This is a genomic window from Marichromatium gracile (assembly GCF_004343155.1).
Taxonomy (GTDB): Bacteria; Pseudomonadota; Gammaproteobacteria; order Chromatiales; family Chromatiaceae; genus Marichromatium; species Marichromatium gracile.
Genome location: NZ_SMDC01000001.1, coordinates 396,762 through 621,929, shown reverse-complemented (window position 1 = coordinate 621,929; position 225,168 = coordinate 396,762). Strand labels below are relative to the sequence as shown.

General features: G+C 69.6%; 213 protein-coding genes and 1 tRNA gene (2 of these 214 running past the window's edge). 113 read left to right on the top strand and 101 right to left on the bottom strand.

Features of this window, described 5'->3' with window-relative positions; translation table 11 throughout:
- From EDC29_RS17595 to EDC29_RS02830, 11 genes are all read left to right on the top strand, one after another.
- Positions 1-592: the 3' portion of a methyl-accepting chemotaxis protein gene (locus tag EDC29_RS17595; RefSeq protein ID WP_274606715.1), read on the top strand. Its footprint begins 539 nt before the window's first position; 592 of the gene's 1,131 nt are visible here — the last part of the coding sequence; its start codon lies beyond the left edge, outside the window; it ends in the stop codon at positions 590-592.
- Between the two features lie 263 nt (positions 593-855).
- Positions 856-3,408 carry a methyl-accepting chemotaxis protein gene (locus tag EDC29_RS02875; RefSeq protein ID WP_123143122.1) on the top strand — a complete coding sequence of 851 codons (2,553 nt, stop codon included), beginning with the start codon at positions 856-858 and terminating at the stop codon, positions 3,406-3,408.
- A gap of 215 nt (positions 3,409-3,623) precedes the next feature.
- On the top strand, positions 3,624-4,109 hold the full coding sequence (locus EDC29_RS02870; protein WP_123143121.1) for a Na+/H+ antiporter subunit E: 486 nt from the start codon (positions 3,624-3,626) through the stop codon (positions 4,107-4,109).
- Entirely contained in the window at positions 4,106-4,369 is a 264-nt protein-coding gene (locus tag EDC29_RS02865; RefSeq protein WP_123141336.1) for an MrpF/PhaF family protein, read from the top strand. Before EDC29_RS02870 ends, EDC29_RS02865 begins: the two co-directional genes overlap by 4 nt.
- The gene (locus EDC29_RS02860; RefSeq protein ID WP_123141337.1) at positions 4,366-4,662 is read left to right on the top strand and encodes a monovalent cation/H(+) antiporter subunit G; all 297 of its coding nucleotides are present in this window, start codon (positions 4,366-4,368) and stop codon (positions 4,660-4,662) included. The genes EDC29_RS02865 and EDC29_RS02860 overlap by 4 nt, the downstream gene beginning before the upstream one ends.
- Positions 4,659-4,922 (top strand): Na(+)/H(+) antiporter subunit B, encoded by a 264-nt coding sequence (locus EDC29_RS02855; protein ID WP_123141338.1) that lies wholly within the window; start codon positions 4,659-4,661, stop codon positions 4,920-4,922. The genes EDC29_RS02860 and EDC29_RS02855 overlap by 4 nt, the downstream gene beginning before the upstream one ends.
- Positions 4,919-5,584 (top strand): MnhB domain-containing protein, encoded by a 666-nt coding sequence (locus EDC29_RS02850; protein WP_123141339.1) that lies wholly within the window; start codon positions 4,919-4,921, stop codon positions 5,582-5,584. The genes EDC29_RS02855 and EDC29_RS02850 overlap by 4 nt, the downstream gene beginning before the upstream one ends.
- The gene (locus EDC29_RS02845) at positions 5,581-5,874 is read left to right on the top strand and encodes a cation:proton antiporter subunit C (RefSeq protein ID WP_123141340.1); all 294 of its coding nucleotides are present in this window, start codon (positions 5,581-5,583) and stop codon (positions 5,872-5,874) included. The genes EDC29_RS02850 and EDC29_RS02845 overlap by 4 nt, the downstream gene beginning before the upstream one ends.
- On the top strand, positions 5,864-7,309 hold the full coding sequence (locus tag EDC29_RS02840) for a complex I subunit 5 family protein (protein WP_123143119.1): 1,446 nt from the start codon (positions 5,864-5,866) through the stop codon (positions 7,307-7,309). The genes EDC29_RS02845 and EDC29_RS02840 overlap by 11 nt, the downstream gene beginning before the upstream one ends.
- Complete coding sequence (locus EDC29_RS02835; protein WP_132228457.1) at positions 7,306-8,811, top strand: complex I subunit 5 family protein; 1,506 nt, start codon at positions 7,306-7,308, stop codon at positions 8,809-8,811. Before EDC29_RS02840 ends, EDC29_RS02835 begins: the two co-directional genes overlap by 4 nt.
- Positions 8,808-11,114: a proton-conducting transporter transmembrane domain-containing protein gene (locus EDC29_RS02830; RefSeq protein WP_132228455.1), complete on the top strand. Its 2,307-nt coding sequence runs from the start codon at positions 8,808-8,810 to the stop codon at positions 11,112-11,114. The genes EDC29_RS02835 and EDC29_RS02830 overlap by 4 nt, the downstream gene beginning before the upstream one ends.
- 19 nt (positions 11,115-11,133) lie before the next feature.
- On the opposite strand, the gene EDC29_RS02825 is transcribed toward EDC29_RS02830, so the two are convergent.
- From EDC29_RS02825 to EDC29_RS02760, 15 genes are all read right to left on the bottom strand, one after another.
- Entirely contained in the window at positions 11,134-12,111 is a 978-nt protein-coding gene (locus EDC29_RS02825) for a LysR family transcriptional regulator (RefSeq protein ID WP_123141344.1), read from the bottom strand.
- Positions 12,112-12,175: 64 nt separating this feature from the next.
- Positions 12,176-12,343, bottom strand: a complete 168-nt coding sequence (locus EDC29_RS17250; RefSeq protein ID WP_165913417.1) for a hypothetical protein — start codon at positions 12,341-12,343, stop codon at positions 12,176-12,178.
- Positions 12,340-12,612: a 4a-hydroxytetrahydrobiopterin dehydratase gene (locus EDC29_RS02820; RefSeq protein ID WP_062272966.1), complete on the bottom strand. Its 273-nt coding sequence runs from the start codon at positions 12,610-12,612 to the stop codon at positions 12,340-12,342. Before EDC29_RS02820 ends, EDC29_RS17250 begins: the two co-directional genes overlap by 4 nt.
- Positions 12,609-13,076: a ferritin-like domain-containing protein gene (locus EDC29_RS02815; RefSeq protein WP_132228453.1), complete on the bottom strand. Its 468-nt coding sequence runs from the start codon at positions 13,074-13,076 to the stop codon at positions 12,609-12,611. The genes EDC29_RS02820 and EDC29_RS02815 overlap by 4 nt, the downstream gene beginning before the upstream one ends.
- A gap of 59 nt (positions 13,077-13,135) precedes the next feature.
- Positions 13,136-13,444, bottom strand: coding sequence for an alpha-carboxysome major shell protein CsoS1 (gene csoS1 / locus EDC29_RS02810; protein ID WP_005222824.1), 309 nt, complete (start codon positions 13,442-13,444; stop codon positions 13,136-13,138).
- A 35-nt stretch (positions 13,445-13,479) separates the two neighbouring features.
- Positions 13,480-13,794: an alpha-carboxysome major shell protein CsoS1 gene (csoS1, locus tag EDC29_RS02805; protein ID WP_123141586.1), complete on the bottom strand. Its 315-nt coding sequence runs from the start codon at positions 13,792-13,794 to the stop codon at positions 13,480-13,482.
- A 19-nt stretch (positions 13,795-13,813) separates the two neighbouring features.
- Positions 13,814-14,095: a carboxysome peptide B gene (locus tag EDC29_RS02800; protein WP_123141585.1), complete on the bottom strand. Its 282-nt coding sequence runs from the start codon at positions 14,093-14,095 to the stop codon at positions 13,814-13,816.
- Between the two features lie 2 nt (positions 14,096-14,097).
- The gene (csoS4, locus tag EDC29_RS02795) at positions 14,098-14,343 is read right to left on the bottom strand and encodes an alpha-carboxysome shell vertex protein CsoS4 (protein WP_062272959.1); all 246 of its coding nucleotides are present in this window, start codon (positions 14,341-14,343) and stop codon (positions 14,098-14,100) included.
- Positions 14,340-15,863: a carboxysome shell carbonic anhydrase gene (locus EDC29_RS02790; RefSeq protein WP_132228451.1), complete on the bottom strand. Its 1,524-nt coding sequence runs from the start codon at positions 15,861-15,863 to the stop codon at positions 14,340-14,342. Before EDC29_RS02790 ends, csoS4 begins: the two co-directional genes overlap by 4 nt.
- 10 nt (positions 15,864-15,873) lie before the next feature.
- On the bottom strand, positions 15,874-18,006 hold the full coding sequence (locus tag EDC29_RS02785; RefSeq protein WP_132228449.1) for an alpha-carboxysome scaffolding protein CsoS2: 2,133 nt from the start codon (positions 18,004-18,006) through the stop codon (positions 15,874-15,876).
- Positions 18,007-18,058: 52 nt separating this feature from the next.
- Positions 18,059-18,400: a ribulose bisphosphate carboxylase small subunit gene (locus tag EDC29_RS02780; RefSeq protein ID WP_005222837.1), complete on the bottom strand. Its 342-nt coding sequence runs from the start codon at positions 18,398-18,400 to the stop codon at positions 18,059-18,061.
- Positions 18,401-18,442: 42 nt separating this feature from the next.
- A complete protein-coding gene (locus EDC29_RS02775; RefSeq protein ID WP_123141582.1) occupies positions 18,443-19,858 on the bottom strand; it encodes a form I ribulose bisphosphate carboxylase large subunit in 1,416 nt (471 codons plus the stop codon).
- Between the two features lie 237 nt (positions 19,859-20,095).
- Positions 20,096-20,416, bottom strand: coding sequence for a RuBisCO small subunit-like domain-containing protein (locus EDC29_RS02770; RefSeq protein WP_165913416.1), 321 nt, complete (start codon positions 20,414-20,416; stop codon positions 20,096-20,098).
- 130 nt (positions 20,417-20,546) lie between these two features.
- Entirely contained in the window at positions 20,547-22,214 is a 1,668-nt protein-coding gene (locus tag EDC29_RS02765; RefSeq protein ID WP_132228447.1) for a SulP family inorganic anion transporter, read from the bottom strand.
- Between the two features lie 208 nt (positions 22,215-22,422).
- The gene (locus EDC29_RS02760) at positions 22,423-24,429 is read right to left on the bottom strand and encodes a sodium-translocating pyrophosphatase (RefSeq protein WP_123141579.1); all 2,007 of its coding nucleotides are present in this window, start codon (positions 24,427-24,429) and stop codon (positions 22,423-22,425) included.
- Between the two features lie 253 nt (positions 24,430-24,682).
- On the opposite strand from EDC29_RS02760, the gene pdxA reads away from it, so the two are divergent.
- On the top strand, positions 24,683-25,681 hold the full coding sequence (pdxA, locus tag EDC29_RS02755) for a 4-hydroxythreonine-4-phosphate dehydrogenase PdxA (protein ID WP_165913415.1): 999 nt from the start codon (positions 24,683-24,685) through the stop codon (positions 25,679-25,681).
- A gap of 178 nt (positions 25,682-25,859) precedes the next feature.
- Here pdxA and EDC29_RS02750 read toward each other — a convergent pair whose 3' ends face one another.
- Entirely contained in the window at positions 25,860-26,810 is a 951-nt protein-coding gene (locus EDC29_RS02750) for a Gfo/Idh/MocA family protein (protein WP_132228445.1), read from the bottom strand.
- Between the two features lie 66 nt (positions 26,811-26,876).
- Complete coding sequence (locus EDC29_RS17245) at positions 26,877-27,050, bottom strand: hypothetical protein (RefSeq protein WP_165913414.1); 174 nt, start codon at positions 27,048-27,050, stop codon at positions 26,877-26,879.
- A 157-nt stretch (positions 27,051-27,207) separates the two neighbouring features.
- On the opposite strand from EDC29_RS17245, the gene apaG reads away from it, so the two are divergent.
- Positions 27,208-27,582: a Co2+/Mg2+ efflux protein ApaG gene (gene apaG / locus EDC29_RS02745; RefSeq protein WP_123143261.1), complete on the top strand. Its 375-nt coding sequence runs from the start codon at positions 27,208-27,210 to the stop codon at positions 27,580-27,582.
- A 6-nt stretch (positions 27,583-27,588) separates the two neighbouring features.
- Positions 27,589-28,431: a symmetrical bis(5'-nucleosyl)-tetraphosphatase gene (locus EDC29_RS02740; RefSeq protein ID WP_123141576.1), complete on the top strand. Its 843-nt coding sequence runs from the start codon at positions 27,589-27,591 to the stop codon at positions 28,429-28,431.
- Here EDC29_RS02740 and EDC29_RS02735 read toward each other — a convergent pair.
- Positions 28,428-28,943, bottom strand: a complete 516-nt coding sequence (locus tag EDC29_RS02735; RefSeq protein WP_123143263.1) for a dihydrofolate reductase — start codon at positions 28,941-28,943, stop codon at positions 28,428-28,430. The two genes, EDC29_RS02740 and EDC29_RS02735, sit on opposite strands and share 4 nt — an antisense overlap.
- A gap of 91 nt (positions 28,944-29,034) precedes the next feature.
- Here EDC29_RS02735 and EDC29_RS02730 point away from each other — a divergent pair, with 91 nt between their 5' ends.
- From EDC29_RS02730 to EDC29_RS02685, 9 genes are all read left to right on the top strand, one after another.
- Positions 29,035-29,907, top strand: a complete 873-nt coding sequence (locus EDC29_RS02730; RefSeq protein WP_132228443.1) for a CPBP family intramembrane glutamic endopeptidase — start codon at positions 29,035-29,037, stop codon at positions 29,905-29,907.
- A 368-nt stretch (positions 29,908-30,275) separates the two neighbouring features.
- Positions 30,276-30,710, top strand: a complete 435-nt coding sequence (locus tag EDC29_RS02725; protein ID WP_123141573.1) for a Tat pathway signal sequence domain protein — start codon at positions 30,276-30,278, stop codon at positions 30,708-30,710.
- A gap of 212 nt (positions 30,711-30,922) precedes the next feature.
- The gene (locus EDC29_RS02715; RefSeq protein WP_123141589.1) at positions 30,923-31,663 is read left to right on the top strand and encodes a MotA/TolQ/ExbB proton channel family protein; all 741 of its coding nucleotides are present in this window, start codon (positions 30,923-30,925) and stop codon (positions 31,661-31,663) included.
- Positions 31,653-32,051 (top strand): ExbD/TolR family protein, encoded by a 399-nt coding sequence (locus tag EDC29_RS02710; RefSeq protein WP_123141572.1) that lies wholly within the window; start codon positions 31,653-31,655, stop codon positions 32,049-32,051. Before EDC29_RS02715 ends, EDC29_RS02710 begins: the two co-directional genes overlap by 11 nt.
- A complete protein-coding gene (locus tag EDC29_RS02705; protein WP_123141571.1) occupies positions 32,048-32,461 on the top strand; it encodes an ExbD/TolR family protein in 414 nt (137 codons plus the stop codon). Before EDC29_RS02710 ends, EDC29_RS02705 begins: the two co-directional genes overlap by 4 nt.
- Positions 32,461-33,216, top strand: coding sequence for an energy transducer TonB (locus tag EDC29_RS02700; protein ID WP_123141570.1), 756 nt, complete (start codon positions 32,461-32,463; stop codon positions 33,214-33,216). Before EDC29_RS02705 ends, EDC29_RS02700 begins: the two co-directional genes overlap by 1 nt.
- A gap of 183 nt (positions 33,217-33,399) precedes the next feature.
- Positions 33,400-33,717: a c-type cytochrome gene (locus tag EDC29_RS02695; RefSeq protein ID WP_123141569.1), complete on the top strand. Its 318-nt coding sequence runs from the start codon at positions 33,400-33,402 to the stop codon at positions 33,715-33,717.
- Between the two features lie 66 nt (positions 33,718-33,783).
- Entirely contained in the window at positions 33,784-34,302 is a 519-nt protein-coding gene (locus EDC29_RS02690) for a flavodoxin (protein ID WP_005222865.1), read from the top strand.
- A gap of 117 nt (positions 34,303-34,419) precedes the next feature.
- Entirely contained in the window at positions 34,420-36,564 is a 2,145-nt protein-coding gene (locus EDC29_RS02685) for a heavy metal translocating P-type ATPase (protein WP_132228441.1), read from the top strand.
- An 18-nt stretch (positions 36,565-36,582) separates the two neighbouring features.
- On the opposite strand, the gene EDC29_RS02680 is transcribed toward EDC29_RS02685, so the two are convergent.
- The 4 genes from EDC29_RS02680 to EDC29_RS02670 all read right to left on the bottom strand — a co-directional run bounded on the left by EDC29_RS02680 (position 36,583) and on the right by EDC29_RS02670 (position 40,128).
- Positions 36,583-37,341 carry a hypothetical protein gene (locus EDC29_RS02680; RefSeq protein WP_132228439.1) on the bottom strand — a complete coding sequence of 253 codons (759 nt, stop codon included), beginning with the start codon at positions 37,339-37,341 and terminating at the stop codon, positions 36,583-36,585.
- Positions 37,338-37,472: a hypothetical protein gene (locus EDC29_RS17590; RefSeq protein ID WP_255419403.1), complete on the bottom strand. Its 135-nt coding sequence runs from the start codon at positions 37,470-37,472 to the stop codon at positions 37,338-37,340. The genes EDC29_RS02680 and EDC29_RS17590 overlap by 4 nt, the downstream gene beginning before the upstream one ends.
- A gap of 260 nt (positions 37,473-37,732) precedes the next feature.
- On the bottom strand, positions 37,733-39,673 hold the full coding sequence (locus EDC29_RS02675; RefSeq protein WP_123143270.1) for a TonB-dependent receptor plug domain-containing protein: 1,941 nt from the start codon (positions 39,671-39,673) through the stop codon (positions 37,733-37,735).
- Complete coding sequence (locus tag EDC29_RS02670; protein WP_132228437.1) at positions 39,670-40,128, bottom strand: hypothetical protein; 459 nt, start codon at positions 40,126-40,128, stop codon at positions 39,670-39,672. Before EDC29_RS02670 ends, EDC29_RS02675 begins: the two co-directional genes overlap by 4 nt.
- Positions 40,129-40,843: 715 nt before the next feature.
- Here EDC29_RS02670 and EDC29_RS02665 point away from each other — a divergent pair.
- The 6 genes from EDC29_RS02665 (at position 40,844) to EDC29_RS02635 (ending at position 47,567) form a co-directional block, all read left to right on the top strand.
- On the top strand, positions 40,844-42,109 hold the full coding sequence (locus EDC29_RS02665) for a DUF2325 domain-containing protein (RefSeq protein ID WP_132228435.1): 1,266 nt from the start codon (positions 40,844-40,846) through the stop codon (positions 42,107-42,109).
- A 58-nt stretch (positions 42,110-42,167) separates the two neighbouring features.
- Entirely contained in the window at positions 42,168-42,833 is a 666-nt protein-coding gene (locus tag EDC29_RS02660) for an HD-GYP domain-containing protein (RefSeq protein WP_223806160.1), read from the top strand.
- A gap of 516 nt (positions 42,834-43,349) precedes the next feature.
- Positions 43,350-45,176, top strand: coding sequence for an asparagine synthase (glutamine-hydrolyzing) (gene asnB / locus EDC29_RS02650; protein WP_132228433.1), 1,827 nt, complete (start codon positions 43,350-43,352; stop codon positions 45,174-45,176).
- A gap of 143 nt (positions 45,177-45,319) precedes the next feature.
- On the top strand, positions 45,320-46,432 hold the full coding sequence (locus EDC29_RS02645; protein ID WP_132228431.1) for a glycosyltransferase: 1,113 nt from the start codon (positions 45,320-45,322) through the stop codon (positions 46,430-46,432).
- A 119-nt stretch (positions 46,433-46,551) separates the two neighbouring features.
- A complete protein-coding gene (locus EDC29_RS02640) occupies positions 46,552-46,881 on the top strand; it encodes a hypothetical protein (RefSeq protein WP_132228429.1) in 330 nt (109 codons plus the stop codon).
- Positions 46,882-47,135: 254 nt separating this feature from the next.
- Complete coding sequence (locus tag EDC29_RS02635; RefSeq protein ID WP_165913413.1) at positions 47,136-47,567, top strand: type II toxin-antitoxin system HicB family antitoxin; 432 nt, start codon at positions 47,136-47,138, stop codon at positions 47,565-47,567.
- 109 nt (positions 47,568-47,676) lie between these two features.
- Here the strand turns inward: EDC29_RS02635 and EDC29_RS02630 are convergent.
- The 3 genes from EDC29_RS02630 to EDC29_RS02620 form a co-directional block, all read right to left on the bottom strand.
- A protein-coding gene (locus EDC29_RS02630) for an IS5 family transposase (protein ID WP_132228425.1) occupies positions 47,677-48,533 on the bottom strand; the annotation gives its coding sequence in 2 pieces (ribosomal slippage) (positions 47,677-48,179 and positions 48,179-48,533; 858 coding nt in all).
- Positions 48,534-48,771: 238 nt separating this feature from the next.
- Positions 48,772-50,022 (bottom strand): type II toxin-antitoxin system HipA family toxin, encoded by a 1,251-nt coding sequence (locus EDC29_RS02625; protein ID WP_132228423.1) that lies wholly within the window; start codon positions 50,020-50,022, stop codon positions 48,772-48,774.
- The gene (locus EDC29_RS02620) at positions 50,019-50,321 is read right to left on the bottom strand and encodes a helix-turn-helix domain-containing protein (protein WP_005221553.1); all 303 of its coding nucleotides are present in this window, start codon (positions 50,319-50,321) and stop codon (positions 50,019-50,021) included. The genes EDC29_RS02625 and EDC29_RS02620 overlap by 4 nt, the downstream gene beginning before the upstream one ends.
- A gap of 423 nt (positions 50,322-50,744) precedes the next feature.
- Between EDC29_RS02620 and EDC29_RS02615 the strand changes: the two genes are divergently transcribed.
- Entirely contained in the window at positions 50,745-51,953 is a 1,209-nt protein-coding gene (locus tag EDC29_RS02615) for a transposase (RefSeq protein ID WP_132228421.1), read from the top strand.
- Positions 51,954-52,079: 126 nt separating this feature from the next.
- Here EDC29_RS02615 and EDC29_RS02610 read toward each other — a convergent pair whose 3' ends face one another.
- Positions 52,080-53,015: an META domain-containing protein gene (locus EDC29_RS02610; RefSeq protein WP_165913412.1), complete on the bottom strand. Its 936-nt coding sequence runs from the start codon at positions 53,013-53,015 to the stop codon at positions 52,080-52,082.
- 4 nt (positions 53,016-53,019) lie between these two features.
- Positions 53,020-53,670 carry a hypothetical protein gene (locus EDC29_RS02605; protein ID WP_132228417.1) on the bottom strand — a complete coding sequence of 217 codons (651 nt, stop codon included), beginning with the start codon at positions 53,668-53,670 and terminating at the stop codon, positions 53,020-53,022.
- A 168-nt stretch (positions 53,671-53,838) separates the two neighbouring features.
- On the opposite strand from EDC29_RS02605, the gene EDC29_RS02600 reads away from it, so the two are divergent.
- A complete protein-coding gene (locus EDC29_RS02600) occupies positions 53,839-54,396 on the top strand; it encodes a glycosyl-4,4'-diaponeurosporenoate acyltransferase CrtO family protein (protein ID WP_190288065.1) in 558 nt (185 codons plus the stop codon).
- Here the strand turns inward: EDC29_RS02600 and EDC29_RS02595 are convergent.
- A complete protein-coding gene (locus EDC29_RS02595) occupies positions 54,289-55,398 on the bottom strand; it encodes a glycosyltransferase family 2 protein (RefSeq protein ID WP_132228415.1) in 1,110 nt (369 codons plus the stop codon). The two genes, EDC29_RS02600 and EDC29_RS02595, sit on opposite strands and share 108 nt — an antisense overlap.
- Before the next feature lie 253 nt (positions 55,399-55,651).
- On the opposite strand from EDC29_RS02595, the gene gad reads away from it, so the two are divergent.
- A complete protein-coding gene (gene gad / locus EDC29_RS02590; protein WP_123141217.1) occupies positions 55,652-57,040 on the top strand; it encodes a glutamate decarboxylase in 1,389 nt (462 codons plus the stop codon).
- Between the two features lie 38 nt (positions 57,041-57,078).
- Here the strand turns inward: gad and EDC29_RS02585 are convergent, their stop codons facing one another.
- A complete protein-coding gene (locus tag EDC29_RS02585) occupies positions 57,079-58,167 on the bottom strand; it encodes a linear amide C-N hydrolase (RefSeq protein WP_123141216.1) in 1,089 nt (362 codons plus the stop codon).
- Between the two features lie 166 nt (positions 58,168-58,333).
- Here EDC29_RS02585 and EDC29_RS02580 point away from each other — a divergent pair, with 166 nt between their 5' ends.
- Complete coding sequence (locus EDC29_RS02580; RefSeq protein WP_132228413.1) at positions 58,334-58,732, top strand: hypothetical protein; 399 nt, start codon at positions 58,334-58,336, stop codon at positions 58,730-58,732.
- On the opposite strand, the gene EDC29_RS02575 is transcribed toward EDC29_RS02580, so the two are convergent.
- A complete protein-coding gene (locus tag EDC29_RS02575) occupies positions 58,729-59,862 on the bottom strand; it encodes a glycosyltransferase (protein ID WP_132228411.1) in 1,134 nt (377 codons plus the stop codon). The genes EDC29_RS02580 and EDC29_RS02575 overlap by 4 nt on opposite strands.
- Before the next feature lie 187 nt (positions 59,863-60,049).
- Here EDC29_RS02575 and waaF point away from each other — a divergent pair, with 187 nt between their 5' ends.
- The 4 genes from waaF (at position 60,050) to EDC29_RS02555 (ending at position 64,833) form a co-directional block, all read left to right on the top strand.
- Positions 60,050-61,111, top strand: a complete 1,062-nt coding sequence (gene waaF, locus EDC29_RS02570) for a lipopolysaccharide heptosyltransferase II (RefSeq protein WP_132228409.1) — start codon at positions 60,050-60,052, stop codon at positions 61,109-61,111.
- Positions 61,112-61,130: 19 nt separating this feature from the next.
- Positions 61,131-62,258 carry a glycosyltransferase gene (locus EDC29_RS02565; RefSeq protein ID WP_132228509.1) on the top strand — a complete coding sequence of 376 codons (1,128 nt, stop codon included), beginning with the start codon at positions 61,131-61,133 and terminating at the stop codon, positions 62,256-62,258.
- Between the two features lie 444 nt (positions 62,259-62,702).
- A complete protein-coding gene (locus tag EDC29_RS02560) occupies positions 62,703-63,779 on the top strand; it encodes a glycosyltransferase (RefSeq protein ID WP_132228407.1) in 1,077 nt (358 codons plus the stop codon).
- A 187-nt stretch (positions 63,780-63,966) separates the two neighbouring features.
- A complete protein-coding gene (locus EDC29_RS02555) occupies positions 63,967-64,833 on the top strand; it encodes an HDOD domain-containing protein (protein WP_123143132.1) in 867 nt (288 codons plus the stop codon).
- Between the two features lie 7 nt (positions 64,834-64,840).
- Here EDC29_RS02555 and hemW read toward each other — a convergent pair whose 3' ends face one another.
- From hemW to rpmE, 7 genes are all read right to left on the bottom strand, one after another.
- Positions 64,841-66,028: a radical SAM family heme chaperone HemW gene (gene hemW, locus EDC29_RS02550; RefSeq protein ID WP_132228405.1), complete on the bottom strand. Its 1,188-nt coding sequence runs from the start codon at positions 66,026-66,028 to the stop codon at positions 64,841-64,843.
- Complete coding sequence (locus EDC29_RS02545) at positions 66,025-67,104, bottom strand: TRAP transporter substrate-binding protein (RefSeq protein ID WP_132228403.1); 1,080 nt, start codon at positions 67,102-67,104, stop codon at positions 66,025-66,027. The genes hemW and EDC29_RS02545 overlap by 4 nt, the downstream gene beginning before the upstream one ends.
- Before the next feature lie 65 nt (positions 67,105-67,169).
- The gene (locus EDC29_RS02540; RefSeq protein WP_123141207.1) at positions 67,170-68,378 is read right to left on the bottom strand and encodes a 30S ribosomal protein S1; all 1,209 of its coding nucleotides are present in this window, start codon (positions 68,376-68,378) and stop codon (positions 67,170-67,172) included.
- Positions 68,379-68,483: 105 nt separating this feature from the next.
- Entirely contained in the window at positions 68,484-69,779 is a 1,296-nt protein-coding gene (locus EDC29_RS02535) for a citrate synthase (RefSeq protein WP_062274247.1), read from the bottom strand.
- A 178-nt stretch (positions 69,780-69,957) separates the two neighbouring features.
- Positions 69,958-70,893 carry a malate dehydrogenase gene (gene mdh, locus EDC29_RS02530; protein ID WP_123141206.1) on the bottom strand — a complete coding sequence of 312 codons (936 nt, stop codon included), beginning with the start codon at positions 70,891-70,893 and terminating at the stop codon, positions 69,958-69,960.
- A gap of 95 nt (positions 70,894-70,988) precedes the next feature.
- Positions 70,989-72,263, bottom strand: coding sequence for a malic enzyme-like NAD(P)-binding protein (locus EDC29_RS02525; protein ID WP_123141205.1), 1,275 nt, complete (start codon positions 72,261-72,263; stop codon positions 70,989-70,991).
- A 313-nt stretch (positions 72,264-72,576) separates the two neighbouring features.
- Positions 72,577-72,780, bottom strand: a complete 204-nt coding sequence (gene rpmE, locus EDC29_RS02520) for a 50S ribosomal protein L31 (RefSeq protein WP_005222923.1) — start codon at positions 72,778-72,780, stop codon at positions 72,577-72,579.
- A gap of 192 nt (positions 72,781-72,972) precedes the next feature.
- On the opposite strand from rpmE, the gene EDC29_RS02515 reads away from it, so the two are divergent.
- From EDC29_RS02515 to gspD, 4 genes are read left to right on the top strand one after another with little or no spacing between them, the layout of a single operon-like run.
- Positions 72,973-74,064: a PilN domain-containing protein gene (locus tag EDC29_RS02515; protein ID WP_148040547.1), complete on the top strand. Its 1,092-nt coding sequence runs from the start codon at positions 72,973-72,975 to the stop codon at positions 74,062-74,064.
- Positions 74,061-74,669 (top strand): type II secretion system protein GspM, encoded by a 609-nt coding sequence (gene gspM, locus EDC29_RS02510; protein ID WP_132228401.1) that lies wholly within the window; start codon positions 74,061-74,063, stop codon positions 74,667-74,669. The genes EDC29_RS02515 and gspM overlap by 4 nt, the downstream gene beginning before the upstream one ends.
- A complete protein-coding gene (locus EDC29_RS02505) occupies positions 74,666-75,214 on the top strand; it encodes a type II secretion system protein N (protein ID WP_132228399.1) in 549 nt (182 codons plus the stop codon). Before gspM ends, EDC29_RS02505 begins: the two co-directional genes overlap by 4 nt.
- Before the next feature lie 31 nt (positions 75,215-75,245).
- On the top strand, positions 75,246-77,372 hold the full coding sequence (gene gspD / locus EDC29_RS02500; protein ID WP_132228396.1) for a type II secretion system secretin GspD: 2,127 nt from the start codon (positions 75,246-75,248) through the stop codon (positions 77,370-77,372).
- 193 nt (positions 77,373-77,565) lie between these two features.
- On the opposite strand, the gene EDC29_RS02495 is transcribed toward gspD, so the two are convergent.
- The 4 genes from EDC29_RS02495 to EDC29_RS02480 form a co-directional block, all read right to left on the bottom strand.
- Positions 77,566-78,192 carry a LysE family translocator gene (locus tag EDC29_RS02495; RefSeq protein WP_190287965.1) on the bottom strand — a complete coding sequence of 209 codons (627 nt, stop codon included), beginning with the start codon at positions 78,190-78,192 and terminating at the stop codon, positions 77,566-77,568.
- Between the two features lie 244 nt (positions 78,193-78,436).
- Entirely contained in the window at positions 78,437-79,015 is a 579-nt protein-coding gene (gene rsmD, locus EDC29_RS02490) for a 16S rRNA (guanine(966)-N(2))-methyltransferase RsmD (RefSeq protein WP_132228394.1), read from the bottom strand.
- The gene (locus tag EDC29_RS02485) at positions 79,002-80,348 is read right to left on the bottom strand and encodes a M16 family metallopeptidase (protein WP_123141199.1); all 1,347 of its coding nucleotides are present in this window, start codon (positions 80,346-80,348) and stop codon (positions 79,002-79,004) included. Before EDC29_RS02485 ends, rsmD begins: the two co-directional genes overlap by 14 nt.
- Positions 80,338-81,714: a M16 family metallopeptidase gene (locus EDC29_RS02480; protein ID WP_123141198.1), complete on the bottom strand. Its 1,377-nt coding sequence runs from the start codon at positions 81,712-81,714 to the stop codon at positions 80,338-80,340. The genes EDC29_RS02485 and EDC29_RS02480 overlap by 11 nt, the downstream gene beginning before the upstream one ends.
- Positions 81,715-81,909: 195 nt before the next feature.
- Between EDC29_RS02480 and EDC29_RS17240 the strand changes: the two genes are divergently transcribed.
- The 4 genes from EDC29_RS17240 (at position 81,910) to ftsX (ending at position 85,190) form a co-directional block, all read left to right on the top strand.
- Complete coding sequence (locus tag EDC29_RS17240; protein WP_165913411.1) at positions 81,910-82,155, top strand: hypothetical protein; 246 nt, start codon at positions 81,910-81,912, stop codon at positions 82,153-82,155.
- Positions 82,156-82,240: 85 nt separating this feature from the next.
- Positions 82,241-83,482: a signal recognition particle-docking protein FtsY gene (gene ftsY / locus EDC29_RS02470; RefSeq protein WP_200189282.1), complete on the top strand. Its 1,242-nt coding sequence runs from the start codon at positions 82,241-82,243 to the stop codon at positions 83,480-83,482.
- 80 nt (positions 83,483-83,562) lie between these two features.
- On the top strand, positions 83,563-84,231 hold the full coding sequence (gene ftsE / locus EDC29_RS02465) for a cell division ATP-binding protein FtsE (protein ID WP_005222939.1): 669 nt from the start codon (positions 83,563-83,565) through the stop codon (positions 84,229-84,231).
- Between the two features lie 2 nt (positions 84,232-84,233).
- Positions 84,234-85,190 (top strand): permease-like cell division protein FtsX, encoded by a 957-nt coding sequence (ftsX, locus tag EDC29_RS02460; RefSeq protein ID WP_123141224.1) that lies wholly within the window; start codon positions 84,234-84,236, stop codon positions 85,188-85,190.
- Here the strand turns inward: ftsX and EDC29_RS02455 are convergent.
- From EDC29_RS02455 to EDC29_RS02440, 4 genes are all read right to left on the bottom strand, one after another.
- Positions 85,187-85,981: an endonuclease/exonuclease/phosphatase family protein gene (locus EDC29_RS02455; RefSeq protein WP_132228392.1), complete on the bottom strand. Its 795-nt coding sequence runs from the start codon at positions 85,979-85,981 to the stop codon at positions 85,187-85,189. The two genes, ftsX and EDC29_RS02455, sit on opposite strands and share 4 nt — an antisense overlap.
- A gap of 129 nt (positions 85,982-86,110) precedes the next feature.
- The gene (locus EDC29_RS02450) at positions 86,111-86,743 is read right to left on the bottom strand and encodes a c-type cytochrome (protein ID WP_123141196.1); all 633 of its coding nucleotides are present in this window, start codon (positions 86,741-86,743) and stop codon (positions 86,111-86,113) included.
- Between the two features lie 217 nt (positions 86,744-86,960).
- Positions 86,961-87,416, bottom strand: a complete 456-nt coding sequence (locus EDC29_RS02445) for a copper chaperone PCu(A)C (protein WP_132228390.1) — start codon at positions 87,414-87,416, stop codon at positions 86,961-86,963.
- Positions 87,416-88,066: an SCO family protein gene (locus tag EDC29_RS02440; protein ID WP_123141194.1), complete on the bottom strand. Its 651-nt coding sequence runs from the start codon at positions 88,064-88,066 to the stop codon at positions 87,416-87,418. The genes EDC29_RS02445 and EDC29_RS02440 overlap by 1 nt, the downstream gene beginning before the upstream one ends.
- A gap of 478 nt (positions 88,067-88,544) precedes the next feature.
- Between EDC29_RS02440 and EDC29_RS02430 the strand changes: the two genes are divergently transcribed.
- Positions 88,545-89,324, top strand: a complete 780-nt coding sequence (locus tag EDC29_RS02430; RefSeq protein ID WP_132228388.1) for a M90 family metallopeptidase — start codon at positions 88,545-88,547, stop codon at positions 89,322-89,324.
- 28 nt (positions 89,325-89,352) lie between these two features.
- On the opposite strand, the gene EDC29_RS02425 is transcribed toward EDC29_RS02430, so the two are convergent.
- From EDC29_RS02425 to pabB, 6 genes are all read right to left on the bottom strand, one after another.
- Positions 89,353-90,000 carry a carbonic anhydrase gene (locus EDC29_RS02425; protein ID WP_062274195.1) on the bottom strand — a complete coding sequence of 216 codons (648 nt, stop codon included), beginning with the start codon at positions 89,998-90,000 and terminating at the stop codon, positions 89,353-89,355.
- Between the two features lie 85 nt (positions 90,001-90,085).
- Positions 90,086-90,745, bottom strand: coding sequence for a hypothetical protein (locus EDC29_RS02420; RefSeq protein WP_132228386.1), 660 nt, complete (start codon positions 90,743-90,745; stop codon positions 90,086-90,088).
- Positions 90,746-90,778: 33 nt separating this feature from the next.
- Positions 90,779-91,600 (bottom strand): shikimate dehydrogenase, encoded by an 822-nt coding sequence (gene aroE / locus EDC29_RS02415; protein ID WP_123143443.1) that lies wholly within the window; start codon positions 91,598-91,600, stop codon positions 90,779-90,781.
- 161 nt (positions 91,601-91,761) lie between these two features.
- A complete protein-coding gene (gene hemB / locus EDC29_RS02410) occupies positions 91,762-92,775 on the bottom strand; it encodes a porphobilinogen synthase (RefSeq protein WP_123141223.1) in 1,014 nt (337 codons plus the stop codon).
- A 117-nt stretch (positions 92,776-92,892) separates the two neighbouring features.
- Positions 92,893-93,816 (bottom strand): oxygen-dependent coproporphyrinogen oxidase, encoded by a 924-nt coding sequence (hemF, locus tag EDC29_RS02405; RefSeq protein ID WP_132228384.1) that lies wholly within the window; start codon positions 93,814-93,816, stop codon positions 92,893-92,895.
- Positions 93,817-93,940: 124 nt separating this feature from the next.
- The gene (gene pabB, locus EDC29_RS02400) at positions 93,941-95,323 is read right to left on the bottom strand and encodes an aminodeoxychorismate synthase component I (RefSeq protein WP_132228382.1); all 1,383 of its coding nucleotides are present in this window, start codon (positions 95,321-95,323) and stop codon (positions 93,941-93,943) included.
- 123 nt (positions 95,324-95,446) lie between these two features.
- On the opposite strand from pabB, the gene EDC29_RS02395 reads away from it, so the two are divergent.
- A complete protein-coding gene (locus EDC29_RS02395; protein WP_123141189.1) occupies positions 95,447-95,812 on the top strand; it encodes a 4a-hydroxytetrahydrobiopterin dehydratase in 366 nt (121 codons plus the stop codon).
- Between the two features lie 124 nt (positions 95,813-95,936).
- Here the strand turns inward: EDC29_RS02395 and rpmG are convergent, their stop codons facing one another.
- The 4 genes from rpmG to EDC29_RS02375 form a co-directional block, all read right to left on the bottom strand.
- Entirely contained in the window at positions 95,937-96,104 is a 168-nt protein-coding gene (gene rpmG, locus EDC29_RS02390) for a 50S ribosomal protein L33 (protein ID WP_005222974.1), read from the bottom strand.
- A 14-nt stretch (positions 96,105-96,118) separates the two neighbouring features.
- Positions 96,119-96,355, bottom strand: a complete 237-nt coding sequence (gene rpmB / locus EDC29_RS02385) for a 50S ribosomal protein L28 (protein ID WP_005222976.1) — start codon at positions 96,353-96,355, stop codon at positions 96,119-96,121.
- Positions 96,356-96,441: 86 nt separating this feature from the next.
- A complete protein-coding gene (locus EDC29_RS02380) occupies positions 96,442-98,250 on the bottom strand; it encodes a cation:proton antiporter (RefSeq protein ID WP_132228379.1) in 1,809 nt (602 codons plus the stop codon).
- A 66-nt stretch (positions 98,251-98,316) separates the two neighbouring features.
- Positions 98,317-99,069 carry a LytR/AlgR family response regulator transcription factor gene (locus EDC29_RS02375; RefSeq protein ID WP_062274170.1) on the bottom strand — a complete coding sequence of 251 codons (753 nt, stop codon included), beginning with the start codon at positions 99,067-99,069 and terminating at the stop codon, positions 98,317-98,319.
- A 332-nt stretch (positions 99,070-99,401) separates the two neighbouring features.
- Here EDC29_RS02375 and argH point away from each other — a divergent pair, with 332 nt between their 5' ends.
- A complete protein-coding gene (gene argH, locus EDC29_RS02370; protein WP_123141186.1) occupies positions 99,402-100,796 on the top strand; it encodes an argininosuccinate lyase in 1,395 nt (464 codons plus the stop codon).
- A gap of 52 nt (positions 100,797-100,848) precedes the next feature.
- Here argH and argE read toward each other — a convergent pair whose 3' ends face one another.
- The 7 genes from argE to EDC29_RS02335 form a co-directional block, all read right to left on the bottom strand.
- Positions 100,849-102,003 carry an acetylornithine deacetylase gene (gene argE / locus EDC29_RS02365; protein WP_123143385.1) on the bottom strand — a complete coding sequence of 385 codons (1,155 nt, stop codon included), beginning with the start codon at positions 102,001-102,003 and terminating at the stop codon, positions 100,849-100,851.
- Positions 102,004-102,090: 87 nt separating this feature from the next.
- Positions 102,091-102,561 carry a chemotaxis protein CheW gene (locus tag EDC29_RS02360; protein WP_062274163.1) on the bottom strand — a complete coding sequence of 157 codons (471 nt, stop codon included), beginning with the start codon at positions 102,559-102,561 and terminating at the stop codon, positions 102,091-102,093.
- Positions 102,558-108,359, bottom strand: a complete 5,802-nt coding sequence (locus EDC29_RS02355) for an Hpt domain-containing protein (protein ID WP_132228377.1) — start codon at positions 108,357-108,359, stop codon at positions 102,558-102,560. Before EDC29_RS02355 ends, EDC29_RS02360 begins: the two co-directional genes overlap by 4 nt.
- 87 nt (positions 108,360-108,446) lie before the next feature.
- Entirely contained in the window at positions 108,447-110,459 is a 2,013-nt protein-coding gene (locus EDC29_RS02350; protein WP_132228375.1) for a methyl-accepting chemotaxis protein, read from the bottom strand.
- 82 nt (positions 110,460-110,541) lie between these two features.
- Positions 110,542-111,120 (bottom strand): chemotaxis protein CheW, encoded by a 579-nt coding sequence (locus tag EDC29_RS02345; RefSeq protein ID WP_123141763.1) that lies wholly within the window; start codon positions 111,118-111,120, stop codon positions 110,542-110,544.
- A 4-nt stretch (positions 111,121-111,124) separates the two neighbouring features.
- On the bottom strand, positions 111,125-111,553 hold the full coding sequence (locus EDC29_RS02340) for a response regulator (RefSeq protein ID WP_223806174.1): 429 nt from the start codon (positions 111,551-111,553) through the stop codon (positions 111,125-111,127).
- Positions 111,554-111,561: 8 nt separating this feature from the next.
- Complete coding sequence (locus tag EDC29_RS02335; RefSeq protein ID WP_062276543.1) at positions 111,562-111,987, bottom strand: response regulator; 426 nt, start codon at positions 111,985-111,987, stop codon at positions 111,562-111,564.
- Between the two features lie 499 nt (positions 111,988-112,486).
- On the opposite strand from EDC29_RS02335, the gene gshB reads away from it, so the two are divergent.
- The 9 genes from gshB (at position 112,487) to EDC29_RS02285 (ending at position 120,649) form a co-directional block, all read left to right on the top strand.
- Entirely contained in the window at positions 112,487-113,443 is a 957-nt protein-coding gene (gene gshB / locus EDC29_RS02325; RefSeq protein ID WP_132228373.1) for a glutathione synthase, read from the top strand.
- Positions 113,444-113,504: 61 nt separating this feature from the next.
- Positions 113,505-114,587 (top strand): FAD:protein FMN transferase, encoded by a 1,083-nt coding sequence (locus EDC29_RS02320; RefSeq protein ID WP_123143431.1) that lies wholly within the window; start codon positions 113,505-113,507, stop codon positions 114,585-114,587.
- The gene (locus EDC29_RS02315; protein ID WP_132228371.1) at positions 114,584-115,540 is read left to right on the top strand and encodes an energy transducer TonB; all 957 of its coding nucleotides are present in this window, start codon (positions 114,584-114,586) and stop codon (positions 115,538-115,540) included. The genes EDC29_RS02320 and EDC29_RS02315 overlap by 4 nt, the downstream gene beginning before the upstream one ends.
- Positions 115,541-115,688: 148 nt before the next feature.
- On the top strand, positions 115,689-116,252 hold the full coding sequence (locus EDC29_RS02310) for a YqgE/AlgH family protein (RefSeq protein ID WP_123141767.1): 564 nt from the start codon (positions 115,689-115,691) through the stop codon (positions 116,250-116,252).
- Positions 116,253-116,281: 29 nt separating this feature from the next.
- A complete protein-coding gene (gene ruvX, locus EDC29_RS02305; protein WP_005222999.1) occupies positions 116,282-116,728 on the top strand; it encodes a Holliday junction resolvase RuvX in 447 nt (148 codons plus the stop codon).
- Positions 116,685-117,239, top strand: coding sequence for a bifunctional pyr operon transcriptional regulator/uracil phosphoribosyltransferase PyrR (gene pyrR, locus EDC29_RS02300; protein WP_123141769.1), 555 nt, complete (start codon positions 116,685-116,687; stop codon positions 117,237-117,239). Before ruvX ends, pyrR begins: the two co-directional genes overlap by 44 nt.
- A complete protein-coding gene (locus tag EDC29_RS02295) occupies positions 117,236-118,237 on the top strand; it encodes an aspartate carbamoyltransferase catalytic subunit (protein ID WP_005223002.1) in 1,002 nt (333 codons plus the stop codon). The genes pyrR and EDC29_RS02295 overlap by 4 nt, the downstream gene beginning before the upstream one ends.
- Entirely contained in the window at positions 118,227-119,525 is a 1,299-nt protein-coding gene (locus EDC29_RS02290; protein WP_123141770.1) for a dihydroorotase, read from the top strand. The genes EDC29_RS02295 and EDC29_RS02290 overlap by 11 nt, the downstream gene beginning before the upstream one ends.
- Before the next feature lie 86 nt (positions 119,526-119,611).
- Positions 119,612-120,649, top strand: a complete 1,038-nt coding sequence (locus EDC29_RS02285) for a type IV pilus twitching motility protein PilT (RefSeq protein WP_123141771.1) — start codon at positions 119,612-119,614, stop codon at positions 120,647-120,649.
- A gap of 225 nt (positions 120,650-120,874) precedes the next feature.
- Here EDC29_RS02285 and EDC29_RS02280 read toward each other — a convergent pair whose 3' ends face one another.
- From EDC29_RS02280 to EDC29_RS02270, 3 genes are all read right to left on the bottom strand, one after another.
- Complete coding sequence (locus tag EDC29_RS02280) at positions 120,875-122,395, bottom strand: RsmB/NOP family class I SAM-dependent RNA methyltransferase (RefSeq protein ID WP_132228369.1); 1,521 nt, start codon at positions 122,393-122,395, stop codon at positions 120,875-120,877.
- A 185-nt stretch (positions 122,396-122,580) separates the two neighbouring features.
- Complete coding sequence (locus EDC29_RS02275) at positions 122,581-124,089, bottom strand: RimK family protein (RefSeq protein ID WP_132228367.1); 1,509 nt, start codon at positions 124,087-124,089, stop codon at positions 122,581-122,583.
- Positions 124,082-125,236 carry a GNAT family N-acetyltransferase/peptidase C39 family protein gene (locus tag EDC29_RS02270; protein ID WP_243695629.1) on the bottom strand — a complete coding sequence of 385 codons (1,155 nt, stop codon included), beginning with the start codon at positions 125,234-125,236 and terminating at the stop codon, positions 124,082-124,084. Before EDC29_RS02270 ends, EDC29_RS02275 begins: the two co-directional genes overlap by 8 nt.
- 434 nt (positions 125,237-125,670) lie before the next feature.
- Here EDC29_RS02270 and EDC29_RS02265 point away from each other — a divergent pair, with 434 nt between their 5' ends.
- Complete coding sequence (locus EDC29_RS02265; protein ID WP_223806166.1) at positions 125,671-126,486, top strand: ABC transporter permease; 816 nt, start codon at positions 125,671-125,673, stop codon at positions 126,484-126,486.
- 10 nt (positions 126,487-126,496) lie between these two features.
- Positions 126,497-127,291, top strand: coding sequence for an ABC transporter ATP-binding protein (locus tag EDC29_RS02260; RefSeq protein ID WP_062271624.1), 795 nt, complete (start codon positions 126,497-126,499; stop codon positions 127,289-127,291).
- Here the strand turns inward: EDC29_RS02260 and EDC29_RS02255 are convergent.
- Positions 127,281-128,936, bottom strand: a complete 1,656-nt coding sequence (locus tag EDC29_RS02255; RefSeq protein ID WP_165913410.1) for a methyl-accepting chemotaxis protein — start codon at positions 128,934-128,936, stop codon at positions 127,281-127,283. The two genes, EDC29_RS02260 and EDC29_RS02255, sit on opposite strands and share 11 nt — an antisense overlap.
- A 266-nt stretch (positions 128,937-129,202) precedes the next feature.
- Between EDC29_RS02255 and EDC29_RS02250 the strand changes: the two genes are divergently transcribed.
- From EDC29_RS02250 to EDC29_RS02240, 3 genes are all read left to right on the top strand, one after another.
- Positions 129,203-130,345 carry an alpha-hydroxy acid oxidase gene (locus tag EDC29_RS02250; protein WP_132228365.1) on the top strand — a complete coding sequence of 381 codons (1,143 nt, stop codon included), beginning with the start codon at positions 129,203-129,205 and terminating at the stop codon, positions 130,343-130,345.
- 109 nt (positions 130,346-130,454) lie between these two features.
- Positions 130,455-133,817 (top strand): hybrid sensor histidine kinase/response regulator, encoded by a 3,363-nt coding sequence (locus EDC29_RS02245; protein WP_132228363.1) that lies wholly within the window; start codon positions 130,455-130,457, stop codon positions 133,815-133,817.
- A 79-nt stretch (positions 133,818-133,896) separates the two neighbouring features.
- Positions 133,897-135,099, top strand: coding sequence for a hybrid sensor histidine kinase/response regulator (locus EDC29_RS02240; protein ID WP_123143326.1), 1,203 nt, complete (start codon positions 133,897-133,899; stop codon positions 135,097-135,099).
- On the opposite strand, the gene EDC29_RS02235 is transcribed toward EDC29_RS02240, so the two are convergent.
- From EDC29_RS02235 to hslV, 7 genes are all read right to left on the bottom strand, one after another.
- A complete protein-coding gene (locus EDC29_RS02235; RefSeq protein WP_123139322.1) occupies positions 135,096-135,848 on the bottom strand; it encodes a class I SAM-dependent methyltransferase in 753 nt (250 codons plus the stop codon). The genes EDC29_RS02240 and EDC29_RS02235 overlap by 4 nt on opposite strands.
- Before the next feature lie 114 nt (positions 135,849-135,962).
- Complete coding sequence (ubiB, locus tag EDC29_RS02230) at positions 135,963-137,612, bottom strand: ubiquinone biosynthesis regulatory protein kinase UbiB (RefSeq protein ID WP_123138953.1); 1,650 nt, start codon at positions 137,610-137,612, stop codon at positions 135,963-135,965.
- Positions 137,609-138,250, bottom strand: coding sequence for a ubiquinone biosynthesis accessory factor UbiJ (locus EDC29_RS02225; RefSeq protein ID WP_132228361.1), 642 nt, complete (start codon positions 138,248-138,250; stop codon positions 137,609-137,611). Before EDC29_RS02225 ends, ubiB begins: the two co-directional genes overlap by 4 nt.
- Positions 138,247-138,996 (bottom strand): bifunctional demethylmenaquinone methyltransferase/2-methoxy-6-polyprenyl-1,4-benzoquinol methylase UbiE, encoded by a 750-nt coding sequence (gene ubiE / locus EDC29_RS02220; protein WP_123138955.1) that lies wholly within the window; start codon positions 138,994-138,996, stop codon positions 138,247-138,249. The genes EDC29_RS02225 and ubiE overlap by 4 nt, the downstream gene beginning before the upstream one ends.
- A 128-nt stretch (positions 138,997-139,124) precedes the next feature.
- Positions 139,125-139,487, bottom strand: a complete 363-nt coding sequence (locus tag EDC29_RS02215; RefSeq protein WP_123143400.1) for a gamma-butyrobetaine hydroxylase family protein — start codon at positions 139,485-139,487, stop codon at positions 139,125-139,127.
- A 46-nt stretch (positions 139,488-139,533) separates the two neighbouring features.
- Positions 139,534-140,868 carry an ATP-dependent protease ATPase subunit HslU gene (gene hslU, locus EDC29_RS02210; RefSeq protein ID WP_123143399.1) on the bottom strand — a complete coding sequence of 445 codons (1,335 nt, stop codon included), beginning with the start codon at positions 140,866-140,868 and terminating at the stop codon, positions 139,534-139,536.
- A gap of 144 nt (positions 140,869-141,012) precedes the next feature.
- Entirely contained in the window at positions 141,013-141,558 is a 546-nt protein-coding gene (gene hslV / locus EDC29_RS02205) for an ATP-dependent protease subunit HslV (RefSeq protein WP_062271602.1), read from the bottom strand.
- A 343-nt stretch (positions 141,559-141,901) separates the two neighbouring features.
- On the opposite strand from hslV, the gene EDC29_RS02200 reads away from it, so the two are divergent.
- The 8 genes from EDC29_RS02200 (at position 141,902) to EDC29_RS02165 (ending at position 152,191) form a co-directional block, all read left to right on the top strand.
- Entirely contained in the window at positions 141,902-143,128 is a 1,227-nt protein-coding gene (locus EDC29_RS02200; protein ID WP_132228359.1) for a quaternary amine ABC transporter ATP-binding protein, read from the top strand.
- Positions 143,125-143,970, top strand: a complete 846-nt coding sequence (locus tag EDC29_RS02195; RefSeq protein WP_123138959.1) for an ABC transporter permease — start codon at positions 143,125-143,127, stop codon at positions 143,968-143,970. Before EDC29_RS02200 ends, EDC29_RS02195 begins: the two co-directional genes overlap by 4 nt.
- A gap of 89 nt (positions 143,971-144,059) precedes the next feature.
- Positions 144,060-144,905 (top strand): glycine betaine ABC transporter substrate-binding protein, encoded by an 846-nt coding sequence (locus EDC29_RS02190; protein WP_123138960.1) that lies wholly within the window; start codon positions 144,060-144,062, stop codon positions 144,903-144,905.
- Positions 144,902-146,365, top strand: a complete 1,464-nt coding sequence (locus EDC29_RS02185) for a hypothetical protein (RefSeq protein ID WP_123138961.1) — start codon at positions 144,902-144,904, stop codon at positions 146,363-146,365. Before EDC29_RS02190 ends, EDC29_RS02185 begins: the two co-directional genes overlap by 4 nt.
- A gap of 151 nt (positions 146,366-146,516) precedes the next feature.
- A complete protein-coding gene (locus EDC29_RS02180) occupies positions 146,517-147,374 on the top strand; it encodes a glycine betaine ABC transporter substrate-binding protein (RefSeq protein ID WP_123138962.1) in 858 nt (285 codons plus the stop codon).
- A 129-nt stretch (positions 147,375-147,503) separates the two neighbouring features.
- Complete coding sequence (locus EDC29_RS02175; RefSeq protein WP_132228357.1) at positions 147,504-148,619, top strand: glycosyltransferase; 1,116 nt, start codon at positions 147,504-147,506, stop codon at positions 148,617-148,619.
- A 39-nt stretch (positions 148,620-148,658) separates the two neighbouring features.
- A complete protein-coding gene (locus EDC29_RS02170; RefSeq protein WP_123138964.1) occupies positions 148,659-150,104 on the top strand; it encodes a TrkH family potassium uptake protein in 1,446 nt (481 codons plus the stop codon).
- A 110-nt stretch (positions 150,105-150,214) separates the two neighbouring features.
- Positions 150,215-152,191 (top strand): BCCT family transporter, encoded by a 1,977-nt coding sequence (locus tag EDC29_RS02165; protein ID WP_123138965.1) that lies wholly within the window; start codon positions 150,215-150,217, stop codon positions 152,189-152,191.
- Positions 152,192-152,226: 35 nt separating this feature from the next.
- Here EDC29_RS02165 and EDC29_RS02160 read toward each other — a convergent pair whose 3' ends face one another.
- Positions 152,227-153,126 carry a LysR family transcriptional regulator gene (locus tag EDC29_RS02160; RefSeq protein WP_132228355.1) on the bottom strand — a complete coding sequence of 300 codons (900 nt, stop codon included), beginning with the start codon at positions 153,124-153,126 and terminating at the stop codon, positions 152,227-152,229.
- 112 nt (positions 153,127-153,238) lie between these two features.
- Between EDC29_RS02160 and EDC29_RS02155 the strand changes: the two genes are divergently transcribed.
- Both EDC29_RS02155 and EDC29_RS02150 read left to right on the top strand, forming a co-directional pair.
- A complete protein-coding gene (locus EDC29_RS02155) occupies positions 153,239-153,853 on the top strand; it encodes an FMN-dependent NADH-azoreductase (protein WP_132228353.1) in 615 nt (204 codons plus the stop codon).
- A gap of 1 nt (position 153,854) precedes the next feature.
- Positions 153,855-154,703 carry a pirin family protein gene (locus EDC29_RS02150; RefSeq protein WP_132228351.1) on the top strand — a complete coding sequence of 283 codons (849 nt, stop codon included), beginning with the start codon at positions 153,855-153,857 and terminating at the stop codon, positions 154,701-154,703.
- A 6-nt stretch (positions 154,704-154,709) separates the two neighbouring features.
- Here EDC29_RS02150 and EDC29_RS02145 read toward each other — a convergent pair whose 3' ends face one another.
- Positions 154,710-155,150: a winged helix-turn-helix domain-containing protein gene (locus EDC29_RS02145; protein ID WP_132228349.1), complete on the bottom strand. Its 441-nt coding sequence runs from the start codon at positions 155,148-155,150 to the stop codon at positions 154,710-154,712.
- 261 nt (positions 155,151-155,411) lie between these two features.
- On the opposite strand from EDC29_RS02145, the gene EDC29_RS02140 reads away from it, so the two are divergent.
- The 4 genes from EDC29_RS02140 (at position 155,412) to EDC29_RS02125 (ending at position 161,136) form a co-directional block, all read left to right on the top strand.
- Positions 155,412-156,605, top strand: coding sequence for an NAD(P)/FAD-dependent oxidoreductase (locus tag EDC29_RS02140; protein ID WP_242465901.1), 1,194 nt, complete (start codon positions 155,412-155,414; stop codon positions 156,603-156,605).
- Between the two features lie 19 nt (positions 156,606-156,624).
- The gene (locus EDC29_RS02135) at positions 156,625-157,038 is read left to right on the top strand and encodes a helical membrane plugin domain-containing protein (RefSeq protein WP_123138971.1); all 414 of its coding nucleotides are present in this window, start codon (positions 156,625-156,627) and stop codon (positions 157,036-157,038) included.
- Between the two features lie 93 nt (positions 157,039-157,131).
- The gene (locus EDC29_RS02130) at positions 157,132-160,539 is read left to right on the top strand and encodes an MFS transporter (protein WP_132228347.1); all 3,408 of its coding nucleotides are present in this window, start codon (positions 157,132-157,134) and stop codon (positions 160,537-160,539) included.
- A 111-nt stretch (positions 160,540-160,650) separates the two neighbouring features.
- On the top strand, positions 160,651-161,136 hold the full coding sequence (locus EDC29_RS02125; protein ID WP_132228345.1) for an Hsp20/alpha crystallin family protein: 486 nt from the start codon (positions 160,651-160,653) through the stop codon (positions 161,134-161,136).
- A 93-nt stretch (positions 161,137-161,229) separates the two neighbouring features.
- On the opposite strand, the gene EDC29_RS02120 is transcribed toward EDC29_RS02125, so the two are convergent.
- Positions 161,230-162,804, bottom strand: a complete 1,575-nt coding sequence (locus tag EDC29_RS02120; RefSeq protein WP_123138974.1) for a carbon-nitrogen hydrolase family protein — start codon at positions 162,802-162,804, stop codon at positions 161,230-161,232.
- Between the two features lie 201 nt (positions 162,805-163,005).
- Between EDC29_RS02120 and EDC29_RS02115 the strand changes: the two genes are divergently transcribed.
- Both EDC29_RS02115 and EDC29_RS02110 read left to right on the top strand, forming a co-directional pair.
- Positions 163,006-163,572 carry a metallophosphoesterase family protein gene (locus tag EDC29_RS02115; protein WP_062271568.1) on the top strand — a complete coding sequence of 189 codons (567 nt, stop codon included), beginning with the start codon at positions 163,006-163,008 and terminating at the stop codon, positions 163,570-163,572.
- Positions 163,573-163,583: 11 nt separating this feature from the next.
- The gene (locus EDC29_RS02110) at positions 163,584-164,483 is read left to right on the top strand and encodes a PP-loop family protein (protein ID WP_123138975.1); all 900 of its coding nucleotides are present in this window, start codon (positions 163,584-163,586) and stop codon (positions 164,481-164,483) included.
- Here the strand turns inward: EDC29_RS02110 and radC are convergent.
- On the bottom strand, positions 164,367-165,041 hold the full coding sequence (gene radC, locus EDC29_RS02105) for a RadC family protein (RefSeq protein WP_123138976.1): 675 nt from the start codon (positions 165,039-165,041) through the stop codon (positions 164,367-164,369). The genes EDC29_RS02110 and radC overlap by 117 nt on opposite strands.
- Positions 165,042-165,146: 105 nt before the next feature.
- On the opposite strand from radC, the gene coaBC reads away from it, so the two are divergent.
- From coaBC to argB, 3 genes are all read left to right on the top strand, one after another.
- Positions 165,147-166,358: a bifunctional phosphopantothenoylcysteine decarboxylase/phosphopantothenate--cysteine ligase CoaBC gene (coaBC, locus tag EDC29_RS02100; RefSeq protein WP_123138977.1), complete on the top strand. Its 1,212-nt coding sequence runs from the start codon at positions 165,147-165,149 to the stop codon at positions 166,356-166,358.
- Positions 166,342-166,800 (top strand): dUTP diphosphatase, encoded by a 459-nt coding sequence (gene dut / locus EDC29_RS02095; RefSeq protein WP_123138978.1) that lies wholly within the window; start codon positions 166,342-166,344, stop codon positions 166,798-166,800. The genes coaBC and dut overlap by 17 nt, the downstream gene beginning before the upstream one ends.
- A 192-nt stretch (positions 166,801-166,992) precedes the next feature.
- Complete coding sequence (argB, locus tag EDC29_RS02090) at positions 166,993-167,889, top strand: acetylglutamate kinase (protein ID WP_123138979.1); 897 nt, start codon at positions 166,993-166,995, stop codon at positions 167,887-167,889.
- Positions 167,890-167,892: 3 nt separating this feature from the next.
- On the opposite strand, the gene EDC29_RS02085 is transcribed toward argB, so the two are convergent.
- A complete protein-coding gene (locus EDC29_RS02085) occupies positions 167,893-168,831 on the bottom strand; it encodes a DUF4124 domain-containing protein (protein ID WP_132228343.1) in 939 nt (312 codons plus the stop codon).
- Positions 168,832-168,953: 122 nt separating this feature from the next.
- Positions 168,954-169,595, bottom strand: a complete 642-nt coding sequence (pyrE, locus tag EDC29_RS02080; protein WP_062271641.1) for an orotate phosphoribosyltransferase — start codon at positions 169,593-169,595, stop codon at positions 168,954-168,956.
- Between the two features lie 145 nt (positions 169,596-169,740).
- On the opposite strand from pyrE, the gene EDC29_RS02075 reads away from it, so the two are divergent.
- On the top strand, positions 169,741-170,439 hold the full coding sequence (locus EDC29_RS02075; protein WP_123138981.1) for a sulfite exporter TauE/SafE family protein: 699 nt from the start codon (positions 169,741-169,743) through the stop codon (positions 170,437-170,439).
- 16 nt (positions 170,440-170,455) lie between these two features.
- On the opposite strand, the gene EDC29_RS02070 is transcribed toward EDC29_RS02075, so the two are convergent.
- From EDC29_RS02070 to EDC29_RS02035, 8 genes are all read right to left on the bottom strand, one after another.
- A complete protein-coding gene (locus tag EDC29_RS02070) occupies positions 170,456-170,914 on the bottom strand; it encodes a DUF4426 domain-containing protein (RefSeq protein WP_165913409.1) in 459 nt (152 codons plus the stop codon).
- Between the two features lie 44 nt (positions 170,915-170,958).
- Positions 170,959-171,249 (bottom strand): DUF167 domain-containing protein, encoded by a 291-nt coding sequence (locus EDC29_RS02065; protein WP_123138983.1) that lies wholly within the window; start codon positions 171,247-171,249, stop codon positions 170,959-170,961.
- 7 nt (positions 171,250-171,256) lie between these two features.
- The gene (locus EDC29_RS02060) at positions 171,257-171,832 is read right to left on the bottom strand and encodes a YggT family protein (RefSeq protein ID WP_123138984.1); all 576 of its coding nucleotides are present in this window, start codon (positions 171,830-171,832) and stop codon (positions 171,257-171,259) included.
- Positions 171,829-172,659 carry a pyrroline-5-carboxylate reductase gene (gene proC / locus EDC29_RS02055; protein ID WP_132228341.1) on the bottom strand — a complete coding sequence of 277 codons (831 nt, stop codon included), beginning with the start codon at positions 172,657-172,659 and terminating at the stop codon, positions 171,829-171,831. The genes EDC29_RS02060 and proC overlap by 4 nt, the downstream gene beginning before the upstream one ends.
- A 61-nt stretch (positions 172,660-172,720) precedes the next feature.
- Positions 172,721-173,416, bottom strand: a complete 696-nt coding sequence (locus EDC29_RS02050; protein ID WP_123138986.1) for a YggS family pyridoxal phosphate-dependent enzyme — start codon at positions 173,414-173,416, stop codon at positions 172,721-172,723.
- 24 nt (positions 173,417-173,440) lie between these two features.
- Positions 173,441-174,058 carry an RdgB/HAM1 family non-canonical purine NTP pyrophosphatase gene (gene rdgB, locus EDC29_RS02045; protein ID WP_123139324.1) on the bottom strand — a complete coding sequence of 206 codons (618 nt, stop codon included), beginning with the start codon at positions 174,056-174,058 and terminating at the stop codon, positions 173,441-173,443.
- A 35-nt stretch (positions 174,059-174,093) separates the two neighbouring features.
- Positions 174,094-174,810, bottom strand: coding sequence for a ribonuclease PH (rph, locus tag EDC29_RS02040; RefSeq protein ID WP_062271544.1), 717 nt, complete (start codon positions 174,808-174,810; stop codon positions 174,094-174,096).
- Between the two features lie 56 nt (positions 174,811-174,866).
- Positions 174,867-175,805 (bottom strand): serine/threonine-protein kinase, encoded by a 939-nt coding sequence (locus EDC29_RS02035; RefSeq protein WP_123138987.1) that lies wholly within the window; start codon positions 175,803-175,805, stop codon positions 174,867-174,869.
- Between the two features lie 230 nt (positions 175,806-176,035).
- Between EDC29_RS02035 and EDC29_RS02030 the strand changes: the two genes are divergently transcribed.
- The 4 genes from EDC29_RS02030 to EDC29_RS02015 all read left to right on the top strand — a co-directional run bounded on the left by EDC29_RS02030 (position 176,036) and on the right by EDC29_RS02015 (position 180,585).
- Complete coding sequence (locus EDC29_RS02030) at positions 176,036-176,902, top strand: YicC/YloC family endoribonuclease (protein ID WP_123138988.1); 867 nt, start codon at positions 176,036-176,038, stop codon at positions 176,900-176,902.
- A gap of 227 nt (positions 176,903-177,129) precedes the next feature.
- On the top strand, positions 177,130-177,735 hold the full coding sequence (gene gmk, locus EDC29_RS02025) for a guanylate kinase (protein WP_123142975.1): 606 nt from the start codon (positions 177,130-177,132) through the stop codon (positions 177,733-177,735).
- A gap of 257 nt (positions 177,736-177,992) precedes the next feature.
- Positions 177,993-178,280, top strand: a complete 288-nt coding sequence (rpoZ, locus tag EDC29_RS02020; protein WP_123138990.1) for a DNA-directed RNA polymerase subunit omega — start codon at positions 177,993-177,995, stop codon at positions 178,278-178,280.
- 121 nt (positions 178,281-178,401) lie between these two features.
- The gene (locus EDC29_RS02015) at positions 178,402-180,585 is read left to right on the top strand and encodes a RelA/SpoT family protein (RefSeq protein ID WP_369957537.1); all 2,184 of its coding nucleotides are present in this window, start codon (positions 178,402-178,404) and stop codon (positions 180,583-180,585) included.
- A 7-nt stretch (positions 180,586-180,592) separates the two neighbouring features.
- Here the strand turns inward: EDC29_RS02015 and nifA are convergent, their stop codons facing one another.
- A complete protein-coding gene (gene nifA, locus EDC29_RS02010) occupies positions 180,593-182,179 on the bottom strand; it encodes a nif-specific transcriptional activator NifA (protein WP_132228339.1) in 1,587 nt (528 codons plus the stop codon).
- Between the two features lie 17 nt (positions 182,180-182,196).
- Positions 182,197-183,843: a nitrogen fixation negative regulator NifL gene (gene nifL / locus EDC29_RS02005; protein WP_132228337.1), complete on the bottom strand. Its 1,647-nt coding sequence runs from the start codon at positions 183,841-183,843 to the stop codon at positions 182,197-182,199.
- Positions 183,844-184,119: 276 nt separating this feature from the next.
- On the opposite strand from nifL, the gene rsxA reads away from it, so the two are divergent.
- From rsxA to phoU, 9 genes are all read left to right on the top strand, one after another.
- Positions 184,120-184,695, top strand: a complete 576-nt coding sequence (rsxA, locus tag EDC29_RS02000) for an electron transport complex subunit RsxA (protein ID WP_005223102.1) — start codon at positions 184,120-184,122, stop codon at positions 184,693-184,695.
- 29 nt (positions 184,696-184,724) lie between these two features.
- Positions 184,725-185,258 carry an electron transport complex subunit RsxB gene (gene rsxB, locus EDC29_RS01995; protein ID WP_123138993.1) on the top strand — a complete coding sequence of 178 codons (534 nt, stop codon included), beginning with the start codon at positions 184,725-184,727 and terminating at the stop codon, positions 185,256-185,258.
- Positions 185,255-186,763 (top strand): electron transport complex subunit RsxC, encoded by a 1,509-nt coding sequence (rsxC, locus tag EDC29_RS01990; protein WP_132228335.1) that lies wholly within the window; start codon positions 185,255-185,257, stop codon positions 186,761-186,763. Before rsxB ends, rsxC begins: the two co-directional genes overlap by 4 nt.
- Before the next feature lie 4 nt (positions 186,764-186,767).
- Positions 186,768-187,856 carry an RnfABCDGE type electron transport complex subunit D gene (locus EDC29_RS01985; protein ID WP_132228333.1) on the top strand — a complete coding sequence of 363 codons (1,089 nt, stop codon included), beginning with the start codon at positions 186,768-186,770 and terminating at the stop codon, positions 187,854-187,856.
- Positions 187,853-188,500 (top strand): electron transport complex subunit RsxG, encoded by a 648-nt coding sequence (rsxG, locus tag EDC29_RS01980; protein WP_123138996.1) that lies wholly within the window; start codon positions 187,853-187,855, stop codon positions 188,498-188,500. Before EDC29_RS01985 ends, rsxG begins: the two co-directional genes overlap by 4 nt.
- A gap of 5 nt (positions 188,501-188,505) precedes the next feature.
- Positions 188,506-189,192, top strand: a complete 687-nt coding sequence (locus tag EDC29_RS01975; protein WP_123138997.1) for an electron transport complex subunit E — start codon at positions 188,506-188,508, stop codon at positions 189,190-189,192.
- A 13-nt stretch (positions 189,193-189,205) separates the two neighbouring features.
- A complete protein-coding gene (locus EDC29_RS01970) occupies positions 189,206-189,487 on the top strand; it encodes an RnfH family protein (protein WP_123138998.1) in 282 nt (93 codons plus the stop codon).
- A 114-nt stretch (positions 189,488-189,601) separates the two neighbouring features.
- The gene (locus EDC29_RS01965; protein ID WP_132228331.1) at positions 189,602-191,437 is read left to right on the top strand and encodes a mechanosensitive ion channel family protein; all 1,836 of its coding nucleotides are present in this window, start codon (positions 189,602-189,604) and stop codon (positions 191,435-191,437) included.
- Between the two features lie 111 nt (positions 191,438-191,548).
- Positions 191,549-192,214 (top strand): phosphate signaling complex protein PhoU, encoded by a 666-nt coding sequence (phoU, locus tag EDC29_RS01960; RefSeq protein ID WP_123139000.1) that lies wholly within the window; start codon positions 191,549-191,551, stop codon positions 192,212-192,214.
- Positions 192,215-192,232: 18 nt separating this feature from the next.
- Here the strand turns inward: phoU and EDC29_RS01955 are convergent, their stop codons facing one another.
- Positions 192,233-192,823, bottom strand: coding sequence for an SPOR domain-containing protein (locus EDC29_RS01955; protein WP_123139001.1), 591 nt, complete (start codon positions 192,821-192,823; stop codon positions 192,233-192,235).
- Between the two features lies 1 nt (position 192,824).
- A complete protein-coding gene (argS, locus tag EDC29_RS01950; RefSeq protein ID WP_132228329.1) occupies positions 192,825-194,591 on the bottom strand; it encodes an arginine--tRNA ligase in 1,767 nt (588 codons plus the stop codon).
- Positions 194,592-194,938: 347 nt separating this feature from the next.
- On the opposite strand from argS, the gene EDC29_RS01945 reads away from it, so the two are divergent.
- Both EDC29_RS01945 and EDC29_RS01940 read left to right on the top strand, forming a co-directional pair.
- Entirely contained in the window at positions 194,939-196,009 is a 1,071-nt protein-coding gene (locus tag EDC29_RS01945) for a 3-deoxy-7-phosphoheptulonate synthase (protein ID WP_123139003.1), read from the top strand.
- A gap of 99 nt (positions 196,010-196,108) precedes the next feature.
- Positions 196,109-196,546 carry a DUF4124 domain-containing protein gene (locus EDC29_RS01940; protein WP_132228327.1) on the top strand — a complete coding sequence of 146 codons (438 nt, stop codon included), beginning with the start codon at positions 196,109-196,111 and terminating at the stop codon, positions 196,544-196,546.
- A 643-nt stretch (positions 196,547-197,189) separates the two neighbouring features.
- Here the strand turns inward: EDC29_RS01940 and mtgA are convergent.
- Positions 197,190-198,014: a monofunctional biosynthetic peptidoglycan transglycosylase gene (gene mtgA, locus EDC29_RS01935; RefSeq protein WP_123139005.1), complete on the bottom strand. Its 825-nt coding sequence runs from the start codon at positions 198,012-198,014 to the stop codon at positions 197,190-197,192.
- A gap of 28 nt (positions 198,015-198,042) precedes the next feature.
- Positions 198,043-200,052 (bottom strand): excinuclease ABC subunit UvrB, encoded by a 2,010-nt coding sequence (gene uvrB, locus EDC29_RS01930; RefSeq protein WP_123139006.1) that lies wholly within the window; start codon positions 200,050-200,052, stop codon positions 198,043-198,045.
- 151 nt (positions 200,053-200,203) lie between these two features.
- Here uvrB and EDC29_RS01925 point away from each other — a divergent pair, with 151 nt between their 5' ends.
- Both EDC29_RS01925 and EDC29_RS01920 read left to right on the top strand, forming a co-directional pair.
- Positions 200,204-201,391 carry a pyridoxal phosphate-dependent aminotransferase gene (locus EDC29_RS01925; RefSeq protein ID WP_132228325.1) on the top strand — a complete coding sequence of 396 codons (1,188 nt, stop codon included), beginning with the start codon at positions 200,204-200,206 and terminating at the stop codon, positions 201,389-201,391.
- Positions 201,392-201,531: 140 nt separating this feature from the next.
- Positions 201,532-201,607, top strand: a tRNA-Asn gene (locus EDC29_RS01920).
- 68 nt (positions 201,608-201,675) lie between these two features.
- Here EDC29_RS01920 and EDC29_RS01915 read toward each other — a convergent pair.
- The 4 genes from EDC29_RS01915 to EDC29_RS01900 form a co-directional block, all read right to left on the bottom strand.
- On the bottom strand, positions 201,676-202,677 hold the full coding sequence (locus EDC29_RS01915) for a ligand-gated ion channel (RefSeq protein ID WP_082805864.1): 1,002 nt from the start codon (positions 202,675-202,677) through the stop codon (positions 201,676-201,678).
- Between the two features lie 256 nt (positions 202,678-202,933).
- Positions 202,934-203,665, bottom strand: coding sequence for a 16S rRNA (uracil(1498)-N(3))-methyltransferase (locus tag EDC29_RS01910; RefSeq protein ID WP_123139008.1), 732 nt, complete (start codon positions 203,663-203,665; stop codon positions 202,934-202,936).
- Between the two features lie 3 nt (positions 203,666-203,668).
- Entirely contained in the window at positions 203,669-204,073 is a 405-nt protein-coding gene (locus EDC29_RS01905) for a DUF423 domain-containing protein (protein ID WP_420870431.1), read from the bottom strand.
- 25 nt (positions 204,074-204,098) lie between these two features.
- Complete coding sequence (locus EDC29_RS01900; protein ID WP_123143094.1) at positions 204,099-205,973, bottom strand: DEAD/DEAH box helicase; 1,875 nt, start codon at positions 205,971-205,973, stop codon at positions 204,099-204,101.
- A 232-nt stretch (positions 205,974-206,205) separates the two neighbouring features.
- On the opposite strand from EDC29_RS01900, the gene EDC29_RS01895 reads away from it, so the two are divergent.
- On the top strand, positions 206,206-207,564 hold the full coding sequence (locus tag EDC29_RS01895; protein WP_132228323.1) for an ABC1 kinase family protein: 1,359 nt from the start codon (positions 206,206-206,208) through the stop codon (positions 207,562-207,564).
- A gap of 13 nt (positions 207,565-207,577) precedes the next feature.
- Here EDC29_RS01895 and EDC29_RS01890 read toward each other — a convergent pair whose 3' ends face one another.
- From EDC29_RS01890 to EDC29_RS01880, 3 genes are read right to left on the bottom strand one after another with little or no spacing between them, the layout of a single operon-like run.
- A complete protein-coding gene (locus EDC29_RS01890; RefSeq protein WP_123139011.1) occupies positions 207,578-207,985 on the bottom strand; it encodes a response regulator in 408 nt (135 codons plus the stop codon).
- Between the two features lie 32 nt (positions 207,986-208,017).
- The gene (locus EDC29_RS01885; protein ID WP_132228321.1) at positions 208,018-209,433 is read right to left on the bottom strand and encodes an NAD(P)H-binding protein; all 1,416 of its coding nucleotides are present in this window, start codon (positions 209,431-209,433) and stop codon (positions 208,018-208,020) included.
- Between the two features lie 18 nt (positions 209,434-209,451).
- A complete protein-coding gene (locus EDC29_RS01880) occupies positions 209,452-210,693 on the bottom strand; it encodes a cytochrome-c peroxidase (protein ID WP_132228319.1) in 1,242 nt (413 codons plus the stop codon).
- Positions 210,694-210,776: 83 nt separating this feature from the next.
- Between EDC29_RS01880 and EDC29_RS01875 the strand changes: the two genes are divergently transcribed.
- The 13 genes from EDC29_RS01875 to EDC29_RS01815 all read left to right on the top strand — a co-directional run bounded on the left by EDC29_RS01875 (position 210,777) and on the right by EDC29_RS01815 (position 224,332).
- Positions 210,777-211,082, top strand: a complete 306-nt coding sequence (locus tag EDC29_RS01875; protein ID WP_132228317.1) for a PepSY domain-containing protein — start codon at positions 210,777-210,779, stop codon at positions 211,080-211,082.
- On the top strand, positions 211,079-211,741 hold the full coding sequence (locus EDC29_RS01870) for a response regulator transcription factor (RefSeq protein WP_123139015.1): 663 nt from the start codon (positions 211,079-211,081) through the stop codon (positions 211,739-211,741). The genes EDC29_RS01875 and EDC29_RS01870 overlap by 4 nt, the downstream gene beginning before the upstream one ends.
- Positions 211,738-213,096, top strand: a complete 1,359-nt coding sequence (locus EDC29_RS01865; RefSeq protein ID WP_132228315.1) for an ATP-binding protein — start codon at positions 211,738-211,740, stop codon at positions 213,094-213,096. The genes EDC29_RS01870 and EDC29_RS01865 overlap by 4 nt, the downstream gene beginning before the upstream one ends.
- Positions 213,097-213,124: 28 nt before the next feature.
- The gene (locus EDC29_RS01860) at positions 213,125-214,351 is read left to right on the top strand and encodes a TolC family protein (RefSeq protein WP_132228313.1); all 1,227 of its coding nucleotides are present in this window, start codon (positions 213,125-213,127) and stop codon (positions 214,349-214,351) included.
- Positions 214,348-215,433, top strand: coding sequence for an efflux RND transporter periplasmic adaptor subunit (locus EDC29_RS01855; protein ID WP_123139018.1), 1,086 nt, complete (start codon positions 214,348-214,350; stop codon positions 215,431-215,433). The genes EDC29_RS01860 and EDC29_RS01855 overlap by 4 nt, the downstream gene beginning before the upstream one ends.
- Positions 215,433-218,534 (top strand): efflux RND transporter permease subunit, encoded by a 3,102-nt coding sequence (locus EDC29_RS01850; protein WP_132228311.1) that lies wholly within the window; start codon positions 215,433-215,435, stop codon positions 218,532-218,534. Before EDC29_RS01855 ends, EDC29_RS01850 begins: the two co-directional genes overlap by 1 nt.
- Positions 218,531-218,833, top strand: a complete 303-nt coding sequence (locus EDC29_RS01845; RefSeq protein WP_005223158.1) for a DUF3240 family protein — start codon at positions 218,531-218,533, stop codon at positions 218,831-218,833. Before EDC29_RS01850 ends, EDC29_RS01845 begins: the two co-directional genes overlap by 4 nt.
- 80 nt (positions 218,834-218,913) lie before the next feature.
- Positions 218,914-219,300, top strand: a complete 387-nt coding sequence (locus EDC29_RS01840) for a hypothetical protein (protein ID WP_123139020.1) — start codon at positions 218,914-218,916, stop codon at positions 219,298-219,300.
- A 99-nt stretch (positions 219,301-219,399) separates the two neighbouring features.
- Positions 219,400-221,100, top strand: coding sequence for a cation:proton antiporter domain-containing protein (locus tag EDC29_RS01835; protein WP_123139021.1), 1,701 nt, complete (start codon positions 219,400-219,402; stop codon positions 221,098-221,100).
- 88 nt (positions 221,101-221,188) lie between these two features.
- The gene (locus tag EDC29_RS01830; RefSeq protein WP_123139022.1) at positions 221,189-221,854 is read left to right on the top strand and encodes a protein-L-isoaspartate O-methyltransferase family protein; all 666 of its coding nucleotides are present in this window, start codon (positions 221,189-221,191) and stop codon (positions 221,852-221,854) included.
- 157 nt (positions 221,855-222,011) lie between these two features.
- Positions 222,012-222,593: an isochorismatase family protein gene (locus tag EDC29_RS01825; RefSeq protein WP_123139023.1), complete on the top strand. Its 582-nt coding sequence runs from the start codon at positions 222,012-222,014 to the stop codon at positions 222,591-222,593.
- Positions 222,594-223,538: 945 nt separating this feature from the next.
- Positions 223,539-223,706, top strand: coding sequence for a MerR family transcriptional regulator (locus EDC29_RS17235; protein ID WP_165913408.1), 168 nt, complete (start codon positions 223,539-223,541; stop codon positions 223,704-223,706).
- Between the two features lie 71 nt (positions 223,707-223,777).
- Positions 223,778-224,332 (top strand): MerR family transcriptional regulator, encoded by a 555-nt coding sequence (locus EDC29_RS01815; RefSeq protein ID WP_123143273.1) that lies wholly within the window; start codon positions 223,778-223,780, stop codon positions 224,330-224,332.
- Between the two features lie 285 nt (positions 224,333-224,617).
- Here EDC29_RS01815 and waaA read toward each other — a convergent pair whose 3' ends face one another.
- On the bottom strand, positions 224,618-225,168 hold the end of the coding sequence (gene waaA, locus EDC29_RS01810; RefSeq protein WP_132228309.1) for a lipid IV(A) 3-deoxy-D-manno-octulosonic acid transferase. 763 nt of this gene lie beyond the right edge of the window; only the last 551 of its 1,314 coding nucleotides appear in the window; the start codon falls outside the window, past its right edge; it ends in the stop codon at positions 224,618-224,620.

Here is a 225,168-nt window from a genome sequence, read left to right as displayed (position 1 = left end):
CGACAAGACCCGCGCGGCGATCACCGAGACCCATGACGACATCCAGGAGATGATCGAGGCGGTCGGCAGCGTCGAGCGGATCTCCACCACCCTGGTCGACGGCGTGCGCGAGGTCGATGGCAAGGTCGGCGGCTTCAAGCACCGTCTCGATCGCCTGCACGGCGAGGTCGACACCGCCTTCGGTGACGTTCGTCGGGTCTCCGACAGCGTCTTCATGAGCCTCGCCAAGCTCGATCACGTGCTTTGGAAGGTCAACACCTATGCCTCGGTCGCCGCGCGTGCCCCGGCCTTCGACTTCGTCGACCATCACCACTGCCGTCTCGGCCAATGGTACGAGCACGGCGACGGCGAGGCCTTCTTTTCCGCCGCCGCACACTACCGCGATCTCGAGCCGCCGCACGCGCGCGTACACCAGGCCACCGGCCAGATCTTCGAGCTGCTCGCCCAGACGCCGCTCGACTATGCCGCGCTACGCGCCGCGCTCGAGGAGATGGAGGACGACAGCCGTCAGGTGTTTCTCATCCTCGACAGCATTCGCGCCGACATCGAACACCAAACGCCCACGGCCACCATCGATCGGAGCGCCGCCTGAGCCGGTCGACATGAACTGGCTCACAGCAGGCCGCGCCCGACCCTCGGCGTCCGCGCATGCTCCATTGGATCTGCGGGCGATCACCCCAACTACCCGAACAGCAAGCCGTTACCGGTCACCATCCAGGCGAGCACACTCAAGACTGTGCTCGTCGACCATCAATAACTGCCGCGAACGGTCCGCACACCCAAGCCAGGCGTGGCGACCCTTGCGTATGTCCCGCGCCGATCCATCCGGTATAGGCAAAGCACAGGGGGACAGGCATGACGTTGCTCAACAGGCACTCGATCGGTTTCAGGATCGCACTGTGGTCGGGCTCGATCCTGGTGATACTCGGGTTCGGGATCACCCTCTATGCACTCTCGCAGATGAACTCGATGGCCGAGGCGCAGCGTGAGGCCGCGCTCGAGAGCGCGCGCACGCTGATCGTCAATGCCACCCAGGAACAGGCCGCGACCATCGAGGCCGACACCGAAGAGCCGCTGGGCGTCGCCCGCACCCTCGCCCAGGCGCTCGGGGTGGCCGCACGCAAGGACGCCGCAGAGATGACCGCCGCCGACTGGAAACGGCTGAGCGAACGCTATCGCGAGATCGAGGCGACCACCGCGATCGCGCGCGCCACCATCGCCGACTATGTCGCCGCCGCGCGGCGTGGCGAACTCACCCGCGCCGAGGCCCAGCAACAGGCCATCGCCGCGATCCGCCGGATGCACTCCGACGAGGGCGACTACATCTGGATCCAGGACCGTTCCAGCCCCTATCCGCGGATGGTGATGGACCCCAATGCACCCGCACTCGACGGTCGCGTGCTCGACGACCCGAGCTACGACACCGCCATGGATGTCGGCAAGAACCTGTTCGTCGCCATCGACGAGCAGGTCGCCGACGACGGCGAGGGCCACATCCATTACGACTGGACCCCGCCGGGCGAGGACACCGCCCGGCCCAAGCTCGCCTTCGCGCGCCTGGTGCCCGAGTGGGGCTGGGTGGTCGTCTCCTCGCTGTGGCTCGACGAGATGGCCTTCTTCTCGCGCAGCGACGTCAACCAGATGCTGCGCGCGGTGCTCCTCGAGCACCCCGACTTCCTCGGCGTCTACACCGCCTGGGAGCCCGACGCCTTCGACGGCGCCGACGCCCGCTATGCCGACACCCCCAAGCATGACGCCAGCGGTCGCTTCATCCCCTATTGGAGCATCGATGCCTCCGGTAGCGCACAGGTCGAGGCCCAGGTCGACTACGAGACCCCGGGCAAGGGTGATTTCTACCTGATCCCCCGCCAGACCCGTCAGGAGCAGGTCATCGACCCCTATCTCTACCCGGTGCAGGGCGAGGAGCGGCTGATCACCTCGATGGTAGTCCCGGTCCTGCAAGGCGGGGTGTTTCGCGGCATCGTCGGTGTCGACCTCGAACTCAGCCACTTCCAGCGCCTCGCCGAGGAGACCGCCGCGGGTCTCTACGACGGCCGCGCCAAGGTCGCGCTGGTGGCCAACGACGGCACCATCATCGGTTCGAGCCGTCGCCCCGACATGGTCGGCAAGCCGCTCGCCGATCTCACCGACGATGCCACGCGTATCGTCACCACCCTGCAGCGTGGCGAGCCGCTGCTGATCGAGAACGCCGACGAGGTGTTCGCCTTCACCCCGATCCAGCTCGGCGTCAACGACCGCCCCTGGGGCATCGGCGTCTCGGTACCGCTCGAGGCGATCACCGAGACGGCCGATCGCGCCGCCGCTGCCGCGCAACGCTCGGCGATGGTGATGGTCACGGTCTCGGTGGCGAGCATCATCGTCGGCATCGTGCTGATGCTGCTGGTCACCCGCGCCATCGTGCGCCGCATCCAGGGGCTCACCGGGATGATGCGCGACGTCGCCGAGGGCGAGGGCGACCTCACCCGCACCATCGAGATCCACGGCAAGGACGAGCTGGCCGAGTTGGCCGCCGCCTTCAACCTGTTCCAGAGCAAGCTGCGCGACCTCATCGCCGAGGTCGCCGGCGGCAATCAGCAACTGGCCGCCGCCGCCGAGGAGCTCTCCGCCACCAGCCAGCAGACCGACGACCAGGTCCGACGTCAACAGGCCGAGCTCGAACAGGTCGCCACGGCGATGAACGAGATGACCGCCACCGTCGCCGAGGTCGCGCGCAACGCCACCGAGGCGGCCGCCGCGACCCTGCAGACCGACCAGGACGCCAGTGCCGGGAGTCAGGTGGTGGCCAGCTCAATCGCCTCAATCGAGGTGCTCTCGCAGCGCGTCGAGGGCGCCACCGAGGTCATCGCCCGACTCTCCGAGGACTCGGCCGAGATCGGCAAGGTGCTCGACGTCATCCGCGCCATCGCCGACCAGACCAACCTGCTCGCGCTCAACGCCGCGATCGAGGCGGCGCGCGCCGGCGAGCAGGGGCGCGGCTTCGCGGTGGTCGCCGACGAGGTCCGTACCCTGGCCAGCCGCACCCAGGCCTCGACCACCGAGATCCAGCAGATGATCGAGCGCCTGCAGTCGGGCACCAGCCAGGCGGTGGCGGCGATGGAGGAGAGCCGGACCCAGGCCCAGGAGAGCGTCGCCATGGCCGGCGAGGCCGGCAGCTCGCTCGAGCAGATCACCCGCTCGGTGAGCACCATCAAGGACATGAACAGCCAGATCGCCAGCGCCGCCGAGGAACAGGCCGCCGTCTCCCAGGAGGTCGACCGCAATCTCATCAACACCACCCAGGCGATCGAGGGGGTGAGCGCCGGCGCCACCCAGATCAAGCACGCCGCCGGAGAACTGGCCGAGCTCGCCGCCGGTCAGCAGGAACGCGTCGGTCGCTTCAAGGTCTGACCGCCAAGATACCGTCTTGCCCGTCAATCGCCGATCATGCACACCAGCCTCCCCGACTGGAGGCTGGAAGCTGATCGCTGGAAGCTGGTTCGAACCGCCAAGGCGCCCCGGGACGGAACTCGGGGCGCGCCCCACTGGTCAGTGAAGAGGATCACCGGCGCGGAGCGCCGAACATATCCAGGCCCAGAACCCAACGCACAAGGATGCCAGCCATCGTGCATCGCCACTGGACCACCGTCCTCGCCCGAGGCGCACTGTTCTCACTGCTCTGGCTGATCCTCGCCGGCACCGACCCTTGGTCCTGGCTGATCGGTCTGCCGAGCGTGGCGCTCGCCACCCATGCCAGCCTTGCGCTCTCGCCCCCGCGCCGACGACGACCGCGGGTGCTGGCGCTACTGGCCTTCATCCCCTACTTCGTCGCCCAGTCGTTGCGCGGCGGATTCGATGTCGCACTGCGGGTGCTGGCGCCGCGACCACGCATCGCCCCAGGCTTCATCGACTACCACTCCCGGCTCACCGATCCCGCCGCACGGGTGCTCTTCCTCGACACCGTGAGCCTGCTGCCCGGCACCCTGGGGGCCGACATGCACGGTCAACGGCTGCGGGTACACGCCATCGACACCGGAGTCGACGTCCGCCCCGAGCTCATCGCGCTGGAGCAACGGGTCGCGGCGCTGTTCGCGCGCGAGGGTCACGGATGAGGACGCTCGCGCTGCTCGCCGCCCTGGCCCTGCTCGCCAGCATGTCGCTCGGCCTGATCCAGGTGCTGCGCGGCCCCGGCGCCGCCGACCGGATGATGGGCGTGCAACTGCTCGGCACCAGCGGGATCGGCGTACTCCTGCTGCTCGCCGTCGCCATCGAGCAGCCAGCGCTGATCGACGTCGCGCTGATCTTCGCGCTGCTCGCCGCGGTGGCCGCCGCCGCGCTCACCCGCCGCCGGCTCCAGGAGCCACCCGAATGACCGCCGCGTTCCTCTTCTCCGCGATCACCCTGCCGCTCGGCTGTCTGTTCTTCGCCGCCGGCAGCATCGGGCTGCTGCGCCTGCCCGACCTGTTCACCCGGCTGCACGCCCTGACCAAGGCCGACAACCTCGGTCTCGGCCTGCTGATCTGCGGCCTGCTGCCCTGGGTCGAGTCGCCCTGGCAGGGGCTCAAGCTGGTGCTGATCTGGCTGCTGGTGCTGCTCGCCGGCGCCACCGGCGCCCATCTGGTCGCCAAGCGCGCGCTGCGCGGCGACGGCGAGGACCTGCAATGACCCTATTGCTGTTCGACCTGGTGCTGATCGCCACCCTGCTGACCCTGGCCGTGGCCGCCCTGACCAGCGTCGAGCCGCGCCGCGCGGTGATGCTGTTCATCGCCTTCGGGCTGTGGCTGGCGCTGGTCTGGGCGCGGCTCGGCGCGCCCGACGTGGCGCTCGCCGAGGCGGCGATCGGCGCCGGACTCGGCGGCGCGCTGATGCTCGCCGCGGCGCGGCGCGCGGCACGCCGTCGGCAACGGACCGGGGGGGAGGGATGAACGGCCCGGCACGCCTGCTCGTCGCCCTGCTCGCCGCCGCACTCGGCGGGCTGCTGCTATGGGTGCTGGCCACCGCGCTCGCCGCGCGGCCCGAGCCCGCACTCGCCGAGGCGGCGTTCGCCGCGCTGCCGCTCACCGGGGTCGGCAACCCGGTCACCGCGGTGTTGCTCGACTACCGCGCCTACGACACCCTGCTCGAGCTGGCGGTGCTGCTCGCCGCGCTGCTCGGGATCTGGTCGCTCGGCCCGCCGGCCCCGGCCTATCAGCGCGCCGGCTCGGCGCTGCGGGCGATGGTCGCCTGGGTGGTGCCGCTGCTGATCCTCACCGGCGGCTATCTGCTCTGGGCCGGCGGCCAGGTGCCGGGCGGCGCCTTCCAGGGCGGTGCCCTGCTCGGCGCCGCCGGGGTGGTGCTGCGTCTCGCCGGCGACCCTCGCGCCGGGCTGCCCGGCGAGTCGCTCCAGCGGCTGCTCGCGGTGCTCGGCGTCGGCGCCTTCCTGCTGGTCGGGTTGACGGTGCTCGCGTTCGGGCGCGACCTGCTCGATTATCCGACGGACTGGTCGAAGTGGCTGATCCTCGCCATCGAGGGCGCCGCCACCCTGGCCATCGGCGCCACCCTGGCCGCGGCCTATGTCGGCGGTCGGCCACCGGGGGAGGGGCGATGAGCACGCAACTGCTCTACGGCGGCGCCGGCGTCGCGCTCTGCGTGCTCGGGCTCTGGGCCTTCCTGGTCCATAGGCCGCTGCTGCGCAAGCTGATCGCGATCAACATCATGGGCAGCGGCGTCTTCCACCTGCTGATCGCGCTCGCCGAGCGCGACGGCGCGCCCCCCGATCCGGTGCCGCACGCGCTGGTGCTCACCGGGATCGTGGTGGCGGTGAGCGCCACCGCGCTGGCCCTGGTCTTCGGCCGACGACTCGATGAGCAGGGGGGCGTGCCCGAGGATGAACGCTAGCCTGCCGCTCGCGGTCTGCCTGCCGCTGCTCGGCGCGCTGGCCACCACGCTCGCGCCCGCTCGTGCCCGCGCGCTCGGACTGATCGCGGCGCTGGCGAGCAGCGGGGTCGTGCTCTGGCTGGTGGTCGGGGTGTGGGAGCAGGGGCCGCTGCGCGCCAGCCTCGGCGGCTGGTCGGCGCCGCTCGGCATCGCCCTCGCCGCCGACGGCGCGGTCGCCGCGCTGCTGGCGATGACCGCGATGGTCGCGCTGGCCATCAGCATCCATGCCGGAGGGTATTTCCGCGACCCCGAGCGGTTGCGCCAGTTCTGGCCGCTGTGGCTGCTGTTGTGGGCCGCGCTCAACGCCCTGTTCCTCGCCGCCGATCTGTTCAACATCTATGTCGGGCTGGAACTCCTCGGGCTCTCCGGCGCGGCGCTCGCCGCGCTCGGCGGCGGTCGCGCGGCGCTGACCGCGAGCCTGCGCTATCTGCTCGTCGGCCTGCTCGGCTCGATGACCTATCTGCTCGGGGTGGCGCTGATCTATGCCGCCCACGGTCAGCTCGACCTCGCGCTGCTCGGCACCCGGCTCGGCCCCGGGCTGGTGGATGCCACCGCGCTGGCGCTGCTGAGCCTGGGGCTGGCGCTCAAGGCCGCACTCTTCCCGCTGCACTTCTGGCTACCGCCGACTCACGCCAACGCCCCGGCGCCGGTCAGCGCCGCGCTCTCGGCGCTGGTCGGCAAGGTCGCCGCCTGGCTGCTGCTGATGCTCTGGCTCGGCCCCTTCGCCGCGGTGACCCAACCCGCCGCGGCCACCCTGCTCGGTCTGCTCGGCGCCTGCGGCGTGATCTGGGGGTCGTGGCGGGCGCTGCGCGCCGAGCGGCTGAAGCTGCTCGCGGCCCACTCCACGGTCGCCCAGATCGGTTATCTGTTCCTCTTCGTCCCCCTGATCCAGGGGCTCGACCCAGGCCCCGAGCGCACCGCCCTGCTCGGCGCCCTGCTGCTGATGGCGCTCACCCACGGGTTCGCCAAGGCCGCCTTCTTCCTCGCCGCCGGTCAGGTCCAGCAGCTCGCCGGGCATGATCGCATCGATGCCCTCGGCGGCACCGCGCAGCGACTGCCGGCGACCACCTTCACCCTCGGACTGGCCGGGGTGGCACTGATCGGGCTGCCGCCGAGCGGCAGCTTCATCGGCAAGTGGCTGCTCCTGGAGGCGGCCATCGATCAGGGCCAGTGGTGGTGGATCCTGCCGGTGCTCGCCGGCACCCTGCTTGCCGCGGCCTATGTGTTCCGGGTGCTGGCGCGCGCCTTCAACCAGGAACCCACGCCGCTGCACTTCGTCACCCAGGTGCGCGCGGAGCTGCCGGGACTGGTGCTGGCGTTGCTCGCGGTGGCCGGCTTGGGGTTGGCCGCCGGAGGTCTGTGGGGGCTGCTCGAGCCGGTGGAGATCGACCGATGAGCAGCGCGCTCGACACCCTGCTGCCGCTACTGATCGTCTGCTCCTCGCTGGTGCCCGGGGCGGCGATCTTCCTGGTGCGCGAGGACAGCCATCTGCTGCGCACCAGTCTCAACATGGCCGGCGCCCTGACCAAGCTGGCGCTGGTCGGAGTGATGATCTGGGGGGTCTATCACGAGCACGACTACGAGAGCCGTATCAGCCTCGCCCCCGGACTCGATCTGGTGTTCGCCGCCGATGCGCTCTCGGTGCTCTTCGTCACCCTCTCCTCGGTGCTCTGGCTGGTGACCACCATCTATGCCATCGGCTATCTCGAGCGCACCCCCAACCGCAGCCGCTTCTTCGGCTTCTTCAGTCTCTGCGTCTCGGCCACCGTCGGCATCGCCCTGGCGGGCAACCTGCTCACCTTCGTCATCTGCTACGAGATCCTCACCCTCGCGACCTATCCGCTGGTGGCCCATCGCGGCACCCCGGAGGCGACCCGCGGGGCGCGCATCTATCTCTACTACACCGTCGGCGGCGGCGCCCTGCTGCTGCTCGGCGCGGTCTGGCTGCAGACCCTCGCCGGGCCGCTCGACTTCGTCCAGGGCGGCATCCTCGGCGATCTGCCGGCGACGCTGCACGGTCAGTTCCAGGTGATCTTCGTGCTGCTGCTCGCCGGGCTCGGGGTCAAGGCCGCGCTGGTGCCGCTGCACGGCTGGCTGCCGCAGTCGATGGTGGCCCCGGCGCCGGTGAGCGCGCTGCTGCACGCGGTGGCGGTGGTCAAGGCCGGCGCCTTCGGTATCGTCCGCGTGGTCTATGACGTCTACGGCGTGGGGCTGGCCGACGCGCTCGGGCTGCTCGCGCTGCTCGGCGCGCTGGCCTCCGTCACCATCCTCTACGGTTCGCTGCGCGCCCTGGTCCAGGACGGACTCAAGAGCCGGTTGGCCTATTCCACCGTCAGCCAGGTCTCCTACATCGCGCTCGGCACTTCGATCTTCGGTCCGATCGCCACCGTCGGCGGGCTGGTCCATCTGGTCCACCAGGGGATCATGAAGATCACCCTGTTCTTCTGCGCCGGCAACTATGCCGAGACCCTCGGCATCCACCGGGTCAGCCAGATGGACGGGGTCGGACGGCGCATGCCCTGGACGACGCTGGCCTTCAGCGCCGGCGCGCTGGGCATGATCGGCATCCCGCCGCTGGCCGGCTTCGTCAGCAAGTGGTATCTCGGGCTCGGCGCGATCGACGGCGGTGCCGACTGGGTGCTGGCGGTGCTCGCCGCCAGCGGCCTGCTCAACGCCGCCTACTTCCTGCCGATCCTCTATCGCGCCTGGTTCCGCCCCCCACCCGAACACTGGCCAGAGGAGCGGATCGCGCGGCGCCGTCTCGAGACCCGCGCGGCGCTGCTGTGGCCGCCGCTGATCACCGCGACCCTCTGTCTGCTCGCCGGTCTGTTCGCCGCCGCACCCTTCAGCCCGCTGGAGTGGGCCGAGCTGATCGCGCGCCGGGAGTATGATCGATGAGCGCCTGGCTGCTGCTCGCCGCCTGGATCTGGCCGCTGCTGCTGGCCCCCTTCGCATCCAGCACGCGCCATGGCCGCTGGCTCGCCGCGCTCGGCCCCCTGCCGGCGCTCGGCGCAACGCTCGTGGTGCCGCTCGGCACCCGTATCGAGCTGCCCTGGCTGCTGCTCGGCACCCAGCTCGGACTCGATCCACTGGGACGCACCTATCTGCTGTTCACCGCGCTGCTGTGGCTGGTCGCCGGGATCCATGCCGGCAGCGCCGGTCTCGGTCCCGCTGCCGGGCGCTTCCGCGCACTCTTTCTGCTCGCCATGGCCGGCAACCTGTGGCTGATCGTCGGCCAGGATCTGGCGAGCTTCTATGCCGGCTTCGCGATCATGGGGCTGGCCGCCTACGGACTGGTGATCCACGAGGGCAACGCGCGCGCGCTGCGTGCCGGGCGGGTCTATCTGGCGATGGCGTTGCTCGGCGAGGTCACCCTGTTCGCGGCCCTGGCGCTGATCGCCAGCGAGAGCGGGACACTCGCCCCGGCGCCGCAACAGCTCGCCACGCTCGGACCTGCGGCCATCGGGCTGCTGCTCGCCGGGCTCGCGGTCAAGGCCGGGCTGATGCCGCTGCACCTGTGGCTGCCGCTCGCCCACCCGGCGGCGCCGGCGGCGGCCAGCGCGGTGTTGAGCGCGACCATGATCAAGGTCGCGCTACTCGGCTGGCTGCGCTATCTCCCGGTAGGCGTGATCGCCCTGCCCGGCTGGGGCGAGCTGCTGACCGGCATCGGGCTGCTGACCCTGGCGCTGGCCTTGCCGATCGGACTGATGCAGACCGAGGCGAAGACGGTGCTGGCCTACTCGAGCATCGCCAAGATGGGGCTGCTGGCGGCGCTGCTCGGAGCGATGCTCGCCGAGCCGACGCTGGCCGAGGTCGGGGTGGGCGCACTGGCGCTCTATGTCGTCCACCATGCCCTGGTCAAGGGCGGCCTCTTCCTCGGGGTGGGGCTGCGCAAGGCGGGCGCGCCGGCGCAGCCACTGATCCTCGCCGGCATGGCGCTGCTGGCGCTGGCGATGGCCGGCGCGCCGCTGACCAGCGGGGCCGCGGCCAAGGCGGCGGTGGCGCCGTTGCTCGAGCACGCGCGCTGGCCGTGGATCCTCACCCTGGTGAGCGCCTCGGTGGTGGTGACCACCCTGCTGATGGCGCGGCTGCTGTGGTTGGTGGCCGGGATCGAGGCGCGCCCCCACCCCGCTCAGGGCTGGGCGCTGGCGAGCTGGGGCGGGCTGGTCGCGCTGGTGGTGCTGTTCCCGCTGCTCGTACCGGCGCCCCCCGAACTCAAGGACGCCCTCCTGGTCGGCGCCGGGGTGGGGCTGGCGTTACTGGTCTGGCGCTGGCCCGGCCCCTTGCGCCGTCTCGCCGGGCAGGTCCCGCCCGGCGACCTGCTGGCGCTGCTCGCCCCCCCGTGGCATGCCGTCAGCCACGCCTGGCAGCGACTGGCGAGGGTCTGGCTGGCACTGACCCGCCCTCTCGTCGCGCGCATCGGGGAGGGACTCACCCTCGGTCCGGCGGTCGCCGACGGCGAGCACGCACTGCGCCGCTGGCCGGTCGCCGGGGCGCTGTGGCTGACCCTGCTGCTGCTGTTGATCGGCGCACTGTGGCGCGCGCCGGTCGAGATCGCGGCCAGGCCCATGGAGTCCGACCCCCTGATCGAATCCATCTCGGAGATCGAATCCATCTCGGAGATCGAATCCATCTCGGAGATCGAATCCATCTCGGAGATCGAATCCATCTCGGAGATCGAATCCATCTCGGAGATCGAATCCACCTCGGAGATCGAATCCACCTCGGAGATCGAATCCACCTCGGAGATCGAATCCACCTCGGAGATCGAGGCCTCCTCGGAGATCGAGGCCATGCCGGAGGTCGAGAGCACGCCGGATGACCCCTCGCCGCAGATCGAGTCCATACAGGAGGCGGAGGCCACGGCGCGGGTCGAGCCGGGATCGACGCCGGGAGCGAGCGCCTGCGACCCGGCGCGCCCCTTCCTGCTCGCCGCCCCCGACGACGCCGAGGACCTGTTACGACTGCCCCGCTGTGACAGCGAGGGCAGCACACTCGACGCGCCCGAGCTGAGCAACGCCCTGGTGCGCCGGGTGCAGCGCTGGCTGGTCGCGCTGGGATTCGATCCGGGGCCGGTCGACGGGCTGATCGGGCCACGTACCCGCGCGGCGATCCGCGCCTTCGAGCGTGACCGGGGAGACCCCGCGCGCGGGGCGATCGACTTCGAGCTGCTCGAACGACTGACCGCCCCGGCGCGCTGAGCACCCGGACGAGGGAGCGCTAGGCGGCGGCGTCCCAGCGGCTCAATCGCGCACGGGTCTTGTCGAGTTGGCGGATGAGCTGCTCGCTCTCGGCGTCGAGGAACTCGATGAAGGCGCTGGTCACCACCGACAGCTCCTTGCCCTTGGCATGGGCGACATGCCACTGGCGCTGCAGCGGAAAACCCTCGACATCGAGCAGCGCGAGCTGCGAGCGCGCACCTTCCTGGGTCAGGGTGTGGAGCGACAAAATCGACAGTCCGAGCTTGCCGTAGATGGCATGCTTGATCGCCTCGTTGCTGCCGAGCTCCATGCGCACGTGCGGACGCAACCCGGCGCGCTCGAAGGTCTGCAGCACCACGTCGCGGATGCCCGAGCCGGGCTCGCGCATGATCAGGTGCTCCTCGGCGATCCGCGCCAGCGGGATGGCGCGCTCGCGCGCCAGCGGGTGGTCGCGATGGGCGACAACATAGAGCGGATTGGGCGCGAACACCCGCGAGCACAGGTCGATCTCGCGATCCGGGGTCTGGCCGAGGATATAGAGATCGTCCTTGTTGGCGAGCAAGCGCTCGAACACCCGATCGCGATTGGTGACCTTGAGCGAGACGTCGACCCCGGCGTGCTGCTGGCAGAAGCGTCCGAGCACCTCGGGGGCGAAATACTTGGCGGTGCTGATCACGCACAGACGCAGATAGCCGCGCTTGAGCCCCTTGAGATCGGCGACCTTCATCTCGAAGCGGTCGAGGGTGCCGAACATCTCCTTGACCGCCACCTCCAGCTCGCGACCGGCCTCGGTGAGATGGACCTGGCGGCCGATCTGCTCGAACAGCGGCAACCCGATGGCATCGCTCAACCGCTTGATCTGGGTGGAGACCGTCGGCTGGGTGAGATAGAGCTCGTCGGCGGCCTTGGTGAAGCTCTTGAGCCGGGCGATGGCCTCGAACACCTGCAACTGACGCAGGCTGACATGACGGACGAGGTTGAGCATGGGATCGAACATGGGGCACCCCGGTGGCTGCGCTGACGGATGGATGCCGGGCCGCGCATCCTGGCGACGGCTCGGATCAGTCCGGCCAGACCCGGCGTCGCGGCAGCCGCGGCGCGGGCGCGGGCGACCCGGCGCGCGGCGCGCCCGGGCGCTTGCGGCGCGGCTTGCGCGGTGGCGGGGTCGCGCTCGGCGGCTCGGGGAGCGGCGGCTGGTCGCCCTCGGTCGACGGTGTCTCGGCACTCATGACGACGCCCCCTGGCTGCGCGCGAACAGCGCATCGACCTCGCCGGCGAGCGCGCGGCGCGCCGGGTCGACGCACTCGGCGCCGTCCTCGGCATGGATGGTGATGCTGACATGGGTGCGACCGAAGCTGATGTCGGGATAATACCCGAGTCGCTCGCTGACCCCGGCCATGTCCTCGAGGAAGTCGCGGGTGTGGTCGTAGTCGGCGAAGCTCAGTCGCCGTTCGAGCCGCGCCGGACGGTTGCGTTCACGCCAATCGCTCTGGTTCATGCGTCAATCCCTCCAAGCCGGGGCGCCGCCGGGGCGGCGCGCAGGTCGTCGATCCACTCGGCGAGCGCACGGGCGTGCGCCCGCTCCTCCTCGTACAGGGCCGCAAACAGCTCGGCGCTGACCGTATCGCCGACACGGGCGCTGTGTTCGGCCGCCTCGCGATAGAGCGCCAGCGCCTCGGCCTCGAGCGCGCGATCGGCCTCGAGCAGCGCCTGCAGCGATGTCCCCGCCCGCACCGGGCGCAACCGCGAGGCCCCGGGCATGGCGCCGAGATCGAGCAGCCGTGCGGTCAACCGCTCGGCGTGATCGAGCTCCTCGCGCGCCTCGACGCGCAGACGCGCGGCACCGGCCTCCAGCCCCCAGGCCGCGGCCAGCCCGGCGTGGGTGAGATACTGCTGCACCGCCCCGTACTCATGACTCAGCGCCCGACCGAGATAGCCGAGCACACGCGGATCCAGCCTCATCGTCTCGCTCCTCCCGGTGATCGCGCCCACGGCGCTCGCCGTGGCGCGACCGCCCGTGCTCAGCGGCCACCCTCGGCGGGACGCTCCGGCAGCACCGGCTCGACCTCGCGGTGCGGGCGGGCGATGATGTGCGCCGCCACCAGCCCGTCGCCGACCCGCTCGCAGGCGTCGGCCCCGGCGCGCACCGCGGCGTTGACCGCCCCGGTCTCGCCGCGCACCAGCACGGTGACATAGCCGCCGCCGACGAACTCGCGACCGATCAGCCGCACCTCGGCGGCCTTGGTCATGGCGTCGGCCGCCTCGATCGCGGGCACCAGCCCGCGCGTCTCGATCATCCCCAGGGCAATACCGAAGGTTTCACTGGCCATGGTTGTCGACTCCTCGTTACTGGTTACTCAAAGGCTCAAGCGCTCTGCTGCGAATCGGGCTTCCCGGTCGGCAGCACTGGCTCGACCTCGCGGTGCGGGCGGGCGATGATGTGCGCCGCCACCAGCCCGTCGCCGACCCGCTCGCAGGCGTCGGCCCCGGCGCGCACCGCGGCGTTGACCGCCCCGGTCTCGCCGCGCACCAGCACGGTGACATAGCCGCCGCCGACGAACTCGCGACCGATCAGCCGCACCTCGGCGGCCTTGGTCATGGCGTCGGCCGCCTCGATCGCGGGCACCAGCCCGCGCGTCTCGATCATCCCCAGGGCGATTCCGTAGTGCTCTTCGGCCATGGTCTCAGACTCCTCTGTCTCAACATGAACGCTGCGAACGAGGATCGGGACGCGCAGCGTCCCTCTCCCAGTGATCGATGATCCCGCCGATGCTCAGATCGGTGAGGATCGACTTGCCCACGGCGAGGCGCGCCGCCGACCCGGAGATGGTGAACACCCAGTTGCCGGGTCGCGCACCCAGGGTGTCGACGGCCACCGCGCGGGCGCCGCGCGCGCCGCGCAGCACCCGCAGCGACACCGATTCCAGCCCGGGGATGCGCCGGCTGCAGACCAGCGAGCGCTCCACCTGCATGATCTCCATGTTCAGCCCTCCTCCCAGTAGTCGATGATGCCGACGATGGTCAGATCGCTCGGATAGTCCTTGTGACCGGCCGCCTCGCGCGCCGCCGAGCTGCCGACACAGATCACCCAGTCGCCCGGGGTACAGCCGACCGCATCGACCGCCACCAGCTGGCTCTTGCCGTCGCGCACCACCTGGAGGTGACGGTGTTCGAGCCCGGGGATGCGGTTGGTGGCGACCAGCGGGCGCTCGACCTGACAGATCTTCATAGTCCCTCCCACTCGCTCAAGGAGCCGCCGACGCTCTCGATGCGGCCACCGTGATCGCTGTCGCGCACCGTCGACCAGGTGTGCAGCAACCCCTGCGCGACCAGCTCGGGGTAGCGTCGCGTGATCGCCTCGACGACCCGCGCGCAGCGCTCCGCCGCGCGCGCGCGCGCCCCGGGCACCCGCCCCGGATAGTCGAAGCGCACCACCACCGGGATCGGCAGCCCGCGCTCGAGGTTGAGCCGACGGAAGATGTCGATGCCGATGTCGAGATCGGCCGCGCCCTCCTCCAGGGTGCGCATGAAGGCGAAGAAGGTGAGGTTGCGCAGCTGCACCTCGGAGAGATCACCGCCGACGCCGATGAAACGCTCCTGGTGCCCGGCGTCGGGATACTGGCCGCCGTGCTCGGCGCGGACGTAGTCGAGCTGCTCCAGGTTGTGCTCGATCAACCGCGCGACCAGACGCTGCATGCCCTCGGCCGGCGGACTGGCGCCACCGGCGGCGGCCACCGCGGCGCGGATGTGATCGCGCACGGCCTGCGCCCCCAGCCCCGGGGTCTCGGCATGCAGCGGCCCGCTGTCGAGATGGCGCTCGAGCGCCGGCTCGCCGGCGGCATCGGGCAGATGGACGCGGATGCGGTCGGTGTCGGTGTCGATGCCGATCAGCAGGATGTCGATCGAGGCGCCGCAGCAATAGCTGTTCTCGATCGCCTCGCGAAAGGCGCGCAACTGCGCCAACCCCGCGGCGGCGGCGCGCGCATCGTCGCTGCCGTGCGCGGCACACCCTTGGTGCGCCGGGTCGCGACTGCTGTAGTGATAGGCGACCACCTTGAGATAGCGAGTGGGCGCCTCGGCGGTGTTGGGCACACCCTCGCGATGACGGCGCAGCTCGGTCTCGGTCCAGCGGCGCACCGCCTCCTCGACGTCGAACAGCGCCCCGGCATGGGCCTTGCGCCGCACCACCCCCATCGGCAGGCGCAACACGTAGCCGATGACGTGCGCCAGCCGACCGTCCGAACAGGGGGTCAGACTCATCGCGTGGAAGCCGCACTCGAGCAGGAAGCGCTCGAACTCGACGGCGCGCGCACCCATCCCCAGCGGATCGTTGAGGAAGTAGTCGTCGCTGAGCGCACGCACCGTGGCGAAGCTGGCATGAGCGAAGAGCGCGCGCATGTCGAGCCCGCCGATCCAGGCGCGCTCGAGCACCGAGACCGGCAGCTCGAAGCCCAGCCGGCTGCGTGCCTCGTGCTGAGCGCGGCGCACGAACCCGGCGTCCTGGGGCAATGCCGCGATCTGACGCAACGCCGGCTCGATGGCCGCGAAGGCCTGGCGCACCCGACGCTCGTAGTCACCGAGGCGGCGCTTGTCGCCGCCCTGGGAGGGCAGCGCCGGCCCCGCCGCGACCGAGACGGCGCTCACCGGGGTGGCGCTCGTCAGCGGCTGGCGCGGCGGCGCGGCGCGCCACAGCGGGGCGCGGCGCCGCGCGGTGCGGCTGGGCCGGGGGCTGGTGCGAATGGCCGCCATGGTCGCCACCTCAGCCCCGCGCCCCGCCGGAGACGGTCACCAGGGCACCGCGATCGCTGCCGCCACTGGCGCCGGTGACCTGCAGCGGCGGCGCCTCCTCGGGCTGGCGCTGACCACGCAGCGCCCGGGCACCGGCGAAGGGCCCCATCGGTCCGCCACGCCGGGTCGGGTTGCGCGCGCTCGCCGAGCTGCCCTCGGTGCCGGTGACGCGCTCGCCTCGCCCCCAGTCATCGCCGGTGATACGGGTACCACCATCGCGCCCCTCGCCGGTGACGCGGGCGCGCACCGCTGCTTCGGGTGTCGCCACCGGAGCGGGGATCAACCCCGGGGCCGGCTGTTCGGCGCCGCTCGGGCGGCGCGCACGGAACTCCTCGGTGCCGGTCACCACCCCGCTGCTCAGACCGAAGGGACCGGTGATCCGCGCCGAGCCACCCGCGCTGGCGCCGGTCACCCGGGGCGTGGCGCGCGGGGTGGCCTCGGGGCGCGAGAACACCACCCCCTGCCAGTGACCGCCGCCGAGCGGCTGCGGGAAGTCCTCGCCGAACTCGACCGGCGTGCCGTCCTCGGTCGGCGCGCGCGCCGCCGGATCACAGACCGCCGCCAGGGCCGATTCACCGACATAGGGGGTCCCGGTGATCGACTGACAGCGCCCGCGCCGCTGACCGGTACTCGGTCCGGCGATGCCGGGCTGGATGCCGGTGAGATCGGCGCCGCCGGGACGCGACTCGGGACGCCGCGCGGCCTGTGCCGCCAACGCCTCGGGCTCGCAGTGCTGCTGATAATGCAGGGGACCGAGATAATCGCTGCCGGTGACCGTCTCGCAGCGCCCGGCGGCATCGCCGGTGACGCGCGCGGCGCTGCCGACCTGGGTGCCGCTGAGGCGCTGACCGCTCCAGGTCGGGGTGACGCCGATCTTGACGCCACCCTCGGGCGCGGGCACCTGCTCACAGTGCTGGCGGAAGTGTCCGCTGCCGAGATATTCGTCGCCGGTGATCCGTCGGCAGGCACCGGCCTCGTCACCCGTGGTGCGCGCGCCGCGTCCCAGCGAGGTCCCGGTGATCGGGCGCTGGGCGAGCGTGGTGTCATGTGCGACCTTGGGCGGCGCGCCCTCGGGGCCGGGCTCGGTATAGGGGGTACCGGTGAGGCTGCGCCCGGCGCCGCGCTCGTCGCCGGTGACCCGCTCGCCGCGGCCCACCCGTGCGCCGGTGACCCGCTGTCCCGCCGGGGTGCTGACGACCGGCAGGGGGGACGGCGGTTCGGGGCGCTGGCCGCAGAACTCCTGGAACAGCTCGGCGCCGAAGTACTCGGTCCCGGTGACGGTACGACAGACCCCGGCCTCGTCGCCCGTGGTGCGCGCGGCACGCCCGAGCCGGGTACCGCTGACCGGCAGGCCGCGCGCCGTCTCGCTGGTCTCGCCGCGACCGCTCGCGCCCTCGGCGCGCGCGCTACCCTGACGCCGGGTGCGACCGGTCGGGCGCGGACAGGACTCGCCGCCCTTGCCGTGCTCGCAGCGCTGCTCGCGCACCCGCCGGGCGATCTCGCGTGAGCTGGCACCGGCACGCCGCATCAGGGTGGTGGCGGCGGCATCGCGCGAGCGCCCGCCGATCGCCTCCAGCCCCGCCTTGCCGCGACCCGACACCGCCGCGCGCCTGGCCATCGCCAGCACGCGCCCGGCCGGATGCGTCCCTTCCCGGGCCGTGCTCGCGGCACGCGCTCGTGCCCGACGCGGCGGACTGCCGGGACGCGCGACGCGACGCGGCGACGGGGACTCAGCTCGCGTGCGCCCCGCCCCCGCCGTCGACGCACCCTCAGTGGATGCCGACTCCGGGCGCTGGGCGCGCCGTCGCGTCTGGGCCGCGGCGCGGGGCTCGGTCCGCGCCGCGGAGCGCGAGCGTGACGCCGGCAGCGCGCGCCCCCCCGACTCGGCGATGCGCTGACGCCGTGCCATCGCCTCGCGCCGACCGGCCGCCGGCGCGACGCGCTCGCCGTTGCGCGGCAGTGGCGCGCTGACCGGTGGCGCGGCGGGCGCCGGCGCCGGCGCACCTCCCGAGGCGGCACGCTTGCCACCGCTGGCCTGGGCACGACGACGCGCGATCGCCGCGGCACGCCCGTTCAAGCTGTTCTCGCGTGTTGGCTCTGCCATGTCACTCCTCGCTCGCGGATGGTCGCCTCGCCGCCGGCGCGGCTGCCTCGGTTCAGGATGCGCGATGCACCAGGAAGGCGTGTCCCTTGGTCTGGGCGAAGGTGTCGTAGCCGACCAGACGGACATGGTGGTCGGGATAGCTGCGCCGACAGGCCTCGATCTCAGTGAGCAGCTGCTCGGGGTCCTGGACGCCGAAGAAGGGCAGCTTCCACATCGGCCAGTAGTACTCGAAGGCGCGGCTGGGGTGCTCGTGCTCGATCGAGGCGTTCCAGCCGTTGTCGAGGATGAAGAGGATCTGTTCGACGATCTCCTCGCGGCTGAGCGGCGGCAGGTAGGAGAAGGTCTCGTGACGGCCGACGGTGGCGTGATCGCCGATGATCAGATGGTCGCTCATGGTGTGATGCACTCCGCGTTGTCTGTTTGGCTAACGCACGGTTCAGGCCGCGTCGAGCTTGTCGACGGTGTCGAACTCGAACTTGATCTCCTTCCAGGTCTCCATCGCCGCGGCCAGCTCGGGGCTGTGACGGGCCGCATCGGTGAGGATCTCGCGGGCATGCTGCTCGACCTCGACGCCCTCGTTGCGCGCCTTGATGCAGGCCTCGGTGGCCACCCGGTTGGCCGCCGCGCCGGCGGCGTTGCCCCAGGGGTGACCCTGGGTGCCGCCACCGAACTGGAGCACGGCGTCGTCACCGAAGATCGCCACCAGCGCCGGGATGTGCCAGACGTGGATACCGCCCGAGGCCACCGCCAGCAGCCCCGGCATGCCGCCCCAGTCCTGGTCGAAGAACAGCCCGCGCGAGCGATCCTCGGGGACGAAGGACTCGCGGATGGCGTCGACGAAGCCGAGCGTCGAGCGCCGGTCGCCCTCGAGCTTGCCGACCACGGTGCCGGTGTGCAGATGATCGCCACCGGAGAGGCGCAGACACTTGGCGAGCACGCGGAAGTGGATGCCGTGCTTGGGATGACGGTCGATCACCGCGTGCATGGCGCGATGGATGTGCAGCAGCATGCCGTTGTCGCGACACCAGTTGGCGAGGCTGGTGTTGGCGGTGAAACCGCCGGTGAGGAAGTCGTGCATGATGATCGGCGCGCCCAGCTCCTTGGCGAACTCGGCGCGCTTGAACATCTCCTCGCAGGTCGGCGCGGTGACGTTGAGATAGTGGCCCTTGCGCTCGCCGGTCTCCTCCTGGGCCTTGCGCACCGCCTCCATGACGAACTCGAAGCGGTTCTGCCAGCGCATGAAGGGTTGGGAGTTGACGTTCTCGTCGTCCTTGGTGAAGTCGAGCCCGCCGCGCAGCATCTCGTAGACGGCGCGGCCGTAGTTCTTCGCCGAGAGCCCGAGCTTGGGCTTGACGGTGGCGCCGAGGAAGGGACGACCGTACTTGTCCATGCGGTCGCGCTCGACCTGGATGCCATTGGGCGGTCCGCCGCAGGTCTTGACGTAGTGCAGCGGGAAGCGGATGTCCTCGAGACGCAGGTGACGCACCGCCTTGAAGCCGAAGACGTTGCCGACCAGCGAGGTGAGCACGTTGACGATCGAGCCCTCCTCGAACAGATCGATGGGGTAGGCGACGAAGGCATAGAAGCTCTCCTTGTCGCCGGGCACGTCCTCGATGCGATAGGCGCGGCCCTTGTAATAGTCGAGATCGGTGAGGAGATCGGACCACACCGTGGTCCAGGTGCCGGTCGAGGACTCGGCGGCGACCGCGGCGGCCGCCTCCTCGCGCGGGACATTGGCCTGTGGCGTCACCTTGAAACAGGCCAGCAGGTCGGAGTCGAGCGGGACATAGTCCGGGGTCCAATAGGTGAGCGCGTAATCCTTGACGCCCGCGTCGTAGGTCTTGGTGCTCATGATTTACTCCATTCAATGAATTCGGCCGCGTTCGGGCGCAACGATAGATAGATCGATCATTCATTACCAATCGATATAGAAAATGCTATCGATAGACCATCGTCGATGAACTCATCGACGATGACGCCCATTGAATGAATGCGATGAGGAATGAAGCGGAATGCGCGAGAATGACCCCGATGGTCGTTCACGCGGGGCCGGTGCGCGGCCCCGGGAGGATCCGATGAACGGCAGGAATCAGGCGGGGATGAGGGGACGCGGACGATGGACCACCAGGGCGAGGGCGCTGTGCCAGCGCAGGTCGTCGATGCGCAGCCGGACCTGATCACCGGGATGACGGGCGCGACAGGCGTCGATGGCGCCGAGCAACCCTTCGAGATCACCGTCGTAGCCGCGCGGCTCGCCCCAGCACGACCAGCAGGGGCGGCGCGGATCGGGGTCGGCGGCATGCTCGATACGAACCACGCAGGATGGGTTCAGACAGGCGCCGAGACCGGCGAGCATGCGAGCCTCGGCGGGGGGCTGGTCGGCAGCGCGCGATGCGGCGGGGTGTGACATGGCTGGACCTCGCTGGGGGTGGCGGGCACGGCCCGGGGCGGGCCGTCTGCTCTCCAAGATGGTATCCAACCAAAAGACTCGGAAATTCGAATCGACGTCACCGACCATCGATCGGGGTCGATGAGCGCGCTCAGGCCGCGGCGCGGCTCTCGAGCAGGCGCTCGGCGAGCGCCAGCGCACCGGCCCGGTCGGCCACCAGGTGCTTGGCGGGCAGGCGCGCGAGCAGTCCGAGCTGCTCGAGCCGCGCGCTCACCTCGCCCCGCGCCCCGGCGAGGATCACTGTGCGTCCCTGCTCGAGGTCCTCGAGCACCAGCCGCTCCAGCGCCAGCGACGAGGACACCCCGAGCAGCGGCACCTCGGTGACGTCGAGGATCAGCACGTCGTGGTCCTCGAGCACCGCGTGCTGGCGCGAGATCGCCTTGGCCAGACCGAAGATCAACGGGCCGCCGAGGGTGAACAGCAGCACCCGTCCACCGCCGCGCTCGAGCAGCGCCTGCTCGTCGTCGCTGAGACGAATCGTCGCGGCGGGGTCGTCGGGGTGCTGGATCGCCCGCACCTCGCGGCTCTGCAGCCGACTGAGCCGGTCGATGGTGAGCAGGTTGGCGACGAACATGCCCAGCGCCACCGCGGTCACCAGATCGACGAACACGGTCAACCCGATCACCGCGTACATGATCGCGGCGGCCTTGAACGAGACCCGGTGGGCGCGGCGCAGGAAGGACCAGTCGACGATATCGAGCCCGACCTTCATCGCGATCCCGGCGAGCACCGCGAGCGGGATCTGCGCGGTCAGCCCACCGGCCCAGAGCACCACCACCAGCAGGATCAGCGCGCGGGCGATCCCCGAGAGCGCGCTGCGCGCCCCGGTCTGGATGTTGACCACGGTGCCCATGGTGGCGCCGGCGCCGGGGATGCCGCCGCACAGCCCGGAGGCGAGGTTGCCGAGCCCCTGCCCGACCAGCTCCTTGTCGGCGCTGCACGGCTTGCGGGTCATGCTCTCGGCGATCACCGAGGTGAGCAGGGCGTCGATGCTGCCGAGCGCGGCGAGCACCAGGGCATCGGTGAGCATGCGCCGCCACTGCTCGGCGCTGAACACCGGCAGCTGCAGCTCCGGCAACCCGCTGGGGATCTCGCCGATGCGGCGGATCTCGCCGTCACCGAGCAGCCACAGCGAGACCAGGGTGCCGAGCACCAGGGCCAGCAGCTGCGGCGGCAGCACCCGGCGCCAGCGTCTGGGGAAGAACAGGATCAGCGCCAGGGTAGCGAGCGCGAGCAGGGTCTCGGCCGGCTCGATCCCGGCGATCAGCGCCGGCAGCTCGCCGAGGGTGCCGAGCACCCCGCCGCCCGGGGCCGCCTGACCGAGGAAGGGACCGATCTGCAGCACGATGAGGATCAACCCGATCCCGGTCATGAACCCGGAGACCACGGTATAGGGCATCAGGGTGACGTACTTGCCCAGCCGCAGCAGGCCGAAGAGGATCTGGAACACCCCGGCGAGCATCACCACGGTGAAGGCCATCGCCATGCCCTGCTCGGGGTCGAGCGCGATCAGACTGGCGATGACCGCGGTCATCACCACCGTCATCGGACCGGTGGGCTCGGAGATCAGGGTGGGGGTGGCGCCGAACAGGGCGGCGAAGAGTCCGACCAGCACCGCGCCATAGAGCCCGGCGGCGGGCCCGGCACCGGTGGCGACACCGAAGGCGAGCGCCATCGGCAGGGCGATGACCGCAGCGGTCACCCCGCCGAAGAGGTCGCCGCGCAGGTTGTCGAGACGGATCTCGTTGAACAGTCGCATGCCTCACCCCGGCTGATTGCGTCGCCGCTATGAGAAACGCCGGGGATCATCTATGCAAAGTGATAATCCCGATACGACCCATCTAAAAATATCGATACTCAACCATCGTCCAAAACGCCAACGCCCCCGACGGAGCGGGGGCGTTGGTACGCGCATCGCGGCATCCCTGCCGCCCGCGGGACCAGAGGGCCCCGCAGAGATCAGCCAATCAACCGAGCAGCGGCGCGATGGTCAGGCTGACGATCGCCATCACGTTGATGAGGATGTTCATCGACGGACCCGAGGTGTCCTTGAAGGGGTCGCCGACGGTGTCACCGACCACGGTGGCCGCGTGCACGGTCGAACCCTTGCCGCCGAGGTTCCCCTTCTCGACATACTTCTTGGCGTTGTCCCAGGCACCACCGGAGTTGGCCATGGTCAGCGCCAGCAGCACGCCGCTGAGCAGGGCGCCGCCGAGCATGCCGCCGAGCGCCTCGGGACCGATGCCGAAACCGACCAGCGCGGGCGCGGCCACGGCGATCACCCCGGGGAGGATCATCTTCTTCAGCGCCGCGGTGGTGGCGATGTCGACACAGCGCGCGGTATCGGGCTGGGCCTCGCCCTGGAGCAGGCCGGGGATCTCGCGGAACTGGCGACGGATCTCGTTGATCATCTCGAAGGCCGCGTCACCGACGGCGGTCATGGTGATCGAGGCGATCAGGAAGGGCACCGCACCGCCGATCAGCATGCCCATCAGCACGGTGGGATCACCGAGGCTGAGCTCGAAGTCGGGCAGGTGATGGTGCAGCGTGGCGATATAGGCGGCGATGATGGTCAGCGCCGCGAGTGCCGCAGCACCGATGGCGAAGCCCTTGCCGATGGCCGCGGTGGTGTTGCCGAGCTCGTCGAGCGAGTCGGTGATGCCACGGGTCTCGGCGCCCAGGCCGCCCATCTCGGCGATGCCGCCGGCGTTGTCGGCGACCGGACCATAGGCGTCGATCGCCATGGTGATACCGACGGTGGCGAGCATGCCCACGGCGGCGATGCCGACGCCGTAGAGACCGGCGAGGTGGCTGGAGACGAAGATGATCAGCGCAATGGTCAGCACCGGGATGACCACCGACTGCATGCCCACGGCCAGCCCCGAGATCATCACCGTGGCGGTACCGGTCTCACCGGACTCGGCGATGCGACGCACCGGCGTGGACGAGGTGTAGTACTCGGTGACCAGACCGATCACCATGCCACCGGCGGCACCGGCGAGCACCGACCACCAGATGCCGTTGGAGACATCCATCATCATCACCAGCAGGAAGGAGGCGGCCATGAACAGCAGGCTCGAGGCGGTGGTGCCGATGCGCAGCGCGGTGGCCGGCTGCTTCGCCGAGACCTGCTTGACCAGGAAGATACCGGCGATCGAGCACAGCAGACCGACCGAGGCCAGCGCCAGCGGCAGGAACATCAGCGAGGACTGATCGCCCAGCACGTCGAGCGAGGCCGCGGTCAGGGTCGCGGCGATGGCGATGGTGGCGATCTGCGCGCCACAGTAGGACTCGAAGATGTCCGAGCCCATGCCGGCGACGTCGCCGACGTTGTCGCCGACGTTATCGGCGATCACGCCGGGGTTGCGCGGATCGTCCTCGGGGATGCCGGCCTCGACCTTGCCGACCAGATCGGCGCCGACGTCGGCGCTCTTGGTGAAGATGCCGCCACCGACACGATAGAAGAGCGCCACCGAGGAGGCACCGACACCGAAGCCGTGGATGGCGTGCGAGCTCTCCGGATCACCACCGAAGAGCAGATAGAGGAAGCCCAGACCGAGCAGACCGAGCGAGGCGACCAGCAGCCCCATCACGGAACCACCGAAGAAGGCGACGGTCAATGCAGAGGCTGCGCCATCCTTGTGGGCCGCGGCGGTGGTACGCACGTTCGACTTGGTGGCCGAGAACATGCCGAGATACCCGGCTGCGGCCGAGGCGCCGGCTCCGATCACGAAGGCCAGCGCGGTCTTCCAGCCAAGGAAGAAATAGAGCAGCACCAATACCACGGCACAGAAGACGGCGAGCATGACCAGCTCGCGACGCATGAAGACCATGGCGCCGAGATGGATCTCATCGGCGATCTTCTTGATCTTGTCTTCGCCCTCGGGATACTGCAGGACCAGCTTGTAGATGGAGTAGGCAACCCATAGGCCACCCGCCCCGAACAATAAAGGAATCAACGCATTAGCTGACATCTGAACTCCTCAGTCCATCGGTCGTTGGGGGGTGTAAAACCGCGCCGGTTATAGCAGATAATGCACCGAAAAGCGATTGAACCGTCATCCCTCCGTCATTACCCGGTCGTCGTCCGACAGCCCGTTCAGGGCGCATCAGCACTCACCACATCATGCCGATCACGCAAGCATCGGCGTTACACTGCTTCGCAGGCAGCGCCGCCAGGCGATGGGCGGCCATTCCATCCTCAGCCAGAGAGGCCCCGAAGACAGCATGCAAGCACCGCGACGACTGGCGATCACCCCCGGCGAACCGGCAGGGATCGGCCCCGACCTGGTGGCCCGGCTCGCCCAGGTCCCACAATCCGCCGAGCTGGTGGCGATCGCCGACCCGCACCTGTTGCGCGCCCGCGCCCGCGCCATCGGGCTCGAACTCGAGACCCTGCCCTTTGAGCCCGACCAACCGCCGACGCCGACCCCGGCGGGCGCCATCCGGGTGATGCCGGTGACGCTGCGCGCCCCGGTCACCCCCGGCCAGCTCGACCCGACCAACGCCGACTATGTCCTCGAGACCCTCGCCTGGGCCTGCGACGGCTGTCGCGACGGCGGCTTCGACGCCCTGGTCACCGGCCCGGTGCACAAGGGGGTGATCAACGACGCCGGCCTCCCCTTCACCGGGCACACCGAGTTCCTCGCCGAGCGCTGCCGCGCCCACCCGGTGATGATGCTCGCCACCGACGAGCTGCGGGTGGCGCTGGTCACCACCCATCTGCCGCTCGCCGCGGTCCCGGCGGCGATCACCCGCGAGCGCGTCGAGCTGACCCTGGAACTGCTCGGGCGCGACCTGCGCGAGCGTTTCGGCATCGCCCGACCCCGCATCCTGGTGTGCGGACTCAACCCGCACGCCGGCGAGGGCGGCTATCTGGGACGCGAGGAGATCGAGGTGATCGAGCCGGCGCTGGCGCGACTGCGCGACTCGGGGATGGAGCTGATCGGCCCGCTGCCGGCCGACACCGCCTTCGTCCCCGAGCGCATCGCCGCGAGCGACGCGGTGGTGGCGATGTATCACGACCAGGGGCTGCCGGTGCTCAAGCACCTCGGCTTCGGACGCGCGGTCAATGTCACCCTGGGGTTGCCGATCATCCGCACCTCGGTCGATCACGGTACCGCGCTCGATCTCGCCGGTACCGATCGTGCCGATCTCGGCAGTCTCGAACAGGCGCTGGCGCTGGCGCAGCGGATGGCCGAGCAGGTGCACGCCAACCCCGGCTGAGGCCCGTCACGGAACCACGCCGCGGCGCATGACTCGAAACCAACGCAGAGCGGCCCCGGTGGCGTCCGCCACCGGGGCCGCGTGCCCATCGACCGTCGCGCCCGGGCTTACAGCCTTCCTTAGCGGAGGCTGGTCGCGCTGCCGCTGGAGGTCGACCCGAACCGCCGGGAGGCGCGGCTCAGGCGCCGATGCGGGCGCGCACCTCGAGCGCGACCTCGAGCGCCTTGAGTCCGGTGCGCCCGTCGACCAGCGGCGCGCCACCGCCACGCACCGTCTCGACGAAGGCGGCGATCTCGCAGTCGAGCGGCTTGACCGCCTCGACCTGCACCCGCTCGCGCTCGATGCGCGGACGCGGCTCGCCCTCGACCTGGTGCGGCGCGGCGATGTCGATGGTCTGGGCGATGAAGTCGAGGGCGAGATAGCGACGCGGCTGGAACACCCGGATGCGGCGCGTGGTGCGCTCCGAGACGCGGCTGGCGACGACGTTGGCCACCGCGCCGTTGGTGAACTCGAGCCGGGCGTTGGCGATGTCGACGTGCTCGGTGAGCACCGAGGTGCCGACCGCCGAGATGTGGCTGATCTCGGCGCCGATCAGCGAGAGGATGATGTCGATGTCGTGGATCATCAGATCGGAGACCACGTCGACATCGGTGGCGCGCTCGACGAACCCGCCCATGCGCTGCGCCTCGATATAGCGCGGCGCCTCGATACGCTGGGCGAGCGCCATCACCCCGGCGTTGAAACGCTCGACATGACCGATCTGCAGGGTCGCGCCGTTCTCCTCGGCCAGGCGCACCAGCTCGCGGCCCTCCTCGGCGGTGGTGGCGATCGGCTTCTCCAGCAGTACGTGGATGCCGCGCGAGAGGAAGGGGGCGGCTGCCTCGAGGTGCGCGGTGGTCGGCACCACCACGCTGACCGCGTCGACCCCGTGGGCGATCAGCGCCGCGGCGTCGGCGAACACGGCGCAGCCGGCCTCATCGGCGATGGCGCGCGCGCGCGCCGGGTCGGCATCGACCACGCCGACCAAGTCGACCTCGGGGTGACGGGAGTAGATCAGCGCATGGAAGCGCCCGAGATAACCGACGCCGATGACGGCGACGCGGAGTCTGGATTGGGAGGAAGAGGACATCGAACGAGACCTGACTGGAAGGGGTCGGGTGGCCGGTTCACCGGGGCGTCCCGCGGGAGGCCCCGGTCAACCGCCGACACTGTCGGCTGGCGGCGTCTGCTTGGCGAGCGGCAACTCACCCGAGCCGTGATAGAGATTGACCTGATACGCGAGCGTCACGGACATCCCGATGGTGACGGCGACCAGGAGGATCGAGAACAGATCGGGCTTCCGGCGACGGCGTTTGGCGTTGAGGGACATACCGGGGATCATTTCCAGTAAACTGTGAGTAAAAGTTTAGAAGATCATGAAATTATTGGAATGGTAATCGGCAACCCAAATCGATCCGGATTGCTCCGTGCGCCCGTGCAACTATTATCACGTACCCAAGACAGGCTTGTCTGCTAGGGAGATCCCAGTGTCCGAACCCGCAATCAAAATCTCCGCCAACAGCCGTTATCTGCCCGAGCGCTCATCGCCCGATGAAGGGCACTATGTGTTCGCCTATACCATCATCATCGAGAACCTCGGTGACGAGGCGGCACAACTGCTCGACCGGCACTGGATCATCACCGATGCCGACGGCAACGCGCAGGAGGTCCGCGGCCAGGGCGTGGTCGGCGAACAGCCGCGACTCGAACCCGGCGAGCGCTACGAGTACACCAGCGGCACCGTACTCCCCACCCCGCTCGGCAGCATGCACGGCAGCTACGGCATGATCGACGCCGCCGGCACCCGCTTCGAGGCCACCATCCCGGCCTTCTCGCTGGCCTCGATCACCACCCTGCACTGATCGCCCATGGCCACCTATGCCATCGGCGACGTCCAGGGCTGCCACAGCGAATTGATGGCGCTGCTCGAGCGCCTGGCGTTCGACCCGGCGCACGACCGGCTGTGGTTCGCCGGCGACCTGGTCAACCGCGGACCGGACTCGCTCGCGGTGCTGCGCTTCGTGCGCGGGCTCGGCGAGCGCGCGGTCGTGGTGCTCGGCAACCACGATCTGCACCTGCTCGCACTCGCCGCCGGCAACCGCAAGCACGCCGGCAAGAGCACCCTGGGCGCGGTGCTCGACGCCCCCGATCGCGACGCCCTGCTCGACTGGCTGCGCCACCGCCCGCTGCTCCATCACGACGCCGCGCTCGGCTACGCCATGGTCCACGCCGGGCTGGCGCCGCAGTGGGATCTGACCGAGGCCCTGGACTGCGCCGCCGAGCTCGAAGGGGTGCTGCGCGGCCCCCGGCATCGCGACTTCTTCCGCGCCATGTACGGCAACCAACCGGCGCGCTGGTCGAGCACCCTGAGCGGTACCGAGCGCTGGCGTTTCATCACCAACGCCTTCACCCGGCTGCGCTACTGCGCCGCCGACGGTACCCTGGCGCTCAAGGAGAAGGGCGCGCTCGGCGCCCAGTCGCCCGGGCTGCTGCCCTGGTTCCAGGTGCCGGGCCGGCGCAGCGCCGCCAGCCGCATCCTCTTCGGCCACTGGTCGACACTCGGCTATCGCGCCGGCGACAACACCTGGGCGCTCGACAGCGGCTGTCTGTGGGGCGGCGCACTGACCGCGGTGCGGCTCGACCCGGAAGGCCCCTCGGCGCCGATCCAGCTCGACTGCCGGGGCTATCTGCGCCCGGGCAAGGGCGACTAGTCGGCCACCCGTTCCAGCTCGACGAAGCTCATCGCATGACGGTTGCGCGCATCGGCCGGGCGCTCGTGGCGTGCCACCTCGCGCCACTGCGCAGGATCGAGCGTCGGGAAGCGGGCATCGCCCGCGACCTCGGCATGCACCCGGGTGAGCTGGATGCGCCCGGCGCGCGCCAGCGCCTCGGCATAGACCCGGGCGCCGCCGACGATCATCAGCTGCTCGACCGCGCCAGCGGCAGCGATCGCCGCATCGAGCGAGTGCACCACCTCGGCGCCCTCGGCGCGATAGTGGCGGTCGTGTGTGAGCACCAGATGACGGCGGCGCGGCAGCAGCCCGGGCAGCGACTCCCAGGTGCGCCGCCCCATGACGATGGGACGATCGAGGGTGAGCGCCTTGAAGTGGGCGAGATCCGCGGGCAGGTGCCAGGGCAGCGCGTTGTCGCGACCGATCACGTCGTTGTCGGCCACCGCGGCCACCAGCACGAGTTCGGGGGTGGCGGGTCGATCTGGGGTCATCTGTTGGATCCGTTCGGGAGGTCGGCACGACTTTGCGGAGGCACCGGGTTTTGCCGACAATGGCCCGACGCCTCAGCCACCGAAGCCTACCATGCGTGCCACCTCGTTGTTCTTCCTCTATCTCTTCGTCTGTCTCGCGCTCGCCGCGCTGCTCACCGGCCCGCTGATGCAGACCGGCTGGATCGACTACGAGACCCAGCGGGTGATGGGCCGGCTGGCGCAGGTGTTCATCCTGCTCGGGCTGTGGCCGCTGCTGATCGCGCTGCGGCTGAACACGCGCGCGGCGCTCGGCCTCGACCACCCGGCGGCACGGTTGCACCGTACCGTCTGGCAGGGCTGGGTGCTCGGCGTCGCCATCCTGCTGGCGCTGGCGCTGGCACTGCTCGGACTCGGCATCCGCATCCCCGACCCGACCCCACCGGGCTGGGCAGCGCTCGCCTCGCGGGCGCTGCAGGCGCTGATCGGCGGTCTGCTGATCGGGCTGCTGGAGGAGGCCTTCTTCCGCGGCGCGCTCTATTCCGCCATCCGTCGCGACAGCGGGGTGCGCTCGGCGGTGCTGTGGAGCGCCGGACTCTACGCGGTGCTGCACTTCATGAAGCCCGGTGAACTGCCGCCGGGGATGGCGCTCGATGCCGCCGGGCTGTGGTACATGTTCAGCCACGTCTTCATCGACCTGTTCCAGTGGCACCACCTCGACTCCATGGTGGCGCTGTTCATGGTCGGGGTGTTCCTCGCCCTGGTGCGCGAGCGCAGCGGTCACATCGGCTGGTGCATCGGGCTGCATGCCGGCTGGGTGCTGGTGATCCAGGTCACGCGCCAGCTCACCGACGGCGACCCGGGCGCGTCCCTGGCCTTCCTCGCCGGCGACTACGACGGCACCATCGGCTGGCTCGCGGCGGCCTGGATCGGGCTGCTCGCCGCGCTCTACTGGTGGTGGACGGGTCGCGCCGTGCGCCGACGCTGATCCCCCTGCCCCTCGCGCCACCGCGGCGGACCTGCCGCGAGGGCCGCCAGCGGATCCGGCTCGACAGATCGCCCGGCGCAATGCCGGCGGTGGAAGCACACAACAGGGGGCGCATCGAAGCGATGCCGGACGTGGGCGCACGCGAAGCTGCCCGTCGATCCCTCGTGCATCGACCGCCTCCTCGGCGATCGCGCTGATCCTCCAATCCATACCGGCAGTTCCCTCGGCCGCGTGCGCTGATTGCATCTCATCTTGCTACGTCCCCCAAGGCACCGCAAGCCCGTGCGTTGCCCCTACCAACGGGCTGGTTTATAGTGATAATGAGAACGCATCTTGATTGCAAGGATTGCTAACCCCGAGTCCACACCATGACCCAGAGCTCCCGGATCCCGAGCGCGCTCGCGCTCGTCACTACCCTTTTTTGTGCCCCAGCCCAGGCCGCCACGCCACCGGAGGGCGGTCTCGAGGTCGAGCTCAACAAGCTCGAGCAACGCGCCGACGCCTGCGTCACCTACCTGGTCTTCGGCAACCGCACCGCCGTCGATCTCACCAGTCTGCAGCTCGAACTGGTGCTGTTCGACGACCAGGGCCTGATCCAGCAGCGACTCGCCCTCGAGGCCGCGCCCCTCGCCGCCGGCAAGACCAGCGTCAAGCTGTTCGAGGTGGCCGACACCCGCTGCGAGCAGATCGGACGCATCCTCGTCAACGGCATCGGTGCCTGCTCCAGCGCCGAGGGCACGCTCACCGACTGTCTCCAGCGCATCGAGCCCAGCTCGCGCCTCTCCACGAAACTCTTCAAGTGAGCGCCACGCGCGCAGGACTGGATACCATGACCCCACCCGCGACCACCGCCACCGAGCAGCCGACCCCGATCACCGAGGCCCCGGACGCATCCCTGGAGGCCGCCGCCACGACGCCCGCCCCGGACATCGAGCCCACGGCCGCCACCGACGCCGCGACCGCCGTCGACCCCACCGCCCTCGTCGACCCCTCGCCCTGGGCGGGGCTGATCGGAATGGCGCAGGAGCGGCTGAGTGTGTTCACCGAGGTCGGCGGTCCGGTGCTGGCGAGTCTCGCCGTGCTCTCGGTGGTGGCCGCAGCCATCATCCTGGTCAAGCTGTGGCAGTTCGCGCGGCTGCGCATCGACGCCCGCGCCCCGGTCGACGAGGCGCTGCTGCTGTGGCACCAACGCGACGTCCACGGCGCGCTGCGCAAGCTCGAGGAGCGCCCGCAGCCGGTCTCGCGGGTGGTCCATCTGGCGCTGGTCGGGCTGCGCCATCCCAAGCTCGACCTGACGCTGCTGCGCGAGGAGATCGCCCGCGTCGCCAGCCTCCAGCTCGAGCAGCTGCGCAGCCATCTGCGCGCGCTGGAGATCATCGCCGCGCTCAGCCCGCTGCTCGGCCTGCTCGGCACCGTGCTCGGCATGATCGAGGCCTTCCGTCAGCTCGAGCAGGCCGGCGCTCAGGTCGACCCCTCGATCCTCTCCGGCGGCATCTGGCAGGCGCTGCTGACCACCGCCGCCGGCCTCACCCTGGCGATTCCGGTGGTGATCGCGCACAGCTGGCTGGAGCGTCGTGTCGAGCGCTGCGGTCATCGCATGGAGGATGCCGTCACCCGGGTGTTCACCCGCGATCTCGCCGGCGCCGAGGACGAGGCCGCGATCCCCGAGCAGACAGCGGCACGCGCGCCCGTCGACCCTGCCCCCGAGACCGGAGCAGCAGCGCTGATCACGCCCAGGGTCGAGTATGCGTCTTGACCTCGCCCGGCGCGTTCGGCGCAACCCGATTTCGCTGACCCCGCTGATCGACGTGGTGTTCATCCTGCTGCTGTTCTTCATGCTCGCCTCGCACTTCGATCAGTGGCGCGCGCTCGCGCTCGACGCGCGCGGCGCCAAGGTCGGCGCGACAGCACCGAGCGCGGCGCGCGCGGCGATGCTGGTGCGACTGCATGCCGACGCCCGGCTCGATCTCGGCGGCGAACCGCTCACCCCGGCGCAACTCGAACGGCGTGTCGTCGAGGCGCTCGACCGCGACCCCGAACTGATCGTGGTGATCCAGTCCGACCCCGAGGTCGAACTGCAAACCATCGTCTCCACCATCGACCGTCTGGTCGCGGCCGGCGCCCCGGAGGTGCGACTGCAATGAAGTTCGCTCATCGCCATCAGCGACCCAGCGGCGACGATCAGCTGATCCCGCTGATCAACGTCATCTTCCTGATGCTGATCTTCTTCATGCTCGCCGGGCGCATCGCCCCCAGCGACCCGATCGAGATCGAGCCGCCGCACTCGACCGAGGCCCCGGAGGCGCTGGCGCCCCAGCCCGAGCAACGCACCCTGCTGATCGCCGCCGACGGTGCACTCGCGCTCGACGGCACGGCGCTCGCCGCCGCCGCGCTGCAGCAACGGCTCGCCGCCTGGCACCAGGCCGTGCCCAGCGGCGAGCTGCGCATCAAGGCCGATGCCCGACTCAGCTCCCGCCAGCTCCAGGAGACCCTGACGCTGCTGCGCGAGCTCGGCATCGAACACATCACCCTACTGGCGACGCAAGCGAGCTGATGGAGATCCGATCCCGACACTGGCTGGCGGCGGCGGCGCTGGCGCTGCTGCTGCACGGGTCGCTGCTGATGGCGCTGACCCGCCCGAGCCAGCCCGAACCCGTGGCGGTCATCCCCTACGAGATCGCACTCGGCGGGCTCCCCGGCCCCGCCGCCGAGCCGGCGAGCGCCGCGCCACTGGCCGCGCCGGCACCGATCCCGGCGGCCACACCGGCCCTGACCCCGTTGACCCCGGTCGCCCAAGCCGAGCTGGTGCCGGTGCGCGAACTCGAACCCGAGCCGCCCAAGCCCAAGCCGAAACCGGTCAAGCCCACGCCCAAGCCGCAACCCAAGCCCCAAGCGAGGCCGCAACCACCACGCACCGAGCAGCCGGTGCATCGCGCCCCCGGCGGCACCGGCTCCGGCCAGGGCAGCGCCAAGGGCAGCAGCCAGGGCAGCGGCGGAGGAGGCGGCGGCTCGGGCACGGTGCGCAGCGGCAACTACTACGGCAAGCTCGCTCACTGGCTCGATCGTCACAAACGCTATCCGCGCCAGGCCCGACGGCTGCGCCAGCAGGGGCGAGTCGAGATCTCCTTCACCATCGACCGTCAGGGACGGCTGGTCGCGCACCGCATCGTCTCCAGCTCCGGCCATCCGTTGCTCGACGCCGAGGTCAAGGCGATGCTCCAGCGCGCCAACCCGATGCCACGCCCACCGGCGGAGATCGCGCGCGACCGGCTCACGATCCAGGTGCCCATCGACTTCGCGCTGCGTTGAGCGCGAGCGCGACCTGGCCTTGCGCAAAAGCTAATGCGAACACTTAGCATTTGCATTAAGAAGACGATCGACCTATGCTCGCCCCGAGCAACAGGGCCCGGCACCGACCAGTCCGACCACCTCCACGGACAGGCCGGCACGGCCGGGCCCACCCCATCGACCCCTTCCCCGAAGGATCCAACCATGCGCAGTCTGACCCCATCCCTTCGTCACGGTCTTGCCCTCTCGCTCCTGCTCGCCGCCCCCTTCGCCAACGCCAGCCCGGAACTGGCCCAGCAGAGCGGCTGCCTGGTCTGCCATCAGGTCGACAGCAAGATCATCGGCCCGGCCTACCGCGACATCGCCGCCAAGTATCGCGCTCAGGCGGATGCCAAGGCCAAGCTGGTCGCCAAGGTCAAGCAGGGGGGCGTGGGCGTCTGGGGCGACATGCCGATGCCACCGAACGCGCACGTCAGCGACGCCGACATCGACACCCTGGTGACCTGGGTCCTCGGGCTGTGACCCGCTGCCGGTGGCCGTCACGACCGCCACCGGCACACCAACCGCCCCGTCATGGAGACCCTTGCAATGCAGCAGATCGGACTCTTCTTCGCCACCGACACCGGCACCACCGAGACCATCGCCCAGCGCATCCAGCACCATCACTTCTCTCCCGACACCCTGGCGCTGCACCCGTTCGACGAGAGCGACGCGGCACTGATCGACAGCCATCGCGCGCTGATCTTCGGCACCCCCACGGTCGGCTACGGCGACTACCCCTATGCGCTCGAACGCTTTCTCGACCAGCTCGACGCGGTCGACTTCAACGACCGCCCGGTGGCGCTCTTCGGCCTCGGCGACCAGCTGGGCTACCCGGATGTCTTCGTCGACGCCCTGGGGATGTTCCACGCCGAACTCGCGGCGCGCGGCGCCCGGCTGATCGGTTACTGGCCGACCGAGGGTTACGACTACGAGGCCTCCAAGGCCGATCTCGGCGACGGCCAGTTCTGTGGGCTGGTGCTCGACGAGGACAACCAGCCGGGGCTGACCGAGGCCCGACTGGCGCGCTGGATCGAGCAGATCCGTCCCGCACTGAGCGCCGCCTGAGACGGCAGTGAGGAGCCGCTTGCGCGATCGCAATGCACTACACAGCGATAAGCGCAACCATTCTCATTCACAAAAATCCTCAGTCATGCACCACGGCCGGTGCGGGAGTCGTTGCCGATGATCCAGATCCGTCACCAGATCCCGGGACGCATCCGGCTACGCATCCCCGCGCTGGCCCGCAACCGCCCGCTCGCCGACTGGATCGAGCACGAGCTGGGCGCGGTGCCCGGCGTCGAGCAGGCCACCTGCAACCCCGGCTGCGCCTCGCTGGTGGTGCGCTACGGCCACTCGCGGCTCGACCCCGAGACCATCCGTGCCCATCTCGAGGCGATCATCGCCCGCCCCATCGACCCCACCCGGCTGACCTGCGACCCCGCGGACGGCCGCTGTCGCAGCTGCCAACGCGGCGCGCAAGACCAGACGCCGACGCTGGGACGGATCCTCTCGCTGGTGCTGCTCGCCGGCTATCTCGGCTACGTGCTGATCCGCGAGCACCTGCTCAAGCGCCCGGTCGCCCAGAACCCGCTCAGCCCCACCGGGCTGATCGCCCTGGCCGGGGCCATCCCGCTGCTGCGCGACGCCTGGCACGAGACCTTCGTCGAGCGCCGCTTCAGCCTCCATCAGTTCCTCGCCTTCTCGCTGGTGCTCGGCATCCTCATGGGTGAGGCGCTCACCGCCTTCGAGATCATCCTGGTGCTGCGCGGCGGCGAGCTGCTCGAGGGCTTCGTCGCCAACCGCTCGCGCCGCGCCATCCGCCGCATGCTCGCGCTCTCGGTCAAGGACGCCTGGGTGTGGGTCGACGGTCAGGAGCTGCAGGTCGCGGTCGCCGAGCTGCGCGAGGGCGACCGGGTGGTGGTACGCACCGGCGAGAAGATCCCGATCGACGGGGTCATCGAGCACGGCGAGGCCGAGCTCAACGAGGCGAGCATCAGCGGGCGCTCGGAGCCGGTGTTCAAACAGGTCGGCGACGCGGTCTTCGCCGGCGGCTATGTCGAGCGCGGCGTCATCCGCATCCGCGCCGAACGTGTCGGCGAGGCGACCTATCTGGCGCGGATGGCCGCGCTGGTCGACGCCTCGCTCGATCAGAAGGCGCCGGTGCAGCAGCGCGCCGACGAGCTGGCCGCGCGGCTGCTGCGCCTCGGCACCCTGTCGACCCTCGCCACCCTGGTGCTCACCCGCAGCGTCGAGCGCGCCCTCACCGTGATGCTGGTGATGTCCTGCCCCTGCTCGACCGTACTCGCCGCCGCCACCGCGGTGAGCGCGGCGCTGCACAGCGCCACCCGGCGACAGATGCTGATCAAGGGCGGCGTCCATCTCGAGCGCGTCGGCACCGCGCCCTGTCTCTGCTTCGACAAGACCGGCACCCTCACCACCGAGACCCCGGAGGTCGCCACCGTGATCGGCGACGACGAGGACGCCCTGCTCTACTGGGCGGCCTCGGCCGAACACCACAACACCCATGCGCTCGCCCACGCCATCGTCCGCCACGCCGAGACCCTGGGGATCGAGCCCGACACCTGCGGCATCAGCGAGCATCTGCTCGGTCACGGACTGGAGGCCCGCATCGGCGAGCATCGGGTGCTGGTCGGCAACGCGCGGATGATGGCCTCGGGCAAGGTCTCGCTGCGCCGCTACAAGGCCGCCGCCGAACAGCTCATCGAGTCCGGCCTGACCGCGGTCTATGTCGCCCTCGACGGCAAGGCGCTGGGGGTGATCGGCATCCGTCACCAGCTCCGCGCCGAGGTCCACGAGACCCTGGCGCGACTGCGTGCCGACGGCGTCAGCCATATCGCGCTGATCTCCGGCGACGAGCCGCGGGTGGCCGCCGCCCTGGCCGAGGAGCTGGGGCTCGACAGCTGTCATGGCGGACGCCTGCCCGAGGACAAGGCCGAGGTGGTGCGCGCGCTGCGCGCCGAGCACGGCGCCGTGGTGATGGTCGGCGACGGGGTCAACGACGCCCTGGCGCTGGCCGAGGCCGACATCGGCATCGCCATGGGCAGCGGCGGCTCGGAGGTGGCCATCGAGGTCGCCGACATCGCCCTGGCCGACAGCGCCATGGGCAACCTCGCCGAGCTGCGCGCGCTCAGCCGCCAGACCCTGCGTGTCGCCGACCAGAACTACTATCTCGCCGTCGGCACCGACGTCGCCGGCATCGCGCTCGGTGCCGCCGGCATCCTCAGCCCGGCGATGGGCGGGCTGATCCACGTCACCCACACCCTCGGCATCCTCGCCAACTCCTCGCGGTTGCTGCGCGCGCACTGAGCGCGCCCGGCGAGGGCGTCAGGACAGCGCCGCCAGGGCCGGCGGCGCGGCCCCCGGACGCCGCGCCAACGGCGCACGCTGACGGGCCACCGGGCAGCGGGCGCGCCGATCGGCCTCGACCAGCGCCACCCCCAGCTCCAGCCCCAGACCACAGAGCACGTTCAACACCCCGGGCGGCAGACAGCGCGCCAGCGCGCACCAGAGCGCGGCGACGGCGACCCCCTGGGGGCGACGGTCGTCGAACAGCAGCGCCACCACCAGGGTCTCGCCGCGCTGCAGGATGCGCAGCGCACGCGCCAGCTCGGGCAACGGGTCGGCGCTCACCGACACCGCCAGCCAGCGCACGCCACGGGCGTCGATCGCCACCCCGCCGCGCGGCTCGCCGCGCAGATCGGACTCCAGCGCCTGGCGCCAGGCCGCACGCACCAGCCGACTCGGTTCGCACCAGACCGCGGCGGCCTGCTCACAGTCCGAGCGACAGCCAGCGATGCCCTGCTCGAAGCGCCGTCGATCGATCAGCCCCCCGACCTGGTCGAGCCGCGCCGCGCGTGCGGCGCTGCCGCGGACCTGCCAGACCTGGGCGGCGACCCCGGCGGCGGCGATCGCCGCGGTCACATCCAGCCCGGAGGAGCGCGCCACCCGCACCGGCCCGACCCTGAACGCGGCCCCCGACCAGGGGATGCGCCAGCAGCCGCCGACCAGGTTGGCGAGCTGACGGGAGGCCACCGGCGCAGCCTCCGCGTCACCCGGGTCGGCGAGCATCGTCGCCGCGCTCATCGGCGCACCTGCGCGACGACCTCGGCGCCCGGCGCCATCGCCCCGGTGGCACCGTGTTCGGGCAGCAGCATCAGGCAGAGCAGCGCGGCGATGACGGCGATCGGCGGCAGGAGTGACAGGTGAAGACGCATGCGAAGACCTCCCGAGGCCCGGTGCACGCGCGACAGCGCGGATGGCCGGACTTCACAATTAGATGATAACGGTTATCATTATTACCCATTGAGCCGATGACCGCAATACCCGAGAGCAGGACTCACCTAATCATGTCGCAGCCATCCACCGGGGCACGCTACCGGCGATGCGCCGCGCCGCGCGGTCGACTCGAGCTGCGTCGGCCCGCACGGGCCGACGCAGCCGGAGCGCTGAGCACCACAGGACGCGCGGCGGCGGCTCAGAACCGCCCCTCGACCCCGAGATAGACGGCGCGCCCGACCAACAGCAGGTCGTCGTCGCGCACGTCGAACAGGTTGTCGACGCCGAGGCGCAGGTCGAGCCCGGCGACCAGCGGACGCGACAGGTCGAGGTTCCACACCCCGGTGCCCTTCTCGCGCCCGGAGACCGAGTCGAGCACCCCGAGGCTGTAGTCGCCGACCAGGCTCACCCCCAGATCCCAGGGGCGATAGTCGTAGTCGAGGGTGGCGACCAGACGATGGCGCGGCCGGTCCTGGAGGCGGGTATCGGCCTCGGTGTCGTTGGCATCGAGATAGCTGTACTGCAGCCCGACCCCGAGATCGGCGCTCGGGCGCCAGTCGAGCGCGGTCTCAACGCCCTGCAGCAGCGCCGTGCCGATGTTGGCGTACTGATAGATCGGCTTGCCGTCGGCGCGCCGATCGATGGTGCGCACGTCGATCAGGTCGTCGACCCAGTTGCGAAAGACCCCCAGGCTCGCCTGCCAGGCGCCCCAGTGTCCCTCGATCCCGAGGTCCAGGCTGGTCGATTGCTCGGGCTCCAGGTCGGGATTGCCGAGCCGGGTGAACTTCGGCTTGGTGACATCGACATAGAGATCGCGCACCGTCGGCACCCGATAGCCCTGGCCGAGCTGGGCGCGCAGCCGCAGCCCGCGATCGCCGCCGTCGAACAGCCTGTAGACGGCGCCGAGGCTGCCGGTGGCGCGGTCGTCGAACTGATCCGAGGCGTCGTAGCGACCGCCGAGCACCAGCTCCAGGCGCGACGAGACCTGCCACTGGTCCTGCAGATAGAAGGCCGAGTAGTCGATGGTCGATTCCGAGCCGAGGGTGAGGATGCCGTCGCGCTCGACCTCGTAGACCCCCTCGCCGCTGTCGATGGTGTTGCCCTCGAAGGCCTCCTGGCGGTACTCGGCGCCGAGGGTGAGATGGTGGTCGTCCCAGGGACGCCAGCCGAACTGCCCCTCGACCACCGTGCGCACCATCTCGACCTCGTCGAAGTCGATCAGCCGACCGCTGGACTCATCACTGAGCTCGCGATCCTTGTCGAGTTCGGAGCGATAGACGCGTAGCCGCCCGTCGCGCTCGCCGTCGTCGTACTCGAGCGCGAGCGCGAGATCGGTGCGGGTATCGTCCTCGTCGGTGCGCTGCAGCCCGCCCTTGCCGGCCAGGGTGCTGTAGGCGCTGTCGCTCTGCAGATGGGCGAGATCGGCCACCAGTCGCCAGTCCGGGGCGAGACGCCAGTCGAGGCCGAGCGCAAAGCGGTTGAAGCGCTCGCGCTCGATCTGGGTCTCGCCGTCGTCGAGTGCGACCTCGCCCTGATCGATCGTCGTCCCGGAGAGCGACACCCCGAGCCCGGGCAGCGGGGTGATCACGCCATAGACATCGCCCTCGCAGCGCGAGCCGTCGTCGAGTTCATAACCGGTGCAGCGGGCGCGCCAGTCGAGCCGGGGCGCGGTGGGGTCGCGGGTGATGACGTTGATCACCCCGCCGAGCGCATCGGCGCCGTAGAGGGTGCTGCCCGGACCGCGCACGATCTCGACGCGCTCGACGTCGGCCAAGGGGATACGACTGAGCTCGTAGCGCTGCGAGGGCTCAGCGGCCACCCGTCGACCGTCGATCAGGATCAGTGTCTGCTCGTTGGAGAAGCCGCGAATCGAGACCGTCTTGTTGGTCCCCCTGCGCTGCAGGTGGACACCCTGGGCCAGTGGCAGCACATCGCCGAGCCGACTGGCGTCGTGCCGCTCGATGGTGTCGCGATCGAGTACCTGCACCGCTGCCGGCACCCGGTCGAGCGAGGTCTGAGAGCGGGTGGCGGTGACACTGATCGCCCCCAGCTCGACGACCGGATCGGCCAGCGCCGGGACGAACCCGGCGCCACAGACCAACCCCAGCATCAGGGATCCACGGACACGAGGATCGCTCATCGCGCGACCTCCGCCGCTACCGGCGTGGTCAGGCGGGTGAACTGCTCGGCGCTGGTCAGCTCACGCAGCCGTCCCAGGGCCTCGATGCGCAGCTCGGTGATCTCACGCTCGAGCCGGGCCAGCTCGTCGAGCTCGGGGGCCAGCTCCGCGACCGTCGCGCCACGCTCGAGCACCGCCGTGCGCAACCGTCGTTCGAGCGACTGGGCCTGCTCGATCCGAGGCATGATGCGCGCAGGATAGACCTGCAACAACGCACGCTGGATGCGCTCGCGCTGCTCAGTGGGCAGCTCCAGGATCGCCACCGGGAGCCGGGTATGGGGCAGCGACAGCAGCTCGACCTCGTGCATGGTGCCGTGATGGTCGTCTGCCTGCGTCCGGGGCGGCTCCTGCGCCAGGGCCGGGGCGATAGCGAACGCGCACAACAGCGCAAGCGTCCGAGGACGGGAGAGGGACATGATCGGGCCTCCTTTGGAGGGGCATCTGGAAAAGGACCGACCAAGTTAATGGAACGATAACGATTCTCAAATGCGAGATATCAATGGCAAGGGGTAGCGGCCAGCTTCCAGTCGCCAGTCGCCAGAGAGGGTGAACCGCAAAGCCGCGAAGAACGCGAAGAGAAGACAGGCTTTCTGCTGTCAGCCGCCAGCGAGAGGAGCAGGCTTGTCTCGTATCGCCAAGGTTGACCGCAAACCGGAGGCTGCCTGTTCACAAGGAGGGGACAGCCACCAGTTGCCAGCCACCAGCGACCAGCCATCAGTGAGCGTTGACCTCAACGACTGGCGCAGGGCACGAGAGGCTTTACTGCTGTCTGTCGTTCCCAAGAAAGGGAGGACAATGCGGAGGACGCCCCCTAGGAGGAAGGAGGGGACAGCGACCAGCCACCAGTGAGCGTTGACCTCAACGACTGGCGCAGGGCGCGAGAGACTTTACGGCTGCCTGTCGTTCCCAGGGAAGGGAGGACGATGCGGGGACGCCCAGTCGCCAGACGACGCCAGGAAGCCGCTCGCATGTCCGCTTTCGCGTTCTTTGCGGTTCATCCTCTCCGGCATCTGATGGCTGGCAACTGGTGGCTGATGGCTGGTCGCTGTCAGCTGAAACCCCTTGCTTTCTCGCTAATGAGAATTATTATTGACTCCATCCCAGAGCCAACCCACGCCGAAGGAGTCCGGCATGTGTGAGTCCCGACCGTCCATCGTGTCCTCCAATGTCATCGCGCCGCCACTCGAAGCACCGCAGCCGGGGCAGCGCCCATCAAGCCGGCGCCGCAAGCTGTGGGAGCTCGCGCACAAGTTCCACTGTCCGGTGATCGGTACCTGTCTGCACGTCGACGAGCTGCGCGAGATCGCGCGCAAGAGCGGGGTGCGCCAGCACGCGCGCGCCAGCGACTTCGACATCCATGTGCGCTGTGTCGCCGCCGCCGAACAACGCGGGCCGCTCTCCCAGGCCACCCACAAGGCGCTCGAACGCAAGCACGCGCGGATGATCAAGCGCTTCGCCCGCGCCAAGGACAGCGAACAGGTCGCCGCGCTCTGGGATCAGGCACGCGCCGAGGGCGAGATCCCCGGTGCCTTCTGGGCACTGATGACCCACCCCCATGCCGACGCCATGCTCTGCGTGCGCGCCTACGAGGACGTGCACATGCTCTCGCACCAGATCGGTGCCGGGCTCGGCGCCGATCTGCGCGCGCTGCGCGAGACCCGCGCCCAGCTCGACCGCGCCCAGCGCGACGCCGCCGAGCGCGAGCGCCGGCTCAACCGCAGCCTCGCCGAGCGCGAGGCCCGCATCGAGCAACTGGAACAGACGGTCGAGCAGCACCAGGGGCTCGAGCGCGCCCTCGAACGCGCCGAGGGCGAACTCGCCGCGCTGCGCGACCAGGACCGCTCGGCCAGCCTCGACGAGGAGCGGCGTCGCGCCGACCAGGCCAGCGCCCGGGTCGCGACCCTGGAGGCACAGCTCAAGCGCGAACGCGAGCACCGCACCGAACTCGCCGAGCGCCTGGCACAGCGCGAGGACGCGCTGCGACGACTCGAACAGCGCTTCGCGCAGATCGAGCCGGAGGACTGCTGCGGTGGCTGCGCCGCCGCCGACGACTCGGTACCCGACCTCGCCGGGCGGCGCATCCTCTGTGTCGGCGGTCGCGGCTCGCTGGCCAGCCGCTATCGCAACCTGGTGGCACGCTGCAACGGCGAGCTGCTGCGCCATGACGGCGGGCTGGAGGACAACCGCCAGCGGCTCGAATCGCTGCTCGCCAAGGCCGATGCGGTGATCTGTCCCGCCGACAACTGCAGCCACGACGCCTATCTGCGCACCAAGCGCTTCTGCAAGCGCACCGCCAAGCCCTGCGTGCTGCTCGAACGCTCCAGCGTCGACGCCTTCGCCCGCGCCATCGCCGATCTGGTCGAGCCGCCACCGGCCACCACGCGCTCGGCAGCCTGACCCCGGGGCGGGGCCTCAGGCCCCGCCGCGCCCGCAGTCCCTGCACACCAGGACCCAGATGATCCCCGAACTCGTCCGCATCCATGACGTCATCGATGTCGTGATCAGCACCCTCAATGCTCGCGATCCCTATACCTCCGAGCACTCCTTCCGGGTGGCACTGTTCTCCGAGCTGCTCTCCGAGCAGATGTCGCTGCCCGCCCGAACCCATCAGCGGCTGCACATCGCCGCTCATCTGCACGACATCGGCAAGGTCGGCGTGCCCGACGGCATCCTCAACAAGCCCGGTCGACTCACCGAGGTCGAGAAGCTGCAGATCCAGCTCCACCCGCGCATCGGCTTCGACATCCTCCAGCGCCTGCCGACCTTCCGCGAGGTCGCCCGCATCGTCCTCCACCATCACGAACGCATCGATGGACTCGGCTACCCCAACCGGCTGCACGGCAGGCAGATCCCGCTCGAATCACGCATCATCGCCGTCGCCGACGCCTTCGACGCCATGACCTCGGACCGCCCCTATCGCCGCGGCATGCCCGTCGAGACCGCCGCCGAGGAGATCGCCCGCCATGCCGGCGACCAGTTCGACCCCGAGGTGGTCGCACACTTCGAGCGCGCGATCGACCTGCTTGCGACCCACGTCCAGTCCGGCCAGGAACCCACCCGCCTCCCCGGCGAACCCGACCACGACAGCCTGATGCACTCGCGCATCGCCAGCGCGGCCTGATCGGGCCGCGGGCGGGAGGGGGAAAGCCTCCAGCCTCCAGCCTCCAGCCTCCAGCCTCCAGCCTCCAGCCTCCAGCCTCCAGCCTCCAGCCTCCAGCCAGATTTTGAACCGCTAAGACGCGAAGGACACGAAGGTTTTTTTAAAAAAGGACACCCATTTATCGAACGCCTAGACGCCAACCACACAACCCCTTCGCGTTCTTCGCGGCTTGGCGGTTCACATCTTTGCGGTTCACATCTTCGAAAAAGCGTGAAAAAGGACACCCATTTATCGAACGCCTGGACGCCAACCACACAACCCCTTCACGTTCTTCGCGGCTTGGCGGTTCACATCTTTGCGGTTCACATCTTCCGAAGGCTGGCGGCCGACGACAGCGCCCCGGTCGCCAGCCGCAACCCTCGACAACCAGCCGGCGCCTCGTATCATGGGGAGCGGTCGCACCAGCGCGGTGCGTCGAGACATGACGGGGCGAGGACCTATGGCCAGACAGCATCTAACCAAGACGGGGTCGCGCTGATGTGCGGGATCGCCGGTTTCATCCTGCGCGTCGGGGTCGAACCCGCGCCCGGTACGCTCGAGCGCATGATCGAGCGACTCGGACACCGCGGCCCGGACGACAGCGGACTCTATCGCGAGGGCGCGGTGGGGCTGGCGCAGTCGCGGCTGTCGATCATCGGACTGGAGACCGGGCACCAGCCGCTGCTCGCGCCCGCCGACGGGCTGGCGCTGGTGGCCAACGGCGAGGTCTACAACTATCGCGAACTCAACGCCGCGCTCGGCGCCGCCGGGCGGGTGGCGCGCACCGGCTCGGACTCCGAGACCATCCTCCACGCTTACGCGGTGCACGGGCTCGACGCGCTCGAACGGCTGCGCGGCATGTACGCCTTCGCGCTGCACGACCGCCGGCGCGAGCGGCTGATCCTCGCCCGCGACCGGCTCGGCATCAAACCGCTGTTCTACGCCCGGCTGCCCGACCGGGTGGTGTTCGCCTCCGAGCTCAAGGCGCTGCTCGCGCTGCTGCCCGAGTCGCCGCGGGTCTCGGCGCCGGCGCTGCGCCAGTTCCTCCACCACCAGTTCGCCGCCGGCGAGGACACCCTGATCGAGGGCGTGCGCCGCGTCCCGCCGGGCGAGGCGCTGGTGATCGACTCCGAGCTCAACCTCACCCATCACCGCTACTGGTCGGCGCGGCGCGTCGCCCCGCGCGACATCGGCCCCGAGTACGCCAGCTACGAACTCGGCGAGCGGCTCGACGCGGCGATGCGCGAGCACATGCGCGCCGACGTGCCCTTCGGCCTGTTCCTCTCCGGCGGGGTCGACTCGGCGGTGCTCGCCGCCCTGCTCCACCGCCACGGCGCCGGGCGCATCCACAGCTTCTCGGTCGGCTATCGCGGCACCCGCATGGCCGACGAACTCGACGCCGCCGAGCGGGTCGCGGCGCACTTCGGCTTCGAGCATCACCGTCTGGAGCTGGAGCTGGATCAGGTCTTCGGTCGCATCCCCCACAGCATCTGGGCCGCCGACGAGCTGATGCGCGACTATGCCTGTCTGCCGACCTCGATCCTCGCCGAGCAGGCCAGCGCCGAGCTCAAGGTGGTGTTCTCCGGCGAGGGCGGCGACGAGGTGTTCGGCGGTTATGGCCGCTACCGCCCGCCGCGGCTGGAGCGCTGGGGCAAGGGGCTGCTGCGTCCCGGCAGCGGCGGCTTCCGCACCCGGGGACAGTGGGCCAGACGCTGGCAACGGGCGCTGTACGGTGCGGCGCTCGCGACCGTCGAGCCGCCCGATCGCGCCCCCTTCGTCGCCGCCTGGCAGGCCACCCCCGGCGACTGGTCCGACCTGCAGCGACGTCAGTACACCGACCTGGTGACCGCGCTGCCCGACAACCTGCTGGTGAAGACCGACCGCATGCTGATGGGGTTCGGCGTCGAGGGCCGGGTGCCCTTCCTCGACCACCGTCTGGTCGAGTTCGGGCTGGCGCTGCCCGACACGCTCAAGACCCGCGACGGCAGCGGCAAGTGGCTGCTCAAGCGCTGGGCCGAGCCGCTGCTGCCGCCGGGGCACCTGAGCGCGCCCAAGCGCGGCTTCCACGTCCCGGTCGGCGACTGGCTCGGAGACGAGCGCGCCGCCCGGGTCGGCGAGCTGCTGGCGCGCAACGACGGCATCCGCACCTGGTTCCGCCCCGAGGCCCTGCCCGCGCTGGTCGCCGCGCGTCGCGCCGGGCGCGGCGGCGGGCGCGAGCTGTTCGGACTGCTGCAGTTCGCGATCTGGCACCGTCTGTTCATCGAGCGGCCGGGGCTCACGCCCGCCCCGCACGAGGACCCGCTCGACTGGATCGCGAGCGACTGAGCCCGCGCCACGCGTCGCTGGCCAAGCCGCGCGCGCTGGCGCAGAATGACCCCACAGGACCGCGTCCGCCGCGCGCCGCTGGCGGACGCCCGAGCACCACGGATGGCGCCCGATCGTCATCCGGCCACCGAGACCCGCGCCGCATGACCGAGCCCGCACACATCGCCTGCTTCCTCTCCACCTCGGGACACAGCGGCGTCGACCGGCTCGCCCGTCACCTGCTGCCGGCGATCGCCCGGCGCGGCCACCGCGTCGACCTGCTCAAGGTGCGCGGCCACGGCCCCGAACTCACCGAACAACCGCCGGGGCTGCGCATCATCGACCTCGGTACCCGCCACACCCTCGCCACCCTGCCCGCACTGGTGCGCTATCTGCGCCGCGAGCGTCCCGACGTGCTGCTCTCCGACAAGGACAAGGTCAACCGTCTGGCACTGGCCGCGCGCGCACTGGCACGCACCCCGACCCGATTGGTGCTGCGCTCGGGGATCACCATCTCGGTCGATCTCGCCTCGCGCGGACCGCTCGACCGCTGGGTGCAACGTCACTCGATGGGCTGGCTCTACCTCTTCGCCGATCGCGTGCTGGTGCCGAGCGTCGGCGCCGCCGACGACATGGCCCGCTACACCGGCCTGCCGCGTGAGCGCATCCACCCGGTCGACTCGCCGATCGTCCCGGCGCGGCTGTTCACCGAGCAACAGCCACGTCCCGATCACCCCTGGTTCGCCGACGACGCCCCGCCGCTCATCCTCAGCGTCGGTGAGCTGTGCAGCCGCAAGGACTTCGCCACCCTGCTGCGCGCCTTCGCCCGGGTGCGCGCCGAGCGCCCCTGCCGGCTGATGATCCTCGGGCGCGGCAGCGCCCGCGAGCGCCTGCTGCGCCTCGCCGACGACCTCGGCGTCGGCGCCGACTTCGCCCTCCCCGGCTTCGTCCCCGAGCCCTACGCCTACATGGCCCACGCCGCCCTGCTCGCCTTCTCCTCGCGCTGGGAGGGCCTGCCCTTCGTCCCCGTCGAAGCGCTGGCCGTCGGCACCCCGGTGGTCTCCACCGATTGCCCCAGCGGCCCGCGCGAGATCCTCCAGGACGGACGCTACGGCCCCTTGGTCCCGGTCGGCGACGATGCGGCACTGGCCGAGGCGATCAAGGCGACGCTGGATAATCCGTTGCCGAAGGCGGTGTTGCGGGAGGCGGCGGGGCGGTTTGAGATTGAGCGGGCGGTTGGGGGGTATTTGGGGGGGATGGGAATTTCAGAAGAGTAGAACCATATCGTTTTTCATCAAAAAATATCCACTAAAAATCAACAAATATAAAAACTGCAAAAACCTCCCTAGGCGCAAATAGAAAATCACCCACCAGAACTTTTACATAAGGAAGCCACATGAACCATTTACTAGAAAAAGCTTTCAAATCACTATCTGTCACATGTAACAAATCATCTTTACACGCCTTAGACGAAGACAGAATAAAAGTAACTTTGCGAACGCTTCACAACAACGGGATTGAGATCAACCCCCCCGATCTAGAAAGCTGGCTAATTGAAAACAACTGGCAGAAAAAACCTAGAAGCCTGATAGTTACTTGGGCGAAATCGATTTCGGATGGAAGTCAAGTAAAAATCAAAAACAAAGAGAGTGCTCCTACGGAAAAGGAAATCTGGGATCGATTGACAAAAAAACGCAAAACCTCAAACGCCCCTGAAATTGCATAGCTCATTCCGAGCAACTTCAGCCATTTTTCGATGAACTCTCGAGCGCTTTAACGCTGCAGCGTCTATTTACTGATGGAATTAAGCAGAGGAATTTGGAACCCCCTGGGGCCTGGAAGCAGTTGACCAAGCACAACAGGAAATCCGTCTGGTGGAGACCGAGACAATGCGCCTTCGCGCGACGAAAAGAACTGAGCAGATGGTTGAGGACAGCACCAGAGGAAAAGCAAAGGCGCACCCTTTTTACCAAGAGCGATATGAAATACCCAGTAAAAATTGAAAAAACTGGCGAATCATGGCTCGTCAGTTTTCCAGATTTTCCCGAGGCGCTGACCGAAGACAGCAGCTATGAAGGCGCGCTGGATATGGCGTGGCATTGTTTGCTAAGCACCTTCGACCTCTATTTTGAAGACTTGAAAGAGATCCCAGCACCCTCGGCGCCAGAACCTGGACAAGTCGAAATCAAGTTACCGGTCGGATTGCAAGCACAAATCATGCTCCTGAACGCCTTTATTCTCTCCGGCATTTCAAAGGCGGAATTAGCACGACGCATGTCGACACACAAACAGGAAGTTCAGCGAATCTTGAGCATTAAGCGAAAAACCAAGATTGATCGTGTCGAACAAGCATTGAACGCGCTTGGCTTTGAATTCCAATTAGGAATGCAAACTAAAGCAAGAGCAAACTGAAGGACACCCAATTACCGTTGCACTTATCTTTGACGCTCCCAAGGCGCTAAAACATATGCCTTCCAAAAGACTACTGCCACCACATCCTCAGCCTCAAAGAAATCCGTCCTTACGTTTTGTACGAAAAGTAATGCCTGAGGCATCTGCGGATACAAGCAAGCGTGAACATTGCCGAGAAGCTGGTCGCCAACTTGTCGTAACGGGTGGCGATGCGTCGACAGGACTTGAGCCAGCCGAACAGCCGCTCGATGACGTTGCGCTTGCGATAGCTGGGCTTGTTGAGTGCCCGAGGGCGACCAGGCTTGGGCTTGCGCACGCCCTGGCGCTGCGGGATCACCGGACGGATACCGCGCCGATCGCAGTAGCGGCGTAAGTCGTCGGCATCGTAGCCCTTGTCGGCGAGCAGTTGGCGGCAACGGGTGCGCGGACGACCTCGATGAGCGCTGGGCAAGCGGACCTGATTGAGAAGCGGTTGGGCATAGCGAATGTCGCTGTGCTGGCCTGGGGAGAGCAGAAAGCTCAAGGGAACGCCCTTGGCATCGCAGAGCAGGTGGATCTTGGTCGTCAGGCCGCCGCGACTGCGCCCGAGCGCATGGCTCAGTGGCTCCTGCGCCCCCCCTTTTTTCCGCCGCCAGCGGCGGCGCGCGTGGCACGGATCGAGGTCGAGTCGATCATCCAGGTCTCCAGATCGATCAACCCATCCTCACGTAGCCGGATGTGCAACCGCTCCAGGACCTTGGTGAAGGTGCCGTCGTCACGCCAGTCGCGAAATTGCTGGTAGACCGTCGACCAAGGACCGAAGCACTCAGGCAGGTCGCGCCACGCCGCACCCGAGCACAGCACCCAGAAGATGCCGTTGAGCATCAGGCGGTCATCCCGGCGTGGGCGACCGGTACGCTGCGGACGGGAAAACAGATCGGCAATCAGCTCCCAGGCCTCTTCTGGGAGTTCGTAACGTCTCGACATCTGGCCTCTTCTCCTGCAAGAACGAGGTCAGTGTAACAAGCAGGGTTTTCGTACAAAACGTAAGGCGGTGTTGCGGGAGGCGGCAGGGCGGTTTGAGATTGAGCGGGCGGTTGGGGGGTATTTGGGGGGGATAGAGCGACGCGCGGAGGATATATAAAAGCTCAATCAAATACCTATTTGTCAGAGCACTACCGAAATTCGGGGGGAACCTCACCTTGGACCTTTCCACACCCCCTCACTAGCGCCCGCGTGAGCGCTTCTGGCGGCTCGCGACCGTCAGTGCCTGGAGCCGCTCAGTATCCGCATGCTCAAAAGCTCCGCTCATCCGTTTGATCTCCTCTCCCCGTAGCCCGTTATGTTTGGCCAGATCTTGCCAAGACGTTAGGGCCTTGCCCAGAGCGCCCAAGGCATGCGCCTGGATGGTCTCGTCTACCCCGAAGTAGTCCGCCAGATCAAGGCACAACTGAAGGGAAGGTCGCCGTTGCTCGCCATCGAAGGATAGGGCATGGCGGCGCCGGTCAAGGGCATGGCGGTCGGGGTTGAGGTCATAAGCCGGTGAGAGCCGCCAGCCTTGGGGCTCGCGAAGGAAGCCGTGATTACGCAGATGATCGTCGGTGTTGCCGCACAGAGCGTTGAAGGTCATGCGTCGCCACAGTTCAACCTGATCGAGCTTGGGTTGGGCCGAGGTCGCCTTGATGACATCAGCCAGCTCCAGATAGCTTGCCGCGTCCGCACTCTGCTCGTCTCGCGCGGCCAGGGTCATGGCCGAGGCGAAAGGAACCCTTCCTCCTTGTTGTCGATCAAACCGTTCCACCAACAGCACAGGTCGCTCACCGTTCGCGTTGAGCAATCGATGCTTCGCCACGCGCAGGCCCGCTGCTCCCGCGAGATCCAGCACAGTCGCCTCCCAGGCCCCTACCCGCTCGGTATCGAGCCGGGATTGAAATTTGGCGATATAGAGCTTTCCCTTGTCCTCGATCGCCGCCTTGGGATGGGCGCCGCCGAGGGATGAGCCCGGCTGGGCGAGGAGCGCGAGGTCGGTATCGGTCTGTACGCCTTGCTCCAGGCGCTCGATCGCGGCTTCCAGGGCTCGTAGATGGACCAGCTTTGGAACGTCTGTGGTTAGGGCCAGAAATTCTCCAGGAGTCTCCGCGAGACTCAATCGCAAGGCACCCATCCGCATGTGATCGGAGACCCCCAGGAGGTAATCGCTTTCGTTCAGGTAGCGGTCGAGAACCCGATCCTGGACGAGTCGCCCCCAGCGATCGGGGGCGATGTCCTGGAAAGCGCCCCACAGCTTGCTCGCCTGAAAGGGCATCCCTGGCAAGAGATCCAAGTCGGGATCGATGGCGAAGCCCGCCCGGCACCAGTCTCGATCATAGGTGAACTGATAGCGCTCGGTTCCCCGCTGGCTGGTGAAGATATCGAGCTGGCCGACCGTCCGACGCTCACCCAGCCAATCCAAAGTGACAACCAGGGACGTGCTCACCGCACCCGGCCTCCGCGAATGCGCTGCGGCAACTGCTCCTCAAGAAGATCCAGCCCGAGCGGGTCTTTTGTCCGGTCGATCAGCTCCGCGAGCGCATCGAGCTTACCGAGAATCATCAGGGCCGAGGCCCAGGCGCTGATTGCGACGTTTGGATTACCAGCCTCAAGGCGGTTGAGCGTTCCGCGCGAAACGCCCATGCGCTCGGCCATCAGCTCGGTGCTGATGCGCCGGCGCCGTCGTGCATCGCGGATGTCGGCGCCCAGCTTTTTGAGGGCGCGCTCGACACGGATGGATTTCATGATGAAGCCTCAGGCGTGTGTCTGGATGGTTTTCAGTGGCTAGGAAACCGGTTTTTCATGTCTGCCACATCCATGTTAGCGTTCTTTGAGAGAATTTTAAAAATTTATATCGTTCTTTTTGTAAGACGTTAAAGGCGTTATTCACAGGGAGACCAACAGGTCCATGCCGGTGGCGATCATGTTCATGATCGCCACCGGCCGTGGTAAGAAAGGTCGGGAGGACGGGGTACGCGGGCGGTTCTGGGAGGGACGCTTTCGCTCGCAGGCGATCCTCGACGAGACGGAGGATAAGAAAAGGACACCCAGAGCGCCTAAATCGACTCGAAGCAAAGGGACACCCGAAGCAAAGGGACACCCACTTACCGTTGACGCTCGCAAGGCGCTCTCCTACGCTTCACCCAACACCTCCAGCGGAGATGCCCCATGACTCGTCCCCGCGCCGTGCTCGTCTCCTTGTCCGATACGCCCTGGTATCACGTCGTCACGCGCTGCGTGCGCCGGGCGTATCTCTGTGGCTTTGATCGGTTGAGCGGACGGAGCTTCGAGCATCGGCGCGGGTGGGTGGAGTTGCGGCTGCGCCAGCTTGCGGGGGTGTTCGCGATCGATGTCGCGGCTTATGCGGTGATGAGCAATCACGTACATCTGGTGGTGAGGGTCGATGCCGATCGGGCGGCGGGGTGGTCGGAGACCGAGGTGCTGCGGCGCTGGCGGTGTCTGTTCCGGGGGCCTGTGGTGGTGGAGCGGTTCCTGTCGCCTGCGACGCGGGCGGGCATGACCGAGGCGGAGCTGGAGGTGGTCGCTGGCTTGGTCGCGACCTACCGGGCGCGGCTGGCGGATCTCTCCTGGTTCATGCGGATACTGAACGAGTCGATCGCGCGGGCGGCGAATCGGGAGGATGGGGTGCGGGGACGGTTCTGGGAGGGACGCTTTCGCTCGCAGGCGATCCTCGACGAGACGGCGCTGTTGGCGGTGATGGCCTATGTCGATCTCAACCCGATTCGGGCGGGGATCGCGGAGACGCCGGAGGAGAGCGCACATACCGGGATTGCGGCACGGATTGCGGCCTTGCGCGCGGGCGATGAGGGTACGGCGACCGGGCTGCATCTCGACGTGGCGTACCGCCCGGATGTCGGGCCGGAGACACCACCAGAGGTCTCTCCCGATTCGCAACGACCGATTCCCCAGCGCAAGACACCAGCCAGTCACGCACCCACACCGCCCGAACCCGAGAACGACACCTCGCCGGACGCCCGTAGCACCAATCTCTGGGAGACCGCGCTCGACCGCCTTCCCCCTGCCCCACTACTGCCCTTCGGCAACCCCGCCGAGATCCCCGCGTCGATCCCCTTCACCTTCGACGACTATCTGACCCTGGTCGACTCGCTCGGTCGCGCCCTGCATCCACGCAAGCGCGGGGCGATCCCGGCGGAGCTGCCCGACATCCTCACCCGACTCGGCATTGCGCCGGAGCGCTTCGTCGAGCACGCGGGTTTCCTGCTCAAGGGGTTTGGTACCGCGATCGGTGCGCCAGAGCGGCTGACGGCGCTCGCGGCGTGCCGGGAGTGTCGTTATCTGCGGGGTGTCGGGCGGGCCAGGGCGCTGTTCGGTCCGGGGCGGGAGCTGGCGGCCTGAGGCCGGCCAAGCGCCTGCCCGAGGTGCTGCGCATCGGAGACCGCACGAGGGCTCGGCGCCGTTCTGGTGGACATCACGACGCCCTGTCGCGCCTTGCCATGCCTTCACCGATCAGCGCACACCGGCTCAACGCCCCCAGGGCGGGACGGCGAACGCCTGCGTCTCGTCGTCGCTGCCCGGGTCCATGAAGTCGTGGATCGACTCATCGGTGAAGTAGCGCCAGAACGCCTCGGCCAGGGCGGGGTCGTGGATGCTGAAGGCGCCCGCGGTCTGTTGCGCGTCGAGGAAGGCGCGATAGGCATCGAGCGGTTCCGGGCCGAGCTGTTGATGGATGATGCGCCCGCCGTACTCTTGGTGGAGTGCACGGTTGACCTTCCAGTGACGGATCAGCGCGCGGGCCATGTCGCGCTGCATGACCGCCAGTTGTTCGCGCGCGTCCGGGCTCAACGTGGTCTCGGCATCCAGTCCCGCCGCCGCCCGACCGGCGCGCAGCCGTTCGAGCAGGGCGGCGATCTCGTCTGGCTCGGCGACGATACCCTGCTCGTCGGCATAGTGCTCGAACAGGCGCCCGAGGATGATCTCCTGGAGCTGCGTGGCATCGACGTCGCGCAGCGACTCGCCGAAGAGGGTCGCGACCGGTGGCGGGGGCTCGACCGGCGCCAGCTCGATGATGGAACCGTCGGCCATGGTGGCGAGGAAGAGGTGTCCGCCCTCGATGACATAGCTCCGCACCCACTGGAACTGCGCCAGATAGCGCCCGGACAGGGAGCCTGGCGGGCACAGCGCCCGGGTCGTCGCGATGGCGCCGAAGCGCAGCTGACCGGGCGCGTCCGACGCCCAGGTGCCGGTACCGAGCTGGCAGTCGGCGCGGATGGCCACCATGCCGTCATCGCGCAGTTCGAGACTGTACTCGGCGCCCTCCTCGGGGACATAGACCTGATCGTCCATCGACTGGATCTCGACCAGCCTCCAGGCCGTCCCCGCCAGGAGCGAGGACTCGGCCAGCGCCAGCGAGCTGACGCCGCACAGCAGCGCGATCAGCAGAATGGTCGGATATCTCATCGCCTCAGCCTCCCTCGATCGCGGCGAGTGGCACCTCATAGACCTCCTGGCCGTCGATGACGACGGTCCAGGTATCACCATCGCGCGAGGCCTCGACGCTGCGGTTGGTGGCGTTGACGTAGCCGGTCATGAAGTTGATGGTGAACTGCTCACCGGCTGGGCTCTGCACCACGATCGAGGCCTGGCCCTCGTCCATGCGCAGGATGCCGGCCGGGCATTGGCCGAACGCCTCGGCGGTGAGGGCGCGACAGCGCAGCAGCGTGGTGGCGTCGTAGTCGGCGGTGGAGAAGGGCCAGGTCGGGTTGTCCGCGGCGGTCGTCGTCGGGCCGCGATCCCAGTAGACATAGAGGCTCTCGTCGGGGAAGCGGAAGATCAGCCCCTGATCGCCGAGCCCGCTCTGACGATAGACCGCGCGGCCCACCTGATCGCGGAAGTTGCCCACCGCCTCACCGCTCGGCGCCAGCTCGTGCACCACGCCGTCCTCGCGGGTGATGGTTACATAGCCCTGGCGCTGGCTGAAGGTACAGGGGAGCGTCTGCTCGGCACGGTCCTCACCCTTGGGGTAGATCTCGCAGCGCGCGTCGGTCCAGTCGGCGGTGGCCGGGAGCGCCCACAGCCCGGTGACGACGACCAGCAAAAGGGGTTGAACCCGCATAATCGATACCTCCTCGTGTGATGGCGCCCTCGCGCCCGGCATGGAGAGCGGCCAGCGCGCGCCGACCCGTGCTCTCTGAGGGCCGCGCGTCCTGGGTTCAAGGCTGGTCGCGCTCGCCGAACGCCTCTAAGATGCCGCCCCTCCCCCACTACCGCGAGACTCCCCGCCGTGCTGACGACCGTCGCGCTCTATGCCCTGATCTGGCTGTCGATCCACTTCGGCGCGGGCTATCTGGCGCATCGCCTGCCCGAGCGCCTGCTCGCCGGGCTGCCGCTGCTCGGTCGCAGCTATCGCTGGGAGCTGGACGGTCGGCTCTATCAGCGGCTCGGCATCCAGACGTGGAAGGATCATCTGCCCGAGGCCGGGGCCTTCTATGCCGGCGGCTTCTCCAAGCGCAACCTGCGGGGTCAGGATCTCGCCTATCTGCACCGCTTCGTGCGCGAGACCACGCGCGCCGAGGTCTCGCACTGGCTGACCTGGGCGATGGCGCTGAGCTTCTTCGTCTGGACCCCCTGGCCGGTCGGCGTGGCGATGCTGATCTATGGTGCGCTGGTCAACGCCCCCTGCATCCTGGTGCAGCGCTACAACCGCGCGCGGCTGCTGCGCGCGATCGCGCTCCTAGCCCGGCGTGCGCACCGCGATCGAGCGCCCCTTCCAGCGCACGCTGTTGCACACCAGGGTGCGATAGAGCGAGCGGAAGAAGACCGCGACGAAGAAGGCCAGTGAGACCGGATAGGTGAGCGCCGTGGCCAGCCCGAAGTTGCCGAGCCGGCGCAACAGCCACCACAGCTGCGCGACATAGGCCGCGTAGGCGATCAGCCCCGCGACCACCCAGGTCGACAGCCCCTGGCTCGCCCAGCCCAGCGAGGCGTCGACGGCGGCCACCGCGCCATAGATCCAGTAGGTGGTCATCAGCAGCATCAGCGGACCGGTGGTCATCGCCCCGCGCGCGAGGTTCTTGGTCCAGCCGTCGGCGAGATCGCGCACCCCGTCGGGATACATGCGAAAGGCGATGGTGCCGGCGCCGATGAAGTTCGAGGTCGGCACGCCGCGTCGCGCCATCTCGCGCGCCAGCGCCACATCGTCGACGATCTCGGCGCGCACCAGACGATGCCCGCCGGTGCGGAAATAATCCGCGCGCGAGCACACCATGCAGGGACCGAAGCTGCCGTTGGCGCGCAGCGCGTCGCCGGCCAGGGTGAAGGAGCGGATGCTCGCCATCATGATGACGAAGAAGATCGACGACAGCCGCTCGTAGGTCGCGACCATGCGGTGATAGGGCTGCACCGAGACCAGCCCGCCACGCGCGGCATGGGTGGCGGCGATGCGCCGCAGTCCGGCGGGTTCGAGCTCGGTGTCGGCGTCGAGAAAGACCAGCAGGTCGCCGCTCGCCGCCTGCGCCCCGACCCAGCAGGCATGGGGCTTGCCGAGCCAGCCGGGCGGCAACTCGCCGAGACACAAGGTCTTCGCTCCGGCGGCACGCGCCAGCGCCGCGGTCGCGTCGGTGGAGTTGTCGTCGACGACGATGACCTCGTAGTCGTCGTGGTCCTGCGCGCGCAACGAGGCGAGCAGCGGCGGCAACCGCGACTGCTCGTTGCGCGCCGGGATGATCACCGACACCTTGCCCCCACCGACCGGACGCGTCAGCGGCGGGCAGGCGCGCAACCGACCGAGAAAGATGAACGCGAGGCTCCACGGCAGGAGCAGCCAGAATAGCTCGATGGGCACGGCGGATGGACTCGTTTCGGGGTTGGAAGAGGGTGACGCGCGACGCTGAACGTCGCTGACGCCACGCTGCAACTCAGGGGCGGCGGCAGTATGGCCGGGGCGGCGGCGGAAGGCAAACTTTCCACAACGGATTCAGTCGACTGCGGCCCCTTTGCCCGATCCGAATGCACACCGACGGGCGACCCGCGCACCATTGACTACGCTTGCACCTAGCGCCCCGAACCCCGGGGCGGTGGCGATGGAGGGATTGGCGATGGTGACGCGAAAGATCGAGTCGATCAGCCCGGAGGAGCAGGATGCACTGCTCGCGCCGGCCTATGCGCGGCGACGCATGCTGGAGGCGGTGCCGCGATACCGTCTGCCGGAGCACGAGATCGAGCCCGAGACGGTCTATGACCTGATCCACGACGAGCTGATGCTCGACGGCAATGCCCGGCTCAACCTGGCGACCTTCGTCACCACCTGGATGGAACCCCAGGCCGAGCGGCTGATGGCCGAGGCCTTCGACAAGAACCTGATCGACAAGGACGAGTACCCGCGCACCGCCGAGATCGAGGCGCGCTGCGTCAACATCGTCTCCGACCTCTTCCACGCCCCCGAGCAGGGGATCGGCGCCTCGGCGATCGGCTCGAGCGAGGCGGTGATGCTCGCCGGGATGGCGCTGAAGTGGCGCTGGCGCGCGCGGCGCCGCGCCCGCGGCGAGGATACCCATCGTCCCAACCTGATCCTCGGCGCCAATGTCCAGGTGGTGTGGGAAAAGTTCTGTCGCTACTGGGACGTCGAGCCGCGCTACATCCCGATGGAGAAGGGGCGTTACGTCATCACCCCGGAGGAGGTGATCGCCCGCACCGACGCGCACACCATCGGCGTGGTCGCCATCCTCGGCACCACCTTCACCGGGGAGTACGAGCCGATCGAAGCGATCCACGCCGCGCTGGAGGCGCAGAACGCCACCACCGGCTGGGAGATCCCGATGCACGTCGACGCCGCCAGCGGCGGCTTCGTCGCCCCCTTCCTCGACCCCGAGCTGGTGTGGGACTTCCGCCTGCCGCTGGTCAAGTCGATCAACGTCTCCGGGCACAAGTACGGCCTGGTCTATCCCGGCGTCGGCTGGGTGGTGTGGCGCGGCCACGAGGACCTGCCCGAGGAGCTGATCTTCCGGGTCAACTATCTCGGCGGCGACATGCCGACCTTTACCCTCAACTTCTCCCGCCCCGGCAACCAGGTGGTGGGGCAGTACTACAACTTCCTGCGTCTGGGGCGCGCCGGCTACACCCAGGTGATGACGGCGCTGCGCGAGGTGGCCACCGAACTAGCGCGCAACGTCGCCGACCTCGGCCCCTTCGAGCTGGTCAGCGACGCCAGCACCATCCCGGTGTTCGCCTTCAAGCTGCGCGACGAGATCACCGACTACAGCGTCTTCGACATCTCCCACAAGCTGCGCGAGAGCGGCTGGCAGGTACCCGCCTACACCATGCCCGAGCACGCCGAGTCGGTCGCGGTGCTGCGCGTGGTGGTGCGCGAGGGCTTCAGCGCCGACCTCGCCGAGCTGCTGCTCGCCGACCTCGCCAAGGCCGTCGCCCACTTCGAGGGGTTACGCGCACACGACCCGGCGCCGCCCGCGCCCAGCTTCGCCCACTGAGGGCGCGCGCCGGGGCGCGCTGGCCCCGGCGCACCGGCTCAGTCGCTGCCGGAGGCGTCCATGAAGGTGAAGGGCTCGGCGGCGGTGAAATGCGCGGCGGCGTTGCCGGCATAGACATAGCCGCCGTCGACCGGCAGGGTCTTGACCTCGGCCCCGGGCGAGAAATCGAGGTCGTCGAGCGCGACCCAGAAGGTGTTGGGCGTGGTCGCCGAGGAGAAGTAATAGACCCGATTCTTCTGGTCGGCGGCCACCGACCACAGGGTCGAGGCGAGGTTGGGCTGGTGCTCGACGCTGATGCCCAACGGCACCGAGACGGCGCGCTGCACCGAGAGCACCTGGGCGACGGCCTGGTTGGCATAGGTACGATTGGGCACGGCGTCGAGATAGTCGTCGTCGAGCGACTTGGGCACCGCATCGAGCAGGAAGGAGGCGCGCGCATAGCGATCGGCGGCGCGCACCGTGCCGGGCAGGAAGGCCATACCGCCGACCCCCTGCCAATAGGTATCGATCGCCAGCTGCTCGGCATAGGGCGGCGAGTTGGTCATCACCCGGTACTCGGGGCCGTGATGGACGACCAATTCGCCGTCGAGGTACTCGAAGATCGCCGAATCGCCACTGGGGTCGGAGAGCGAGAGATGGAGCGCGGCGGGCTTGCCGTTGGGCAGATCCTTGGCGACCACCCGCAGCGGCTGCTCGGTCAGCCCCTGCACCGCCTCGGCGACGGTGGCGTAGTTGTCGAGCGCGTACTGCGCCCAGAGCGCGATCGAGAGCGGCGGCAGCGCGGCGTCCTCACCGTAGTCGGACTCGGCCAGATAGAGCAGGTTGGCCACCAGCCCCTTCTCGTTCATGCCGTCACTGGTTGCCAGATCGTAGGACGAGGCGACCAGGCTGCCGTACTTCGACACCCAGCTCGGCGAGTCCGGTCCCGCCCGGCCATCGCGCGCCATGCCGCGCGGGAACACCCAGAGCGCGGTCTCCATCGACTGCATCCAGTCCATGTTGCGACCGGTGATCACCGTCTCGTCGTCGCCGACATAGAGGGTGCGGGTACAGGCCTCGCCGCCCTGGGGCAGGCCGATACCGGCGGCCAGACAGGCCGCGGCGACGGTCGTGATGCGCTTGCTCATACACAGGCTCCTGCGGTTGCGATCGGAACACCATCGGGTCCAGAGCGTTAAGCATAGCAGCACCACGAACGAACGCAGGACCAGCATTGACGAGACGCTCGGTGCGACTTGCCACCGACCGTTCGCACCCCGATCATCCGTCAACATCGACCAGCCAGGAATCGTCATGACTTCCCCCAAAGAACCACGCGACGACACCCCGGAGACGCCCCACCCGGCCCCCGGTGCTTACGGCATCCGCGGCAGCGCGACCCCGGAGTCGCTGATCCTCGAACAACTCAGCCAGGGCCCCAAGGCCCAGGCCTGCCGACGCTCCAAGGCGGCGCTGCACCAGCTCATCCGCGACGCCGAGCAGGCGCACAAGGCGCGCAGTCGGGTCGGCACCGAGACCTGTCCGCAGTGCGGCCAGCCCCGCCTCGCCCACTATCGACTCGCCGAGCGCTTCCATCTGCTCGAGTGCGCGCACTGCGGCCACCACGGTCGCGGCACCAGCGCGGCAGCGGCGCGCGCCGATGCCGAGTCCGGTGTCGGCAGCGGTCGCGATTGGCGGACTGCGCCCGGCTAGCGTAGCCCGAAGACCTCCAGATAGCGCCCGGCGCTGGTCTCCAGACGGTACTCGGCGACTGCCTCGCGCAACCGCTCGGCGGGCAGCGGCCGATCGAGGGTGCGCTCGATCGCCTCGGCCAGGGCCGCGACGTCGCCGACGGCGACCAGCGGGCCGTACTCGCCGCCACGGGTGATCTCGCGCGGACCGCTGCGACAGTCGGTGGCGACCACCGGGGTGCCGAGCGCGAGCGCCTCGGTGAGCACGTTGGGCGAGCCCTCCCAGCGCGAGGACAACGCGAACAGCGCAGCGCGGGCGAGGAAGCGATAGGGGTTGGACTCGAACCCGGGCAACGCCACCGCCTCCGCGACCCCCAGCTCGGCGGCCAGACGCAGCAAGCGCTCGCGCTGACGGCCCTCGCCGAGGATCAGCAGCCGACACGGGCGTGTCTCGCGCACCCGGGCGAAGGCGCGGATCAGGGTCTCGAAATCCTTCTGGGTACGCAGCCCACCGACCCCCATGATCACCGGCTCGGCGCCGGGCGCGAACCAGGGGTGATCGACCTCGGCCGCGGCCAGCGCCGCCAGTTCCGGGGTGATGTTGGGGTTGCGGATCACCCGCACCCGCTCACGCGCGATGCCGGTGATGGCGACGATGTCCTCGGCCACGCCCTCGGAGACCGCCACCACCGCGTCGGCGCGACGATAGAGCGCGCGCAGCCGGCGCGTCTCGCGCCAGCGCCACAGCCAGCCCTTGCCGCGGGCGCGCCAGCGCTCGCTCATCGCGGTGCCGGGACGCAGCACGTAGCGGGTGTCGCCGCCGAGCCGACGCTTGACCGCGAGCGCGACCCGGTCGTCGCGGGTCTTGGCGGTGAGCACCGCCGCCGGGCGGGTGCGCGCGACCAGCTCGGCGAGAAAACGGGTGCGCGCGCGCAGCCCGCTCGCCGCGAGCACGTGCACCCGCACCTCGGGCGGCAGGGTGTCGACGAAGGGCGCCCCGGCGTCGTTGACCACGAAGTCGACCGGATGGCCGTGCCCGGCGATCCCGCGGGCGATGTTGACCATCATCCGCTCCACCCCGCCGTCGCCGAAGCTGGGGATGAAGAGACACACGGGGCGGGGGCTCGGCTGGCTGGGGGTCGCTGGGGTCATGCTCGGGGTCCGGAGGCTGGCGGTGGGCCGACGCGTGGCCGGCGGGATGGACATCATTATGGCGAAAACCGGCGGGGTCCGGACAGCCGCGCGGCGCCCGGCGATTTCTGGGATCATAACGACCATCAGCAACCCCGCCGGTCGCCCCGGCCGGACACCATCGTTGCGCCGAACCCGATCAACCGACATGTCACCAAGCCCTGATCCCAACGCCCCGCGCATCCTGCTGGTGCGCCTCTCGGCCATCGGCGACGTGGTCTTCGCCTCGCCGCTGGTCGCGGCGCTGCGCCGCAGTCATCCACACGCCCACATCGCCTGGCTGGTCCAACCCGAGTGCGCGCCGCTGCTCGCCCAGCACCCCGACATCGACGAGGTGATCCCCTGCCCGATCAACCGCTGGCGCAGACTGGTGCGCGAGCGTCGCCTGGGCACGCTCGCGCGCGAGCTGCGCGCGATGCGCGCCGAGTTGCGCGCGCGCCGCTTCGATCGCGCCATCGATCTCCAGGGGTTGCTCAAGAGCGGCATGCTGACCTGGTTCAGCGGTGCGCCCGAGCGCATCGGTCTGGGCTCGCGCGAGGGCAGCCAGTGGCTGATGACCCGCACCGTGGCGCGCGACGGCCCCTACAAGCGCATCGGCTCCGAGTATCTGCACCTGGCCCGGACCCTCGATCTCGCCGTCGAGCCCTTCGCGATGGCGGTGCACCACGGTGAGGCCGAGCGCGCGCGCGTCGCCGAGCTGGTCGCGCCGGCCGGGGCCGGGGCGCGGCTGGTCGCGCTCAGCCCCTTCACCACCCGGCCCCAGAAGCACTGGATCGAGTCGCGCTGGGCGGACCTCGCCGAGCGGCTGCATCAGGAGCTGGGGCTCGTCCCGGTACTGCTCGGCGGCCCCGGCGACCGCGCGGCGGCGGCGCGGATCGTCGCGCGCTGCAAGGCGCCGCTGCTCGATCTCGCCGGCGCCACCAGCCTCACCGAGGCTGCCGCGCTGATCGACCGCGCAGCGCTCGCGGTGGCGGTCGACACCGGGCTCGGCCACATCGGCATCGCCATGAACACCCCGAGCCTGCTGTTGTTCGGCTCGACCTGCCCCTATCTCGACACCACCCGCGACAACGCCCGGGTGCTCTATCACCCGCGCCCCTGCTCGCCGTGCAAGCGCCATCCGAGCTGTGAGGGGCGCTTCGACTGCATGCGCGAGATCACCGTCGAGGCGGTGGTCGAGGCCGCCCGCGAGCTGCTCGCCGATGACTGAGCCGACCCCTGAGCGGACATTGCGCATCCTCCACGTCGAGGGCGGGCGTCATCTCTACGGCGGCGCCTTCCAGGTGCTGCACCTGCTGCGCGGACTGCACGCGCGCGGTCATCACAACCTGCTCGCCTGTCCGCGCGGCTGCGACCTGGCCCGGGCCGCGGCCCCGGTGGCCGAGGTCCACGACATGCCGATGCACGGCGACGCCGACCTGCTGATGGCCGCGCGGCTGGCGCGGCTAATCGACCGCACCCGGCCCGACCTGGTACACCTGCACAGCCGCATCGGCGCCGACGTCATGGGCGGCATCGCCGCGCGGCTGCGCGGGGTGCCGGTGATCCACACCCGTCGCGTCGACAACCCCGAGCCGCGCTGGCTGGTGGCGCTCAAGTACCGGCTGCACGACCGCGTGGTGGCCATCTCCGAGGGCATCGCCCGGGTGCTGCGCGACGAGGGGCTGGCGGCCGACAGGCTGCGCGTGGTGCGCAGCGCGATCGACCCCGCACCCTATGCCGGGCCCTGCGCGCGGGCGCTGATCACCGCCCGGCTCGGGCTACCCGCCGACGCGCTGATGGTCGGGGTGATCGCCCAGCTGATCCGGCGCAAGGGCCATGCGATCCTGCTCGAGACCCTGCCCGCGCTGATCGCGCGCCACCCCCGGCTGCACCTCTGCTGCTTCGGTCAGGGACCGGAGGCGGCGGCGCTGGCCGAGCGTATCGACGCGCTGGGGCTGCAGGGCCGGGTCCATCTGTGCGGCTTCCGCGACGACCTCGCCGAGATCCTGCCCTGTCTCGATCTGGTGGTGCACCCGGCGCTGATGGAGGGACTGGGGGTGTCGCTACTGCAGGCGGCGAGCGCCGGGGTACCGATCGTCGCCAGCCGCGCCGGCGGCATCCCCGAGGCGGTGCGCGACGGCGAGAACGGGGTACTGGTCGAGCCGGGCGACGCCGAGGCGCTGGGCGCGGCGATCAGCGCCCTGCTCGCCGACCCGGCGCGTCGCCGTGCGCTCGGCGCCGGCGGTCAGGCGCTGATGCGCCGCGACTTCTCCATCGACGGCATGGTCGAGGGCAACCTCGCCGTCTACCGCGAACTGCTCGCCGAGCGCGCTGGGAATCACAACCGCCAAGACGCGAAGCGCACAAAGGAATGATCGTCTTTGTGCACTTCGCGCCGGTATCAAACGTGCCCGAAAAGCCCGGCGACCGTGAAGATGGCAACCGCAAAGGCGCGAAGTGCGCAAAGGGATGCGCGGCTTCGTGGACTCGGCGCCTGGATCAAGCGTCACGGCAAGGCTCAGTGGCAGGCGCGAGCGCCGACAGCGACCGGCCCCCAGCCTCCAGTCGCCAGTACCGCAGGCCATGACGGCTGCGAGAAGACGCCGAGCACGCGGCGGGATCGCCGCTGGGTTCGGCGTCTTTACCGAACAACCATCGACCCGCAAAGACCGCGATCAGGGATGAAGACGTGCTGAACACCGAGCAAAGGCGCACTTTCGATCCCTTCGCGTCCTTCGCGCCTTTGCGGTTCAATCTTTCGCGGCTCGATCCTTCCCTTGCGCTCGCGGTCCGAGCCGATTCGACCTCAGGAATTCCGCATGTCCGACCCCAGTAGTCTGCAGATCGTCGCCAGCAAGGCGCTCGGTGGCGCCGAGCGTTGGTTCATCCGCTTCGCCGAGGCGCTCGCCGAGCGCGGTGCGCCGGCGGAGCTGGCGATCCGCCGCGACAGCGCGCTCGACGGCCACCCGCTCGGCGCTCTGGCCTGTCACCGCCTGCCCTTCCTCACCACCTGGGACCCCTATTCGCGCCATGCCCTCTCGCGGCTGATCGCGCGGCGCCGTCCCGAGATCGTGCAGACCTACATGGGACGCGCCACCCGGCTGACGCGGCTCTCCCCGCGCGGCGGCCCGATCCATCTCGCCCGGCTCGGCGGCTACTACAAGCTCTCGCCCTATCGCCATGCCCACGGCTGGATCGGCAACACCCGCGGGCTGTGCGACTGGATGGTGCGCCAGGGGCTGCCCGCCGACCGCGTTCATCACATCTACAACTTCGCCGACCCGGCGGTGCCGGTCGCACCCGACACGGTCGCGGCGCTGCGCGCGCATCACGCCATCCCCGATGACGCCTGGGTGCTGGTCACGCTCGGGCGCTTCGTCCCGGTCAAGGGGCAGGCCCACCTGCTCGCGGCGCTCGCGGCGCTGCCCGAGCGCATCGCCGGACGAGCGCTGCGTCTGGTGATGGTCGGCGACGGCCCGCTGGCCGAACCGCTGCGCGCCCAGGCGCGCCAGCTCGGTCAGGAGGAACGCATCGTCTGGGCCGGCTGGCAGCGCGATCCCCGACCCTATCTGCAACTGGCCGATCTGGTGGTCTTCCCCTCGCTCGAGGCCGAGACCCTGGGCAACGTCATCCTCGAGGCCTGGAGCTGGGGGCGCCCCCTGGTCACCGCCGAGTTCCGCGGCGCGCGCGAACTGACCCGTCACGGCGAGGACGCCTGGTGCGTGCCCTGCGCCGACGCCGCGGCGCTCGCCACCGGCATCCGCGAGACCCTCGGCGACGAGACGCTGCGCGCCGCGCTGGTGGCGCGCGGGCGCGAGCGGGTCGAGCACGAGTTCGGCCGCGCGGTGATCATGGATCAGTATCTCGCGCTCTATCGCCGCCTCGCCGGCGGCTGACACCGACCACCGCCCCTACCACAGCCCCGGCGCATCCAGTATGTTTGAGCCGACGGCTCCAGCACGCACCCCGGCGCGTCACCACCGCCCGACCCAGGGTGCACAAGGACCTGGGGCCAGAGGAGCGCACGCGCGTGCGGCCCCGCGCCGGACACGCGCCCCGTCACCGCAGCCGGAGCCGAGTCACATGCACCCCGATACCCTGGTCCGCGATATCGACACCCTGTTCTCCCTGCCCGAGGTCGCGCTGCGGCTCAATCAGTTGATCGACCACCCCGAGACCACCCCAGCCGATCTCGCCGAGGTGATGCGCTGCGATCCCGCGCTCTCGGCGCGGTTGCTGCGGCTGGTCAACAGCGCCGGGCGCAGCCAGGTACAGGCGGTGGAGACGGTCGGTCAGGCGATCGGACTGATCGGCTATCGCGCACTGCGCGATCTGGTGTTCGCCACCTGCGCGGTGGAGATGTTCAAGGGGTTGCCGCCGGAGCGGGTGAACATGGAACGCTTCTGGCTCCATGCCATCGCCTGCGCGATCGCCGCGCGCCAGCTCGTGATGCGTAGCGGCAGGCACGACGGCGAGCGGCTGTTCATCACCGGGCTGCTGCACGGGCTGGGACGGCTGGTGTTCTTCGCGCGCTGCCCCGAGCGCTATCTGCGGGTACTCGAGCAGGTCGACACCAAGGGCGCGACGCTCGCCGAGGCCGAGCGCGCCGAGTTCGGCTTCGACGCCGACGCGGTGAGCGCGGCACTGCTCGCGCACTGGCACTTCCCCGAATCGATCCGCGAGCCGATCGCCTGCCGCCTCCACCCGGAGCGCGCGAGCACCGCCGAGCGGACACGCGACGCCGGCATCCTCGGCGCCGCCGAGCGCATCGCCCGCGAGCTGCGCGATTGTCTGCTCGAGGGGCGCGCGCCCGACGCCGAGCTGCTGCACGCCCAAGCACGCGCGCTCGGGCTGGTCGACTCGGCACTCGACGGCATGCCCGAGGCGATCAACCTGGAGGTGGTGGAGCTATTCGAGACCCTGCTGCCGGGCTCGACCCTGCTGCCCTGAGGGCGGCTCAGTCGTCCCCCGGGACGAACAGCCCGACCAGATCGTCGAGGAAGTCGCGCCCGCGCGCGCTCGGTACCACCCGAGCCGGATCGGGCTCGATCAGCCCCAGCGCGCGCGCGCGTTCGAGCGGGGCGGCCAGGCGCGTCACCGGTAGCCCGGTGGCGCGGACGAAGTCCGCCGGCGCAAAGCCCTCGACCAGCCGCAGCGCGTTGAGCGCGAACTCGACGATCAGGTCATCCGCATCGAGCACCCGCCGCTCCGCGATCAGCGCCTCGGGCGCGGCCCCCAGATAGGCCTCGGGGTCGGCCAGGCGCGCCTCGCGCCACACCCGTTCGACCCGTCCGTCGCGCCAGCGCGAGAGCTTGGCGTGGGCACCGGCGCCGATGCCGAGATAGTCGCCGAAGCGCCAGTAGTTGAGGTTGTGACGGCAGCGCCGCCCCGCGCGTGCGTAGGCCGAGACCTCGTAGCGCGCCAGCCCGGCGGCGGCGAGCCGTTCCTGCCCGGCGGCGGCGATGTCGGCCACCAGGTCGGGGTCGGGCAGCGGCGGCGGGTCGTCGTGGAAGGCGCTACCGGGTTCCAGGCTGAGCTGGTAGTAGGAGAGGTGTTCGGGCGCGAGCGCGAGCGCTGCCTCGAGGTCGGCGCGCGCGAGCGACGGGGTCTGTCCGGGGAGGCCGAACATCAGGTCGAGGTTGAGGTTGTCGAAGCCCGCCGCGCGCGCCATCGTCACCGCCGCGCGCGCCTCCTCCGGGGAGTGGATGCGCCCGAGCGCGACGAGCCGCTCGGCCTCCAGGCTCTGCACCCCGATCGAGAGCCGGTTGACCCCGGCCTCGCGATAGGCGGCGAAGCGCCGCGCCTCGGCGGTACCGGGGTTGGCCTCGAGGCTGATCTCGGCATCGGGGGCGAGCGTCAGGCGCGCCCGTACGCCGTCGAGCAGGCGGGCCACCGCTGACCCCGGGAGCAGGCTGGGGGTGCCGCCGCCGATGAAGATCGAGACCACCGGACGGCGTGCCTCGGGGACGGCGAGCGCACGGTCGAGATCGGCGAGCAGGTGCTCGACATAGGCCGCGAGCGCGGCCCCGGCGACCGGATGGGAGTTGAAGTCGCAGTAAGGGCACTTGCGCACGCACCAGGGCAGATGGATATAGAGCCCGAGGGGCGGCGCGCCGCCCCCGGCCCCGGCGGCGCGCCCGGTCACACCTGGTCGCGCGCGCGCAGGTAGGTCTGCTCGGAGATCGCGCTCCACTCGCGGGCCTGGGCGAGGAACTTGCGATAGGAGGTGTAGACCTTGGCCGAGAAGGCATCGCGCTCGGCGATCTCGGCGACCACCTCGTCGGCCAGGCCGCGCAGCTTGGCGATGACGTCATCGGGCAGACGGCGCAGCTCGACGCCGTGCTCGTCGACCAGGGTCGAGAGCGCCACCGGGTTGCGTGCGGTGTACTCGGCGAGCATGTCCTGGTTGATCACCTTGCAGGCGTTCATCACGATCGCCTGCAGGTCCTTGGGCAGCAACTCCAGCGCCTCGCGGTTGACCATCGCCTCCATGATGGTGCCCGGCTCGTGCCAGCCGGGATAGTAGTAGTAGCGCGCGGCCTTGTAGAGACCGAAGGCGAGGTCGTTGTAGGGACCGACCCACTCGGTAGCGTCGATGGTGCCGTTCTGCAGCGCGGTGAACAGCTCGCCGCCGGGGAGGTTGACCGGGGTGCCGCCGGCGCGCGCCAGCACCTCGCCGCCGAGACCGGGGATGCGCATCTTCAGCCCCTTGAGGTCGTCGACCGAGTTGATCTCCTTGTTGAACCAGCCGGCCATCTGCACCCCGGAGTTGCCCGCCGGCGCCGGCACCAGACCGAACCGGCCGTAGAGTTCCTGCCACAGCTCGAGTCCGCCGCCGTAGTAGATCCAGGCGTTCATCTCCTGGGCGGTCATGCCGAAGGGCACGGTGGAGAAGAACTGCGCGGCCTCGCTCTTGCCCTTCCAGTAGTAGGCCGAGCCGTGACCCATCTCGGCGGTGCCGCGCGAGACGGCATCGAACACCTCGAAGGCGGGGACCAGCTCGCCGGCGCCGTAGACGCGCACCGCGATGCGCCCGCCGCTCATCTCGCCGATCAGCTCGGCGAGCTTGTTGGCGCCGGTACCGAGCCCGGGGAAGTTCTTCGGCCAGGTGGTGACCATCTTCCAGCGATACTCGGCCTTGGCGTGCGCCGCCCCGGTGGCGGCCGCGCCGAGCGCCAGCGAACCGACACCCACCCCCTTGATGAAGTCACGACGTTGCATGGGTCCCTCTCTTCTCGTTGGTGTTGTGCATGGCGACGGGCGCCGGACGGCGCCCGCCACGGACCTCAGTCCTTCTGCAACTGCGCCTTGAGCAGCTCGCCGAAGCTGCCGATGGCCTTCTCCTCGCCCTGCCCCTTGCGGGCCTTGGGCGCATAGGCGCTGGCGTCGACCACCGCCTCGGCGGCGCGCTCGGCGTCGAGCGAGAGCTTGATGCGCTTGCGCTCGCGATCGATCGCGATCACCGTCGCCTCGACCTCGTCACCGACCTTGACCACCTCGCTCGGGTCGTTGATGCGCCGTCCGGCACCGAGCTCGCTGATATGGATCAGACCGTCGACCCCGGGGGCGATGGCGACGAAGACGCCGAAGGGCTGCAGCCGCGAGATCTTGCCGCTGACCAAGCTGCCAACCGGATGACGATCGGCGACCTCCAGCCAGGGATCGCGCGCGAGCGCACGGACCGACAGCGCGATACGCTCGCGCCGCTTTGCGGTGGCCGGCTCGATGCGCAGCACCGCGACCTCGACCACCTGCCCCTGGGTGAGCACCTCGTTGGGGTGCTTGATGTGGCCGTAGGCCAGCTCGCTGACGTGGATCATGCCCTCGATCCCGCCGAGATCGACGAAGGCGCCATAGTCCTTGAGCGAGGTGACGGTGCCGCTGAGCACCGCGCCCTCGACGAGCTTGGCGCGGGTCTCCTCGGCCTGGATGCGCTGCGCCTCCTCGAGCACCGCGCGGCGCGACAGCACCAGGTTGGGCCGCCGCCCGCCCTCGAGCTTGGTGACGCGGAAGTCGAGACGCTGGCCGACGAACTCGGAGAGATCCTCGATGAAACGGACATCGACCTGGGAGGCGGGACAGAAGCCGCGCAGCCCGGCGACCTGGACCTCCAGCCCGCCCTTGACCGCGCCGCTGACCTGGCCCTGCACCGGCTGTCCCGCCTGATAGGCGCGCTCGACCTCTTCGATGCCGTGGGAGCGCTGGCCGTGCTGGGTGCCGAGCAGCAGCATGCCGCTCTCGGGATCCTTGCCGCTGACCTTGCTCTCGATGCGATCGCCGATCTCGAGCTTGAGTTGGCCCTCGGCGTCGCGATGGGCGGCCAGCTCGATGCGCCCCTCGGACTTGGCGCCGAGGTCGACGAGGCCGTACTCGCCGTCGATCGCGATCAGGGTGCCGCTCACCGGCTCGCCCACCTTGGGCTCGCCCTTGACGGACTGCGGATTGGCCTGATCGAACTGTTGGAGGAGGTCTGCGAAACGCTCGGAGTCGGACATGATGTGCTTGCTGCCGCTAGGCTCGGGTTGATGGATCGGGGGATATTGTAGGGCGGAATGGACACGCGCCCCAGTCCCGACGGCGGGACGGGGCGCGATGGACGCTCAGCGCTGCGAGATCGGCAGGTAGTCGCGCTGGTCCGGGCCGCAGTAGATCTGACGCGGACGACCGATGCGGTTGTTGGGGTCGGACATCATCTCCATCCAGTGCGACACCCAGCCGACGGTGCGCGCCACCGCGAACATCACCGTGAACATGTTGCGCGGGATGCCGAGTGCGCGATAGATGATGCCGGAGTAGAAGTCGACGTTGGGGTAGAGCTTGCGCTCGACGAAGTAGTCGTCGTTGAGGGCGATCTCCTCGAGTTCCATCGCCAGCTCGAACAGCGGGTTGTTGACGTCGGCGACCTCTTCGAGCACCTGGTGACAGACCTCGCGGATGATCTTGGCGCGCGGGTCGTAGTTCTTGTAGACACGGTGGCCGAAGCCCATCAGCCGGAAGGGGTCGTCCTTGTCCTTGGCCTTCTCCATGAAGCGCCGGACCTCCTTGACGTCACCGATCTCGAGCAGCATGTCGAGCACCGCCTCGTTGGCGCCGCCGTGGGCCGGCCCCCACAGCGAGGCGATGCCGGCGGCGACACAGGCGAAGGGGTTGGCCCCGGAGCTGCCGGCCAGACGCACGGTCGAGGTGCTGGCGTTCTGCTCGTGGTCGGCATGGAGGATGAACAGCAGGTTGAGCGCCTTCTCGGCGATCAGCTCGGGCTCGTAGTCGTCGCACGGGGTGGCGAACATCATCCGCAGGAAGTTGGCGCAGTAGCGCAGGTCGTTGCGCGGATACATGATCGGCTCGCCGATGCTGTGCTTGTAGGCAGCGGCGGCGATGGTCGGCACCTTGGCGATCAGCCGGTGCGCGGAGATCTCGCGGTGGCGCTCGTCGTGGACGCTCAGCGAGTCGTGATAGAAGGCCGAGAGCGAGCCCACCACGCCGACCAGGATGGCCATCGGGTGGGCGTCGTGATGGAACCCCTTGAAGAAGTCCTTAAGGTTCTCGTTGAGCATGGTGTGACGGGTGATCACACCCTCGAAGTTATCGAGCTCCTGCTCCTTGGGCAGCTCGCCGTAGAGCAGCAGATAGGCGACCTCGAGGAAGCTCGCCTTGGTGGCGAGCTGTTCGATCGGATAACCGCGATAGCGCAGGATGCCCTGCTCGCCGTCGATATAGGTGATGGCGCTGTTGCAGGAGGCCGTGGACATGAAGCCGGGATCGTAGGTGAAGATGCCCGCCTCCTTATAGAGCGAGGAGATGTCGGCCGCGGCCGGACCCACGGTGCCACGACGCAACGGGAACTCGAACTGCTCCCCGGTCGCGTTGTTGTTGATGGTGACGGTATCGTTCGCCATAGGCTCGCTCCTGAGCGGTCCCGGGACGCCTGGTCGCGGGGCCGGTGGATGGTTGGGTGGATTCGCGTATCGCCCGAGGGGACCGCCCGCGCTCGGGTCGGCCCCGGCATCCGTCCGACTGGACGTCCGCGAATGGTCGGTTCGAAAAGCAGGGCCGCGCACGCGCGGCCCGGGGTCTTCAGCTGATCTCGCGCAGTCGCTCGATATCGGCGCGCACCGAGGCCGCCGAGCGGTCGAAGTCGGCGCGCTCGGTCGCTTCGAGGTCGAGTTCGACGACCTGCTCCACGCCCTGCCAGCCGAGCACGCAGGGCACGCCCATGGCGATATCGCGCTCGCCGTACTCGCCATCGAGGATGGCGACACAGGGCAGCAGCCGACGTCGGTTGCGCACGATGGCGTCGATCATCGTCGCCACCGCCGCACCGGGGGCATCGTAGGCGCTGGAGTTCTTGCGCAGCGCGAGGATCTCGGCGCCACCCTTGCGGGTGCGCTCCATGATCGCCGCGATACGCTCCTCGGGAAGGAAATGACTGAGGGGGATGCCGTTGATGGTACAGAAGCGCGACACCGGCACCATGGTGTCACCATGGCCGCCGAGCACCATGGTGGTGATGTCGCGCACCGAGAAGCCGGTCTCCTGGGCGATGAATCCGGCCATCCGCGAGGCGTCGAGCACCCCGGCCTGACCGAAGATCCGCCGCCGGTCCCAGCCGGTGCGCTGGGCGACGCGATAGGTGAGGGTGTCGACCGGGTTGGAGACGACCAGGATCATCGCATCCGGGGCGTGGGTCATGATCTCGTCGGTGACCGCGTCGATCACCCGCACGTTGGCCTCGAGCACGTCCGAGCGCGACATCCCCGGCTTGCGCGCCTGCCCCGCGGTGATCACCACCAGATCGGAGCCGGCGAGGATGCTCGGGTCATCGCTGCCGATCACCCGGCTGTCGAACTTGAAGAAGGGTGAGGTCTGAACGATGTCGAGCGCCACACCCTCGCTCATGCCCTCGTTCACGTCGAGCAGCGCCACCTCCCGGCACAGCTCCTGTTCGGCCAGGATCTGCGCGGTCGTCTCGCCGACTCGGCCGGCCCCACCAACGATGCTGATCTTGTTCACGTCGCTTGTCTCCCGTCGGTGAGCGGCGAGCCTCCTCTCGGGGCTGGCACGCCGCTCAGTGGATGGATGGGACGGAGATCGCGCCCGCTGCGGGCTCAGCCGGGATAGTGCGCCGGATACGGGGCACGCGCGACACCGCTCTCGATGGCGGCACGGGCCACGGCGGCCGACACCCGCTCGCGCAGACGCGGATCAAAGGGTTTGGGGATGATGTAGTCCGGGCCGAACTCCAGCGACTCCAGCCCCTCGTAGGCGGCGAGCACCTCGGCCGGCACCGGCTCGCGGGTGATGGCGCGCAGCGCCTCGACCGCGGCGATCTGCATGCTCTCGTTGATCCGCGAGGCACGCACGTCGAGCGCGCCACGGAAGATGAAGGGGAAGCCGAGGACGTTGTTGATCTGGTTCGGGTAGTCCGAGCGACCGGTGGCCATGATCAGGTCGTCGCGCACCTCGCGGGCGAGCGCCGGACGCACCTCGGGCACCGGGTTGGAGAGCGCGAAGACCACCGGACGCGGCGCCATCGAGGCGAGCATGTCGGCGGTGACCAGATCCGGCCCCGAGACGCCGATGAAGGCATCGGCCCCGTCCATGGCGTCGGCCAGGGTGCGGCGCTCGGTATCGGCGGCGATGCCGAACTTGTAGGGGTTGAGGTCCTGACGACCGACGTGGATCACGCCCTGGCGATCGATGGCGAAGATGTTGTCGCGGTGGGCGCCGAGGGCGAGCAGCAGACGGATTGCCGCGATCCCCGCGGCACCGGCGCCGAGCACCACGATGCGCGCCTCGGCAAGCGACTTGCCTTGGAGTTCGAGGGCGTTGAGCAGACCGGCGGCGATGATGATCGCGGTGCCGTGCTGATCGTCGTGGAACACCGGGATGTCGAGCTGCTCGATCAGCGCCTGCTCGATCTCGAAGCAGTGCGGCGCGGCGATGTCCTCGAGGTTGATGCCGCCGAAGGTCGGGGCGATGCGCACCACGGTCTCGATGAAGGCCTGGGGGTGACGGGCCTCGACCTCGATGTCGAAGCAGTCGATGTCGGCGAAGCGCTTGAACAGCACCGACTTGCCCTCCATCACCGGCTTGCTCGCCTGTGCGCCGACCTTGCCCAGGCCGAGCACCGCGCTGCCGTCGGTGATCACCGCCACCAGGTTGCCCTTGTTGGTGTAGCGGTAGGCGTTCTCGGGATCGTCGTGGATGTGGCGCACCGGCTCGGCAACGCCCGGAGTATAGGCGAGCGAGAGTTCATGCTGGGTGCTGGCCGACTTGGTGACCTCGATACCGATCTTGCCGGGCCGCGGCTCGGCATGATAGGCGAGCGCCTGCTTGTTCAGGTCCGCGTCGTGATGGGCGAAGCTCTCGGGATCGGTCACTGCTGGTCTCCAACAAACAACATTGTTCAGGGTGCCACTGGGGCGATCGTAGCGAACAATCATGTTCGCGCCCGGCCCGCGAGTCAAACGGCGCGGACTCTACTGCAGGGCGTTCCGCTCGCGCGCGCGTAATCATCGCGCCGGCGCCCACGCGGGGCCGTGCTGAGATCGCGAGGGGGAGTCGGGGCGACGCGCACGATGGCGCACGCGGCCTCAGGTGTGCAGGACACCCGGGCATGGGGAGCGGGAGAACTCCGCGCCAGCACGAGAGGTGCGGCGCGGCGGAGCGGGGACGACGCGTGCGGCGCGAGACTTAGCGCGCGTAGCGACGACGGAACTTGTCGACGCGACCGCCGGTGTCGATCACCTTCTGCTTACCGGTGTAGAACGGATGGCAGGCGGAGCAGACTTCGACCTGCATGACATCGTTCCCCAAGGTGGAGCGGGTGGCAAATTCGTTCCCGCAGCTGCAGACCACCTTGACTTCGGCGTATTCCGGGTGGATTCCTTCTTTCATGGCTGACCCTTCTGGCCCGGCTCGGGCTGTGGAAAATTCAGTAAACGCGCGAGGATACCACGCACACCCACCCTGCGCAATTGTCAAGACCGGAGCATCGACCAGCGGTCGCGCATGCTGGCCGACGCCCACGCAATCGATCTACACTTGCCCCGCCGCGACCGCCAGACCGACCAGGATCGTCCCCTCTTCATGGCCCAGACCGACACCCGCGAGCCCCGCCATCGCACCGCGGCACACTGGCTCGACGCACTCGATGCGCGGCTCCAGCCCGCCCGTATCCGGATCGCCCGCTGCCTGCCGGAACGACTGCGTCGGGCGCTCATCGATCGCAACCGCAGACTGCTGATCGAGCCCGATGACGGCCAGGCCCGACTGACGCAGCTGCGCGGCGAGGCCCGCGAACCGGTCGGCAGCCTCACGCTCGACACCGAAGAGCGGCTGCCCGAGGCACTCGCCGACCATCGTCGTCGCACCACGCTGCGCTTGCCCGAGACCGCGGTGCTGCGCCGCGAGCTCTCGCTCCCCGCCCAGGTCAGACCGCGCCTGAGCGAGGTGCTCCACCACGAACTCGACCGGCTCTCGCCCTTCCCCGCCGACCAGCTCTTCTATGATGCGCGGCTGCTGCCGACGGCCAAGCGCGCCGCACGCATCCGCGTCGAGCTCGCGCTCTGTCCGCGCGCCCCGCTCGAGGACTGGCTCGCGCGGCTGGCGCGGGCCGGAGCCACGGTCGAGCGCATCGACTGGAGCGGCGCCTGGCGCGGCGCCAACCTGCTCCCACCGCATCGGCGTCCCCGTCGTCGGCCGCCGCGACTCGGGACCGACGGCTGGCTCGCGCTGCTCGCCCTGACGCTGCTGATCGCGGCGCTGGCGTCCCCGCTGTGGCAGCGTCATGCCCATCTCGCGCGGCTCGAGCAGGCGCTCGGGGCGGCGCGCGCCCAGGCGCTCGAGAGCGACCGGGTGCGCCAGGCGCTCGAACAGGCCCGTCAGGGCAGTCTCGTCGCGCTCGAACAGCGCCGTCTCCAGCCCCGCGCGCTCGAACTGCTCGGCGCGCTCAGCACCCGCCTCCCCGACGACACCTGGGTGCAGAGCCTGGAGTTCGACGGTCGCCAGGTCGAGCTGACCGGTGAGTCGGCGAGCGCCACGGCGCTGATCGCCCTGCTCGAAGGCGCCCCCGGGATCGCCTCGGTGCGATTCCGCTCGCCGGTGGTCCAGATCGACCGCAACGGCAAGGAGCGCTTCAACCTCGCCTTCCGGCTGGAGGCGGCGGAGCCTGCACCATGACCCGGGGACGCACCGACTGCCTGCTCGTCTGGGGACTCGCCGGGTCGCTGCTGGCCGGCCTGCTCGCGCTGACGCTGCTGCCCTGGTGGCTCACACTCGACGCGCTCGATGCACGCATCGCCAGCGCCGAGGACCGGCTCGCGCGCTATCAGCGCATCGCCGCCGGGCTCCCGGTGCTGCGCACCGAACTCGAACGGGTACGCACCGATCCGACGCTCGCCGGGCTCTATGTCCAGGCCGCCACCGAGACGATCGCCGGCGCCGAACTGCAGCGCCAGCTCCAGGAGATCATCGCCGCCGCCCGCGGCCGACTGATCAGCGTCCAGCTCCTGCCGGCCACCAACGCGGATGCCGAGGCACCCACCCGCCTCCATGTCCGCGCCCAGATCCAGGGCACCACCGCGACCCTGTTCGAGATCCTCTACCGCATCGAACAGGCCCGCCCCCTGCTCTTCGTCGAGCGGCTCTCGGCGCGCTCGGCGGCACAGCCGGAGCAGCGGCTGCGCGCCAGTCGCGCCGCCCCCCCGTCACTGGCCACCGCGCCCGAGGGGGCGCTGATGCTGCGGCTCGACGTATTCGGTTTCGTGCGCGGGGAGGAGACATGAGCCGCACGCCCGCGCTCATCGCGAACATCGTGCTCGGCGGGGTCCTGGTCTGGCAGTGGCACGACTGGCGCACGCCGCTGCCCACCCCGGCCCCTCGGGCGACGGTGACCGAACACGCCGACGAGCCGCTCGCCGCACGGCTCGCGCCGCCGCCCCGGGCGCACTATGCCGAGGTGCTCGAACGACCGCTGTTTCGTCCCGACCGTCGCCCTCCCCCACCCCCGGCCCCCGTCCAGGCAAGCGCCGAACAGCACCGGGCGGCGATCGCGCTCGAACGCCTCACCCTCACCACGGTCCTGATCACCCCCCGTCAGCGCGCCGCCTGGGTGCGCATCGCCGACGACGGCGGCGACAGCCAGCGCGTCGAGATCGGCGATCGACTGGGCGACTGGAGGGTCTCGGCGATCCACCCCGACCACCTCCTGCTCGAGCGACAGGGCCGGGCCGATCGGCTACCATTGCGCGACTTCACCCGGCCTGGCGCGGCACCAGCGACGGCGCCCGGCGGACCCGACCGGCGCCCGTCACCGTCGTCACGGCCCTGATCCAGGAAGCCAGATCGAGACCCGAGGTCCCATGGACGCAGACCCCAGACCACGCACCACCAGCGCCCTGTTGCTGACGCTGCTGGTCCTGCTCGTGCTCGGTGGCTGCGAGCGCGCCGACTGGGACCCCACGCTCAGGGTCGGCGACCCGGCCGGACACGTCGTCGATGCCGATCGCCAGCGCGGCGGCGAGCACCGTGGCGGTACCAGCGCCACCACCATCGCGCTCGGCGACGGCGCCACCCGCGCCCGCACCCGCGACTTCATCGACCCCGGCAACGGCACCGTGGTGCAGCGCATCGCCCGCCCCCAGGTCGACACCACCCCGGGCGAGGTCACCCTCAACTTCGAGCGTACCGACATCCGCGAGGTGGTACGGGTGATCCTCGGCGAGGTGCTGCAGCGCGACTATGTGCTCCATCCCGCGGTACAGGGCGAGGTCTCGCTGCAGGCCCAGGCGCTGCGACGCGAGCACCTGCTGGCGACCCTCGAGACCCTGCTGCGGATGAACGGCGCGGCACTGGTCGAGCACGGCGGCGGCTACCAGATCCTGCCGCTGACCAACGCGCTGCAGGGCCAGGTCGTGCCCCAGCTCGGCGAATCGAGCCGCGCGCTGCCGGCCGGCTACAGCGTCCAGGTGATACCGCTGCGCTATATCGGCGCCGCCGAGATGGGGCGCATCCTCGAGCCGCTCGCCCCCGAGGGCAGCATCCTCCGGGTCGACACCCAGCGCAACCTGGTGGTGCTCGCCGGCACCGGCCCGGAGATGGCCAACCTGCTCGACACCATCCGGGTGTTCGACGTCGACTGGATGGCCGGGCTCTCGGTCGGCTTCTTCATGCTCGAGTTCGCCAAGGCCGAGGCGGTGGTCGAGCAGCTCACCACCCTGCTCGACACCAAGGAGGGCGGCGCGCTCGACGGGGTGTTCCGCTTCGTCCCGATCGAGAGCGCCAACGCGCTGCTGGTGGTCTCGCCGCAGCAGCGCTATGTCGAACGCGCGCGCGACTGGATCAAGCGTCTGGACATGGCCGAGGCATCGGGCGAGGCGACCGAGCGGCTGTTCGTCTATCGCGTCCGTCACGGCAACGCCGAATCACTCGCCGAGATCCTCTCGGAGCTGTTCGGGGGCGGTCGGGGCGAGGGGCAGCGCAGCCTCGGCGCGGTGGCCCCGGGGATGGAGCGGGTCACCCTCGATGCCGGCGGCGAGGGTGGCGAGACCGCGAGCGCCCGCCCCCGGGCCCGCGCCCACCGTCTCGACACCGGGGTCAGCATCGTCGCCGACGCGGTCAACAACTCGCTGCTGATCAAGGCCAGCGCCCGCGACTATCAGAAGATCCTCGACGCGCTCAAGCAGCTCGATATCGTCCCGCTGCAGGTGCTGGTCGAGGCGACCATCGTCGAGATCACCCTCACCGGCAATCTCGAATACGGCGTGCAGTGGGACTTCTTCGGCCTCGCCACCGCCGACCAGCGCAGCAACTTCCGTCTCGACGGCACCCTCGACGGCGCCAAGGACTCGGGCATCGGGGCCATCTTCCCCGGCTTCACCTGGTCGGTGATCTCGCGCCCCGACACCATTCGCGCCACGCTCAGCGCACTGGCCGGGCGCAACCTCGTCAACGTGCTCTCCTCGCCCTCGGTGATGGTGCTCGACAACCAGACGGCGAAGATGCAGGTCGGCCAGCAGGTGCCGGTGGCCACCGCCCAGCAGCAGAGCACCTCGACCACCGACCGCATCGTCAACAGCATCGAGTACCGCGACACCGGGGTGATGCTGTCGGTGAAACCACGCGTCACCCCCGGGGGCATGGTGCAGATGGAGATCGAGCAAGAGGTCAGCACCGTGGCCACCACCGAGAGCTCGAACCTCGACTCGCCCACCTTCCAGACCCGCAACATCACCAGCTCGGTGGCGGTGCGTTCCAACCAGGCGGTAGTGCTCGGCGGACTGATCCAGGACCAGCGCGAGGACGGCAAGCAGGGCGTCCCCGGGCTCTACGACCTGCCGATCGCCGGCGCCCTGTTCGGCGAGCGCAGCAAGAAGGCCAACCGCACCGAGCTGGTGGTCATCCTCACCCCCAGGGTGATCGCCAGCGACCAGGACCTCGAGGCCGTCACCCGCGACTTCCGCAGCAAGGTCAAGGGGTTGGAGTTCTAATGCTCGGTTCTCAGAAGACTGAACCGCAAAGGCGCGAAGGGCGCAAAGGACTTTGATCAGCGGGTATCGTTGCGGCTTCCGACTGGAAGCCGGCGGCTGACCTCAGACCGCACCAAGCAACCTATACCACTGTATCTATTGACTTTCTTCGCGTTCTTCGCGCCTTTGCGGTTCAACTTCCCCAGCGCCCGCCTCAGCGCGAGGCGGTGGCGAGCTTGAGGGCGAGGCCGGCGAAGACGGTGCCGGCCAGCCGGTTGAGCATCAACTGGGCGCGGGGTGAGCGGCGCAGCCGGGCGCCGAGGGTGCCCGAGGACCAGGCGATGGCGGAGAACACCAGCAGCGCCGAGAGCATGAACAGCGCACCGAGCAGCAACAGCTGCAGGGTCAGCGGGCCGCGCGCGGGGTCGGCGAACTGGGGGAGGAAGGCGAGGAAGAAGATCGCCACCTTGGGATTGGTGGCGCTCATCAGCACGCCACGGGCATAGAGCTGGGCGGGGCGCGGCGCGGTGGCGCCGCTGCCGTCGAGCGCGCAGGCCCCGGCGCGGAACGCCTGCCAGGCGAGATAGAGCAGATAGAGCGCGCCGAGCACCTTGAGCACGGTGAAGGCGAGCGCCGAGGCGGCGAACAGCGCGGCCACGCCGAGCGCCACCGCAGCGGTATGGAGCATCACCCCGGTGCACAGCCCGAGGGTGACGAAGATCCCCGCCAGCCGGCCGTGCAGGGCCGACTGGGTGAGGACGAAGATGTTGTCCGGCCCGGGCGCGAGCGCCAGGGCGACCGAGGCGGCGAAGAACAGCAGCGCGGTATCGAGGGGCAGCATGATGGGGCGACCGTGAAGAAGAACGATCGCCCATCAATACCACGCGCACCCCGCCCGCGCACCCCGCCCCACCCGAGACCGTCAGCTGCCCCCTGGAGCCTGGCGGCTGGCGGCTGGCGGCTGGCGGCTGGCGGCTGGTAGCTGGAAGCTGAAAGCGCATCCCTCCTTCGCGCCCTTTGGGCCTTTGCGGTTCAAATTCCTGGCGACTGGCGGCTGGAAGCTGGCGACTGACTCGAAAACAGCGTCATTCGAGATCCTCGGCGAGCAGCCCGTAACGGACCTGACCGGCACACTTGTCGCGCACCAGCACCCAGCCCGGCGGCGCCTCCGGCAACCCCTCCTGACGTCCGCGCTCGACATAGAGACGCCCGCCCGGCGCCACCCAACCGTCCTCGATCAGTCGCGTCAGCGCCGGGGCGAGCAGGTCCGCGGCGAAGGGCGGGTCGAGGAAGATCAGGTCGAAGGGGCGCGGCGGGGTGGTGGCGAGCCAGTCCAGCGCATCGGCGCGGACCACCTCGACCGACCGCTCGCCGAGGGTACGGACATTGACCTCGAGCTGACGCGCCGCGGCCGCGGCGCGCTCGATCAGCACCACCTCGCCGGCGCCGCGCGAGCAGGCCTCGAGCCCGAGCGCGCCGCTGCCGGCGAAGAGGTCGAGACAGCGCGCCCCGGCGATCGTCGGCGCCACCCAGTTGAACAGGGTCTCGCGCACCCGATCGGCGGTCGGGCGCAGCCCCGGCTGATCGAGTACCGGCAGCCGACGACCGCGATGGCGGCCGCCGACGATGCGCAGTTGGTGCTGCCCCGACCTACTCGGGCGCATCGGCCCGTGCCGTCTGTCCGGCGCCACCGCCGACCTGCACCAGCACCATCCGCTCGGGATCGACCCGACGCGCGAAGGCATCGCGGATCTGCGCGGCATCGACCGCCTCGACACGCTCGGCAAAGCGCGCCAGATGATCGAGCGGCAGGTCGTAGAAGCCGATCATCGCCAGGTACTGGACGATGTCGCCGTTACTGTCGATGCGCAGCGGGAAGCCGCCGGTGATGTTGCGCCTGGCGGCGTCGAGCTCGTCCTCGGTCGGCCCCTCGGCGATGAAGCGCTCGAGGGTCTCGCGCATCACCGCGATCGCCTGCTCGGCCTGATCGTTGCGGGTCTGCAGCCCCATCAGGAAGGGACCGGGGCGGTCCAGCGGCAGGAAGTAGCTGTAGACGCTGTAGGAGAGTCCGCGCTGCTCGCGCACCTCGTGCATCAGCTGCGAGACCAGCCCGCTGCCGCCGAGGATATGGTTGCCGACATAGAGCGCGAAGTAGTCGGGGTCACCGCGACGCATCCCCGGCTGACCGACGAGCACCGCCGTCTGGCTCGACGGGAAGGCGATGTGGCGCTGCGCTGCCTGCTCGAGCGCCGCCACCTCGGGCAGCGCCGGGGCCGCCTCGCCGCGCGGCAGCACGCCGACCACGCGCTCGGCGAGACGCTCGGCGCCGGCGCGATCGAGCGCGCCGACGATCGCCACCACCGCGTTGGCACCGACCAGATAGCGTTGGTGGAAGGCGACCAGATCGTCGCGGGTGATCGCACCCACCCCCTCGGCGGTGCCGGACGGGTCCTCGGCATAGGGGTGATCGCCATAGATCGCCCGATAGAAGGCGCGGCTGGCCTGGGTACGCGGCGACTCCTGCTGCTGGCGCAGCGCCACCAGACGATTCTCGCGCACCCGTTCGAGATCGACCGCGGGGAAGCGCGGCGCGGCGAGCAGGGCGGTGAGGGTGTCGAGGGCGGTATCGAGCGCCGGCTCACGGGTCAGGCTGCGCAGCGACACCGAGAAGATGTCGCGATCGACCCCGCTGCCGAACTCGGCGCCGACGCCCTCGAGACGGGAGGCGATGGTATCGGCGTCCCACTCACCGGCGCCCTGGGCGAGCATCGCCGCGGTCAGCGAGGCCAGCCCGGGACGGGCGCCGTCGCGCGCGCTGCCGGCATCGAAGGCCAGGCGCAGATCGACCATCGGCAACCCTGGGGCGGCGACGAACAGCACCCGGGCGCCGTTGTCGGTCTCCCAGGTCTGGATCTCGGGGGTGGCCTGGACGAGCCCGGCGGCGCACAGCAGCAGGGCGCCGAGCCAGAGGCGCGAGCGGAAGCGATCAACGGACATGAGCGGCTCCTCGATGGGACATGGCGGGTGCGGGTGCGGCGGCGGGATCGATCGGTTGCGGATCGAGCACGGCGACGGTGAGCCGGTCGGCCACCAGATACTTGCGCGCGACCGCCTGGATCTGCTCCGGGGTCACCGCGGCGAGCGCATCGACATAGCGATCGGCCAGCTCCCAGCCGAGCCCCACGGTCTCGAGCTGACCGAGCAGCATGCCCTGATAGAACAGCGAGTCCTTCTCATAGACCTTGTCGGCGATGAGCTGATTGCGTACCCGCTCGAGCTCGGCGGGGTCGACCGGCGCGTCCTGCAGCCGCGCGATCTCATCGCGCAGCGCCTGCTCGAGCTCGTCGATGGCGTGGCCCTGGGCGGGGACACCCTCGAACAGGAACAGCCCGGGCAGCCGCCCGAAGGCGCTGTAGCCGGCGCCGACCGAGGCGGCCACCTCGCGCCCGCGCACCAGCTCGCGCTCGAGACGCGCGCTCTTGCCGCCGTCGAGCACCGAGGCCAGGACCTCGAGCGCATAGGGCTCCCACGCGGTCTCGGCATCGATCACCGCCGGGGCCTTGTAGCCCATCAGCAGATAGGGCTCCTGCGCCGGGGCCTTGACCCGCAGCCGCTTCTCGCCGAGCTGCTCGGGCTCGGGGCGGCGCTTCGGGGTGGCGATCGACTCGGCCTGCAGCGGCCCGAAGTGACGCTCGGCGAGGGCGAAGACCTGCTCGGGATCGACATCGCCGGCGACCACCAGGGTGGCGTTGTTGGGGGCGTACCACTGCCGGTACCAGTCACGCAGGTCCTCGACCCGGAGCTCCTCCAGGTCGCCCGGCCAGCCGATCACCGGGATGCCGTAGGGCGAGGCGTCGTAGGCGGTGGCGTTGAAACGCTCGTAGGTGAGCGACTGCGGGTCGTCGTCGGTGCGCATCCGCCGCTCCTCCTTGACCACCTCCAGCTCCTTGGCGAACTCCTCCGGGTCGAGCGCCAGGTTGCGCATGCGCTCGGCCTCGAGCTCGAAGGCGATCTCCAGCCGATCGCTGGCGAGGTTCTGGAAATAGGCGGTGTAGTCGCGGCTGGTGAAGGCGTTCTCCTCACCACCGTTGGCGGCGATGATGCGCGAGAACTCGCCCGGGGCGAGTCGCTCGGTGCCCTTGAACATCATGTGCTCGAGCAGGTGCGAGATACCGGTGATACCGCCGTACTCGTAGCTCGAACCGACCCGATACCACACCTGACTGGTGAGCACCGGGGCGCGATGATCGGGCTTGACCAGGACCTTGAGCCCGTTGTCGAGCTGGTGTTCGTAAACCGTCTGGCCCGCGCCCGCCGCCAGCGGCAGCAGACAGACCAGGGTCGCAATGAATCGTCGTGACATGGACACCCCATAGTCGGAAAGACAAGGACGATAGATATGGTCAGCTTAACCGGTCCCCGAGTTCCGGGCAGCGTCGAAGCGCAATGGCGGCGCCAGCGGCCAGCGGCCAGCGGCCAGCGGCCAGCGGCCAGCGGCCAGCGGGAGATCCAACCACAAAGACGCGAAGGACACGAAGGGGTCGAGACGTAGGATGGGATGCGTGACCGTGCGCCGACGCCGGCGATTGACATCGACCCTATCCGGTCATGCCCCCCATCACCCCGGCTCATCGGCACGCTGCGCCTTGCCAAGCCGATCAGGCTGGCGGCTGGCGACTGGTGGCTGGAAGCTGGCGACTGGAAGCTGGCGACTGGAAGCTGGTGGCTGGAAGCTGGTGGCTGGAAGCTGGTGGCCGAAGGCCGAAGGCTGCCGCCTGGCGGCGATCAGCCGTCGATCTGTTAGCATTGCGACATCCCGGGGCGGTCGCGACCGCCCCGCTCGGCGCGCCCGCGCGCACCGCCCCATCAACACGAGAATTCCCGTCGACATGTTTGGTTTCGGAAAGAAGCACAAGACCGCATCCAGCGACGCGCCCGCAACCGAGGCGCAGGAACAATCGTCGCGCAAGCCGCTGTTCGGACGCCTGTTCGGCGGCGGCAAGGACAAGACCACGACGCCCGAACAGGCGCCGGTCGCGGAGCTCGAGCGCGCAGCCCCGGCGCCAGCCGCGCCGAGCGCCGAGTCCACGCCCGCACCCGAGCCGCCGCAGCGCACCTTCGTGCCGCGCGCGCTCGAGCAGCGTCGCGAGGAGCCCGTCGCCTTCGAACTGCCCGACCTCCCCGACGAGGCCCCCGAGCCCGAGCCGGAGGGCGGCGGCAAGCTGTTCGGTCGGCTGCGCGAGCGACTCAGCCGCACCCGGGTCAAGCTCGGTGGCGGCATCGGTGAGCTGGTGCTCGGACGCAAGCGGATCGACGACGAGCTGCTCGAGGAACTCGAGACCCTGCTGATCACCGCCGATGTCGGCATCGAGGCGACCACCCGGATCATCGGCGATCTCACCGAGCAGGTGCGGCGCAAGACCCTCACCGACCCGCAGGCGTTGGTCGACGCCCTCAAGGCCGAGCTGCGCGGCATCCTCGAACAGGCCGACGCCCCGGTCGCCCAGCCCGCCGAGGGCAAGCCTCAGGTGCTGCTGATGGTCGGCATCAACGGCGCCGGCAAGACCACCACCATCGGCAAGCTCGCCAAGCGGCTGCAGGAGGAGGGCAACAGCGTGATGCTCGCCGCCGGCGATACCTTCCGTGCCGCCGCCGTCGAGCAGCTCCAGACCTGGGGCGAGCGCAACAACATCCCGGTGATCGCCCAGCACACCGGCGCCGACTCGGCCTCGGTGATCTACGACGCGCTGCAGGCGGCGACCGCGCGCGGCACCGACGTGCTGATCGCCGACACCGCCGGGCGGTTGCACACCAAGAGCAACCTGATGGACGAGCTCAGCAAGGTGGCGCGGGTGATGAAGAAGATCGACCCCGAGGCGCCGCACGAGGTGATGCTGGTGGTCGACGCCACCACCGGGCAGAACGCCCTCGCCCAGGCCGAGCACTTCCATCGCGCGGTGGGGCTGACCGGCATCACCCTCACCAAGCTCGACGGCACCGCCAAGGGCGGGATCGTGTTCGCGATCGCCGAGCGGCTGCAGGTGCCGATCCGCTTCATCGGCGTCGGCGAGACGATCGAGGACCTGCGCTACTTCGACGCCGACGAGTTCGTCGACGCCCTGCTCGGCTGAGCGCCGCTGGAGGCGCGACCGAGCCGCCCAACCGCCGCCCCGGCGACCGCGCCGGGGCCGTGCCCGGAGTGCACCGCGCGATGATCGAGTTCGACCACGTCCACAAACGCTACCCCGAACGCGGCGAGGCGCTCAGCGACATCAGCTTCGCGCTCGCCGCCGGCGAGATGGCCTTCCTCACCGGTCACTCGGGCGCGGGCAAGAGCACCCTGCTGCGGCTCATCGGGCTGCTCGAACGCCCCAGCCGCGGGCGCGTGGTGGTCGACGGACGCGACCTCGGCGCCCTGCCCCGCCGCCAGATCCCGCTGCACCGCCGCCAGGTCGGGATGATCTTCCAGGACCACCGTCTGCTGGCCGATCGCAGCGTGTTCGACAACGTCGCCCTGCCCTTGCAGGTGATGGGCTACGGCCAGCGCGAGATCGGCCGACGGGTGCGCGCCGCGCTCGATCACGTCGGCCTGCTCAAGCGCGAGCGCGCCACCCCGGTGGCGCTCTCCGGCGGCGAGCAGCAGCGTGTCGGCATCGCCCGCGCGGTGGTCGCGCGCCCGCCGCTGCTGCTCGCCGACGAGCCCACCGGCAACCTCGACCCCGAGCTCTCGCGCGAGATCTTCGAGCTGTTCGAGCGCTTCCAGTACGTCGGCGTGACCCTGCTGATCGCCACCCACGATCTCAGCCTGGTGGCGCGCATGCCCTATCGCACCCTGACCCTGGCCGACGGTCGGCTGGTCAACGACTCCGGGGGATGGTGAGCATGTCGCGCGTGCGCCGTCCCAGTGCCCGTCCCTCCGAGCTGCTGCTGATCTGGCTCGCCCACCATCTGCGCAGCGCCCGCGAGTCGCTGCGCCGGCTGTTCGGCATGCCGCTGCCGACGACCATGACGGTGGCGGTGCTCGGCATCTCGCTGGCACTCCCGGCCACCCTCTATGTCGGCACCGACAACCTGCGCGCGATGACCGGGCGCTGGGACCAGACCGCGGCGATCTCGCTGTTCCTCCGTCACGAGGTCGACAGCAGCGCGGCGCGGGCGCTCGCCGAGCGCCTGCGCGCGCGCCCCGAGCTGGCCCGTGTCGAGCTGATCGAGCCCGAGCAGGCGCTCGCCGAGTTCAAGGAACTCGGCGGCTTCGAGGGCGCGCTCGAGGCGCTCGATGACAACCCGCTGCCGGCGGTCCTGGCGCTCTACCCGACCCCGAGTCACGCCACCACCGGGCAGCTGCGCGCGCTCGAACAGCAGATGGTGACCCTGCCCGAGGCCGACTTCGCACGCATGGACACCCTGTGGATCGAGCGGCTGCAGGCGATCCTCGCCCTCGCCGAGACCGCCACCCTGCTGCTCGGCGCCCTGCTCGGGCTCGGGGTGCTGCTGATCGTCGGCAACACCATCCGGCTGGAGATCCTCAATCGGCGCGGCGAGATCGAGATCATGGAGCTGGTCGGCGCCACCGCCGCCTTCATCCGCCGTCCCTTCCTCTATGCCGGTGCCTGGTACGGGCTGCTCGGCGGGCTCTGCGCCACCCTGCTGGTGACCTTCTCGACCGGGGCGCTGCAGGGCTCGGTGTCGCGACTCGCCGCGCTCTACGGCGGCGAATTCCGGCTCGCCGGACTGGGGCTCGACGGCACCCTGGTGGTGCTGCTCGCCGGCATCACGCTCGGACTGGTGGGGAGCTGGATCGCGGTCGGGCGTCACCTGCGCGGGGCCGAGGCGGACTAGACCAGCGGGTTGGCGACGCGACGCGGGATGCCGGGGTCGGCGAAGTCCAGCCCCTCGGGGAGTTCGATGGTGGTGCTCAGCGGCAGGTGGTCGGAGAGGGCGTAGTCGATCACCTCGGCGCGGGTCACCCGCAATGGGCGCGAGACCAGGATGTGGTCGAGGTTGTGCCGGGGGCGCCAGCTCGGGAAGGTCTTGCGCTCGCAGTCGAGACCACGCATCCCCGAGTCGACCACCATCGCGCGCAGCCCCTTGGAGCCGCAGCCGCAATTGAAGTCACCCATCAGCACCAGATAGGGATACTGCTCGGCCAGCTCGAGCAGATAGCCGAACTGGCGGCGGCGCGCCCGCCAACCGAGGGCGAGGTGGACGATACCGACGGCCAGACGACCGCCCTGCTCGAAGGGGAATTCGGCCACCATCACCCCGCGCCCGGGCAAACCCGGCAGGCGGTGCTCGCTCACCCGCTGCGGTCGCAACCGGCTGAGCAACCCGTTGCTGTGCTGGGCGAAGGGCGCGAGATTGCGGTTGACCTGCCGGTACCAGTGCGGAAAGGCGCCCTGCCGGGCGAGATACTGGATCTGGTCGACATAGGCGCTGCGCAGGCTGCCGGCGTCGACCTCTTGCAGCCCGACCACGTCGAAGCGCTGCAGCAGCTGGGCGATGCGCGCAAGGTTGATCAGCCGCTCGGAATGCGGCAGCAGATGCTTCCAGCTATTGGTGAAATAGTCGCTGTACCGACGCGAGTAGATCCCCGCCTGGACGTTGTAGCTCAGCAGATTCAGTTGCCGCATGTTCGGCTCGTCGGACTGCTCGTCGGTGGCCAGACCCTAGCACAGCCCGCCGACTCGACCAAGCACCTGGCCGAAAAAGAAAAAGGGCAGCCGAGGCTGCCCTTTCGCGTGATGCGCGCGGTCGCTGGATCAGTCGTTGCGCAGACCCTGGATGTACTGCGACACCGCGGCGATCTCCTTGTCGGTCATGCGCGCGGTGACGCCGCGCATCATGCCGTTGGGATCGTTGGCGCGCTCGCCCTTGCGGAAGTACTCGAGCGTCTGCTTGACGTAGTCGGCATGCTGACCGGCGAGACGCGGGAACTTGGACAACCCCTGGCCCATGCCGGCCGGCCCGTGACAGCCACTGCAGGCGGGCACGCCGCTCTTGGGGTTGCCGGCGCGATAGATCTTCTCGCCGAGTGCGGCCAGCTCACGATCGGCAACACCACCGGTCTGCACCTGCTGCGAGTAGTAGGCGACGACGTCGCGCATCTCCTTCTCGGTCAGCGGCATCGCCATCGGGGTCATCTGCACGTTGTAGCGCTCGCCGTTCTTGAACTGCACCAGCTGCTTATAGGCGTACTCGGGGTGCTGACCGGCGAGCTTCGGCCACAGCGGCACGATGCTGTTGCCGTCAGCCGCGTGACACGCCTGACAGATTGCCTTCGCCTTGGCCTCGCCCGCTTTGGGGTCGCCCAGTTCGAATCCGTCCGCGGCCATCGCCGCGCCGCTCATCAATACCGCCGCCGCCGAAACCGAAATCAGCCAAGTCTTCATCATTGCAAATGCCCAGTGTTCGTGGTTCATGGCCGCGCCGCCGTCCGGTGACGGGTGGGCCTCGAGGAAGAAGGTGGAGAAAATCCTGCGATATATATCAGAATTTCGTCATATGGGTCAAATTACACGCCGTTCCCGACATGTCTCTGCAGAGACAGACCAGCAGCCGTAAAGATCCCGACCGTCTCTCGTCGAGCGCGGGGTCGATGCGGGCGAGGCCTCAATGACCCTGGTGCCCCATCCCGCCTCCGAGCGCACGCACCGGGACATCGAGTCCGATCCGGGAACCGTCGTCGAGCTGCAGCTCCAGCGCCACCAGCTCATCGACCAGCAAGGGCTGTCGCAGCCCGATCAACATCAGGTGCAGCCCACCGGGGGCGAGGCGTACCCGCTCACCGGCGGGTAGCGCGATACGCTCGATCCGGCGCATCCGCATCATCCCGCCCTCCTCGCGGTGGGTGTGCAGCTCGACCACCTCGGCCACCGGGCTCGTCGCCGCGACCACGGCCCGGTCCACCGCACCGTCGTTCTCCAGCACCATGAAGGCCGCGCTGTTGGGCTGCCCCGGCGGCACGGCACGCACATAGGCCTCATCGACCACCACGCCGTCGGGTTGGGCCGCCCACAGCGGCGCCAGCCAGCACGACAGCAACACGATCAGCAGAAGGCTCCTCATCACGACTCCTCCGAATGGAATGGGCCTGCCGACCCGGTCGGCGCAAGACCGAGCAACCCGTGAATACGCTCGACGATCCGCTCGGGCGCGGTGGCGTGGGGGAGCTGCCCCACCAGGCGTCCCTCGGGATCGACCAGCACGGTATTGGCCGAGTGGTCGACCAGATAGCCGAGCGCCGAGTCCGGTTGCTCGACCCGCCGGTAGGCCGCGCCGTAGCGTGCGGCGATCTCGGCCAGCTGCTCGGGGGGACCGGTCAGACCGATGATCGCGGGATGGAAATAGGCGGTGTACTGACGCAACCGCTCGGGGTCGTCGCGCTCGGGGTCGACGCTGACGAAGAGCACCTGGACGCGCTCGCGGACCTCCGGGGTCAGCTGGCCGAGCGCATGGGCGATGAGGGCGAGGTTGGTCGGACAGATATCCGGGCACCAGGTGTAGCCGAAATAGATCAACACGACCTTGCCGCGCAGTCCCGACAGGCTCACCGGTCCAGCGGCGGAGACCAGGGTGAAGTCGCCCCCTCGCGGCGCCGAGGCGAGGGCGGGTCCGGGGACGGACGGGGACAGGCGCTCGAACAACAGCCAGCCGACCGGCACGAGCAGCGCCAGCGAGAGCGCGATGGTGACCAGGAGCGATGGCGTCCGTTGCATGGATCTCCCTGCCGAGCGGCTCGGCTCGCAACCCCACGATGGTCCAATAGTGCGTGGAGTCGCGACCGACATCAAGCCGGAGCCCCGCAAGCGGTCAGCCTTCAGCCGCCAGCGAGCGTCATCGCGCCACCCCTCGCCCCACGACTGGCGACTGGCGACTGGCGACTGGCGACTGGCGACTGGCGGCTGATGGCTGATGGCTGGCCGCTGGTAGCTGGCGGCTGGTAGCTGGTAGCTCTCCCCCCCCTTCGCACCCTTTGGGCCTTTGCGGTTCAAAATTCCTGGCGACTGGCGACTGGCGACTGGCGACTGGCGACTGGCGACTGGCGACTGGCAGCTGGCAGCTGGCGACTGGCGACTGGAGGCTGAAGGCTGATCGCCCCCCCTTTGCCCCGCGCCCCCGATCGGTTTCAATGCCCTCTTTAACCCGCCATCACAGGAGCCCCTCGATGGATCAGGCAGCGGACGGACGGCGCGCATGGGCGCGCTGAGTCAGTGGTGGCGCGCGCGCCGGATCGAGCGGGTGAGTCGGATGTTCTCGACGCGCGATTGGGAGTCGGCCTGGGAGGCGCTGCCACTGCTCGCCGGGTTCGACCCGGAGACGGCCGAGCGGCTGGAGACCCTGGCGCTCGAATTCCTCCGCACCAAACGCATCGAGTGTGTCCAGGGCGTCGCGCTCACGGCTACCGAGCGACTGCGGATCGCGCTGCAGGCGGCACTGCCGGTGCTGGAGCTGGGGCTCGACTGGTACCGCGGATGGTACGCGGTGATCGTCTATCCCGAGGAGTTCGTCCCCGAACGCGAGGTGATGGGTGACGACGGCGTGGTGTGGATCGAACAGGAGGCCAAGAGCGGCGAGTCCTGGGAACAGGGCCCGGTGATCCTGTCCTGGGCCGATGTCGCCGCAGGTGGCCGCGGCGAGGGCTACAACGTCGTCATCCACGAGCTCGCCCACAAGCTCGACATGCGCGCCGGCGCGCCCAACGGTTGCCCGCCGCTGCACCCGGGGATGTCGAGCGCCGACTGGCAGCGTGACCTCGCCGCCGCCTATGCAGACCTCTGCACCCGGGTCGAGGCCGACGAGGAGACCGCGATCGACCCCTATGCCAGCGAATCGCCGGCGGAATTCTTCGCGGTGACGAGCGAATACTTCTTCGAGTGGCCTGAGTTGCTGATCGAGACCTATCCGGCGGTCTACGCACAGCTGCGCGCCTTCTACCGCCAACACCCGCTGGCGCGACTGGCGGCGGACGCCTGAGTCCGACGCGGACCCAGGCGCGAACGGGTCACTCCTGATCCCAACCCTCGGGCACGCCGTCGAAGAAGTCGACCAGCCCGGTCTCGAGCGAGTACTCGGCACCGACCACCATCAGCCCTTCGCGCTCGATCAGCGATTCGAGGATCGCCGAGCCGTGACGCAGATGGTCGACCGAGGCGCGCACGTTGGCGCGCACGGCGGCATGGCGCAGCGCCTCGCGATCCTCACGCAGCTCGGTCTCGAGCAACCCCTCGATCGAGGGCTTCACCCGGTCGACGATGGCGGCGACGTTGCGCGACTCGCTGTCGGCGCCGTCGAGCATGGTCTCCAGGGTGGCACTGATCGCACCGCAGCAGGAGTGACCCAGCACCACCACCAGCTTGGTGTCGTAGCGCGAGGCGGCGAACTCGACGCTGCCGACCTGCGAGGGCGCAACGATGTTGCCCGCCACCCGGATCACGAACAGGTCGCCGAAGCCTTGGTCGAAGACCAGCTCGGCCGGCACCCGCGAGTCCGAGCAGCCGAGGACGATGGCAAAGGGGCTCTGCCCCGACAGCAACCCGGCGAAGTCGGCATGGGTGATCGCGTTGTTGGAGGCGCGGAGTTCGGCGGCGAAGCGGCGGTTGCCATCGCGCAGACGGCGCAGGGCATCCACGGCGGAGATCTTGTTGGTCATGAAGCAGTCTCAGTCGTTGTCGTCGCGAAGATGGACGGCGGACGGAGTCCGCGCGTCCGGGAAACCTCGCCCGCGACCGGGGCGTTCAGCGGGCCACGTCGACGAGCGCGGCGAGCCGGCGGCGCGGCTCGACGCAGTCGACACCCGCCGCCTCGAGGCGCACGAGCAGCGCCTCGCCGTCGCGCACCAGGGTGCGACGCTGCAGCTCGTCGAACAGCGCGAGCGCGGCGTCGAACTCCTCGGCGGGCACGCTCAGCAGGGTCGGCAGCAGCTCGCTCGGCCCGATCGGCCCCTCGGGGTCGAGCAGATCGCCCACCAGCGGCTGGCGCAGCAGCGCGAAATGGGTCGCGCGGGCGCGCTCGAACTCGGCCAGCGCGGCGCTCGCCTCGGGGTCGTCGCGGGTGGCGCGGGCGAGACTGCGGGCGATCGTCTCGATCAGCCCGGCGAGCGCCTCGCGCTCGCGCTCGAGCGCCGCGGGTAGCCCGAAGCTCTCCTCGTAGAGCTGCTCGAGCGTCTCCTTGAGCGCCATCACCTCGGTACCGTCGCCGTGCTCGCCGAGCTTGGCGGCGCGCTCCAGCTGTTGCGCGAAGCGCTCGCGAAAGCGCTCGAGCGCCGCCCGATCGGCGGCGCGCGCGGCCTCCAGCGCCGCCGGATCGAGCGGCGCCGGCGGCCAGCCGAAGAGCGGATTGTCCTGACCGCGCAGCAGTTGGCGCTCGCGGCGCCCGGGGATGTGGTTCGACTCCATGACGCGCTCCAGCGTGATGAGGGATCGGCGCGCTCAGTCGGCGGCGCGCAGCATGGCGATGACCTCGGCGGTGCGCGGACGCACCCCGCGCCACAGCCGGAAGGACTCGGCGGCCTGCTCGACCAGCATGCCCAGGCCGTCGAGACTGTGCGCCGCGCCGTGTGCCCGTCCCCAGCGACAGAAGGCGGTCGGCGCCGCGCCGTAGAGCATGTCGTAGGTCCAGCCGCCGGGGGCGAGCAGATCGGCGGGGATCGGCGGCACCGTGTCCGAGAGCCCGCTCGAGGTGGCGTTGATCACCAGGTCGAAGCGCTCGCCGGCCAGCGCCTCGAAGCCGCAGCCGGAGACCGGCACCGCGCCCGAGCCCAGCGCTGCCAGGGTATGGGCGCGCTCCGGGGTACGGTTGGCGATCACCAGCTCGCGCAGCCCGCTCTCGAGCAACGGCACCAGCGCGCCGCGCGCCGCGCCGCCGGCGCCGAGCAGCAGCACCCGGGTGCCGGCGAAGACGAAGCCGTGGTTGTCGGCGAGATCGCGCACCAGCCCGATGCCGTCGGTGTTGTCGCCGCGCAACCGGCCGTCGGCGAGCGCGATCAGGGTGTTGACCGCGCCGGCGACCTCGGCGCGCTCGCTGCGCTCCTCGACCAGCGCCCAGGCCTGCTCCTTGAACGGCAGGGTGACGTTCAGGCCGAGCCCGCCCTGGGCGAAGAAGCGTTGGACATCGCCGGCGAAGTCGTGCCGATCACCGAGGATCCGGCCATAGTCGATCGCCTCCCCGCACTGCTGGGCGAAGGCGGCGTGGATCGTCGGCGACTGACTGTGTTCGATCGGATTGCCGATGACGGCGTAACGATGGAGCATCTCGGGGCGACCTGTCCGGCGCGGTGAGGCGCATTCGCAAAGACCCGCCCCGGAGGCCCGGCGCGGGTCAGGAAACTGTCGATCGAGGGCGCTCGCGCAGCGCGAGCGCCCGGGAGCCGGAGCGCGCGAAGCGGTGCCGCGCGCCCGGGGACATCAGGGGATCAGGCCCCCAGCCAGCGGGCGATGTCCTTGGAGTAGTAGGTGAGGATACCGTCACCACCGGCGCGCTTCATCGACACCATCGCCTCGAGCACCACCGCGCGCTCGTCGAGCCAGCCGTTCATGCTCGCGGCCTTGAGCATCGCGTACTCGCCGCTGACGTGATAGACGAAGGTCGGGGCACCGAACTGGTCCTTCACCCGACGCACGATGTCGAGATAGGGCATGCCGGGCTTGACCATCACCATGTCGGCACCCTCGGCGAGATCGAGACCGACCTCGTGCAGCGCCTCGTCGGTGTTGGCCGGGTCCATCTGGTAGGTGTACTTGTTGCCCGCGCCGAGGTTGGCCGAGGAGCCGACGGCGTCACGGAAGGGGCCGTAGTAGCTCGAGGCGTACTTCGCCGAGTAGGCCATGATGCGGGTGTGGATGTGACCGTCCTGCTCGAGCGCGGCACGCACCGAGCCGATGCGCCCGTCCATCATGTCGGAGGGGGCGACGATGTCGGCGCCGGCCTCGGCATGGGAGACGGCCTGACGCACCAGCACCTCGACGGTGGGCTCGTTCATCACGTAGCCCTGGTCGTCGATCAGGCCGTCCTGACCGTGGGTGGTGAAGGGATCGAGGGCGACGTCGGTCATGATGCCGAGCTCGGGCACCGCGTCCTTGAGCGCGCGCACCGCGCGCTGCGCCAGACCGTCGGGGTTGTAGGCCTCGCGCGCGTCGAGCGACTTGGCCGAGTCCGGGGTGACCGGGAACAGCGCCATCGCCGGGATGCCCAGACGGTGGACCTCGCGCGCCTCCTCGACCAGCAGGTCGATGCTCAGACGCTCGACTCCGGGCATCGACTCGACCGCCTCGCGCTCACCCTTGCCCTCCAGCACGAACACCGGATAGATCAGGTCGTCCGGGGTCAGGGTGGTCTCGCGCATCATCCGGCGCGAGAAGTCGTCGCGACGCATCCGGCGCATGCGGGTGACGGGGAAGGCGGCACGCGAAGTATCAAGGGGAGACATCGACATCAAACCTCGGGGGACGAATCCTGGGCGCCCGGGCCCATCCCGGCGCTTCAGCCGGATAACATAGCTCAGCCGCCGTCGCGGCTCCAGTCGCGACGGCGGCAAGACCACGAATCAAGCGGCCTCGGTCAACCAGTCGCGCGGCGCGAGGAAGCGCTCGTGGAGCTCGGCCTCGGGGCTGCCGGGCTCGGGGGTGAAGTCGTAGCGCCAGCTCACCGCCGGGGGGAGCGAGACCAGGATCGACTCGGTGCGTCCGCCCGACTGCAACCCGAACAGGGTGCCGCGGTCGCACACCAGGTTGAACTCGACGTAGCGCCCCCGTCGATAACACTGGAAATCGCGCTCGCGCTCGCCGTAGACATGCGCCCAGCGCCGCTCGACGATCGGCAGATAGCCGCTGAGATAGTGATCGCCGACGCTGCGCATGAAGGCGAAGCTGTTGTCGAAGCCGTCCTGGTCGAAGTCGTCGAAGAAGATCCCGCCGATACCGCGCGGCTCGTTGCGGTGCGGCAGGAAGAAATAGTCATCGCACCAGCGCTTGTAGCGCGGATAGAGCTCCTCGCCGAAGGGCGCGCAGGCGTCCCGGGCATTGCGGTGCCAGTGCACCGCGTCCTCCTCGAAGCCGTAATAGGGGGTGAGGTCGAAGCCGCCGCCGAACCACCACACCGGATCGTCCTCGGGATGCTCGGCGAGGAAGAAACGGACATTGAGGTGCGATGAGGGCACATAGGGGTTCTGCGGATGGACCACCAGCGAGACCCCCATCGCCTCGTAACTGCGTCCGGCCAGCTCCGGGCGCGAGGCGCTCGCCGCCGCCGGCAGGGCCTCGCCGCGCACGTGCGAGAAGTTGATCCCGCCCTGCTCGAACAGCATCCCGTCCTGCATCACCCGGGTACGGCCACCACCGCCGCCGGGGCGCTCCCACAGATCCTCACGGAAGTCGGCACCACCGTCGGTGTCGCGCAAGGCCTCGCAGATACGATCCTGCAGGGTCAGCAGATAGGACTTCACGGCCTGGGTATCGGGTCGGTCGGACATCGGTGCGCGCCTCGTGCTGGGTTCGATGATGAGCGGGGTTGCGCCACCCAGGAGCACGGTGGCGCCCCGCCGGGGATCGATCATAGAACAGCCCGGCGCAACATCCACCCATGGCCGACGTCATTCAGGCCCTGCGATCACGCAACCGCTCGAGCAATTCGAGCAGCGGGGCGGCCTTGTCGAAGGTCTCGCGATACTCGGCCTCGGCCTCGGAATCGACGACGATGCCGCCACCGGCCCACAATCGCGTCTGGCCCGCGGCATGCACCAGCGTCCGGATGGCGATGTTGGTATCCATCGCGCCGTCATGGCCGAGATAGCCGATGGCACCGCAATAAGGGCCGCGCGGCGCCGGCTCGAGCTCGTCGATCACCGCCATCGCCCGGCGCTTGGGGGCGCCGGTGATCGAGCCGCCGGGGAAGGCCGCGCGCAACAGCTCGACGGCGGAGCGTCCGGGCGCGAGCCGCCCGCTGACCGTGCTCACCAGATGATGCACCCGCGCATAGTGCTCGATTGCGAACAGCGCCGGCACACGCACGCTGCCGTAGTCGCACACCCGTCCCAGGTCGTTGCGCAGCAGATCGACGATCATCAGGTTCTCGGCGCGATCCTTGGGACTGAGCCGCAGCGTCTCGGCCAGGGCACGGTCGCGCGCCGGATCGGGATCGCGCGGCCGGGTCCCCTTGATCGGCTTGGTCTCGACCCGCCCGTCGCGCACCTCGAGGAAGCGCTCGGGCGAGGAGCTCAGCACCTGCCAGTCCGGTCCCTGCAGATAGGCCGAGAAGGGCGCGGCATTGAGTTCACGCAGCAATCGATAGGCGTGCCAGGGATGACCGCTGGCAGACACCGAGAAGCGTTGGGCGAGATTGACCTGATAACAGTCGCCGGCGTGCAGATAGGCGTGGATGCGCGCGATCGCCTCGACATAGGTGGCATGCGACCAGTCGGGGCGCACCGCCCCATGGGTGCGATAGGGCGGCAACCGCGGCGCCGCCGCCTCGAGCAGGCGCGCGCGACGCTCGAGTTCATCCTCGGTCGGGGCGAACAGCCGGGCACGCCGCTCGTGATGATCGACCACCAGGCCCCAGTCATAGAGCCCGACGGCGAGGTCGGGCGGCGCACCCGGCTCGCGCACCCGCTCGGGCAGCCGGTGCAGACGGCGCCCGAGGTCGTAGCCGAAGAAGCCGATGGCGCCACCGGCGAAGGGCAGCCCGTCGGGGCAGGGGCGTGACGGACCGAGGGCCTCGGCGAGCAGGCCGAAGGGATCGGCGCCGGAGCGACGCCGGGCACCGTCGGCCTCGATCAGCGTGGTCTCGCACCCGCGCGTCACCAGCACCAGGCGTGGATCGGCGCTGAGGATGTCGTAGCGTCCCTGGTCGGTGAAGGGTCGCCCGCTGTCGAGCCACACCGGCCAGCGGCGGCGCAGCAGCGGCGCGAAACGCGCCGCGCAGTCCTCGACATAGGGGAGCTCGCGGGTCAGCGGACCCGCCGGGTGACGATCAGGCATCGGTGATCGGTTCTCGTGACAGACGACCGCCGGCAGACTTGGCGATACCGCGCCCCACCCTCACTGTCGAAGCGACGAGGCGGGACGCAGCCGCGCCCGCAGACCTGCGGAGGAACGACGACCATGGCGACCCCACGACCACTGTCATCACCCGATATCACCCGACGGCTGAACGAGGCGCTGCCACACTGGCGCCATCAGGACGGCGCACTGAGGCGCGACTATCGCACCGGCGGCTGGCGGGCGACGCTGCTCGCGGCCAACGCCATCGCCCATCTCGCCGAGCTCGCCTGGCATCACCCCGAGCTGGAGCTCGGCTACGATCATGTCGGGATCCGGCTCAGCACTCATTCGGCCGGCGGGGTCACCGACCTGGACCTGGCGCTGGCCGAGGAGATCGAACGCTGGCTCGGATGGCGTCCGGGGCCGGACTCAGCGTTGAGCGGTACCCCGGCGGAACATGCCTATCTCATCGACGATCCAGGATGACCGAGAGACCGACACGAAAAAAGCCCGCGATATGCGGGCTTTCATCGATGCTCGGGCGCGTGGCACCGAGATCGCGACCTGCGCTCGGTCGACTGCAGGGGCAGATCATGCCGCATAGGCGGACTTACTTGATCTTGCCTTCCTTGTACATCACGTGCTGGCGAACGACGGGATCGAACTTCTTGATCTCCATCTTGCCGGGCTGATTGCGCTTGTTCTTGGTCGTGGTGTAGAAGTGACCGGTCCCTGCGCTCGAGTTGAGACGGATCTTTTCGCGTGCTGCCTTGGCCATGGTGGATTCTCCGGTTAGACGCGCTCGCCACGTGCGCGGATATCGCCGAGCACGGTGTCGATGCCCTTCTTGTCGATGATCCGCATGCCCTTGGCAGAGACCCGCAGACGCACCCAGCGGTTCTCGTTCTCCACCCAGAAGCGGTGAACGTGCAGATTCGGCAGGAAGCGACGCTTGGTCTTGTTGTGAGCGTGCGAGACATTGTTGCCGGTAATGGGACGCTTACCGGTTACCTGGCATACCTTGGACATGGCGAAGATCTCTACGAAGTCGTCGAGCGTTTGAGTACATAAAGAAGCGGGATCCTAGCACGAGAATTCAATTAGATGCAAGCACTTCACCCCCGCTCGTCACCTCCCCCGCCCCGCTCACCCTTGGGGCCGAACCACAGTACCCGCTGTCCCGGGGCCGCCCTGAAGGGGGCGTCGGCGGCAGCCAGACGCACCCCCTCGGTGGCATCGATCAACAACACCAGGCGTGCACCCTCGGGCAGGCTGCGGCGCAATGCATCGAGGTCGAACCCCTCGCCGAGACGGGTGACCTGGAAGGTCCAGCCGCGATACCACTCACGCTGCAGGTCCTCGAACTGCAGCCCTTCGGAGAGGAAGGGCCGACCGCGTGATCCGGCGCCGGGACGACGCTGCGCGTGCCCGGACTCGACCGGGAACTGATAGACCCGGCGCCGCTCGAAGGCCGGCGCATACTGGGCGCAGATCAGCGAGTCATAGGCGTCGTTGCCGCTGATCGCCAGCAAGCTGCCGAAGTCGGTCAGCTCCAGCTCGCCCTCGGCGTGCTCGGAGAGCAGCTCGCCGTAATAGACCGGCACCCCGGCCTGGCGCGCCGCGCGCAGCCGATGCCAGGAGCGATCGGCGAGTCGCACCGGCACCTGCTGGGCGTGCAGGGTCTCGGCGAGGGCGCAGCTCCAGGGACTGGCGCCGCAGATCAGCAGCCCCTCGCGGGCCGCTGCGCTCAGCCCCAGGCGCCGCGCCAGCCAGCCGAGCGAGAAGCCGTGCGCCACCACGGTGACCAGGATCAGCGTGAACACCAACGGCAGCAGCAAGGCGCCATCGGCAAAGCCGCGCGCCACCAGCCCCGGCCCCAGCACCCCGGCGACCGCCGCGGCGACGATCCCGCGCGGCGCGATCCAGCCGAGCAGCACCCGCTCGCGCCACTCCAGCCCGGAGCCGAGGGTAGCGAGCAGCACCGCCAACGGCCTGACCACCAGCACCATGGCCACGATCAGCAGGGCGCTGCGCCAGTCGAGCGCGAGCAGGATCTCGGGGTCGAGATCGGCCGAGAGCAGCAGAAAGATGCCCGAGACCAGCAGCACCGCCACCGATTCCTTGAAGCGGCGCACCTCCTCGATGCTCGGCAGCCCCATGTTGCCGAGCACCACGCCCATCACCGTCGCCGCCACCAGCCCGGACTCGACGAAGACCAGGTTGGCCAGTGCGAACACCCCGAGCGCGACCCCGAGCGCCAGCGCGCCCTTGAGATACTCCGGCACCTGACCGGCGAGATAGAGCCGACCCAGCGACCAGCCCGCCGCGGCACCGAAGGCCGCCGCACCGATCAGCCCCAGCAGCAGCTCGGCAAGGGTATGACCGAGTTCCGGCGACCCGGGCGAGACCATCGCCTCGAACAGCACCACCGCGAGCAGCGCGCCGATCGGGTCGTTGACGATGCCCTCCCACTTCAGCAGCGAGGCCGGGCGACGCCGCAGCCGCGCCTGACGCAACAGCGGCAGGATCACCGTCGGCCCGGTGACCACGGCGATGGCGGCGAACACCAGCGCCACCGACCACGACAACCCGCCGAGCAGATGCGCGGCCAGGGTCCCCAAGCCGAGACTGAGCGCCACCCCGACGGTGGCCAGACGCCACACCCCGGCGGCGGTCTGGCGCAGCTCGTGCCAGCGCAGGCTGAGCCCGCCCTCGAACAGGATCGCCGCCACCCCGAGCTCGATCAGTGCCGGATAGGCCGGTCCCAGCGACTCGCTCGGTCGGATCACCCCCAGCACCGGCCCGGCCAGCAGGCCGCAACCGAGCAGCAACACGATGGTCGGTACCCGCGCGCGCCAGCCGACCCACTGCACGGCGATACCGAGCGCGGCGATCAGTGCGAGGGTTTCGGTCAGGTTGGACATGATTGGAGCCCTGGGGGCGACGCTGCGGATCCCAAGCCCGCAAGCACCCCGCAGGGGCGTCCGCGATCACGGCCCGGCGCGCAACCAGCGACGGATCTGGGCGAGATGGCGACGGCTCACCGTCAACCGCTCGGGACGCCCCTGCAGCCGCGCCACGGTCGAGCCGTCGGGACGCTTCTCCAGCCCCTCCAGCCGACTGCGCGCGACCAGCGCATTGCGATGGATACGCAGAAACAGCTCGGGGAACTCGCGCTCGAAGGAGCGCAATGATTCGTCGACCAGCAACTGGCCCTCGGGATGGTAGACGGTGACGTACTTGTGCTCGGCCTGCAGATAGACGACATCACGCACCGCCACCCGCACCACACTGCCGCGATAGGGCGCGCTGATCTCGCTGCGCCGCTCCTCGCCCCGGCCCGGCCAGGAGGGGCGGTTGGCCGCCTGACGCCCCCAGGCCAGCCCCTGACTGCGCCGCAGCACCGCCTCCAGCCGCTCGCCCTCGACCGGCTTGTCGAGCCGTTCGAGCACCGCCGGCGGAGCCAGCAACTCGCCACCACGGGCGCGCTCGCCGGGGGTCATCAACACCACCCGTGGCGGACGCTCCAGGGTGGCCAGCCGTGCCGCCGTCTGCAGGCCGTCAAGCCCGGGGATCTGCAGATCGAGCAGGACCAGATCGATGGGTTGGCGACGACAGCGCTCGATCGCCTCGAGCCCGTTACAGGCCTCTCCGGCCACTTCGTGGTCTCCCTCGGTCTCGGCGAGCAGCTGACGCAGCCGCTCGCGTGCCGAGGTTTCATGATCGACGACCAGGATCTTCATGCTGACTCACCCCTATCCATGGATGGATTACAGCGTTCACGGGAGAGGAACAGTGCCCCCCGCGACGCAGGGTGGCTCACACCCTGCGCATTCGCATTCCAATGGGTCTTCAGAGCGAGGCTCTCAACCCCACTCCTCACCCCTTCCCTGTGCACGAGGCCCCGGCGGGACCGCCGTCACGCCCCTCAAGGATGGGCCGTTGCCGGGCCCGGCTCAAGTCGATCGTGTGTACCACACCGCCCCATCCCGCACCAGCGCCGGGGGGCACCTGCCAGCAGGCGCCGGACAACGTGTAGAATCAATGGATTCTCAACCCCCCGGATCACTTGAGCATGCACGACACCAACCAATCCGCCAAACCCTGGGCCGGGCGCTTCAACGCCCCCACCGATGCCTTCGTCGAGGCCTTCACCGCCTCGGTCGACTTCGACCGCCGACTCTATCGCTACGACATCCAGGGCTCGATCGCCCACGCCACCATGCTCGCCCGCCAGGGCATCCTCACCGAGGCCGAGCGCGACGCCATCGTCGACGGGCTCGAGCAGGTGCGCGCGCGCATCGAGGCCGGCGAGTTCGAGTGGTCGATCCCGCTCGAGGACGTCCACATGAACATCGAGTCGGCGCTCACCCAGGCGATCGGCGACGCCGGCAAGAAGCTCCACACCGGGCGCTCGCGCAACGATCAGGTGGCCACCGACGTGCGCCTGTGGCTGCGCGAGGAGATCGACACCATCGCCGGCGAGATCCGTCGCCTGCAGCACGCGCTGCTCGATCTCGCCGAGCGCGAGGCCGACACCGTGCTGCCCGGCTTCACCCACCTCCAGGTCGCCCAGCCGATCACCTTCGGTCATCACATGATGGCCTGGTTCGAGATGCTCGAGCGCGATCGCGACCGCCTCCTCGACTGCCGCCGTCGGCTCAACGTGATGCCGCTCGGCGCCGCCGCACTCGCCGGCACCACCTACCCCATCGATCGCGCCCACACCGCCGCGCTGCTCGGCTTCGATCGCCCCGCCGAGAACTCGCTCGACGCCGTCTCCGATCGCGACTTCGCCATCGAATTCAGCGCCGACGCGGCGATCCTGATGATGCACCTGTCGCGCTTCTCCGAGGAGCTGATCCTGTGGTCCTCGGCACAGTTCGGCTTCGTCGAGCTCTCCGACAGCTTCTGCACCGGCTCCTCGATCATGCCGCAGAAGAAGAACCCCGACGTGCCCGAGCTGGTGCGCGGCAAGAGCGGTCGCATCTTCGGCCACCTGATCGGCCTGCTGACCCTGATGAAGGCCCAACCCCTGGCCTACAACAAGGACAACCAGGAGGACAAGGAGCCGCTGTTCGACACCGTCGACAACCTCAAGGGCTCGCTCAAGGTGTACGCCGACATGATGGCCCATGTCAGCTGCAACCACGAGCGCATGCGCGAGGCCGCGCGCCAGGGCTTCAGCACCGCCACCGACCTCGCCGACTATCTGGTGCGCAAGGGCATCCCCTTCCGCGACGCCCACGAGATCGTCGGCAAGGCCGTCGCCCTCGGCGTGCGCGAGGGTCGCGACCTCGCCGAGCTGCCGCTGGAGTCGCTGCAGCAGTTCTCCGAGGCGATCACCGACGACGTCTACGCGGTGCTCACCCTCGACGGCTCGGTCGCCGCACGCGACCACCTCGGCGGCACCGCGCCGAACCAGGTACGCGCGGCCATCGCCCGCGCCCGCCAGCGCCTCGCCGACTGAGCGCACCCACCCCGCGCCGTCGGCGCGGGGTGACGCGGCGCACGCCGCGGACTCAGTTCAGACAGAACTCGCGGATCAACCCGCGCAGCAGCGTCAGGGTCGGCGGGATGCGCTCGAGCGCGAGGAACTCGTCGGGCTGATGGGCCTGGGCGATGTCGCCCGGACCCAGCACCACGGTGTCCATCCCCAGCTGATTGAGGAAGGGCGCCTCGGTGCCGAAGTTGACCGCCTCGGCCGGGTGCCCGGTGAGCCGCTCGCAGGCCCGCACGATGGCCGCCTCGGCGGCGGTCTCGGCCGGCGGGATGGCCTCGAACAGGGGCGCGACCGTCCACTCCAACCCGCGGCGCCGACCGACCCCGGCGACCCGCTCGGCGAGCGCGGCGCGCACCGTCTCGGCCGACATCCCCGGCAACAGCCGCAGATCGATCAGCAGCTCGCACTCGCCACAGATCCGGTTGGGGTTGTCGCCGCCGTGGATATGGCCGAGGTTCAGCGTCGGCGTGGGGATCGCGAAGGCCGGGTGATGATGCCCCTGACGCAGCTCCTCGCGCCAGGCCAGCAGCGCCCCGATCACCTCGTGCATGCCTTCCAGCGCACTGTTGCCGAGCGCCGGATCACTGGCGTGACCACTGCGCCCGATCAACCGCAGCGACTCGTTCATCACCCCCTTGTGCAACCGCACCGGACGCAGCCCGGTAGGCTCGCCGATCAGCGCGTGACGACCGAGCCTGCGCCCGGCGGCGACCAGCGCCCGCGCCCCGTTCATCGCCGACTCCTCGTCGGCGGTAGCGAGCAGCGTCAGCGGCGCGCGCAGATCGGCGCCGTCCAGCCCGCGTGCGGCCTCCAGGACGAGCGCGAAGAAGGCCTTCATGTCAGCGATGCCGAGCCCGTAGTAACGCCCGTCGACCTCAGTCAGGCGCAGCGGATCGTGGCTCCAGCGCGACGCGTCGAAGGGGACGGTATCGGTATGTCCGGCGAGCACCAGCCCGTCCGTCCCCGCGCCCAGGGTCGCCACCAGATTGACCTTGCCGGGATGCCCCGGCACATCGAGCACCTCGACGCGGAAACCGGCCCGCTCCGTCCACTCGGCGAGCAGTGCCACCAGCGGGCGATTGCTCTGATCGAGGGCGGGGTCGACACAGCTCACCGACGCAGTCGAGACGAGTGCCCCGAGCATCTGCTCGAGCCGGGGTGGATCGACGGACATATGACGAACTCCTGAGGGTCGAGGATGGGCATGTCGAGTGACGGCGACAGCGGACCGGGAGACACCCGCTCACGCCGCCGGGACGAGTCAGTCCGACGCCTGGGCGGCGAGCAGGGCGCGCTCGAGCGCGGCGAAATCGGGCAGCCAGGCGTGACGCTCGCCGAGCGCGAGCGCCGACAGGGCGAAGGGGTGCGGGTCCTGCTCCGTGATCAGGTTGTCCGGCGCCGCCCGCTCGAGCCGCGGCATGCCGCGACTGTAGAGCGCGACGAAGGGCAGCGCCGGGTTCCCCGCGGGCATGAAGCAGACCACCACCCGCGCATGCGCCCGCCCTCGCCCCTGCCCCTCGGGCGGTGGCGCAAAGGCCACCGCCGGCACCCGCCGACCACGCCACTGCAGCTCACCGAGCAGCCACTCGGGCGTATCGGGGAGCGGCTGCACCGCGTCTGCCGAGACGATCTCGGCCACCGCGCTCGCCGGCACCAGCAGATCGCGCCCCTGGGTGGGCAGCAACATCACCCGCACCTCGCCGTGATCGGCGCCTCCCTGTCGCGGGATCATGACGCAGCCCCCGTGAGCACCGAGGCGATCTCGCCGAGCAGCTGCGATTCCTGATAGGGCTTGCCGAGATAGCGGTCGACACCGAGATCGAGGGCGTGCTTGCGGTGCTTCTCGCCGGTGCGCGAGGTGATCATGATGATCGGCAGCGCGCGCAGTCGCTCGGAGCGACGGATGTGGCGGGTCAGCTCGAAGCCGTCCATCCGCGGCATCTCGATATCGAGCAGCAGCAGGTCGGGCATCCGCGCATCGAGCAGGGTCAGCGCCTCGACCCCGTCCTTGGCGGTGATCACCTCCATGCCCTCACGTCGCAGCAGGCGGCTGGTGACGCGGCGCACCGTCAGCGAGTCGTCGACCACCATCACGCACACCGGACTCTCGCCGCGGGTGTCGGCGCCGCGGGCCGGGCGGTACTCCTGCAGCGCCTTGGAGCGCAGCAGCGCCAGGGCATCGAGGATCAGCGCCACCCGACCGTCGGGCAGCACGGTGCCGCCGCTCAGCCAGCGCACATCGGCCAGCTGCGGACCGAGCGGCTTGACCAGGATGCGCTGGCTCTCGATCAGGCTGTCGACCTGCAGCGCCACGCGCTGCTCGCCGACCCGTGCCAGCAGCAGCGGCAAGCGGCGCTGCTCGCCGAGCTCGGGCTCCTGGTGCGGATCGAGCACGCCGCCGAGATAGACCACCTGATAGTCCTGGCCGAGATGACTGAAGCGACGTTGGGCGCCGGCGTGGATCGCGACGAGCTGCTCGCGATCGATGCGCGCCACCGCCTCGACGCTGCTGTGCGGCACCGCGTAGACGTTCTCGCCGACCTTGACCAGGAAGGCCTCGATCATCGCCAGGGTCAACGGCAGACGGATGGTGAAGGTCGCCCCCTGACCGCGGCGCGAGGTGAGATCGATGCCGCCGTTGGCGGCCTTGATCTCGGAGGCGACGACATCGAGCCCGACCCCGCGCCCGGAGATCTGGGTGACCTCGCTGCGGGTGGTGAAGCCGGGTTCGAGGACGAACTGCAGCAGCGCCTCGTCGGGGATCTCGGCCTCGGGCGAGAGCATCTCGCGGGCGATCGCCTTGGCGCGGATCGCATCCAGATCCATCCCCTTGCCGTCGTCGCTCAGGCTGATCAGCGCATCGTTGCCCTCGCGACGCAGCGCCAGCACCAGCGCGCCGGTCTCCGGCTTGCCCGCCGCGAGGCGCGCCTCGGGGGTCTCCAGACCGTGATCGACGGCGTTGCGCAGCAGGTGCTCGAGCGGCGCCACCAGCCGGTCGAGCACCGCGCGATCGAGCGCCACCTCGGGACCGATCACCTCCAGTCGCGCCGACTTGCCCAGGCTCTCGGCGGTCTGGCGCACCAGTCGGTGCAGCCGCGGCACCACTTGCACGAAGGGCACCAGCCGGGTGCGCAACAGGCCGTGCTGGAGGTCGTCGGCGAGCCGCGCCTGCTGGGTCAGCAGATCGGCGACCTCGCGCTGATAGCCGCCGAGCAACTCCTTGACGCTGCCCAGATCGTCGAGGGTCTCGGCGAGGCTCCCGGAGAGCTGGTGCAGGTTCGAGAAACGATCGAACTCGAGCCGGTCGAAGCCCTGCTCGCCACCCTCATCGGTCTCCGCCTCCTCGCCGCGGCCGCGCAGCTGACGCTGGGTCTCCAGTTCGAGGGCGCGCAGCTGGCCGCGCAGCCGGCTCAACGTCTGCTCCAGCTCGCCGAGGCTGAAGCCGAACTGGGCGTTGCGCTGACTGAGACGGGCGCGATAGATGCTGATCTCGCTGGCGTCGTCGACGAGCTGGTTGAGCAGGTCGGCGCGCACCCGGATCTGCGCCGCGGCGGTCTCCGGCACGCTCGGCGCCGGCGTCGCCGGTGTCGGCTGAGCCAGCTGAGCCGGGACCTCGGAGGTGAGCGGGTGCAGCTCGGCGACCGGCATCGGGGTCCCGCCGGCGCCACTCGGTTGCTCCTCGACCCCGTCGAGCGCCGCCACCAGCGCCGAGAGGCGCGGCACCGGGGCGCCGCGCTCGAGCGCCTCGACCTGATTGGCGAGGGCGTCGACGGCGCGCTGCGCCAGCTCCAGGGTGGTGTCGGTGATCGCGCGCTGATCGTCGTGGATCGCCTTGAGCCGGGTCTCGAGAGCGTGACTGAGGTCACCGATCACCGTCAGCCCGGTGAGCCGGGCGCTGCCCTTGAGGGTATGGAGGATGCGGTTGATGCCGTCGAGCGGCTCGAGCTGCTGGGGCGCGAGCTGCCAGGCCTGGAACTCGGCGTCGAGCTTGTCGAGCAGCTCGCGCGCGTCCTCCAGGAACAGGGTCGCGAGCTCGGGGTCGGGCGCGGCGACGCTGTCCTCTTCGACGTCGACCGAGGCGGCGACGGCGGGGCGCTCTGGCGCTGGCTCTGGCTCTGGCGCTGGCGCTGGCGCTGGCGCTGGCGCTGGCGCTGGCTCTGGCTCTGGCTCTGGCTCTGGCTCTGGCTCTGGCTCTGGCTCTGGCTCTGGCTCTGGCTCTGGCTCTGGCTCTGGCTCTGGCTCTGGCTCTGGCTCTGGCTCTGGCTCTGGCTCTGGCTCTGGCTCTGGCTCTGGCTCTGGCTCTGGCTCTGGCTCTGGCTCTGGCTCTGGCTCTGGCTCTGGCTCTGGCTCCAGGCTCGCCTCCGGCTCGGGCGACGTCAAGGCCCCGGGGACCTCCCCCGCCGCATCACCAGCACCGAGCGAAGGCAGCTCCGCGCCCTCGGCCATGGCCGGGCGCGACTCATCCTCCTCGGCCCCGTCGACCGAGGCCCCCGCTGCCAACAGCGGATCCTCCAGGGCCGGCAGCTCCAATTCCGTCATCGCCTCGACGGCGGGCTCGGACGGCCCGTGCGAGCCGAACCGGGCATCCCCCGATGAGACAACCGCCTCGCTCGCGGCCGACGCTATCCCGGCAGGCTCGACGACGGGCTTCGGCAGGGGCGGCGGCATCGCCACCGCGCGTTCCGCCGGGGCCTCTGGCCCTGTCGGCACACCGACACGCGGCGCCGGCGCCATCTCCAGCTCGACGGCCAGCGCCTGCAGCGCCGAGCCCGCCGGCCCGACGCCCGGCAGCTCGGCGACCCGCTCGGCAATCAGCGCACGCGCACGTTCGAGCCAGCGTCTCGAGTCGGGATCGAGCGCGCGTGCCTGCAACCCCTTGAGTCGCAGTTCGAGCGACTTGGTGACCGTGGCGATGGTGTCGATCCCGGCCATCCGCGCACTGCCGGTCAGGGTGTGGAGCGCGCGCAGCAGCGGCTCGTCGACCGCGCGCGACTCGTCCAGCGCGGCGGTGACCTGCTGCAGGTGCTCGGCGGCCTCGGCGCGGAAGATCTCGAGCAGCTCCTCGTCCTCCTCGAGCAGGCTGCCGGCATCGAGCGCGGCAAGCCCCGGGTCGGGCAAGGGCTCGGGCGCCGGCGACGGCGACAACACCCGGGGGTCGTCCGGCGTGACACGCGCCTCGGTCGCGGCGGGCGGCGGCGGGGTCAGCTCCAGCTCGGAGAGATCGAGCGTGGGCAGCTCCAGGTCGGGCAGCTCCAGCTCACCGGCCTCGTCGACTCCGAGCAGCGCGGCCGGGTCCACAGCGCCCTCGCGGCCCGCGGCGAGTTCGGAGTCAGGCCCCAGACTTGGCAGCGGCACCGTCTCCGGATCCAGCGAGACGGGCTCGTCACGGTCGATTGCCGACGCCTCGACGACGCTCGGCGGCGCCGGGCCGAGGACTGGCCCGGTCTCGCTGGCAGGCGCCGCTGCGGGCGCGAGCAAGCGCTCGGCCGGGGCGATCAGCGACGCGGTGTCGACCACCCGCCCCTCGGCCTCGGCGCCGATCAGCTCGGGCAGCCGTTCGAGCACCGCGGCGATGTGTGCGATCAGCGGCGGCGAGACCGGCAGGGTGCGCTCGAGCACGCGGTTGAGCAGGATCTCGTTGGCCTGGGCGACCTCGGCCACCTGGCGCGCCCCGACCAGCCGGCCACTGCCCTTGAGGGTGTGGAAGCTGCGCCTGAGCGTGGTCAGCGCGTCCCAGTCCTCGTTGGCCTCGGACCAGCGCGCGAACTGGGCCCGCGCCGAGGTCATCTCCTCCTCGGCCTCCTCGAGAAAGATCTCGAGGAACTCCGAGGTGACGGCGCCGATCCCCGCATCGGTCTCGGTCGCCACCGCTGGCGACGGCGCGCCGGGCTCGGGCGACGCGCTCCCGAGGCTCTCCTGCAGCGCGGCGAGCGAGTTGCGGGCGTGCTCGATCAGGTTGTCGCCGAACGGCTGACCGTCCTGCAGATGGGCGATATAGAGCTCGAGCGCGGCGATGGTGTCGGCCAGGTGCTCGAACTCGCGCTCGCCCGGTGTCGGGGCCTGCGCCGTACCCAGCCCGCGCACCAGTGCGGCGACCGACTCGGCGAGTTCGGCGGCGGGCTGCTCGTCGAGGATCCGCAGCGCGCCGGCCACGCCTTCCAGCGATCCGGGCACCGGCGCCAGCGGCGCGAGGTTGTCGCGATCGAGATGACAGGCGGCGATCGCCTCCTTGACCTGGACCAGCTCGTAGCCGGCCTCGCGCAGCGTGGTGCTGGCCAGCTCGCCGAGATCGATCCCCGGCAGGGCGCCCGGCAGCGCCGCGACGCGGCGCTCGGCGCAGGCGCGCAACCGCGACTTGAGCGCGAGCAGGCCGGTGGCCAGGGTCTCGAGTCGTCCGCCCCCGTCGGTGCCGTCGAAGGCCGAGCCGAGTTCACCGGCAAAGCGGCGTAGCTCGGCCACCAGCTCGTCGCCGCCGGGGACCTCCAGACGCTCGGCGAGGCGGCGCAGTCCACTCTCCATCAGCGCCAGCTCGCCGGGATCGGGGCGGCCGCCGCCCAGGGCGAGACGCTCGAAGCGCCCCTCCAGTTCGGGAAAGGTCTCCAACACCTCGGCCGCCGCCGCGGCCAGGGCCTCGTCGCCCGCATCTCCGGGGACGCTCGCGCCCACACCGTAGCGCGCGCGCAGCGACTCCAGATCGGGCAGCCGGGCCGGGTCGAGCGGGGCGAGCGCCGCCAGCAGACGCTCGATCAACGCGATCATCTGCGCCTGCGGCCATTGCGGCGGGCGCTGCACCAGCGGCTTGAGGATCCAGTCGAGGTGACCGAGCAGGGTGCGCTGCTCGGCGCCGGCCTCGAGCCAGCCCTGGCGCAGGGCCTCGGCGAGGTGTTCGGCGAGCCGGAAGACGTCGGCCAGCAGTCCCTCGCCGAGATAACCGTGGAGATGGTGGAAGAGGCGCCCGAGCTGGACCAGCCCGCGCCCGTCGCCACCGGCGCGATACCACTCGACCAGATGACGGTGGAACTGCGGGCGCACCTGACGCAGCGCCTCGGCCAACGCATCGAGCGCCTCGGGCGAGGCCTGCAGCGGATCGCTCGTGCCGCCGAGCGCGGCCACGGCAAGCAGCTCGGTCTGGGTCAGCGGCGGCGTGTCGAGTACCGCGCGCACCTCGTTGATCGCCGGCAGCAGGCTCAGCGGCGAGTCGTCGTGCCCGGCATCGAGACGGTCGAGATGGTCGGCGAGCGCCACCAGGGCGTTGGTCAGGGCGCGCGCGCCGGCCTGCAGCTCGACCAGCTCACCGGCGCCGATGCGCGCGGTGAGACGCGCCAGCTCCTCGGCCAGGCGCGCCGGCGCCGGCAGCTGCAGCGCCAGCAACACACCCTGCACCTGGGCCAGCGCGTCACCGGCCTCGGCGGCATCCTGCGGGGTCTCGGACGCCGCCTGGAGGATCGCCAGATCACGGGCCGGACGCAGGGCCGAGTCGATCTCGCCCTTGACCCAGTTCAAACCACCGATGACCTTCTTCTCTGCCATGGGAGCGCCGCTCCTGCCTGATTCAAGGAAAGGTCGCGGGCGACCGCACGGCGCACGCCCCGCCCCCGCTGCGGATGTCCCGCCGCCTCAGGGCAGGCGGAATCCGGCCACCGAGCGCTGCAGCTCGGTGGCGAGGTTGGCCAGCTGCTCGACCGAGGCCGCGGCGCGCCGGGTGCCGTCGTTGTTCTCCTCGGTGAGCGCGCGGATCGCCTGGACGGTGTCGTTGATCTCCGCGGACTGGCGCGACTGACGCTGCGCCGAGTCGGCGATGCGCTTGGTGAGATCGGCGATGTAGGCCGAGACGTTCTCGATCTCGTGCAGCGCGTCGCCCGCGTTCTCGGCCAGGTTGGCGCCCTCGACCACCCCGGAGGTGCTCGCCTCCATCGAGCTGACCGCCTCGTTGGTGTCGGCCTGGATGGTGCGCACCAGCACCTCGATCTGCTTGGTGGCGTTGCGCGAGCGCTCGGCCAGACGCTGCACCTCGTCGGCGACCACCGCGAAACCGCGACCGGCCTCGCCGGCCATCGCCGCCTGCATCGCGGCGTTGAGCGCGAGGATGTTGGTCTGGTCGGCGATGTCGTCGATCAGCTCGACGATCTCGCCGATCTCCTGCGAGCTCTCGCCGAGACGCTTGATGCGCTTGGCCGTCTCCTGGATCTGGTCGCGGATGGCGTCCATCCCCTGGATGGTATCGCGCACCGTCTGCGCGCCGCGCCCGGCGACCTCGACCGAACGCGAGGCGACCTCGGCCGATTCGCCGGCATGGCGCGCCACCTCGTCGATCTGCTGGGTGAGCGACTGCACCGCGGTGGAGGCCTGCTGGATCTGCTGCGACTGCGCGGTGCTCGCCTCGGCCAGACGCGTCGAGATGGTGCGACTGTCCTGCGCCGAGCGGTTCACCCGCGAGGCGGTCTCGTTGATGGTGGTGACCAGGGCACGCAAGGCGTCGACGGCATAGTTGATGGCGTCGGCGATCGCCCCGGTCTTGTCCTCGGTGACCGAGGCCTCGACGGTGAGATCACCGTTGGCGAGATTGCCCATCTCGTCGAGCAGGCGCAGGATCGCCTGCTCGTCACGCTCGCTCTGGGCGGTGGAGAGTTCCTCGCGCCGATGCGCCTCGCGCACCGAGTAGAGCGCGAGCAGCGCCAGGCTGAGCAGGGCGGCGCCGGCGGTCGCCAGCACCAGGGTGGCGCCGACCTCCAGGGGGCCCAGCGGGAAACGCAGGGGCGCGGCGCGATAGGCCGCGGCGAGTTCGGCGAGCGCGCGCTCGAGTCGCTCGGCGCCGGCGGCGAGCGCGATCTCGGCATCGAAGGCCACGCTTGCCGTCCCGGACTGCTCGAACGCGGTCTCGAGTGCAGCGCCGAGCGCGACCGAGACCCGCTGCGCCTCATCGAGCGCGTCGCGCAGCGCCGGCGCCGAGGTCGACTCGGCCAGCGCGCCCAGCGCCGCCTCCAGCGCCTCGCCCTCGCGCGTCAGGCCCTCGCCCACCTGGCGGGTCCGCTCCTCGCCGGCGGGCAGAGCGGCGAGCAGGGCATCGATCCGCGCCAGCCGCGCCGACTGCCGGCCGAGGCGAAACGCCTGCGCCGGTGCGGCCTCGCTCGCCGCGAGACGCTCCCCGGCGCGCGCGAGCGCGGTCTCGGCGCGGACCACCAGCGCGCGCGCCTCGCGTACCGCGCGCTGCGCGGCCAGCGGCGCCTCACCGGCGCCGAGCAGACGTTCGAGTTCGACACGCAACCCGGTCCAGCCGTCGCGCGCCGCGCGCCACGGCTGCTCCAGCCCGACGAGATCGGAGCGCAGCGTCCCGGCCTCGCCGCCGAGCGCCTCGCGCAGCCTGGAGCGGGCCTGACGCAGGCGCTGCTGCGCCGCCTCGTCCCCCTGCAGCAGCGCGGCGCTGTCGGCCGCCAGCCCGGCCACCGTGGTCGCAGCAGTGCTCGCCTGGGTCGAGAGGCGCAGGTGAGCGGCATCGACCCGGTCGAGCCGGAGATAGCCGAGCAGCGCCAGCACCGCGAAGGTCAGCGCCAGCAGCGCCAACGCCAGGGTGATCTGTCGCGACCCACCCAGCCGTCTCTTGCGTGGGTTGAGCGTCTCTCGTTTCGCCATCTGCTACCGACTCCCGGAGATGTGGATCACGCCCGCGCGACTCCGGCGACGGGCACTCGTGAATGGATCGGCCGATCGGCGCTCAGCCGAGTGCGGCATTGAACAGGGGATCGGCCAGCAGCCGCTCCAGGCGCAGCACCGCCACCGCCTCGTCGTCGACCCGATAGGCCGTATCGATATAGCGCGCGCTCAACCCCAGCCCATCGGGCAGGGTCTCGACCCGGGCGTCGTGACGGACATGACGCATGCCGAGCGTCTCCGAGACCACCAGCCCGCAGGGCGACTCGACCTGACGCACCACCAGCACCCGGTCGCGGGCGCGACGCCGCCCCGGCGGGACACGGCGCTCGCCGGGCTGCCCTCCCTGGGTCAGCACCGCCAGGTCGCTGATCGGCAGCAGGGTGCCGCGATTGTTGGCGACCCCGAGAAACCAGGGCTGGGTGCCGGGGACGCGGGTGATCTCGACCGGGACCTCGAGCACCTCGGCGATCTGTTCCAAGGGGGTCAGGAACTTCAGGTCTCGCACCCGAAACAGCACCGCCGCCCAACTGTCGGGCGGGGGCGCGTCATGGGGGAGCGCGGTGCGCTGGGCGCGACAGCTGGCGTCGAGCTGACGGATCAGGGCATGCAGCTCGGTCGCGGCGGTAGCGGTCTCGGTCATCCCCTCAACCCTCCAGCGCCACGCGCACCCGGTCAAGCAGGGTCGCGGCGTCGACCGGTTTGATCAGGTAATCGACCGCGCCCTGACGCAGCCCCCAGGTACGATCGGTCTGCTGATCCTTGGTGGTCACCATGATCACCGGGATGTCGGCGGTCTCGGCATCGCGCTGCAACATCCGCGTGGCCTGGAAGCCGTTGAGCACCGGCATCACGACATCCATCAGGATGAGGTCCGGGTGCGAGCGACGCGCGACGGCGATCGCCTCCTCGCCGTTGGTCGCGGTCTCGACCCGGTAGCCCGCCTGGGTGAGGACCTTGGCGAAGATCCGGGTCTCGGTCGGGGAGTCGTCGACCACCAGCACCCTGGCGCCGGGGGTCGGCGGCTGGGTGGTGTCGTCGGCGGTCGCGTCCGTCTTGCGAAAGAAAGGTCTCATGGCTGCGCTCACGAGCCCGACGGGCTCCGTTCGGGGGCGCGACCGAGGTTGTCGCGCACCGCTGCCAATAGTTCCTCTCCGGTGAACGGCTTGGAGAGATAGAGTTGGGCCCCGACCAGCCGGCCCTTGGCGCGATCGAAGAGCCCGTCCTTGCTCGAGAGCATCACCACCGGGGTATGGCGGAGCGCGGCGTTGCCCTTGATCAGGGCGCAGGTGTGATAGCCGTCGAGACGCGGCATCATGATGTCGACGAACACCAGGTCGGGTCTGAAGGAGACGATCTTGCCCAGGGCCTCGAAGCCGTCGGCGGCGACCATGACCTCGCAACCGGCCTTGGCCAGCAGGTTCTCCGCGGTCCGGCGGATGGTCTTGCTGTCATCGATCACCAGGATCTTGGCGCCGGTCAGATCGGCATGGTCCGAAGGATCCGTCACGCTGACGACCTCTCGAGTCGGCACGATTGAAGCGTACACCCGGACGCGCCCCATGGTGACCGTCGACGTCGACGGCGGGGAGCCGCTATCGCACTCGCGGCACCGGAACACGGGCGCGGGGAGGCGCGCAGGAGGGCTCTCGTCGATGACGGCCCAGCCGACTATCGACGCAGCAAGTCTAGCAGCGCTGCGCGCGTCATCGCCAGGCGGCATTTGCCCGCCGGCGCACGAATGTGAGTCCACAGCCTCCAGCCTCCAGCCTCCAGCCTCCAGCCTCCAGCCTCCAGCCTCCAGCCTCCAGCCTCCAGCCTCCAGCCTCCAGCCTCCAGCGAGGAAGCTTGGCACCTGTGGCTGGCGACTGGTAGCTAACGACCAGCCCATCACTGGTATCTAGCGGCTGGCGACTGGTAGCTGGTAGCTGACGGCTGGTCGCTGGCGGCTGGTCGCTGGTCGCTGGTGGCTGGTGGCTGGTGGCTGGTGGCTGCAGTACACTGCCTCCATGAGCATCGACATCGGCATCGTGATGGACCCGATCGGGTCGATCAACACCAAGAAGGACAGCAGCCTCGCCATGCTGCTGGCGGCGCAGCGGCGTGGCTGGCGCCCCTGGTACATGGAGCTCGGCGACCTCGCGCTCGACGGCGATCGCGCGCTCGGGCGGATGCGCCCGCTGGAGGTCCGCGACGACCCCGCCGACTGGTACACACTCGGCGAGCCCGAGGTCCGTCCGCTCGGCGCGCTCGATGCCCTGTTGATGCGCAAGGACCCGCCGTTCGACATGGAGTACGTGTTCTCGACCTATCTGCTCGAGCACGCCCAGGCCGCCGGCTGTCTGGTGGTCAACGACCCGCGCAGCCTGCGCGACGCCAACGAGAAGCTGTTCACCGCGCGCTTCCCGCAGTGCACCCCGCCGACCCTGGTGACCGCCAGCGCCACCGACATCCGCGCCTTTCTCGGGCACCACGGCGAGATCGTGCTCAAACCGCTCGACGGCATGGGCGGGGCCTCGGTGTTCCGGGTCGGCGCTCACGACCCCAATCTCGGTGTCATCATCGAGACCCTGACCCTGCATGGCCGTCGCTACTGCATGGCACAGCGCTATCTGCCCGAGATCGCCGACGGCGACAAGCGGATCCTGATGGTCGACGGCGAGCCGATACCCTATTGTCTGGCGCGCATCCCCGCGCCCGGCGAGAGCCGCGGCAATCTCGCCGCCGGGGCCAGCGCCGAGGCGCGGGCACTGAGCGAGCGCGAACGCTGGATCGCCGCCCAGGTCGGCCCCGAGCTGCGCGCGCGCGGCATCCTGTTCGCCGGGCTCGACGTGATCGGCGATCATCTCACCGAGATCAATGTCACCAGCCCCACCTGCATCCGCGAACTCGACGCCGCCCACGGGCTCGATATCGCTGGCGCTTTGATGGATCGCATCGCGGCCCGACTCGACGCCCGGGACTGATCCGGGATCGCGCCCCTCAGGGCCGGCCGCACCAGACCGCCGCAACCCCGAGGAGTGCCCCATGTCGTTCACGCACCCCCTGTCGGTCGTCGTCCGCCCCGCCCTGCTGGCACTGCTGCTGCTCGCACTCGGCGGCTGCCGCGAGGCCACGCCGGTGAACACCACCAGGCTGCAGGCCTTCGGCGAATCGCTCGACCTCACCCTGGTCGGGGTCGCGCCCGAGCAGGCCAGACGCGCCCGGGCGGAACTCGCCGAGGATCTCGCCTTCCGCACCCGAGCCTGGAACCCGTGGACGCCGGGCGCCCTGGCCGACCTCAACCGCCGACTGGCCACCGGCGCACCGGTCACCGCGCCACCCTCGGTACTGCCGCTGCTGCGCACCGGGCAGCGGCTCGCCGCACAGAGCGAAGGGCTCTACAATCCCGCCCTCGGCGGGCTGATCACGCTCTGGGGATTCGATCGCGTCCCGCCACGCGCCGCGCCGCCGACCCAGCGGCAGCTCGAGACACTGCTCAACTCGGCACCGCGCATCGACCAGATCGAACTCGACGGCATCGAGATCCGCGCCGCCGCGCCCGGGACCCGGCTCGACTTCGGTCGGCTGGCACCGGCGCTGGCCGTCGACCTGGCGATCGCGCGGCTGCACGAGTTGGGCATCGTCAACGCCCTGATCCAGCGCGACGGCGACTGGCGCGCCAGCGGCGACCGTGGCGGCCAACCCTGGCGGGTGCCGATCCTGCGCGCCGGTGGCTCCGGGGTGCTCGCCATCGTCGCGCTGCGCCGCGACGAGGCGCTGGGCACCGTGGCCGACCACCAGCGCGACTTCATCCACCAGGGCAGGATCTATCATGACGTGCTCGACCCGCGCAGCGGTCGCCCGGCGCGCGCCACTCGTGCGGTCACCGTGCTCCTGCCCGATCTGGCCAGCGCCACCGTGGCCGCCCGCGCGCTCTTCGTCGCCGGTCCAGAGCACTGGCTCGAGGTCGCACAGCGGATGGGGGTGACCGAGGCGCTGCTGATCGATCGCAGCGGCGAGGTCCATGTCACCCAGGCGCTGTGGAGCCGGCTCGAGCGCATCGACCCGGGCGCCCGCATCCACCGCGTCAACCCGATCACCACCGAGGCTGCAACCATCGCCCCATGACCGATCGCCCGACCCCGTCACCGGCCTCGCTGCCGGCAGAATTGCTGACCCCGCCCTCGCCCAAGGGCGACAACCGTACCCTGGCGCTCGCACTCGGCGCCGCCGTCCTGCTGCACCTGGCGGCACTGCTCGCGCTCGCCGCGCGTCCCATGCCAGCGCAGCAGCGCCCGATCCCGGACTCGGCGCTCGAGGTGCTGCTGGTACAGAGCCCGAGCAACACCGATCAGCCTCAGCCCGAGGCCCCCGGCGGGCTGCGCAACCGCAGCGGCGAGTCGATCCACGGCGATGCCGCACACAGCCAGGAAGGCGATGGCGAGACGCCGCCCCCGGGCGCGCTCGCGCCCGTCCCGCCGCCACCCGACACCGAGACGGCGCAGGCCCCCTCGCCCCCCGCGCCCCCGCCGACGGCACCCGCCCCGCTCACCGCACTGAGCCTCGAAGGCAGCGACCGCCCAGGCGCCGCGCCCCAGCCACTGCCACCACCACTGCCGCAGCCACCAGCGATCGACGCCGCGCAGATCCTCGCCAGTCGCGATCGCACCGTCGCCCGACTGGCCGCACAACCGGCACCCGGACTCGAGCAACCCGACGGGCTGCGCCGACGCGCGGTGAGCACCAGCACCCGCGAGATCCGCTACGCCAGCTATCTCGCCGCCTGGACGCGCAAGGTCGAGCGCATCGGCAACATCAACTACCCCCAGGCGGCCAAGGAACAGCGCATCTACGGCAGTCTGCTGCTGCACGTCTCGATCCGCGCCGACGGCAGTCTCGTCCAGGTGCGGGTGGTCCGCTCGTCGGGCTACGACCTGCTCGACCAGGCGGCGGTGCGCATCGTCGAGCTGGCCGCGCCCTTCTCGCCCTTCCCGCCGGACATCGCCGCCGAGACCGACGTGCTCGACATCGTCCGCAACTGGCAGTTCATGCGCGGCGACACCCTCGGCTGGGAGCAGTAATCGCGTGAGCGGTGCCATCCATCCAGACCGAAGGGGTACGGCTCGGACCATCCGCAACCACATCAACCGCACCCCTTCGGTCAAGGCGGCGCCGAGCGGCGCATCCTCGCACTTGCCTCGGGTTGCGCCGCACCGGATACTAGGGGCCATGGCCTACAGCTCCTCACTGACCAATCACTTCCTGATCGCGATGCCGGGTCTTCAGGACCCCAACTTTGCGCGTACCGTGACCTATGTCTGCGAGCACACGGAGCAGGGTGCGATGGGCATCGTCATCAATCGCCCGCTGGAAGTGACCCTCGGCGAGCTGCTCGCGCAGCTCGAGATCCCCACCGACGACGCCGAGCTGCAGGCGAGCCCGGTCTATCAGGGCGGACCGGTGCAGACCGACCGCGGCTTCGTGTTGCACGCCGCCGGGCCGACCTACGACTCGACCCTCGGCATCACCGAGGAGATCAGCGTCACCACCTCGCGCGACGTGCTCGAGGCGATCGCCCGCGGCGACGGACCGGAACGCAGCCTGGTGGCCCTCGGCTACGCCGGCTGGGGCGCCGGTCAGCTCGAACAGGAGATGAGCGCCAACGCCTGGCTCAACGGCCCGGCGAGCGACGACATCATCTTCCACATGGATACCGGCGAGCGCTGGCTGGCCGCGGCGCAGCTGCTCGGGGTCGATCTCAACCTGCTCAGCGGCGAAGCCGGCCACGCCTGAGCGCGCGGCGAGCGCGATCTGGAGCACCCATGGCAACCCTGCTCGGCTTCGACTTCGGGACGCGCAAGATCGGCATCGCCGTCGGTCAGACGGTGACCCGTTCGGCCACCCCGCTGACCACCCTGCGCAACCGCCAGGAAAAACCCGACTGGCCTCGTATCGAGTCGCTGATTCGCGAGTGGCAGCCGGAGGCGCTGGTGGTCGGTCTACCCTTCAACATGGACGACACCGAGGTCGACTGGTCGGGACGGGTGCACCGCTTCGCCCGTCAGCTCAATGGCCGCTTCGGGCTCGAGGTCCATCTGATCGACGAGCGCCTGACCTCGCTCGAGGCCCAACGGCTGATCGCAGAAGGACCCGCAACAGCCAAATCGACAACGCCGGACGCCGTCGATGCATTCGCGGCGGCCCTCATCCTGGAAACCTGGCTCTGTGAGCAACACCAACATCTGGAAGGACGCCGCGCAGATCGATGAGGCCATCGCCCGCATGGCCGACGATCTCGCCGACCTGCTCAAGCGACGCGCGATCGACGACGCGCTGATGATCGGCATCCACACCGGCGGCGTGTGGGTCGCCGATCGGCTGCACGCCCGTCTCGGACTCGAGGCCCCGCTCGGTCATCTCGACATCTCCTTCTATCGCGATGATTTCACCCGCATCGGCCTGCACCCCCAGGTCCATCCATCCTACCTGCCGGTGGGGGTCGACGACCGTCACCTGATCCTGGTCGACGACGTGCTGCAGAGCGGGCGCACCATCCGCGCCGCGCTCAACGTGCTGTTCGACTACGGTCGTCCGGCCTCGGTGACCCTCGCCACCCTCGCCGAGCGCGAGGCCGAGCGCGAGCTGCCGATCGCCGCCGACGTCGTCGGTCTGCGCGCCCAGCTCGACCCCGACACCCAGATCAAGCTCAGCGGTCCCGAGCCGCTGGTGATGCTGCTCGGGCACACCCCGGACAGCGACGATCAGGGGGCGCAGGCATGAGCGCACTGACCCCTCAGCTCCACGCCAACGGCAAGCTCCGCCACTTCCTCACCCTCGAGGGACTGGATGCTGCGCTGCTGCACGAGATCATCGACCGCGCCAGCGGCTTCCTCGGCGTCTCCGACCAGGCGGTGAAGAAGGTCCCGCTGTGTCGCGGCAAGGTCATCGCCAACCTCTTCTTCGAGACCAGCACGCGCACCCGCACCACCTTCGAGCTGGCCGCCAAGCGGCTCTCGGCCGACGTGCTCAACCTCAACATCTCCACCTCGGCGACCGCCAAGGGCGAGACCCTGCTCGACACCCTGCGCAACCTCGAGGCGATGCACGTCGACATGTTCGTGGTGCGTCACGCCACCAGCGGCGCGGCGCACTTCATCGCCGATCACGCCGCACCACACGTCAGCGTGGTCAACGCCGGTGACGGGCGTCACGCCCACCCCACCCAGGCGATGCTCGACATGCTCACCATCCATCGCCACAAGGCCGATTTCAGCCAGCTGCGGGTGGCGATCATCGGCGACATCCTGCACTCGCGGGTGGCGCGCTCGCAGATCATCGCCCTGCACACCCTCGGCGTCCCCGAGGTGCGGGTGATCGGTCCGCGCACCCTGATCCCGGCCCAGGCCGAGGAGGCGCTCGGGGTGCGGGTGTGCCACGACCTGCGCGAGGGACTGCGTGACGTCGACGTGGTGATCATGCTGCGGTTGCAGCGCGAGCGCATGAGCAGCGCCCTGCTGCCGAGCGAGCACGAGTACTTCCGGCTCTACGGCCTGACCGAGGAGCGTCTCGCCGTCGCCCACCCCGAGGCGATCGTGATGCACCCCGGCCCGATCAACCGCGGGGTCGAGATGGACTCCCAGGTCGCCGACGGCGAGCGCTCGGTGATCCTCGAGCAGGTCAGCAACGGCATCGCCGTGCGCATGGCGGTGATGTCGATGTGTCTCGGCAACCAGAACCTGCAGCATTCCCAGAGCGCCGGAGCCACCGATGGCCAGTAGTCCCAAGATCACCATTCGCAACGGTCGGCTGATCGACCCGGCCTCCGGCATCGACAGCCAGACCGACCTGCACATCGCCGAGGGCCGGGTCGCCGCCATCGGCGCCGCGCCCTCCGGTTTCCAGCCCGACCGCACGCTCGACGCCAGCGGCAGGCTGGTGCTGCCCGGCCTGGTCGACCTCTCGGCGCGGCTGCGCGAGCCCGGTCACGAGCACAAGGCGACCATCGCCAGCGAGACCCGCGCCGCCGCCGCCTCGGGGATCACCACCCTGTGCTGTCCGCCCGACACCCAGCCGGTGATCGATACCCCGGCGGTGGCGCAGCTCATCCAGCAGACGGCCAACCGCAACGGCTATGCCCGGGTGCTGCCGATCGGCGCACTGACCCGCGGGCTCAAGGGCGAGACCCTGGCCGAGATGGCCGCGCTCAAGCGCGCCGGCTGCCCGGCGCTCGGCGAGGCCGAGCGCCCGATCCGCAGCACCCACGTGCTGCGCCGCGCGCTCGAGTACGCCGCCTCCTTCGCCATGCCGGTGTTCCTCCACCCGCTCGACCCCGAGTTGAGTGCCGGTGGCTGCGCCCACGAGGGCCGCATCAGCGCCCGACTCGGCCTGCCCGCCATCCCCGAGGCCGCCGAGACCCTGGCCGTCGCCCGCGGTCTGGCGCTGGCCGAGCAGACCGGCGCGCGCATCCACTTCCGCGGTCTGTCGACGGCGCGTGCCGTGGCCCTGCTGTCCGAGGCGCGGCGCCGCGGCGTGCGCGCCAGCGGTGATGTCAGCATCCACCAGCTGTTCCTCACCGAGGACGACCTCGCCGGGCTCGACGCCAACTGTCATCTGCTGCCGCCGCTGCGCACCCTGGCCGATCGCGAAGCGCTGCGTGCGGCCGTGGTCAACGGCGACCTCGAGGCGGTCTGCTCCGACCACCAGCCCCACGACGCCGACGCCAAGCTCGCCCCCTTCCCCGAGACCGATCCCGGGATCGCCGCGCTCGAGACCCTGCTGCCGCTCGCGCTGCGACTGGTCGAGGAGGGCGTGATCGGGCTGCCCGAGATGATCGCCCGGCTCACCACGGGACCGGCCGGGGTCGTCGACCAGCCCTATGGCCGACTCGGCATCGGCGAGATCGCCGACGTCTGCGTGCTCGACCCCGAGGCGCGCTGGACGCTGACGCCCGAGACCCTGCTCGGTCGCGCCGGCAACACCCCCTTCATCGGGACCGAGATGCACGGACGCGTGAGCTGGACCCTGCTCGGCGGGCGCGTCGTCTTCGAGCGCGTCGAGCAGGACTGAGCCCGCGCCCCACCGTGGCGCCGCCCTGCTCGGCGGCGCCACGGATGGACCCGGGCACCATCGACAACCGGACGGAGACCGCCGCCGTGGACATCGCCGAACTCCTCGCCTTCAGCGTCAAGAACAACGCCTCCGACCTCCACCTCTCGGCCGGTCTGCCGCCGATGATCCGGGTCGACGGCGACATGCGTCGGATCAACGTCCCGGCGCTCGACCATCGCGCCGTGCACTCGCTTGTCTACGACATCATGAACGACAAGCAGCGCAAGGATTACGAGGAGTTCCTCGAGACCGACTTCTCCTTCGAGATCCCCGGGGTGGCGCGCTTTCGTGTCAACGCCTTCAACCAGAAGCGCGGTGCCGGTGCGGTGTTCCGCACCATCCCTTCCAAGGTCCTCACCCTCGAGGACCTCCACGCCCCGGCGATCTTCAAGGAGATCGTCAACGTGCCGCGCGGCCTGGTGCTGGTCACCGGCCCCACCGGGTCGGGTAAGTCGACCACGCTGGCGGCGATGATCGACCACCTCAACGACAACGACTACGCCCACATCCTCACCATCGAGGACCCGATCGAGTTCGTCCACGCCAGCAAGAAGTGTCTGGTCAACCAGCGCGAGGTCCATCGCGACACTCTCGGCTTCAGCGAGGCGCTGCGCTCGGCGCTGCGTCAGGACCCGGACATCATCCTGGTCGGCGAGCTGCGCGACCTCGAGACCATCCGTCTCGCACTCACCGCCGCCGAGACCGGTCACCTGGTGTTCGGCACCCTGCACACCACCTCGGCGGCCAAGACCATCGACCGCATCATCGACGTCTTCCCCGCCGCCGAGAAGGAGATGGTGCGCGCGATGCTCTCGGAGTCGCTGCGCGCGGTCATCGCCCAGACCCTGCTCAAGAAGATCGGCGGCGGCCGGGTGGCGGCGCACGAGATCATGATCGGCACCCCGGCGATCCGCAACCTCATCCGCGAGGCCAAGGTCGCGCAGATGTACTCGGCGATCCAGACCGGCCAGGCCCACGGCATGCAGACCCTGGATCAGAACCTCAAGGAACTGGTGCAGCGCGGCGTGATCAGCCGCAAGGACGCCACCCAGAAGGCGCAGAACAAGGACAGCTTCATGTAAGCGGCCGGGGGATTATTGAACCGCGAAGACACCAAGGTCGCTAAGGGTTTGGAGCGAGCTGCTCAAAGGCGACTGCGGCTGAAACTAGAGGCCGAAAAGCGCGCACACCGCTCGCCCCCTTCATCCTTGCGATCCCTTCGCGCCCTTCGCGTCTTGGCGGTTCATTCTCTCTAAATGATGCGACGATAACGCACCCGCTGGCGGCTGAAGGCAAGCCGCCGAGCCTCAATTACTGGTGGCTGGCGGCTGAGGGCTGGTGGCTGAGGGCTGACCGCCCGATGCCGCGGTACAGCCGCTCCAGCGGCTCGGGAACAGGCTCTCGACCACCCCGGAGCGGTGCACCACGGCCATCCCCAGCACGTGCCCGCGATAGCTCGCGACCACCTGGCCATAGGCGCCGGCGGCGAGCTGCTCGGGGTGTGGCGCGAAGGTCTCGCGGCGCAGGTAACGATCGCGCTGCTCGGCGTCGAGTTCGATGCGGTGCGCGCTCGCCTCGCGCCCGAGCAGCAGCGCCCCGGCGGTGGTCGGCTTGGGCGGGCGTACATTGGTGCGATGGAAGAACAGGCCGCTGGCCTCGGGACGCGGCGCCCGCGGCGGGCAGTGATCGGCGGCGCTCAGGTGCAGACCGCGCTTGGTCTGGCGGTGCACCCGATAGCGTGCCCAGATGTCCTCGGGCAGGCCGTAGCGCGACGCCACCCCCTCCAGCCAGGGGGCGATCTCGGCCGGATCGCCGGGCGGCGTCACCGGCACATGGCCCTGACGGTTCGCCGCGACCTCGGCGGGCTTCTCCAGCACCGCGATGAAGAAACCGCCGCTGTCGTTGTGGTGCGGCCAGATACGCATGCAGCCGGCGAGCCGCGGATCGAGCGCGCGCCCCTGCCACTCGGTGAGCCCCGGCGCGCAGCGGATACCGGGCAGCGCCGCCGGCAACAGCCGCAGCCCCTCGCCCGCGGCGGCGAGTACCGCGTCGAGCACCAGCTCGTTCTCCTCCGGGGCGAAGGTACAGGTCGAGTACACCAGTCGCCCGCCGGGGCGCAGCAGCCGCACCGCCTTCTCCAGCAGCAAGCGCTGCTTGGGCGCGAGCCGCGCGGCGTTCTCCGGCCCCAGCCTGCCGAGCAGCGAGGGGGTACGCCTGAGCGTGCCCTCGCTCGAACAGGGCGCGTCGAGCAGGATGCGGTCGAACTGACCACCGCGCAGCGGCCAGTTCGAGGCATCCTTGCAGGTGGTGCTGACGTTGATCACCCCGAGCCGGTCGAGATTGCCCTGCAGCGCCTTGATGCGATCGCTGGAGATGTCGTTGGCGACCAGGGTGCCACGGTTGCCGAGGGCGAAGGCGATCTGCGCGGTCTTGCCACCGGGGGCGGCGCACATGTCGAGCACCCGCTGTCCCGGGGCGAGATCGAGCAGCAGCGCCGGCAGCTGCGAGACCAGCTCCTGGGCGTGCGCGAGCCCCGCGCAATACCACCAGTGCTGACCGGTGCGCGCCTCGGGGGCGAGACGCAGCGCGCCGGGCAGCGCCGCCAGCGGCTCGGCCGCGACCCCCTCCTCGGCGAGCAGCGCCGCCAGCCCGGCCACCGAGATCCGTGTCGGGTTGGCCCAGATGCAGGGCGCCAGTGGACGCCCGAGGGCGGCGACGAAGGCGCCCCAGTCATCGATCAGGTCACGGTAACGGGTCAGCGCGGAGGCGGCGATCTGCGCCGGGGTACACGACGCGGCAGCGCTGCCGCGGGGGGATCGGTCGGTCATGGATCGGGTACTCGGTGACAGGAAACCCGCGCACGCCCGGCACGGACGGGGCCGCGCGGCGACACGGGACGGAGCGAAGGCGACCGATGATAGAGAAGCGCCCGCGACAAGGCCAGCCGTCAGGGGATTGAACCGCGCGGCCGCGAAGGCCGCCAAGGGTTTGGGCGCGGCGCCGCGCGCCCGCCCTACGCCCCCTTGGCCCTGCGCGGCTCGCCGCGCTGGCGCTGACGGTCGAGGCGGCACACGAAGAACTCGATCAGTCGACGATAGAGCGCATCGCCCAGCACCGCGTCCTCGACGCCGGCGTCGATGCTGGGGTTGTCATTGACCTCGATCACCACCGGACCGCGCGACGTCTCCTTGATGTCCACGCCATAGAGCCCGTCGCCGATCGGCTCGGCCGCGCGCAGCGCCACCCGTAGCACCGCCTGGGGCACCGCCTCCAGCGCCAGGGTCTCGAACCCGCCCTCCTCACACCCGCCGTCGACCCCGTGCTTGACGATCTGCCAGTGATCCCGGCTCATGAAGTACTTGCAGGCATAGAGCGGCTCGCGCCCGAGCACGCCGATGCGCCAGTCGAAGGGGGTGTAGAGATACTCCTGAGCGAGGATCAGGTCCGAGGCGCGCAACAGCCGCGCACCGATGCGCCGCAGCGCGGCGCGATCCTCGGCCTTGAACACCCCGCGCGAGAACGACCCCTCGGGGATCTTCAGCACCACCGGATAGCCGATCTCGCGCTCGGCCTCGAGCAGCGTCTCGCGCCGCAACACCAGGGTGCGCGGACGCGGGACGCGGTGCGCGGCGAGCAGCTCGGCGAGATAGACCTTGTTGGTGCAGCGCAGGATCGAGCGTGGGTCGTCGATCACCACCAGTCCCTCGCGCTCGGCCTTCTTGGCGAAGCGGAAGGTGTGATGGGCGATGCGGGTGGTCTCGCGGATGAACAGCGCATCGTACTCGGCCAACCGGCTGTAGTCGCGCCGCCCGATCAGCTCGACGTTGACCCCCAGCGCCCGACCGGCGCGGACCAGCCGCGCCAGCGCGCCGGGGTCCGAAGGGGCGAGTTCCTCCTCCGGGTCGCGCAGCACCGCCAGGTCGTAGCGATAGGGGTGCGGGGCGCGCGGGCGGCGCCAACGGCGCGACAGGTGCGCGCCCAGCGCCGCGAGCAGCGCGGCACGGGCGGGCTCGTCGGGAAGCGACGAGGTCGGCAGGGCCTCGATCGCGCTGATCCGCCACTCGCCCTGACGGCGGAAGGTCACACGCAGGATCGGGCAGGGGAAGGTCTCGAAGATGCGCCGCCCCAGCGCGCGCAGCGCCTCGGCCTCGCAGTGGCCGAAGTAGAGCGTGAGCACATGGGTCTCGGCGCCGATCGGCGCCGCGCTGCGCCGGGCGCCGAGCAGGCGCTGTACGCGGATGTCCAGCTCCTCGGTGGCCAGGGCATAGAGCGCCCGGCTGGAGAGCTCCTGGATGGTCGCCACGCTCGGCAGGACGCGATGGCCGCGCGCCTCGGCGAGCAGCGAACAGTAGTAGCCGAGCGAGCGATAGCGGTAGCTGTCGCAGAGATTGATCACCCGCAGCCCGCGCCGCGCGGCATGCTCGCCACCGGCGAGATAGTCGCGCACGTCGACCACGGCCACCCCCGGCATTCGCCCCGCCCAGGCCGCGGGACGCTCCACCACCAGCAGGTGCTCAGCCATGATGCGCCTCCGCCACCAGCACCACCGCCTGCAGCCCGACCCGCCCGTAGCGGGCCATGCGGGTGAACTCGGCGCGCTGGATCGGCATGTCCATCGAGTCGAGCCGGGTCTCGCCGCGCTCGGCGTCGACATAGGGGTCGTGGACATAGACGAAGCGCGCGTCGAACCCGGTGACCACCACCCAGTGGGGGAACTTCTCCTGATAGATGCGATAGGAGCTGATCAGCACCAGCGGCACCGCGCCGCCCTCCCAGTGACGCTCGACCGCCTCCAGGGGCAGACGCTCGTAGTGCACCGCCAGGCCCACCCGCCCGGCCTCGGCGAGCATGTCCTCGTGCACCAGGCGCATCACCGCCTTCTTCTCGGGGCTGCGCACCGAGTCGATCAGCGGCACCCCGGGGTCGTTGACGTGGACGCTGACGGCGAAGCCGCGCCGATCGGCGGCCAGCGCCAGCCCCAGCGGGCCACAGCCGCCGTGTCCCGAGGTCATGAAGATGGTGGTCGATTCGCGCCACAGCCGCAGCTCCAGGGCGCGGTCGAGGACCAGCGCCGGGCGCAGCGCCCGCATCGCCATCATCAGCGAGGCCGGGCCACAGGTGAAGTCGAGGGTCTGCTCGTAGAAGGGCACCCGATCGAAGGCCGGCTTCAACCCCGGGGCCAGCGGCTTCTCGTAGCGCAGCGCCGCCATGCGGTCTTCGTAGTAATCGGCGCGCGTCGCGAAGCGGCGATAGCCGGCGCCCTCGAACAACGCCTGCGAGGCGCGGTTGTCACGCCGGATCTCGAGGCGCAGATAGGCGCGATCCTGCGCCCAGGCGGCACGCTCGGCCGCCTCGACCAGCGTCCGGCCGACGCCCTCGCCACGGGTGTCGGGGTCGACGGCGATCGAGTAGAGCCGCGCCACCGAGGTGGCGCGACTGAACAGCAGCAGCACATAGCCGACCACCCGATCGGCACGCGTCACCACCAGGGTGTGCGCCCGGGCACGGGTGAGCAGATAGCGCCATTGCCGGCGACTGATGCGGTCGCTGGTGAAACACTGGGTCTCGAGGCGGAGCAGCTCGTCGAGATCGGCGAGCGCGGCGGCACGCACGCTGGCCTCGCCGGTGGACACCGGCGGCGTGAGGGAATGGGGTTCGGGGTCGGGCACGAGTCGGGGCACGCGCAAGGGAGGAAGTGCGCTGACTTTAGCGCGTGGCCGGGGAAACGCAAGGGGCGCGACCGACGAAAGCCGCCAGACCCAGCGGAAGAACCCGGAGCAGGCCCCCGAAGAGGCGTGATATACTCAGCAACGTTTTTTCTCCTTAGGCCCGCGCCCATCGCAGCAATGCCCGGGGTGAACCTAAGGGCACTTTTTAAGATAGGTCCTCACTCAATCTTGAAGCACGCAGGCACTCCCCGATGGCGCGATGACGCCGGGATGCATGCCGCATGCTCATCCTCTAGCGCGATGTGGAGGCTGACCGACACGACGCCGAACATGGACGTGTCCGGTCGACTTAGTGTCCACGGCCACCACCGCGTGACTTCGCTCCCGGAACCACCCTGATGTCTACAGATGCCGACAGCGGCAGATCATCCCTCGTGAGGCAGTTCCGTCATGGTCTGCGCCGCGAACAGATTCACGATGCCCTCGCGGATGTCCGCAACGGCTGGAAGCACTACGAGTTATGGGGAACGCTCGGACTGCACGACGTCCGTCAGCGCTATCGCCGCTCCAAGCTCGGGCCGTTCTGGATCACCATCTCGATGGGCATCATGGTGCTCGCCCTGGGCCTGCTCTACGGCCAGATCTTCGGTCAGGACCTGCACGACTACCTGCCCTTCCTCGCCGCCGGCTTCGTCATCTGGGGACTGATCTCGGCGATCATCCTCGACGGCAGCGAGGCCTTCATCGCCGCCGAGGGGATGATCAAGCAGCTCAACGCGCCGCTGTCGATCTATGTCTACCGCAAGCTGTGGTCGGCGCTGATCGCCTTCGCCCACAACATCTGGGTCTTCGTCGGGGTGGCGCTGTGGTTCGGCGTGAGCTGGGATTGGAGCCTGCTGTGGGTGTTCCCGGCACTGGCGCTGCTGCTGCTCAACGGGCTGTGGATCGGGCTGTTCTTCGGGCTGCTCAGCGCCCGCTTCCGCGACGTGCCGTTGATCATCGCCAGCATGGTGCAGGTGCTGTTCTTCATCACCCCGGTGATCTGGAAGCCGGAGATGCTGCCCGGGCGCGCCCTGCTGCTGCACCTCAACCCCTTCTACCACTTGGTCGAGGTGATCCGCGCCCCGCTGCTCGGCCAGCCACCGGCGCTCACCAACTGGCTGGCGGTGCTGCTGCTCGCCGCGGTCGGCTGGGCCGTCACCCTGCTGTTCTATTCCGCCTACCGCTGGCGCATCGCCTACTGGGTCTGAGGAAGTCGTCATGGCCTCGATCGAACTGACCGACGTCTCGGTCTCCTTCCCCGTCTACAGCGCCTCCACCCGCTCGCTGAAGAACCGGCTGATGCAGAGCGCCACCGGCGGACAGATCCGCGCCGACGCCGGCGGCAATCGCATCTCGGTGGTCGAGGCGTTACAGGACATCAACCTGTCGCTGCGCGACGGCGAGCGCGTCGGTCTGGTCGGCCACAACGGCGCCGGCAAGACCACCCTGCTGCGCGTGCTCGGTGGCATCTACGAGCCCAACTGCGGCCGGGTGGCGCTGCAGGGCAGCACGGTCCCGCTGTTCGACATCAGCCTGGGGATGGACCAGGAGAGCACCGGCTACGAGAACATCATGCTGCGCGGGCTCTTCCTCGGGCTCACCCGCAAGCAGATCCGCGCGCAGATGGACGAGATCGCCGAGTTCACCGAGCTCGGCGACTTCCTCAACCTGCCGATCCGCACCTATTCGGCGGGCATGCAGATGCGTCTGGCCTTCGCCATCTCGACCTCGGTCGCGCCCGACATCCTGCTGCTCGACGAGGGCATCGGAACCAGTGACGCGGCCTTCCTGCAGAAGGCCGGCGAGCGCCTGCAACGCTTCACCGAGCAGGTCTCGATCATCGTGCTCTCGTCGCACGACGACGAACTGCTCAGCAGCATGTGCGAGAAATCGGTGCTGATGGAGCACGGGCGCATCATCGCCGCCGGCCCGACGGAAGACATCCTGTCCGAGTATCGCGCCCAGTACGGTCTGTCTCGTGTCACGAGCGGTCGCTCAATCATCACACCCTGAACTGCCCGATCAGGCTCTGCAGCTCGACGGCCAGCTTGGAGAGTTCCTGGCTCGCCCCGGCGGTGTGACGCGCGCCCTGGACGGTGCGCTGCATGACCTCGCTGATCTGACTGATGTTGCGGCTGATGTCCTCGGTCACCGCGCTCTGCTGTTCCGACGAGGTCGCGATCTGGCCGTTCATGCTGTTGATCCGACCGACCGCCTCGGCGATCGACTGCAGTGATTCGCCGGCACCGCTGGCGGTGGTGACCCCCTGGTGCGCCTGCCGTTGACCGCTCTCGACCGCCTCGACCGCCTGCCGCGCGGCCAACTGCAGACGCTCGATCATGGTCTGGATCTCCTGGGTCGACTGCTGGCTGCGGCTGGCCAGGGTCCGCACCTCGGCGGCGACGACCGCAAAGCCGCGTCCCTGCTCACCGGCGCGCGCGGCCTCGATGGCGGCGTTCAACGCCAGCAGGTTGGTCTGCTCGGCGATGCCGCGAATCACGTCCAGCACCGAGCCGATCTGCTCGGTATCGCTGCCGAGACGCCGGATCACCTCGGCGGCCTCCTCGACCTCGCGCGCCAGGCGCCCCATGGCATCGACGGTCTGATTGACCACCGCCTGGCCATCGCGTGAGGCGCGATCGGCGTGCGCGGCGGCCTGCGCCGCCTCGCTGGTATTGCTCACCACCACCTGCACCGTGGTCGCCATCTGATTGGCCGCGGTGGCCACCTGATCGGTCATCGCCTCCTGCTGGGTGAGCGCGTCGGTGACCTCGGCGGTGACGGTCGAGACCTGCTCTGCGGCGGTAGCGACCTGCGCGGTGGCGCCGGCGATCCGCCCGATCAGCCCCTGGAGCTTGTCGACGAAGCGGTTGAAGGCCGCCGCCAGACGGCCGAGTTCATCGCGCCTGTCAGCGCTCAGGCGCACCGTCAGGTCGCCCTCGCCCTGGGCGATGTCTTCCAGCCGCGCGATGATCTGATACAGCGGCCTGGTGATCATGCCGGGAAACAGCACCGCCAGCAGCGTGCACAGCACCAACCCCAGCAGCAGCCCGCTCAGGCTCGACAGGGTCGAGCCCAGGGCCACCTGATCGATCCGTTCGCTGGCGTGGTCGGCGGCGACGAGCGAGCGCTCGGTCAGGGTGTCGAGCACCTCGCGCATCTCCTCGAAGCGCGTGGCGGCCGTGCCGTAACTCAAAGCCTCGGCGCCCTCCCGCCCCTCGCCCTGGCGCAACCGGATGACCCGCCGGCTCGACTCCAGCCACTGAGCGTAGAGTTGATCGAAGCCTCGCAACAGGGTCTCGATCTCCTCGGGCCGCTCGATCCCGGTCAGCCGGATCGCCGTGGCGAAGCGTCCCACCCGGGTCCTGGCCTGATCGGCGTTCTCCTCGTGCGAGGCCAGGGCCGCCGCGAACTCGGGCGTACCCGGGGCGGCGAAGAGCGCAGTCCGCTCGGCCAGCAGCGCCTGATAGAGATCGCGATCGGCCTCGATCAGGGCATCGATCCCGGGCAGGAAACCACGCGAGACGGACTGCGACTCCCGCTTGAGGGCGGCGATACCGTTGAGGGCGAGGAGCGCGTTCACCACCATGATCGCGGCGATGAGCAGGATCGGCAGGGCGAGCTTCCAGCGGAAGCTCAGGTCACGAAACCATTGCACGGAGACGCCTCCATCCTGTCCGAGTTGAAAGGGGTGAACATTCTCAACGACCGACATCGATCGCATACCTTCGGGGGCTCGGCTGACGGAGCCTGGCGCCGTCAGCCGTTCCGCAATAACGCATTGCCCCACTGGTAACTGGTGTCGCTGATCGTGATTCAACCCTCGCTCGTCGGAATCCACGCCGTCGACACGATGCCGGCACGCCGACCCGGCGGGCAGATCTTGGTGTAGCCTCGTGTTTTTGAGCGACAGGACCCTTCACCATGACCGTGATCTGCGAACTCGCCGACCTGCAACGCCTCTATCATCGCCGCGTCCCCAGGATGTTCCAGGGTTACTGCGAGTCGGGCTCCTGGACCCAGCAGACGCTCGCACTCAACCGCGCCGACTTCCAGCGCATCCTCTTTCGCCAGCGCGTGGCGCGCGATCTCGAACCGCGTACCCTGGCCACCACCCTGGTCGGCCAGCCGGTGCGGATGCCCGTCGCCCTGGCCCCGGTGGGACTGCTCGGCATGCAGCACCCCGACGGCGAGGTCAAGGCCGCCCAGGCCGCCGAGGACTTCGGCGTGCCCTTCACCCTCTCGACCATGAGCATCTGCTCGATCGAGACGGTGGCGCGCCACACCACCAAGCCGTTCTGGTTCCAGCTCTACGTTCAGCGCGATCGCGATTTCACCCGCAAGCTGATCGAGCGCGCCCGCGCGGTCGGCTGCTCGGCGCTGGTGCTCACCCTCGACCTGCAGATGATCGGCAAGCGTCACGCCGATCACCGCAACGGCATGACCGCACCGCCGCGCCTGACCCTGCCCAATCTCATCGATATCGCCCGGCGTCCACGCTGGGCGCTCGGCATGCTCGCCACCCGCAACCGCGGCTTCGGCAACATCCAGGGTTGCGCCACCGGGGTCGAGGACATGCGCGACCTGATGCAATGGACCGCCGCCTCCTTCGACCCCAAGCTCGGCTGGGACGACATCAAGCGCTATCGCGAGTGGTGGGACGGGCCGCTGATCATCAAGGGGATCATGGAGGCCGAGGACGCGCGCGCCTGTGTCGCGCTCGGCGCCGATGCCGTCGTCGTCTCCAACCACGGCGGGCGTCAGCTCGACGGCGCGCGCTCCTCGATCAGCGTGCTGCCGGAGATCGTCGAGGCCGTCGGCGGGGACATCGAGGTCTGGCTCGACAGCGGCGTGCGCACCGGCCAGGACGTCATCCGCGCCCGCGCGCTCGGCGCGCGCGGGGTGATGATCGGGCGCCCGCTGGTCTACGGGCTCGGCGCCGATGGCCGCGCCGGGGTCAGCCGCATGCTCGAGATCCTCCACGAGGAGACCGAACTGACCATGGCCTTCATCGGTCATCGCGACATCGCCGAGATCACTGCCGCCGACATCGTCATGCGCGACTGAGTCGCGACGCAGATCATCGGGGCACGAGCGCGCCGAACACCGGGAGGTCGCGAAGCACGGCATTATCGACTAGCTTCAACGACACTCCTCGCCGCGACACGGAGGCGCCATGGTCGAGCCAGGAAGAACACTGAGATCGCGTGCAGCATGGCCCCTGGCGATCATGGCCGCGGCGGCCTTTTCATTCGGCACCTACTGGTACGCCCAGGTCCAGTCCGGGCGCTCCTTCTTCAACGCCATCTCCTTCCAGCAACAGAGCCAGCTCGCGCTCAAGGCCACGGTCTTCGATCGCGAGATCAGTCATCTCAAGCGGATGACCGAGTTCCTCGCCTCGGTCCCACCGGTGCCGGGGATCGCCCGGGTGCTGCTCCACGGTGGCGTCGATCCGGTCAACGGCGAGACCTTCTCGGTGTGGAAGAACCGACTCGACCAGATCTATCTCGGCTTCCTCAGGGCCGAGCCACGGGTGTTCCAGGCCCGCTTCATCGGCACCGCCAGCGACGGTCTCGAGCTGATCCGCGTCGAGCGCGACGCCAGCGGCACGCCCCGCATCCCCGCCGAGGACAGCTTTCAGCACAAGGGCGACCGCCCCTACTTCATCGAGGCCATCGCCGCCCCACCCGGCACCCTGGTGGTCTCGGAGATCGAACTCAACCGCGAACACGGCAGGCTCGAGGAGCCCCATCGACCGACGGTACGGGTCTCGACCCCGGTGGCCAACGCCCGCGGCGAGACCTTCGCCGTCGTCGTGGTCAACTACGAGTTCGGCGCCCTGCTCGACGAACTCGGTCGCAGCGACGACGCCACCCGCTACTTCCTGACCAATGGTCATGGTCACTATCTGCTCCATCCCGGCGCCGCGGCCTTCCAGCACGAATACGCCCCCGGCCCGGTCTCCGGCTGGCAGGGCGATTTCGCGTTCCTCACCCCCGCCGAGTACCCCGCCGGCTTCGAGGGCGCGCGGCTGATGCGCGCGCGAGACACCGACCGCATCTTCATCGTCGACTCGCGACGGATCTACAGCCTCGGCGACGGCAAGCCGCTGACCCTGCACGCGATCTACCCGCTCGACCAGGCACTGGGCGAGATCCGGCACAACGCCTGGTCCGACTTCCTGCTGGTCAATGCCACCGCCTATCTGCTGATCGCGGTCATCGCCTGGCTCTCCTCGCGCATGGCCGCGCTGCAGCGCGAGGCGCGCTTGCAGCTGGCGCTCAAGGAGTCGATGGAGCGGGCCCGCGACGCCGCCGAGCAGGCCAATGCCGCCAAGTCGCAGTTCCTCGCCAACATGAGTCACGAGATCCGCACCCCGCTGAACGCGGTGCTGGGGCTCGGTCATCTGCTCGGTATCGGGCCGCTCAGCGGCGAGCAGCGCGACTATGTCACCAAGATCCAGTCGGCCGGCAAGACGTTGCTCGGCATCGTCAACGATGTCCTCGACCTGTCGAAGATCGAGGCCGGCGAGCTGGTGCTCGAGCAGATCCCGTTCAGCGTCGGCAACCTCTGCCGGGAGTCGCTGCGTATCGTCTCCGAGCAGGCCAGGGAGAAGGGGCTGACCGTGGACCTCAACATCGCCACCACCGTCCCCGACATCCTCGTCGGCGACGCCACCCGGCTGCGCCAGATGCTGCTCAACCTGTTGACCAACGCGGTGAAGTTCACCGCCAGTGGTGGCATCACGCTGCGCGCGACCGCCAGCCGACACGAGCATCGCATCCTGCTCCGCCTGGAGGTCGAGGACAGCGGCATCGGCATCCCGGCGGCGGCCCAGGAGCGACTGTTCGCCCCCTTCGTCCAGGCCGATGAGTCCACCACTCGCCGCTTCGGCGGCAGCGGACTGGGGCTGGCGATCGTCCGTCAGACCGTCGAGCAGATGGATGGACGCGTGTCACTGGAGAGCACCGAGGGCGTGGGCAGCACCTTCCGCGTCGAGCTCCCGCTCGACCTGCCCGACACCGACCAATTGGCGGTCTTCGAGAGCGGGATACGCCGCCTGGAGGTGGTGGTCGCGGAGGACGACGCCGATCAGCGCGAGGCACTGATCGCCATGGCCACCTCGCTCGGCTGGCACGCCGAGGGGGTGGCCGACGGCGAGGCGCTGATCGACCATGTGCTCGGGCGCGACGCCTCGCAACAGCCGGTCGACTGTCTGGTGGTCGACTGGCGGATGCCCGGACTCGACGGCCTCACCGCCCTCGACCGGCTACGCACCCGCATCGGCACCGACCAACTCCCCGCCGCCATCCTGATCACCGCCCAGGACACCGAGGCGCTCGAGGCCGAGCCCAACGCCGACCTGCCCGACAGCATCATGGTCAAGCCGGTCGACAGCTCGACGCTCTTCAACCAGGTCAACTCCGCGGTGGTCAAGCGCGCCGACCTCCAGGACCGGGTGCTGGAGGGGACCTGTCTCGGCGCCAACCACATCCAATGGCTGCCGGGCACCCGGGTGCTGCTGGTCGACGACAGCGTGCTCAATCTCGATGTCGCGCGCCGTATCCTCGAGCGCCAGGGCGCCGAGGTGCGAACCTGCACCAATGGTCAGGAGGTGCTCGAACTGCTCGACCAGCCGGAGCAAGGCTTCGACGCGGTGCTGCTCGACGTGCAGATGCCGATCATGGACGGTATCGCCACGGTCCGGGCGATCCGCAACCAGTTGTGTCTGGAGCAACTGCCGGTCATCGCGCTGACCGCCGGGGCACTCTCCAGCGAGCGCCAGCGCGCGCTCGCCGCGGGGATGAACGACTATCTCACCAAGCCCTTCGAGCCCGACCAGATGGTGCGCACCCTGCGCCGTCACATCGAACTGGCGCGCGGCACCGCGCTGCCGGTCACCCAGTACGCCGGTGAGACCGCACCGGCGACGCACTGGCCGGCCATCCCGGGGCTGCGAATGCGCGAGGTCGAGACCAGACTCGATGGCGACTGGGCGCTGTTCCGGTCGACCTGTCGCAGCCTGCTCAGGGAGTTTGCCGATCTCCGCGCAGCCCCCCCACCGGCCAGCGACGCGCCGACCAGACAGGCGTTCGCCGACCGGCTGCACAAGCTCGCCGGCAACGCCGGACTGATCGGCGCCGAGGCGCTGCAACAACAGGCCCGGTCGGTCGAGCTCCAGCTCAGGCAAGCAGACCCAGCACCGCTCGTCGCTCCTCTCGACGAACTCGCCCGGACCCTTCGAGATCTCGAGACCCGCCTCCACCCTTATGTGGAAGAAGACGCGCGCGCGACGAGGCCGGGGACGAACGCCCCCGATCCGGTGGCTGCTGTCGATGAAGAGGCGCTGACACAACTGCGCGATGACCTTGCCGCCCACCGACTCACCGCGGTGGCCACCTTCGAGACGCTCGCCCCCGGGCTCGAGGCGACGCTCGCGAGCGCCGACTTCGCCGCCCTGGACGCGGCGATCCGGGCACTGCACTTCGACCAGGCGCTCGACATCATCGAGTCATCGCGCGCCTCGCCCGGCACCTGAACGCCCATGCCCCGCGCCGAGACCTGGCGGCACGAGGCAGGTGACGTCCCTGGACCAGGACACGACACGAGGCCGCAGCGTGAAGACCATCCTGATCGTCGACGACGCACCGGAGAACATCCTGGTGATCGGCAAGCGCCTGATGCAGGGCTTCGAGGTGCTCGCCGCGACCTCCGGCGAGGAGGCACTGCAGCTCGCCCACGCCCAGCGTCCGGCACTGATCCTGCTCGACGTGAAGATGCCGGGCATGGACGGCTACGAGGTCCTCGCGCGACTGAAACAGGATGCCGCCACCCAGGCCATCCCGGTGATCTTCGTCACCGCCGCCAACACTGCCGAGAGCGAGACCGATGCCCTGCGCAGCGGCGCGGCCGACTTCATCCACAAGCCGGTCAACCTCGACGTGCTCGAATCACGCATCGCCCTGCAGCTCGCGCTCAAGGAGCAGGAGCAGGCGCTGCTCGCACTCAACGAGTCACTCGAACGCAAGGTCGCCGAACGCACCGGCGAGCTGCAACGGGCCAAGGAGTCAGCCGAGGCGGCCAACAGCGCCAAGAGCAACTTCCTGCACAACATGTCGCACGAGATGCGCACCCCGGTGCACCAGATCGTCGGTCTGCTGCAGCTCATCCAGACCCAGCCCGACAATCCCAAGTGCAACGCCTGGATCGATCAGGTGGTCGACTCGGCACATCGCCTGACCGGCATGTTCGATGCGGTCCTGCGCGTCACCGAACTCGACTCGCGAATGCTCGCCACCCACCCCGAACCGCTCGACCCGGCGACACTGGTCGAGGAGGTCGTCGCACCGCTGCGAACGCGGATCGGCGCCAAGGGACTGAGCGTCGAGACCCGGGTGGCGGCACTGAACGAGCCCGTGAGCGGGGATGCCGAGTGGATCCGTCACGCCCTGCACTGCTATCTCGACAATGCCATCAAGTTCACCGAACACGGCAGCATCGAGATCGCCATGCAGATCGAGGAGCGCAGTGACGAGGCCCTGAGGGTCTGCTTCACCGTCACCGACACCGGGGTCGGCTTCGGCCCCGAGGTGAGAGCACGTCTGTTCAACCTGTTCGAGCAGGCCGACAACTCGATGAGCCGGCGCCACGAAGGCTCGGGGCTCGGCCTGGTGACCGTCAAGAAGATCGCCGAGCGACTCGGCGGCGGCGCCGGCTGCAGCAGCGAGCCGGGTCGAGGCAGCACCTTCTGGTTCGCCGTGCGGCTCGGACGCGGACAGCCTGTGCCCGGCCCGGCCGGTCACGGGCTCCAAGGCGGTTAGCGCGCCTCGAAGGTGAACATCCCGGCCTGTGCGCTCGGCGCGGCGCCGCGGCGATAATCGACAGCGACCTCGACCGCCTCGAACCCGGCCTCGCGCAGCGCCAGCTCGAACTCCAGTATCCCCCAGAAGCGCAGCGCGAACAGGTCGATCTCGGTGGCGACCAGTGCGCCGTCGCGCCACAGCTCGTAGCGGAGCTGGGAGCAGGTCGTCTGGCGCACGGGATCGGTCTCCACCCGTTGCTCGGTCAGGGTGAGCAGGTCCGCGCCATCGCGCCAGTGGCGCGCCGCGCCGGGCGGCGCGGTCAGCGCCGAGAGTGGTTCGAGATCGAGGATCAGCCGCCCACCCGGACGCAGCGCGGCACGGAAGCGGCGCAGCACGGCACGCGCCCGACCGGGATCGGTGATCAGCTGGAAGGAGCCGGCGGGGACGATGATCGCCGCGAACGCGAGGGCTGAGGAGAAGTCCTCGAAGCCCTGCCGTTCGAGCGGTGCCGACAGACCGCGCGTCGCGCACGCCTCGCGACAGTGCGCGAGCATCTCCGCCGAGGTGTCGACGCCACGGACGTCGAGCCCGCGCTCCAGCAGCGGGATCAGCACCCGACCATTGCCGACGGCCGGCTCGAGGACTGGCCCCGGGCACTCGGCCAGGCGCTCGGCATAGTATTCGATGTCACCGAAGGAACGCCCGATGGGCTTGTCGAGGTGATAGACCCGGGCGGCCAATGGCCCGTAACGGTTGGTGTCGACCATGAGGCAGTCGTCGCTCCTGCGCGCGGCGGCACGCATGGCCGCCGGGGATGAACGAACAACGGGACGCCCGCGGCGCGGGCGTCCCGTGTTCCACAGCGTCTCAGCGCCGCCGGTTCAGGCCCGACGCGAGGCGCTCGCGAACAGCCAGATCCCGGAGAGATAGCACAGCGCCACCAGGGCCACGCCGACGCCCTCCTGCAGCCAGTGGCCGGGGCCGAGCAACAGCACCAGGGTGCCGCAGACGAGCACCGTGGCGCCGCCGATGGCGCGGATGGCATTGCCGCTGGTGCGCGCCTGGCGGGCGCGCTCGGCGTTGATCTCGTGGCTCGACTCGGCCAGACGCAAGCGGCGGTCGTAGCTGCTGAGGATGCGATAGGCCATCAGCGGCAGCTCGGGGGTCTGGTCGGCGATCGAGAGCACGTTGCGCTTGGTGCGCTCGGCCAGCCCGCTGACCCCGACGCGCTCCTTCATCCAGCGCTCCATGTAGGGCTTGGCGGTGGTCCAGAGGTCGAGTTCGGGATAGAGCTGACGCCCCAGCCCCTCGATGTTGAGCAGGGTCTTCTCCAGCAACACCAGCTGCGGCTGGATCTCCATGTTGAAGCGCCGCGCGGTCTGGAACAGCCGTACCAGGAAGTGACCGAAGGAGATCTCGGCCAGCGGCTTCTCGAAGATCGGCTCGCTGACGGTGCGGATCGCCGACTCGAACTCGTCGACCCGGGTCCCCGGCGGCACCCAGCCCGACTCGACGTGCAGCTCGGCCACCCGACGATAGTCGCGCTCGAAGAAGGCGAGCAGGTTCTCGGCGAGATAGCGCTGGTCCTCGGTGGTGAGCGAGCCGACGATGCCGAAGTCGATGGAGATGTAGCGCCCCGAGGGCTCGACGAAGATGTTGCCCGGGTGCATGTCGGCGTGGAAGAAGTTGTCGCGGAACACCTGGGTGAAGAAGATCTCCACCCCGCGCTCGCCGAGCTGCTTCATGCTCACGCCCTGCGCCTTGATCTCCTCGACGTTGCTCACCGGGATGCCGTAGATGCGCTCCATCACCATCACGTTGGAGCGGGTCCAGTCCCAGAACACCTCGGGGATGTAGAGCATCTCGCTGCCCTGCCAGTTGCGGCGCAACTGTGAGGCGTTGGCCGCCTCGCGCTGCAGGTCGAGCTCGTCGTAGATGGTCTTCTCGTACTCGCGCACCACCTCGACCGGACGCAGCCGTCGGCCATCGGCCCAGTAGCGCTCGGCGAGCTGGGCGACGGTATACATCAAGCCGAGATCCTGGCGGATCACCCGGTCGATGCCCGGACGCAGCACCTTGACCACCACCTCGCGACCGTCCTTGAGACGCCCGGTGTGGACCTGGGCGATCGAGGCCGAGGCCAGCGGCTCGGGGTCGAACTCATCGAGTACGTCCTCGATCGGACAGCCCCAGGCGCGCTCGATCAGCACCCGCGCCTGATCGCCGCCGAAGGGCGGCACCCGGTCCTGGAGCTTGGCCAGCTCGACGGCCAGGTCGTCGGGCAGCAGGTCGCGACGGGTGGAGAGGATCTGGCCGAACTTGACGAAGATCGGCCCCAGGTCCTCGAGGGTCTGGCGCACCCGTGCCGGATAGGGCGGCAGCTCGCCGCGCAACCAGTACCAGGGGGTGAGATAGATCAACCAGCGCAGCGGGCGGAGCAGATGGGTGGCGAGGATGACCTCGTCGAGTCCGTTGCGAAGCAGCACCCAGTTGATGCGAAAGAGGCGTAACGCCTGACGGGGTCCGATCATTGCTGGGTGCCGAGGTCCGCTGCCTGGGTGATGAGTCGCTCGATGCGGGCGGCGAGCCGCTCGACATCGTCGCGGAGGATGTCGACCTGCTCGAGGAAGGCCTCGACCTCATAGCGGGTCGGCAGCAGGCGCCGCTCCTCCTGCAGGTACTCCCTGAGGTTGGCGTTCATCGTCTCGGAGGCGCGCTCGCGCCAGTCGGCGGCGGCGCGCGCACGGTTGCCGAGCTGGTGGGCGAAGGGGTCGCCGAGGACGCGCGCGAGCTGCTCCTCCCAGTCGACGTCGAGGTGCGCCAGCGCCTGGCTGAAGGACTGCGCCAGCGCGGTGTCGCCCTCGATCTCGACCTCGCCGGAGATCAGCTGGGCGGCCTTGCGCTCGGCCATGCCCATGCGCGCCAGCCCCAGCGGGGTGCCGTGGATCAGACAATCGGGCTCGGCATCGTAGAGCCCGAACAGCTGCAGCCCGCGCTGCCCCGGCAGCACCGTCACCCGGGTGCCGAAGCCCTTGACCTCGATGGCGATGATCCGCCCCTCGAGCGCCGCGAACCCGGCCTGACCCTCGGGGTCGAGGGCGATGTAGCGGTTGAGCGCCTGCTCGATCACCGCGAGCAGGGCGTCGGGAATCTGGATGCCTTCGCTCACAACTTGTATCCCCGGTGGATCGCGACGATGCCACCGCTGTGGTTGAAGTATTCGCAACGCTCGAGCCCGGCCGTCTCCATCATGCCGCGCAGCGTCTCCTGGTCCGGGTGCATGCGGATCGACTCGGCGAGATAGCGATAGCTGCCCGGGTCGTTGGTCACCAGCTTGCCCAGGGTGGGCAGCACCGAGAACGAATAGAGATCGTAGGCACGGCCCAGCGGCTTGGTCAGCGGGTGGGAGAACTCGAGCACCAGCGCCCGACCGCCGGGCCGCAGCACGCGCTGCATCTCGCCGAGCGCCTTCTGCTTGTCGGTGACGTTGCGCAGCCCGAAACCGATGGTGACGCAGTCGAAGTAGTCGTCGGGGAAGGGGATCTGTTCGGCGTTGATCAGCGAGTACTGGATGTTGCCGACGCGCCCGCGATCGAGCATCCGCTTGCGCCCCTCGCCGAGCATCGCGGCGTTGATGTCGGACATCACCACCTGACCGTCGGGGCCGACGATGGCGGCGAAGCGATCGGCCAGGTCGCCGGTGCCCGAGGCGAGGTCGAGCACGCGCTGACCGCGACGCACGCCGGCCAGCTCGATGGTGTGGCGCTTCCACAGCCGATGGATGCCGAGCGACATCAGGTCGTTCATCAGGTCGTAGCGGGTGGCGACCGAGTCGAAGACCTCACGCACGCGCGCGGCCTTCTCTTCGATCGGCACCTGCTGATAGCCGAAATGGGTGGTCTTCTGGTCGGACATAGTGTGTCCCTGCTGTCGAATCGGCGGCTAGTTTACACCAAAGGCCGGCGCCGATCGGGGCCCCCGGGCCGCTGCCGGAGGGCGCTCCGGGCGGCCCGGGGACCGCCGGCGCGTGGCCGTCATATCAGTCAGTTCGAACGATCCTTGTGGACATGTCCGGACTGGGCGAGTTCGTCGAGATAGGTCTGCCAACGCTCGGCCTGCTCGGCACCGAGCTGGTAGAGATAGTCCCAGGAGTAGATCCCGGTGTTGTGCTCGTCGTCGAAGTGCAGACAGACGGCATAGTTGCCGACCGGCTCGATGCGGTCGATGCCGACCTCCTCCTTGCCGACGACGAGGATGCGCTCCTCGGGGCTGTGCCCCTGCACCTCGGCCGAGGGCGAGTAGACGCGCAGATACTCGCAGGGCAGCGCGAAGCGCGCGCCGTCGTCGAAGCTCACCTCGAGCACGCGCGACTGACGATGGAGATTGAGTTCGGTGGGTACGGGCATGGCTGGGCCTCCAGGGTCGGGCGCGCCGGGCGCCCGACGCGATCGATCACAGGATGTAGCGCGAGAGATCCTCGTCCTCGGCCAGCCCCGACAGGTTGTCGTCGACATAGGCGGCGTTGACGGTGACGGTGACGCGGTCGAGCTCGGAGGCGTTGAAGGAGATGTCCTCGAGCAGCCGTTCGAGCACCGTGTGCAGGCGCCGCGCGCCGATGTTCTCGGTGCGCTCGTTGACCTGCCAGGCGATCTCGGCGATACGGCGGATACCGTCCTCGGTGAACTCCAGGTTCACCCCCTCGGTGGCGAGCAGGGCGCGATACTGGCCGGTGAGCGAGGCGTCGGGCTCGGTGAGGATGCGCACGAAGTCGTCGCTGTCGAGCGCCTTGAGCTCGACGCGGATCGGCAGCCGACCCTGCAGCTCGGGGATCAGGTCGGAGGGCTTGGCGAGATGGAAGGCCCCCGAGGCGATGAAGAGGATGTGATCGGTGCGCACCGCGCCGTACTTGGTCGACACCGTGCTGCCCTCGACCAGGGGCAGCAGATCGCGCTGCACGCCCTCGCGCGAGACGTCGGCGCTGCTCGCGCCCTCGCCCCGGCGGGTGACCTTGTCGAGCTCGTCGATGAAGACGATGCCGTGCTGCTCGGCATTGTCGATGGCGCGCAGCTTGAGATCCTCGTCGTTGACCCGCTTGGCCGCTTCTTCCTCCTCGAGCAGCTTGCGCGCCTCACCGATACGCAGCTTGCGCCGCTGCTGGTGCCCCTGACCGAGGTTCTGGAACAGCCCCTGGAGCTGGTTGGTCATCTCCTCCATCCCCGGCGGGGCCATGATGTCGACCCCGTGCGGGGTGGCGGAGACCTGGATGTCGATCTCGCGCCCGTCGAGTTCGCCGGCCTGGAGCTTGGCGCGCAGCTTCTCGCGGGTGGCCGAGCTCGGCGCGCTGGCGCGACTGTCCTGCTCGAAGCCCGAGGGCGGCGGCAGCAGCGCATCGAGGATGCGCTCCTCGGCCGCGGCGGCGGCCTGGTCGGCGAGCTTGGCCATCTCCTGCTCGCGCGCCATCTTCATGCTGATATCGACCAGATCGCGCACGATCGACTCGACATCACGCCCGACGTAGCCGACCTCGGTGAACTTGGTGGCCTCCACCTTGAGGAAGGGCGCATTGGCCAGACGCGCCAGCCGACGCGCGATCTCGGTCTTGCCGACGCCGGTGGGGCCGATCATCAGGATGTTCTTGGGGGTGATCTCCGAGCGCAGCGGCTCCTCGATGCAGGAGCGACGCCAGCGATTGCGCAGCGCGATGGCCACGGCGCGCTTGGCCTCGTGCTGACCGACGATGTGCTTGTCGAGCTCGGCGACGATGCGTTGTGGGGTGATTTCCGACATTGAGCCTGTCCATCGGGTGGGCCGCCTCCGCGAGACGGCACGGCGGGTGAGCGCGAAGGGGACGGGGGCCGCGGAGACCTCCCGCGCCCGGTCGAGCGGCCATTCTCCGCTCCCCGGGCAGGTTGCGCCAGGGCGCCGGGACACTCACGCCTGGGCGTCGAGTTCCTCGAGCACCAGATTGTGATTGGTATAGATGCAAATATCGGCGGCGATACTCAAGGCCCGTTCGACGATCTCGCGGGCATCGAGCTCGGTGTTCTCGAGCAGCGCGCGCGCCGCGGCCTGGGCGAAGGCCCCGCCCGAACCGATCGCCATCAGGTCGTGCTCCGGCTCCATCACGTCGCCGGTCCCCGAGATCATCAGCGAGGTCTCGGCGTCGGCGATACAGAGCAACGCCTCGAGACGGCGCAGCATGCGGTCGGTGCGCCAGTCCTTGGCCATCTCCACCGCGGCGCGGGTGAGGTGGCCCTGGTGCTTCTCCAGCTTGGCCTCGAAGCGCTCGAACAGGGTGAAGGCGTCGGCGGTGGCGCCGGCGAAACCGGCCAGCACCCGGCCATGATAGAGCCGCCGCACCTTGCGCGCGTTGCCCTTCATCACCGTGTTGCCCAGTGAGACCTGCCCGTCACCGCCGACCACGACCTTGCCGCCGCGCCGCACGGAGAGGATCGTTGTACCGCGAAAGCTCGTCATAGCCATCCTTCCGCTCGTTTAAAGCCCTCATTCTACGTCACCAGCCGAGCGCTGCCGATCCGCGCGCGCGGCACACACAGCGGGTCCGAAAACCAGCCTGAAACCGCCCCGGCCACCAGCCCATCATGGTTGCACGTACACGCAACAGTCTGTTAGGGTTAGAAAATGTCTGTCGGCCGGAAACCCCCGGCACGCTACCAACCATCACCCCGACGCCCGCCGGAGACGGTGCCACAAGCACCCCGGTCGGTCGGGGTACGCGCGACACCATGCCGCGATCAAAAGCCGTGAGTGGCCCTCGGGCGCTCACACATCAATCTATCCGTCAAGGACCATCGGGGCCATGCCCGCAGAACAATCCATCAAGATCGCCGTGCGCGGTCTCACCAAGATCTTCGGCGACGAGCCGGAGAAGGCCCTGGAGCTGCTCGCCCAGGGCGCCGACAAAAAAACCATTCTCGAGAAGACCGGGCAAACGGTCGGCGTCGCCGATGCCAGCTTCGATGTCTACGAGGGCGAGATCCTGGTCGTCATGGGGCTCTCGGGCAGCGGCAAGTCAAGCCTGATCCGCTGTCTCAACCGGCTCAACGAACCGACTCGGGGCGAGATCCTGATCGACGGCGAGGACATCGTCGGACTCGATCACCACCAGCTGCTCGAGACCCGCCGGCGCAAGTTCGGCATGGTCTTCCAGCACTTCGCCCTGTTCCCCCACCGCACCATCCGCGAGAACGTCGAATACGGTCTCGAGATCCAGGGCGTGGCGCCCGAGGTGCGCGCCGAGAAGGCGATCACCGCGCTGCGCCAGGTCGGACTCGAGGGCTGGGAGGACGCCCGCCCCGATCAGCTCTCCGGCGGCATGCAGCAGCGCGTCGGACTGGCCCGCGCACTCGCGGTCGACCCTGATGTGCTGTTGATGGACGAGGCCTTCTCCGCGCTCGATCCGCTGATCCGTCGCGACATGCAGCAGGAGCTGCTGGCGCTGCAGAACCGGCTGCAGAAGACCATCGTCTTCATCACCCACGACCTCGACGAGGCGCTCTATCTCGGCAACCGCATCGTGCTGATGAAGGACGCGCGCATCGAGCAGGTCGGCACCGGCGAGGAGATCCTCTCCGACCCGGCCACCGCTTATGTCGAGCGCTTCGTCGCCGAGGTCGACAAGACCAAGGTGCTGACCGCCAGCGCGGTGATGCACCGGGTGCGCAACGTCGCCTTCCTCACCGACGGGCCGCGCACCGTACTGCGCAAGATGGACGAGCAGAACCTCAGCGCGCTGTTCGTGGTCAGCGGTGACTTCAAGCTCCAGGGCATGGTGCGCGACGAGGCCGCGTTGGCGGCGGTGCAGCGCGGCGAACGCAGCATCCAGGAGATCCTCGAGCCGTGCGCCGACCCGGTCTCGCCGGACACCCCGGTGCGCGACCTCTTCGCGCCGCTCGCGCAGAGCCCGATGCCGGCCCCGGTGGTCGACGACGAGGGCAAACTCAAGGGTCAGGTGGTCCGCGCCTCGCTGCTCCAGGGCCTGGCCGAGCACAGCAGCAGCGAAGACAGCACCGAGGAGGCCGCATGATCGAGATCCCACGCCTTCCCCTCTCGGACTGGATCGACGACGGTCTCGACGCCCTCACCGATCAGTTCGCCACCGCCACCAAGGTCGTCTCCGATGTCATGGAGACCGGCATCGAGGGCGCCGTCGACGGCCTGATGTGGCTGCCGCCATGGCTCACCATCCTGTTGTTCGCGGCATTGAGCTGGCGCCTCGCCGGGGTCAAGACCGCCATCGGCACCCTCGCCGGCTTCCTGCTCCTGTGGAACCTGGGGTTGTGGGAGCCGACCCTGCAGACCCTGGTGCTGGTCATCATCGCCACCCTGATCGCGGTGCTGATCGGCGCCCCGCTCGGCATCCTCGCCGCGCTCTCGCAGACAGGCTACCGGATCATCTTCCCGATCCTCGATCTCATGCAGACGATGCCCGCCTTCGTCTATCTGATCCCGGCCATCCCCTTCTTCGGCCTGGGTCCGGTGGCGGCGGTGTTCTCCACCGTGATCTTCGCCATGCCACCGGCGATCCGTCTCACTACCCTCGGTATCCGTCAGGTGCCCTCCGACTTGGTCGAGGCGGCCGACGCCTTCGGCTCGACGCGCTGGCAGAAGCTGCGCAAGGTCCAGCTGCCGCTGGCGATCCCGACCATCATGGCCGGCATCAACCAGACCATCATGCTCGCCCTCTCGATGGTGGTGATCGCCGCCATGATCGGCGCCCAGGGCCTCGGCGGCGAGGTCTGGCGCGCGATCCAGCGCAACGAGGCGGGCATGGGCTTCGAGGCCGGGCTCGCGGTGGTGATCCTGGCGATGGTGCTCGACCGCATCACCCAGGGCATCACCCGCGACAACCGCCAGACCTCGGGCTGATTGCGGCGCATGCCGACCGGTGCCCCAGGGACGGGGCGCCACGACACATCGATGATGTGCCATCCACCAAAACCAGAGGAGTCCGTACCATGAACCGATTCACCCTGACCGCTGCCGCCACGGCATTGAGTGCGCTCGTCACCCCGGCACTGGCCGCCGACAAGGGCGAGGTCGAACTCGCCTACGTCGAATGGTCGACCGAGATCGCCAGCACCAATGTCGTCAAGGTGGTGCTCGAGGACCTGGGCTATGACGTCAAGATCACCCCGGTCTCGGCCGCCGCCATGTGGCAGGCGGTGGGAACCGGCGACGTCGACGGGCTGGTCGCCGCTTGGTTGCCCACCACCCACATGCACTATCTCGAGAAGGTCGCCGACGACGTCGAGGACCTCGGCCCCAACCTCGAGGGCACCCGCATCGGCCTGGTGGTGCCGAGCTATGTCGAGATCGACTCGATCGCCGAACTCGACGACGCCGCCGAGCGCTTCGACAACAAGATCATCGGCATCGACCCCGGCGCCGGTATCATGAGCAAGACCGAGCTGGCGATCGAGCGCTATGAGCTCGAGGACATCACCCTGGTCGAGGGCACCGGCCCGATCATGACCGCCGTCCTCGGCGACGCCATCGACGACAACGAATGGGTCGTCATCACCGGCTGGACCCCGCACTGGATGTTCGCCCAGTACGACCTGAAGTACCTCGAGGACCCCGAGGGCATCTACGGCGGTGAGGAAGAGATCCACACCATCGTGCGCAAGGGGCTCAAGGAAGACATGCCCGAGGTCTACGCCGTGCTCGACAACTTCCACTGGGCCCCGGAACAGATGGCCGAGCTGATGGTGTGGAACCAGGAAAAGCGCGCCGATCCTTACAAGAACGCCCGCCGCTGGGTCGAAGAGAACGCAGAGACTGTTGAGAGCTGGAAACCGTGATCAAGAAAAAGACCAATAACAGCAACCACCTGCCCCAGCCGGGCGCGCGAGCCTCGCTCGCGCTGCTCGCCCTCGGCGGGGCGCTGAGCGCCCTGCCGGCGACGGCCGCGACCACCGATGCCGCAGCCCTCGAAGGCCGTATCGCCGAGCTGCAGCGCCAACTCGCCGCGGCCCAGCGCGAGCTGGCCGCCGCCCGCTCCGAGACCGTCGCCGCCGAGCAGCAGGCGGCGGAGGCCGAGCAGCGTCTCGCCACCGCAGCCCCCGAGCCGGCCGACCGCAGCATCAAGCTCGGCCCGGTCACCGTCGGCGGCGCGCTGCGCGCCAACTACGTCCTCGGCAGCTACGAGGGCCTCGACAACGCCCCCAACCGCGGCGGCAACGGCGGCAACGTCGAGTTCGACACCTTCCGCCTCGAGCTCTCGCTCGACTACAACAACTTCATCGGCGAGTTCCAGTACCGCTGGTATCCGGCCGGCACCCGGGAGAGTTACAACTTCCTCCATACCGGTTGGCTCGGCTACCGCTTCGCCGACGACAGCGAGCTCAAGGTCGGCGTCAACCGGGTGCCCTTCGGTCCCGGCCCCTTCGGCGTGTCGCAGAGCTACATGTTCGACATGCACTACTATGTCGGACTCGCCGACGACATGGATCTGGGCGTGAAGTACACCACCGACATCGACAACTGGACGATCGATGTCGGCTACTACGCCGCCAGCGAGGGGAACTACTTCGGTCGCAGCCTCGACAGCGCCCGCTACAGCTACGACCCGGTGCGCTGGACCGAGTCGGTCGACGAGAACGGCAACGTCACCTACGGCGGCGCCAACAACGGCTACGAGGAGCGCCACCAGTTCAACCTGCGCGCCATCTACCACCTCACCGACGCCGCCATCCCCACCGACCTCGGCGTATCGCTGCAGTACGGCCAGCTCAAGGGCCAGCGCGCCGACGACGGCAGCCATTGGGCGGCCTCGGCGCACATGGTCAATCGTTACCGCAACTGGACCCTGGCCACCCAGCTGACCCGTTACGAGTACGACATCGACGCCGACAACCCCTGGGGGACCGACACCCTGATCCCGATGGGTGCCTTCGACTTCGCCTGGCCGGTGGCCAGCAAGGCGTGGGTCCCGGCGGTGTCGCTGAGCTACAAGCACGAGACCCCGAACCTGCCCTGGCTCGACTATGTGCTGCCCTATGTCGAGTACAGCTCGATCATCAAGGACGAGGGTGAGTTCAACAACAGCGACCTGATCACCGTCGGTGCCGCCTGGGCCAGCGGCGGCTGGTACATCTACAGCGACCTGGCCTACTCCAACGGCAACTACTTCGTCGGCAACGACGCCGGCAACGGGCTGCAGGACAACTACGGCAGCATCTACGGCGTCGGCGACTTCGGCGCCAACGGCAACGACGAGTGGAACTACCGGTTCACCCTGAACCTGGGCTACTACTTCTGATGCCGACCCGGACGGGCGCGCGACGCCCGTCCGACAACCCGCTTGCAACTCCCCCGCTTCGCACTCCCTCCCCCACGACCCCGGCTCCGCGCAACGCGTCCCGCGCGGGCGGTGACGGCGCGTCGTTCAACCTGAAGGATTGATTCGCAGTATGGACAAACCCCGCCTCACCCTCCCCAGCCTCGTCCTGTTCGGTCTCTGCGCGCTGCTCTCCAGCGGCGCCTTCGCCGGCTCCAAGGGCAAGATCGAACTGGTCTACGGCGAGTGGACCACCGAGATCGCCAGCACCAACCTGATCAAGGTGGTGCTCGAGGACCTCGGCTATGACGTCACCATCCGCTCGGTCGCGGTCGGCGCCATGTGGCAGGCGATCGCCGAGGGCGATGTCGACGGCATGGTCGCCGCCTGGCTGCCGACCACCCAACAGAACTATTACGACAATGTGCGCGATCGCATCGACGACCTCGGTCCCAACCTCATCGGCACCCAGGTGGGCCTGGTGGTGCCGAGCTATGTCGAGATCGACACCATCGCCGAGCTCAAGGACAGCGCCGAGCGCTTCGACAACAAGATCATCGGCATCGAGCCGGGCACCGGCATCATGCGCCGCACCGAGCAGATGATGGCGACCTACGGGCTCGAGGACATGAAGCTGGTGGAGAGCTCCGGCCCGATCATGACCGCGGTGCTCGGTGACGCCATCGAGGACGGCGACTGGGTGGTGGTCACCGGCTGGACCCCGCACTGGATCTTCTCGACCCATGAGCTGAAGTATCTCGCCGACCCCGAGAACATCTACGGCGGCGTCGAGCGCATCCACACCGTGGTGCGCAAGGGACTGGCCGAGGACCTGCCCGAGGCCTATGCGGTGCTCGACAACTTCCACTGGACCCCGGAGCAGATGGGCGAGCTGATGGCGTGGAACGAGGAGAAGCGCGCCGACCCCTACGAGAACGCCCGCCGCTGGGTCGAGACCTACCCCGAGGTGGTCGAGGCCTGGCTGCCCTGAGCCACGCCGACCGACCCGAGCCGCTCACCGGCTCGGGTATCATGATCGCCGTCCGGGGCGTCCGGCCCCGGACGGCGGACCCGTCTCGCGCGAGACCTCCGCCCCATCCCCAGCCCAGGATCTCGCGCCATGCCCCACCCCAAGCCCGTGCTCGCCGTATTCGCCTCCTTCTCCGGGAGCGGCGGGGTCGAGCGCATGCTGGTCAACCTGATCCGTGGTCTCGTCGATCTCGGTCAGCCGGTCGAGCTGCTGCTGGTGCGTGCCGAGGGTCCGCACCTGGAACGTCTCCCGCCCGAGGTCCGACAGATCCGCCTCGGCGTCGATCACACCCAGCTGGCCATCCCGGCGCTGGCGCGCTATCTGCGCCGCCGTCGTCCCGCGGCCCTGCTCGCGGCCAAGGACCGCGCCGGGCGTGCGGCGGTGATCGCCCGCGCCCTCGCCGGCACCGACACCCGGCTGGTGCTGCGGCTCGGCACCCATCTCTCGACCGCCATGGCCGAGCGCGACGCGCTCGCGCGCTGGCTGCGCTATGCCCCGATCCGCGTCCTCTATCCCCGGCTCGACGGCATCGTCGCCGTCTCCGAGGGGGTGGCGGCGGACACCGCGCGGATCGCCCGGCTCGAGCCGGCGCGCATCGGCGTGATCCGCAACCCGGTGATCACCCCGGAGCTGGCCGAGCAGGCCGCCGCGCCCTGCCCCCATCCCTGGCTCGCCGACGCCGCCCCCCCGGTGATCCTCGGCGCCGGGCGGCTACAGCGCCAGAAGGACTTCCCGACCCTGTTGCGCGCCTTCGCCAGAGTTCATGCCGAACGGCCCGAGTGCCGGCTGATGATCCTCGGCGAGGGCGGTGGCCGGGCACGACTCGAGCGCCTCGCCCGCGAACTGGGGATCGGCGCGGCGGTCGCCCTGCCCGGCTTCCAGCACAATCCCTACGCCTTCATCGCCCGCGCCCGGCAGTTCGTGCTCTCCTCGGCCTGGGAGGGCTCGCCCAACGTGCTCACCGAGGCGCTCGCGCTCGGCGTGCCGTCGGTGGCCACCGACTGCCCGAGCGGTCCGCGCGAACTGCTCGATGGCGGTCGCTACGGCCCGCTGGTCGCGGTCGGCGACGACCAGGCGCTGGCACGCGCCATGACCGCGACCCTGGACGCGCCGCTGCCGCCGGCGACCCTGCGCCGGGCGGTCGCGGCCTATCGTCAGGAGCGCAGTGCCGCACACTATCTCGAGGTGCTCGGGCTCGCCGGCTGAGCCGGGGCACACGCGGCCAAACCAGCGGAGACCACGCCCATGCGACTGCCACTGATCGGTGCCATCGTCGGGGTCTACGCGCTGCTGTTCGGTCTCACCCTGCTCGCCCCGATCGCGGTGGGGCTGTGGTACGGCGAGCCGCAGTGGCGCCACTTCCTCTGGCCGATGCTCGGCTCGATCGGGCTCGGCGCCCTGCTCTGGCTCGGTGGGCGCCACCAGGCGCGCACCCTCGGCGTCGCCGACGGCTATCTGGTGGTGGCGCTGTTCTGGATCCTGCTCAGCCTGCTCGGCGCCTGGCCGTTGCACCAGGGCTTCGGGCTGGCACCGGTCGACGCCCTGTTCGAGTCCACCTCCGGGGTCACCACCACCGGCGCGACGGTGATCAGCGGGCTCGACACCCTGCCCCGCGCGCTGCTCTTCTATCGTCAGCAGTTGCAATGGTTCGGCGGCATGGGACTGATCGTGCTCGGGCTGGCGGTGATGCCGCTGCTCGGCATCGGCGGCATGCAGCTCTATCGCGCCGAGGCCCCGGGACCGCTCAAGGAGGAGAAGCTCACCCCGCGCCTGACCCAGACCGCGCGCACCCTGTGGACGCTCTATCTCGGACTCACCCTGGCCTGCGCCCTGGCCTACTGGCTGGCCGGAATGACGCCCTTCGACGCCCTCTGCCACAGCCTCTCGACGCTCTCGACCGGCGGTTTCTCGACCCATGACGCCAGCATCGGCTATTTCGCCAGCGCGGCGGTGGAGACGGTGGCGGTCTGTTTCATGCTGCTCGCGGCGATCAACTTCGCGGTGCATTACGCGGCCTGGAGCAGCCGCGAGCCGATGCGCTATCTGCGTGATGCCGAGACCCGCGCCTTTCTCGCGCTGGTGTTCGGCTGTGTACTCTTGATCGGCGTGGTGCTCCGCCTCGAGGGCGGTTACGAGGGACTCGACGAGAGCCTGCGTGATGCGCTGTTCGAGGTCGTCTCGGTGGTCACCAGCACCGGCTTCGGCACCGTCGACTTCGCCCACTGGCCGGATTTTCTGCCGATCCTGCTGATCTATATCAGCTTCATCGGTGGCTGCGGCGGCTCCACCGCCGGCGGCATCAAGGTGTTGCGCGTGCTGCTGATGGTCAAGCAGGGGCTGCTGGAGATCCGCCAGCAGATCCACCCTCGCGCCTTGCTGCCGCTGCGTCTCGGCGGGCGCACCGTCGACTCGCGACTGGCACGGTCCGTGTGGGGATTCTTCGCCCTCTACCTCACCACCTTCGCCCTGCTCACCCTGCTGATGATCCATGCCGGGCTCGCTCCACTCGATGCCTTCAGCGCGGTGGCCACCAGCATCAACAACCTCGGTCCCGGACTCGGCGAGGTCGCCACCAGCTTCGCCACGGTCAGCGATCTCGGCAAGCTGATCGCCGTCGTCGCGATGCTGCTGGGCCGACTGGAAGTCCTCACCATCCTGGTGATCCTCTCGCCCGCCTTCTGGCGACGCTGAACGACGCGCAAGACCACCAAAACACCACGAAACGTGCTCCAGACTGCCCGTCAGACGCGATTGCATTTACTCTTATCGGACTGCAAACCGAAGACCCCAAAGGGTAATGAATGCAATCCACTCCAGAAAAAGCCCGACTCAACCCTCCAGTCTTCTATACCGCCTCCGCCCTGATCATCCTGATGGTGGTGATCGCAGCGGCCTTTCCTGAGACCGCCGACGCCTGGCTGCAGCACCTCCAGCAGGGCATCGTCGACAACGCCAGCTGGTTCTACGTATTGACGGTAGCGGTGATCCTGATCACCGTCGCCTTCCTGGGACTGTCGCGCTACGGCGAGATCAAGCTCGGACCGGATCACTCCAGCCCGGACTATTCCTACACCACCTGGTTCGCGATGCTGTTCTCCGCCGGCATGGGCATCGGGCTGATGTTCTTCGGCGTGGCCGAGCCGGTGATGCACTTTCTCTCGCCGCCGGTCGGCGACGGCGCCACCGTCGCCGCCGCGCGCGAGGCGATGAAGATCACCTTCTTCCACTGGGGTCTGCATGCCTGGGCGATCTATGCCATCGTGGCGCTGATCCTGGCCTTCTTCAGCTATCGTCACGGCCTGCCGCTGACCCTGCGCTCGGCGCTCTACCCGATGATCGGCGATCGGATCTACGGTCCCATCGGTCATGCCGTCGACGTCTTCGCGGTGGTCGGCACCGTGTTCGGTGTGGCCACCTCGCTCGGCTACGGCGTGCTCCAGGTCAACTCCGGGCTCAACCACCTCTTCGGCGTCCCGGTCGGGGTCGGTGTCCAGGTGCTGCTGATCGCCGGCGTCACCCTGCTGGCGATCATCTCGGTCACCACCGGCCTCGACAAGGGCATCCGTCGGCTCTCCGAGCTCAACATGGGCCTGGCGGTGCTGCTGCTCGCCTTCGTGCTGCTCGCCGGCCCCACGGTGTTCCTGCTCCAGGCCTTCGTGCAGAACGTCGGCTCCTATGCCTCTGACATCGTGCGCAACACCTTCAACCTCTACGCCTACGAGAAGACCGACTGGATCGGCGGCTGGACCATCCTCTACTGGGGCTGGTGGCTGTCCTGGGCGCCCTTCGTCGGGCTGTTCATCGCCCGTGTCTCGCGCGGTCGCACCATCCGCGAGTTCGCCATGGGCGTGCTCTTCATCCCCAGCGGCTTCACCCTGATGTGGATGACCTTCTTCGGCAACTCGGCGATCAACATGATCCTCAACGAGGGGCTGACCAGTCTCGGCGACACCGTCTCGAGCGATGTCACCCTGGCGCTGTTCGCCTTCCTCGAGCAGTTCCCGATGTCGGGCGTGCTCTCGGTGGTGGCCACGGTGATGGTGGTGGTGTTCTTCGTCACCTCCTCGGACTCGGGCTCGATGGTGGTCGACATGCTCTGCTCCAACGGTCACGACAACACCCCGCTGTGGCAACGCATCTACTGGGCCTCGGGCGAGGGCGTGGTCGCCGCGGTGCTGCTGGTCGCCGGCGGACTCGGCGCACTGCAGACCATGACCATCGCCTCGGCGCTGCCCTTCGCCGTGGTGCTGCTGATCGCCACCTTCGGCCTGCTCAAGGCGCTCAGGGTGGACGCGGCCAAGCGCGACAGCCTGCAGATGAACGTGGCCCCGATCGTCCCCAGCGAGCGACTCGGCGACTGGCAGGACCGACTCGGTACCATCATGGACGCGCCCAGCCGCGAGAACGTGCGCCGCTTCATGCGTCGTATCGCCCGGCCCGCCTGCGAGGCGGTGGCCAACGAGCTGCGCAAGCACGACCTCGAGACCGCCGTCGAACTCGACGAGGAGCGTGATCGGGTGCGACTGATCGTGATGCTCGGCGAGGAGGTCGACTTCATCTACGAGGTGCGCAGCCGCTCGCACATCAAGCCGGCCTTCATCCAGCCCGAGTTCTCCGCCGAGGACGCGCCCGAGGAGCAGCGCTACTACCGCGCCGAGATCCACCTCGGCGAGGGCGGTCAGGACTACGACGTGATGGGCTGGTCGCGCGAGGCGGTGATCAACGACATCATCAGCCAGTACCACAAGCACATGCACTTCCTGCACCTGCTGCGCTGACCCGTCCCGCCGCCGGCCCCATGGCCGGCGGCGATCTAATCCGCCACGCGTGCGACGGCCTCGAAAAGCGACCGGGTCAACGCATCGACCGCCGGTCCCGCCTCATCGTGCTCGGCGTGCACCAGATACAGGGTCACCCGATAGCGTCCGCCCTCCACCAGATCGAGTTCGCGCAGCGCGCCGCTCGCCAGCGCCGCGGCGATCGCGGCCCGCGGGATCCAGGCGAAGGCCAGCCCCCGACGGATGAGCGCGACCGCGCTCTCCAGCTGCGAGACGGTCCAGCGCGCATCCGCCCCCAGCCAGCCGCGATCGATCTGCTGCTGCCCGCTGTCGCGCACCACCACCTGACGGTGCTGACGCAGATCGGCGATCCCCAGCGTCCGTCCCAACCGATGCAGCGGGTGCTCGGGGTGGGCGACGGCGACGAACTCGACCTCGATCAGCGCCTCGCCGAGAAACCCCGGCGGCACCAGCGGGGTGATCGCCAGATCGACCCGACGCTGCAACAGTGCATCACTCGCCCCGGAGAGCACCGACTCGATCAACTCCACCCTGATCTGCGGCGCCGCGTCGGCAAAGGCCGCGAGCGCCTCCACCACCAGCGCCTGCGGCGTCACCACGGCATCGAGCGCGAGCCGCACCTCGGGCGCCCAGCCCTCGGCGAGGGTCGCGGCCAGCCGTTCGAGACGCTGCGCCTCTTCGAGCAACACCCGCGAACGACGCAGCAAGCGCTCACCGGCAGCGGTCGGCAGGCTGCGCCGACCGCGCTGCTCGAGCAACGCCACCGGCAATCGTTCCTGCAGCCGCTTGATGCCATAGCTGATCGCCGACTGGCTGCGCCCGAGCGCCTCGGCTGCCGCCTCGAACCCGCCGTGATCGATCACCGCTTGGAGCATGGCCCAGTGTTCGAGCGAGGTGCGTGGGGGCTTGGACATGACTGATCTAAATTCTTGATGGGAAAGCGCGAATGTTCGCATGAAAGACGACGAAATCCAGCTCTATCCTGAACTGAAAGCCTCTCTGCATCACCGACCGGAGCCGGACACCATGAACAAGATCCTCCATCTCGACAGTAGCCTGTTCGCCGCCCAGGGCGTCTCGACCATCCTCGGCGCACACCTCGTCGACGCCCTGCGCGTGCACCACCCGGCGCTGGAGATCACCCATCGCGACCTCGCCGCTACACCACTGCCCGCGCTCGACGCCGCCGGCGTCTCCGCCTTCGCCACCCCCGCCGAGCAGCGCGACGCCGACCAACAGGCCAGGGTCGCGCGATCCGACGCACTGATCGCCGAGCTGCGCGAGGCCGATCTGTTGGTGATCGGCGCACCGATGTACAACTTCGCCATCCCCGTGCAGCTCAAGAGCTGGTTCGATCACGTCGCCCGCGCCAGCGAGACCTTCCGCTACACCGAGCAGGGGCCGGTCGGGCTGCTCGAGGGCAAGCGCGCGGTGGCCCTGCTCAGTCGTGGCGGCATCCACCGCGACAGCCCCGAGGACACGGTCGCGGCCTATCTGACGAGCATGCTGCCCTTCCTCGGCATCGACGACGTGCGCCTGATCTATGCCGAGGGACTCAATCTCGGTGACCAGCCCCGTCGCGCGAGCATCGCCCGGGCCACCGAGCAGGTACAGGCACTGGCCGCAGAGCTGGTGCACTGAGATGGACACCCCAGGCCACCGCCGACTGATCGACGCGCGCCGCGCCTCGGACGGTTCCGGGGTCAGGCTGCAGCGCGTCCTCGCCCGCGAGGGGATGGGCGCGCTCGACCCGCTGTTGCTGCTCGACGACTTCGCCATCGCCGACCGGCACGACACCCCGCCGGGCTTCCCCGAGCACCCGCATCGAGGCTTCGAGACCCTGACGCTGATGCTCGACGGGGCCATGGCCCACGCCGACCATCTCGGCAACCGCGATCTGGTCGAGACCGGCGACGTTGCCTGGATGCGCGCCGGGCGCGGCGTGATCCATGCCGAACAACCCGTGCTGCGCAACGGTCGGGCACACGGGCTGCAGCTCTGGCTCAACCTGCCGGCGCGCGACAAGCTCAGCGACCCCGCCTACCGGCGCATCCCCGCCGCACAGATCCCCCGGCTCGCTCCCACCCCGGGCTGTCGGGTACGGGTGATCGCCGGCGACCTGGAACTCGCCGGCACGCAGACGCACGGCCCGCTCACCGAGGCGGCGTGCGCCCCCCTGCTGCTCGACCTCGCGCTCGACCCGAACGACGAGTTCGACCTGCCGGCGACCCCGGGCTGGCGCCAGCTGCTCTATGTCCACCAGGGCAGGGTCGCGATCGCCGACGACGGCATCAGGCGTCACCAACTCGCCGAACTCGACGACACCGAGGAGCTGCGACTGACCGCGGGGACAGAGGGCGCGGGCGCTCTCCTGATCGCCGCCCGACCGCTCGCCGAGCCGCTCGCCCACTACGGCCCCTTCGTGATGAACACCCAGGCCGAGATCGACCAGGCGATCGCCGACTACGAAGCCGGCCGGCTGACCGACTGAGCGCGCTCAGTCATCGCCGTCGTCGACACGGCACGGTCGCGGCGGCCCCCAGTCCGACGCCCTCCCCTCGCCACGCCCGTAGAGCGCGCGCAGGGTCTCGATCATCTCGTCGAAGCGGGTGTCGAACAGCACCTCCACCCGTTCGGTCGGATAGAGCCGGATCGAGCGCCCCTCGCGGCGCATCTCGATATAGCCGTCGGCGGCGATGCGCTTGAGCTTGCGGTGCACGGTGGCGAGGCTCAGATCGAGACAGGTGCTCAACGAGGAGATGTCGTGGGGACGGCCCTCGAGCCGCGCCTGGATCACGGTACGGATCATCAGGCTCGAGAGCGGATCGCCCCACATCCCGCTCTCGATGGCATAGAAGCGGTTCAGGCACTCGATGATCGCCCGGCGAACCTGATCGACCGGATCGACGGGGACGGAAGGGGATGGATCGACGGGCATGACAGGGACCTTTTCAGATTGGAAAACTCGGTTATTCCCTTTTCCCCAGCGGCCAAGTACCGTGAATCGCCACACCATGAGGGATCGAGTCGCCCCGCCACGACTGTTCGCGAACCAGCCGTCCGGGCGGCCCCGCATGGCACTGAAGCGCGCCCGGGAACGGGACGCGCACGGGATCGGCAACCGCCCGGGAGGCGGCGCCGGGCGAGCACCCGGCCTCCGGCCCGTCCGACTCAGGTTCGCAACACGAGACGAGGGTGGATGATGAAGAAGCGCATCGTCATCGTCGGTGGCGGCATCGGCGGCACCATGACCGCCAACAACATGGTCTCCAAGCTCGGCGTCGAGATCCGGCGCAACCAGGTCGAGGTGATGTTGATCTCCAACTCACCCTGGCACTACTACAAGCCGGCCTTCATGTATGTCGCCTTCGACATGTACCACAAGGCCGAATTACGTCGCAAACAGGCCACCCTGCTGCGCCCCGAGGTGCGTTTCGTGGTCGACGAGGTGGAGGCCTTCGAGTTCTCCGCCAGCCGTCTGCACACCCGCAGCGGCGCCCACTACGACTACGATTATCTGGTCGTCTCCACCGGTTGCCTGCCCGCGCCCGAGCGCATCGAGGGGCTGGCCGAGGCCGGTGACCACTTCTACCAGTTCGAGCCGGCCCGGCGCCTGGCGCAGAAGCTGCGCACCATCGAGCGCGGGCGCATCTTCATCACCGTCACCTTCCCCAAGACCCCGGACGTCCCCCACCAGTGCGGGATCGCGCCGATCGAGACCACGCTGATGGTCGACGAGCTGCTGCGCCGACGCGGCGTGCGCGACCGCGTCGAGATCCTCTACACCTATCCCAGCGTCTCGCAACTGTTGCGCAACTGTCTGTTCATGCAGAAGCAGACCTGCGAGGTCCTGCCGCAGATCTTCAGCGACCGCGACATCCACTTCAAACGCGGCTTCACCCTCGAACGCGTCGACCCCGATGCCCGCGTCGCCCACTCCAGCGAGGGCGACAGCGAGGACTTCGACATCCTGATGTCGACCCCGCCGATCCGCGCCGTCGACGCGGTGATCAACTCCGGCGTCTCCGAGGCCGCCGAGGACGAGGGCTGGCTGCCGACCAACCGTCGCAGCCTGCAGCTCAAGGGTCACCCCAACGTCTACTGCATGGGCGACACCGTCGACCTGCCGATCTCCAAGGCCGGCGGCTCCTGTCACAACCAGTCGCCGGTGATCATCGACAACATCGCCTTCGACCTGCGCCAGGGCGCCACCCCGGCGGTCTACGACGGTCGCGTCCAGGCGATCGCGCAGATGGGGCTCGAGGCCGGGATGCCGCTCTGGTACGACTACGACCAGGACGTCCAACCGACCCCACCGACCAAGGTCGGCGGGCTGATGCGCAAGACCTTCAACCGTGGCGTCTACTGGGCCACGGCACGCGGTCTGGTGTAGTGGAGAGGAGGACCCGATCATGCTGACCGCCACCAAACCCCAGGACGCCGCAGCGGTGCTCGCCGACCCCGATACCGCCGCAGGGCTGCGCGACCTCGCCGAACACCTAGCCCCACTGCTGCAGACGCGGCGCCTGCACAATGTCGTCGACCTGCTCTCGGCCACCTCCGACTTCATCGACATGGCCGACGACCAGCTCACCCAGAAGCTCGCCAAGGCCTTCGAGGAGGTGGTGTGGGCCGGCTGGTCGGCCGGCAACGCGCTGCGCAGCGCCTCGGCCACCGCCGCTGACAGCGAGCCGCCGACCCTGTGGCAGCTCTCGCGCCAGCTCAACGACCCGGAGGTCAGGCGCGGGCTGTTCTTCGTCATCCAGCTGCTCGGTGCCGTCGGCCGCCAGGTCGCGCTCGAGGCCGAGATCCCCGAGGACGACTGAGCGGCGCGCGCCATGGCGCGAGCGCATCGGCCTGCCTAGACTCGGGTGGAAGGCCACCGCCTCCCACCCGACTCGGTATGCGAGGATCGCTCCATGGGTCAGTCGCCACAGCCCACTGCTCTCCCCCAGCTGCAGGCGCTGGTCGCACTCAACGGTCTCGGCGCCGGCGGCGTGCTGGCGCTGCTGCACCGCGCGCTGTCACCCGCCGCTGCCGCGCCGCTCGCCGAGCCCCTGGTGTGGGCGCTGCTGCTCGCACCCTCGGCGCTACTGGCCCATGCGATCGGTGGCTGGATCGACCGCCGCGGCGCCACCCCGGTGCTGCGGCTGGCCGCCTGGACCCAGGCGCTGCTGGTCGCGACGCTCGCCGGACTGCAGTGGCGCGGCTGGCCGGGCACGCCCTGGCTCGCGGCGCTGCTGCTCGGCGGCCAGCTCGCCCTCTTCGCCCCGGCGGTGGTGGCGCACCTCCAGGGGCTCACCGGCAAGCACCGGCTCGGGGTGGCCAATGCCCAGCTGCTCGGCGCGCTCGGGCTGGGGCTGCTCGCCGGCTGGTCGTTGCTGCTCCTCACCCCCACGGGCGCGGACCTGGCGACACGGCTGCACCAATTGCTCCCCGCGCTCGTCCCGCTGGTGCTGGCCGCGCTCGCCCAGCTCGCGCTGACCCGCGCCCTGGCGCGCGCGCCCGAACCGGCGCCGAAACCGCCGCTGGCCGGGCCCCTACTCGCCGAGGTCCGGGCGCTGCGCGCCAACCCGGTGATCTGGCGCTCGCTGATCGGCGTCACCCTGTTCTGGGCGATCGCCGCCGGGCTGCTATTCGGTCTCCCCGCCGCACTCGACGAGCGTCCACTGCCCCTGCTGTGGCCGCTGGCCGCCGGGCTCGTCGGACTCGTGCTCGGCGCACTGCTCGCCGCACGACTCTCGCGCGATCATATCGAGAGCGCGCTCGCCTCCTTCGGCGCCATCGGCGTCGCCGTCTCGCTACTGCTGCTGCCCGGGCTCTCCGGCGGCGCCCAGGTGCTCGCACTCGCCGCCTTCGGGCTCGCCGGCGCGCTCTTCCTGGTGCCGCTGCAGGCGCTGATCCAGTTCCACGTCACCGCCCGCCACGGCAGCGCACTGGGGTGTGCTCAGGCGCTCTCGCGCGCCGGGGTGCTCGGCGGCACGCTGGCGGTGGCCGCCGCGCTCGCGCTCGGCATCGCCCCGGGTGCGCTGCTCGGGGTGTTGGCGCTGACCGCCCTGCTCGGCGCCGGCTACACCCTCTATCACCTGCCGCAGTCGCTCGCCCGCTTCGTCGCCGGTCGACTGCTCGCCACCCGCTACCGCCTCGCGGTGATCGGGGTCGAGCAGCTACCGCCGCTCGGCGGCGTGCTGCTGCTCGGCAACCACGTCAGCTGGATCGACTGGGCGGTGGTGCAGATGGCCGCGCCGCGCCCGGTGCGCTTCGTCATGGAACGCGGGCTCTACGAGCGCTGGTACCTGCGCCACCTGCTCGACTTCTTCGGGGTGATCCCGATCTCCGGCGGCGCCAGCCGCGAGGCCACCGCGCGGGTGACCCGGCTGCTCGAGGCCGGCGAGGTGGTCTGTCTGTTCCCCGAGGGCACGCTGAGCAAGAACGGTCAGCTCTCGGCCTTCAAGCGCGGCTTCGAGCGCGCCGCCAGCGCGGCCACCGGCGCGGTGATCGTGCCCTTCTATCTGCGCGGGCTCTGGGGCAGCCGCTTCTCGTACGCCAGCGACCAACTCAAGGCCAACCGCCGGGTCGGGCGCACCCGCGACCTGGTGGTCGCCTTCGGCGCGCCGATGACGCGCGAGAGCAGCGCCGAGCAGGTCAAGCAGGCGGTGTTCGAACTCTCGGTGAGCTCCTGGCAGCGCCATGTCGAACAGCTGCCGAGCCTGCCCGAGGCCTGGCTGGAGGCCAATCGGCGCACCCCGGCGCGGGTCTGTCTGGCCGATGCCGAGGGCGCCAGTCTGGGTCAGCCCCGGCTCGCCGGCGCGGCGCTCGCCTTCGCCCTCGAGGTCCGCGCCCGTTGCCCCGGGCCGCGGGTCGGCATCCTGCTGCCGGCGAGCGTCGGCGCCGCGCTCGCCAACCTCGCCGCGCTGCTCGCCGGCAAGACGGTGGTCAACCTCAACTACACCACCGGGCCCGAGGTGCTGCGCCAGTCGATCGCGCGCGCCGACTGCGGCGTGGTGCTGACCTCGAGGCGCTTTCGCGCCCGGCTCGCACAGCGTGGCATCGATCTCGACGCGGCACTCGACGGGGTCGAGGCGGTGGCGCTGGAAGACCTGCGCGGGCGGATCGGTCGGGTACGGCCACTGCTGCTGATCGTCCTCGCCCGGCTGCTGCCGCCGCGCTGGCTGCTGCGCGCGCTCGGCGCCCGGCTCGATGCCGACGAGACCGCGGCGATCCTGTTTTCCAGCGGCAGCGAGGGCCTGCCCAAGGGGGTCGAGCTGACCCATCGCAACATCCTCGCCAACGTGCGTCAGATCGCCGACGTGCTCAACACCGAGCGCGACGACCTGATCCTCGCCAACCTGCCGCCCTTCCACGCCTTCGGGCTGACGGTCACCACCTTCCTGCCGCTGCTCGAGGGCATCCCCGTGGTCTGTCACCCCGACCCCACCGACGCGCTCGCCAACGCCCGCGCCATCGCCCGCTATCGCGCCACCGTGCTGTGCAGCACCTCGAGCTTCCTGCGGCTGTATCTGCGCCACCCGCGGGTGCACCCGCTGATGCTGCAGTCGCTGCGGGTGGTGGTCGCCGGCGCCGAGCGGCTCGACCCGGAGGTGCGCAAGTCCTTCCTGCTGCGCTTCAACAAGCCGATCTACGAGGGCTATGGCGCCACCGAGACCACCCCGGTGGCCAGCGTCAACGTCCCCGACGCGCTCGAGACCGCCACCTGGAAGGTGCAGATCGGCTCGCGCCCGGGCAGCGTCGGCATGCCGTTGCCGGGCACCAGCTTCCGCATCGTCGACCCCGAGGACCTGCGCACCCTGCCCCCCGGCGAGGAGGGGCTGATCCTGATCGGTGGGGTGCAGGTGATGAAGGGCTATCTCGACGACCCCGAACGCACCGCCGCGACGGTGATCACCCTCGACGGCATGCGCTGGTACCGCACCGGCGACAAGGGCCGGGTCGACGCCGACGGCTTCCTCACCATCGTCGAGCGCTACTCGCGCTTCGCCAAGATCGGCGGCGAGATGGTCGGGCTCGGTCATGTCGAGCAGCAGGTCAAGGCCGCGCTCGCCTGCCCCGAGCTCGACCTGGTGGCCACCACCCTGCCCGACCCGCGCAAGGGCGAGCGCATCGTGCTGCTGGTCAGCGCCGTGCTCGAACTCGACCAACTGCGCGGTCAGCTGCGCACGGCGGGGATGACGCCGCTGGAGATGCCCGCCGAGATCCATCAGGTCGAGCGCATCCCCAGGCTCGGCAGCGGCAAGGTCGACTACGGCGCAAGCCGTCGGCTGGCGGCCGATCTCGCGACCTGCAAGACGCCGAAAGAATCGACATAAACACATGTTACAAAAGAAATAAAAACGAAATGATCGGGATTGAAAACGGCCGCCGGCAGGCTATGCTTGAAGCAGAAACCCCGAGCTGATGCGAGGGAGGAGGGGAGTGCCATGAAGACCAAGACGAAGATGCCCGCCGAGACCGGCGCGCAGCGCGCGCCGACCCTCTTCGACGAGATGGATCGCGCCTTCGAGCAGATGATGCGACAGGGCTGGCTGCAGCGTCCGTTCCCCGGGCTGTGGCCGGGCTGGGACGCCGAGACCAAGGCGACGGCGGTGGTACCGCGGATGGACGTGATCGACCGCGACGACGAGATCCTGGTCCGCGCCGAGGTGCCGGGCGTGGCCCGCAAGGACCTGGAGATCGAACTCAGCGGACGGCTGCTCACCATCAAGGGCGAGCGGGCGCACGAGACCCGCGAGGAGCACGGCACCTACTGCCACACCGAGATCGCCCGCGGTGGCTTCACCCGCAGCATCCGGCTGCCCGATGAGGTCGCCACCGAGCGGGTCGAGGCGACCTTCGAGGACGGCGTCCTCGAGGTCCACCTGCCGAAGACCGAGCGCGCCGAGCGCCGCCGCGTCGAGGTGAAGTGATCATCCACCACGCGGGCCCCCGAGCCCGCAACGCCCCCGGTGCCGACACCCGGCCCGGGGGCGCGTCGTTGCGGCCCCGGCACGACCCGTCCCTCAGCGCTCGCGCCACACCGTGGTGTAGAGATCGTGACGTCGATCCTTCAGGTTCTGCACCGTGCCCGAGTTGCGCGCCGCGCGCAGCGCCTCGAGACGCAGGTCGGCGAAGGCCACGGTCTCGACGTTGGGCGTGGTGTCGGCGGCGATGCCATCGCGCGCGAAGGGGAAGTCGCAGGGGGTGAGGATGCAGCTCTGGGCGTACTGGATGTCCATGTTGTGCACGTTCGGCAGGTTGCCGACGTTGCCCGAGAGGGCGACATAGCACTGGTTCTCCACCGCCCGCGCCTGACAGCAGTAGCGCACCCGCAGATAGGACTGGCGCTCGTCGGTGCAGAAGGGCACGAAGATGATGTTGGCGCCCTGGTCGACGAGATGACGGCCGAGTTCGGGGAACTCCGAGTCGTAGCAGATCAGCACCCCGATGGGACCGCAGTCGGTGTTGATCGCGTTGAGCGAGTCGCCGCCCTCGATGTTCCACCAGTAGACCTCGTTGGGGGTCGGGTGGATCTTCGGCTGCTCGTGGACCTCGCCGCCACGCAGACAGACGTAGCAGATGTTCTCGACCCGGCCATTGGCCATCCGCGTCGGGTGCGAACCGCCGATGATGTTGATGTTGTAGCGCACCGCCATCTCGCTGAGCGCTTCCTTGAGCGGCGTGGTGTACTTGGTGAGCGCCTCGATCGACTCGGCCGGCGACAGCTCCTGGTCCTCCATCGACAGCAGCTGTAGCGAGAACAGCTCGGGGAAGACCACGAAGTCGGCGCGATAGTCGGCGGTGACGTCGACAAAATAGCGCACCAGATCGATGAATTCATCGAACGACCCCACCCGGCGCTGCATGTACTGTACCGTCGCCACCCGCACGGTGTCGGGCAACCGCGCCCCATAGCTCTTGGCGCGACGCTCCTCCTGCTCGTCCGGGGCATTGGGGTTGCGCCACAGCAGATGCACCGCATACCCGAGCGACTCCTTGTCCTCCTTGAGGTAGTCCGGCAGCAGCCCGAGCACCTCGAAGCCGTTGCGCATCTGGAAGGCGAGCACCGGGTCGCGCTGGCGGCTGGCCTTGGCCTCCTCGAGATAGTGCTCGGGACCGTCGAAGCGGCGCACTCGTCGCGCCAGGGTCGGCAGCCGGCCACCGAAGACGATCCCCTTGGCGTCCCAGGCGCGCGCCAGCTTCTTGCGCGCGTCATAGAGACGCTGACCGATGCGCAGCCCGCGATAATCGGGGTCGACGCAGACCTCCATGCCGTAGAGATAGTCGCCGTCGGGGTCGTGCCGCGAGGCATAGCCGCCGCCGCTGATCTCGGCCCAGGTATGGGGCTTGAGCGCGAACTGACCGCTGATCAGGAAGGTGGCGCAGTAGCCGACGATCTCGCCCTGATACTCGGCGACGAACTGTCCCTCGGCGAAATTGTTGATCTGGCCGCGCAACATCGCTGCCGAATAGGTGCCCATGCCGGCGCTCTGGTAGACCTTGGCGACCAGGGCGCGGATGGCGGGAATATCGGCGATGCGAGCGTTGCGGACCAACAGTTGGGGCTTGGTGGATCTGGCCTGGGTGGAGCTGGACATGTCGTGCACTCCTCGGCTGAAGGGATGGCCGGCGTCGATACCGGACCATCGATTGTGCCAGACCCCACACCCTTGTCGCTGCCTATCGGTCACCCTCACATTGAGAATCATCAGTAGACTGACGGGTTCGCCACGGCGGACGGACACCACCGCCGAGCGGCGACCGCCGCGGCGAGCACACGTCATTCACGGACCGAGATCATGCCGACCCCCGCCCCACAACCCGAACCCGCGCTGCGCGTGGCCCTGCTCGCCGACACCCACGGCAGCCTCGATGGACGTATCGAGCAACTGGTCGGCGACTGCGACCTCGCGGTGCACGCCGGCGACATCGGCAACGCCGCCGTGCTCGCGCGCCTGCAACCCCGTCAGGGGCGGGTGCTCGCGGTCTATGGCAACAACGACTCGCCGCGCCAGTGGCCGAGCGCCGACCGCGAGCTGCTCCAGCACCTGCCGGAGTGGCGCGCCTACCCCCTGCCCGGCGGCACCCTGGTGGTGATCCACGGCCACCAGACCCCGGCGCGCGACCGCCACGGCTGGCTGCGCCGACGCTTCCCCGAGGCCCGGGTCCTGGTGTACGGTCACAGCCATCGGCTGGTCGTCGACACCGACGTCTCGCCCTGGGTGCTCAACCCGGGCGCGGCCGGTCGCACCCGGACCCACGGCGGCCCCTCCTGCCTGATCCTCGAGGCACGCGCCTCGACCTGGACGGTCGAGGTGCACAGATTCACCCATCATTCGCACGCGCCGCGCGCGCGCATCGCCTGACGACACCATTCATGAGTTCAACCACCGCGCACCTCGTCAAACCCCCGAAGTCCCTGCTGCGTCAGGTCGGCCGCGCCATCGCCGACTTCCGCATGATCGGCGACGGCGACCGCATCCTGCTCGGCGTCTCCGGCGGCAAGGACTCGCTGTCGCTGCTCCACATCCTCGCCCATCTGCGCACCTATGCCCCGGTACGCTTCGAGCTCGCCGCGCTCACCGTCGACCCCGAGGTGCCGGGGTTCGACCCGCAACCGCTCAAGGACTACTACACTCGCCTCGGCGTGCCCTGGCACTACGAGCAGCAGCCGCTGATGGAGCAGGCCAAGACGCACATGGACGGCGACTCCTTCTGCGCCTACTGCTCGCGGATGAAACGCGGCATCATGTACCGTCTCTGTCGCGAGCACGGCTACAACGTGCTCGCCCTCGGCCAGCACCTCGACGACCTCGCCGAGAGCCTGATGATGTCGCTGTTCCACGGCGGCCAGCTGCGCACCATGAAGGCGCACTATCGCAACCAGGAGGGCGACCTGCGGGTGATCCGTCCGCTGGCCTACTGTCGCGAGCGCCAGACCGCCGACTTCGCCGCCCACGCCGGGCTGCCGGTGGTGCCCGACAGCTGCCCGGCCTGCTTCACCATGCCCTCGCAGCGCGCCTACATGAAGACCCTGCTGGCGCGCGAGGAGCGCGAGCACCAGGGGCTGTTCGCCAACATGCTCCACGCCATGCGCCCGATCATGACCGAGGGCGAGCTGCCCGAGCCGGGCTGGCCGAGCGAGCGGCCGCGCCCGGACTCAGAGCAGGCCGCGCTCGGCGAAGGAGACGCCCGCGCCGGCGCCGATGACGAAGTGGTCGAGCACGCGCACGTCGATCAGCGCCAGGGCAGCGCGCAACCGCTCGGTGATGCGTAGATCGGCCTGACTCGGCTCGGCGACCCCGGAGGGGTGGTTGTGGGCGAAGATCACCGCTGCGGCATTGGTCTCGAGCACCCGTCGCACCACCTCGCGCGGGTGTACGCTGGCGCCGTCGACGGTGCCGCGGAACAGCTCCTCGTAGCGGATCACCCGGTTGCGGGTGTCGAGGAAGAGACAGGCGAAGATCTCGTGCGGCGAGCCGTAGAGACGCAACTTGAGATAGTCGCGGGTGCACTGCACGTCGCTGAGCGCATCGGCGCCGCCGATGCGGCTGAACAGATAGCGGCGGCTGAGTTCGAGTACCGCCTGGAGCTGCGCGTACTTGGCCGTGCCCAGCCCCTTGCCGGCGCAGAAGCGGCGCTGGTCGGCGGCGAGCAGACCGGGCAGCCCGCCGTAGTCGGCGAGCAGCTCGCGCGCCAGGTCGACCGCGCTCTTGCCGGTTACCCCGGTGCGCAGGAAGATCGCCAGCAGCTCGGCGTCGGTGAGCGCCTGCGCGCCGTGCGCCAACAGCTTCTCGCGCGGGCGCTCGGCACTCGGCCAGTCGCGGATCGGCATCGCCGTGGTCTCCCGCCGGGTGCCGTCCGGCCACGCTCGGCGGTCGCGCTCGCACCCGGTGATCTGCGTTAAACTGATCCGATTCGAACACCAAGGATACACGATTTGTCGACTCAACCAAGCGCGGGATCCCGCATCCTGCTCGGGGTCGGGGGCGGTATTGCCGCCTACAAGTCGGTCGAGCTGGTCCGTCGCCTCAGCGAGCAGGGCTGCGAGGTACAGGTGGTGATGACCCGGGCGGCCACCGCCTTCGTCGGTCCGCTGACCTTTCAGGCCGTTTCCGGGCGCCCGGCGCGGGTCGAGATGCTCGACCCCGGCGCCGAGGCCGGGATGGGCCACATCGAGCTCGCCCGCTGGGCCGACCAGATCCTCATCGCCCCGGCCACCGCCGACCTGATGGCGCGGCTGGCCGCCGGCATCGCCGACGACCTGCTCACCACCCTGGTGCTGGCCAGCCCGGCACCGCTGGCGATCGCCCCGGCGATGAACCAACAGATGTGGTGCCACCCGGCCACCCAGGACAACCTGGCGCGGTTGCGCGCGCGCGGCGTCCAGGTGATCGGCCCCGGCGTCGGCGTCCAGGCGTGCGGCGACGAGGGCCCGGGGCGGATGCTCGAACCGGCCGAGATCGCCGCCGCGCTGCACCCGGCGCGACCGCTCGACGGGGTCCGGGTGCTGCTCACCGCAGGCCCCACCCGCGAGCCGCTCGACCCGGTGCGCTATCTCGGCAACCGCAGCTCCGGGCGCATGGGCTATGCGCTGGCCGAGGCGCTCACCGCGCTCGGCGCCCGGGTGACCCTGGTCAGCGGCCCCACCGCGCTGACGCCACCGCCGGTCGAGCAGGTGGTGCAGGTCGAGACCGCGCTGCAGATGCACGCCGAGGTGATCGCCCGCGCCGACGCCTGTGAACTCTTCGTCGGCACCGCCGCGGTCGCCGACTATCGCCCGGTCGCCCCGGCCGAGACCAAGATCAAGAAGGAACACGCCGCGCTCGAGATCCGTCTCGAACGCAACCCCGACATCCTCGCCGAGGTCGCCGCGCGCCGCCCCGCCCCCTTCACCGTCGGCTTCGCCGCCGAGACCGAGCGGGTCGAGCACTATGCCCGTGGCAAGCTCGTCGACAAGGGGCTCGATATGATCGCCGCCAATCGTGTCGGCGGTCCGCGCGGCGGCTTCGAACGCGAGGAGAACGCGCTCACCGTGCTCTGGCCCGACGGTCAGCGCGACCTGCCCATGATGGCCAAGCCCCGACTCGCGCGGGCGCTGGCCGAACTCATCGCCGAACGCTATCTCGAACACCATGCACCATCGTCTTGACGTCAAGCTGCTCGATCCCCGACTCGGGCGCGACTATCCACTGCCGCAATACGCCACCACCGGCTCGGCCGGGCTCGACCTGCGTGCCATGCTCGAGGCCCCGCTCGAGCTCGCCCCCGGCGACGCCGAGCTGCTGCCCACCGGGATGGCGATCCACATCGCCGAGCCCGGCGTCGCCGGGATGATCCTGCCGCGCTCCGGGCTGGGCCATCGCCACGGCATCGTCCTCGGCAACCTGGTCGGGTTGATCGACTCCGACTACCAGGGACCGCTGATGGTCTCCTGCTGGAACCGCGGTACGGTCCCCTTCCGTATCGAACCCGGTGAGCGCATCGCCCAGCTGATATTGGTGCCGGTACTGCAGGCCGAATTGCGGGTGGTCGATGCATTCGACGCCACCAACCGTGGCGCGGGCGGCTTCGGCCACACCGGCAGACACTGAATCGAGCGCCAGAGCGCGCGCCGGCGGACCGCCGGCGCGGCGCCGCGCCACGCCGGGGACGCCCGCCATCGGCCTCCAGGACCGCCCCGGCGCACCCGCTGCGAAGACGCGCCGATCGTCTCCGCTCGCCCCACCCGCGTCCCACCCGCGCCGCCCGGCGCGCCGACGCATCGACAGACCCGGACACCACAGATGACACTCGCAAACGAACGCGCCCATACCATCGCCCACGTCCTCAACGAGTCGCTGCCCTATATCCGTCGCTTCCAGGGCAAGACCATGGTGATCAAGTACGGCGGCAACGCCATGGTCGACGAGCGCCTCAAGCAGGGCTTCGCCCGCGACGTGGTGCTGATGAAGCTCGTCGGCATCAACCCGGTGATCGTCCACGGCGGCGGCCCGCAGATCGGCTCGCTGCTCAAGCGTCTGGGCAAGGCCACCGAGTTCGTCCAGGGGATGCGGGTGACCGACGCCGAGACCATGGACGTGGTCGAGATGGTCCTCGGCGGATTGGTCAACAAGGAGATCGTCAACTTCATCAACCAGCACGGCGGCCATGCCGTCGGTCTCACCGGCAAGGACGGCGACCTGATCCGCGCCCGCAAGCTGGTGCTGCGCCGCGGCGCACCCGAGCTCAAGGCCTCCGAGATCATCGACCTCGGCCATGTCGGTGAGGTCGAGAGCATCGCCCCCCACGTCCTGCACATGCTGGTCAAGAGCGACTTCATCCCGGTGATCGCACCGATCGGGGTCGGTGAGGACGGTCGCGCCTACAACATCAACGCCGATCTGGTCGCCGGCAAGATGGCCGAGGTGCTCGAGGCCGAGAAGCTGCTGCTGCTGACCAACACCCCCGGGCTGCTCGACGGCGAGGGCACGCTGATCAAGGAGATCGACGCGGCGCGGGTCGAGGCGCTGATCGAGGAGGGGGTGATCTCCGGCGGGATGCTGCCGAAGACCCGCTGTGCGCTCGACGCGGTGCACTCCGGGGTGCGTTCGGCGCACATCATCGACGGCCGGGTGGAGCACGCGGTGATGCTCGATCTGTTCACCGACGAGGGCGTCGGTACCCTGATCCGCAGCCGCTGAGACTCAGCGCGGGGACCGCAGCGCGTCGCGAAAGCCCGCGACCGTGGCCTTGGCGGCGGCGTCGATACAGTCGTCGGCGCCGGTCAGCCGGTTGCGGCACTGCAGGTCGAGATAGAGCACGGTGCCGCCCTCCAGCCCGCTCAGCCGGGCCAGGGTGAGCACCCGCACCTCGCGCTCGTCACGCACCCGGGCGATCAGCAGATCGATGCTCTGGTGCAACTCGGGCGGCGCGAAGCGCTCCGTCAGATAGGCCCGCGCCCGCGTCCAGTCGCGCGCGCAGCGCGCGCGCTCACCACACACCAGACGATGGGATGGCACCGGGAGCGGCGCCGCCGCCTCCCCGTCCAGCCCACGTAGCTCACGCAGCCGCTCCAGCACCTCGGCGAAGCGTCGGCGCGCCGCGTCCTTGGAGCGCTCCAGACCGACGATGCGGCGATAGTGCTCGAGGATCCGTCGCTCGACCTCGATCACCTCGGATTCCAGCGTGCGCAGGGTCTCGGCCTGCCCCTGATCGGCCCCGGCCCGCTCGGTGGCGAGCGCCTCGAGACGCGTCCGTTCGCGGCGGATGCCGTCGCGCTGCACCTGGATGCGGGCGTCGAGCGCGCTCAGTTGCCCCTGCATGACCATGCGGACATCCTCCTCGTTGCGATAATTCGCGAGGATGTAGTCGTCATACATCTGTGCCAGCGCGCGGGCACGCTCGGCCTCGATCTCCGCCTCGGAGGGCGCGGGCGGGACCGTCTCGCGCTCGACGCCACGGGTGTCGAGTTCGACATGCCCGCGATCGACCGACTCGGCCGGCAGGATATCGGAATAATGGATGTTGCCCGTCTCGTCGACCCAGCGATACAGGCGCGCCTCGACCTGCTGCAGACAACCGCACAGACAGGCCGCCACGACCAGCGAGCAGAGTGGACTTGGGCGGGGCGATCGCTTCGACATCGCAAGACCTCCTGACGATCGAGGAAGGGGCGCTGAGCGCCGCCGGGGAGGCTTCGCCGCGCCGCGCTCACGGACCGGCAGACCAGCGGCGGCGCCCGCCCTCCCTGGCTTGCGTGCGGCGATCAGGCCCCGTAACGGGCGCGATAATCGCGCACCGCGGCGGCCATCGCGTCGGCCTCGGGGCGCTCGCCGAGGAAGGCGATGAGATCATCGAGGGTGACCACGCTGTAGACCGGCATGGCATAGGTCTCCTCGACCTCCTGCACCGCCGAGCGGACATCGCGCCCGCGCTCCTGACGATCGAGCGCGATCACCACCCCCGCGGGCTCGGCCCCGGCAGCGCGGATGATCTCGACCGACTCGCGCACCGAGGTCCCGGCGGTGATCACGTCGTCGATGATCAGCACCCGGCCGCGCAGCGGACTGCCGACGATGGTGCCGCCCTCACCGTGGTCCTTGGCCTCCTTGCGGTTGAAGGCATAGGGCTGGTCGCGGTCGTGCTTGGTGGCGAGTGCGATGGCGGTGGTCGCCGCCAGCGGGATGCCCTTGTAGGCGGGACCGTAGAGCACGTCGAACTCGACCCCGGCGTCGACGATGCGCTGGGCGAAGGCCTCGCCCAGCCGCGCCAGGCGCACACCCGTGTCGAACAGACCGGCATTGAAGAAATAGGGGCTCTGGCGGCCGGATTTCAGCGTGAACTCGCCGAACCGGAGCGCGCCGATCGAGGTCGCGAAGTCCAGAAGGTCGCGCTGGTAGTCTTGCATCATGGGGGCGTGTCCTGAAAGAAAACGTCGGATGGATGGGATCGGCGCCCGACACGACCCGGCCGCGCCGGCGCCACAGACCCAATAGGATAAACGCTCATCCGTGCATTTGAGCAGGGTCGCGCGCCCTGCGAGGAGTCGATCGATGCTCGAACAGGCCCCACTGGGACTCTATCCCACCGCCTTCCTCGTCGGCCTGCTCGGCGGCGTGCACTGTCTGGGGATGTGCGGCGGCGTCGCCGGTACCCTCACCCTCGGGCTCGACCCCGCAACCCGTGCCCGGCCACGACGTCTGCTGCCCTTCCTGCTCGCCTACAACCTCGCGCGCATCGCCGGCTATGCCCTGGCCGGGGCGCTGGTCGGCGCGCTGGGGGCGCTGCTGGTCGAACTCGGTCCGCTGCTGGCGGTGCAGCGCGCGCTCTATGGCCTCGCCGGGGTGGTGATGATCCTGCTCGGGCTCTATCTCGGCGGCTGGTGGCGGGTACTCGCGCTCGGCGAGCGACTGGGACTGGTGCTGTGGCGCCGGCTCGAACCGCTGGGGCGCGCGCTGCTGCCGGTGCGCAGCCTGCCGCGGGCGGCGCTGATCGGGCTGATCTGGGCCTGGCTGCCCTGCGGGCTGGTCTATAGCGTGCTGATCAGCGCCCTGGCGAGTGCCGATGCCGGACGCGGCGCACTGGTGATGCTCGCCTTCGGCGCCGGCACCCTGCCGACCCTGGTCGGGCTCGGGCTACTCGCCGGCGCAGCCGCCAGGCTCGGCGAGCGCGTCTGGGTGCGCCAGCTCGCCGGGGCGGTGGTGACGGGCTTCGGGGTGCACGCGCTCTGGCAGCTCCTGGTGCTGCGCTGAACGCGCGCGGCGGGGATCAGTCCTCGGTAAAGAACTGCTGTTCGAGCTCGACCTCGGTGGTCTGATCGCTGCCCTCGGGAGTCACCGCGATGCGGAACACCATCACCTGCTCCTCCTCGATCGGGAACTCACCGACATAGTGCACGGTGCCGCGCTCGGGGATGGTGATCTCGCGCATCGGCACACGCGTGGTCTCGGTCGAGGGCGGGGTCAGGGCCTCGACCTCGATGCGCGCGCGGGTCGGCGCCCCCATGCCCTGTTCGCTCGGACCGCGCACGCCGACGTTGAGCATGCCGCGGCGCTTGCTGCGCAGGATCTTGAACTCACTGGCGATCTCGGGGTTGAGCGTCGCGGTGGGGATGGCGTTGTAGTGGATCTGGTAGCCATCGGCACTGGTGGCGGTCTCGGCGCCGACCGGGGCGCTGAGGCTCAGTGCCACGCCGAGCGGGAGCAGCAGGGCTCTAAGTCTGAACATAACGCAATCTCCTGTTGAACACATTGAGCGAAAGACTCGCGGCTTCAGGGGCGCTCGACGGGTAGGGGGAGCTGCTGCGGCGCCTCGATGCGCAGCCGCTTGTAGCGTGCGTGCTCGCCCCCGATTAGGGTGACCCGCGAGGGTGCCACCCCGAAGGCGTCGGCGACGAACCGCCGCAGCGCCTGATTGCCCTTGCCATCGACCGGCGGGGCCTTGATCCGGACCCGGTAATACTCGCCACCGGGATCGGGGCCGATGAAGGCGTCGCGCGGCGCGCGCACCTGCACCCGCAACGACAGCTCCAGATCCTCCCCGCTCCAGCGATACCAGCTCATGCCCGCCTCAGAAGGGATTGCCGACGAGGAAATCGAGCGGCGGCACCAGCAGCATCTTGAGCAGCACCAACCCGATCAGCACCGCCATCGGCGACAGGTCGATGCCACCGATCGGGGGGATCAGCCGCTGCGCCGGACGCATCAGCGGATCGGTCAGGCGCGCGAGCAGCGCCACGGCCGGGTTGAAGGGATCGGGGTTGAGCCAGCTGAGCAGGGCGCGCGCCAGCACGGCGAAGAAGAAGATGTCGAAGAACAGCTCCAGCACCCCGGGCACGGCCCAGCCGAGCACCGCGAAGGGCGAGCGATCGACCCCGAGCAGCAGCATCAGCAGCAACGACTCGACGGCAAGCAGCAGCCACACCAGCAGCAGCGAGGCGAGATCGAGTCCGCCGTAGCCGGGCACCAGCTTGCGCAGCGGGCGCAGCACCGGGGTGGTGACCTTGACCACGAACTGCGAGATCGGGTTGTAGAAGTCGGCGCGCGACCACTGCAGCAGGAAGCGGATGGCCACCACCGCGGCATAGAGCCCGAACAGGGTCTGGATCAGGAAGACGGCGGGATTGAGCAGATAGGACGAACTCATGACTGGCCCTCGAGCTCGGTCGAGATCTCGGCGGCGCGATCACGCGCGGCACGCGCGGCACGCGCCACCAGATCGTGCAGGTCGGCGCCGTCGAACACCGCCAGCGCGCGCGCCGTGGTACCGCCGGGGGAGGTCACCCGTTCGCGCAGCCGCGCCGGGGTCTCGTCGCTCTCCATGGCCATCTTGGCCGCGCCGAGCGCGGTCTGTACGGTCAGCAACCGCGCCGTCTCGGCATCCAGCCCGAGGGCGACCCCGGCCTCCTCGAGCGCCTCCATGAAGCGCAGGAAATAGGCCGGGCCACTGCCGGAGATGGCGGTGACGGCATCGATCTGCGCCTCGTTGTCGACCCAGCGGGTCAGCCCGGCGGCGCGCAGGATGGTCTCGGCATGATTGCGACCGGCGGCATCGACCTCGGCGCTGGCGTGCAGGCCGATCGCACCGCTCTGCACCATCGCCGGGGTGTTGGGCATCGCCCGCACCACCGGCAGCGGCGCGCCGAGCCAGCGTTGCAGCGTCGCCTCGCGCACCCCGGCCATCACCGAGATCACCAGCACCCGGCGACCGGCGAGCGCCGGGGCCAGATCACGGCAGATCGCGGCGGCGACCTGCGGCTTGACGCACAGGGCGACGATCTCGACCCCGTCGATCGCGGCGGCACCAGCGGCGAAGGCACGCACGCCGAAGCGCGCCTGCAGCTCGCCGCGGCGCTGGTCGTCGGGCTCGACGACCCGGATCGCGGCGGCATCGTAGCCGTCGGCGATCAGGCCGGCGATCAGGCTGGTGGCCATGTTGCCGCCACCGATGAAGGCAATGCTGGCTGTCGTCATATCAACCCCGGAAACAGAAGGAAACCATGCGGCAGACGCCCGGCGGGCGCCATGCCAAAACTCAATTATAAGGACGCGGCCCGAACACCGCGGTGCCGACCCGCACCAGGGTCGAGCCCTCGAGGATCGCCGCCTCGAGATCGCCCGACATCCCCATCGACAGACACTCGAGCGGGGTGGCGGCGCTGGCCAGCGTGTCGCGCAGCGCGCGCAGCGCGCGGAAGGGGACGCGCTGCGCGGCCTCGTCCTCGGCCGGCGGCGGCAGCGTCATCAGCCCGCGCACGCGCAGCGCCGGCAGGGTCTCGCAGAGCGCCAGCAGCTCGGCGGCCTGTTCGGGCGCGAGTCCGGCCTTGCTCGCCTCGCCGGCGAGATTGACCTGGATGCAGACGTTGAGCGGCGCGGCATCCGCGGGGCGCTGGTCGTTGAGCCGACGGGCGTGATCCGGGCTGCACAGCCCGTGCACCCAGTCGAAGTGGGCGGCGATCTGGCGCGTCTTGTTCGACTGCACCCGACCGATGAAGTGCCATTCGATGCCGGGCGCCTCGAGCGCGGTGATCTTGTCGAGCGCCTCCTGCACATAGCTCTCGCCGAAGGCGCGCTGGCCGGCCTCGTGGGCGGCGGCGATGGCCGCCAGCGGCTGCTTCTTGCTCACCGCCAGCAGCGCGATCGTGGCCGGATCGCGCCCGGCGCGCGCGGCGGCGGCCTGGATGCGCGACTGCACCTGCTGCAGCCGCGTGTCGATGGTCTCTTGGGTCATGATCGATAACGTGTTCGTTGGGACTCAGACACCCGCCGGCGCCAGCCGCGCCTGCAGCAGCCGCAGCGCCTGGCCGCGATGACTGAGCCGGTTCTTGGTCTCGGCGTCGAGCTCGGCGGCGCTGCAGCCGGTCTCGGGGACGAAGAACACCGGGTCGTAGCCGAAGCCGTTGGTGCCGCGCGGGGTCTCGAGCACCCGCCCCTCCCAGGTGCCCTGGCAGATCACCGGGGTCGGATCCTCGGCATGACGCAGATAGACCAGCACGCACTGGAAACGCGCGCTGCGCGCCTCGGGGGCGACACCGGCGAGCGCCTGCAGCAGCTGCGCGAGGTTCTCGGCATCGCTCGCGCCCGCCCCGGCATAACGCGCCGAGCGGATCCCGGGCGCGCCCTGGAGGGCGTCGACCTCGATCCCGGAGTCGTCGGCGATCGCCGGCAGCCCACTGTGACGCGCGGCGTTGCGCGCCTTGAGGATGGCGTTCTCGACGAAGCTCAGCCCGGTCTCCTCGATCTCGGGGATGGCGTGGTCGCGCTGTGGCTCGACCTGCAGCCCGCTGGCGGCGAGCAGCTGGTTGATCTCGCGGACCTTGCCGGCATTGTTGCTCGCCAGCACGATCCGGGTCTCGGGTACGTTTGGGTTCATGGCGGGGTCCATCGGCAGGTGGGTTGATCGGGTGGTCAGTCGGCCAGCACCGCGCGCTGCGCGGCCTGGATCTCGCGAATGCCGGCCTCGCCCAGCGCCAGCAGCGCGTCGAGTTCGGCGCGGGCGAAGGGTACGCCCTCGGCGGTACCCTGGATCTCGATGAAGCGCCCGTCGGCGTCCATCACCAGGTTCATGTCGGTCTCGGCCTTGCTGTCCTCGGCATAGTCGAGATCGAGCACCGGCTCGCCCTCGAACACCCCGACCGAGACCGCCGCGACCTGGGTGTGCAGCGGATCGGCGCCGAGCGCGCCGCTGGCGAGCAGACCGTCGACGGCCTCGCGCAGCGCCACCCAGGCGCCGGAGATCGCCGCGGTGCGGGTGCCGCCGTCGGCCTGGAGGACGTCGCAGTCGAGGGTGATGGTGCGCTCGCCGAGGGCGTCGAGATCGATCGCGGTCCGCAGCGCGCGCCCGATCAGGCGCTGGATCTCGAGGGTGCGACCGCCCTGCTTGCCGCGCGCCGCCTCGCGCGGGCTGCGCTCGCCGGTGGCGCGCGGCAGCATGCCGTACTCGGCGGTCACCCAGCCCTTGCCCTGGCCCCTGAGAAAGGGCGGCACCCGGGCCTCGACACTGGCGGTACAGAGCACCCGGGTGTCGCCGAACTCCACCAGCACCGAGCCCTCGGCGTGCTTGGTGAAGCCACGGGTGAAGCGCAGGTCGCGCAGCTGGTCGGGACGGCGTTGGGATGGTCGCATGGGCTCTGTCTCTCGGTTGATTGGCCGGCCATCTTCGGTCGCCGGCCAGGGGGGCGTCAATGCGCCTCGACCCCGGTCGGACGGCTGTCGGCGGCGCTGGTGACCGCGCCCGTCCGGTAGCGATCCAGGTGCGGGCGCAACCAGTCGAGCAACGCGCTGGCATCCCGCGGACGGCGCGCCGCCTCCATCTGCATCGCCCAGTCGACCGCCTCGAGCAGGAAGCCGGGATAGCGCCCGGCGAGCGCCTCGCGCGCCGACACCAGGGTGTCCTCCTTCTTGCGCTCGAGCGCCGGGGGCGGGGTCTTGCGCTCCATGCAGGTGCGGATGCTCGCGCCGACGGCATAGACATCGGTCCAGGGACCGAGCTCGGCGCGACTGAAGTACTGCTCGACCGGCGAGTAACCGGCGGTGACCACCTGGCTGCCGCGGGCACGCTCGCGGTTGAGCGGATGCACCGCGCCGAGATCGAGCAGCAGCGGCTGGTTGCCGTGACGCAGATGGATGTTGCCGGGCTTGACGTCGAGATGGACCATCGCGTGCCGGTGCATCAGCGCCAGGGCATCGAGCACCGGCACGAAGACATCCAGCAGAAAGGTGGTGCTGACGCCGCCGCGGCGCTGCTGCAGATAGCCCGAGAGGTTGCGCCCGCGCTCGTTGGGCATCACCAGATAGCCGGTGTCGTTGGCGAGGAAGAAGTCGAGCACGCGGACGATGCTCGGGTGCGACAGCGAGGCCAGCGCCTGCACCTCCTGGAAGAACAGTCGGCGCCCGTGGTGCAGCGACAGCGCCTGCTCGGCGCTCATCGGGACGACACGCCCGCCGTCGCGGCGGCGGGCGAGCTTCTTCGGCATGTACTCCTTGATCACCACCTCGGCCCCGGTGTCGAGGTCGTGGGCGAGATAGATCAGGCTGAAGCCGCCCTTGCCGATGACCTCGGCGAGCTGATAGGCACCCACCAGGGTGCCCGGAGAGAGGCTTTGTCGGGCCAGGGCCATGGCTGGATCATCTGCTCCACTGGACCCGGGCGGCCGAACGGCCGGACCGGGTGTCTTGCTACACGGCACCCATTGATGGCGCCCGATGGCGACGACACGCGTCACGGGGCGACACGCATCGGCGCCAAGTATACGCACCACCCACGACACCGACGCTCGAAAGGCCGGGCGACGCTGCCTTATACTGGAGTCCATCCGACCGTTCTTCCGCCCCCGAGAGCCGCGCCAGCATGATCAAGAGCATGACCGCCTTCGCCCGCGAATCCAGCCAGAGCGCGCTCGGCGAGCTTACCTGGGAGCTCAGGACCGTCAACCATCGCTATCTCGAGCCGATGCTGCGCCTGCCCGAGGAGCTGCGCGCGCTCGACACCCGGATCCGCGCGCGGCTCGGCGAGCGGCTGCACCGCGGCAAGGTCGACTGCGCGCTGCGCTTCAATCCCGGCGCCGGCGCCCCGGTCGCGCTCGAGCTCAACCGTCCGCTGGTCGAGCAGCTGCTCGCCGCCGGCGATGCCCTCGCCGGGCTCAGCGGTCGCGACACCCGCCCCACGCCCTTCGAACTGCTGCGCTGGCCCGGCGTGATCCGGGAGCAGGAGCGCGATCTCGATCAGATCGGCGCCGCCGCGATGGCGCTGCTCGATCAGACCATCGACGGCCTGATCGCCACCCGCGAGCGCGAGGGCGCGCGCCTCGCGCAGCTGGTACGCGAGCGCTGCGACCGGCTCGAGGTCTGTGTCGGACAAGTGCGCAACCGCATGCCCGAGGTCATCGCCGAGACCCGCGCCCGGCTCGCCGAGCGTCTCGCAGAGCTGCGCGAGGAGCTCGACGAAGCCCGTCTCGAACAGGAGATCGTGCTCGTCGCCACCAAGCTCGACGTCGACGAGGAGATGGACCGGCTCACCGCCCATATCGCCGAGGTACGCAGCGTGCTCGAGCGCGACGAGCCGATCGGTCGCCGGCTCGACTTCCTGATGCAGGAGCTCAACCGCGAGACCAACACCATCGGCTCCAAGTCCTCCGACGTCACCATCACCCGCACCGTGGTCGACATGAAGGTGCTGATCGAGCAGATGCGCGAGCAGATCCAGAACATCGAATGACCTCGGACGCCTGTCGCGCGCCGCTGGCGACAGCGACAGGGACGTTCTCGCATACACCACGCGCCGCTGTCGAGGGCCGTTGCAAGGTCGTATAATTGCGCCTTTTTCGTCTCGCGCACCCAGGTGGAAAGGCACGCCCGAGTCCGCTCCGGGCTCGCGGTTGCAGCCCCAACCAAGACACACCGTCCGCGGCCGCGCAGGACCCCACCGTCGAAGGCACACCCGCAATGGGACAAGGCATCCTCTTCATCGTCTCGGCGCCCTCGGGCGCCGGCAAGACCAGTCTGGTCCGGGCGCTCCTCGAGCGTGATCCCGCGCTCGCGCTCTCGGTCTCCTGCACCACCCGCGCGCCGCGCGCCGGCGAGCAGGACGGCGTCCACTATCACTTCCTCGCCCGCGAACGCTTCGAGCAGGCGATCGCCGCCGGCGACTTCCTCGAATCGGCGGAGGTCTTCGGCAACCTCTACGGCACCCGCGAGCAGGACGTGCGCGACCGGCTCGAGGCCGGCGAGGACCTGATCCTGGAGATCGACTGGCAGGGCGCGCGTCAGGTCCGCGAGCGCATCCCCGAGGCGGTCGGCATCTTCGTGCTGCCGCCCTCGATCAGCGAGCTCGAGCGGCGGCTGCGCGGACGCGGCACCGACAGCGACACGGTGATCGCCGGGCGCATGGCCCAGGCGCACGACGAGATGATCCACGGCGACGAGTACGACTATCTGGTGGTCAACGGTGACTTCGACGCCGCGCTCGCCACCCTGGCGGCGATCGTCACCGCCGAGCGCCAGCGCCAGGCGCGCCAGCAGGCCGTGCTCGCAGCGCTGCTCGAGGGCTGAGCCGGCGCCACCGGCGCGCCTCGCTCGACATCCCGCGCCGCCGGCCTGGGGCCGGCGCCGGGTCGCTCGCAAAGACCTGCCGGACGCTACTTGAACCCACCGTTCTTGTGATAGTCTGAGCAGTGTTCACACCCTGTTCGCGGGCCGTCCCAGGACCGCCCCGGGGCGCCCCGTCGCGGCGCCGCGCCACCGCATCGAGATGCACGGCCCGCTCTGGATTCATCCGCTCCAAAATAGCTTTTAGAGATCACCCGACCATGGCAAGAATTACCGTCGAGGACTGCCTCAAGAACGTCGACAACCGCTTCGATCTGGTGCTGCTGGCGACCAAGCGCGCCCGCCAGGTCGCCAACGGTGTCGAGCCCACGCTGGCCTGGGAGAACGACAAGCCGACGGTGATGGCGCTGCGCGAGATCGCCGCCGGCAACGTCACCAAGGGCACCATCCAGGAGGCCCAGAGCGAGATGGACGAGTCGGCCTCGCTCGAGCAGGCGCTCGCCGCCGAGCTGGCTGCGACCGAGACGCCGCGCGGCGAGGCCCGCTAGTCGTGTCCTCGCGGCGGGTCCCCATGCCCGCACCCGGGCGTGCCCACCGGCCTCCCTGCCGGTGGCGCGCGCATCCCCCCACCTCCACCGCCGCATCGCGCCGTCCATGCCCGCCGATCCGCTGACCGTCGCGCCGCCCGTCGCCCGCGCACCCGAATCCCCGCTGCGCGCCGAGCCGCCGCGCTATCTCATCAGCGACCTCTGCGCCTATCTCGAAAGCTATCTCCCCCCCGACCAGGTCCGCGAGTTCTATCGCGCCTATCTGTTCGGCGCCGAGGCCCACGAGGGCCAGAAGCGCAAGTCGGGCGAGCCCTACATCTACCACCCGGTCGCGGTGGCGCGCATCCTCGCCGAGATGCGCATGGACTACAAATGTCTGATGGCGGCGCTGCTGCACGACGTCATCGAGGATACCGACATCGCCAAGGCCGAGGTCGCCGCCGACTTCGGCGACGATGTCGCCGAGCTGGTCGACGGGGTCAGCAAGCTTTCGCAGATCGACTTCGACTCGCGCGCCGAGGCGCAGGCGGCGAGCCTGCAGAAGATGCTGCTGGCGATGACCCGCGACATCCGGGTGATCCTCATCAAGCTCGCCGACCGGCTGCACAACATGCGCACCCTCGACGCGATGCGCCCCGAGGCCTGTCGCCGGATCTCGCGCGAGACCCTGGAGATCTACGCCCCGATCGCCAACCGCCTGGGCATCAACTGGGTCCGCATCGAGCTCGAGGAGCTCGGCTTCGAGCACCACTGGCCGTGGCGCCGCCGGATCATCCATCGCGCGGTCCGACACACCCACGGGGAGCGGGTCGAGATGGTCGGCGCGGTCGAGCGGGCGCTCCAGGAGGCGCTCGCCCAGGAAGGGATCCCCGGCACCGTCGAGGGACGACGCAAGCATCTCTACGGCATCTACCGCAAGATGCGCGACAAGCATCACCCCTTCGAGGAGGTGATCGACGTCTCCGCCTTCCGCGTGGTCGTCGACCGGGTCGACACCTGCTACCGCGTGCTCGGCGTGGTCCACAACCTCTACAAGCCGGTCCCCGGTCGCTTCAAGGACTATATCGCCATCCCCAAGGCCAACGGCTACCAGTCGCTGCACACCGTGCTGGTCGGCCCCCAGGGGGTGCAGATCGAGGTGCAGATCCGCACCGAGGACATGCAGCGCATGGCCGAGTCGGGGATCGCCGCGCACTGGCTCTACAAGAGCGGCGAGGAGGCCAACCCCGCGGCACTCGCCGCCGACTGGCTGCAGAACCTGCTGGAGATGCAGCGCGAGGCCGGCAACTCGGTCGAGTTCCTCGAGAACGTCAAGGTCGACCTCTTCCCCGGCGAGGTCTATGTCTTCACCCCCAAGGGCCGGATCATCACCCTCAAGCGCGGCGCCACCGTCGTCGACTTCGCCTTCGCGATCCACTCCGACATCGGCAACACCTGTGTCGCCGCCCGCGTCGATCACCGCCTGGTGGCGCTCAACACGGTGCTGCGCAGCGGCCAGCGCGTCGAGATCATCAACGCCCCCGGGGCCAAGCCCAACGCCTCCTGGCTGAACTTCGTCACCACCGGCAAGGCCCGCGCCGGCATCCGCAGCTATCTCAAGAACCTCAAGCAGCGCGAGGCGCTCGGGCTCGGCAAGCGGCTGCTCAACGCCGAACTCTCGGTCTTCGACCTCGACCTCGACCAGCTCGAGACGCCACGACTCGCCGCCTATCTCGACGAGGCCAAGCTCGCCGGACTCGACGCCCTGCTGGTCGACATCGGTCTCGGCAACCGGCTCGCCGCACTGGTCGCGCGCCGACTCGTCGGCGGCGAGCTCGAGGAGCTCGGCAGCGAGCCCCGCAACGAGGCCAAGAACCACCCCAACCGCCTGGCGATCCGCGGCACCGAGGGCATGGTGGTGAGCTTCGCACGCTGCTGCCGACCGATTCCCGGCGACACCATCGCCGCCCAGTTCAGCCCCGGGCGCGGCATCGTCGTGCACCGCAGCGAGTGTCGCAACCTCGGCAGCCCCGAGCGCAAGCGCGACCGCCGGTTGGCGGTGGAGTGGGCGAGCGAGCCCGAGGGCGAGTTCTCCACCGAGATCCGCGTCGAGATCGGCAACCGCCGCGGCGCCCTGGCGGTGGTCGCCAGCGCCATCGCCGAACAGGGCTCGAACATCGAGACCGTGGTCTCCTGCGAGAAGGAGGGGATGACCACCGCGCTGGAGTTCGTGATCCTGGTGCGCAGCCGTGTCCATCTCGCCCAGATCATGCGCCGGCTGCGCCATATCCCGCTGGTCGAGCGCATCATCCGCCTGCCGCGCTGAACCCCGCTCAGAACTGCCGCACCCTGATGTTGAGCGTCTGGATGCGATAGGCGATCTGACGCGGGGTCATGTTGAGCAGCCGCGCCGCCTTGGCCTGCACCCAACCGGCCTCCTCCAGCGCCGCGATCACCCGCTCGCGCTCGTCGAGCTTGGGGTCGTTGAGGTCGATCTTGGCCGCCGTCGGACGCGCCAGCGGGCGCGGCGGCTCGTTGGCCATGGCGCTGACGTCCAACCCGGTCGACTCGACCACCTCGCAATCGATGCGCCCGTCGACGCTCATCACCGCGGCGCGCTCCAGACAGTTCTCCAGCTCGCGCACGTTCCCCGGCCAGTCATGCCGCATCAGCACCCGCAGCGCGCTGTCGCTGATGCTGAGCGTGCGGCCCTGGACGCGGGCGATCTTGTCGACCAGGAAGCGGGCCAGCTCGGGCACGTCCTCGAGCCGCTCGCGCAGCGGCGGCATGCGGATCGGCATCACGTTGAGCCGGTAGTAGAGATCCTCGCGGAACTCGCCGGTGCGGACCTCGCTCTCGAGATCGCGGTTGGTGGCGGCGATCACCCGCACATCGACCTTGAGCGTCCGGGTGCCACCGACGCGCTCGAACTCGCCCTCCTGCAGCACCCGCAGCAGCTTGGCCTGGAAGGCGGGGCTGATCTCGCCGATCTCGTCGAGGAACAGGGTGCCGCCGTCGGCCTGCTCGAAGCGCCCCTTGCGCTGGCTGGCGGCGCCGGTGAAGGCACCCTTCTCGTGACCGAACAGCTCGGACTCGAGCAGGTTGTCGGGGAGCGCGGCGCAGTTGAGCCGCACGAAGGCGCCGCGCGCGCGCGGCGAGTTGTAGTGGATGGCGTTGGCGATCAGCTCCTTGCCGGTGCCCGACTCGCCCCGGATCAGCACCGTGGTGTTCCACTTGGCGACCTGGCGCACCTGCTCGAAGACCAGGCGCATGGTATCGGCGCGACCGATGACGCTGTCGAAACCGTGGGCACCGCGCACCTCGCGCCTGAGGGTGTCGCGCTCCTCGCGCAGCGCCCGCTGCTCGGCCTCGACACGGCGCGCCAGACGCACCGCCTGACCGATCAGGTTGGCGACCATCTCGAGGAAGTGGGCGCGCTGTTCGAGCAGCGCGTCGCCGTCGAGCGGCTGGGCGGCGAGCACCCCCACCGCGCCGGCCTCACCGAGACGAATCGGCACCCCGATGAAGGGCAGCTCGGGATCGTAGAGACTGAGCCGATCGAGAAAGCGCGGCTCGTCGCCGACACGCGGCAGGATCCAGGGCGCGTTGCTGGCCAGGATCTGGCCGATCACGCCCTCGCCGGGACGATAGCTGACGGTCTCGAAGGGCGCCGCCGCCGAGTCGTGGAGCGCGCCGATGAGCAGCTCGCCACGCTCGTCGTCGAGCAGGCTGACCATGCCGTGACGCAACCGCCCCTGTTCATCGAGCACCGAGAGCACGGCACTCAGGGTCTGGCGCAGGTCGAGCGAGCGGCTGAGCACGCTGCTGACCTCGAACAGCACCCCGAGCTGGGATTCGAGCAGGGCGAGCCGGCGCGCATCCTCGCGCGGCGCCGACACCCCGGGAGTGGGTGAGCGCATGAGATCCTCGACCACGATCAGCGTTCCTGCGACAGGGTGTTGAGCAACAGCCGCACGCGACAACCGGCGACCGCCTCCGAATCGACCTCGATCGAACCGCCATGGGCGTTGACGATCTCCTGGGCCAGCGCCAACCCCATCCCGGCATGACCGCGACGCTGTCGCCAGCCGATGAAGAAGGGCTCGAAGACGCGATAGCGATCCTCCGGGGCGATCCCCGACCCGTTGTCCTCGATCTCCACCTCGACCCCGTCGTCGACGCGCCGGGTGCACAGACGCAGCTCGCGCTGCGCCCGCCCGGACTCGCACAGGGCATGGATGGCATTGTCGACCAGGTGCTTGAAGAGCGCGCGCAGCTGATCCTTGTGGCTGGTGAACTCGGGCAGCACCGCCGCCGGGCGCCAGTCGACCACCACGCCGTTGGCGAGCAGCCGGTCGGTCTCGAGTTCGAGCACCTGACGCAGCAGCTCGTTGACGTTGACCAGCGCCCCCGGCTCGCGCGGCTCCTCGGGGAGCGCCGAGGTCAGGGTGTCGAGCGCACGCTGGCCGGAATGGCTGATCTGATCGAGCATCCCGGCGAGGGTGTCGATGTTGGCCGCGCCGCCGCGCAGCATCGAGGCGGCGGCGCTGATGACGTTGAGCGGCACCTGGATCTGGTAGATGGCCGCGGCCAGGGCCTCGCGCATGCCGTGCATGCGCTGCTGCTCGGCGAGCCGCGCGCGCAGGTTCTCGAGGTGCGAGCGCTCGATCTCGCGACGCCGGCTGGTGACCTCGTTGGCGAGCAACAGCACCCGGTGCTCGCCCCCGCTGGCACGCCCGAAATAGCTGCGCGCCGAGACGTCGGACTCCTCGACCGGGGTCGCCGAGCAGACGAACCAGCGCGGCCCGCCCCCGCCCGGGACCTCGATCCCGACCTCCAGGTTCTTGAACCCCTGCCCCGAGACCCCGGCCTCGAGCACGTCCACCCCGACCTGCTCGCGCAGCGCAGCGCGCAGCACCTCGAGCGGCTCGCGTCCGCGCAGATCGCCGAGCAGCTTCTTGTACTCCTGGTTGTCGAGGATGATCCGACCCTCGTGATCGAGCAGCACGATCAACGCCGGTGCGGCATCGAGCACGGTCTCGACCCGCGCCTTCTGCTGACGCACCGCGGCCTCCAGCTCGTGGACCTTGGTGACGTCGCGGTGCATGCCGAGGAAGTAGCGCAGCGCACCGCTGCGATCGAGCACCGGGGCGATGGTCAGCTCGGCGAGATAGTCCTCGCCCCCCTTGGTGCGGTTGACCAGGGTCCCGGTCCACGGCTGGCGCTGCTCGAGGGTACGCCACAGATGGCGATAGATGCTCTCCGGCGTGGCCCGGTTGGAGAGGATCGACTCGTTGCGTCCCAGCACCTCGGTGCGGTCATAGCCGGTGAGGGTCTCGAAGGCGCGGTTGGCATAGAGGATGGTCGCACGCGCGTCGGTGATCGAGATCGCCAGCGGCGACTGTTCCACCGCCTCGAAGAACAGCCGGGGCGGCAGGGGATCCTTGGGGTTGCCGCCCATCAGGGTGAGCGCCTCCACCACCTCTGGCGGGGTGCCCTCGGGCGGCGCTGCGAGAAAGGCGCCGAGGGCATTGATCACGGCCTCCTGGGTGGCCTCGGGGGCTTGCTGGGGCGACACGGGCATCTCCTCGGGACTGTGGGTCTGGGCGTTCCTTAAGCAATCTGCGTACCGCTTTCAATCGTTCGGCGACCACCGGCATCGATCCCAGAGCTTGTCGGCTTTGCGACAAGGCGATCGGCATCCATGCCACAGCCTGTTGGCACCACGACAGACCCTCTCCCGCCCGAAGCCGGTGCAAACCCACGATTGACGCCCCATTCGGGGTCAATCCCGATTTTGGGCACACCGCTTGCTTACTGGCGTGTCAGACGAATGCCGCTATCGTGAGGACCGCCATCCATGGGCGAGTATCTGCTGCTGATCCTCGGCACCGCGCTGGTCAACAACGTGGTGCTGGTGAAATTCCTCGGGCTCTGTCCCTTCATGGGGGTGTCGAGCAAGCTCGACTCGGCCCTGGGGATGGGCCTGGCCACCACCTTCGTGCTGACCCTCGCCGCGGTCGCCGGCTGGCTGCTCGAGCACCTGGTACTCGGCCCGCTCGGTCTCGGTTATCTGCGCATCCTCAGCTTCATCCTGGTGATCGCCGCGGTGGTCCAGTTCACCGAGCTGGCGGTGCGCCGGATCTCGCCCGCGCTCTATCAGGTGCTGGGCATCTTCCTGCCGCTGATCACCACCAACTGCGCGGTGCTCGGCGTCGCCCTGCTCAACGTGCAGCAATCCCACGACTTCTTCGAGAGCGTGCTCTACGGGCTCGGCTCGGCGCTCGGCTTCACCCTGGTGATGGTGCTCTTCGCCGGGCTGCGCGAGCGCCTGGCGGTGGCCGAGGTCCCGGCGGCCTTCGCCGGGGCGCCGATCGCCTTCATCGTCGCCGGACTGCTCTCGCTCGCCTTCATGGGCTTTGCCGGACTCGCCTGAGCCGACGCCCCGCAACCGGAGTCTCAGAGATGCTTGCCGCCATCCTCACCCTCACCGCGCTCGGACTCGCCCTCGGCTGGTTGCTCGGACTCGCCGCGCGTCACCTCAAGGTCGAGGACGACCCCATCGTCGAACAGGTCGCCGCGCTGCTGCCGGGCTCGCAATGCGGCCAGTGCGGCTATCCCGGCTGCGCCCCGGCGGCAGCGGCGATCGCCGCCGGCGAGGCGGCGGTCAGCTGCTGCCCGCCGGGCGGACGAGCGCTGGCCGAGGCGCTGGCCGAGCTGCTCGGGGTCGAGGCCGACCTCTCCGGTGTCGACGACCAGCCGCCGCAGCTCGCACACATCCACGACGAGCGCTGCGTGGGCTGCACCAAGTGCCTCAAGCGCTGCCCGACCGACGCCATCATGGGGGCCAACAACATGATCCATGCCGTCTTCCCCGAGGCCTGCACCGGCTGCGGCCTGTGCGCCGCGGTCTGCCCCACCGAGGGCATCGAGATGCGCCCCGAGCGCCCCACCCCGCAGACCTGGTACTGGCCCCGGCCGGAGGTGGCGACACGATGAATGCCCTGCGCCAACTGTTGCGCCGCCCCGCCAATCGTATCCATTCGGTGCGCGGCGGCGTCCACCCCGATGACCGCAAGGCGCTGGCCGCAAGCGCGCCGATCACCGAGCTGGCGCTGCCCGCGCGGCTCGACCTGCCGCTGCAGCAGCACATCGGCGCCAGCGCCGCGCCGCTGGTGCGCAAGGGTCAGCGGGTGGCCAAGGGCGAGCCGATCGCCCGCGCCCAGGGACCGATCTCGGCGCCGCTGCACGCGCCGACCTCGGGGCGGGTGATCGCCATCGCCGAGCGCCCGGCCCATCACCCCTCGGGACTGGCGATGCCGACGATCAGCATCGAGCCCGACGGCGAGGAGCGCTGGTACGGGGCGCTCACCCCCTGCGACGACCCGTTCGCGCTCGACCCGGGGGCCATCGCCGAGCGGGTCGCCGCCGCCGGCATCGTCGGGCTCGGCGGCGCGACCTTCCCGGCCGCGGTCAAGCTCAATCTCGGCGCCAGCCATCCATTGCACACCCTGGTGATCAACGGCGCCGAGTGCGAGCCCTATCTCACCTGCGACGACCGGCTGATGCGCGAGCACGCCGAGGCGGTGATCGACGGCGCGCGCATCATGGCCCATGCCCTCGGGGTGGGCGGCATCCTGGTGGCGATCGAGGACAACAAGCCCGAGGCGGCGGCGGCCATCGAGACGGCCGCCGCCGGGTTCGACGCGATCACCCCGATCCGGGTGCCGACCCGCTACCCGATGGGCTCCGAGCGCCATCTGGTGCAGGCGCTCATCGGTCGCGAGACCCCGGCGCGGGCACTCACCGCCCAGCTCGGCGTGGTGGTACACAACCCGGCCACCGCCTTCGCGGTACACCAGGCGCTGCGTCTGGGCCAGCCGCTGATCGCGCGGGTCATCACCCTCAGCGGCGCGGCGATCGCGCGCCCGGCCAACCTGTGGGTGCCGCTCGGCACCCCGGTGGAAACGCTGATCGCGCACTGCGGCGGACTCACCGAGGAGGACGCCCGGCTGGTGAGCGGCGGGCCGATGATGGGCCAACCGCTACCCAGCCCCCAGGTGCCGACCACCAAGGGCTGCAACGCCATCCTCGCCCTCGGCGCCGCCGAGCGCGCGCCCGGTCGGACCATGCCCTGTACCCGCTGCGGACGCTGCGTCGAGGTCTGCCCCTGCGGTCTGGTGCCGCTGGAGCTGGGCGCGCACATCCGCGCCGGCGACCTCGAGGGCGCCGCCGAGCGCGGGCTCCACGACTGTCTCGGCTGCGGCTCCTGCGCCTACACCTGCCCCTCGCAACAGCCGCTGGCGCAGTACATCGCCCACGCCAAGGGCGAGCTGGCCGCGCGCGAGCGCGCCAGGCGCAAGCAGGCCGAGACCAAGGCACTGGCCGAGCGACGCACCGCGCGACTCGAGGCGATCAAGCGCGCCAAGCGCGAGGCGATGGCCAAGCGCAAGCGCGAGGCCGCGCGCAAGCAGGCCGAGCAGCAGACCGAGACGGAGCACTGAGACCATGCACATCGCACCCCCGGCGATCGCCGGCCCCTTCGTCCACGGCGGCGCGAGCATCGCCCGCGACATGCGTCTGGTGATGCTCGCGCTGCTGCCGGCCACCCTGTTCGGGCTGTGGCAGTTCGGCTGGCCGGCGCTGCTGCTGTTCGCCGTCACCCTCGCCACCGTGGTGGTCACCGAGGCGCTCTGTCTGTGGCTCGCCGAGCGCCCGCTGCGTCCCTTCCTCGGTGACGGCTCGGCGCTGCTCACCGGCTGGCTGCTCGCGCTCAGCCTACCGCCCTGGGCGCCCTGGTGGATCGGGGTGATCGGCGGGGTGATCGCAATCCTGATCGCCAAGCAGGTGTTCGGCGGCATCGGTCAGAACCCCTTCAACCCGGCGATGGTGGCGCGGGTGGCGCTGCTGATCGCCTTCCCGGTGGAGATGACCAGCTTCGTCACCCCCGCACCGCTCGGCAGCGACGCCGCCCCGGGGCTGGGCGCGGCGCTGGCCATCGTCCAGGGTGGCGCGCCGATCGACGCCTACAGCGGCGCCACCACGCTCGGCGTGGTGCGCACCGCACTCGATCAGGGCGAGGCGCTGGGCGGCATCCTCGGCGCGAGCTTCGCGCCGCTCGACGCCGCGCTCGGCCTCCACGGCGGCAGCCTCGGCGAGACCTCGGCGCTGTTGCTGCTGCTCGGCGGCCTCGGGCTGATCCTCACCCGGGTGATCGGCTGGCAGATCCCGGCGGCGATGCTCGGCACCCTCGCCCTGCTCGCCACGGTGATGCACCTCCACGACCCGACCCACTACCCCGACGCCACCTATCATCTGCTCGGCGGCGCCACCATGCTCGGTGCCTTCTTCATCGCCACCGACCCCACCACCTCGCCGGTGAGCGCGCGCGGGCGACTGATCTTCGGCGCCGGCTGCGGGCTGCTGGTCTATGTCATCCGCACCTGGGCGGGCTATCCCGAGGGGGTCGCCTTCGCGGTGCTGCTGATGAACGCCTGCACCCCGGTGATCGACCACTACGTCCGACCCCGCATCCACGGCCGTGACCGCCGCGGCCGTCCACTGGTCGGCGCCGAGAGCCCGGAGGCACGTCGATGAACACCCTCGCCGAACCCAGTTACCGCGCGCGCGTCGGCTATCAGGCCGGACTGCTCGGCGGTTTCGCCCTGCTCGCCGCGGCGTTGCTGGTGATGGGTGATATCGCCACCCGCGACACCATCGCACTGCGCGAGGCCGAGGATCTCAAGGCGACCCTGACCCAGGTGATCCCGGCCGAGCTGCACGACAACGACCTGCTCGAGGCCACCGTCCCCCTGGTCGACGACGCCGGGCGCACGGTCACCGTCTATCGCGCGCTGCGCGACGGCACGGTCAGCGCGCTGGCCTTCCCGGTGGTGGGCAAGGGCTACGCCGGCGAGATCCGGTTGATGCTCGGCGTCGATCCCGAGGGACGCATCCTCGGGGTGCGGGTGATCGCCCACAGCGAGACCCCCGGCCTCGGCGACAAGATCGAGCTGGCCAAGGACGACTGGATCCTCGACTTCGACGGTCGCGCGCTCGGCGACCCGCCAGCGGCGCGCTGGGCGGTGGCCAAGGACGGCGGCGACTTCGACCAGTTCAGCGGCGCGACCATCACCCCGCGCGCGGTGGTGCGCGCGGTGCGCGCCGGGCTCGAGCGCTTCGCCGCCGAGCGCAGCCGGCTCATCGTCGCGCCCGACCGGCTCGACACCGCAGAGGAGTGACCCCGATGTCGCAACCGCAACCCACCGACTGGCGGCGTATCGCCGCCGACGGGATCTGGAACAACAACGTGGTGCTCGGACAGGCGCTCGCGCTCTGTCCGCTGCTGGCGGTCACCGCCACCGCCACCAACGGGCTCGGGCTGGGGCTGGCCAGTACCCTGGTGATGACCCTCTCCGGGGTGCTGGTGGCGCTGGTGCGCTCGCTGGTGACCCCGGAGGTCCGCATCCCGGTGTTCATCCTGGTGATCGCGGTGCTGGTCACCCTGGTCGACCTGGCGATGAACGCCTGGCTGCACGACCTGCACAAGGTGCTCGGGCTGTTCATCCCGCTGATCGTCACCAACTGCGCCATCCTCGGGCGCGCCGAGTCCTTCGCCTCGCGCAACCCGGTGCTGCCCTCGGCCTTCGACGGGCTGATGATGGGCATCGGTTTCACCCTGGTGCTGGTCGCGCTCGGCGCGGTGCGCGAGATCATCGGCAGCGCCACCCTGTTCGCCGACGCCTCGTTGTTGCTCGGCGAATCGATGGCCTTCCTCGAACTGACCCTGATCCCCGACTACCCCGGCTTCCTGCTCGCGATCCTGCCCCCCGGCGGCTTCCTCGCCCTCGGCTTCATGCTCGCGGGCAAGCGGTTGATCGATACCCGACGTGCCCGCATCCGCGCCCGTGGCGCAACCGCGGCACCGGTCTGAGCGAGAGCGAACGATGGCAGAGAAAAACAGCATGCGAATCGGCGTCGCCTATGCCAGCAAGGAGCAACGCGCCTGGCTGAGGATCGAGGTGCCGGAGGAGACCACGGTGGGCGAGGCGATCGCGCGATCGGGGATGCTCGAACGCTTCCCCGAGATCGACCTGGAGATCAATCGGGTCGGGATCTTCGGCCGCTTCGTCACCCTCGAGCGGACACTCGCACCCGAGGAGCGGGTGGAGATCTATCGTCCGATCGACGCCGACCCCGAGACCATCGAACGACGCGACCGGGACTGAGCCGCGACCCTCATTGCATTTGCAAAGGGGACGGTGGCGGGCTATACCCCAAGCCGAGGCGGGCAAGGGTCCGTCAGCTACGGGAGCGCGGGAATGGACATCAGGAGATGGCGGATGGACGCACGACCGGGGATCACGGGGCGAGCACCATCCACACGCTGGCGCGGCACGCTCGGCCTCATCGCCCTGCTCGGTCTCGTCTGGCTGCCGGTCGCACCCGTCCCGGCCAACCCGCCGGCGGCAATCGCCTCCGCCGCCAACCCGCTGCGACCTCCCGATACCTCGAGCCCCAGGGCGACGCTGCAGAGCCTGCTGACCAACCTCGAGCGCGTCCACGCCATCGCCCTCGATCCGGCACGGCCACGCAACGACACCCTGGTGCCGCTGCAACGGGCGGCGCGTACCCTCAACCTCAGCGAGATCCCCGAGCGCCTTGCCGCCAACATCGGCATCGAGCGCGCGCTGCTGCTCAAGGAGATCATCGACCGGGTCGGACTGCCGGCGCTCGCCGAGGTCCCGGACGCGCGCTCGGTCGAGCGGCACGACCTCACCCGCTGGCGCATCCCCAACACCGAGATCATTATCGCCCGGGTCGAGAGCGGGCCTCGCGCGGGCGAGTTCCTGTTCACCCCGGGGACGCTCGACCGTCTCGAGGACGACTATGACCGGGTGGCCGCGCTGCCCTACCTGCCCGAGGCCACCCCTGGACTCTACGACGCCTACATCTCCACCCCGGGGCGCGGACTCAGCCTCGACTGGGGGCGGACGCTGCCGGACTGGCTGACCCGGCAATGGCTCGGTCAGACCCTGTGGCAGTGGCTCGCCACCGGCGTCGCGCTTGGTCTCGGCGCGCTGCTCGCCAGCGCGCTGCTGCGCGCCGGTCGGCGCGCCGACCAGCGGCGCACGGACACCTCCAGGCGGGGTGGCACCATCCTCGCGCTCGGCGCGGTGGCGCTCCTGCTGCAGGGGCTCGAATACCTGATCGACGTCCAGATCAACCTCACCGGCGCGGTGGTGATCACCGTCAAACAGGGCTTCGTGCTGGTGCTCTACACCGTGCTCGCCTGGCTGGTGGCGTTGCTGCTCAACCAGAGCGCCGAGGCGATCATCCGCTCGCGCCGGCTGCGCCCGCGCGGCATCGACAGCCAACTGCTGCGGCTCGGCTTCCGCCTGCTGAGCATCATCGCCATCGCCGCACTGGTGATCGACGGCGCCCAACGCATCGGCCTGCCCGCCTATTCGGTGATCACCGGGCTCGGGGTCGGCGGCCTGGCGGTGGCGCTCGCCGCGCGCGAGACCCTCGCCAACCTGTTCGGCTCGCTGGCGATCATGTTCGACCGCCCCTTCCGCATCGGCGACTGGATCAAGATGGGGAACTACGAGGGCACGGTCGAGGACATCGGCTTTCGCAGCACCCGCATCCGCACCTTCTACGACTCGGTGCTGGCGGTGCCCAACGCCTACACCATGAATGCCACCATCGACAACATGGGCAAGCGCGACCACCGCCGCGTCTACACCACCATCGATCTGCGCTACGACACCCCGCCGGAGCGTGTCGAGGCCTTTCTCGAGGGTATCAAGGGGGTCATCCGCGCCAACCCGGCGACCCGCAAGGACGGTTTCCACGTGGTGGTGAGCGACCTCGGCGCACACGGCATCACGGTCATGCTCTATTTCTTCCTCACCGTGCCCGACTGGGCGACCGAGCTGGTCGAGCGCCAGCGCGTGTTGCTGGAGGTGGTGCGTCTGGCCGAGCAGCTCGGCGTCGCGTTCGCCTTCCCCACCCAGACGCTGGAGATCGACGCCACGCCCGAGCGGCCGCGCGCGCCGGCGACCCCACTGCCCGCCGAGCAGCTCGTCGAGATCGCCCGCGACTTCGGTCCCGGCGGACGGCAGGGCCGCCCGCGCGGGCTCGGGCTCCACACGCCCCCGCACGAGGAGACCTGACCCGCGGCGACCGCCGCCGCAAATTCGCAACATCCCTGTGCGAAGATGGAACGTTGGCATGTCGGCGCCGGTGGCGTCGACACGACTTCCCCAAGCATGAGGATCGATTCGATGACCGACAGCCTGACCCTGGTGCAGAAACAGCGCGCCCACCTGCAAGATGCCGTCGATGGGCTGGGACGGCTCGCGCTCACGGCACTGCGCCACTCGGTCGACTGTCTCGAGCAGCACGATCCGGCGCGCGCCGCGCAAATCATCGCCGACGACGCCGAGATCAACCAGCAGCGCCGCCTGCTCGAACAGGAATGCCTGGTGACCCTGGCCGCCTACAAGCCCGCCGGCGTCGATCTGCGCGCCGTCGGTGCGTGCATGGAGCTGGCCGGTGAACTCGAGCGCATCGGCGACTATGCTGCCGACGTCGCCCGTCTCCTCGTCAAGCGCGGCGCGACGCCCTTCCCCGCCGAGCCGGTGGCGGCGATCGGCGAGCTGGCGGGCACCGCAATCGCGATGCTCGAGGCCACCCTCGAGGTGTTCGCCGCCAACGGCGACGAGGCGCGCGCGCGCGCGGCGGTGGCCGCCGAGGAGCAGGTCGACCGCGACGAGCACGCCTTCATCGAGCAGGTGTTGGAGCGGATGCGCGAGGACCCCGAGTTCGCCGTCACCGGGACCCAGTTGCTGTGGATCGCCCACAACTACGAGCGGGTCGCCGACCGCGCGACCAATGTCGCCGAGCGCGCGATCTATGTCGCCTCGGGCAAGACCCCCGACCTGGATTGAGTGCGCGCGCGCCGGCGACTAGCGCGCCGGCAGCGTCAGCCCATCCTTGCCGGCGCGCTGCAGCTGGGCGCGCACCCGCTCGGCATCGGCCTTGTTGGCGTAGGGACCGAGACGCACCCGGTGATAGACCGCGCCGCTGTCGAGGGTGACGCGCTCGATCCGGCTGGAGAGGCCGAGCAGAGCGAGTTCGGCGCGCAGCGTCTCGGCATCGGCATTGCGCTTGAACGAGCCGGCCTGGACGACATAGCCGCCAGTGGCGGCGGGGCGCTCGAGGCTGGCCGATGGCGGCGGGGTCTGCGGCTGGGGCGGCGGCTCTGGCTGGGGACGAGGGGCCGGCGGCGGGGGTGGCGGGGCGTCGGTCTCGATCTCGACCTCGGCGTCGCGCAACAGCGTGGGGAACTGAAAGTCGGGCTGCACCGGCACCGGACGCGAGGCCGGCGCCGCGCGCTCGCCAGTCTCCGCGCCCACCTCGGGCTCGGGCATCCAGTACAGGCTGGCGCCGAAGGCACCGAGCAGGGCCCCGAACAGGAACCACCAGACGCAGGAGCGCGACTGCTGGCGCTTCGGGCTGGGGCGGGTCGCGCCACTGCGTCGGTAGTCCCTGGTCATCTCACATGTTCTCCGGCGCGCTCACCCCGAGCAGCCCCAGGCCATTGCGCAGCACCTGACGCACGGCGAGGATCAGCTTGATCCGGGCATCGCGCAGCGCAGCGTCATCGACCAGGAACTGGTGGGCGTTGTAATAGGTGTGCAGCTCGTTGGCGAGATCGCGCAGATAGTGGGTGAGCTGATGCGGTTCGGCCTTGAGCGCAGCGCCCTCGACCACCTCCGGATAGCGCGCGATGGAGCGCAGCAGCGCCTGCTCCTGGGGCTCGACCAGGCGATCGAGATGGCTGGTGCCGGCGCTCGGCTCGATGCCGATGCCGCGCTCGGCGGCCTGGCGCAGCACGCTGCAGACGCGGGCGTGGGCGTACTGGACGTAGTAGACCGGGTTGTCCGAGGACTCGGACTTGGCCAGGTCGAGATCGAAGTCGAGATGCTGCTCGCAGCGACGCATGACGTAGAAAAAGCGCGCCGCGTCGCGCCCGACCTCCTCGCGCAGCTGACGCAGGGTGACGAACTCGCCCGAGCGCGTCGACATCTGCGCCTTCTCGCCGCCGCGATAGAGGATGGCGAACTGCACCAGCAGCACCTCGAGACGGCTGGCATCGTCGCCGAGCGCCTCGAGCGCGGCCTTCACCCGCGGCACATAGCCGTGGTGGTCGGCGCCCCAGATGTCGATCACCCGCTCGAAGCCGCGCTCGAGCTTGTCCATGTGATAGGCGATGTCGGAGGCGAAGTAGGTGGTCTGGCCGTTGTCGCGCACCACCACCCGGTCCTTCTCGTCGCCGAAGTCGGTGGAGCGGAACCAGAGCGCGCCGTTCTGCTCGTAGACGTGCCCGGACGCGCGCAGCCGCTCGATGGCCTTGTTGACCGCACCGCTCTCGGTGAGCGTGCGCTCGGAGTACCACTCCTGATAGTCGACGCCGAAGCCGGCGAGATCGTCGCGGATGTCGTCGAGGATGGTGTTGAGCCCGAGCTCGAAGACGAAGCGATAGCGGTTGTCGCCGAGCAGACGCTTGGCGGCCGCGATCAGGTCGTCGATGTGCGCCTCCTTGTCACCGCCGCCGGCACCGTCGTCATCCGCCGCCACCCCGGCGAAGACCGCATCGGCGGCCACCCGGTAGGCGTCGCCGTGCTCGCGGTGCAGGGTCGCGGCGATGTCCCAGACGTAATCGCCCTTGTAGCCGTTGCTCGGGAAGGTCAGCTCCTCGCCGCAGAGCTCGAGATAGCGCAGCCACACCGAGGTGCCGAGGATGTCCATCTGGCGACCGGCGTCGTTGACGTAGTACTCGCGGTGGACGTCGAAGCCGACCGCGGCGAGCAGATCGGCGACCACGCTGCCGTAGGCCGCGCCACGACCGTGACCGACGTGCAGCGGTCCGGTGGGATTGGCCGAGACGAACTCGACCTGCACCCGACGTCCGGCGCCGACCTGGCTGCGCCCGTAGTCGGGCCCGGCGGTCATGATCTGCGGCACCAGGGCGTGGTAGGCGGCCTCGGTGAGGAAGAAGTTGATGAAGCCGGGACCGGCGATCTCGACCCGCGCCACGGCGGCGGAGGCGGGCAGCGCCTCGACCAGTCGCTGCGCCAGGTCGCGCGGCTTGGTGCGCGCCTGCTTGGCCAGCACCATGGCGATGTTGGTGGCGAAGTCGCCGTGGGCCGGATCCCTGGTGCGATCGAGCTGGGGCTCGGGCAGCGCCTCGAGCGCGAGGGTGCCGTCTGCGACGAGACGCCCGAGGGCGTCGCGGATGAGTTCGATGATGTCTTGCTTCATGCAGGCCTACGACCAGGCCGCGCCGCGCCGACGCAGGATCCGCACGACCCCTGGGACGGGGCCGGGACCGGCAATCGGCGGCGCAAGCCGCAATGGAGATGGAAAGTGCTCGGGCGCCGGATCGATCGGGCGGCAGCCCTGATCCCGTCTAAGCATACCCGAATCCGTCGCCACGAGGGAGACGCGACGCCGGGCGGCAGCGGCGCGAGCGTGGAATCCGCGCCTGCCCCCAAGGTACGGCGGACATGCCGGTCGAGCGGCGCTCGACGGTCATCTCCGGCGCAGCGACCTACACGCTTCGGTTTATAATGCTTCGCTCCATCGACAATCCAGCAACGCCCATGCCCATGTACCAGACCGACGACCTGCGCATCCGCGAAATCAAAGAAGTCCGCTCACCGAAGGCGTTGCACGAGGAGTTTCCGCTCTCCGAGGCCGCCTCGGCGACCGTCTATGGCACCCGTCACGCGATCCAGCGCATCCTCCACGGCGAGGACGATCGTCTGCTGGTGATCATCGGTCCCTGCTCGGTGCACGACCCCGACGCCGCGATCGAGTACGCCCGCAAGCTCAAGCCGCTGCGCGAGCGCTTCGCCGAGCAGTTGCAGGTGGTGATGCGGGTCTATTTCGAGAAGCCGCGCACCACCGTCGGCTGGAAGGGGCTGATCAACGACCCCGGACTCGACGGCAGCTTCGAGATCAACCAGGGGCTGGGCATCGCCCGCAAGCTGCTGCTCGATCTCAACGACATGGGCATGCCCGCCGGCACCGAGTTCCTCGACCTGATCAGCCCCCAGTACATCGCCGATCTGATCAGCTGGGGCGCGATCGGCGCGCGCACCACCGAGAGCCAGGGCCATCGCGAGCTGACCTCCGGGCTGTCCTGCCCGGTCGGCTTCAAGAACGCCACCAACGGTGACGTCAAGGTGGCGATCGACGCCATCCACGCCGCCGCCCGTCCCCATGTGTTCATGTCGGTGACCAAGGAGGGACGCTCGGCGATCTTCAGCACCACCGGCAACGTCGACACCCATGTCATCCTGCGCGGCGGCCAGCGTCCGAACTACGACACCGAGAGCGTGCACATCGCCGCCGACCAGATCGTCGAGTCCGGGCTGACGCCGAAGGTCATGATCGACTGCAGCCACGCCAACAGCCGCAAGAAGCCGGAGAAGCAGGTGCGCGTCTGTCAGGACGTGGCCGGACAGGTGGCGCGCGGCGAGCAGTGCATCATCGGCGCGATGATCGAGGGCAACCTGGTCGCCGGGCGGCAGAACCTCGGTGACGGCAAGGGGTTGGTCCACGGCCAGAGCATCACCGACGCCTGTGTCGGCTGGGACGACACCGAGCCCATGCTCCAGGCACTGGCCGACGCCGTGGAGCAGCGCCGCGCCGCCCGCGCCCGCGGGCGCGACTGAGACCGCCGGCCTCTCACGCGCGCCGGGGATCCCGACTAAGCTCCGACATGGCGGGGCACTGAGCCCCGCCATGTGATTCCAGCGGAGGGAGGATCAAGCATGAAAGGCGCCATCGCGCTGCTCTGCGCGGTCGCGGCCCTCGACGCCCAGGCCGAGCTGTATCGTTGCGTCGACGCCGCCGGTCATACCAGTTACCAGCAAACGCCCTGTGACGCCGCAAGTTCGGGGGGCAGCATCGAGCTCGACACCCGCAGCCCCGACGGCAACGCCCGCGCCGCCAACGACCCGAGGATGTCGGTCGGCAGCCAGCTCGAACGGCTCGCCCCACCCCCGACCGAGCGCACTTCCACCGACGCGCCGCGCAAGACATCAACCCCCACGGCAGTGGATCGGGCCAAATGCGCCCGTCACCGTGCCCAGGTCGCGCGCTGGGAACAGACCGCCCGCGCCACCTACCGCGACCGCAGCGAACAGCGCTACCGCGAGCAGATGCTCGAACACCACCGCGCCCAGGTCGAGCGGTATTGCGGCCCCTGAGGACGGGCTGCCAGCCGCCAGCCGCCAGCCGCCAGCCGCCGGGAGATATTGAACCGCAAAGTCCCAAAGGACGCGAAGAGAGCGACCAGCCTTCAGCAAACAGTCTCCGGTGTCGGTGTGCGGTCAACCGCGACGCGACGAGACAACCCAGCCCCCTCACTGGAGGCTGGCAGCTGGAAGCCTTCCTTCATCTTCGCGCTCTTGGCGCCTTTGCGGTTCGAATCAGCTTCCAGCGATCAGCCTCCAGTCGGCGAGGCTGGTGTGCATGATCGGCGATTGACGAGCAAGACAGCATCTTGGCGGTTCAATGAAGATTGAACCGCCAAGACACAAAGGACGCGAAGAGAGCGACCAGCCTTCAGCAAACAGCCTCCGGTGTCGGCGTACGGTCAACCGCGACGCGACGAGACAACCCAGCCCCCTCACTGGAGGCTGGCAGCTGGCGACTGAAGGCTGGGCGCTGATCGCTACCCCTGGCGGCTGGTGGCTGGGCGCTGATCGCTCCCCCCGCGATGGGCACGCTGCGCTTTGCCCATCCTACGGCGATGGCACCTGGTGTTCGTGGCGAGGGTGAGGAAAAACGCCCGCTGGCGGCTGGCGGCTGGTGGCTGGCGGCTGGTAGCTGACGGCTGATCGCTGAACCTCAGAGCCGCCCCAGATAACGCTCGCCGCCAAGACGCGAGGACTGGTCGATGATCCAGTCGGCGCGGCGGCGCAACCGCTCCGAGGGGCGGTCGAGACGGTAGTGACCGGGGGCCGGCAGCACGCCGATGAGCAGCGCCGACTCCTCCAGCGTCAGGGTGCGCGCCGGGTGGCCGAAGTAGCGCACGCTGGCCGCCCCGGCGCCATAGGTGCTGGGGCTGAACTGGATGATGTTGAGATAGACCTCGAGGATGCGCTCCTTCGACCACAGCACCTCGAGCAACAAGGTGAACCAGGCCTCGATCGCCTTGCGCCCCCAGCCCTGCCCCGGCCACAGGAAGAGGTTCTTGGCCGTCTGCTGGGTGATGGTGCTGGCGCCGCGCAACGCGCCGCCCTGGCGATGGGCGGCGAGGGCGTGACGGATCTCGATCAGGTCGAAGCCGAGATGGGTCGGAAAGCGCTGATCCTCACCACTGATCGCCGCCAGTCGCAGCGGCGGCGGGAGCTCGCTCCAGGGCACCCAGCAATGATGGTAATAGGGCGGTGACTGATCGAGTCGCCACAGGTTGTAGGCGTGCTGGAGCATGAACGCCGAGGCCGGCGGATCGACCCAGCGCAGCGCCCCGACGAGCAGCGCCGAGCCGAGCACGCCGGTGACGGCCAGCACCAGTAACCCGCGACCGCAGCGGCGCAGCCAGCAGCGCGCGCGCCCGGGCATGCTCCGGAGCCGCGACGGCGACGACCCGGGCGCCTCGGCCGCGGCGCTCGCCATGCCCGGCCCGGGGGCATCGACCGCGCCGGCCTCCCGCCGCTCCTGCTCGCTCATCGTCGCAGTGTCGCACCCATGCCCGTGCTCAGCCCGCCAGCCCCCGGGTCTGCAGCGCGCGGATCTGGTCGCGCACCGCCGCCGCCTGCTCGAACTCCAGGTCCTTGGCGTGCTGGTACATGGTCTTCTCCAGCGCCTTGATCCGCTTGGCCAGCTGCTGCGGGGTGAGCGCGGCGTACTCGGCCACCTCGTCGGCCACCGCAGCATAGTCACGCGCCGGCAGCGGCGCGCCCGGAGTGGCCGCCTCCATGATGTCGGCCACCGCCTTGCGGATGGTCTGCGGGGTGATGCCGTTGGCGGCATTGGCGGCGAGCTGCTTGGCGCGGCGGCGCTCGGTCTCGTCGATCGCCCGGCGCATCGAGGCGGTGACGCTGTCGGCGTAGAGGATCGCCTTGCCGTTGGCATTGCGCGCGGCGCGACCGATGGTCTGGATCAGCGAATCGGTCGAGCGCAGGAACCCTTCCTTGTCGGCGTCGAGGACGGCGACCAGCGAGACCTCGGGCATGTCCAGCCCCTCGCGCAGCAGGTTGATGCCGACCAGCACGTCGAAGGCGCCGAGCCGCAGATCGCGGATGATCTCGACGCGCTCGACGGTATCGATGTCGGAGTGCAGATAGCGCACCCGCACCTCGTGCTCGGTGAGGTAATCGGTGAGGTCCTCGGCCATGCGCTTGGTGAGGGTGGTCACCAGCACGCGTTCGTCGACCGCGACCCGGGCGTGGATCTCGGAGAGCAGGTCGTCGACCTGGGTCAGCGCCGGGCGCACCTCGAGCTCGGGGTCGACCAGCCCGGTGGGACGCACCACCTGCTCGACGACCACGCCCGAGTGCTCCAGCTCGAAGGCGCGCGGGGTGGCCGAGACATAGATGGTCTGCGGCTGGCGCGCGCGAAACTCCTCGAAGCGCAGCGGCCGGTTGTCGAGCGCCGAGGGCAGGCGGAAGCCGTAGTCGACCAGGTTCTCCTTGCGCGAGCGATCACCCCGGTACATGCCGCCGAGCTGGGGCACGGTGACATGGCTCTCGTCGATCACCACCAGGGCGTCGTGCGGCAGGTAGTCGTAGAGGGTCGGCGGCGGCTCGCCGGGGGCGCGCCCGGAGAGATAGCGACTGTAGTTCTCGATGCCCTGGCAGTAGCCGACCTCGACCATCATCTCCAGGTCGAACTGGGTGCGCTGTTCGAGCCGCTGCGCCTCGACCAGCTTGCCCTGCTCGCGCAGCACCGCGAGGCGCTCGCGCAGCTCCGGCTTGATCTGCTCGACGGCCTGGAGGATGGTCTCGCGCGGCGTGGCGTAGTGGGTCTTGGGGTAGACGGTGTAGCGCGCCACCTGCTGGCGCACCGCGCCGGTGAGCGGGTCGAACAGCGACAGCGACTCGATCTCGTCGTCGAACAGCTCCACCCGCACCGCCTCGTCGTCGGACTCGGCCGGATAGATATCGATCACGTCGCCGCGCACCCGGTAGCAGCCGCGCTGCAGCTCGACCTCGTTGCGCTGGTACTGCAGGTCGGCGAGACGACGCAGGATGGCGCGCTGATCGACCAGATCGCCGCGCTTGAGCAGCAGCACCATCTTCAGATAGGCGCTCGGGTCACCGAGCCCGTAGATCGACGAGACGGTGGCGACGATCACCACATCGCGCCGCTCCAGCAGCGCCTTGGTCGCCGACAGCCGCATCTGCTCGACGTGCTCGTTGATCGCCGCGTCCTTCTCGATATAGGTATCCGTGGCCGGGACATAGGCCTCGGGCTGGTAGTAGTCGTAGTAGGAGACGAAGTACTCGACGGCGTTGTGCGGGAAGAACTCGCGCATCTCGCCGTAGAGCTGGGCGGCGAGGGTCTTGTTCGGCGCCAGTACCAGGGTCGGGCGCTGCACCCGGTCGATGACGTTGGCGATGGTGAAGGTCTTGCCCGAACCGGTCACCCCGAGCAGGGTCTGCCCGGCCTCGCCGTCCTCGAGGCCGGCGACCAGGCGTTCGATGGCTGCTGGCTGATCGCCCGCGGGTGCGAACCGGGCTTCGAGCTGGAAAGGTCTGGCGGACATGCAAGGGGCCTCGTCTGCTGATGGCGACGGCACCCCGCAGCGACCGCGATCCACGGCCATCGCGCGAGATGCCGGGCGTCCGGCGTTTCGCTATTATTGGCAGTTGCAACAATCAAATCCAGCCACCCCAGGACCCCAGAGATCATCGCTGATGAGCACCAAACTCGCCGCCCGCGTCCAGGCCGTCAAGCCGTCTGCCACACTCGCCATCACCGCCCGCGCCAATGCGCTGCGCGCCGAGGGCAAGGACGTGATCGGACTCGGTGCCGGTGAACCCGACTTCGACACCCCCGAACACATCAAGGCCGCCGCCATCGCCGCGATCGAGAACGGCTTCACCAAGTACACCGCCGTCGACGGCACCGCCGGGCTCAAGCAGGCGATCATCGACAAGTTCAAGCGCGACAACGGGTTCGACTTCACCGCCGAGCAGATCCTGGTCTCCTGCGGCGGTAAGCAGAGCTTCTTCAACCTCGCCCAGGCGCTGCTCGATCCGGGCGACGAGGTGGTGATCCCCGCCCCCTACTGGGTCTCCTACCCCGACATGTCGCTGCTCGCCGGTGCCGCCCCGGTGTTCATCCACGCCGCCGCCGACCAGTCGTTCAAGATCACCCCGGCGCAGCTGCGCGCGGCGATGACCGAGCAGACCCGGCTGGTGGTCATCAACAGCCCCTCCAACCCCACCGGCATGGCCTACAGCCGCGACGAGCTCGAGGCCCTCGGCGAGGTGCTGCGTGACTTCCCGCGCGCGGTGATCGCCAGCGACGACATGTACGAGCACATCCGTTGGAGCGATGCGCCCTTCGTCAACATCCTCAACGCCTGCCCCGACCTTGCCCCGCGCACCCTGGTGCTCAACGGTGTCTCCAAGGCCTACTCGATGACCGGCTGGCGCATCGGCTACGCCGCCGGCCCGGCCGACATCATCAAGGCGATGAAGAAGGTGCAGTCGCAGAGCACCTCCAACCCGGCCTCGATCTCGCAGGCCGCCGCCCAGGCCGCGCTCGAAGGCCCGCAGGCGTGCATCGGCGAGATGCTCGTCGCCTTCAAGGCGCGTCACGACCTGGTCGTCGAGCGACTCAACGCGATCGAGGGCATCGAGTGCCTGCCCACCGACGGCACCTTCTATGTCTTCCCCAAGGTGCAGGGGCTGATCGATCGCATGCCCAACATCAACACCGACCTCGAGCTGGCCGAGTTCCTGATCGAGACCGCCGGCGTCGCCCTGGTGCCCGGCACCGCCTTCGGCCTGCCCGGCTACGTCCGACTGTCGATCGCCACCAGCCGCGAGAACCTGGAACAGGCGCTCGAGCGTATCGCCAACGCCTGCGCCGGCTGAGACCCGCCCCGGCGTCCCGTCCGCCGGGGCGCCGAGTCATCGGTCAGAGGCAAGCGAAAACGGCATGCGATCGAACACAGCAATCGAATCCATGCTTGACGCATCAGCGCATCCCCACTAACATTATCGGCTCAAGACATTCCCTGGTAGCTCAGTCGGTAGAGCGGGTGACTGTTAATCACTAGGTCGGCGGTTCGAGCCCGTCCCAGGGAGCCAAATACGAAAAAGGGCTGATCCTCACGGATCAGCCCTTTTTTCTTGTCTGTCTGTCGGTTTCGCCCCGCTCAGAGCAACAGCAGGGCCGTCGACATCCCCACCAGATAGGCCGGCCAGTAGCCGATGCGGGCGAGACGATCGAGCCGCTCGGCCTCGCGCTCGCGCTTCTGGTGCTGCCAGATCCGCAACTGCACGTTGACCAGGATCACCGCCCCGGTGATCACGAAGGTGCCGGCGATGAAGGCATCGACCGCGGTGAGATAGCCCAGCCTCGGCAGGTCGTTGCCCAGGGTGAAGTTGAAGGCGATCAGCAACAGCAGCACGGTGATGCCGATGTCGATACGCTTCATGTAGTCCTTGAGGCGGAAGGTGCTCCACGAGACCACCAGGATGATCAGCATCGGCACGAAGATGCGCACCACGTAATAGAGCAGGTGACGGTTGGCCTGGAAGCCGAGCGAGAAGCGCGAGTAACCGAGTCCGTCGGCACCGGTGACGGTGTCGACCACCGCCGCCGAATCGAACACCTGCCATTCCTCCTCGCCGAGCTGGTCGCCGACCCCGATATGCTCGGGCAGAAGCTCGAAGACGAACAGCGAGTCGGGGAGCAAGGACTCCGCCCGGATGTAGAACGACTGGCTGTCGAAGGGGAAATCGCGGAAATCGAAGTCCGGGGCCTGGAACACCGCCGTTGCGCGCTCGATATAGTGCACCTCGCCATCGGGGTAGAGGCGTATCCCCTGGCGGCTCAGGTCGTGCCGCCCCTGCTGATTGGCCAGGAACATCCCCGGCCACACCACCCCCTGCGCCTGTAACCTCTCCATCGTCTTGGCAAAGGTCAGCATGCGAAACGGCGGCGCCCCGGGCGTCGGCTCATAGGCCAGCGCCGGCTCGCGATAACGTACCCGCAGGGTATAGACGGCGGAGAAATTCTCGGCCTTCTGGTCGATCCCGACGATCTGGTCCAGCGTCACCCCGATCCGCACCACGGTCGGCCCGTCGGCCCCCTCCCCGGCCACGACCCAACCCGACAGCAACAGCAGACACAGCAGCAGCAACAGGCGATGCATCGGCACGACCTCGGGCGACGGGAGTCAACCTGGAGGATAGCGGCTCGCCGGGATCGTACACAAGACGAGCCGCCAAGGGATTGGACCGCAAAGACGCGAAGGACGCCAAGCAAAAACAGTTGATTGGGTTGCAGCGACCAGTACGGCTGAATGCAATGCCCACTGGAGGCCGGCGATTGGAAGCCGATCGTCTTCTTTGCGCGCTTCGCGTCTTTGCGGTTCGATTCGGCTGGTCGCTAACGGCCGGCGCCCGGGATCAGTCCCCGAGGTCGCCCCACAGCCCCTGGATCAGCGCGATGGCGGCCAGGGGAGCGGTCTCGGTGCGGAGGATGCGGGGACCGAGACGCACGCCGGTGAAGCCCTGAGCGCGGGCCTGATTGATCTCGCGCTCGCTCAGACCGCCTTCGGGACCGATCAACAGGGTGACGCCGGTCTCGGGCGGGGTGAGTGCGGTGAGCGCGCGCTCGGCGCGAGGATCGAGGATGAGACCGCCGGGCCAGCCGGCGGGGAGCCAGTCGGGCAGCGCCTGCAGGTCGTCGAGCCGGGGCAGGCGGCGACGACCGCTCTGCTCGCAGGCGCTGACGATCACCCCGCGCCAGTGGTCGAGACGACGCGCCAGCCGCGCCCCGTCGAGCCGCACCACGCTGCGCTCGGTACGCAGCGGGGTGATGCGGGTGACGCCAAGCTCCACGGCCTTCTGCAACGCGAAGTCCATGCGCTCGCCCTTGGAGACGCCGAGGGCGAGATGGATCTCGAGCCGGGGCGCGGGCTCGACGGGACCAGGCGCGCCGAGGCGCACCTGCACGCCCTCGCGCCCGCTGTGGGTGATGGTGGCGGGGAAGTCGTGACCGCTGCCGTCGAAGAGCACCACCTCGGCCCCGGGGCCGAGGCGCAGCACCTGCGCCAGATGACGCGCGGGACCGCTGGGCAGGGCGCAGTCGGCGCCGTCGGTCAGCGGCTGGTCGACATGGACGCGAGGGATGCGCACGGCTCAGCCCCCGTGATCACGCCCACCGGCCAGACGCCAGCCGGCGAAGGCCAGGGCCAGCCAGCCGCCGAGCAGCAGCATACCGCCGATCGGGGTGACCATGCCCAGCCCCCGCACCCCGCTGAGCACCAGCGCGAACAGGCTGCCGCTGAACAGGGCGATGCCGGCGAAAAACAGCCAGGCGGCGAGAGCGACGCCAGCGGCGCGCGGGCGCGCCACCAGCAAGGCGCCACAGACCAGGATCGCCAGGGCGTGGGTGGCGAGATAGTCGGCGGCGGTGTGCCAGTTGGCCAGCATGCGCGGCTCGACCCGGCCATCGAGTCCGTGCGCGCCGAAGGCGCCGAGCGCCACGCTCGTCAGCCCGCAGAGCGCGCCGACGACCAGCCAGGGTCGTGCCGGATGCATCATCGATCCCCCTCGTTATCCACCGATCTCAGTCGCGCGGCTTGCGATTCGGGCGCGGCCGCCACTCCTTCTCGCCGGGCGCGCCACGACGCACCGGCGTGCGCTCGCCGCGCTGCCGCCCGGGCACGAACTTGCCGGGACGCGGCTTGCCCGGACGCCCCTCGCGCACCGGTGCGGCGGTGCCACGGCGCGGCTCGCCCTCGCTCTGATCGAGCGCCGAGATGCGCAGCGCCTGACCACGGACATAGACCCGCTTGAGGTGCTGGAAGACCTCGCGCGGCATGCCCTTGGGCAGGTCGACCACCGAGTGATCGTCCTGGATGTCGATGCGGCCGATGAAGCGGCCCTCCAGCCCGGCCTCGTTGGCGATGGCGCCGACGATCTCGCGCGGGGTGGCGCCATGCTGATGACCGACCTCGATGCGGTAGTGCTCGAGATCGCCCTGCGGCGGCCGGCCGGCGTCGTGGTCGCGCTCGCGACGCGGGCGACGCTCGCCGCGATCACCGCGCTCGGGACGAGCGCCCCGCTCGAGACGCGGACCGCGGTCATGACGCTCGCGCGACGGGCGCGGCCGCGGCAGCTCCTCCTGGATCTCCAGCGGACGCTCGCGCTGGTTGAGATAGGCGAGCGCCGCGGCGAGGTCGTGCATCTCGACCTCCAGCTCGGTGTTGAGCCGCGACAGCAGGCGATAGAAGAAATCGAGGTCCTGGCCGAGCGCCTCCTTGATCTCGGCGGTGAAGCGATCGATACGCGACTCGCTGAGATCGGCCGCCGAGGGCGGCTCCATCGCCGGCACGCTGCGGCGGATGGTGCGCTCGATGGCGCGCAGCAGCCCGCGCTCGCGCGGCTCGACCAGCAGCAGCGCGCGACCGGCGCGACCGGCACGGCCGGTGCGGCCGATACGGTGGACATAGGCCGAGGGGTCGGTGGGGATGTCGAAGTTGACGACATGGCTGATGCGCTCGACATCGAGTCCGCGCGCGGCCACGTCGGTGGCGACCAGGATATCGAGCTGGCGCTGCTTGAGCCGCTCGATGGTGCGCTCGCGCATCTCCTGGTTCATGTCGCCGTTGAGCGCCTCGGCGGCGAACCCATGGGCCTTGAGCTTGTCTGCCAGTTCGGTGGTGCCGTGCTTGGTGCGCACGAAGACCACCATGCCGTCGAACTCCTCGATCTCGAGGATGCGGGTGAGCACGTCGAGCTTGTGGAAGCGGGTGACCACGCAGTGGTGCTGATCGATGGTGTCGACCGTCTCCGAGTCGGCCGCCACCTGCACCAGCATGGGGTCGCGCAGCCGCTTCTCGGCCACCTGACGGATGGCGCGCGGCATGGTCGCCGAGAACAGCGCCACCTGCCGCTCCTCCGGCGCCTGCTCGAAGATCCAGTCGATGTCCTCGGCGAAGCCCATGTTGAGCATCTCGTCGGCCTCGTCGAGCACCAGGGCGCGGATCCCGGCGAGCGACATGGTGCCGCGACGGATGTGGTCCATCACCCGACCCGGGGTGCCGACGATCACCTGCGGCTTGCGCTTGAGCTGGCTGATCTGCAGCCCGTAGCTCTGACCGCCATAGATCGGCAGCACCAGGAAGCCGGGCAGGTGCGCGGCGTACTCCTGGAAGGCCTCGGCGACCTGCAGCGCGAGCTCGCGGGTCGGCGCCAGCACCAGGATCTGCGGTCCCCCGGCATCGAGATCGAGACGGCTCAACAGCGGCAGGGCGAAGGCCGCGGTCTTGCCGGTGCCGGTCTGGGCCTGACCGAGCAGGTCACGCCCGGCGAGCAGGTGCGGGATACATTGGCTTTGAACCGGGGTGGGGGACTCATAGCCGAGATCACCAACGGCCTGGGTGACGGCGGGGGAGAGACCGAGATCGGCGAAACCGGTGCTCGTGTCAGGGGTATCCATGGTGGAGCCTCGAAGGGGAGAGAGAAAGGCGCGCTTGCAAAGAAGGCCGGGATGGCCTGCCGGAGATCGCGAGGAAACTGTTTATTATTGAACTATGTGCGTGCAACTGCAAGTGATTTCACCTTTTCCACACACCATCACCGCCACCGCAAGGGTTGCGATTTTGCCTTGTCGCCACTCCATGCCGCGCCTACATTGGGTTAAACCTTAATATTTCGATAAGGAATTCATCATGACCAAATCCACCAAGCAGCCGGGAAGCGCCGTCCCCAGCCGCCGTCTCAGCCGTCTCTGGCACCTCGGTCGTGCGACCACCGACCTGGCCGCCGGCGTCGGCGTCAAGGGGATGTTCGAGCTGGCGCGCAGTCGCAACAGCGGCGAGCCGGCGCGCATCCAGCTCTCGCCCGAGCACACCCGGCGCTTCACCGAGCGGCTGGCGCGGATGCGCGGTGCGGTGATGAAGATGGGCCAACTGATGTCGATGGAAGGCTCGGACATCTTCACCCCGGAGGCCGCCGAGATCATGAGTGCGCTGCGCGAGCGCGCCGAACCGATGCCGATGAGTCAGCTCAGCCAGGTGCTCGAGCGCGAGTACGGGGCGGACTGGGACAAGCGCTTCAGCCGCTTCGAGTTCAAACCGATCGCCGCCGCCTCGATCGGCCAGGTGCACCGCGCCGAGACCCGCGACGGTCGCCGTCTGGCGCTGAAGATCCAGTTCCCCGGGGTGCGCGACAGCATCGACAGCGACATCGACAACCTCGCCCTGCTCGGCCAGACCTTCGGCATGGCCCCCAAGGGCATCGACATCAAGCCCTTTCTCGAGGAGGCGCGCCGCCAGCTCCATCGCGAGGCCGACTACGACGCCGAGGCCGAGGCCCTCGAGTGCTATCGCGCGCGACTCGGCGACGACCCCGACTTCCTGGTCCCGGCGGTGCATCGCGACCTCACCACCCGCAACGTGCTGGCGATGGACTTCGTCGACGGCGTACCGGTCGACCGCCTCGCCGGCGCCGACTACCGCCGCGCCGCGCGCGATCGCGCCGCCACCGCGCTGATGCGCCTGACCCTGCGCGAGCTGTTCGAGTTCGGCCTGGTGCAGACCGACCCCAACTTCGGCAACTATCTCTACGACGCCGACAGCGGCCGTATCGCCCTGCTCGACTTCGGCGCCACCCACGGCGTCGCCCCCGAGCACGTCGCCGCGTTCCGCCGCCTGGCGCTCGCCACCATCGACAGCGATCGCGAGGGCATGCGCGAGGCCTCAGTCGCGCTCGGCTACATGGGCGCCGACGACCCGGTCGAGCACATCGGCACCATGCTCGACCTGCTGCAGCTCGCCGCCGAGCCGCTGAGCACCGATGACCACTACGACTTCGGCACCTCCGACCTGTTCGAGCGCGTCTACCGCCAGGGGCGCGAGCTGTTCCGCTCCGGCGCCTTCAGCACCGCCCCGGCGCCGGAGACGATGTTCCTGCACCGCAAGTTCATGGGCTCGTTCATGCTCTCGCGCCGACTGCGCGCGCGCGTCGATCTCGCCGCGATGGTCGAGGGCGTGATCCGGCCGCCGGCGCCCGCGGCCGCGGCCGCCTGAGCACCGCTCCGGCTCAGTCGGCGTCGCCCGGCCAGCGAGCGTGGCGCAGTACCGCCGCCACCAGCGCATCGATGTCCGGCGGTTTCTCCAGCAGCTCGGCCATACCGGCCTCGTTGGCCTGGGCGCAGGTCTCGGGCAGCAGCGCGACCGTCAGCCCCACCACCGGGATCCCGGGGAGACGCTCACGGCAGCGCCGCGCCAGCGTCAGACCATCGACCACCGGCATCCGCAGGTCGGTGAGGAGCAGCTGGTAATCGTCGTCGGTATCGAGTGCGGCGAGCGCCTGCTCGCCGTCGCCGACGCCGGTCACCCGCGCCCCCTCGCCCTCGAGGATCTCCTGGAGCACGCACAGAGTGATCTCGTTGTCCTCGGCGACCAGCAGCCGCAGACCCTGCAACGGGGAAAGGGATTGGGACTCCATGAGCGTGCCCTCCTTGCCTGATCGCCGAGCATTCAGCGCGCCAGTCGCGCCAGCCGGCGCTGATAGCGACGCATCACCCGCAGATGGATCGCCGCCTGGGTCCACAGATAGAGATACCAGGGCAGCGCCGGGGCATAGTCGTGGATCGCGGCCATGGTGTAGCGGCCATCGAGCAGGGTATGGAACTCGAACCGCCCGCCGGTCTCGGCGCGGGCCAGCAATCCACCGTCGATGTGATAGACCCGCCGCTGTGCCGTGCTCATCGCCGCCGCCGGACGCAGCCGCAACAGTACCACCCGGGGCAGTCGCAGCCCGACCTCCCAACCGCCGTCGGCGCACTCGCGACTGGCCACCAGCGGCCAGCAGCAGCGTCCCAGCCAGCGGAAATAGTTGCCCGCCACCCAGGCCGCGTCCTGTCCCGGCGGCAGGATGATGCGCTGGATCGAGCGTACCCGGCTCGCCTCGCGCAGTTGCGCCCGGTCCTCGAGCTGGATCGGGCGGCGCGGGTTGGGCTGCAGGTGACGACCATCGGCGGCGAGCGACTGCGCCAGCGCCCGACGGAAGGCGAGGGCCGAGGGCGCGATCGCCCGTTGCAGCGCATTGTCACGTATTCGCAGCCGCTGCGGCAGACTCTCGACCACCGGCCCGACCAACGCGGGACTGGCCCCTGAGACCCGCCGCGCCACCCACGCGACCACCCCCAGCGGCAACCACGGCAGGGTGAACACCCAGCGTCGCACCCCCATCACCTCGGCGCACTGACGCACCATCTCGGCATGGCTCAACCACTCGGGACCACCGAGATCGAACACCCCGCGATAGTCCTCGGGGCGCTCCAGACACAGCAGGATGGCGCGCACCAGGTCGTCGAGAGCGATCGGGCGGGTCGGCGAGCGCGCCTCCGGCGGTAGCGCCAGCAGCGGCAGACGGCGCACCAGATCGACCAGCAGCCCGAGCCCGGAACCGCCCGGCCCCACCACCAGCCCGGCGCGCAGCACGCTCACCGGGGTGCCGTGAGCGGCGAGCGTCAGCTCCACCTCGCGCCGGCTCCACAGCAGCGGCGCGATCTCGAAGCCCTCGGGGATCAGCGCGCTGACGAAGACGATCTGACGCACCCCGCAGGCCGCCGCGGCGCGGGCGAAGTTGTCGGCAAGAATCAGATCCATGTCGCGCGCCGCGGCCTGGGTCAACCGCGACGAAGGGGCGTTGGAGTGCACCAGATAGACCGCGAGATCGCAGCCCTGCAGCCCGGCGCGCACCGCCTCGACGTCGAACAGATCGCAGCGACGCCAGCCGATACGCCGCTCGGGGTCCGGAATCCGCGCCCGCGCCGGCGAGCGGGTCAACGCCACCACCTCGTGGTGCTCGGCCAGCGTCCGGCACAACGCGGTGCCGATGAAACCGCTGGCACCGGCGACCGCCACCTGGGGCCGTCCCTGCTCACTCATCCAACCTCCTCGATCCGATCAATCCTGTGGCGCGTCCCAACCGTCGCTGAGTGTTCGCAGGAAGGCGACAATGGCGGCCTCCTCCTCGGCATCGAGGCCGAGATCACCCAGCTCGTCATCATTGACGTTACGCGCCACCTCCGGGCGTGGCCAGCAGTTGTTGCCCGGACGCGGCGCGGCCAGGTCCTCGCAGACCGGCTTGAGATCGCGCGTGTTGTAGAAGTGCACCACCGTCTCCAGCCCCTTGTGGGCGCCGTTGTGCATGTAGGCGCGCACGAATCCGGGCGCGGGACGACGATCGACATTGCGCAGGGTCGGCACCTTGTGCTTGCCGAGCTGCGCCCCAGCCAGGGCCGCGAAGCGCGGCACCCGGGCGAGCAGGCCTCCCAGCCCGGGATCGCGCCAGGCACGCCCATCGGGGTTGTAGCCGGCCATCGCGTACCAGGGGTTGTCGGGGTTACGCCCGACACCGAGGTTGTCGTAGGTGAAGTCGGTAAACAGTGGCGGACTGCCGTCCGCCCCCGGGGTGTGCGGATGACAGGCGGCGCAGTTGCCCTTGTCGGCGCGGGCGAAGAGCTCCAGCCCCCGGGCCTCCTCGGCGCTCAGCGGATAGCGCTCGGGATCGCGCAGATAATGGTCGTACTTGGAGCTGAAGGCGTTGACCTCGGGCGATGACTGGTAAGCGGCGAGCGCGCGGGCAATGGCGTTGAACCCAGCGACCGGCTCGGCGCAGACGCTCTCGCCGAACCAGTCGCGCAGCGCTCGCCCCCGCGGCCCGGCACAGACCCGCTCGACCGCCTCGGCGGCATCGGCAAGGTTATGCTCGAGCGGGTCGAGCAATGGCGCCTGGGCCTGCTCGGCGAGCGGGTCACCGAGCAGCCAGCCGGTGGCGCGACCGTCCCAGAAGTTGCCACCGACGAAACCGCCACTCTCCTCGTCGAGATACAGCGGCGGGCTGAAGCTCGCGTAGGCCAGGGTCGGCGCGCGACGATTGCCGAAACGTCCGGGCACCGCCCCGGGCTGGACCGCACCGGCGGCATTGATCGCGCTGTCCGGGCCGCTCCAGCCGGCACCCGGCAGGTGGCAGCTCGCACATGACTGCCCGGGCGGCTCGGACAACCCGGTATCGAAGAACAGCGCCCGGCCCAGCGCCACCAGCGACGATGGCGGCGACAGCTCGCTGGCGCCGGTCGACGCGGCGCCGAGCGCAAACGCGACGCCCAGCCAGCGCACCCGGCTGCTTGCAGTGATGTTCAGCATGGGTTCAGGAACCTCGTTTACACTTCTTGGGCATCGATCGGCACGGGTCACGCCCGCGCCGTGAGCCGCAACGGACCCTCTGCATGAAGACCACAGTCCCCCTGCTCGCTTTCGGTCTGCTGTCACTGACCATCTGCGCGGGCGCCGACGACCACCTCGACCACGACAAGGTGCGGCAGCTCCGCAAGTACGGCCAGATCCTGCCCATGGAGCAGCTGCTCGAACAGGCCGCACGGTTGCGCCCCGGCCAGCTGATCGAGGCCGAACTCGAACATCGACATGGTGGATATCGCTACGAGATCAAGATCCTCGATGCCGATGGCCGGGTCCACGAGCTCGAACTCGATGCCGCCACCGCCCGCCCGCTGCACCACGAGATCGAGCCATGAGACTGTTATTGGTAGAGGATGACCCGGCCCAGGTCGCGGCGCTGCTGCCGGCGCTCAAGGCCGCCGGGTTCGCCGTCGATCATGCCGCCGACGGCATCGGCGGCGAGCAGCTCGGCGACACCGAGCCCTATGACGTGGTGGTGCTCGACCTCGGACTGCCGCGCCGCCCCGGACTCGAGGTGCTGCGTCACTGGCGCGCACACGGGCGCGACCTGCCGGTGCTGGTGCTGACCGCGCGCGACGCCTGGCACGAACGTGTCGACGGGCTCAAGGCCGGGGCCGACGACTATCTCGGCAAGCCCTTCCACGTCGAGGAACTGCTCGCCCGGCTCAATGCCCTGACCCGCCGCGCCGCCCCCGCCGCCGGACGCACCCTCGCGGTCGACGGGCTCAGCCTCGACGAGGACGGTCAGCGCGTGGTGCTCGAGGACGGCCAGACACACCCGCTCACCGGCACCGAGTTCCGCCTGCTGCGCTACCTGCTGCGCAACCCCGGGCGCATCCTCTCCAAGACCCAGCTGATGGAGCACGTCTACGACCTCGACGCCGAGCCGAGCGGCAATCTCATCGAGGTCTATATCCGGCGGCTGCGCGAGAAGATCGGGCGCGAACGCATCGAGACCCTGCGCGGCCAGGGCTATCGGCTCAGACGCCGATGATCTCGCTCGAGACCCGGCTGCACCTGGGGCTGGCGCTGGCGCTGACGGCGGTGATCGGCAGCGCCTGGTGGATCGGTCACATCGCCCTCCACCACAGCTCGGAGAGCGTCATCTACTCGCGTCTGGAGCACGACGCCGAGGGCCTGCTCGGCTCGCTGCGCAGCGGTCACGGTCATCTGCACGTCGCCGCGCGCCATCTCACCCCGGTCTACAACCAGCCGCTCTCGGGCCACTACTTCGTCGTCGAGGACGACCAGGGCAACCGACTACGCTCGCGCTCGCTGTGGGACGAGGACCTCGACACCCGGGCGCTGGCCCCCGGCGAGACCGCCGCCTGGCGCGCCGCCGGCCCGGATCGGCAGTCGTTGTTGGTGTGGGCCGGCGGCTATCGTCTCGACGCGCATCTCCTCACCCTCACCATCGCCGAGGACGTCAGCGAGTTCGATACCGAGATCGACTTCTTCGAGCGGCTGTTCGCGCTGCTCGCGGTCTGCGGGCTGGCACTGAGCCTGGTGCTGCAACGGCTGATCGTGCAGCGCGCCTTCACCAGCCTGCGCCCGCTCTATCGCGACATCGAGCGGCTCGAACACGGACGCGCCGGCACCCTCACCGAGCAGGTCCCGCCCGAGATCCTGCCGCTGGTGCGCAAGTTCAACCGCCTGCTCGAGCGCTTCGGCCAGCGTCTCGAACGCTCGCGCACCGCCGCCGGCAACCTCGCCCATGCGCTCAAGGGACCGCTGACCCTGCTGCGCCAGCAGCTCGCCGCCGACACCCTGGCGCTCGACGCCGAGCAGCGCCAGGGGCTGCTCGATCAGGTCGAGCGACTGCGCCAGATCGCCGAGCGTCAACTCAAACGTGCCCGGCTCGCCGGCGCCGGCGGCGCGGCGCTCTACTTCGAACCCGAGGAGGAACTGCCGGTGCTGGCGCGACTGCTCAAACGCATGCACGCCCCCAAGCAGCTCCACATCGCGTTCGACAGCGCGATCCGGGGACCGCTCGCGGTCGATCGCGAGGACATGCTCGAACTCCTCGGCAACCTCCTCGACAACGCCTGCAAGTGGGCCGAGGGCGAGGTTCGGGCAACGCTCTCGGTCAACGACGGGGAGCTGCTGATCCGCGTCGACGACGACGGCCCCGGCTGCGCCGAGGCGGCCCTGGCCACACTCACCGAGCGCGGTCTGCGACTCGACGAGCAGGTCAGCGGTCATGGCCTGGGGCTGGCGATCGTGCGCGAGATCGTCGAGGGCTACGGCGGCCAACTGACACTCACACACGCCCCGCTCGGCGGCCTGCGCGCCGAGGCCCGGCTCACGCTCGAACACCCCACCAGCGATCGCGCCCCGCGTTCAGCTTGATTTCAGCTCCGGGGTCCAGGATGGACCCATGGACACAAGACACCCCCCCACTCGACCCCTCGGCGTCCTGCCGTTGGCACTGCTGCTCGCCCTCGCCGCCGCGCCGGCCGCCGCCGGAACCCTCGGCGAGGCGGTCGGCGCGGCGCTCGAACGCAGCGGCGAGCTGGCTCGCCCCCAGGCCATCACCGGCGAGCGCGACGCCCTCGCCCGTCAGGCCGCCAGCCCCTTCGCCGCCGATCCCGCGCTGCGCCTGAGCTATCTCAGCGACCGCGCCACCGAGGACGCCGGGGCCTACGAGGTCGAGACCATGGTCGACATGCCGCTGTGGCTGCCCGGTCAGCGCGACGCGCGCCGCCAGGTCGCCGCCGCCGTCGGCGGTCAGGCCGGCAGCCTCGACCGGCGGCTGCGCTGGGAGATCGCCGGCGAGGTGCGCGAGAAGAGCTGGGCGGCGGCGATCGCCGCCGGGCGGCTGCGTCAGACCGAGCAGGCACTGAGCGACGCCCGCGCCCTGGAGGCGGCGATCGACAAGCGGGTCGGTGCCGGCGAGCTGGCGCGGGTCGACCTGCTGGTCGCCCGCCAGCAGACGCTCGAGCGCGAGGCCGAGCTGCGCGACGCGCAGCTCGAACACGATCGCGCACTCGCCGACTATCGCCAACTCACCGGCCTGCAGACGCTGCCCGAACCGCTGCGCGAGACGCCCGCCAGCACCGACGCACTGCCCACCGACCACCCGCTGCTCGAGGACGCCGACAGCGCCCTGGCGCTGGCCCGCGCCGAGCGCGAACAGGCCCAGCGCGAGCGGCGCGGCAACCCGGTGCTCAGCGTCGGCGGCAAGCGCGCCCGCGAGGTCCGCGGCGCCGACACCGCCGACTCGCTGCAGCTCGAGATCAGTCTGCCCTTCGGACTCGCCAGCCAGTCGGCCCCGGCGCTGGCCCGCGCCGAGCGCGGCTATACCGAGCGCGCCACCGACCTGCAGCGTGCCCGACTCGCCGCCGAGCGCACCCTGATCGCCGCCCAGCTCGCCCGCGAGGGCGCGGCCACCGCGCTCACCGTCGCCGAACGGCGCCACGCCCTCGCCCAGCAGGCGCTGCAGCTGGGACGACGCGCCTTCGACCTCGGCGAGCGCGACCTCACCGATCTGCTGCGCACCCAGGCCAGCGCCCGCGTCGCCAGCCTCGATCTGGCACTGCGCCGGCTGGAGCTGGGGCGCGCCCAGGCCCGACTCAATCAGGCACTCGGAGTCATCCCCCAATGAATCGCTTCTCCCGCCACGCCCTGGCGCCCCTGTTGCTGCTCCCGGTGCTGGTCCAGGCCGCCGCGCCGATCGCCCTCGACGCGGCGGCGCAGGCCGCCTTCGGGATCGAGCTGGTCGCCCCCGAGGCGGTCGAGCACAGCCTCGGGCGCCGTTATCCGGCCGAGGTCCGCGTCCCCAACCCACAACTGCGGGTGGTCGCCGCGCGCCAGGACGGCGTGCTCGAACGCCTGGCCGTGGCCGAGGGCGACCGGGTCGCCGCCGGCGACCTGCTCGCCGAGCTGCGTAGCCCCGCGCTGGTCGATATCCAGCGTCAGTATCTCGAGGCGCTGATCCGTCTGGAGCTGGCCGAGGGCGAACTCGCCCGCGACCGTCAGCTCCATCGCGAGGGGGTGATCGCCGAGCGGCGGCTGCGCGAACGCGAGGCCACCCAGCGCGAACTCGCCACCCAGGTCGAGCAACAGCGTCAGCTACTGCGGCTCGCCGGCTTTGCCGAGACCGAGCTCGCCGAGCTCGACCGCAACCACACCCTCACCAGCACCCTCAGCGTGCGCGCGCCGATCTCCGGGGTGGTGCTCGAGCAGCTGGTCGACACCGGCGAATCGGTGGCCCAGGCCGCCCCGCTCTATCGCATCGGCCAGCTCGATCCCTTGTGGCTGGAGATCCACGTGCCGCTCGACGAACTCGACGGCCTCGCCCCCGGCAGTCGCGTGCACCTGCCGGCGCTGGCGCGCGAGGCGGTGATCACCACCGTCGGCCGTCAGGTCCACGCACTCGACCAGGGCGTGCTGGTCCGCGCCGCGATCAACGACCCCGGCACCGAGCTGCGCCCGGGACAGTTCATCGAGGTCCAGCTCGCCCGCGCCACCGGCGCCGGCTGGCGACTGCCGGCCGCGGCACTGGTGCGCGACGGTGACACCACCCTGGTGTTCGTCGCCCGCGACGGCGGCTTTGCGCCGCAGCCGGTCGAGCTGCTCGGCGCGACCGACGACCAGGTGGTGGTCGGCGGCGCGCTCGGCGCCGACGACCGCGTCGCGGTGACCGGCGTGATCGCGATCAAGGCCGCCTGGCAGGGAGGCGAGTGATGCTCGCGCGCCTGATCCAATTCGCGCTCACCCAGCGGTTGCTGATGCTGCTGGCGATGCTGGCGCTGATCGGCGGCGGCTGGCAGGCCATCCAGCAGACCCCGATCGATGCCTTCCCAGACGTCTCGACCACCCAGGTCAAGATCATCGTCAAGGCCCCGGGAATGACCCCCGAGGAGGTCGCCGAGCGCATCACCAGCCGCATCGAGGTGGAGCTGCTCGGCATCCCCGACCAGACCATGCTGCGCTCGGTGGCCAAGTACGGCCTCACCGACATCACCATCGACTTCGCCGAGGGCACCGACATCTACTGGGCACGCCAGCAGGTCGCCGAGCGCCTCAACGGCGTCTGGGACGACCTGCCCAGCGGGCTCTCCGGCGGCATCGCGCCGATGACCACGCCGCTGGGCGAGATGTTCATGTTCAGCATCGAGGGCGGCGACCTGTCGCTCGCCGAACGCCGCGATCTGCTCGACTGGACCATCCGCCCGGCGCTGCGCTCGGTGCCCGGGGTGGCCGAGGTCAACGCCCTCGGCGGCTATGTCACCACCTTCGAGGTGGTCCCCGACAACGCCCGCATGGCCGCCCGCGGCATCCAGCTCGCCGACCTGCGCGCGGCGCTCGAACGCAACAACCGCAACGACGGCGCCGGACGGCTCGACGAGGGCGAGGAGACGTTGCTGGTGCGCAGCGAGGGCGCGATCCAGACCCTCGCCGACCTCGCCGCCGTGGTGGTGGTCGCCGACGCCCGCGAGCCGGTGCGGATGGCCGATGTCGCCGAGGTCCGCCGCTCGGCGCTCACCCGCTACGGCGCGGTCACGCGCAACGGCGCCGGCGAGACCGTCGAGGGACTGGTGCTGGGGCTGCGCGGGGCCAACGCGCGCACCCTGATCGAGGGCGTCCAGGCCAAGCTCGACGCACTCGCCCCGGGGTTGCCCGATGGGGTGCGGGTCGAGGTCTTCTACGATCGCGGCAAGCTCGTCGGGCGCGCGGTGCACACCGTCTCCAAGGCGCTGATCGAGGCCACGATACTGGTCGTGGTGCTGCTGGTGTTGTTCCTCGGCGATCTGCGCGCGGCGCTCACCGTCGCCCTGGTGCTGCCGCTGGCCGCGCTCGGCACCTTCATCCTGATGCGTCAGTTCGGGCTCTCGGCCAACCTGATGTCGCTCGGCGGCCTGGCGATCGCCATCGGCATGCTGGTCGACGCCGCGGTGGTGGTGGTCGAGAACGTGGTCACCCAGCTCGCCCGCGGCGGCGGCGGCGGCCGGCTGCCGCGACTGCACCTGATCTATCGCGCGGTGCGCGAGGTCTCGGTGCCGGTCGCCTCGGGCATCCTCATCATCATCATCGTCTTCCTGCCGCTGCTCACCCTGCAGGGGCTCGAGGGCAAGCTGTTCGTGCCGGTGGCGCTGACCATCGTGTTCGCGCTCGCCAGCTCGCTGCTGCTGGCGCTGACGGTGATCCCGGTGCTCTCCTCCTTCCTGCTCGGCGCCGGCGCCCATCGCGACCCCTGGCTGCCGCGCCAGCTCGCCCGGCTCTATGGCCCGCTGCTCGACTGGGCGCTGAGTCACGCCCGGGTGGTGGTGGGCGCGGCGCTGGCGCTGCTGCTCGCCGCCGGGGCGGTCTACACCCAGGTCGGCAAGTCGTTCATGCCGACGCTCGACGAGGGCGACCTGATCGTGCAGCTCGAGAAGCTGCCCTCGATCACCCTCGACGAGTCGATCGCCATCGACCAGCGGGTGCAGCGCGCCATCCTCGACCAGGTCCCCGAGGTGCGGGCGATCGTCGCCCGCACCGGCTCCGACGAACTCGGGCTCGACCCCATGGGGCTCAACCAGACCGACAGCTTCCTGGTGCTCGCGCCGCGCGAGGAGTGGCGCTTCGCCACCAAGGATGCCCTGGTCGACGCCATCCGCGCGGTGCTCGACGGCTTCCCCGGGCTCGGTTACGCCTTCACCCAGCCGATCGAGATGCGCGTCTCGGAGATGCTCACCGGCGTGCGCGGCGACCTGGCGGTGAAGATCTTCGGCACCGATCAGGACGGCCTCAACGCCGCCGCCGAGGCCGTCGTCGGCGTACTCGAATCGCTGCCCGGCGCCGAGGACGTCTACACCCCGCGCAACGAGGGCGCGCAATACCTCAACCTGGAGATCGACCGCCTCGAGGCCGGGCGACTCGGCATCGACGCCGACGCCCTGGCGAGCCTGCTGCGCGCCCAGATCGAGGGGCTGCGCGTCGGCACCATCTACCGCGATGCCAGGCGGCTGCCACTGATGATCCGCGGCCCCGAGAGCGCACGCTCCGCGCCGACCCGACTGGCGGCGCTGCAGATCAGCCTGCCCGACGGGCGGGCCGTGCCGCTGACCAACCTGGTGCGCGTCGAGCGCGTCGAGGGCCCGGTGGCGATCTCGCGCGAGCGCGGCAACCAGCTCGCGGTGGCCATCGCCAACGTCAGCGGCCGCGACCTGGTCGGCTTCGTCGAGGAGGCCAGGGCGGCGGTCGCCGAGCGCGTCGACCTGCCCGACGGCTACTGGCTGGAGTGGGGCGGCGAGTTCGAGAACCAGCAACGCGCCGCCGCGCGCCTGGCGCTGGTGGTGCCGGTGGCGCTGGGGCTGATCTTCCTGGTGCTGTTCTCCACCTTCGGCTCGGTACGTCAGGCGCTGCTGGTGCTCTCCAACGTGCCCTTCGCGCTGATCGGCGGGGTGTTCGCGCTGGCGCTCACCGGCGAGTACCTATCGGTGCCGGCCTCGGTCGGCTTCATCGCCCTGCTCGGCATCGCGGTGCTCAACGGCGTGGTGATGGTCACCTACTTCAACCAGTTGCGCACCCTCGGTCACCCGCTCGGACAGGTGGTGGTGGAGGGCGCGCAGCGCCGGCTGCGACCGGTGCTGATGACCGCCAGCATCGCCGCCTTCGGGCTGGTGCCGCTGCTGTTCGCCACCGGACCCGGTTCCGAGATCCAGCGCCCGCTGGCGATCGTGGTGGTCGGCGGCCTGGTCTCGGCCACCGCGCTGACGCTGATCCTGCTGCCGATCCTCTATCGCCGCTTCGGCGCCCCACCGACACCAGGCACGCCCACCGACGCGAGGTCCGAGGCATGACCGATCACACCCTGCTCTATCTGGTCGTCCCCCCGGCGGCGGCCGAGGCCCTCGCCGAGTGGCTGCTCGAACGCCCCGAGGTGCCGGGCTTCACCAGCGTGCCGGCGGCCGGTCACGGCGCCTCCGAGCACTCGCTCTCGCTCGCCGAGCAGGTCGCCGGGCACAGCAAGCGGGTGATGTACCTCATCCACCTGCCGCCCGAGACCGCGCGCGCGGTGCTGGTGGCGCTGCACACCGACTTCGGCGGCAGCGGCATCCATCACTGGCTGGTGCCGGTACTCGAGTACGGGCGCCTCTAGCCATCACCGAACCCGGCCAGGACGGCCACGGATCCGGCGGTCGTCGACCGCCACCAGTCACTCCAACGAGGTCAAGACCGATGAAACACGCACACACCGCCCGGCTGCTCGCGATCGCCCTGCTCGCCGTCTCCACCCTGCCACTCGCCGCCGAGCGCCCGCGCGTCGACACCGTCGACTCGGCGCGGGTCGCCTTCGGTCTGGTCCAGGCCGAGACCGAGACCAGCGGCGTACACGTCCACGGCACCCTCGCCCAGCGCATCCCGCACCGCGGCGCCGTCCCCGGCGCGATCCGCGTCCAGGTGCTCGACGCCCAGGGACAGGTGCTCGCCGAGCGCGACGTGGCGCCGATGCGTCGCAACCGCCAGGCGCTCTCGGCGCACTTCAACACCCATCTCGAGGTCGCGCCGCCGAGCGACGGCAGCGTGCGGGTGATCCATCTGGCAGGATCCGCCCCGCTGGGCTGAACGGCGTCCCGGCACGCCGGCACGACCGGCAGTCGTCGACGCCCGGCGCCACGCACACGGCGTTAACCCTCGCATGGCGGATCTTGATAAAGTTCCGCCATGGAACTGAACAGCTTCGTCATCTCCGCAATCGTGCTGCTCAGCGTGGCGGCGATCACCGTCACCCTGTTCAAGCACCTGGGGCTGGGCTCGATCCTCGGCCTGCTGGTGGCCGGAATCGTGGTCGGGCCACACTCGCCCGGTCCCTACGTCACCGCACACGTCGAGGACGTGCGTCACTTCACCGAGCTGGGCGTGGTGCTGCTGCTGTTTCTCATCGGGCTGGAGATGAAGCCCAAGCGGCTGTGGTCGTTGCGCCGCGAGGTGTTCGGCCTGGGCACCGCGCAGATCCTCCTCAGTGGGCTGGCGATCGCCGCCTACAGCGTCTTCTACGCCCCCTCCTGGCAGGTCAGCCTGCTGATCGGTCTGACCTTCGCGCTCTCCTCCACCGCGCTGGTGATGCAGCTGCTGCACGAGCGCGGCGACATCGCCACCCGTCACGGCACCACCGCCTTCGCGGTGCTGCTGATGCAGGACCTGGCGGTGGTGCCGCTGCTGGCGATCGTGCCGCTGCTCTCCGATCGCGGCACCCTGTCCTCCTCGGTGCCCTTCGGCGAGCAGCTGCTGATCGTCGTCGGCATGGTCGGGCTGATCGTCGTCTTCGGGCGTTATGTGGTGCCCTTCGCGCTGGCGCGACTGCTGCGCCAGGGCAACCGCGAGGCCTTCGCCCTGGTGGTGATGCTCGCCGTCTTCCTCGCCGCCGGGGCGATGCACGAGGCCGGGCTGTCGATGGCGCTCGGCGCCTTCCTGATGGGCATGCTGCTGTCGACCTCGCGCTTCAGCTTCCAGATCCAGGCCCATATCGAGCCCTTCAAGGGGCTGCTGATGAGCCTGTTCTTCGTCGCCGTGGGGATGTCGATCGATCTGCCGGCGATCGCCGCCCAGCCGCTGCTGCTCGCCCAGCACGTGGTGGTGATCGTCGGCATCAAGCTGCTGGTGCTGTTCCTGATCGCGCTGGCCTTCGGGCTGCCGCGCGGCGTGGCCACCCGGGTCGCCTTCATGCTGGCGCAGAGCGGCGAGTTCGGCTTCGTGCTGTTCGGTGCGGCCAAGGCACTGGGGGTGATCGACGACACCACCTTCGCCGTGGCGGTCAGCGTGATCTCGGTGGGGATGCTGATCACCCCGCTGCTGGTGAGGCTCGGCGACCTGCTGGCGCGCCGCGCCGAGCGACGGACGACGAGCCAGACGAGCTTCGACTATGCCACCACCGGGGTCGTCCCCCAGGGGCGGGTGGTGATCGCCGGTTATGGCCGGGTCGGTCACACCATCGCCACCATGCTCGAGGCCAACCAGATCCCCTTCATCTGCTTCGACACCAACCCCGCACACGTCGAGCGCGGCGAGCGCGACCAGCGCCCGGTGTTCTACGGCGACATCGGCGACATCGAGCTGCTCACCGCCGCCCAGGTCGAGCGCGCCGCGCTGGTGATCCTCACCATCGACCACGGCCCCTCGGCGCTGCGCGCCGTCTCGCACATCCGCACCGCCCATCCGCACGTCCCGGTGATCGCCCGTGCCCGCGACCTCGAGGCCTGCGGCAACCTGATCCGCGCCGGTGCCACCCACGCCTACCCCGAGGCGATCGAGAGCAGCCTGCGCCTCGGCGCCGAGGCGCTGCAGATGCTCGGCGTCCCCACCGACGACGTCGACGAACTGCTCCAGGGCGTGCGCAGCCAGGGCTATGCGCCGATGGCCGAATGAGGCGTACACGGGGGCCATTTGCCCTCGTCCGGACCAAACGTTAATTTGTAGGGTCTAGCCAATCATTCATCAGCGAGGTCCTCGTGCCGTGGAGAGCCCTAACGCGCTTGCGCGCTTCAACATGATCCAGCAGCAGATCCGTCCATGGAACGTCCTGGACGAGCGGGTGCTGGGGGCAATGGCCGAGATCGGGCGCGAGCGTTTCGTGCCCGACGGCTATCAGGGGCTTGCCTATGCCGATATCGAGGTGCCGCTGGCCAACGGCGGCCACATGCTGCCGCCCCGGGTAACCGCGCGCATGCTCCAGGCGCTGGCGGTACAGCCCGACGAGCGCGTGCTCGAGATCGGCACCGGCAGCGGTTACGCCACCGCCTGTCTGGCCGCGCTCGGCGCCCAGGTGCTCAGTCTCGAGATCGACCCCGAGCAGGCCGAGATCGCCCGCGCCCACCTCGCCGAGCTCGGCACCGAGCGTGTCGAGATCCGCGCCGCCGACGGTCTCGCCGGGCCGATCGAGGGCGGCCCCTTCGACGCCATCCTGCTCAACGGCGCACTGCCGAGCGACAGCGCGCTGGACGCGCTGCAGTCGCAGCTCGCGCTCGGCGGCCGACTGTGCTGCATCCTCGGCGAGGCGCCGGTGATGGAGGCGGTGCTGATCACCCGCGGCGGCGGCCAGGACTATCAGCGCGAGCCGCTGTTCGAGACCCTGGCCGGGACGCTGCGCAACGCCCCGGCGCGCGAGCAGTTCGTCTTCTGACGCCCCCCTCGCGGACGCCCGCCCGGGCGTCCGCCCGCTCTCCCTTCCCGCAAAGATCTTGAACCCGGCGCCGCTTGCAGCGCACACTCCGTGTTCCGCCGAGCGGCGGATTCGCATCGAAGCACAACACAATCAAGCAGTGCGGAGGACGGACGAGATGAGTATCCACCAGGCGCAGATGCCGCTGTGTCAGCGCGACTTCTCCCAGCTCCTGATCATCGACGCCCAGGAACGGCTCGCCGCGGCGATGCCGCGCGACGAACTCGAGGGCGTCACCGCCAACATCCAGCGGCTGATCAGCGCCGCCAAGACGCTCGACATCCCGGTGATCGCCACCCAGCACAACTCGCGCGGGCTCGGGCCGATCATCGCACCGATCCGCGAGGCGCTGCCCGAGGCGGCCGAACCGACCGAGAAGACCGCCTTCTCCTGCTGTACCGCCCCCGGCTTCGAGCGCAACATCTCCGCCTCGCCGGAGCGGCGCCAACTGGTGGTGGTGGGCATGGAGGCGCACATCTGCATCGTGCAGACCGTCTCCGGGCTGCAGCGCTGGGGCTATCAGGTGTTCGTGCCCGCCGACGGCATCATCTCGCGCCACCCCGCCTACAAGCAGAACGTGCTCGAACGCATGCGCCACTGCGGCATCCAGGTGGTGTGCACCGAATCGGTCGGCTTCGAATGGCTGGGCGACTCGTCCGACGAGCAGTTCCGCGCCGTCTGGTCGTTGTTCAAGGAATAGAGCGGGGGGTGGGAACAGACGCAAGCCATCAACCATCGGTGGCTTGCGTCCGGACGCCGAGCGCAGCCCCATCGGAAGAGATGGTCGAGCATCAGGCGATCCTGGTCTCGGCGGACGTGACGGCTAGGCTGCGGAGTCTCTTACCGATGCACGCGCAGCGGCCAGGAAATCACCAATGAACGTCCTCCCAGACTCGATGGTTGGGACCGCCACGGCGAAAGGCCTCGAAGATGTCGGCGGCCAGCGCGCTGTCGATACCGCGACCACGATCCTCCACCTCCGTCGACAGACGCCGTCCACCTGCTGCAATGGCACCCGCAGATGACCAGGACCGGCATGGCGCAGGGCGTTTTCCAACAGCGCCATCCCGAGCGCGGCGACGATGGAACAAACGCCCCCGACCATCACCACCCGCGAAGGCGTCCAGGTTTCGGACATGCCGCCCGGCAGATAGGCTACGGCGATGGCATGATCGAAGCCCCCCCGGTCAAGGGGTCCATATTCAGATCGCCATGGACGAAGCCGAGGCTCCGTTCCCATCCGGCGAGACGCTCCCGGGCCAGATCCAGCTGACCGGTATCGACGTCCAGACAGATCGGGGGTCGTGCTCCAGCAGGGCCAGGCTCTGCCGGCCGGGAAGCGGAGGCGGCGGTGCGGGCAGGGACGCAGGATCGCCGCCTGACCCGAGAGACGCTCGGCCTCGCGCGCCGAATCGCCGTGAATGGTGCCCATGGTTCCACCCTTTTCCGTTGCGCAAGGAAGAGACGGTGGCCGGTGCGCCCCCTTCGTCTTGAATGCTCTTGCAGCCCGCGGAACGGAGGACATGAGGCGCGCACCCGAATGGCGTGTGAAGGCCTTGACCCGACGACGGCCTCAGGGTCGATGCTCTTCCCCGACGCCGCTGAATCGGGCGCGCGTCCTGCAACCCACACACGGAGAATCGAGATGACCAAAGACCAGTGGATCGAGCTGCTCAAGGAGATCGGGATCGATGAAGACGGCATGCAGCGCTGGCATCGCTGCTTCGAGACCCGTTATCCGGACGGGCACCAGTCCTTCCTCGAATGGCTGAACGTCCCGCCCGACGAGATCCGCCGCATCCGCGCGAGCTGATCGCACCAGAGCGAGAGCGGCCGGGCGACACGCTCGGCCGCTCGCGTCAGACCCCTTCCCGGACCCGCATCATGACCGCTAGAACCTGGACCATCGGACAGGTCGCCCGCCGTTTCGGCCTGGCGCGCAGCACCCTCCTCCATTACGACGCCATCGGGCTGCTGGTCCCGAGCGGCCGCAGCGCCGCCCGCTATCGACTCTATTCGGAGCGCGATCTCGAACGGCTCGAAAAGATCCGTGCCTACCGGGCGACCGGTCTGGCACTGGAGACCATCGCCGAGCTGCTGCGGCACGAGGGCGAAGGACTGCGACCGATACTCGAAGGCAGACTCCTCGCCATCAACCGCGAGATCGAGCAGCTGCGCGACCAGCAGCGGCTCATCCTGCGTCTGCTTCAGACCGACGCCCAGGCACTGGACGTCCCCCTGGTCGACAAGGCGCTGTGGGTCTCGATGCTCCGCGCCGCCGGACTCGACGAACAGGGTATGCGGCGCTGGCATCGCGCCTTCGAAGGCCAGGCGCCAGAGGCGCATGAGGCCTTCCTCGTCTCGCTCGGGATCGAGGCCGACGAGATTGCCGCCATCCGGGCCTGGTCGAGCGAGCCCGATCCACAGACGCCGGATTGAACGCATGCCTCCATTCGCCCCGGTCGAAACGGACGCAGGGCATGGACGTCCGGCCACCGAAGCACCGGTCTTTCGGCGACCGACAAACCCGAACCCATAAGGAGCCAGGAGACGCAAGAACAAACAGCCCCTTCGCTCGCTCACGACCTTCATCGTGACCTGGGCCATCATCGTCCTCATGATCGGGGAAGAGTTGGTCGCCCTCGCCGCTTGCGTCATGCGGCCCAGATCATCATTGCTCATCCGCAGAACATCTCCAGACGGCCATGGTCTGAGGCCCCATGCTCACCCCTTCGGCAAATACCCCTCGACCAACCCGATCAACCGCGCCAGCGCGCCGCGATTGGCCTCGACGAAGGCGCGGCCGTTGGCGCCGATCGCGGCGCGGCACTCGGGGGCGGCGAGCCAGTCGGTGAGGCGCGCGGCCAAGGCCTCGCTGTCGGCGACCCGGGCGCAGCCGCCGAGGCCGATCAGGCGGGTGGTGATCTCGGCGAAGTTGAAGGTGTGCGGGCCGACCAGCGCCGGCACCCCGGCGACGGCGGCCTCGAGCAGGTTGTGACCGCCGACCGGCACCAGCGAGCCGCCGATGAAGGCGACGTCGACGGCGGCGATCAGCCCCGCCAACTCGCCCATGGTGTCGCCGAGCAGGACCTGGGCCTCGCTCACATCGGCGTCGGGATCGGTACGGCGCGCCAGGCGAAAGCCGTGGGTCTCGACCAGCGCGGCGACCTGATCGAAGCGCTCCGGGTGGCGCGGCACCAGCACCAGCAGCGCCTCGGGGTGGTGTTCGAGCACGCGGCGGTGGGCGGCGAGCACCCGCGCCTCCTCGCCCTCGT

Excerpts from the sequence above, each read along its gene's own strand:
- EDC29_RS02875 (WP_123143122.1), top strand. The coding sequence starts at position 856 with ATGACGTTGCTCAACAGGCACTCGATCGGTTTCAGGATCGCACTGTGG.
- EDC29_RS02865 (WP_123141336.1), top strand. The coding sequence starts at position 4,106 with ATGAGGACGCTCGCGCTGCTCGCCGCCCTGGCCCTGCTCGCCAGCATG.
- EDC29_RS02860 (WP_123141337.1), top strand. The coding sequence starts at position 4,366 with ATGACCGCCGCGTTCCTCTTCTCCGCGATCACCCTGCCGCTCGGCTGT.
- EDC29_RS02855 (WP_123141338.1), top strand. The coding sequence starts at position 4,659 with ATGACCCTATTGCTGTTCGACCTGGTGCTGATCGCCACCCTGCTGACC.
- EDC29_RS02850 (WP_123141339.1), top strand. The coding sequence starts at position 4,919 with ATGAACGGCCCGGCACGCCTGCTCGTCGCCCTGCTCGCCGCCGCACTC.
- EDC29_RS02845 (WP_123141340.1), top strand. The coding sequence starts at position 5,581 with ATGAGCACGCAACTGCTCTACGGCGGCGCCGGCGTCGCGCTCTGCGTG.
- EDC29_RS02840 (WP_123143119.1), top strand. The coding sequence starts at position 5,864 with ATGAACGCTAGCCTGCCGCTCGCGGTCTGCCTGCCGCTGCTCGGCGCG.
- EDC29_RS02835 (WP_132228457.1), top strand. The coding sequence starts at position 7,306 with ATGAGCAGCGCGCTCGACACCCTGCTGCCGCTACTGATCGTCTGCTCC.
- EDC29_RS02830 (WP_132228455.1), top strand. The coding sequence starts at position 8,808 with ATGAGCGCCTGGCTGCTGCTCGCCGCCTGGATCTGGCCGCTGCTGCTG.
- EDC29_RS02825 (WP_123141344.1), bottom strand. The coding sequence starts at position 12,111 with ATGTTCGATCCCATGCTCAACCTCGTCCGTCATGTCAGCCTGCGTCAG.
- EDC29_RS17250 (WP_165913417.1), bottom strand. The coding sequence starts at position 12,343 with ATGAGTGCCGAGACACCGTCGACCGAGGGCGACCAGCCGCCGCTCCCC.
- EDC29_RS02820 (WP_062272966.1), bottom strand. The coding sequence starts at position 12,612 with ATGAACCAGAGCGATTGGCGTGAACGCAACCGTCCGGCGCGGCTCGAA.
- EDC29_RS02815 (WP_132228453.1), bottom strand. The coding sequence starts at position 13,076 with ATGAGGCTGGATCCGCGTGTGCTCGGCTATCTCGGTCGGGCGCTGAGT.
- csoS1 (WP_005222824.1), bottom strand. The coding sequence starts at position 13,444 with ATGGCCAGTGAAACCTTCGGTATTGCCCTGGGGATGATCGAGACGCGC.
- csoS1 (WP_123141586.1), bottom strand. The coding sequence starts at position 13,794 with ATGGCCGAAGAGCACTACGGAATCGCCCTGGGGATGATCGAGACGCGC.
- EDC29_RS02800 (WP_123141585.1), bottom strand. The coding sequence starts at position 14,095 with ATGGAGATCATGCAGGTGGAGCGCTCGCTGGTCTGCAGCCGGCGCATC.
- csoS4 (WP_062272959.1), bottom strand. The coding sequence starts at position 14,343 with ATGAAGATCTGTCAGGTCGAGCGCCCGCTGGTCGCCACCAACCGCATC.
- EDC29_RS02790 (WP_132228451.1), bottom strand. The coding sequence starts at position 15,863 with ATGGCGGCCATTCGCACCAGCCCCCGGCCCAGCCGCACCGCGCGGCGC.
- EDC29_RS02785 (WP_132228449.1), bottom strand. The coding sequence starts at position 18,006 with ATGGCAGAGCCAACACGCGAGAACAGCTTGAACGGGCGTGCCGCGGCG.
- EDC29_RS02780 (WP_005222837.1), bottom strand. The coding sequence starts at position 18,400 with ATGAGCGACCATCTGATCATCGGCGATCACGCCACCGTCGGCCGTCAC.
- EDC29_RS02775 (WP_123141582.1), bottom strand. The coding sequence starts at position 19,858 with ATGAGCACCAAGACCTACGACGCGGGCGTCAAGGATTACGCGCTCACC.
- EDC29_RS02770 (WP_165913416.1), bottom strand. The coding sequence starts at position 20,416 with ATGTCACACCCCGCCGCATCGCGCGCTGCCGACCAGCCCCCCGCCGAG.
- EDC29_RS02765 (WP_132228447.1), bottom strand. The coding sequence starts at position 22,214 with ATGCGACTGTTCAACGAGATCCGTCTCGACAACCTGCGCGGCGACCTC.
- EDC29_RS02760 (WP_123141579.1), bottom strand. The coding sequence starts at position 24,429 with ATGTCAGCTAATGCGTTGATTCCTTTATTGTTCGGGGCGGGTGGCCTA.
- pdxA (WP_165913415.1), top strand. The coding sequence starts at position 24,683 with ATGCAAGCACCGCGACGACTGGCGATCACCCCCGGCGAACCGGCAGGG.
- EDC29_RS02750 (WP_132228445.1), bottom strand. The coding sequence starts at position 26,810 with ATGTCCTCTTCCTCCCAATCCAGACTCCGCGTCGCCGTCATCGGCGTC.
- EDC29_RS17245 (WP_165913414.1), bottom strand. The coding sequence starts at position 27,050 with ATGTCCCTCAACGCCAAACGCCGTCGCCGGAAGCCCGATCTGTTCTCG.
- EDC29_RS02740 (WP_123141576.1), top strand. The coding sequence starts at position 27,589 with ATGGCCACCTATGCCATCGGCGACGTCCAGGGCTGCCACAGCGAATTG.
- EDC29_RS02735 (WP_123143263.1), bottom strand. The coding sequence starts at position 28,943 with ATGACCCCAGATCGACCCGCCACCCCCGAACTCGTGCTGGTGGCCGCG.
- EDC29_RS02730 (WP_132228443.1), top strand. The coding sequence starts at position 29,035 with ATGCGTGCCACCTCGTTGTTCTTCCTCTATCTCTTCGTCTGTCTCGCG.
- EDC29_RS02725 (WP_123141573.1), top strand. The coding sequence starts at position 30,276 with ATGACCCAGAGCTCCCGGATCCCGAGCGCGCTCGCGCTCGTCACTACC.
- EDC29_RS02715 (WP_123141589.1), top strand. The coding sequence starts at position 30,923 with ATGGCGCAGGAGCGGCTGAGTGTGTTCACCGAGGTCGGCGGTCCGGTG.
- EDC29_RS02710 (WP_123141572.1), top strand. The coding sequence starts at position 31,653 with ATGCGTCTTGACCTCGCCCGGCGCGTTCGGCGCAACCCGATTTCGCTG.
- EDC29_RS02705 (WP_123141571.1), top strand. The coding sequence starts at position 32,048 with ATGAAGTTCGCTCATCGCCATCAGCGACCCAGCGGCGACGATCAGCTG.
- EDC29_RS02700 (WP_123141570.1), top strand. The coding sequence starts at position 32,461 with ATGGAGATCCGATCCCGACACTGGCTGGCGGCGGCGGCGCTGGCGCTG.
- EDC29_RS02695 (WP_123141569.1), top strand. The coding sequence starts at position 33,400 with ATGCGCAGTCTGACCCCATCCCTTCGTCACGGTCTTGCCCTCTCGCTC.
- EDC29_RS02690 (WP_005222865.1), top strand. The coding sequence starts at position 33,784 with ATGCAGCAGATCGGACTCTTCTTCGCCACCGACACCGGCACCACCGAG.
- EDC29_RS02685 (WP_132228441.1), top strand. The coding sequence starts at position 34,420 with ATGATCCAGATCCGTCACCAGATCCCGGGACGCATCCGGCTACGCATC.
- EDC29_RS02680 (WP_132228439.1), bottom strand. The coding sequence starts at position 37,341 with ATGAGCGCGGCGACGATGCTCGCCGACCCGGGTGACGCGGAGGCTGCG.
- EDC29_RS17590 (WP_255419403.1), bottom strand. The coding sequence starts at position 37,472 with ATGCGTCTTCACCTGTCACTCCTGCCGCCGATCGCCGTCATCGCCGCG.
- EDC29_RS02675 (WP_123143270.1), bottom strand. The coding sequence starts at position 39,673 with ATGAGCGATCCTCGTGTCCGTGGATCCCTGATGCTGGGGTTGGTCTGT.
- EDC29_RS02670 (WP_132228437.1), bottom strand. The coding sequence starts at position 40,128 with ATGTCCCTCTCCCGTCCTCGGACGCTTGCGCTGTTGTGCGCGTTCGCT.
- EDC29_RS02665 (WP_132228435.1), top strand. The coding sequence starts at position 40,844 with ATGTGTGAGTCCCGACCGTCCATCGTGTCCTCCAATGTCATCGCGCCG.
- EDC29_RS02660 (WP_223806160.1), top strand. The coding sequence starts at position 42,168 with ATGATCCCCGAACTCGTCCGCATCCATGACGTCATCGATGTCGTGATC.
- asnB (WP_132228433.1), top strand. The coding sequence starts at position 43,350 with ATGTGCGGGATCGCCGGTTTCATCCTGCGCGTCGGGGTCGAACCCGCG.
- EDC29_RS02645 (WP_132228431.1), top strand. The coding sequence starts at position 45,320 with ATGACCGAGCCCGCACACATCGCCTGCTTCCTCTCCACCTCGGGACAC.
- EDC29_RS02640 (WP_132228429.1), top strand. The coding sequence starts at position 46,552 with ATGAACCATTTACTAGAAAAAGCTTTCAAATCACTATCTGTCACATGT.
- EDC29_RS02635 (WP_165913413.1), top strand. The coding sequence starts at position 47,136 with ATGAAATACCCAGTAAAAATTGAAAAAACTGGCGAATCATGGCTCGTC.
- EDC29_RS02620 (WP_005221553.1), bottom strand. The coding sequence starts at position 50,321 with ATGAAATCCATCCGTGTCGAGCGCGCCCTCAAAAAGCTGGGCGCCGAC.
- EDC29_RS02615 (WP_132228421.1), top strand. The coding sequence starts at position 50,745 with ATGACTCGTCCCCGCGCCGTGCTCGTCTCCTTGTCCGATACGCCCTGG.
- EDC29_RS02610 (WP_165913412.1), bottom strand. The coding sequence starts at position 53,015 with ATGAGATATCCGACCATTCTGCTGATCGCGCTGCTGTGCGGCGTCAGC.
- EDC29_RS02605 (WP_132228417.1), bottom strand. The coding sequence starts at position 53,670 with ATGCGGGTTCAACCCCTTTTGCTGGTCGTCGTCACCGGGCTGTGGGCG.
- gad (WP_123141217.1), top strand. The coding sequence starts at position 55,652 with ATGGTGACGCGAAAGATCGAGTCGATCAGCCCGGAGGAGCAGGATGCA.
- EDC29_RS02585 (WP_123141216.1), bottom strand. The coding sequence starts at position 58,167 with ATGAGCAAGCGCATCACGACCGTCGCCGCGGCCTGTCTGGCCGCCGGT.
- EDC29_RS02580 (WP_132228413.1), top strand. The coding sequence starts at position 58,334 with ATGACTTCCCCCAAAGAACCACGCGACGACACCCCGGAGACGCCCCAC.
- EDC29_RS02575 (WP_132228411.1), bottom strand. The coding sequence starts at position 59,862 with ATGACCCCAGCGACCCCCAGCCAGCCGAGCCCCCGCCCCGTGTGTCTC.
- waaF (WP_132228409.1), top strand. The coding sequence starts at position 60,050 with ATGTCACCAAGCCCTGATCCCAACGCCCCGCGCATCCTGCTGGTGCGC.
- EDC29_RS02560 (WP_132228407.1), top strand. The coding sequence starts at position 62,703 with ATGTCCGACCCCAGTAGTCTGCAGATCGTCGCCAGCAAGGCGCTCGGT.
- EDC29_RS02555 (WP_123143132.1), top strand. The coding sequence starts at position 63,967 with ATGCACCCCGATACCCTGGTCCGCGATATCGACACCCTGTTCTCCCTG.
- EDC29_RS02545 (WP_132228403.1), bottom strand. The coding sequence starts at position 67,104 with ATGCAACGTCGTGACTTCATCAAGGGGGTGGGTGTCGGTTCGCTGGCG.
- EDC29_RS02540 (WP_123141207.1), bottom strand. The coding sequence starts at position 68,378 with ATGTCCGACTCCGAGCGTTTCGCAGACCTCCTCCAACAGTTCGATCAG.
- EDC29_RS02535 (WP_062274247.1), bottom strand. The coding sequence starts at position 69,779 with ATGGCGAACGATACCGTCACCATCAACAACAACGCGACCGGGGAGCAG.
- rpmE (WP_005222923.1), bottom strand. The coding sequence starts at position 72,780 with ATGAAAGAAGGAATCCACCCGGAATACGCCGAAGTCAAGGTGGTCTGC.
- EDC29_RS02515 (WP_148040547.1), top strand. The coding sequence starts at position 72,973 with ATGGCCCAGACCGACACCCGCGAGCCCCGCCATCGCACCGCGGCACAC.
- gspM (WP_132228401.1), top strand. The coding sequence starts at position 74,061 with ATGACCCGGGGACGCACCGACTGCCTGCTCGTCTGGGGACTCGCCGGG.
- EDC29_RS02505 (WP_132228399.1), top strand. The coding sequence starts at position 74,666 with ATGAGCCGCACGCCCGCGCTCATCGCGAACATCGTGCTCGGCGGGGTC.
- gspD (WP_132228396.1), top strand. The coding sequence starts at position 75,246 with ATGGACGCAGACCCCAGACCACGCACCACCAGCGCCCTGTTGCTGACG.
- EDC29_RS02495 (WP_190287965.1), bottom strand. The coding sequence starts at position 78,192 with ATGCTGCCCCTCGATACCGCGCTGCTGTTCTTCGCCGCCTCGGTCGCC.
- rsmD (WP_132228394.1), bottom strand. The coding sequence starts at position 79,015 with ATGCGCCCGAGTAGGTCGGGGCAGCACCAACTGCGCATCGTCGGCGGC.
- EDC29_RS02485 (WP_123141199.1), bottom strand. The coding sequence starts at position 80,348 with ATGTCCGTTGATCGCTTCCGCTCGCGCCTCTGGCTCGGCGCCCTGCTG.
- EDC29_RS02480 (WP_123141198.1), bottom strand. The coding sequence starts at position 81,714 with ATGTCACGACGATTCATTGCGACCCTGGTCTGTCTGCTGCCGCTGGCG.
- EDC29_RS17240 (WP_165913411.1), top strand. The coding sequence starts at position 81,910 with ATGCGTGACCGTGCGCCGACGCCGGCGATTGACATCGACCCTATCCGG.
- ftsY (WP_200189282.1), top strand. The coding sequence starts at position 82,241 with ATGTTTGGTTTCGGAAAGAAGCACAAGACCGCATCCAGCGACGCGCCC.
- ftsE (WP_005222939.1), top strand. The coding sequence starts at position 83,563 with ATGATCGAGTTCGACCACGTCCACAAACGCTACCCCGAACGCGGCGAG.
- ftsX (WP_123141224.1), top strand. The coding sequence starts at position 84,234 with ATGTCGCGCGTGCGCCGTCCCAGTGCCCGTCCCTCCGAGCTGCTGCTG.
- EDC29_RS02455 (WP_132228392.1), bottom strand. The coding sequence starts at position 85,981 with ATGCGGCAACTGAATCTGCTGAGCTACAACGTCCAGGCGGGGATCTAC.
- EDC29_RS02450 (WP_123141196.1), bottom strand. The coding sequence starts at position 86,743 with ATGATGAAGACTTGGCTGATTTCGGTTTCGGCGGCGGCGGTATTGATG.
- EDC29_RS02445 (WP_132228390.1), bottom strand. The coding sequence starts at position 87,416 with ATGAGGAGCCTTCTGCTGATCGTGTTGCTGTCGTGCTGGCTGGCGCCG.
- EDC29_RS02440 (WP_123141194.1), bottom strand. The coding sequence starts at position 88,066 with ATGCAACGGACGCCATCGCTCCTGGTCACCATCGCGCTCTCGCTGGCG.
- EDC29_RS02430 (WP_132228388.1), top strand. The coding sequence starts at position 88,545 with ATGGGCGCGCTGAGTCAGTGGTGGCGCGCGCGCCGGATCGAGCGGGTG.
- EDC29_RS02425 (WP_062274195.1), bottom strand. The coding sequence starts at position 90,000 with ATGACCAACAAGATCTCCGCCGTGGATGCCCTGCGCCGTCTGCGCGAT.
- EDC29_RS02420 (WP_132228386.1), bottom strand. The coding sequence starts at position 90,745 with ATGGAGTCGAACCACATCCCCGGGCGCCGCGAGCGCCAACTGCTGCGC.
- aroE (WP_123143443.1), bottom strand. The coding sequence starts at position 91,600 with ATGCTCCATCGTTACGCCGTCATCGGCAATCCGATCGAACACAGTCAG.
- hemB (WP_123141223.1), bottom strand. The coding sequence starts at position 92,775 with ATGTCTCCCCTTGATACTTCGCGTGCCGCCTTCCCCGTCACCCGCATG.
- hemF (WP_132228384.1), bottom strand. The coding sequence starts at position 93,816 with ATGTCCGACCGACCCGATACCCAGGCCGTGAAGTCCTATCTGCTGACC.
- pabB (WP_132228382.1), bottom strand. The coding sequence starts at position 95,323 with ATGCCTGATCGTCACCCGGCGGGTCCGCTGACCCGCGAGCTCCCCTAT.
- EDC29_RS02395 (WP_123141189.1), top strand. The coding sequence starts at position 95,447 with ATGGCGACCCCACGACCACTGTCATCACCCGATATCACCCGACGGCTG.
- rpmG (WP_005222974.1), bottom strand. The coding sequence starts at position 96,104 with ATGGCCAAGGCAGCACGCGAAAAGATCCGTCTCAACTCGAGCGCAGGG.
- rpmB (WP_005222976.1), bottom strand. The coding sequence starts at position 96,355 with ATGTCCAAGGTATGCCAGGTAACCGGTAAGCGTCCCATTACCGGCAAC.
- EDC29_RS02380 (WP_132228379.1), bottom strand. The coding sequence starts at position 98,250 with ATGTCCAACCTGACCGAAACCCTCGCACTGATCGCCGCGCTCGGTATC.
- EDC29_RS02375 (WP_062274170.1), bottom strand. The coding sequence starts at position 99,069 with ATGAAGATCCTGGTCGTCGATCATGAAACCTCGGCACGCGAGCGGCTG.
- argH (WP_123141186.1), top strand. The coding sequence starts at position 99,402 with ATGCACGACACCAACCAATCCGCCAAACCCTGGGCCGGGCGCTTCAAC.
- argE (WP_123143385.1), bottom strand. The coding sequence starts at position 102,003 with ATGTCCGTCGATCCACCCCGGCTCGAGCAGATGCTCGGGGCACTCGTC.
- EDC29_RS02360 (WP_062274163.1), bottom strand. The coding sequence starts at position 102,561 with ATGATCCCGCGACAGGGAGGCGCCGATCACGGCGAGGTGCGGGTGATG.
- EDC29_RS02355 (WP_132228377.1), bottom strand. The coding sequence starts at position 108,359 with ATGGCAGAGAAGAAGGTCATCGGTGGTTTGAACTGGGTCAAGGGCGAG.
- EDC29_RS02350 (WP_132228375.1), bottom strand. The coding sequence starts at position 110,459 with ATGGCGAAACGAGAGACGCTCAACCCACGCAAGAGACGGCTGGGTGGG.
- EDC29_RS02345 (WP_123141763.1), bottom strand. The coding sequence starts at position 111,120 with ATGACCGAGACCGCTACCGCCGCGACCGAGCTGCATGCCCTGATCCGT.
- EDC29_RS02340 (WP_223806174.1), bottom strand. The coding sequence starts at position 111,553 with ATGAGACCTTTCTTTCGCAAGACGGACGCGACCGCCGACGACACCACC.
- gshB (WP_132228373.1), top strand. The coding sequence starts at position 112,487 with ATGAGCATCGACATCGGCATCGTGATGGACCCGATCGGGTCGATCAAC.
- EDC29_RS02320 (WP_123143431.1), top strand. The coding sequence starts at position 113,505 with ATGTCGTTCACGCACCCCCTGTCGGTCGTCGTCCGCCCCGCCCTGCTG.
- EDC29_RS02315 (WP_132228371.1), top strand. The coding sequence starts at position 114,584 with ATGACCGATCGCCCGACCCCGTCACCGGCCTCGCTGCCGGCAGAATTG.
- EDC29_RS02310 (WP_123141767.1), top strand. The coding sequence starts at position 115,689 with ATGGCCTACAGCTCCTCACTGACCAATCACTTCCTGATCGCGATGCCG.
- ruvX (WP_005222999.1), top strand. The coding sequence starts at position 116,282 with ATGGCAACCCTGCTCGGCTTCGACTTCGGGACGCGCAAGATCGGCATC.
- EDC29_RS02295 (WP_005223002.1), top strand. The coding sequence starts at position 117,236 with ATGAGCGCACTGACCCCTCAGCTCCACGCCAACGGCAAGCTCCGCCAC.
- EDC29_RS02290 (WP_123141770.1), top strand. The coding sequence starts at position 118,227 with ATGGCCAGTAGTCCCAAGATCACCATTCGCAACGGTCGGCTGATCGAC.
- EDC29_RS02280 (WP_132228369.1), bottom strand. The coding sequence starts at position 122,395 with ATGACCGACCGATCCCCCCGCGGCAGCGCTGCCGCGTCGTGTACCCCG.
- EDC29_RS02275 (WP_132228367.1), bottom strand. The coding sequence starts at position 124,089 with ATGGCTGAGCACCTGCTGGTGGTGGAGCGTCCCGCGGCCTGGGCGGGG.
- EDC29_RS02260 (WP_062271624.1), top strand. The coding sequence starts at position 126,497 with ATGGCCTCGATCGAACTGACCGACGTCTCGGTCTCCTTCCCCGTCTAC.
- EDC29_RS02250 (WP_132228365.1), top strand. The coding sequence starts at position 129,203 with ATGACCGTGATCTGCGAACTCGCCGACCTGCAACGCCTCTATCATCGC.
- EDC29_RS02245 (WP_132228363.1), top strand. The coding sequence starts at position 130,455 with ATGGTCGAGCCAGGAAGAACACTGAGATCGCGTGCAGCATGGCCCCTG.
- EDC29_RS02235 (WP_123139322.1), bottom strand. The coding sequence starts at position 135,848 with ATGGTCGACACCAACCGTTACGGGCCATTGGCCGCCCGGGTCTATCAC.
- ubiB (WP_123138953.1), bottom strand. The coding sequence starts at position 137,612 with ATGATCGGACCCCGTCAGGCGTTACGCCTCTTTCGCATCAACTGGGTG.
- ubiE (WP_123138955.1), bottom strand. The coding sequence starts at position 138,996 with ATGTCCGACCAGAAGACCACCCATTTCGGCTATCAGCAGGTGCCGATC.
- EDC29_RS02215 (WP_123143400.1), bottom strand. The coding sequence starts at position 139,487 with ATGCCCGTACCCACCGAACTCAATCTCCATCGTCAGTCGCGCGTGCTC.
- hslU (WP_123143399.1), bottom strand. The coding sequence starts at position 140,868 with ATGTCGGAAATCACCCCACAACGCATCGTCGCCGAGCTCGACAAGCAC.
- hslV (WP_062271602.1), bottom strand. The coding sequence starts at position 141,558 with ATGACGAGCTTTCGCGGTACAACGATCCTCTCCGTGCGGCGCGGCGGC.
- EDC29_RS02200 (WP_132228359.1), top strand. The coding sequence starts at position 141,902 with ATGCCCGCAGAACAATCCATCAAGATCGCCGTGCGCGGTCTCACCAAG.
- EDC29_RS02195 (WP_123138959.1), top strand. The coding sequence starts at position 143,125 with ATGATCGAGATCCCACGCCTTCCCCTCTCGGACTGGATCGACGACGGT.
- EDC29_RS02190 (WP_123138960.1), top strand. The coding sequence starts at position 144,060 with ATGAACCGATTCACCCTGACCGCTGCCGCCACGGCATTGAGTGCGCTC.
- EDC29_RS02180 (WP_123138962.1), top strand. The coding sequence starts at position 146,517 with ATGGACAAACCCCGCCTCACCCTCCCCAGCCTCGTCCTGTTCGGTCTC.
- EDC29_RS02175 (WP_132228357.1), top strand. The coding sequence starts at position 147,504 with ATGCCCCACCCCAAGCCCGTGCTCGCCGTATTCGCCTCCTTCTCCGGG.
- EDC29_RS02170 (WP_123138964.1), top strand. The coding sequence starts at position 148,659 with ATGCGACTGCCACTGATCGGTGCCATCGTCGGGGTCTACGCGCTGCTG.
- EDC29_RS02165 (WP_123138965.1), top strand. The coding sequence starts at position 150,215 with ATGCAATCCACTCCAGAAAAAGCCCGACTCAACCCTCCAGTCTTCTAT.
- EDC29_RS02160 (WP_132228355.1), bottom strand. The coding sequence starts at position 153,126 with ATGTCCAAGCCCCCACGCACCTCGCTCGAACACTGGGCCATGCTCCAA.
- EDC29_RS02155 (WP_132228353.1), top strand. The coding sequence starts at position 153,239 with ATGAACAAGATCCTCCATCTCGACAGTAGCCTGTTCGCCGCCCAGGGC.
- EDC29_RS02150 (WP_132228351.1), top strand. The coding sequence starts at position 153,855 with ATGGACACCCCAGGCCACCGCCGACTGATCGACGCGCGCCGCGCCTCG.
- EDC29_RS02145 (WP_132228349.1), bottom strand. The coding sequence starts at position 155,150 with ATGCCCGTCGATCCATCCCCTTCCGTCCCCGTCGATCCGGTCGATCAG.
- EDC29_RS02140 (WP_242465901.1), top strand. The coding sequence starts at position 155,412 with ATGATGAAGAAGCGCATCGTCATCGTCGGTGGCGGCATCGGCGGCACC.
- EDC29_RS02135 (WP_123138971.1), top strand. The coding sequence starts at position 156,625 with ATGCTGACCGCCACCAAACCCCAGGACGCCGCAGCGGTGCTCGCCGAC.
- EDC29_RS02130 (WP_132228347.1), top strand. The coding sequence starts at position 157,132 with ATGGGTCAGTCGCCACAGCCCACTGCTCTCCCCCAGCTGCAGGCGCTG.
- EDC29_RS02125 (WP_132228345.1), top strand. The coding sequence starts at position 160,651 with ATGAAGACCAAGACGAAGATGCCCGCCGAGACCGGCGCGCAGCGCGCG.
- EDC29_RS02120 (WP_123138974.1), bottom strand. The coding sequence starts at position 162,804 with ATGTCCAGCTCCACCCAGGCCAGATCCACCAAGCCCCAACTGTTGGTC.
- EDC29_RS02115 (WP_062271568.1), top strand. The coding sequence starts at position 163,006 with ATGCCGACCCCCGCCCCACAACCCGAACCCGCGCTGCGCGTGGCCCTG.
- EDC29_RS02110 (WP_123138975.1), top strand. The coding sequence starts at position 163,584 with ATGAGTTCAACCACCGCGCACCTCGTCAAACCCCCGAAGTCCCTGCTG.
- radC (WP_123138976.1), bottom strand. The coding sequence starts at position 165,041 with ATGCCGATCCGCGACTGGCCGAGTGCCGAGCGCCCGCGCGAGAAGCTG.
- dut (WP_123138978.1), top strand. The coding sequence starts at position 166,342 with ATGCACCATCGTCTTGACGTCAAGCTGCTCGATCCCCGACTCGGGCGC.
- argB (WP_123138979.1), top strand. The coding sequence starts at position 166,993 with ATGACACTCGCAAACGAACGCGCCCATACCATCGCCCACGTCCTCAAC.
- EDC29_RS02085 (WP_132228343.1), bottom strand. The coding sequence starts at position 168,831 with ATGTCGAAGCGATCGCCCCGCCCAAGTCCACTCTGCTCGCTGGTCGTG.
- pyrE (WP_062271641.1), bottom strand. The coding sequence starts at position 169,595 with ATGCAAGACTACCAGCGCGACCTTCTGGACTTCGCGACCTCGATCGGC.
- EDC29_RS02075 (WP_123138981.1), top strand. The coding sequence starts at position 169,741 with ATGCTCGAACAGGCCCCACTGGGACTCTATCCCACCGCCTTCCTCGTC.
- EDC29_RS02070 (WP_165913409.1), bottom strand. The coding sequence starts at position 170,914 with ATGTTCAGACTTAGAGCCCTGCTGCTCCCGCTCGGCGTGGCACTGAGC.
- EDC29_RS02065 (WP_123138983.1), bottom strand. The coding sequence starts at position 171,249 with ATGAGCTGGTATCGCTGGAGCGGGGAGGATCTGGAGCTGTCGTTGCGG.
- EDC29_RS02060 (WP_123138984.1), bottom strand. The coding sequence starts at position 171,832 with ATGAGTTCGTCCTATCTGCTCAATCCCGCCGTCTTCCTGATCCAGACC.
- proC (WP_132228341.1), bottom strand. The coding sequence starts at position 172,659 with ATGACGACAGCCAGCATTGCCTTCATCGGTGGCGGCAACATGGCCACC.
- EDC29_RS02050 (WP_123138986.1), bottom strand. The coding sequence starts at position 173,416 with ATGACCCAAGAGACCATCGACACGCGGCTGCAGCAGGTGCAGTCGCGC.
- rdgB (WP_123139324.1), bottom strand. The coding sequence starts at position 174,058 with ATGAACCCAAACGTACCCGAGACCCGGATCGTGCTGGCGAGCAACAAT.
- rph (WP_062271544.1), bottom strand. The coding sequence starts at position 174,810 with ATGCGACCATCCCAACGCCGTCCCGACCAGCTGCGCGACCTGCGCTTC.
- EDC29_RS02035 (WP_123138987.1), bottom strand. The coding sequence starts at position 175,805 with ATGGCCCTGGCCCGACAAAGCCTCTCTCCGGGCACCCTGGTGGGTGCC.
- EDC29_RS02030 (WP_123138988.1), top strand. The coding sequence starts at position 176,036 with ATGATCAAGAGCATGACCGCCTTCGCCCGCGAATCCAGCCAGAGCGCG.
- gmk (WP_123142975.1), top strand. The coding sequence starts at position 177,130 with ATGGGACAAGGCATCCTCTTCATCGTCTCGGCGCCCTCGGGCGCCGGC.
- rpoZ (WP_123138990.1), top strand. The coding sequence starts at position 177,993 with ATGGCAAGAATTACCGTCGAGGACTGCCTCAAGAACGTCGACAACCGC.
- nifA (WP_132228339.1), bottom strand. The coding sequence starts at position 182,179 with ATGCGCTCACCCACTCCCGGGGTGTCGGCGCCGCGCGAGGATGCGCGC.
- nifL (WP_132228337.1), bottom strand. The coding sequence starts at position 183,843 with ATGCCCGTGTCGCCCCAGCAAGCCCCCGAGGCCACCCAGGAGGCCGTG.
- rsxA (WP_005223102.1), top strand. The coding sequence starts at position 184,120 with ATGGGCGAGTATCTGCTGCTGATCCTCGGCACCGCGCTGGTCAACAAC.
- rsxB (WP_123138993.1), top strand. The coding sequence starts at position 184,725 with ATGCTTGCCGCCATCCTCACCCTCACCGCGCTCGGACTCGCCCTCGGC.
- rsxC (WP_132228335.1), top strand. The coding sequence starts at position 185,255 with ATGAATGCCCTGCGCCAACTGTTGCGCCGCCCCGCCAATCGTATCCAT.
- EDC29_RS01985 (WP_132228333.1), top strand. The coding sequence starts at position 186,768 with ATGCACATCGCACCCCCGGCGATCGCCGGCCCCTTCGTCCACGGCGGC.
- rsxG (WP_123138996.1), top strand. The coding sequence starts at position 187,853 with ATGAACACCCTCGCCGAACCCAGTTACCGCGCGCGCGTCGGCTATCAG.
- EDC29_RS01975 (WP_123138997.1), top strand. The coding sequence starts at position 188,506 with ATGTCGCAACCGCAACCCACCGACTGGCGGCGTATCGCCGCCGACGGG.
- EDC29_RS01970 (WP_123138998.1), top strand. The coding sequence starts at position 189,206 with ATGGCAGAGAAAAACAGCATGCGAATCGGCGTCGCCTATGCCAGCAAG.
- EDC29_RS01965 (WP_132228331.1), top strand. The coding sequence starts at position 189,602 with ATGGACGCACGACCGGGGATCACGGGGCGAGCACCATCCACACGCTGG.
- phoU (WP_123139000.1), top strand. The coding sequence starts at position 191,549 with ATGACCGACAGCCTGACCCTGGTGCAGAAACAGCGCGCCCACCTGCAA.
- EDC29_RS01955 (WP_123139001.1), bottom strand. The coding sequence starts at position 192,823 with ATGACCAGGGACTACCGACGCAGTGGCGCGACCCGCCCCAGCCCGAAG.
- argS (WP_132228329.1), bottom strand. The coding sequence starts at position 194,591 with ATGAAGCAAGACATCATCGAACTCATCCGCGACGCCCTCGGGCGTCTC.
- EDC29_RS01945 (WP_123139003.1), top strand. The coding sequence starts at position 194,939 with ATGTACCAGACCGACGACCTGCGCATCCGCGAAATCAAAGAAGTCCGC.
- EDC29_RS01940 (WP_132228327.1), top strand. The coding sequence starts at position 196,109 with ATGAAAGGCGCCATCGCGCTGCTCTGCGCGGTCGCGGCCCTCGACGCC.
- mtgA (WP_123139005.1), bottom strand. The coding sequence starts at position 198,014 with ATGAGCGAGCAGGAGCGGCGGGAGGCCGGCGCGGTCGATGCCCCCGGG.
- uvrB (WP_123139006.1), bottom strand. The coding sequence starts at position 200,052 with ATGTCCGCCAGACCTTTCCAGCTCGAAGCCCGGTTCGCACCCGCGGGC.
- EDC29_RS01925 (WP_132228325.1), top strand. The coding sequence starts at position 200,204 with ATGAGCACCAAACTCGCCGCCCGCGTCCAGGCCGTCAAGCCGTCTGCC.
- EDC29_RS01915 (WP_082805864.1), bottom strand. The coding sequence starts at position 202,677 with ATGCATCGCCTGTTGCTGCTGCTGTGTCTGCTGTTGCTGTCGGGTTGG.
- EDC29_RS01905 (WP_420870431.1), bottom strand. The coding sequence starts at position 204,073 with ATGATGCATCCGGCACGACCCTGGCTGGTCGTCGGCGCGCTCTGCGGG.
- EDC29_RS01900 (WP_123143094.1), bottom strand. The coding sequence starts at position 205,973 with ATGGATACCCCTGACACGAGCACCGGTTTCGCCGATCTCGGTCTCTCC.
- EDC29_RS01895 (WP_132228323.1), top strand. The coding sequence starts at position 206,206 with ATGACCAAATCCACCAAGCAGCCGGGAAGCGCCGTCCCCAGCCGCCGT.
- EDC29_RS01890 (WP_123139011.1), bottom strand. The coding sequence starts at position 207,985 with ATGGAGTCCCAATCCCTTTCCCCGTTGCAGGGTCTGCGGCTGCTGGTC.
- EDC29_RS01885 (WP_132228321.1), bottom strand. The coding sequence starts at position 209,433 with ATGAGTGAGCAGGGACGGCCCCAGGTGGCGGTCGCCGGTGCCAGCGGT.
- EDC29_RS01880 (WP_132228319.1), bottom strand. The coding sequence starts at position 210,693 with ATGCTGAACATCACTGCAAGCAGCCGGGTGCGCTGGCTGGGCGTCGCG.
- EDC29_RS01875 (WP_132228317.1), top strand. The coding sequence starts at position 210,777 with ATGAAGACCACAGTCCCCCTGCTCGCTTTCGGTCTGCTGTCACTGACC.
- EDC29_RS01870 (WP_123139015.1), top strand. The coding sequence starts at position 211,079 with ATGAGACTGTTATTGGTAGAGGATGACCCGGCCCAGGTCGCGGCGCTG.
- EDC29_RS01865 (WP_132228315.1), top strand. The coding sequence starts at position 211,738 with ATGATCTCGCTCGAGACCCGGCTGCACCTGGGGCTGGCGCTGGCGCTG.
- EDC29_RS01860 (WP_132228313.1), top strand. The coding sequence starts at position 213,125 with ATGGACACAAGACACCCCCCCACTCGACCCCTCGGCGTCCTGCCGTTG.
- EDC29_RS01855 (WP_123139018.1), top strand. The coding sequence starts at position 214,348 with ATGAATCGCTTCTCCCGCCACGCCCTGGCGCCCCTGTTGCTGCTCCCG.
- EDC29_RS01850 (WP_132228311.1), top strand. The coding sequence starts at position 215,433 with ATGCTCGCGCGCCTGATCCAATTCGCGCTCACCCAGCGGTTGCTGATG.
- EDC29_RS01845 (WP_005223158.1), top strand. The coding sequence starts at position 218,531 with ATGACCGATCACACCCTGCTCTATCTGGTCGTCCCCCCGGCGGCGGCC.
- EDC29_RS01840 (WP_123139020.1), top strand. The coding sequence starts at position 218,914 with ATGAAACACGCACACACCGCCCGGCTGCTCGCGATCGCCCTGCTCGCC.
- EDC29_RS01835 (WP_123139021.1), top strand. The coding sequence starts at position 219,400 with ATGGAACTGAACAGCTTCGTCATCTCCGCAATCGTGCTGCTCAGCGTG.
- EDC29_RS01825 (WP_123139023.1), top strand. The coding sequence starts at position 222,012 with ATGAGTATCCACCAGGCGCAGATGCCGCTGTGTCAGCGCGACTTCTCC.
- EDC29_RS17235 (WP_165913408.1), top strand. The coding sequence starts at position 223,539 with ATGACCAAAGACCAGTGGATCGAGCTGCTCAAGGAGATCGGGATCGAT.
- EDC29_RS01815 (WP_123143273.1), top strand. The coding sequence starts at position 223,778 with ATGACCGCTAGAACCTGGACCATCGGACAGGTCGCCCGCCGTTTCGGC.